This window comes from Paenibacillus sp. J22P218 (genome assembly GCF_056269195.1).
In genome coordinates this window covers 1,038,089-1,268,774 of the sequence record NZ_JBWDNL010000001.1, presented here as the reverse complement: position 1 = coordinate 1,268,774, position 230,686 = coordinate 1,038,089, and the positions used below count along the sequence as shown (strand labels likewise).

The 230,686-nt window shown below is 50.5% G+C and carries 178 protein-coding genes and 1 riboswitch (2 of these 179 cut by a window edge); of the genes, 39 read left to right on the top strand and 139 right to left on the bottom strand.

The genetic code is table 11. From position 1 onward, the window contains the following. The 3 genes in view from AC0YN0_RS05115 to AC0YN0_RS05105 are tightly spaced (at most 18 nt apart) and all read left to right on the top strand, a layout consistent with a single transcriptional unit that may run on beyond the window. Nucleotides 1-946, top strand: the 3' portion of a protein-coding gene (locus AC0YN0_RS05115) for an FAD-dependent oxidoreductase (protein WP_475820292.1). It extends 638 nt beyond the left edge of the window; 946 of the gene's 1,584 nt are visible here — the last part of the coding sequence; its start codon lies off the left edge, out of view; its stop codon occupies nt 944-946. A gap of 16 nt (nt 947-962) precedes the next feature. Further along, nucleotides 963-3,695 (top strand): glycoside hydrolase family 10-like protein, encoded by a 2,733-nt coding sequence (locus AC0YN0_RS05110; RefSeq protein WP_475820291.1) that lies wholly within the window; start codon nt 963-965, stop codon nt 3,693-3,695. Between the two features lie 18 nt (nt 3,696-3,713). Beyond that, nucleotides 3,714-4,526 carry a creatininase family protein gene (locus tag AC0YN0_RS05105; RefSeq protein WP_475820290.1) on the top strand — a complete coding sequence of 271 codons (813 nt, stop codon included), beginning with the start codon at nt 3,714-3,716 and terminating at the stop codon, nt 4,524-4,526. A 78-nt stretch (nt 4,527-4,604) separates the two neighbouring features. On the opposite strand, the gene AC0YN0_RS05100 is transcribed toward AC0YN0_RS05105, so the two are convergent. The 7 genes from AC0YN0_RS05100 to AC0YN0_RS05070 all read right to left on the bottom strand — a co-directional run bounded on the left by AC0YN0_RS05100 (nt 4,605) and on the right by AC0YN0_RS05070 (nt 9,239). Then, the gene (locus tag AC0YN0_RS05100; protein ID WP_475820289.1) at nt 4,605-5,354 is read right to left on the bottom strand and encodes an ABC transporter permease; all 750 of its coding nucleotides are present in this window, start codon (nt 5,352-5,354) and stop codon (nt 4,605-4,607) included. Further along, nucleotides 5,351-6,277: an ABC transporter ATP-binding protein gene (locus AC0YN0_RS05095; protein ID WP_475820288.1), complete on the bottom strand. Its 927-nt coding sequence runs from the start codon at nt 6,275-6,277 to the stop codon at nt 5,351-5,353. Before AC0YN0_RS05095 ends, AC0YN0_RS05100 begins: the two co-directional genes overlap by 4 nt. Nucleotides 6,278-6,339: 62 nt before the next feature. Next, complete coding sequence (locus AC0YN0_RS05090) at nt 6,340-7,011, bottom strand: TetR/AcrR family transcriptional regulator (protein ID WP_475820287.1); 672 nt, start codon at nt 7,009-7,011, stop codon at nt 6,340-6,342. Nucleotides 7,012-7,152: 141 nt separating this feature from the next. Continuing rightward, nucleotides 7,153-7,830, bottom strand: coding sequence for a TFIIB-type zinc ribbon-containing protein (locus AC0YN0_RS05085; RefSeq protein WP_475820286.1), 678 nt, complete (start codon nt 7,828-7,830; stop codon nt 7,153-7,155). An 82-nt stretch (nt 7,831-7,912) separates the two neighbouring features. Further along, nucleotides 7,913-8,134, bottom strand: coding sequence for a hypothetical protein (locus tag AC0YN0_RS05080; RefSeq protein WP_475820906.1), 222 nt, complete (start codon nt 8,132-8,134; stop codon nt 7,913-7,915). Between the two features lie 131 nt (nt 8,135-8,265). Further along, on the bottom strand, nt 8,266-8,586 hold the full coding sequence (locus tag AC0YN0_RS05075; RefSeq protein WP_337098500.1) for a hypothetical protein: 321 nt from the start codon (nt 8,584-8,586) through the stop codon (nt 8,266-8,268). Nucleotides 8,587-8,669: 83 nt separating this feature from the next. Further along, nucleotides 8,670-9,239 (bottom strand): xanthine phosphoribosyltransferase, encoded by a 570-nt coding sequence (locus AC0YN0_RS05070; protein WP_475820285.1) that lies wholly within the window; start codon nt 9,237-9,239, stop codon nt 8,670-8,672. A 201-nt stretch (nt 9,240-9,440) separates the two neighbouring features. Between AC0YN0_RS05070 and AC0YN0_RS05065 the strand changes: the two genes are divergently transcribed. Continuing rightward, the gene (locus tag AC0YN0_RS05065) at nt 9,441-10,160 is read left to right on the top strand and encodes a hypothetical protein (RefSeq protein WP_475820284.1); all 720 of its coding nucleotides are present in this window, start codon (nt 9,441-9,443) and stop codon (nt 10,158-10,160) included. On the opposite strand, the gene AC0YN0_RS05060 is transcribed toward AC0YN0_RS05065, so the two are convergent. Then, a complete protein-coding gene (locus AC0YN0_RS05060; protein WP_475820283.1) occupies nt 10,157-11,446 on the bottom strand; it encodes an ArsB/NhaD family transporter in 1,290 nt (429 codons plus the stop codon). The genes AC0YN0_RS05065 and AC0YN0_RS05060 overlap by 4 nt on opposite strands. A gap of 97 nt (nt 11,447-11,543) precedes the next feature. On the opposite strand from AC0YN0_RS05060, the gene AC0YN0_RS05055 reads away from it, so the two are divergent. Beyond that, the gene (locus AC0YN0_RS05055; protein WP_442049199.1) at nt 11,544-12,581 is read left to right on the top strand and encodes a YkvI family membrane protein; all 1,038 of its coding nucleotides are present in this window, start codon (nt 11,544-11,546) and stop codon (nt 12,579-12,581) included. A gap of 22 nt (nt 12,582-12,603) precedes the next feature. On the opposite strand, the gene AC0YN0_RS05050 is transcribed toward AC0YN0_RS05055, so the two are convergent. The 3 genes from AC0YN0_RS05050 to AC0YN0_RS05040 are packed head-to-tail and all read right to left on the bottom strand — an operon-like array spanning nt 12,604 to nt 18,404. Then, nucleotides 12,604-15,894 (bottom strand): AAA family ATPase, encoded by a 3,291-nt coding sequence (locus AC0YN0_RS05050; RefSeq protein WP_475820282.1) that lies wholly within the window; start codon nt 15,892-15,894, stop codon nt 12,604-12,606. Between the two features lie 53 nt (nt 15,895-15,947). Next, the gene (locus tag AC0YN0_RS05045) at nt 15,948-17,234 is read right to left on the bottom strand and encodes a metallophosphoesterase family protein (RefSeq protein ID WP_475820281.1); all 1,287 of its coding nucleotides are present in this window, start codon (nt 17,232-17,234) and stop codon (nt 15,948-15,950) included. A gap of 42 nt (nt 17,235-17,276) precedes the next feature. Beyond that, a complete protein-coding gene (locus AC0YN0_RS05040; RefSeq protein WP_475820280.1) occupies nt 17,277-18,404 on the bottom strand; it encodes a glycosyltransferase family 4 protein in 1,128 nt (375 codons plus the stop codon). 150 nt (nt 18,405-18,554) lie between these two features. On the opposite strand from AC0YN0_RS05040, the gene AC0YN0_RS05035 reads away from it, so the two are divergent. Together AC0YN0_RS05035 and AC0YN0_RS05030 are read left to right on the top strand one after the other, a co-directional pair. Next, a complete protein-coding gene (locus AC0YN0_RS05035) occupies nt 18,555-19,727 on the top strand; it encodes a GGDEF domain-containing protein (protein WP_475820279.1) in 1,173 nt (390 codons plus the stop codon). Between the two features lie 151 nt (nt 19,728-19,878). Further along, nucleotides 19,879-20,250 (top strand): MmcQ/YjbR family DNA-binding protein, encoded by a 372-nt coding sequence (locus tag AC0YN0_RS05030; protein ID WP_475820278.1) that lies wholly within the window; start codon nt 19,879-19,881, stop codon nt 20,248-20,250. Between the two features lie 31 nt (nt 20,251-20,281). Here the strand turns inward: AC0YN0_RS05030 and AC0YN0_RS05025 are convergent, their stop codons facing one another. The 7 genes from AC0YN0_RS05025 to AC0YN0_RS04995 form a co-directional block, all read right to left on the bottom strand. Next, complete coding sequence (locus tag AC0YN0_RS05025; RefSeq protein WP_475820277.1) at nt 20,282-21,082, bottom strand: polysaccharide deacetylase family protein; 801 nt, start codon at nt 21,080-21,082, stop codon at nt 20,282-20,284. Between the two features lie 30 nt (nt 21,083-21,112). Next, nucleotides 21,113-21,787 (bottom strand): DUF1961 family protein, encoded by a 675-nt coding sequence (locus tag AC0YN0_RS05020; protein WP_475820276.1) that lies wholly within the window; start codon nt 21,785-21,787, stop codon nt 21,113-21,115. After that, nucleotides 21,784-24,372 carry an exo-rhamnogalacturonan lyase family protein gene (locus AC0YN0_RS05015; RefSeq protein WP_475820275.1) on the bottom strand — a complete coding sequence of 863 codons (2,589 nt, stop codon included), beginning with the start codon at nt 24,370-24,372 and terminating at the stop codon, nt 21,784-21,786. Before AC0YN0_RS05015 ends, AC0YN0_RS05020 begins: the two co-directional genes overlap by 4 nt. Nucleotides 24,373-24,527: 155 nt before the next feature. After that, complete coding sequence (locus AC0YN0_RS05010; protein WP_475820274.1) at nt 24,528-26,783, bottom strand: helix-turn-helix domain-containing protein; 2,256 nt, start codon at nt 26,781-26,783, stop codon at nt 24,528-24,530. Nucleotides 26,784-27,082: 299 nt separating this feature from the next. Beyond that, nucleotides 27,083-28,681, bottom strand: coding sequence for an extracellular solute-binding protein (locus AC0YN0_RS05005; RefSeq protein WP_475820273.1), 1,599 nt, complete (start codon nt 28,679-28,681; stop codon nt 27,083-27,085). 85 nt (nt 28,682-28,766) lie between these two features. Next, nucleotides 28,767-29,651: a carbohydrate ABC transporter permease gene (locus AC0YN0_RS05000; RefSeq protein WP_475820272.1), complete on the bottom strand. Its 885-nt coding sequence runs from the start codon at nt 29,649-29,651 to the stop codon at nt 28,767-28,769. Between the two features lie 32 nt (nt 29,652-29,683). Then, nucleotides 29,684-30,637 carry an ABC transporter permease gene (locus AC0YN0_RS04995; RefSeq protein ID WP_475820271.1) on the bottom strand — a complete coding sequence of 318 codons (954 nt, stop codon included), beginning with the start codon at nt 30,635-30,637 and terminating at the stop codon, nt 29,684-29,686. Nucleotides 30,638-30,892: 255 nt separating this feature from the next. Between AC0YN0_RS04995 and AC0YN0_RS04990 the strand changes: the two genes are divergently transcribed. Then, nucleotides 30,893-32,890 carry a beta-galactosidase gene (locus AC0YN0_RS04990; RefSeq protein ID WP_475820270.1) on the top strand — a complete coding sequence of 666 codons (1,998 nt, stop codon included), beginning with the start codon at nt 30,893-30,895 and terminating at the stop codon, nt 32,888-32,890. A gap of 15 nt (nt 32,891-32,905) precedes the next feature. On the opposite strand, the gene AC0YN0_RS04985 is transcribed toward AC0YN0_RS04990, so the two are convergent. The 7 genes from AC0YN0_RS04985 to nrdI all read right to left on the bottom strand — a co-directional run bounded on the left by AC0YN0_RS04985 (nt 32,906) and on the right by nrdI (nt 38,372). Continuing rightward, complete coding sequence (locus AC0YN0_RS04985) at nt 32,906-33,163, bottom strand: DUF2164 domain-containing protein (protein ID WP_442049212.1); 258 nt, start codon at nt 33,161-33,163, stop codon at nt 32,906-32,908. A 4-nt stretch (nt 33,164-33,167) separates the two neighbouring features. Further along, nucleotides 33,168-33,983, bottom strand: coding sequence for a PhzF family phenazine biosynthesis protein (locus AC0YN0_RS04980; RefSeq protein WP_475820269.1), 816 nt, complete (start codon nt 33,981-33,983; stop codon nt 33,168-33,170). Nucleotides 33,984-34,066: 83 nt separating this feature from the next. After that, complete coding sequence (locus tag AC0YN0_RS04975) at nt 34,067-34,519, bottom strand: GyrI-like domain-containing protein (RefSeq protein WP_442049214.1); 453 nt, start codon at nt 34,517-34,519, stop codon at nt 34,067-34,069. A 96-nt stretch (nt 34,520-34,615) separates the two neighbouring features. Then, nucleotides 34,616-34,825 carry a DUF6954 family protein gene (locus tag AC0YN0_RS04970; RefSeq protein ID WP_475820268.1) on the bottom strand — a complete coding sequence of 70 codons (210 nt, stop codon included), beginning with the start codon at nt 34,823-34,825 and terminating at the stop codon, nt 34,616-34,618. Nucleotides 34,826-34,939: 114 nt separating this feature from the next. Next, nucleotides 34,940-35,896, bottom strand: a complete 957-nt coding sequence (gene nrdF, locus AC0YN0_RS04965; protein ID WP_475820267.1) for a class 1b ribonucleoside-diphosphate reductase subunit beta — start codon at nt 35,894-35,896, stop codon at nt 34,940-34,942. 45 nt (nt 35,897-35,941) lie between these two features. Beyond that, the gene (nrdE, locus tag AC0YN0_RS04960; protein ID WP_475820266.1) at nt 35,942-38,026 is read right to left on the bottom strand and encodes a class 1b ribonucleoside-diphosphate reductase subunit alpha; all 2,085 of its coding nucleotides are present in this window, start codon (nt 38,024-38,026) and stop codon (nt 35,942-35,944) included. Further along, entirely contained in the window at nt 38,013-38,372 is a 360-nt protein-coding gene (gene nrdI, locus AC0YN0_RS04955; protein ID WP_442049217.1) for a class Ib ribonucleoside-diphosphate reductase assembly flavoprotein NrdI, read from the bottom strand. Before nrdI ends, nrdE begins: the two co-directional genes overlap by 14 nt. A 277-nt stretch (nt 38,373-38,649) precedes the next feature. Here nrdI and AC0YN0_RS04950 point away from each other — a divergent pair, with 277 nt between their 5' ends. After that, nucleotides 38,650-38,871 carry a hypothetical protein gene (locus tag AC0YN0_RS04950; RefSeq protein WP_475820265.1) on the top strand — a complete coding sequence of 74 codons (222 nt, stop codon included), beginning with the start codon at nt 38,650-38,652 and terminating at the stop codon, nt 38,869-38,871. A 190-nt stretch (nt 38,872-39,061) separates the two neighbouring features. Here AC0YN0_RS04950 and AC0YN0_RS04945 read toward each other — a convergent pair whose 3' ends face one another. Next, nucleotides 39,062-40,081 carry an oxidoreductase gene (locus tag AC0YN0_RS04945; RefSeq protein ID WP_475820264.1) on the bottom strand — a complete coding sequence of 340 codons (1,020 nt, stop codon included), beginning with the start codon at nt 40,079-40,081 and terminating at the stop codon, nt 39,062-39,064. A 163-nt stretch (nt 40,082-40,244) separates the two neighbouring features. Between AC0YN0_RS04945 and AC0YN0_RS04940 the strand changes: the two genes are divergently transcribed. Further along, nucleotides 40,245-40,592 (top strand): winged helix-turn-helix transcriptional regulator, encoded by a 348-nt coding sequence (locus AC0YN0_RS04940; protein ID WP_475820905.1) that lies wholly within the window; start codon nt 40,245-40,247, stop codon nt 40,590-40,592. A gap of 70 nt (nt 40,593-40,662) precedes the next feature. Here AC0YN0_RS04940 and AC0YN0_RS04935 read toward each other — a convergent pair whose 3' ends face one another. The 15 genes from AC0YN0_RS04935 to spoVAC all read right to left on the bottom strand — a co-directional run bounded on the left by AC0YN0_RS04935 (nt 40,663) and on the right by spoVAC (nt 53,384). Next, a complete protein-coding gene (locus AC0YN0_RS04935) occupies nt 40,663-41,388 on the bottom strand; it encodes a class I SAM-dependent DNA methyltransferase (protein WP_475820904.1) in 726 nt (241 codons plus the stop codon). Between the two features lie 44 nt (nt 41,389-41,432). After that, nucleotides 41,433-42,359, bottom strand: a complete 927-nt coding sequence (locus AC0YN0_RS04930; RefSeq protein WP_475820263.1) for a CvfB family protein — start codon at nt 42,357-42,359, stop codon at nt 41,433-41,435. Then, the gene (rsfS, locus tag AC0YN0_RS04925) at nt 42,356-42,703 is read right to left on the bottom strand and encodes a ribosome silencing factor (protein ID WP_475820262.1); all 348 of its coding nucleotides are present in this window, start codon (nt 42,701-42,703) and stop codon (nt 42,356-42,358) included. The genes AC0YN0_RS04930 and rsfS overlap by 4 nt, the downstream gene beginning before the upstream one ends. Nucleotides 42,704-42,716: 13 nt before the next feature. Beyond that, nucleotides 42,717-43,280: a bis(5'-nucleosyl)-tetraphosphatase (symmetrical) YqeK gene (yqeK, locus tag AC0YN0_RS04920; protein ID WP_475820261.1), complete on the bottom strand. Its 564-nt coding sequence runs from the start codon at nt 43,278-43,280 to the stop codon at nt 42,717-42,719. Continuing rightward, entirely contained in the window at nt 43,270-43,860 is a 591-nt protein-coding gene (locus AC0YN0_RS04915) for a nicotinate-nucleotide adenylyltransferase (protein WP_475820260.1), read from the bottom strand. Before AC0YN0_RS04915 ends, yqeK begins: the two co-directional genes overlap by 11 nt. 48 nt (nt 43,861-43,908) lie before the next feature. Further along, nucleotides 43,909-44,214 carry a ribosome assembly RNA-binding protein YhbY gene (gene yhbY, locus AC0YN0_RS04910; protein WP_442049223.1) on the bottom strand — a complete coding sequence of 102 codons (306 nt, stop codon included), beginning with the start codon at nt 44,212-44,214 and terminating at the stop codon, nt 43,909-43,911. Nucleotides 44,215-44,273: 59 nt separating this feature from the next. Further along, nucleotides 44,274-45,149 (bottom strand): shikimate dehydrogenase, encoded by an 876-nt coding sequence (locus tag AC0YN0_RS04905; protein WP_475820259.1) that lies wholly within the window; start codon nt 45,147-45,149, stop codon nt 44,274-44,276. Nucleotides 45,150-45,176: 27 nt separating this feature from the next. Next, nucleotides 45,177-46,325: a ribosome biogenesis GTPase YqeH gene (gene yqeH / locus AC0YN0_RS04900; RefSeq protein WP_475820258.1), complete on the bottom strand. Its 1,149-nt coding sequence runs from the start codon at nt 46,323-46,325 to the stop codon at nt 45,177-45,179. Further along, complete coding sequence (locus tag AC0YN0_RS04895; protein ID WP_475820257.1) at nt 46,301-46,825, bottom strand: YqeG family HAD IIIA-type phosphatase; 525 nt, start codon at nt 46,823-46,825, stop codon at nt 46,301-46,303. The genes yqeH and AC0YN0_RS04895 overlap by 25 nt, the downstream gene beginning before the upstream one ends. A 109-nt stretch (nt 46,826-46,934) precedes the next feature. Beyond that, nucleotides 46,935-49,169: a DUF4129 domain-containing transglutaminase family protein gene (locus AC0YN0_RS04890; RefSeq protein ID WP_475820256.1), complete on the bottom strand. Its 2,235-nt coding sequence runs from the start codon at nt 49,167-49,169 to the stop codon at nt 46,935-46,937. Then, entirely contained in the window at nt 49,166-50,413 is a 1,248-nt protein-coding gene (locus AC0YN0_RS04885) for a DUF58 domain-containing protein (protein WP_475820255.1), read from the bottom strand. Before AC0YN0_RS04885 ends, AC0YN0_RS04890 begins: the two co-directional genes overlap by 4 nt. A 4-nt stretch (nt 50,414-50,417) precedes the next feature. After that, a complete protein-coding gene (locus tag AC0YN0_RS04880; RefSeq protein WP_337098472.1) occupies nt 50,418-51,374 on the bottom strand; it encodes an AAA family ATPase in 957 nt (318 codons plus the stop codon). A 147-nt stretch (nt 51,375-51,521) separates the two neighbouring features. Further along, nucleotides 51,522-51,872 (bottom strand): stage V sporulation protein AE, encoded by a 351-nt coding sequence (gene spoVAE / locus AC0YN0_RS04875; RefSeq protein WP_475820254.1) that lies wholly within the window; start codon nt 51,870-51,872, stop codon nt 51,522-51,524. A gap of 5 nt (nt 51,873-51,877) precedes the next feature. Continuing rightward, entirely contained in the window at nt 51,878-52,891 is a 1,014-nt protein-coding gene (gene spoVAD / locus AC0YN0_RS04870) for a stage V sporulation protein AD (protein WP_442049231.1), read from the bottom strand. Between the two features lies 1 nt (nt 52,892). Then, a complete protein-coding gene (gene spoVAC / locus AC0YN0_RS04865) occupies nt 52,893-53,384 on the bottom strand; it encodes a stage V sporulation protein AC (RefSeq protein WP_475820253.1) in 492 nt (163 codons plus the stop codon). A gap of 355 nt (nt 53,385-53,739) precedes the next feature. Here spoVAC and AC0YN0_RS04860 point away from each other — a divergent pair, with 355 nt between their 5' ends. Next, nucleotides 53,740-54,714, top strand: a complete 975-nt coding sequence (locus AC0YN0_RS04860) for an IS1595 family transposase (RefSeq protein WP_475820252.1) — start codon at nt 53,740-53,742, stop codon at nt 54,712-54,714. Nucleotides 54,715-55,229: 515 nt separating this feature from the next. Here AC0YN0_RS04860 and AC0YN0_RS04855 read toward each other — a convergent pair. The 8 genes from AC0YN0_RS04855 to AC0YN0_RS04820 form a co-directional block, all read right to left on the bottom strand. Continuing rightward, nucleotides 55,230-57,254 (bottom strand): beta-galactosidase, encoded by a 2,025-nt coding sequence (locus AC0YN0_RS04855; protein WP_475820251.1) that lies wholly within the window; start codon nt 57,252-57,254, stop codon nt 55,230-55,232. A gap of 77 nt (nt 57,255-57,331) precedes the next feature. Next, nucleotides 57,332-59,038 carry an ABC transporter substrate-binding protein gene (locus tag AC0YN0_RS04850; RefSeq protein ID WP_475820250.1) on the bottom strand — a complete coding sequence of 569 codons (1,707 nt, stop codon included), beginning with the start codon at nt 59,036-59,038 and terminating at the stop codon, nt 57,332-57,334. 70 nt (nt 59,039-59,108) lie between these two features. Next, on the bottom strand, nt 59,109-59,999 hold the full coding sequence (locus tag AC0YN0_RS04845; protein ID WP_442049236.1) for a carbohydrate ABC transporter permease: 891 nt from the start codon (nt 59,997-59,999) through the stop codon (nt 59,109-59,111). A 12-nt stretch (nt 60,000-60,011) separates the two neighbouring features. Next, nucleotides 60,012-60,971, bottom strand: a complete 960-nt coding sequence (locus tag AC0YN0_RS04840; protein ID WP_475820249.1) for an ABC transporter permease — start codon at nt 60,969-60,971, stop codon at nt 60,012-60,014. A gap of 241 nt (nt 60,972-61,212) precedes the next feature. Continuing rightward, complete coding sequence (locus tag AC0YN0_RS04835) at nt 61,213-62,745, bottom strand: response regulator transcription factor (RefSeq protein WP_475820248.1); 1,533 nt, start codon at nt 62,743-62,745, stop codon at nt 61,213-61,215. Then, nucleotides 62,738-64,534 (bottom strand): sensor histidine kinase, encoded by a 1,797-nt coding sequence (locus tag AC0YN0_RS04830; RefSeq protein WP_475820247.1) that lies wholly within the window; start codon nt 64,532-64,534, stop codon nt 62,738-62,740. Before AC0YN0_RS04830 ends, AC0YN0_RS04835 begins: the two co-directional genes overlap by 8 nt. Before the next feature lie 251 nt (nt 64,535-64,785). Continuing rightward, nucleotides 64,786-67,629, bottom strand: a complete 2,844-nt coding sequence (locus AC0YN0_RS04825; RefSeq protein ID WP_475820246.1) for a glycoside hydrolase family 3 C-terminal domain-containing protein — start codon at nt 67,627-67,629, stop codon at nt 64,786-64,788. A 42-nt stretch (nt 67,630-67,671) separates the two neighbouring features. Continuing rightward, nucleotides 67,672-70,053, bottom strand: coding sequence for a glycoside hydrolase family 95 protein (locus AC0YN0_RS04820; protein ID WP_475820245.1), 2,382 nt, complete (start codon nt 70,051-70,053; stop codon nt 67,672-67,674). A gap of 354 nt (nt 70,054-70,407) precedes the next feature. Between AC0YN0_RS04820 and AC0YN0_RS04815 the strand changes: the two genes are divergently transcribed. Further along, entirely contained in the window at nt 70,408-72,768 is a 2,361-nt protein-coding gene (locus AC0YN0_RS04815; RefSeq protein WP_475820244.1) for an NACHT domain-containing protein, read from the top strand. Nucleotides 72,769-72,880: 112 nt separating this feature from the next. On the opposite strand, the gene AC0YN0_RS04810 is transcribed toward AC0YN0_RS04815, so the two are convergent. Together AC0YN0_RS04810 and AC0YN0_RS04805 are read right to left on the bottom strand one after the other, a co-directional pair. After that, complete coding sequence (locus tag AC0YN0_RS04810) at nt 72,881-73,717, bottom strand: sugar phosphate isomerase/epimerase family protein (protein WP_475820243.1); 837 nt, start codon at nt 73,715-73,717, stop codon at nt 72,881-72,883. Between the two features lie 31 nt (nt 73,718-73,748). Beyond that, on the bottom strand, nt 73,749-74,825 hold the full coding sequence (locus AC0YN0_RS04805; RefSeq protein ID WP_475820242.1) for a Gfo/Idh/MocA family protein: 1,077 nt from the start codon (nt 74,823-74,825) through the stop codon (nt 73,749-73,751). A 160-nt stretch (nt 74,826-74,985) separates the two neighbouring features. Between AC0YN0_RS04805 and AC0YN0_RS04800 the strand changes: the two genes are divergently transcribed. Both AC0YN0_RS04800 and AC0YN0_RS04795 read left to right on the top strand, forming a co-directional pair. Beyond that, complete coding sequence (locus tag AC0YN0_RS04800) at nt 74,986-75,888, top strand: AraC family transcriptional regulator (protein ID WP_475820241.1); 903 nt, start codon at nt 74,986-74,988, stop codon at nt 75,886-75,888. A gap of 393 nt (nt 75,889-76,281) precedes the next feature. After that, nucleotides 76,282-78,201, top strand: coding sequence for an eCIS core domain-containing protein (locus AC0YN0_RS04795; RefSeq protein WP_475820240.1), 1,920 nt, complete (start codon nt 76,282-76,284; stop codon nt 78,199-78,201). Nucleotides 78,202-78,721: 520 nt separating this feature from the next. On the opposite strand, the gene AC0YN0_RS04790 is transcribed toward AC0YN0_RS04795, so the two are convergent. The 6 genes from AC0YN0_RS04790 to AC0YN0_RS04765 form a co-directional block, all read right to left on the bottom strand. Then, complete coding sequence (locus tag AC0YN0_RS04790) at nt 78,722-78,979, bottom strand: hypothetical protein (RefSeq protein WP_442049885.1); 258 nt, start codon at nt 78,977-78,979, stop codon at nt 78,722-78,724. Nucleotides 78,980-79,107: 128 nt separating this feature from the next. Next, nucleotides 79,108-80,292: a YhgE/Pip domain-containing protein gene (locus AC0YN0_RS04785; protein WP_475820239.1), complete on the bottom strand. Its 1,185-nt coding sequence runs from the start codon at nt 80,290-80,292 to the stop codon at nt 79,108-79,110. A gap of 111 nt (nt 80,293-80,403) precedes the next feature. Continuing rightward, nucleotides 80,404-81,018 (bottom strand): TetR/AcrR family transcriptional regulator, encoded by a 615-nt coding sequence (locus tag AC0YN0_RS04780; RefSeq protein WP_475820238.1) that lies wholly within the window; start codon nt 81,016-81,018, stop codon nt 80,404-80,406. 164 nt (nt 81,019-81,182) lie between these two features. Further along, nucleotides 81,183-81,899 carry a DUF3105 domain-containing protein gene (locus AC0YN0_RS04775; protein WP_475820237.1) on the bottom strand — a complete coding sequence of 239 codons (717 nt, stop codon included), beginning with the start codon at nt 81,897-81,899 and terminating at the stop codon, nt 81,183-81,185. Nucleotides 81,900-81,949: 50 nt separating this feature from the next. Continuing rightward, nucleotides 81,950-82,822, bottom strand: coding sequence for a M56 family metallopeptidase (locus AC0YN0_RS04770; RefSeq protein ID WP_475820236.1), 873 nt, complete (start codon nt 82,820-82,822; stop codon nt 81,950-81,952). Next, on the bottom strand, nt 82,819-83,235 hold the full coding sequence (locus tag AC0YN0_RS04765; protein WP_442049890.1) for a BlaI/MecI/CopY family transcriptional regulator: 417 nt from the start codon (nt 83,233-83,235) through the stop codon (nt 82,819-82,821). Before AC0YN0_RS04765 ends, AC0YN0_RS04770 begins: the two co-directional genes overlap by 4 nt. A gap of 169 nt (nt 83,236-83,404) precedes the next feature. Between AC0YN0_RS04765 and AC0YN0_RS04760 the strand changes: the two genes are divergently transcribed. After that, a complete protein-coding gene (locus AC0YN0_RS04760; RefSeq protein ID WP_337098446.1) occupies nt 83,405-83,851 on the top strand; it encodes a tellurite resistance TerB family protein in 447 nt (148 codons plus the stop codon). A gap of 73 nt (nt 83,852-83,924) precedes the next feature. Here AC0YN0_RS04760 and AC0YN0_RS04755 read toward each other — a convergent pair whose 3' ends face one another. Further along, on the bottom strand, nt 83,925-85,880 hold the full coding sequence (locus AC0YN0_RS04755) for a stalk domain-containing protein (protein WP_475820235.1): 1,956 nt from the start codon (nt 85,878-85,880) through the stop codon (nt 83,925-83,927). A gap of 161 nt (nt 85,881-86,041) precedes the next feature. Here AC0YN0_RS04755 and AC0YN0_RS04750 point away from each other — a divergent pair, with 161 nt between their 5' ends. From AC0YN0_RS04750 to AC0YN0_RS04740, 3 genes are read left to right on the top strand one after another with little or no spacing between them, the layout of a single operon-like run. Next, on the top strand, nt 86,042-86,614 hold the full coding sequence (locus tag AC0YN0_RS04750) for a bifunctional transcriptional activator/DNA repair enzyme AdaA (protein ID WP_475820234.1): 573 nt from the start codon (nt 86,042-86,044) through the stop codon (nt 86,612-86,614). Beyond that, complete coding sequence (locus AC0YN0_RS04745; RefSeq protein WP_475820233.1) at nt 86,604-87,164, top strand: methylated-DNA--[protein]-cysteine S-methyltransferase; 561 nt, start codon at nt 86,604-86,606, stop codon at nt 87,162-87,164. Before AC0YN0_RS04750 ends, AC0YN0_RS04745 begins: the two co-directional genes overlap by 11 nt. Beyond that, nucleotides 87,157-87,978: an SPL family radical SAM protein gene (locus AC0YN0_RS04740; protein ID WP_475820232.1), complete on the top strand. Its 822-nt coding sequence runs from the start codon at nt 87,157-87,159 to the stop codon at nt 87,976-87,978. Before AC0YN0_RS04745 ends, AC0YN0_RS04740 begins: the two co-directional genes overlap by 8 nt. Before the next feature lie 6 nt (nt 87,979-87,984). On the opposite strand, the gene AC0YN0_RS04735 is transcribed toward AC0YN0_RS04740, so the two are convergent. The 3 genes from AC0YN0_RS04735 to AC0YN0_RS04725 all read right to left on the bottom strand — a co-directional run bounded on the left by AC0YN0_RS04735 (nt 87,985) and on the right by AC0YN0_RS04725 (nt 91,039). Further along, nucleotides 87,985-88,602: a DNA-3-methyladenine glycosylase family protein gene (locus AC0YN0_RS04735; RefSeq protein WP_475820231.1), complete on the bottom strand. Its 618-nt coding sequence runs from the start codon at nt 88,600-88,602 to the stop codon at nt 87,985-87,987. A gap of 109 nt (nt 88,603-88,711) precedes the next feature. Continuing rightward, nucleotides 88,712-89,890: a MalY/PatB family protein gene (locus AC0YN0_RS04730; RefSeq protein ID WP_475820230.1), complete on the bottom strand. Its 1,179-nt coding sequence runs from the start codon at nt 89,888-89,890 to the stop codon at nt 88,712-88,714. Between the two features lie 96 nt (nt 89,891-89,986). Further along, a complete protein-coding gene (locus AC0YN0_RS04725; RefSeq protein WP_475820229.1) occupies nt 89,987-91,039 on the bottom strand; it encodes an LLM class flavin-dependent oxidoreductase in 1,053 nt (350 codons plus the stop codon). Nucleotides 91,040-91,183: 144 nt separating this feature from the next. Between AC0YN0_RS04725 and AC0YN0_RS04720 the strand changes: the two genes are divergently transcribed. Further along, a complete protein-coding gene (locus AC0YN0_RS04720; RefSeq protein WP_475820228.1) occupies nt 91,184-91,537 on the top strand; it encodes a winged helix-turn-helix transcriptional regulator in 354 nt (117 codons plus the stop codon). A gap of 529 nt (nt 91,538-92,066) precedes the next feature. Here AC0YN0_RS04720 and AC0YN0_RS04715 read toward each other — a convergent pair. From AC0YN0_RS04715 to AC0YN0_RS04680, 8 genes are all read right to left on the bottom strand, one after another. After that, a complete protein-coding gene (locus AC0YN0_RS04715; protein ID WP_475820227.1) occupies nt 92,067-93,536 on the bottom strand; it encodes a glycoside hydrolase family 5 protein in 1,470 nt (489 codons plus the stop codon). Between the two features lie 195 nt (nt 93,537-93,731). Then, nucleotides 93,732-96,779: a beta-galactosidase, LacZ type gene (gene lacZ, locus AC0YN0_RS04710; RefSeq protein ID WP_475820226.1), complete on the bottom strand. Its 3,048-nt coding sequence runs from the start codon at nt 96,777-96,779 to the stop codon at nt 93,732-93,734. A 60-nt stretch (nt 96,780-96,839) separates the two neighbouring features. Next, complete coding sequence (locus AC0YN0_RS04705; RefSeq protein ID WP_442049901.1) at nt 96,840-97,664, bottom strand: carbohydrate ABC transporter permease; 825 nt, start codon at nt 97,662-97,664, stop codon at nt 96,840-96,842. Beyond that, nucleotides 97,657-98,472 (bottom strand): carbohydrate ABC transporter permease, encoded by an 816-nt coding sequence (locus tag AC0YN0_RS04700; protein WP_475820903.1) that lies wholly within the window; start codon nt 98,470-98,472, stop codon nt 97,657-97,659. Before AC0YN0_RS04700 ends, AC0YN0_RS04705 begins: the two co-directional genes overlap by 8 nt. Before the next feature lie 307 nt (nt 98,473-98,779). Further along, a complete protein-coding gene (locus AC0YN0_RS04695; RefSeq protein ID WP_475820225.1) occupies nt 98,780-100,081 on the bottom strand; it encodes an ABC transporter substrate-binding protein in 1,302 nt (433 codons plus the stop codon). 181 nt (nt 100,082-100,262) lie between these two features. Continuing rightward, complete coding sequence (locus AC0YN0_RS04690) at nt 100,263-102,035, bottom strand: cache domain-containing sensor histidine kinase (RefSeq protein ID WP_475820902.1); 1,773 nt, start codon at nt 102,033-102,035, stop codon at nt 100,263-100,265. A 17-nt stretch (nt 102,036-102,052) separates the two neighbouring features. Beyond that, nucleotides 102,053-103,609, bottom strand: coding sequence for a response regulator transcription factor (locus AC0YN0_RS04685; protein ID WP_475820224.1), 1,557 nt, complete (start codon nt 103,607-103,609; stop codon nt 102,053-102,055). 137 nt (nt 103,610-103,746) lie between these two features. Beyond that, nucleotides 103,747-104,601, bottom strand: coding sequence for an MBL fold metallo-hydrolase (locus AC0YN0_RS04680; protein ID WP_475820223.1), 855 nt, complete (start codon nt 104,599-104,601; stop codon nt 103,747-103,749). Between the two features lie 128 nt (nt 104,602-104,729). On the opposite strand from AC0YN0_RS04680, the gene AC0YN0_RS04675 reads away from it, so the two are divergent. From AC0YN0_RS04675 to fabI, 3 genes are all read left to right on the top strand, one after another. Continuing rightward, nucleotides 104,730-106,274, top strand: coding sequence for an FAD-dependent oxidoreductase (locus AC0YN0_RS04675; RefSeq protein WP_475820222.1), 1,545 nt, complete (start codon nt 104,730-104,732; stop codon nt 106,272-106,274). A gap of 135 nt (nt 106,275-106,409) precedes the next feature. After that, complete coding sequence (locus tag AC0YN0_RS04670; protein ID WP_475820221.1) at nt 106,410-107,474, top strand: phosphatidylglycerol lysyltransferase domain-containing protein; 1,065 nt, start codon at nt 106,410-106,412, stop codon at nt 107,472-107,474. A gap of 77 nt (nt 107,475-107,551) precedes the next feature. Next, nucleotides 107,552-108,331, top strand: a complete 780-nt coding sequence (gene fabI, locus AC0YN0_RS04665; RefSeq protein WP_442049907.1) for an enoyl-ACP reductase FabI — start codon at nt 107,552-107,554, stop codon at nt 108,329-108,331. 84 nt (nt 108,332-108,415) lie between these two features. Here fabI and AC0YN0_RS04660 read toward each other — a convergent pair whose 3' ends face one another. Next, complete coding sequence (locus AC0YN0_RS04660; RefSeq protein WP_475820220.1) at nt 108,416-109,177, bottom strand: arylamine N-acetyltransferase family protein; 762 nt, start codon at nt 109,175-109,177, stop codon at nt 108,416-108,418. Nucleotides 109,178-109,414: 237 nt separating this feature from the next. On the opposite strand from AC0YN0_RS04660, the gene AC0YN0_RS04655 reads away from it, so the two are divergent. Beyond that, a complete protein-coding gene (locus AC0YN0_RS04655) occupies nt 109,415-110,215 on the top strand; it encodes a DeoR/GlpR family DNA-binding transcription regulator (protein WP_475820219.1) in 801 nt (266 codons plus the stop codon). 66 nt (nt 110,216-110,281) lie between these two features. Here AC0YN0_RS04655 and AC0YN0_RS04650 read toward each other — a convergent pair whose 3' ends face one another. Beyond that, the gene (locus AC0YN0_RS04650; RefSeq protein WP_442049910.1) at nt 110,282-111,061 is read right to left on the bottom strand and encodes a phytanoyl-CoA dioxygenase family protein; all 780 of its coding nucleotides are present in this window, start codon (nt 111,059-111,061) and stop codon (nt 110,282-110,284) included. Nucleotides 111,062-111,185: 124 nt separating this feature from the next. Between AC0YN0_RS04650 and AC0YN0_RS04645 the strand changes: the two genes are divergently transcribed. Then, nucleotides 111,186-112,079, top strand: coding sequence for a helix-turn-helix domain-containing protein (locus AC0YN0_RS04645; protein WP_475820218.1), 894 nt, complete (start codon nt 111,186-111,188; stop codon nt 112,077-112,079). 46 nt (nt 112,080-112,125) lie between these two features. On the opposite strand, the gene AC0YN0_RS04640 is transcribed toward AC0YN0_RS04645, so the two are convergent. Together AC0YN0_RS04640 and AC0YN0_RS04635 are read right to left on the bottom strand one after the other, a co-directional pair. Then, nucleotides 112,126-113,127: a glycoside hydrolase family 43 protein gene (locus AC0YN0_RS04640; RefSeq protein WP_475820217.1), complete on the bottom strand. Its 1,002-nt coding sequence runs from the start codon at nt 113,125-113,127 to the stop codon at nt 112,126-112,128. Between the two features lie 35 nt (nt 113,128-113,162). After that, a complete protein-coding gene (locus AC0YN0_RS04635; RefSeq protein WP_475820216.1) occupies nt 113,163-113,978 on the bottom strand; it encodes a phytanoyl-CoA dioxygenase family protein in 816 nt (271 codons plus the stop codon). A gap of 120 nt (nt 113,979-114,098) precedes the next feature. On the opposite strand from AC0YN0_RS04635, the gene AC0YN0_RS04630 reads away from it, so the two are divergent. Continuing rightward, nucleotides 114,099-114,896 carry a helix-turn-helix domain-containing protein gene (locus AC0YN0_RS04630; RefSeq protein WP_475820215.1) on the top strand — a complete coding sequence of 266 codons (798 nt, stop codon included), beginning with the start codon at nt 114,099-114,101 and terminating at the stop codon, nt 114,894-114,896. 49 nt (nt 114,897-114,945) lie between these two features. On the opposite strand, the gene AC0YN0_RS04625 is transcribed toward AC0YN0_RS04630, so the two are convergent. From AC0YN0_RS04625 to AC0YN0_RS04600, 6 genes are all read right to left on the bottom strand, one after another. Continuing rightward, nucleotides 114,946-116,484: an extracellular solute-binding protein gene (locus AC0YN0_RS04625; protein ID WP_475820214.1), complete on the bottom strand. Its 1,539-nt coding sequence runs from the start codon at nt 116,482-116,484 to the stop codon at nt 114,946-114,948. Nucleotides 116,485-116,516: 32 nt separating this feature from the next. Continuing rightward, nucleotides 116,517-117,377, bottom strand: a complete 861-nt coding sequence (locus tag AC0YN0_RS04620) for a carbohydrate ABC transporter permease (protein WP_337103362.1) — start codon at nt 117,375-117,377, stop codon at nt 116,517-116,519. Further along, nucleotides 117,371-118,273: an ABC transporter permease gene (locus tag AC0YN0_RS04615; protein WP_442049942.1), complete on the bottom strand. Its 903-nt coding sequence runs from the start codon at nt 118,271-118,273 to the stop codon at nt 117,371-117,373. The genes AC0YN0_RS04620 and AC0YN0_RS04615 overlap by 7 nt, the downstream gene beginning before the upstream one ends. Before the next feature lie 308 nt (nt 118,274-118,581). Continuing rightward, on the bottom strand, nt 118,582-120,360 hold the full coding sequence (locus AC0YN0_RS04610) for a sensor histidine kinase (protein WP_475820213.1): 1,779 nt from the start codon (nt 120,358-120,360) through the stop codon (nt 118,582-118,584). A gap of 38 nt (nt 120,361-120,398) precedes the next feature. After that, nucleotides 120,399-121,943 carry a response regulator gene (locus tag AC0YN0_RS04605; protein ID WP_475820212.1) on the bottom strand — a complete coding sequence of 515 codons (1,545 nt, stop codon included), beginning with the start codon at nt 121,941-121,943 and terminating at the stop codon, nt 120,399-120,401. A 65-nt stretch (nt 121,944-122,008) separates the two neighbouring features. Further along, the gene (locus AC0YN0_RS04600; RefSeq protein WP_475820211.1) at nt 122,009-124,261 is read right to left on the bottom strand and encodes an FAD-dependent oxidoreductase; all 2,253 of its coding nucleotides are present in this window, start codon (nt 124,259-124,261) and stop codon (nt 122,009-122,011) included. A 118-nt stretch (nt 124,262-124,379) separates the two neighbouring features. On the opposite strand from AC0YN0_RS04600, the gene AC0YN0_RS04595 reads away from it, so the two are divergent. Continuing rightward, nucleotides 124,380-125,225 carry a helix-turn-helix domain-containing protein gene (locus AC0YN0_RS04595; protein ID WP_475820210.1) on the top strand — a complete coding sequence of 282 codons (846 nt, stop codon included), beginning with the start codon at nt 124,380-124,382 and terminating at the stop codon, nt 125,223-125,225. Here AC0YN0_RS04595 and AC0YN0_RS04590 read toward each other — a convergent pair. Both AC0YN0_RS04590 and AC0YN0_RS04585 read right to left on the bottom strand, forming a co-directional pair. Then, a complete protein-coding gene (locus AC0YN0_RS04590) occupies nt 125,222-126,628 on the bottom strand; it encodes a HAMP domain-containing sensor histidine kinase (RefSeq protein WP_475820209.1) in 1,407 nt (468 codons plus the stop codon). The genes AC0YN0_RS04595 and AC0YN0_RS04590 overlap by 4 nt on opposite strands. Next, nucleotides 126,613-127,296 carry a response regulator transcription factor gene (locus tag AC0YN0_RS04585; RefSeq protein ID WP_475820208.1) on the bottom strand — a complete coding sequence of 228 codons (684 nt, stop codon included), beginning with the start codon at nt 127,294-127,296 and terminating at the stop codon, nt 126,613-126,615. Before AC0YN0_RS04585 ends, AC0YN0_RS04590 begins: the two co-directional genes overlap by 16 nt. A gap of 172 nt (nt 127,297-127,468) precedes the next feature. Here AC0YN0_RS04585 and AC0YN0_RS04580 point away from each other — a divergent pair, with 172 nt between their 5' ends. After that, a complete protein-coding gene (locus AC0YN0_RS04580) occupies nt 127,469-128,197 on the top strand; it encodes a YceI family protein (protein ID WP_475820207.1) in 729 nt (242 codons plus the stop codon). 125 nt (nt 128,198-128,322) lie between these two features. After that, on the top strand, nt 128,323-128,847 hold the full coding sequence (locus tag AC0YN0_RS04575; RefSeq protein WP_475820206.1) for a hypothetical protein: 525 nt from the start codon (nt 128,323-128,325) through the stop codon (nt 128,845-128,847). A 53-nt stretch (nt 128,848-128,900) separates the two neighbouring features. Here AC0YN0_RS04575 and AC0YN0_RS04570 read toward each other — a convergent pair whose 3' ends face one another. Together AC0YN0_RS04570 and AC0YN0_RS04565 are read right to left on the bottom strand one after the other, a co-directional pair. Then, complete coding sequence (locus AC0YN0_RS04570) at nt 128,901-130,406, bottom strand: MDR family MFS transporter (protein ID WP_475820901.1); 1,506 nt, start codon at nt 130,404-130,406, stop codon at nt 128,901-128,903. A gap of 60 nt (nt 130,407-130,466) precedes the next feature. Then, entirely contained in the window at nt 130,467-132,938 is a 2,472-nt protein-coding gene (locus AC0YN0_RS04565) for an ATP-binding cassette domain-containing protein (RefSeq protein ID WP_475820900.1), read from the bottom strand. 144 nt (nt 132,939-133,082) lie between these two features. Here AC0YN0_RS04565 and AC0YN0_RS04560 point away from each other — a divergent pair, with 144 nt between their 5' ends. Then, complete coding sequence (locus tag AC0YN0_RS04560) at nt 133,083-133,577, top strand: MarR family transcriptional regulator (RefSeq protein WP_475820205.1); 495 nt, start codon at nt 133,083-133,085, stop codon at nt 133,575-133,577. An 81-nt stretch (nt 133,578-133,658) separates the two neighbouring features. Here the strand turns inward: AC0YN0_RS04560 and AC0YN0_RS04555 are convergent, their stop codons facing one another. Beyond that, nucleotides 133,659-134,198: an NAD(P)H-dependent oxidoreductase gene (locus AC0YN0_RS04555; protein ID WP_475820204.1), complete on the bottom strand. Its 540-nt coding sequence runs from the start codon at nt 134,196-134,198 to the stop codon at nt 133,659-133,661. Between the two features lie 210 nt (nt 134,199-134,408). On the opposite strand from AC0YN0_RS04555, the gene AC0YN0_RS04550 reads away from it, so the two are divergent. Next, nucleotides 134,409-134,783 carry a winged helix-turn-helix transcriptional regulator gene (locus AC0YN0_RS04550; RefSeq protein WP_475820203.1) on the top strand — a complete coding sequence of 125 codons (375 nt, stop codon included), beginning with the start codon at nt 134,409-134,411 and terminating at the stop codon, nt 134,781-134,783. A gap of 90 nt (nt 134,784-134,873) precedes the next feature. Further along, nucleotides 134,874-135,785: an aldo/keto reductase gene (locus AC0YN0_RS04545; RefSeq protein ID WP_475820202.1), complete on the top strand. Its 912-nt coding sequence runs from the start codon at nt 134,874-134,876 to the stop codon at nt 135,783-135,785. Between the two features lie 75 nt (nt 135,786-135,860). Here AC0YN0_RS04545 and AC0YN0_RS04540 read toward each other — a convergent pair whose 3' ends face one another. Further along, the gene (locus AC0YN0_RS04540) at nt 135,861-136,799 is read right to left on the bottom strand and encodes an aldose epimerase family protein (protein ID WP_475820201.1); all 939 of its coding nucleotides are present in this window, start codon (nt 136,797-136,799) and stop codon (nt 135,861-135,863) included. Between the two features lie 85 nt (nt 136,800-136,884). Between AC0YN0_RS04540 and AC0YN0_RS04535 the strand changes: the two genes are divergently transcribed. Beyond that, complete coding sequence (locus AC0YN0_RS04535) at nt 136,885-137,760, top strand: helix-turn-helix domain-containing protein (RefSeq protein ID WP_475820200.1); 876 nt, start codon at nt 136,885-136,887, stop codon at nt 137,758-137,760. On the opposite strand, the gene AC0YN0_RS04530 is transcribed toward AC0YN0_RS04535, so the two are convergent. The 9 genes from AC0YN0_RS04530 to AC0YN0_RS04490 form a co-directional block, all read right to left on the bottom strand. Beyond that, nucleotides 137,753-138,826 carry a Gfo/Idh/MocA family protein gene (locus AC0YN0_RS04530; RefSeq protein ID WP_475820199.1) on the bottom strand — a complete coding sequence of 358 codons (1,074 nt, stop codon included), beginning with the start codon at nt 138,824-138,826 and terminating at the stop codon, nt 137,753-137,755. The two genes, AC0YN0_RS04535 and AC0YN0_RS04530, sit on opposite strands and share 8 nt — an antisense overlap. Nucleotides 138,827-138,838: 12 nt before the next feature. Continuing rightward, nucleotides 138,839-139,993 (bottom strand): Gfo/Idh/MocA family protein, encoded by a 1,155-nt coding sequence (locus tag AC0YN0_RS04525; RefSeq protein WP_475820198.1) that lies wholly within the window; start codon nt 139,991-139,993, stop codon nt 138,839-138,841. Between the two features lie 168 nt (nt 139,994-140,161). Then, entirely contained in the window at nt 140,162-141,778 is a 1,617-nt protein-coding gene (locus AC0YN0_RS04520; RefSeq protein ID WP_475820197.1) for a DUF3502 domain-containing protein, read from the bottom strand. Nucleotides 141,779-141,847: 69 nt separating this feature from the next. Beyond that, a complete protein-coding gene (locus AC0YN0_RS04515) occupies nt 141,848-142,753 on the bottom strand; it encodes a carbohydrate ABC transporter permease (protein ID WP_475820196.1) in 906 nt (301 codons plus the stop codon). A gap of 30 nt (nt 142,754-142,783) precedes the next feature. Then, on the bottom strand, nt 142,784-143,650 hold the full coding sequence (locus AC0YN0_RS04510) for an ABC transporter permease (protein WP_475820899.1): 867 nt from the start codon (nt 143,648-143,650) through the stop codon (nt 142,784-142,786). 311 nt (nt 143,651-143,961) lie between these two features. Next, nucleotides 143,962-145,482, bottom strand: coding sequence for a family 43 glycosylhydrolase (locus tag AC0YN0_RS04505; protein WP_475820195.1), 1,521 nt, complete (start codon nt 145,480-145,482; stop codon nt 143,962-143,964). A gap of 225 nt (nt 145,483-145,707) precedes the next feature. Continuing rightward, nucleotides 145,708-147,291 carry an ABC transporter substrate-binding protein gene (locus AC0YN0_RS04500; protein ID WP_475820194.1) on the bottom strand — a complete coding sequence of 528 codons (1,584 nt, stop codon included), beginning with the start codon at nt 147,289-147,291 and terminating at the stop codon, nt 145,708-145,710. Next, nucleotides 147,284-149,095 (bottom strand): cache domain-containing sensor histidine kinase, encoded by a 1,812-nt coding sequence (locus tag AC0YN0_RS04495; RefSeq protein ID WP_475820193.1) that lies wholly within the window; start codon nt 149,093-149,095, stop codon nt 147,284-147,286. Before AC0YN0_RS04495 ends, AC0YN0_RS04500 begins: the two co-directional genes overlap by 8 nt. Next, nucleotides 149,092-150,693 carry a response regulator gene (locus AC0YN0_RS04490; protein ID WP_475820192.1) on the bottom strand — a complete coding sequence of 534 codons (1,602 nt, stop codon included), beginning with the start codon at nt 150,691-150,693 and terminating at the stop codon, nt 149,092-149,094. The genes AC0YN0_RS04495 and AC0YN0_RS04490 overlap by 4 nt, the downstream gene beginning before the upstream one ends. A gap of 255 nt (nt 150,694-150,948) precedes the next feature. On the opposite strand from AC0YN0_RS04490, the gene AC0YN0_RS04485 reads away from it, so the two are divergent. Then, the gene (locus tag AC0YN0_RS04485) at nt 150,949-151,827 is read left to right on the top strand and encodes a helix-turn-helix domain-containing protein (protein WP_475820191.1); all 879 of its coding nucleotides are present in this window, start codon (nt 150,949-150,951) and stop codon (nt 151,825-151,827) included. 317 nt (nt 151,828-152,144) lie between these two features. On the opposite strand, the gene AC0YN0_RS04480 is transcribed toward AC0YN0_RS04485, so the two are convergent. The 7 genes from AC0YN0_RS04480 to AC0YN0_RS04450 all read right to left on the bottom strand — a co-directional run bounded on the left by AC0YN0_RS04480 (nt 152,145) and on the right by AC0YN0_RS04450 (nt 164,322). After that, the gene (locus AC0YN0_RS04480; RefSeq protein WP_475820190.1) at nt 152,145-154,457 is read right to left on the bottom strand and encodes a beta-galactosidase; all 2,313 of its coding nucleotides are present in this window, start codon (nt 154,455-154,457) and stop codon (nt 152,145-152,147) included. A gap of 29 nt (nt 154,458-154,486) precedes the next feature. Continuing rightward, the gene (locus AC0YN0_RS04475) at nt 154,487-156,469 is read right to left on the bottom strand and encodes a glycoside hydrolase family 2 protein (protein WP_475820189.1); all 1,983 of its coding nucleotides are present in this window, start codon (nt 156,467-156,469) and stop codon (nt 154,487-154,489) included. 34 nt (nt 156,470-156,503) lie between these two features. Then, nucleotides 156,504-159,845, bottom strand: a complete 3,342-nt coding sequence (locus AC0YN0_RS04470) for a DUF5107 domain-containing protein (RefSeq protein WP_475820188.1) — start codon at nt 159,843-159,845, stop codon at nt 156,504-156,506. Nucleotides 159,846-160,034: 189 nt separating this feature from the next. Beyond that, entirely contained in the window at nt 160,035-161,189 is a 1,155-nt protein-coding gene (locus tag AC0YN0_RS04465) for an AGE family epimerase/isomerase (protein WP_475820187.1), read from the bottom strand. Between the two features lie 152 nt (nt 161,190-161,341). Further along, on the bottom strand, nt 161,342-162,610 hold the full coding sequence (gene ligD / locus AC0YN0_RS04460; protein WP_475820186.1) for a DNA ligase D: 1,269 nt from the start codon (nt 162,608-162,610) through the stop codon (nt 161,342-161,344). A gap of 84 nt (nt 162,611-162,694) precedes the next feature. After that, nucleotides 162,695-163,501 (bottom strand): aminoglycoside adenylyltransferase domain-containing protein, encoded by an 807-nt coding sequence (locus AC0YN0_RS04455; RefSeq protein ID WP_475820185.1) that lies wholly within the window; start codon nt 163,499-163,501, stop codon nt 162,695-162,697. A gap of 98 nt (nt 163,502-163,599) precedes the next feature. Continuing rightward, nucleotides 163,600-164,322: a ThuA domain-containing protein gene (locus AC0YN0_RS04450; protein WP_475820184.1), complete on the bottom strand. Its 723-nt coding sequence runs from the start codon at nt 164,320-164,322 to the stop codon at nt 163,600-163,602. Nucleotides 164,323-164,507: 185 nt separating this feature from the next. On the opposite strand from AC0YN0_RS04450, the gene AC0YN0_RS04445 reads away from it, so the two are divergent. Beyond that, nucleotides 164,508-165,452, top strand: coding sequence for a helix-turn-helix domain-containing protein (locus AC0YN0_RS04445; protein ID WP_475820183.1), 945 nt, complete (start codon nt 164,508-164,510; stop codon nt 165,450-165,452). A 15-nt stretch (nt 165,453-165,467) separates the two neighbouring features. Beyond that, the gene (locus tag AC0YN0_RS04440) at nt 165,468-165,683 is read left to right on the top strand and encodes a helix-hairpin-helix domain-containing protein (RefSeq protein WP_475820182.1); all 216 of its coding nucleotides are present in this window, start codon (nt 165,468-165,470) and stop codon (nt 165,681-165,683) included. Nucleotides 165,684-165,707: 24 nt separating this feature from the next. Here the strand turns inward: AC0YN0_RS04440 and AC0YN0_RS04435 are convergent, their stop codons facing one another. Beyond that, a complete protein-coding gene (locus AC0YN0_RS04435) occupies nt 165,708-166,388 on the bottom strand; it encodes an MBL fold metallo-hydrolase (protein WP_475820181.1) in 681 nt (226 codons plus the stop codon). Nucleotides 166,389-166,557: 169 nt separating this feature from the next. On the opposite strand from AC0YN0_RS04435, the gene thpR reads away from it, so the two are divergent. Beyond that, nucleotides 166,558-167,127, top strand: a complete 570-nt coding sequence (gene thpR, locus AC0YN0_RS04430) for an RNA 2',3'-cyclic phosphodiesterase (RefSeq protein WP_475820180.1) — start codon at nt 166,558-166,560, stop codon at nt 167,125-167,127. A 16-nt stretch (nt 167,128-167,143) separates the two neighbouring features. Here thpR and AC0YN0_RS04425 read toward each other — a convergent pair whose 3' ends face one another. From AC0YN0_RS04425 to AC0YN0_RS04345, 17 genes are all read right to left on the bottom strand, one after another. Continuing rightward, nucleotides 167,144-168,049: a fumarylacetoacetate hydrolase family protein gene (locus AC0YN0_RS04425; RefSeq protein ID WP_475820179.1), complete on the bottom strand. Its 906-nt coding sequence runs from the start codon at nt 168,047-168,049 to the stop codon at nt 167,144-167,146. A gap of 30 nt (nt 168,050-168,079) precedes the next feature. Next, complete coding sequence (locus AC0YN0_RS04420; protein ID WP_475820178.1) at nt 168,080-168,853, bottom strand: SDR family NAD(P)-dependent oxidoreductase; 774 nt, start codon at nt 168,851-168,853, stop codon at nt 168,080-168,082. 24 nt (nt 168,854-168,877) lie between these two features. Further along, the gene (locus AC0YN0_RS04415; RefSeq protein WP_475820177.1) at nt 168,878-169,975 is read right to left on the bottom strand and encodes a mandelate racemase/muconate lactonizing enzyme family protein; all 1,098 of its coding nucleotides are present in this window, start codon (nt 169,973-169,975) and stop codon (nt 168,878-168,880) included. Nucleotides 169,976-169,996: 21 nt separating this feature from the next. Continuing rightward, nucleotides 169,997-170,782, bottom strand: a complete 786-nt coding sequence (locus AC0YN0_RS04410; protein ID WP_475820898.1) for an SDR family NAD(P)-dependent oxidoreductase — start codon at nt 170,780-170,782, stop codon at nt 169,997-169,999. Between the two features lie 7 nt (nt 170,783-170,789). Further along, nucleotides 170,790-173,198 (bottom strand): glycosyl hydrolase family 95 catalytic domain-containing protein, encoded by a 2,409-nt coding sequence (locus AC0YN0_RS04405; protein ID WP_475820176.1) that lies wholly within the window; start codon nt 173,196-173,198, stop codon nt 170,790-170,792. 95 nt (nt 173,199-173,293) lie between these two features. Next, the gene (locus AC0YN0_RS04400; protein ID WP_475820175.1) at nt 173,294-177,238 is read right to left on the bottom strand and encodes a X2-like carbohydrate binding domain-containing protein; all 3,945 of its coding nucleotides are present in this window, start codon (nt 177,236-177,238) and stop codon (nt 173,294-173,296) included. Nucleotides 177,239-177,334: 96 nt separating this feature from the next. Further along, on the bottom strand, nt 177,335-179,014 hold the full coding sequence (locus AC0YN0_RS04395) for an extracellular solute-binding protein (protein ID WP_475820174.1): 1,680 nt from the start codon (nt 179,012-179,014) through the stop codon (nt 177,335-177,337). A gap of 117 nt (nt 179,015-179,131) precedes the next feature. Continuing rightward, complete coding sequence (locus AC0YN0_RS04390) at nt 179,132-180,037, bottom strand: carbohydrate ABC transporter permease (RefSeq protein WP_442052970.1); 906 nt, start codon at nt 180,035-180,037, stop codon at nt 179,132-179,134. A 21-nt stretch (nt 180,038-180,058) separates the two neighbouring features. Continuing rightward, nucleotides 180,059-180,919 carry an ABC transporter permease gene (locus tag AC0YN0_RS04385; RefSeq protein ID WP_475820897.1) on the bottom strand — a complete coding sequence of 287 codons (861 nt, stop codon included), beginning with the start codon at nt 180,917-180,919 and terminating at the stop codon, nt 180,059-180,061. A 404-nt stretch (nt 180,920-181,323) separates the two neighbouring features. Further along, complete coding sequence (locus AC0YN0_RS04380; RefSeq protein ID WP_475820173.1) at nt 181,324-182,967, bottom strand: extracellular solute-binding protein; 1,644 nt, start codon at nt 182,965-182,967, stop codon at nt 181,324-181,326. 12 nt (nt 182,968-182,979) lie between these two features. After that, entirely contained in the window at nt 182,980-185,283 is a 2,304-nt protein-coding gene (locus AC0YN0_RS04375) for a helix-turn-helix domain-containing protein (protein WP_475820172.1), read from the bottom strand. Nucleotides 185,284-185,593: 310 nt separating this feature from the next. Next, entirely contained in the window at nt 185,594-186,547 is a 954-nt protein-coding gene (locus tag AC0YN0_RS04370) for a proline dehydrogenase family protein (protein WP_475820171.1), read from the bottom strand. A gap of 81 nt (nt 186,548-186,628) precedes the next feature. Then, nucleotides 186,629-187,444: a helix-turn-helix domain-containing protein gene (locus tag AC0YN0_RS04365; RefSeq protein ID WP_475820170.1), complete on the bottom strand. Its 816-nt coding sequence runs from the start codon at nt 187,442-187,444 to the stop codon at nt 186,629-186,631. A 95-nt stretch (nt 187,445-187,539) separates the two neighbouring features. Beyond that, on the bottom strand, nt 187,540-189,264 hold the full coding sequence (locus AC0YN0_RS04360; RefSeq protein WP_475820169.1) for a methyl-accepting chemotaxis protein: 1,725 nt from the start codon (nt 189,262-189,264) through the stop codon (nt 187,540-187,542). Continuing rightward, a complete protein-coding gene (locus tag AC0YN0_RS04355) occupies nt 189,245-190,933 on the bottom strand; it encodes a pyridoxal phosphate-dependent decarboxylase family protein (protein WP_475820168.1) in 1,689 nt (562 codons plus the stop codon). Before AC0YN0_RS04355 ends, AC0YN0_RS04360 begins: the two co-directional genes overlap by 20 nt. Nucleotides 190,934-191,027: 94 nt before the next feature. Continuing rightward, nucleotides 191,028-191,115, bottom strand: a riboswitch (cyclic di-GMP riboswitch). A 249-nt stretch (nt 191,116-191,364) separates the two neighbouring features. Beyond that, nucleotides 191,365-192,393, bottom strand: coding sequence for an endo-1,4-beta-xylanase (locus tag AC0YN0_RS04350; protein ID WP_475820167.1), 1,029 nt, complete (start codon nt 192,391-192,393; stop codon nt 191,365-191,367). A gap of 104 nt (nt 192,394-192,497) precedes the next feature. Further along, the gene (locus AC0YN0_RS04345) at nt 192,498-192,719 is read right to left on the bottom strand and encodes a hypothetical protein (protein ID WP_475820166.1); all 222 of its coding nucleotides are present in this window, start codon (nt 192,717-192,719) and stop codon (nt 192,498-192,500) included. 726 nt (nt 192,720-193,445) lie between these two features. Between AC0YN0_RS04345 and AC0YN0_RS04340 the strand changes: the two genes are divergently transcribed. After that, nucleotides 193,446-194,336 (top strand): diguanylate cyclase domain-containing protein, encoded by an 891-nt coding sequence (locus tag AC0YN0_RS04340; protein WP_475820165.1) that lies wholly within the window; start codon nt 193,446-193,448, stop codon nt 194,334-194,336. A 42-nt stretch (nt 194,337-194,378) separates the two neighbouring features. Here the strand turns inward: AC0YN0_RS04340 and AC0YN0_RS04335 are convergent, their stop codons facing one another. After that, nucleotides 194,379-195,395: a sigma-70 family RNA polymerase sigma factor gene (locus tag AC0YN0_RS04335; RefSeq protein WP_475820164.1), complete on the bottom strand. Its 1,017-nt coding sequence runs from the start codon at nt 195,393-195,395 to the stop codon at nt 194,379-194,381. Nucleotides 195,396-195,576: 181 nt separating this feature from the next. Here AC0YN0_RS04335 and AC0YN0_RS04330 point away from each other — a divergent pair, with 181 nt between their 5' ends. Next, nucleotides 195,577-196,446: a dihydrodipicolinate synthase family protein gene (locus AC0YN0_RS04330; RefSeq protein WP_475820163.1), complete on the top strand. Its 870-nt coding sequence runs from the start codon at nt 195,577-195,579 to the stop codon at nt 196,444-196,446. A 234-nt stretch (nt 196,447-196,680) separates the two neighbouring features. Here AC0YN0_RS04330 and AC0YN0_RS04325 read toward each other — a convergent pair whose 3' ends face one another. The 13 genes from AC0YN0_RS04325 to AC0YN0_RS04265 all read right to left on the bottom strand — a co-directional run bounded on the left by AC0YN0_RS04325 (nt 196,681) and on the right by AC0YN0_RS04265 (nt 219,829). Continuing rightward, a complete protein-coding gene (locus AC0YN0_RS04325; RefSeq protein WP_475820162.1) occupies nt 196,681-201,780 on the bottom strand; it encodes a hypothetical protein in 5,100 nt (1,699 codons plus the stop codon). Between the two features lie 428 nt (nt 201,781-202,208). Beyond that, the gene (locus tag AC0YN0_RS04320) at nt 202,209-203,717 is read right to left on the bottom strand and encodes a glycoside hydrolase family 43 protein (protein ID WP_475820161.1); all 1,509 of its coding nucleotides are present in this window, start codon (nt 203,715-203,717) and stop codon (nt 202,209-202,211) included. Between the two features lie 32 nt (nt 203,718-203,749). Continuing rightward, nucleotides 203,750-205,279 carry a glycoside hydrolase family 43 protein gene (locus tag AC0YN0_RS04315; protein ID WP_475820160.1) on the bottom strand — a complete coding sequence of 510 codons (1,530 nt, stop codon included), beginning with the start codon at nt 205,277-205,279 and terminating at the stop codon, nt 203,750-203,752. A 118-nt stretch (nt 205,280-205,397) separates the two neighbouring features. Continuing rightward, the gene (locus AC0YN0_RS04310; protein WP_475820159.1) at nt 205,398-206,708 is read right to left on the bottom strand and encodes an endo-1,4-beta-xylanase; all 1,311 of its coding nucleotides are present in this window, start codon (nt 206,706-206,708) and stop codon (nt 205,398-205,400) included. Between the two features lie 364 nt (nt 206,709-207,072). Further along, entirely contained in the window at nt 207,073-208,023 is a 951-nt protein-coding gene (locus AC0YN0_RS04305; protein ID WP_442052690.1) for a carbohydrate ABC transporter permease, read from the bottom strand. Nucleotides 208,024-208,039: 16 nt separating this feature from the next. Beyond that, on the bottom strand, nt 208,040-208,948 hold the full coding sequence (locus AC0YN0_RS04300; RefSeq protein WP_475820158.1) for a carbohydrate ABC transporter permease: 909 nt from the start codon (nt 208,946-208,948) through the stop codon (nt 208,040-208,042). Next, nucleotides 208,945-211,497: a DUF5696 domain-containing protein gene (locus tag AC0YN0_RS04295; protein WP_475820157.1), complete on the bottom strand. Its 2,553-nt coding sequence runs from the start codon at nt 211,495-211,497 to the stop codon at nt 208,945-208,947. Before AC0YN0_RS04295 ends, AC0YN0_RS04300 begins: the two co-directional genes overlap by 4 nt. Before the next feature lie 17 nt (nt 211,498-211,514). Beyond that, on the bottom strand, nt 211,515-212,141 hold the full coding sequence (locus AC0YN0_RS04290) for a Yip1 family protein (protein ID WP_442053392.1): 627 nt from the start codon (nt 212,139-212,141) through the stop codon (nt 211,515-211,517). Next, on the bottom strand, nt 212,134-213,594 hold the full coding sequence (locus AC0YN0_RS04285; RefSeq protein WP_475820156.1) for an NHL repeat-containing protein: 1,461 nt from the start codon (nt 213,592-213,594) through the stop codon (nt 212,134-212,136). The genes AC0YN0_RS04290 and AC0YN0_RS04285 overlap by 8 nt, the downstream gene beginning before the upstream one ends. A gap of 16 nt (nt 213,595-213,610) precedes the next feature. Beyond that, nucleotides 213,611-214,474 (bottom strand): carbohydrate ABC transporter permease, encoded by an 864-nt coding sequence (locus AC0YN0_RS04280; RefSeq protein ID WP_475820896.1) that lies wholly within the window; start codon nt 214,472-214,474, stop codon nt 213,611-213,613. 14 nt (nt 214,475-214,488) lie between these two features. Beyond that, on the bottom strand, nt 214,489-215,445 hold the full coding sequence (locus AC0YN0_RS04275; RefSeq protein WP_475820155.1) for a carbohydrate ABC transporter permease: 957 nt from the start codon (nt 215,443-215,445) through the stop codon (nt 214,489-214,491). Nucleotides 215,446-215,462: 17 nt separating this feature from the next. Continuing rightward, nucleotides 215,463-218,357 (bottom strand): extracellular solute-binding protein, encoded by a 2,895-nt coding sequence (locus AC0YN0_RS04270; RefSeq protein ID WP_475820154.1) that lies wholly within the window; start codon nt 218,355-218,357, stop codon nt 215,463-215,465. A 92-nt stretch (nt 218,358-218,449) separates the two neighbouring features. Then, on the bottom strand, nt 218,450-219,829 hold the full coding sequence (locus AC0YN0_RS04265; protein WP_475820153.1) for an ABC transporter substrate-binding protein: 1,380 nt from the start codon (nt 219,827-219,829) through the stop codon (nt 218,450-218,452). Nucleotides 219,830-220,100: 271 nt separating this feature from the next. Between AC0YN0_RS04265 and AC0YN0_RS04260 the strand changes: the two genes are divergently transcribed. Beyond that, nucleotides 220,101-220,862 carry a helix-turn-helix domain-containing protein gene (locus AC0YN0_RS04260; protein WP_475820152.1) on the top strand — a complete coding sequence of 254 codons (762 nt, stop codon included), beginning with the start codon at nt 220,101-220,103 and terminating at the stop codon, nt 220,860-220,862. A 153-nt stretch (nt 220,863-221,015) separates the two neighbouring features. Here AC0YN0_RS04260 and AC0YN0_RS04255 read toward each other — a convergent pair whose 3' ends face one another. The 6 genes from AC0YN0_RS04255 to AC0YN0_RS04230 form a co-directional block, all read right to left on the bottom strand. Beyond that, nucleotides 221,016-223,706 carry an endo-1,4-beta-xylanase gene (locus tag AC0YN0_RS04255; RefSeq protein WP_475820151.1) on the bottom strand — a complete coding sequence of 897 codons (2,691 nt, stop codon included), beginning with the start codon at nt 223,704-223,706 and terminating at the stop codon, nt 221,016-221,018. A 76-nt stretch (nt 223,707-223,782) separates the two neighbouring features. After that, nucleotides 223,783-224,676: an ABC transporter ATP-binding protein gene (locus tag AC0YN0_RS04250; protein ID WP_475820150.1), complete on the bottom strand. Its 894-nt coding sequence runs from the start codon at nt 224,674-224,676 to the stop codon at nt 223,783-223,785. A gap of 3 nt (nt 224,677-224,679) precedes the next feature. Further along, nucleotides 224,680-227,547 carry an ABC transporter permease gene (locus AC0YN0_RS04245; RefSeq protein WP_475820149.1) on the bottom strand — a complete coding sequence of 956 codons (2,868 nt, stop codon included), beginning with the start codon at nt 227,545-227,547 and terminating at the stop codon, nt 224,680-224,682. A 50-nt stretch (nt 227,548-227,597) separates the two neighbouring features. Next, nucleotides 227,598-228,656 (bottom strand): efflux RND transporter periplasmic adaptor subunit, encoded by a 1,059-nt coding sequence (locus AC0YN0_RS04240; RefSeq protein ID WP_475820148.1) that lies wholly within the window; start codon nt 228,654-228,656, stop codon nt 227,598-227,600. After that, nucleotides 228,631-229,356, bottom strand: a complete 726-nt coding sequence (locus AC0YN0_RS04235) for an ABC transporter ATP-binding protein (protein ID WP_475820147.1) — start codon at nt 229,354-229,356, stop codon at nt 228,631-228,633. Before AC0YN0_RS04235 ends, AC0YN0_RS04240 begins: the two co-directional genes overlap by 26 nt. Nucleotides 229,357-229,696: 340 nt before the next feature. Then, nucleotides 229,697-230,686, bottom strand: the final stretch of a protein-coding gene (locus AC0YN0_RS04230) for a glycoside hydrolase family 43 protein (RefSeq protein WP_475820146.1). The gene runs 1,005 nt beyond the window's last position; the window shows 990 of its 1,995 coding nt (coding positions 1,006-1,995); its start codon lies beyond the right edge, outside the window — the gene reads right to left on this strand; it ends in the stop codon at nt 229,697-229,699.

The window sequence follows — 230,686 nt, the reverse complement described above, 5'->3', positions numbered from 1 at the left end:
GTTTGTATTTGCCCTCGACTTTACCGAGGACGGCGATTATACGATCGATAAGCCTCAGCAATACGATTTTTGGCGAGCGCTCGTCCCTCCGTTCTCCCGCTTCCCTCTGTTCGGCTGGAAGATGGGCGATATCGCTGATCCTAGCAAGGACAAGACGATTACCTTTTTCCCCGACGGGAAAGAGCCGATGCCTTTCTGGACGTACAGGCGAATCATCGATCGGTCGTTATTTGCTCCCGACTTATTTGCAAGCGATATCACTTTAATTAACTGGGCGCAAAACGATTATTACTTAGGTCCGGTCTACGAAGTATCGGAAGAAGAAAGAGAGTTCCACTTGGCAGGTGCAAGGCAGCAAAGCTTATCGCTCGTCTATTGGCTGCAAACCGAAGCTCCGCGTCCGGACGGAGGCAACGGCTATCCGGGGCTTCGGCTGCGAGGCGATGTGTTAGGGACGGAAGACGGCATCGCAAAGGCTCCCTATATTCGCGAATCCCGCAGAATTAAGGCGAAGTATACCGTTTCGGAGAATGATGTCAGCGTAGAAGTCAGAGGCAAGCAAGGCATTCGGCGGTACGAGGACAGCGTCGGCGTAGGCAGTTACCATCTCGATCTCCATACGACGACCCGATCAAATCGCGGCTTATTCATCCCGAGTCTGCCCTATGAAATTCCGCTTGGAGCACTGCTGCCGATCCGGATCAAAAACATGCTTCCAGCCTGCAAAAATATCGGCACCACGCAAATCGCGAACGGCTGCTATCGGCTGCACCCGACAGAATGGAATATTGGCGAATCGGCCGGGTATCTTGCCGCATACGCGATTGCAAACCGCATTTCGCCGCATGAGGTTCGCGATAATCAGGAGCATTTGGAAGCTTTCTTGGCCGTCATTCGGGAGCAAGGCGTAGAAACCCATTGGCCTGAGCCTATACAAAACATTTAGATAAGAGGTGAATGTTATGAAGACAAAGCATTATTGCAATCTTCTCCTTTGCTTCTCTCTGTTGCTGTTCAGCGCATCGACAACGGTTTATTCCTTGCCGGCCGCCCCCGCGTCTGCGTCACCGCCGGCTGTTACTCTGGAAGACGGCTCCGTATACTACATCGACTTGATTGATCAAGGCAGCGAGGACGGCAAGCTCTCGATTTTCACAAGGAAATCAGGCAATGCGACACCGCCATCGCTAAACAATACGACTGAAGCAATCATTACGAACGGCATTGTCGCCGCAAAATATGAAGTAAGCGTTCAAGGCACCTATATCCCATCGAACGGGTACGTCCTGTCAGGCACGGGCAGCGCGGCGGGTTTAGTAGACGCTCTGAGTATCGGCGAGACATTAACGCCCGACTTCTCCATTCCGGTCCTCCCAAGCAAATACTTCGTCTTAGACGGTGTGGTCGTGCCGATTACGCAGGTCAATAACGTCCGAAGCTCGGCAGATATCGTCCTGTATGAACCGGCTTACGGCGCTTCGACGAGAACGAACCCGTGGGGGCTGGAGCTGACGGTGGAGCAAGGCATTGTCACGCGTTTTGTCGCCATATCGCAGGATACAGGGGGCAACTGGCTGGACAACGACTCCTCCATTCCGGCTGGCGGATACGTCCTCTCCATCCAGGCTGACAGTCCTTATTACGGCATGCTGTACGGCATCGTTCAGGAAGGAGATGCGATCGAATTGAATACGAGCAATGAATCATTCATTCAAGCGTACAAGACGGAATACGATGCCTTTAACCCGCAGACGAGAGAAGATAATCCGGGCGGTTGGGATGACGGTAGCGACTCGCCGTATCCCGGCCATCGCGGAACGGATCAGCTCATCATTTACGATGAAAGCTACGGATCGTCGACCGGCACGAATCCATGGGGCTACGAGGTCGTTGTGAATGCAGGCGGCAAAGTCGTTCATACGGGAGGTAACGATTCCGCGATACCGATCGGCGGATACGTAATCTCGGGCCATGGGGTCATGTCCGATTGGCTTAGCGCAAATGTGTCCGTCGGAAGCACCTTTAAGCTGCTCCCCACCAAGAAACAAGCGCTGTTTCTGTTCACGCCCGAATCGTATTTGGACAAAGCCGAGATCGGCATCGAATCGGCGGAGCTTAGCCTGCAGAACGCGAAACAACAATTTCTCGACGTATCCTACGATCTCATCGGGCAGCAACTCGCATCGGCCAAAGCTAGATTGGCGGATTTAAGAGAACAAACGGAACAAGGCGATTTTACCGGTTTTACAGAAAACTTCGCGGAGCTAAACGAAATAATCGATCAAGCATCCTATATGAGCTATGAGTCGCGAGCCGTCGAACACCGCGCCGTCTGGATTCGGCCGAAAGAAATGAGCCTAGCGCAGGTTCAAGAGCATGTAGCTAAGCTGCGCAATCTAAATATTAACGCGATCTATCTGGAAACCTGGTGGAATGGGTACACGATTTATCCGACGGAGCATCCGCTAGCCGCCCAAAATCCGATATACGCCGGCTTCGATGTGCTGCAAGCCTATCTGGACGAAGCGAAAAAATCCGGCATCGAGGTGCACGCCTGGGTCGAAAACTTCCTGGTCGGCGTCGGCGACACGGCAGGTCCCGTTCGTTCGATGAAGCCGGAATGGTCGATGATCAGCAGGCAAGGCCACGACTACCAGGATGTGCCGCTTTATAACACGCAATATTATTTCCTGAATCCCGTGCAGCCGGAAGTCAGAGATTTCGTATCCGCCATCTACAAGGAACTGCTGCAATCGTATAACGTGGACGGATTGCATTTGGATTATATCCGTTATCCCGATGCCGGCGACTACACGAACGATTTTGGTTATGATCCTTACACCCGAAACCTGTTCAAGCAAAAGCACGGCATCGATCCGCTCGATCTGCATCCGGGCGACGAACTTTGGAGCGCCTGGTCCTTGCTGAGAACAAAAACGATCAATGAATTCGTTTACCGCATTTCCGACGAAGCCAGAGAAATAAAACCCGACATCCGCGTTTCCGCAGCCGTATGGCCGAATTACACGGATGGACCGGTATTCATGCACCAGGAACCGAAGGATTGGATGGCAAAAAATGAAATGGATCAGCTGTTCCCGATGTCTTATCACCCCGACGCTTCGTCCGTTGCAGGCGATGCCTTAAACTCCGTAACGCTCGCGGACGGCAAAGCTCTGATCGTGATCGGCGTAGGAACGAATCTCGGATTATCGAACGAAATGCTGCTGCAGCAAATCAAACAATCCGTCGATGTCGGCGCTTCCGGCACCGCCCTGTTTGAATTCGAGTCTTTATTCGCGAACGGTTATGACAAGGCGCTGCTGGCAGGCATGTTCAGCAAGCAAGCGATCGTTCCGGATAAGGATATCGCCGTATCGTTAAAAACGATCATTTCCGAAATGAAGCGCAAAATCAATACCATTTATGTGCCGAACAAAGGTATGTCTGACGGCAAAAAATACGGTAAGGAGCTTGAGCAGGTCGAGAAAGCTTGGAAAGAAAAGAAAGAAAAGAAAGATAAAAAAGATGAAACGAAAATGGTGAAGGAAATCATCGATAAAATAAACAAACTGGTCAAGAAGATCGATGAAGACAACAAATTGCATGATGAAGTGAAAAATAGAATGAGAGCGGATTTAGATCACTTAAACGCCATCTTGATCGTGCATCTTTCTAAAATATCCGTATCATAAAGCGAGGTAGGATAGCCTATGCTTTGGGAAAATTTGACGGTTAAGCAATTCGAAGACGCCGTCTTGTCGACAAAACGGGTTTGCGTCGTCCCCATCGGATGCTTAGAGAAACATGGCGACCATCTGCCGCTAGGCACCGATATGATGATTGCTAGAGCGATTGTGGAACAATCCGCCGAAGCCGAACCTTTCGTTATATTCCCCTACTATATATTCGGTCAGGTTTCCGAGGTTAAACATTTCGCGGGAACAGTCGCGCTGAGCGGAGAAATGCAGATGCGGCTCTTGCTGGAAGTATGCAAGGAAATACGCCGCAACGGATTCAACAAAATTATATTGGCTAACGGCCATGGCGGCAATAATCATATGCTGAACTATTTTGTCCAAACGATGCTCGACGAGCGGAAGGATTATGCCGTCTATAGCTATGATTTGTGGGGATTGTCACCCGAGCAGCACCGGCAGCTCGAAAGCACCTATGTTACGCCCGGCGAATACGGCCATGCGGATCATATGGAGACATCGGAGATTATGCATATTGCGCCAGAACTTGTCTATATGGATCGGCTTAACGATGGAGAATGGCATTGCACGGGACGAGGACAATGGCTAGCTGACAACAATACAGCTGCCGGCATTCATTGGTATATGGAATACCCGAACCAAATCGCAGGCGACCCATCGCTTGCTTCCGCCGAGTACGGCAAAGACTATATCGCCTACTGCGCCGACAACTTCGCCAAAGCCGTCCATGCCATCAAGCACGATGAATCCGTACTAACGCTGCAGACGCAATTTTTCGACCGGTGCGACGACGTTTCAAAAATATAAGCAGATCTATTAAAAAAAAAAGAGGTTCGTAACATCGCGACAAGCGATTTACGAACCTTCTTTGAATTCGCCCAGCGTTTAAGCTTGATCGGCATACCGCCACCAGGCGAGCGTGCCCGCAATGCCAACTGCACCGGTTACAAAAGGCAGCATAAGACTTACGGCTTGCAGATGCAGATTCGTTTCCCCTGAAGCGCCGCTTAGCAGACCCGGAACTGCCCATGGAATATAGGCGGTTATGCCGAAGTTGCTCCCAAGCTGTGCGATGACGATCGTAAGCACGACGAACCCGAGCGGAGTCAAATAACCGCGACCGACGCTGGCCATCCAGCCAACAGGAATACATAAACAAATAACCATGGTGGAGATCCTTGCGAACTCGTCGAAGCTTTGAACGGCCGCAGCAATGCTCCAGCCATCCAACTGAAGGAACGCGCCTGCCAAGCTTCCGACAACGTACACCATTAGGGCAAGCACCGCACACCATAGAGCTGCAACAATTAGTTTGGCTCCTGCCACTCCGTACCGGGATAGAGGAAGCGCCAGCAGATCCTTAACGGTACGGTCGGAGTATTCTCTGCCGAATATCCAACTGAATACAAAGCCGAACCCGATCAATCCTCCGATCGATATAACGATGCCAAGCTGGCCTAGAAATCCCGGGAAATCCATCGCTCCTTCGAAAGCCTTCTGTGACCCAATCTCGCCGGAGAATATAAGTGAAATAATGACCGGAAGGATGATACTCGTAAGCAAAGAAATCCACAATAGCTTGGAACGGCGGATCTTCAAGCTTTCTGTACCGATAGCCGTTAATAGTCGATTCATCGATCGTTCTCCCCCTTTGCTCCAATACGTCTTAGAAAATAAGCCTCCAGCTCCTCTTCCTCCACTTGAAGATGGGTCGGCGGCATGTGCGCTTCCATTAATTGCTTCGCGATTTCATCCGGATTGTCGATCGCAAACGGCTCGGAAAGCTGCAGCAACCCACCTTCAGCCCCCTTCACCGCGTAACCGGCATTCATCAGCTTCATCCGTGCCGCCTCCGTGTTGCGCGCCCCTACGAGGAGACGCTTCCGAAGCAACTGCTGCAAATCCCTGACATTCGTTTCCTGAAGCAGCTTGCCTTGATTGACGATGCCGATTCTAGTCGTCAGCCTAGCGACTTCGCCAAGAATATGACTGGAAATAAAAATCGTAACTCCGTGATTAAGCGCCAGATCGCGCAGCAGTTCCCTTACTTCTACGATGCCGGCAGGATCAAGTCCGTTCGTCGGCTCATCCAATATAAGCAACTTTGGATTATGGATCATGGCTTTGGCCAAGCCAAGCCGCTGCCCGTTGCCGAGCGACAACTTGCCGGCTTTGCGGTCTCGGTAGGCGGTTAATTGCAGTTTATCCATGACGGCATCAACAGCGCCGCTTCCTTGTATGCCCCGCAGCCTGCGTATAATCTCAAGATTTTCGCGAACGGTAAGCTCGGGATAAGAATAAGGCGTTTCTACCATATAACCGACATTTGCCCATAATTTATGACTGCCTGCATCTACCCGCTGCCCGAACAGATGGGAAGCGCCGGAATCAGGCTTAATCATACCAAGCAGCATACGAATCGTCGTTGTCTTGCCTGCGCCGTTCAGTCCCAAAAATCCGTAAATTTCACCTTTGTCCACTTGCAGCGAAATGTCGTCTACCGCATGATAGATGCCAAAATGTTTCGTTAAACCTTCCGTTCGGATAATAGCACTCATTGCTTCTCCTCCTATATAAAACTAACTAGTTATTTATATTTTATCAAAAATAAAAGCCATCCCTACAAAACTGATGGCTCCATAATGCCATGTATAATCATTTTGGCGATTTGATCGATCGTCTTCTCTCTCGATTGCGGCGTGTCCAGCGAGCCGAGCAGATTTTGATACCGGGAAAACGACTGAATGATCGCCGTTGTTACATGCATGATCATTATCGGGAACATCGCCGGTTCAAAGTCCTTCCGGAGAATGCCATTCTGCTTCGCGGCGATCGCAAGCTCATGCAGCTCAGTCATATCATCCGGACGATACGTGATTTGATTCCACGTCTTCCAATCCTCCGCCGACTCCCAAAGCATAATTTTCAAGTATCGCGGGTTCTCCAACAGGAAGTGAAACAATTGCCCGCTCATCGATTGAATAAACTGCCTGAATAGTACAGGATCAGATACGATGTTTTCGTTTTGCAAAAAATGAGCCATTGCCTCCCCTGTCACCTGATCGCCAATCTGGTCCGCGCGTTTGACAACCTCCGTGTACAAACCCAGCTTGTCGCCAAAATACTGATAGATCAGGCTTTTGTTGTAACCTGACGCCTTCGCAATGCCATCGATACGGGCCGCGGAATACCCGAGCTCGGCAAACACCGCCTCCGCCGCATCCAATATGATTCCTCTCGTTCGGGCCGCATCGTAAGTACGCGTACTGCTTCTCTTATTCTCAGTTGTCATTTCGACTTTCACCGCCTCATTTGTAACCAACTAGTTAGATTATAATCACGAGTGTTGTAAACGTCAAGTTACTCCAAAAATCAAAAACGCCTTCCCTGTTATTAAAAACAGGAAGGGCGCATCGAATGGACTGTAAACCATTTAATCAAACAAATCGCCGAAGATGTCGAGCACCGTTTTTTGGCGCTTTTTGGAATGCCCGTATTTGTTATAGCCATGCTGATTGTAACCGTATTTATCATAGCCATGCTTGTCATAGCCGCCATGATTATGATTATGGTTGTGATTATGGTTATTGTAGCCTTGCTGCCCGAACGGAGGCTGTTGTCCGCCGCCGAACACTTGAGGTTGGGAACTGCCGTAATTGTTCATTGGCGTCACCTGCGGGTTGCCTGGATTGCCATAGCTCGGCTGATTGTTATATCCGCCTTGCTGAGGAGCTATAGGCTGGCCCTGCTGAGACGGCGTTACGGAAGGATTGCCGCTGCTTACTTGAGGGAAACTTGGCGTTCCTTGCCCTTGCGGCTGATTATTGGTAATGGGCTGATTGGGGCTCGGGTTATTGGCTGCCCATGAGCCTGGAGCAGGACCGCTTGTCGGTTGTGCAGGAATTGCGGATGGTCCGCCGAAAGCGCCTGCGCCCGCTGAATATTGCTCGAGCCGCTCAAACTCCTGCTTCATATCCTTGACGCCCTGCATGAGCTTATCGAGCTCGCCGCGGTCAAGCCATACACCTTTGCAGTCTGGACATACATCGATCAACACATTGTCCTTCACAACCTCGCGCATTCTTACATCATTACAAACGGGACATTTCATCCGTCACTCTCTCCTTTAACAATCGATCAGAACTTGCTATGTCTCATACTCAGCATACGCACAGCCTTTTACAACGTTTCATCTATGTAGCCGTATATGGTGCAGGTCTCTCTTCCGTCGCAAGGGCGATGCTGTATATACGGCTCAGCTTCACGACACGCCGATTCGGACGGCGCACGACAACGGATGAGTCATCCCAAGCCACAACAATTCCAACGACGTCATTCATCTCAAGCTCATCGCGTACGACGCGAACTTTCTCGCCGCTAAGACGATATTGATTAAGCTGTTCTTCGCTAATCAAGGTAATTCCTCCGATTCGATTGGCCTTCATAGGCAGGCTTCCGTTTATTTGGAAAAACCTCAACGAATGCGCGCAGCACTCCTTGAGGTTCTTTGTTGTTGCGAGTTATTGTATGCGAGTCTCATTAAGCTTTAACCAACATGCTCCTTGGAATCATTCGTTTCATACCATTCGTCGAGCACGCGCGAGGACATGACACGCTTGGCAATATATTCTGCCTGTTTGTCAGTGAATTGACCGCGCCATTCAATAGACAGCTCATCGGACAGCTTCACGATCGTCAGCAGCTCCGACCAAGCCACGTATCTTTTGTACCAGAAAAATTGCGGATGCTCAATCATATAAGGATATAAATCGTCAAATTCGGTATGTTTGCAATCCAAAGCACGCTCAAAATGAATTTTTGCGTCGTTCAACTTCGCATTCATAAAATCAGTAGACATTTCCCCCATAGCATGTGCCTCCCCTCAGGTCGCTTCTGTATCATTATAAGCCATTTTGCTTTATCGCGAAAGAGCGCATTCGCTGGAACATCTTACTCGAACTTAATTTCACCGTTGTCCAGCGATGAGATTTGTACGAGCGGCTCGACTCTGATGCCTTGTTCTCTAAGCGTTTTTCCGCCTGATTGGAACGATTTCTCGACTACGATTCCGAAGCCGACCAACGTCGCTCCCGAGCGTTCGATAATTTTGATAAGACCGCGTGCCGCATCGCCGTTCGCTATAATATCATCGATGAACAGCACTTTATCCTCTTTGGTAAGAAATTGCTTCGACACCATAATATCGGTAACGATGCCTTTCGTGAAAGAAGGCACACGTTCGGTATAGGCATCCGGATCGGCGATCAGCGTCTTCTTGCGCCTAGCGAATACGAGCGGAACGCCGAGCACATGCGCCGTAGCGAAAGCGGCCGGAATGCCGGATGATTCAATCGTAATGACCTTCGTGATCTCCTCTTCCGCAAATCTTCTTGCGAATTCCTGTCCCATCTCCATCGTAAGCGCCGGATCCACCTGATGATTAATGAGCGCGTCCATCCGCAGCACATCGTTCGACAACACCGACGACTCTTCCAATATACGTTGTTTCAATCGTTCCATCTTATTTCCCTCCGCCAAAAATCCCTTTTCGATAACGTAACATAGGTCAGGCGGATAGTGCAACCTTCATGACAGGTTACATAGTAAACCTATCGATTTTACGATCTGCATGAGGAAAATATTCCAAAAAGGTGGGCAAAAAGAGAAACTTTTTCCTATTTTTGAGCGTCTTATTCATATAGATAGAAAGGAATGAATGCCATGAAACCACCTAGAGTAGAAACACCTGTACTTGCGAAAATAGCAGCAGCAGCCGTATTCGCATTCCTTATGGCTGGTTGTCAAAGCCCGGCTGAACCTTCAACACCGCCTGTCTCTGAATCTGCGGATGTGCAGCCGCTTCAAGAAGATAATAACGCGAACAGCCCCCAGCAGACGTATCTGGAGGGTGAATATAATCAGGTTCCGTCCGATGGGCCAAGCCCAGGCAGCGCAGGTAAAGAAAGCTTTACTCCCGGCGAGGCGTCTGCGCTCCATAGTGACGAGCCTGATAAGGCTATCGTGAAGACGGAGAGCGAGGGGCAGCACTGGAATCCATCCATTCCGAAGCTTGTCGGAGTTGGCATAGATGATTCCGATGCCGAGATGACCCATTTATTCGGAGAGCCGATGGACAGCTACATCCTTGAAGAAGGAGAAGAATCCGTCACCGTCAATGAGTATGAAGGGTTCGCTGTGGGTATTAACGAGTCGCATTCTGTGCAGTATATTGAAGTATTCAGCAGCCACATACCAGCCGGGCTTAGCGGACTTGCGGTTGGCGACAAGCCGGACACAGCTATTTCTTATCTTGGCAAGCCCTCCACCCAGACCGAATACTTGCTTACATACGAAGCGGATGGCGCAATGCTGAAGATTGACATCGATCCCGTGCTGAACGGCATCGTTTCCATTAAGCTGCTTGCTGCCGCAGACGACTAGGACCAGCTTTGTATACATAATCCAATCAATGATATAAGCAAAATAGGCAGCGTCAGGACGATACCGTATTTCGTATATTCCTTCCACCCGACCTCGACGCCTCCCCGTCTCACAAGCTGCATCCAGAGCAAGGTGGCGAGTGAGCCAATTGGCGTCAGCTTAGCGCCAACTGATGTGCCGATCAAGCTTGCATACGGCAAGTAGTCGGGTCCGTTCACGCCTTCAATCGCAAGCGACGAGATGAGCACGGCCGGCAAATTGTTAATCGCAGAAGCCAGCAAGGCGAATATGAGCCCGGAACCGTAAATGCCGACCCATTCATGCTGTTCCGCCGCCAGCGTCAGCAACGAAGGAAACCAAGCGTCTGCGCCGTGCACATGAAGACTGTATACGACCAAATTCATCGACAAGGCAAATACAATAATAAGCCAAGGCGCTTGCAGCACCGTTTGCTTGAATGGAGCTCGTCCCGCTGCGGCCGAGGCAGCCCATTGGACCGCTGCGCAGCCAAGCGCAATAGCCGCAACAGGAACTCCTAGTCTCTCCGAGCCTAAATAACCGATCATCATGAGAACGATGATGACCCAAGACAGCCGAAACACTCTTTTATCCCCAATAGCGGACGCTGGTTTCGGAAATGTATCCGGTGTCAGATGATCCCCTTCACCCCCTACGATTCCCTTGCGCAGGATGAACGCCGTGACGCCTATGGTAGCCGCTATCGCAAGCGCACCCGGCAGCAGCATTCTCGATGCATACTCCCCAAAAGGAATATGGAAGAAATCCGCCGTTAATATATTCGTTAGATTGCTCATCATGAGCGGAGCGCTTGCCGTATCGGCCATTAACCCGATTCCGAGCAAATAAGCAAGCCTTCCTCCGCGCGTAAGACGCAGCAGCGCCGTCACTTCGAGTACGATCGGCACCATAATAAGGATCGTACCGTCGTTGTTGAAGAAAATCGTAATCATCGCAGCCAATAGAGACAGACAAATAAATAATACGATTTTGCGATGATGAAGACGGTGAACGATATGAAGCGCGGCCCATCGGAAGAAGCCGTTCTGATCAAGCAATGCCGTGAAAATCATAATACCGATTAACGAGAACGTCGCATTCCATACGAAACCCCAAATATAAGAAGCATCCTCTAGCTTCAATAAGCCTGCAATGAAAAGCAGGATAGCGCCCGCAAGCGCGAAAAATGCCTCGTTAATTCCTTTTGGCTTAATCAAAATGAGGATGAGTGCCGCTATAAATACGGCTATAGCAATTGCCATGGTCATGATTGCAGTTCCTTTCTAGCAAATATGTCATGCCTGTCCTCCTTGCGACATAACTTCTTAATAGAGAAGTTTGTTGCCGATTGGAGGAAGGTAGACGATGTGGAAGCGTACAGGCAAAGTACTGCAGATCGCTTCAACCTATGTAGGTACGATTGTAGGAGCAGGCTTTGCATCCGGTCAAGAAATTTTGCAGTTTTTCACCCGATTCGGCTATTACGGCACGTTTACGATTGCGATTGCGACGATGCTGTTCATCTGGCTCGGCGCGAAAATGATGCTGATCGCAAGCGAAATAAACGCCAAATCGTATGAGGATCTCAATAAGGCGCTGTTCGGCGACAAATACGGTCGATGGATCAGCCACTTCATGCTCGTCGTCCTCATGGGCGTAACCGCCGTCATGCTCGCTGGAGCCGGCACCATCTTTTATGAGCATTGGAACATTTCCTACCAGTCAGGTCTGCTGATTACGGCCGTCGCTTGTTATTTCCTGTTGCGCAAAGGGATGAAAGCGATCCTGACGGTTAATTCCATCGTCGTTCCGCTAATGCTCATCTTCACGGTATTCGTTATGTTCGATACGTTCCGCTCTCCCGGTGCGGACAAGTTCCTTACGCTGGCAAGCGATTATTCACCGTTGGCGGCATGGTCGGCGCCATTCTTGTACGCCGCGTTCAATCTGACGATGTCACAAGCCGTTCTCGTGCCGCTGGGGGCAGAGGTGAAGGATCGGAAGACGATTATTGCCGGTTCTTGGGTCGGCGGGATCGGGATCGGCTTCATGCTGCTGGCCGGACATATCGCTTTGTCGGTCCATATGCCCGGCATCCAACAATTCGCTATACCGATGGGCGGCATAGCGAGGCAGCTCGGAAGCAGCGTGCAATTTATTTATGTTTTTCTTATTTTTGCCGAGATCTTCACGACGCTTATCGCGGATATATATGGTCTGACGCTTCAACTGCAGGAACGGATGAAATGGACTCGCGGCGCGCTAACGATTGTCGTCCTCGCCATCTGCTATGTCGCCAGCCAGATCGGCTTCGGCACGCTGCTGTCGACGCTGTATCCGATATTCGGCTTAATCAGTCTCGGTTGGCTGTTTCTCATCATTCGCAGGCAAGCGCAAGCGTGACATCGGGAGTCGGTGTTTGCGATTAATTAGCAACAGAGCTAAGCTCTACAAGCGAAGTTTCGCTGCCGTATTCTAGCAGCGCATCGCGCACATGCTCATGGCAGGTCATTACGATGACCTGCCTTTGCTGTGACAGCTCGGCGATAAGCTTAGCTGCGGCACGCAGCCGATCCTTATCGAAGTTGACGAACACATCGTCCAGCAGCAGCGGCAGCTTCACGTTATGCGAAGCTTCCTCCGCTAAAGCGAAGCGCATCGCTAAGTAGACTAGCTCAGCCGTGCCGCGGCTCAGCAGGTTGCTGTCAATAATACGGCGATCGGCCGTCTCCAGCCTTATCCCCGTCGCTCCAGGATGACTCAGCACCCTTATATATTTACCGTCCGTGAGCGTCTCGATCAGGCTTGAGGCATGACGCAGCACGACAGGCTGACGCTCCTCCTCATAGATGCGTTTCGTCCGGCTAATCAAGGCCGCGCTTACGGCAAGCATCGCATACCGCTCGGCATCGCCATCCAACTGCGCTAAGAGCAGCTCTCTGTCGGCCACCAGCCGCTGACGCTCCTTCGTTTGCAGAAGCTGATCGATCGATTGACGCAGCCGCCCTTTTTGCTCCAGCTGGTCCTTCTGCTGCGATTCGAGCTGCGCAAGCTCATGCACCGCTTCGTCATGGAGCGCGCGCAGCTGCTCCTCGTCATAGCTGTGCAGCAGCTCTTCAAGCTCTGCCAGCCGCTGCTCGCTGAGACCGGCTGTCAGCTCGAGCTGCAGCTTGTTCAGCGCGAGCTCGAGGTCGGTGAGCGTACTAAGATGAAGCAGCGCCTCTTCGTACGCTGCTTCGCTCGGCAGGTCCGCTTCATGCAGCAAAGCTTGCATGAGCGGACGAAGCTCGGCGAGCGAGGATTCGATGCGAGCTATGTGATGCAGCAGCTCGTCTTGCTGCTGCCGGGCGCGAAGCGCCTGTTCTTTGGCGGCGGCATGACGGCGCGTCTCGGCCTGCAGCAGTCGCAGGCCGAGCGCCGGATCTGCCGGCAGTTGCCCTGCTGCGTCAGCGAACGCTGCGCAGAGCTTCGCCGCTTGCGCCTCGAAAGCGGCGAGCTGCTGCGTGACGGCGGCTTGCTTCGCCGTCAGCTTGTCATATTGGCGCAGCCGCTGCATCGCTTGCTCGGCAAGCTCGATCGCTTCGAGCGCCGCTGTCTGCGACATATGCGGCGGCAGCGCCCGCACCTCCAGCCAGCCGCGCCACTCGGCAACGGCTGTTTGCTTCGATAATGCAGCTGAGGCGGCTGCCTCGCTGCGTTCGTTCAATTGCTCTCGCAAGCGGGCGAGCTTACGCGCTTGTTCGCCCATATTGCTTTCCAGCCGCTCCGTTGTCTGAAGCCTTTCCAGCCTTGATTCAACAGCGGCATGCAATCCGCTGCGCAACCGTTCGGCAGCCAATGTCTGCTCTGCCGATCGACCCTCTGCTTGGCTCGCGGAGGATAACAAAGCTGCCGCCGCTTGCTCAGGTTCGCGCACCATAGCGGCAAGCGCAGTCACGAGCTGCTGCTCCCGATCTCGAAGAAATGAGTCATTCGGGTATCGACCGGTTGAGCCTGCGCTGCGACCGCCGCTGCGTGAACGCCTGTCATTAGGCTTCTGACTTCTTCCGAATGCCAGAACCATGAGCACCAGAGCGACGATTGCCAGCACGATGGCGGCAATCCAGCCTAACCCGCTGCCGCCTTCCGCACCGCTAGCTGCGGCGACAATGCCAAGCGCCACCGCAGCTCCGCCCGCTCCTGCCGCTCCAGCCCATACGGGCCCAGCTCCGCCTCGGCCCGCTGCCGCGCCGCGCAAAGCCGACGAGTCTGTCCCGTCGGCCGCAGCGGCCGCGGCAAGACGCGTCCGCTCGAGCTCCCACTCGCGGAAAGCCAAGTCCAGGGCGTTCCACGCCCCACGAAGCGCTTCCCGCGTACGCGGCAAAAGCGCGAAGCCGCCGGCCGCCTGCTCGCCATCCGCGGCCGCTCGTTCGAGCGCCGCCTCCGCTTCGCCGAGCGCGCTCTCCACCTCGCGCTCTTGCCTCTTCAGCGCTTCATGCTCCGCGGCGATCCGCTCTTCGCCGCGCATGCGCTCTTCCTCCTGCTGACGCAGGCCGCGAATATAATCGCGGTCGGCAACCGTCACGCGGAGTTCGCGCAGCTGGCGCTCCGTCCACTCCGGCGCGATGCTGCCCAGCAGCCCGCCTATCGCTTCATCATGCGATAGCAGCTCGGCTCGCAGCTCGGCCAGCTCCAGCTTAAGCAGTCGATAGCCTTCCGCCGACTGCACCATCGCTTCCGTTTCATCGGCGGTATCAATCAACGCTTGATCATATTCGATCGCTTCAAGCTGCTTCTCCGTTATATACATTTGCTGCTTATAGCGCTCCAATTCAGATAAGCGCTCCATCCTCAGGCGCGACAGCTCACGCCAACTGCGTTCCGACTCGGTGTTTATCCGCGCTGCGTAAGCGAACCGCTCGCGCTCCATGAGCAGTTGCTGCTTCTGCAGCCAACCCGCCCTTGAAGAGCAGGCTTTCGCAAGCAATTGCTGCTTGGACGCTAGCCGGGGAAGCGCTTGATCCCGCTCCGCGATCTCTTCCTCCAACCTCTCCGACTGGTGAACGAGCGAATTGTAGGCATCGATGGAATCCTCATGCTTGCGCAGCGCGGCTTCGATCTGTTCCAGCTCCTTAAGCTGCTTGTTCATCGTTTTCGTCGATCCCTTAGGCTTGAACAGCTCCTCCATCTCATCCCGCAGCTTTTTCTCGGCCGCAGCGATAGACTTGCCGTTATCCCAGCCCGCCTGATACAAATATTGACCAAGCTCCTCGCCGGATAAAGCTCCGACCTGCTGAAGCTCCGATAAGGTCACGGCGAACAATTGTCGATACATTCGATCGCCGATACCGCCCAAATATCGCCTCTCCAGCTCCGCTTGCAGCAACTGTACGCCTTCTGCCAGCCCGCTGTTGCTGCCGGCCTCCGCATTAAGCTCGCGCAGCGACAGCTTCCCTGAACCGTCCGTCGCATAGCGCTGAATGACATACGAGCTGCCCATCCCGTCACGCCAGAACAGACGGCCGCCATGTCGGCCGCCGTTCACCGGCTCCTGCCGCTCGGGAGCCTGTGCCGAGCCTCGGTTCGCGAAGCCGTACAGCATCGTCCGAATGAAGCCGAATACGGTGCTTTTGCCAGCTTCGTTCGGTCCATATAAAATGGTAACGGGAGCATCTAGATCGACCTTTGCGTCATGCAATTGGCCGAACCCGTCGATCTCAGCCTCCACAAGCCTCATTGTTATTCCCCCTCTAACTGATCTGCCTTCAGCCCGGGCGAAGCGCTCAGCTCCTATCCATTTCCGCGCTCCTCTTCCGCAATAAGTCCAATCACATGCTCTCGCGATCGCTCCAGCCATCGCTCAGGCAGCTCTTCCCACTTGCTTCGCAGCAGCTTGCCTAACTTCTGATTTCCCGCCATCACCTGGACCGCATCTTTCGCGAATGCCCGCCAGCTCTCGTCGCTGGACGCAAGCTCGGTGCTTAATCGGCACAGCTCGCCGGCGAAGCTGTCCTCCTCTGCTATCTTCATCCAATCCAGCTCGGAGGCAGTCATATTGTCGAGCTCATATACCCATATCATTCGATCGCCGCTCTCCTCGCTTTGCTCCTGAAGCTGTCCCAGCAGCGCAGCGATAGCCTGCGGATCTGATAATTGCCTATGAAGCGGACCTCGCCCTGCGAGCTCCAATCGAATCATTACAGAGCGCCCTTCCGCATCCAGACCAAGCCTAGTCATCGACGCTTCAAGCTGCTGCAGCAGCTCATGCTCCGATGGGATGCCGGCAATTGACACTTGCTCGTCCAGCCAACGCACATTGTCCAGCGGCGTGAACCTAAGCTCTACCGCTCCCGCTGCCGTCACATCCACGATATAGCAGCCCTTCTGCCCGGTCTCCCGCGGGTTTCTGCCCTGCGTATTGCCCGGATAGACGACATGCGGATATTCATGAAGCACTTTGCGGTGATGAATATGTCCCAGCGCCCAATAATGAAAGCCTGCATTACTCGTAAGCTCGTCCAGTGTACAAGGCGCGTAGGGATCATGTCCGTTATCGCCGCCTACGTTGCCGTGCAGCATGGCGATGTGGAACGCAGCTCCTGGCATTGACCGGTAACGAATCGCTAAGTTTTCAGTTACGCTTCGCGATCCGTACGAAATGCCGTAAACAAAAGCAGCCAGCTCACCATCTCTTCGGTAAGCCGGCTTATGCTCGATATGATCTGCGCCAAATATATGTACATTCGAGGGCAGCTTAAGCTCTGCCCTTGCCCCGCTAAGCGGATCATGATTGCCATGAATAACGAAAACGGCGATGCCATGAGCGGCAAGTCGCTCCCATTCGCGTACAAGCCGCAGCTGTGCGCGAAGTGAGCGATCGGCTGCATCGAACAAATCGCCTGCCAGCACGACAAAATCGACCTTCTCGGCAACTGCCGTATCCGTTAATTGGCGCATAGCAGCGAAGGTCGATTCGGTTAGCCGTTCCCGAAGCGCTTCCGGCGCCTTGGCCAAACCTTTGAACGGACTGTCCAAGTGCAAATCCGCTGCATGAATGAATCGAAACGGTACTGCCATGAACTCAATCCCCGCCTCTGTCTCTATATTAGCCGAGTAGCACTACTCCGGCTTAAGGTTGGTATACACTTTTTTGAGCTGTGAAATGACCCGTTGCAAGGAGTATACTTTTTTGGCTTTGTCCCAGCCTGCACGCGCTAGATTATAGCGGTAAGTAGGATCTGTTACGACCTTCTCCAGCGCATCGGCGAGTGCGAGCGGATCTTCCGGCGGAACGAGCAGCCCGTTGACGCCGTCATCGATTTGTTCAGCGATACCTCCGACATTCGTTCCGACTAGGGCCAGCCAGCATAACGCTGCTTCTGCGAACACGGAGCCGAACGCCTCCGCCCGTGACGGCAGAACGAATACATCAAAGAACGGCATGAACTCCTCCGGATGAAGCATATAGCCGTAAAAAATAATATCGTCGTACAAGTCCAGCTCCACCGCGAGCGCCTCCAGCTCCTCGCGAATCGGTCCGTCGCCGATAATATGAAGCACGAACGGATTTCCTCTGCGCTTTAGCTCGGCGCAAGCCTTCAACAAAATATCGAGTCCCTTTGCCGGCACGAGCCTGCAGACCGTAATAAGCTGCGTCACTTCATTTTCATGCGCGCTCGGCCTGAATCGTTTCTCATCGAAGCCGTTCGGTATCACTTTTATAGCCTCAGGGTGTTTAACTTGCGGCGCAATATAGGAACGGAACGACTCCGATACGGTCAACAGCTGATCCGTCTTCGCTTCCAGCTCCCCATATATTTTCATTAAAAATTGATGCTCCGGTCCACCCTCTTCGATTCTTCCGTTCAAAATAAGCTCGCGCTCATAACTCGAGTGAATCGTCATCGCTACCGGCGTATCCGGGAACACCTGCTTCATGACGAGAGCTGCGATCGGATGATGCGCATGTATAATATCAAACGAGCGATTAAGACGAAGCCGTGTCCACCATACGTAATCGCGATACGTTTGAATGTATTTGTCGACCATTGCATTACCGCTGAATTCCGTCCAATCGAACGTTTGGAAAACAACATCCTCTTGCCCCTTGCCTCTTACCCGCTTAGGCAGCGAAAATAACTCCATCTGCCAACCCAGCTTAATGAATCTTTCCTGTATATAAGGGACCATCGATGACACCCCGCCCGGCTGTTCCGGGGGGAAAAACAAAGCTTGCAATATATTCATGTGTCCCACACTCCTTCTTCCTGCTTCGTACCCGTTTACGCTCGGCATACAATGTGTCCAAAAAGCTTTTCCGTCACCGTAAAACATGATATATTAGAACATATGTTTCTGTAAAGCTAGTACATAACTACTTGATAACGAGGTTTAGACATGACAATTATTCAATGGCTTACGGGACCTAACGGACAGCTATTCTCTTCGGCGGCTGTCATCATTATTCTTATTCTTATGCTCTTTATGTCCATCAAGCTTTACGTCAGCTATCGCAACAAAGGGATCTATAAGTGGCTCACAAGCGCAATTCCGCTCATCATAGCCGAGCAAGTATTGCTCATTCTGCTCGCGTATCCCGGCTGGTCGTTATCGCCATGGGTCTATCTAACCGCGACGGTGCTGCAAATCATTTCATTTATTATTATAAACTTTGTTTTCATGAAATTATATACTCATCGTTCCGCTCAGCTGAAAGTAATTCCTTTCATTATTATGATTATGTTAACGATCGTCATAGCAGGCGTTCAGTACGCAATTAATCCGTTCACGCCAGGGGCAGTTCCGGCCGGCTCGATACTGACCTTTCCGGCGCTTGATTTCTATGCCGTTATAGTGACGTTCATCATTCTGCTTGATACGCGCGGAGCCGAGATGAATGCGAAGTATAACGCAAGCCTTATTGTTTTCTTTATCTACGAGCTTTCTCGGCTTGCTGACAATTATTTGTTCCAAGGCTCGCTGTCATGGCTCATTCTGCTTAGCCATCTACTGCCGATCATCTATTATACGATATTATTTTTACTGCTCTTTGATTGGGTTATTGATCGGCTTATCTCGACCTATCAATCCTCTGTTGTAGACGGCCTGACCGGGCTTTACAACCGGCGCCACTTCTCGGCCAGGGCGCAGAAGCTGCTCGCCCAGAACCGGCCAATGGCTATTATCTTCTGTGACATCGACAACTTCAAGAAGCTGAATGATACGCATGGCCATCACAAAGCTGACGGCGTATTGAAGCAAGTAGCCGAGATCCTTAAGGAAGAAACGAGCGGCATCGGCTCTGCCGGGCGTTATGGCGGCGAAGAGCTGCTGGCTTGCATGACCGCAGACAAAGTCAAACCGGAGATCGTTGCGGAAGCGATACGCAGACGCGTCGAGCAGGAGACGATGGTTACCATCAGCGTTGGCGTCAGCACGAATAAGGAAGGCAAGGAAGTGCAAGAGCTTGTCAAACAAGCCGACGAAGCGATGTACCACTCCAAGACGACCGGCAAAAACAAAGTAACGATGTTCAAAGCCATCTCATCCGCTTCCAAAAAATCAATGTAATTCAGCAGAAATCCCCGCCTACGCGTATACGCAGAAAGCGGGGATTTCTTTTACGATGAATCTATTTTGGATTTTGGATTCGTTATGCAATCGTGATACGATTGCGAATAGACTATGGATTCATAATACGCACCTATTGGAGGATTAAACGATGACACATGATTTGAGCGGCATCCAAACAGCTAAGGGAATGGATATGCTGAAGCATGTCCGTACCATTTGCAACCCGCTTCCCGAAGTAACGGAATGGATTGACGGCCACGGCCATACAACCTTTAAAGTGAAAGACAAATCGTTCATCATCATGAGCGATCATGGCATCACCTTCAAATCGGACTTAAGCAATCAGGAAATATTGCTCCAAGAGGATCGCTTTTTCAAACCTGCTTATATCGGCCATCGCGGCTGGGTCTCGATCAGCGACCCCGAGGATTGGCAAGAGATGGCTATTCTATTGAAAGAGGCCTACATGCATGCCGCCCCGAAGCGCTTGTTGAAGCAGCTGTTAGAAACCGAGCATTAAGGAAGGTTCATGCGATTCGTACACCTCATATTTAAGCCAATTTTACCGTGCCGCCGCTCTTAACCTCGACGATCTGCCCGTCTACGCTTAGCCATACGTTCATTGCCGACGCATTATAAACAAAGCTCATGTCCGCTGAAAATTTCAACAAGCGATACGATTTCATGTAATCGACGATTTCCATATTCGTAGCGTACCAGATGTTGTCTTGGCCCGATATTCGCTCGCAGAAGCTTTCAATCAATTCCCAATTGTTATCGTTATCGAATTCATAGCTATGTCCCCAAACGTACATCAAATATAAATATTGGGATTTATGAAGACCCATGAATGCATCGGTCCTCTCCAGCAAGCGGTCGTTATGATGGCAGGTCGGCTGCCACTCATGCCAGTCGTCGGGTATGCCGAACCCGCCCGTCGTCTGAACCGTTCTCGCATATTCGATGCCCAAATAAGGCAACATCCCTTTGATCTCTTGGTTAAAAGAGCCATTTGGATACGACATCCCTCTGACGGTATAGCCGGCGAGCCGCTCCAGCTTTTTCCTGTCTTCCATGATTTCATGCACAAGCTGCTCTCTTGGAATACGCGCGATCGTTGGATGGGTCAGCGTATGGGCAGATACCTCATGACCTTCATACAGATTCGCGGCTTCCTCTTCGGAAATCCGGTTTCCATTCCCGAACAGCCCGCCGTTTAAGTGAAACGAGCCTTTTATGCCGTAACGGTTAAATAGAGATATCAGCCTGCGGTCGGCCGTCGTACCGTCGTCGTAGCTCATCGTTAGCGCCTTGTGCTTCCCTCCCGGGAAACATAACAATACGTTGGGCATGCGTTAAATCCTCCTATTTGTTCATCTTCCTTACGCGGAGCCGAATACTTTCAAATTCGCATACTCCGCTATAAAAGGCGCCATTTGGCGAAAGCCGATCTTGCCCGCTCCGTGCAGCGGACCTAAGGTTGCGCCGTCATCCTCCCATGCGAGAATAGGCAGCCCGTTAATCGTAAAATCGATTCGCGTTCCCCGCTTCAGGAGCAGCATCTCGTAAGAGGAATAGCAATCCAAGACGGAGGGCAATGGGTCAGCTCCTTGCGCCGCCAGATGAAACCCCCGGCTTTTGCGCAGATTGCAGGTGTGAAACTGTCTTTCCTCGGCCCATCGCCTGCGATAATACGATAAGTGAAACGCATTATTGTCGCCGCTGTGATACTGATCGTATATGCCAGAGCGAGGCATTAACGACGGATCGAATAGGTCGATACCGCCCGCGCCGCTAGCGGCAAAAAACAGAATCGCCAGCCCCGGCTCACGGATCGGCCGGAATTGCCATACGACGGCCATGTCCGCCGGAAAGTCATGCGGGCACCAAAGGACGAAATTCGCCTTTTGCCCTTCCTCCGCGTCCCTTGCGCTTTCCAGCCGCAGCCGCCCCAACGGAAACGACATAGCTGCTTCCCCTTCCATCCGGAAGTCGGCCAAGTCTGCCGGAGCGGCAAGCGGATTATGATAGAGCAGCCTCCACTCCGGCGGGATCATCGGACCGTCTCCGCTTCGCCGACAGGCAGCCATTCCGGAATCAGCTCAAGGCTGATTATCGTATTAAGCGACCATTGCGCCGCTTCGTTCGTGTTGATCCAATCGATCTCGCTTAAGGAGTCGACATACGTCACCGTTTCCGCCTCCTTCCGCAAATCTGTCTTGGCGAACGGATTGTCCAGCAGCACGGACCACGCATGCTGCGCCGTCCATTCGTCCTGTCTGTAATAAGCACCGAATGCCGCAATCGCAATGCTCAGTACCGGATGATGGAAGCTGTCATGGCTGATCGCTCCGCCCGTTATGAGGTCCTTTCGCTCCTGCGGCAGGTTGTAATAGATGCCGAAGTCGGCCATCATCGCTTCCCATTGCGGATCCTTAAGCATTGCGGCCAGCTCGAACCATATTTGCGGCGCGCCCATGCAGATCGCGAGGTGGCGGCCCCAGTTATCGTCGCCAAGCGGCGTAAGCTTGCTCGTGCGAGGATCGTAGCCATATGTCGGTCCTGAGATCAATCCGTAATTCGCATCCTTGACGCAATCGATTCCCGTTACAATTTTGTCCCGATAGGCCGTATCCTCGAACCGCTCCCATCTCGTCATCCAATTCGAGCTGAATGCGGCCCAGTCCGGACCGATTCGGATATGCGTAGGATGTTCGTCCTTCGGAAAATAAGCGCGCATCGGATCGAGATTGACCGTCGAGAAATCGGCATCCTTCACCTCGTCCATCAAATCGCCTATCCGCTCATCAGCGGTCAAATAGTAATAGTAGCGGTGAAGGCCGGCCATCGCGATTCGCGCCTCCTTGCAGCCGCAGCCCCAGTGGACGACGTTATGCCTGGAGCCTAGACCGGCATATTCCCCGAAATGATAGACGTCCACTTCGCTTGTATGTCTGGTCATCGCTTCCGCAAGCCTGAACAAGTCGCCTCGTCCCGAACGCAGGAACATGACCCATAACCACATATTCGGGACAAGCTCGGTGTTTTGCCAAGCGCAGCCCCCGAGATCGTAGTTCCATACATGTCTGACCGGATCGTAGCTGTGCATGAAATCGCCGTAATCCCAGAAACCGTACCATTTGCGCTGCTCCACTTCGGACATGTAAAAGGAAGCAATGCCGTCCAGCCGCTCCTCCAACAACGCTTTGGCCGGCGTGCTACTGTCCGGCAAGCTCCACAAACCGAATGCGCGGACTTCATGGAAGTACTCCGGCTCGCATACAAGCAGCGGCTGTGCATCCGTTTGCTCCTGCATTGCCCTTAGCCGATAAGGCGAAGGCGTTTCCTCTTCGCACCATACCGTCAACTCGCTCGTATTGGCGATACCGTAAGGCGTTGCCCGCAGCTCCTCCGCGCCTTCGTACGATGACTCCACATGCGTCTTCGTATCGTAATGACGCAGATCCATCGCCTCTCCGTCCGGCGACCAGAACCATGCGGTGAGGGACGCTTCGCTTCCCGCCGTTCCGTGAATGTCCAAGCCCGACGGATGCTTCCGCCAGAAGTCCCGAACGCCGACTGCAAGGCCCCCGCCTTCGCCGCCTGCGAATGCAAGGCCGCCTGCCCGCTTGCCTTCGGCTGATTTCACCCAGCAGCATTGCGCCTGCGTGCGCTTCCAGATGCCGTAATGATCGGCCGATCGCTGCACCAGCTTGTAATCGTCCCATACGGCCGAGTCGTCAAGCAGGCCGAGGAAATAACGATCCTCCTCGGCGTCGAACTCGACTGGCGCGCCTTGCGTCTGCCGTTCGAACAGCTCGCGGTATTTTCCCTTCGTTCGCCTCGTATGCAGCGTCTTCGGCGATTCGTTGAAGAAGCCGCTGTCTCCCGCGAGTCTTACGTGGCGGTTGTACAAAGGTCCTCTCATCGGAACCGCGAACGAAATGCCAAGCGCTTTGATAAAATCCTCGTTTGGATTGCCGTCATATTGAAACGTATGAACGACACGGATCGTCCCGAGTCCGGCATAGAAATATAAGCGCAGGGAGAACGGCAGCCACTCTCTGCCGGAGTTTCCGCTGCGATGCTTTCCTTCCAGCTTCACGACCGCCCTGACCGGACCGTTTTGCTCAACCGTCACGCTGCGGATGCGCCCTTGGAAAGGTTCTTGGCGGATCGTTGTCGCGCCCGAAACGCCGCTTCGGCTCTCCTTAATCGATACAAGCGTTGCGCCGCTGCAGATTTCGCTGCCGCTTCGTACGATGCTTTCGATAAGCTTGTCTCCTTGCATTCGTATCGTACAGCTCATCACTCCCGTATCAAGCAGAATCGTTTCCTCCGTCTCGCGTACTTTGACGCATGCTGGTCCGGAAGCACCCGCTCCCTTTGTAACCCGATAGCCGTCATGCCGCGCGCTCGGCAGCGCTGCCGCATGGGCGGACCACTTGACGCTGCCGTCCGGCCAATAAGCAGCCGGCCAGCTTTGCATCGCGACCGGACCGCTGCCGTCCGCGGCGTGCAGGACAAGCTGTTCGTCCCGGCGCAGCTCGCCCTCCTTCCACGGAATTCCCCACGTTACTCCGGCAGCTAAAGCCGCCGGCTCGTTAAGCCAACGAAGCTTGATAGACAATGGCAATGACAATCGAATCAGCCCTCCTCGTTCCCCTAAGCATATGTGTACAACCTACGGTCATCGTATAGCGGCTCGCGATTGCCGGCAATTAGATATTATTGCTTGCGGAACGAATCGGCGCTTGCACATTTTGTCCCCGTTTGCACTATATTGTCCGACAGTACCTATGACTGGCTAAGCTCGCGGTAGCGGCTTGGCGTCATGCCCTCCAGCTTCTTGAATATGCGATTGAAGTAGCTGTGCTGATAGCCGACCTGCTCGGCGACGTCGTTGATTTTGAGCCCCGATTCCCGCAGCAGTTCTTTCGCCTTTTCCATTCGCAGACCCGTCAAATAATCGATGAAGTTTTTGCCCGTTACCTGCTTGAACGATTTGCTAAGGAAAAACGGGTTCATCCCGATATGATCCGCGCAGTGGTCGAGCGACACGTCCTTCATGTAATTTTGCTGCAAATACACCATCGCTTGCTCGATCAGTCGTTTCACCTGATAATCCGAACGGTTGCCGAGTTCCCCTAGAAAAGGCGCGCATACTTTATTTCGGAACCAGGCGAGAATGAGCTGCGGCTCCCTGATTTGCGACAGCTGCTCGTACATATTCACGCATCTGAACAAGCGGTTCGGCTGAATGCCGGATACCATGATGGCATGCTGCACGCTGCCGAGCAAATGCAGCATGCCCTGCTGAACGTCGACCGCCTTCGCCCCCGCCTGCGACAAAGCGGCTAGAAAAGCGTTCAGCAGCTCATAAGCATCGCTTTCCTGGCCTGTGCGCAGCGCCTGTATGAACTCCCGCTCGAGCGCAAAAGGATATGCCTGCTCGGCCGCTCCTTCTCCGACCGCATGCAGCCGGCTCATCGCGATCATTTGATTTTCGTTATTGAAATAACGCTGATTGGCGGCATGCTTGACCTCTTCGAAAGCCAACGGAATTTGAGCGACGGCATCCGACGGCTCGCTGATCGCAATCGTCAGCCGCATATTCAGGATGGAATTGACCGCATGGGTGAGCTCTTCGCCGAACAGGGCCAGCTCCTCCTCGCAGCTATCATCCTTTGGCGCAATGACGAGAAGCCCCGCGGCAAGATCATGGAAATTAATCGCTTTGCTTTGCTCGAAATGTTTGGCGGCAAACTCCTCGATCATATTTACCGCGGCGAACGTCACGAGACCTTCGTCCCCGTATTTGAATTTCCCTTCCAAGCTCGCAATGCCGGTCAACTGCACGTATATGACGATAAAACGATGATTGCTTACGTCCCATTTGTACCGTCCCATCCGCTCGAGCAGGTCCTCCTCCGAATACGCGTACAGGTAGCCTTGCAGCAGTTGATGAAGAAAGCTCTCCTTCACGTATGGAAGCTGTTCGGACAACCTCGTATGGAGCTCCGTGCTTTCGCGGTTCAAATGGTTCCATTGCCGCTCGATTAGCGAGAATTCGTCCCCACGGTCATCCGCAAGAGGCTTCTCTCCAAGCAGGACGTTCATAAGCCGCTTGACCGGCGAATAGATGGTGCGCGACGCAAACCAGGCAAGGACTGCCGCTAGCAGCAATGCGCTTAAGCTAACCGTGAAGATAAGCTTCGAAATAAGGACGACCGGCGCGGTGATGCTCGATATCGGCGAAGCGGACACATAGGTCCAGCTGTCTGCAATGCGCGAGAACTTGCCATAGGTCACTGTGAACGTAGCTCCGTTCCATTGGAGCAGAAACGAATCCTCCGCCTTTCCTCGCTCAGCGATTGCTTCTTTCAGCTGCTCGACGAACGCCGATTCGGAGTCACTTTCGCCGGTAGACGCAAACAAACTGCCGTTATCCTGCAGGAGAAAGGTCTTGCCGCCGTCATACGGCGTCATCGTGCGAAGCATATCTCCTACTTTCTCGTTGTCCAGCCTTATATACAACGCGCCGAACGGCTTCAGGCTTCCTCCGGGAATCTGATGAACGAGCGTCAGCTCTTTCGACTGGGGACGCTGGGCATTAAAGGACATGTCCGTCCAATACGCCACTTTGCCTGATTGAAGCAAGCTGTCGTATATTGTTTTCTCTTGCTCGGAGGAAATCATGCCGTATTCGGGATCGAACAGGACTGGCTGTCCCTCTCCGCCCAAATATAGCCCGACCAGCTTATTCATCGTATTCGAGCCTTGCATAACGAGCAGCGTCTTGGTGATGTCGCGCGCCTTCTCGAAATCCTGGATAAAATTGCGGCTGGAAAGGCTGTAATCGAATTTCGTATCGAACGCCCAATGCGACAGCATGAGCTCCAAATTCGTCAGCTGCGCATCGATGTTGCGTGCTCTCTGCTCGATCTGCTTGTTATGCATCTGCAGCAGCTCGCTCTTCAGCTTGCCTCCCGCCATCCCGTACACGAGCGCGCCGGTGATGAGCCCTGGAATGCTCGTGACGATCAGGATCATAATCAAGCTTTTGCGATAAAAACTTCCCTTCGTTGTCCCCTTGCCGCTGTTTCTTTGAAAAAGCTTTCGTAACCTTTCAAATCGCATATTCTCACCAACCGACTTCAAAATGGTGTTACGCACAGCGCATGTTTCCATATGTAAACGTATTCAATTCTATGTTCAAGAATAAACCGCAGTTCCCCTCGAGAACAAGACCTTATTCTTGAAGACGAAGAAATGATTCCCAAGAACTACGGCAATAGACAGAGCCCCGGGTGCTTGCGCGCCGGACTCTGTCTAAGGGTCGATTGTTAAACCTATGATTTGCTTGCTGCGTACAACTCGTTCATTTCTTTGATCAGATCATCGCCGCCGCTCTTCTTCCACAGCTCAAGCGCAGCGCGGTAACCGGCCTCGTCGATCTGTCCTACGATGAACTTGATCCGCGCATCGTTCAAAATATTGTCAAGCTGGGCGCCCTTCTCCGTATACACCTGGGAGATGAACGGTTCTGCCGGATTGGAGACGATGTACTGCTCGTTCTCCTTCTGCAGCTCGGTTTGCTTGATGCGAAGAGGCGTCTGCTTCACCTTCTTCGCGCGATCCTCCGGAATGAACGTCAGCATTTGATTAAGGCCTTCTACCTCGGATTCCATCAACGCCGCATCCTTGCTTACGACAACCGAATCGTCCTCGATCGTATGATGTACGCCTTCCAGCCCGTATCCGAGCATCGTTTGCAATTCCGGCGCATTCAATTGCTCGATGAAAGCCAGGACGCGCTTCAGCTCCTCCTCGGTTTTTACCGCCGATTTCGGAATGGCCAGCATGCCGGCAAAACCGGAGGTCGGCAGCGTATGCAGCTCGCCCGCCGCATCCTTAACGCCGCCGAATACGTCCATGAAGTGTACGTCCGGCTGGTCCTTACCCTCCGCCGCAAGCGCGGCGTGTATCTTATCGTCGGCGCGGGCCGCGCCGTCAATGACGTCAATGATGACCCCGGCTTGGTTATTGATGATCGGGTCGGTCCATTTTGCGGAATCCATGATGGCAAAATCCTGGTTGATCAGCTTCTCGTCGTACAGCTTCTTCATAAACTTCAACGCTTCGATATACTCCGGCGTCAGATGTTCGGGCACAAGCTGTCCGTCCTTGTCGCCCCATTTGTTCGGCGCGCCGAACCACAGCTTGATGTTGTCGAAGCCGCTGGCCCAGCCGCCCGTCCACTTGACGAGCACGAGGCCGTACGTATCGTCTTGGCCGTTCTTGTCCGGGTCCTTCTCTTTATACGCTTTCAGCATATTGTAAAAGTCGTCGATCGTTTGCGGGACGGGCAGCCCTACGTTGTCGAGCCAATCTTTCCGGTAATAGACGCCGTTCCGTCCAAGCGCGCGGCCCCTGTATATGCCGTAATTTTTACCTTCGATGGAGGAATTGTTTAAGATGACCGGATTCGCCTGGCTTAAGTTGTCGTAATCCTTCAAATAACCGCCAAGCTCCCAGAACGCGCCGGATTTTGCCGCATTGACGAAGCTCGGCGATTTCACGTCGGGTACATACATGATCGTAGGCAGCTTGCCCGAAGCGAGCGTAATGTTGAACTTATCCACGTAGGAGGCGTTCGGCACCCACTCGAAATGAATGTCCGTATTCGTCCTCTTCTCCAGCTCGGCGGCTACCGGACTATCGTCCTTCGGGTAATTCGTCTTGAATATCGGAAGCATGATGTTTAACTTCAGCGGCGTCTCCGGTTTTGGGTCAGCTTCCGGCTGAACCGCATCAGGCGATGCGTTGCCCGGCGCTTCCTCCTTGTTTCCTTCACTTTGCTCCGAACACCCGATTAGCGTACCGGCGGCAAGCGCCGTCACAAGCGCGATCGATGCCCATTTGTTTGCTCTCTTTTGATTTCCTTTCATGCATGTACCTCCCTTAATTAGTTGTATTATATCGTAAAACCGTCTGCCTGCGGTTCAAGCTCGCGGCGGCAGAGGATGTAACGACCTAGCCTTTAATCGATCCGATCAGTACTCCCTTGGCAAAATGTTTTTGCAGAAACGGGTAGACGAGCAGAATCGGGACGGTTCCGACGACGATGACCGCCATCTTGATCGATTGGTCCGGCGGCTTGACGAAGTTAGGGTCCATCGCGTTGATATCGCCTGCCGCAGCCTGCGACAGCAGCACGATTTGGCGAAGAAGCACCTGCAGCGGCCATTTCATCGGATCGTTAATATAGAGCAGCGCCGCGAAAAAATCGTTCCAATGCCCTACCGCATAAAACAGCGTAAACGTCGCGAGCACCGGCTTGGACAGCGGGAGAACGATTCGCCACAGAAGTCCTAGCTCCGTGCAGCCGTCGATCTTGGCCGCTTCCTCAAGGCCCGGCGGCAGCTCTTGAAAAAAGTTTTTGACGATGATCAAGTTAAACGCGCTGATCGCTCCCGGCAGAATGAGCGCCCAATACGAATCGATCAATTGAAGCTCGCGGATGACGAGGTAGGTCGGAATCATGCCGCCACCGAACAGCATCGAGAAAACTACCAAATTCAGCACCGTATTTCGCCCCATCAGGCTGCGCCGCGCTAACGGATAAGCCATCGTAACGGTAAAAAACAGATTAACGGCCGTACCGATAACGGTGACGTACATGGAGACGCCGATGCTCTTCATAATCGTGTTGGTCGAGAAAATAAAGTTGTACGCTGCGACGGAAAACGTTTCCGGTATGAGAAATACGGCTCTCTTCGTCAGCTCTGCATCGGTTGCGAACGAACCCGAAATGACGTAGACGAACGGAAGGATTGCCGCAATGGCGAATACGCCAAGGAAAACATAATTGAACACGTCGAATGCGGTGCCTGCTGCGGATCGGTACGTTTTGGCCAAGGTCAAGCTCCTTTCCTGTTGCTCTTTATTTCTTAATAAAGACCCGATTGTCCTAAGCGCTTCGCCAAATAGTTGCTGCCAAGCACGAGTATGACGCCGACGATTGCTTTGAACAGTCCTACTGCCGTGCTGTAGCTGAATGCGCCCTGCGTAATGCCCATCGTGTACACGTAGGTATCGAACACCTCGGCCGCCTCCCGATTAAGCGGATTAAGCAGCAAGTATATTTGCTCGAAGCCGTTCTCCAGCACGTTGCCCATCCGCAGGATGAGCAGAATCACAATCGTGCTTCTAATCGACGGGAGCGTAATATGCCATATTTGCTTCCAGCGATTGGCGCCGTCCATGATCGCGGCCTCGTACTGCTCCACATCGACCGCCGCCAGCGCCGCCAGGAAAATGATCGTCCCCCAGCCGCATTCCTTCCATATCGTTTGCAAAATAATAATCGGTCGGAACCAGTCCGGACTGGCAAGAAACTCGATTTTTCGTCCCGTATAAGAGAAGATCAGCTCATTGACCGGCCCTCCCTGCGTCGTCAGGAACACGTAAGTCATGCTGGCCACGATGACCATCGATATAAAATGCGGCACGTAGATCAACGTCTGCACCGTCCGTTTGAACAGCGCGATCCGCACCTCGTTCAGCAGAATGGCCAGGATGATCGGCGCCGGAAAGAAAAAGAGAAGGTTGTACAACGATAAAACGAGCGTATTTCGCAATAACATGAAAAACTCGGGATTGGTGAAAAACAGCTCGAAATGCATCGTGCCGACCCATTCGCTTTTCCAGAAGCCGGTATAAGGCTGATAGTTTTTGAAGGCGAGCAGCACGCCCCACATCGGAACGTATTTGAAAATGAGAAAATAGAGCAATCCCGGCAGCAGCAGAATATAAAGCCACTTGTCTTTCTTGAATCGGCGCAGCATGCTCGGCCGGTATACGGGAGATGCCCGCTCTGGTACGGGTGCGGCAGCCTGCTTCATATTCGTTCACCTCCAGTTGTCATCCATCGCCTCGTCAGCGGTGTAGCCCCATTATGCAAGCCGGTTTTCATTTCCGGCAATTAGACATTCTTGAAGCTGTCGCTTACTGCCTGCTATTTTGCCTTTACCAAGAAAGTCCAAACGCGGCAAAAGTATCGTAACCGCTGTTCGAAGCAAAACAATAAAGTCCAATTGTAAGCCTTTAGTTGATTCGATAAAGTTAATCTGACTATTTGAGGAGGGATGGCGTGATTTATGAATCGAAAGCTGTATTACGGGGCTGCTTGGTACCCTGAGCTATGGGTGGAGGAATCGATTGCGCAAGATATCGCATGGATGAAGGAGTGTGGCATCAACGTCGTACGAATCGGGGAATTCGCATGGAGCAAGATGGAACCCTCGCAAGATGCTATAGACGTAACCTTCTTTGCTCAAATCATCGAGAGGCTGCATAACAACGGGATAGACACCGTTATGTGTACGCCAACGGCAACGCCTCCGATTTGGCTGTCGCACGGCCACCCGGAGCGCTTGCATGTGAATGAGCGCGGCGAAGTGATGGGTCATGGCTCAAGGCAGCATTTTTGCACGAATAACCGCTATTTTCGGACGCGAAGCGCCTTGATTACCAAGCATATCGCACAAACGTTAAGCCATTTGCCCGGTCTAATCGGTTGGCAGCTCGACAACGAGTTTAAAGCTCATGTAGCGGAATGTTACTGCGATGGCTGCCTATCTTTATGGCATCAATGGCTGGAAGAACGGTATGGACATATCGGGCGATTAAATGAATCTTGGGGGACGGAGATTTGGAGCCAGCGCTACGAATCCTTTAGCCAAGTACCGCAGCCGGCACTTACACCTTTCCTCCATAACGCATCGCTCAAGACGATGTACCAGCTGTTTTCTATGGAGAAAATCGCGGAATTCGCATCTGAGCAAGCCGTTATTATTAGAAGCTTCTCTACCGCCCCAATAACGCACAATAGCAGCATCGCTTTTCACGTCGACAACGAGAAGCTGTTCCGTGGGCTCGACTTTGCCGCTTACGATACGTATGCTTCCGCCAGCAACTACGCGGCTTACCTAATCAATTGCGACTTGTGGAGAACGGTAAAGCGAGGAACCCCGTTCTGGATTATGGAGACGAGCCCTTCGTATAGCGGCTCGCTCGAGAACAGCTCCATTCCTCACCCAGACGGATATGTGAGAGCGGAAGCCGTCGCTGCATACGCTTTAGGTGCGGGAGGATTCTGCTATTGGCACTGGCGGCAGCACCGGATGGGCTGCGAGCAGCCGCATGGCTCCGTCTTAAGCGCATGGGGAAAACCGACGATCGGCTTTAAAAACGTGGTGGAGGCTTCGTTAGCCAAAGAGGAGCTTCAGCCATTGCTGCTCGCAACCGTTCCGATGCAAGCTGAAGCAGCCATTACCTATTCGGACACGGCGAAAGCTTTCATACGTACGGAGCCGATGCGCAAGCTGAATTACCGCGGTTTGGTTACCGACTATTACTCCCGCTTGCTTGAGATGGGGGTTCATCGCGATCTTATTATGGAAGGTGCGGAGCTGGACGGGTACAAGCTGCTGCTTACGCCATTTCTGCCATCCCTATCGCCTGCATTCCTTGAGCGTGCACTTGCCTTCGTCAAGAACGGCGGCATATGGATTGCCGGTCCGCTTACCGGCGGGAGGACAGAGGAGCATACGATTCATACGGATGCGGCGCTTGGACAGCTGGAGAAGCTCGCAGGCGTGGAAACCGTATATACCTTTCCAATGGACGGGACGGCGACGATCGGACAGGCGTTCGGTCTCTCTGCTTCGCTCGGCATGTGGAGCGCCCTCTTCGAACCTCGTGAGCCGAACGCGAAATCGATAGGAAAGATTCGGCATGGCGCTGCGACGGGGCTTTCGTTCATTACCGAAAGGGCAATCGGTGAAGGCAAGCTTGTACTGCTCGGCTCGATGCCAGCGGGAGAAGACGGGGATGACATGCTGAAGAGGCTAATAAACAACTATGCCTGCGAGGCAGGCCTTACGCTCAGGACGGATGTGACGCCCGGCACTGTCGTTGCGCCAAGGCAAGGCAACGGTTATCGCTTGTGGGTTATCGTCAATATGAACGGCGCCGGCGGCTCGGTTACGCTTCCGCAAGGCGGCATCGATGCTTTGACGCAAACGGGTGTAGCTGCCGGCCCTTTAACCGTCGGCAGCTACGAATATCGTATCATACGTTTTCAAGAGCGTTAATGACAATCCCAGCTACTAGCTTCTCTTTGTCATAGTCGGCTTCTCAAGCGCATACAGCTCGTCCTCGAGGGTCTGCATCTTCTCGAGTACGGCCTTGCGAGCGTCGTTAATTGCTCCGTTATAAACGTATGGAGCCAGCTCCTTCAGCATCATATCCAGCAGCTGTTCGGCGGCGATCGCACCGATCGTCTCCGAACGCTCCAGCTCAAAAAATTGCTGGATGTTGCCGATCATTTGTTCCATGTGCTCTCTTGGCAGCTTTATGATTTGCATGTATTCATCCCTCCAACTGTCCGTTTAATACCGTAACCGCTTGACCCGACAAATAAACCCGGTCACCGCTCGGCTTCACTCGCACGATACCGCCTCGCTCCGATACCTGATAGCCCGCCAGCTCGTCTTTCTTAAGACGCTTCGCCCAGTATGGAGCCAGCGCGCAATGCGCCGATCCGGTTACCGGATCTTCGTTAACCCCAACTGCCGGAAAGAAAGCTCGCGACACGAAGTCATAATCCTTGCCGACATCCGCATCAGCCCGGCTTGTCACAATGACGCCTCTTGCTTGCAAACTCGCTATCATTGCAAAATCCGGTTTCAATGTCCGCACGGTCTCCTCGGTATCCACCTCAACGAAATAATCCATGCGGTTTCGTCCTGCAAATCTCGGGATAAGACCAAGCGCCTGAATCAGCTCCTCCGGCACTTCCTCCGCCGCCGGAGGCTCTGACGGAAAGTCCATCGCGATCCATTCTCCTTCGCGTCTGGCTGTCAATAAACCGCTTTTCGTCTGAAAGCGCGCCTCTGCATCTCCAGCGAGCCGTCCCGTCTGCCAAAGCTGATGCGCTGCGGCAAGCGTAGCGTGACCGCATAGGTCAACTTCCGCTTTCGGCGTGAACCAGCGTAGCCCATAATCCCTTTGCCCCGCAGTCGGAGCGACTACAAACGCTGTCTCCGATAAGTTCATCTCGGCTGCCACGAGCTGCATCCAGCTTTCATCTCTTTCTTGATCCAGCAAGCACACCGCTGCCGGATTTCCTCTGAACGGTTCATTCGTAAATGCGTCAACAATATACAGCTCTATTCCTTCACTCATTTTATTGTCTCCTTCCTTGCCGCCGTCAGGCAACAAAAAAAGCTTGCCACTTTGCGCCGCAAGCCCCATTTATTATAGTTATGTTAGCCTTTAAGCGGGATAAGCAGCTCAACAGGCTCTTCCTCTACATGATGTTCATCGATATAGAACAGCTCAAGCGCCACTGCATGGTTATGTTTCTCTAAGCGCATCTCGTTCATCCACGTATTAAGCTGCTCATACCCTTCCCCGATTCGCTTGTTGGAGCAGCCTGCCATTGCGTATCGCATAGCCGGAATCGTGATCTGGACCATACCAGGCGGGAGCTCTTCCATATGCGAAACCTCATAGCATGCCCAATACGTTACGAATACTTCGTTACCGTAGTACGGGCTGTAGAGCACCGGCGACTTGGACGCGCCGTACAATTCATGTTTCCTTGCTAGAAATTCCGTCTGCAAGCGAATCGCTTCGTCGGGAAATTGCGAGTAAGGACCGCTATAGCTGATTCCAACCAAATTGAGTGCAGGCTTCGAGATGATTGAGCAGTTTTCCACGCGATTTCCTCCTTAGATTCCATCAGGACTTGTACGCAAGGATGAGCTTTCTCTGCCCATAGTGTAACACGTATTCCCTTTATAAGGGTAGTCATTTTAACTTTTCGCTCCGCGCGATCTTAGCCTGCGAAGTATCATTGCAAAAACGGCCGTTATGGCTATATACACGGCAACCACGATTAAGAACGTCGTTCGCCTCTCCTCGGGCGTACCGTCGGCCAGCAATACCGGACCTAGCCCAAAAAAAGTAACTAGCCCGTATAGCACGACAAAAAACGCAATAATTATCGCTTTTAGCATCATCATCCCGCCTTCCTCTACTAGAGATTATCCCTACGCCTCACAATCTATGCGGACAAGTCCAAAAACAAAGAGAGCACCCGGCCGCAATGGCCTGATGCTCTCTTATCTTGCATGTATTTAGAAATTAAACACGAAGTCGTCGTCGTTAAGCGGCTCGACATGGATCGTACGAACATAGCCGTTGCCTTTTTTGGAGAAAAAGTCATGCTGCTTCGTATGCGTGCTAATTCCGTTGAACACGATCGGGTTGACCGGCTCTTCTGGGAAATATGGCTCAAAGCCCAGGTTCATAAGCGCTTTGTTGGCATTGTAGCGAACGTACGTATTCACTTCATCCTGCAGCCCTAGCGGACTGTACAGATGGTTCGTGTATTCAACTTCGTTCTCGTACAGCTCAACTAGAAGCGCAATTAGTTCCGTGTGCAGTTGCTTCTGCTCTTCTATGCTGAACGTTTGGTATAGCTCTTGTGCAAGTACGCCTACGTACAAGCCGTGGATACTCTCGTCGCGGAGGATCAAGTCGATGATCTCGCCGCTGCTCGTCATTTTGCCTTGACCAGCGAGGTACAACGGATAGAAGAATCCGCTATAGAACAAGTAGCTTTCCAAAAATACAGATGCGGCCATTGCTTTGTACAGCTCTTTCGGGCCTGTAATGTTGGAGTACCACGAAGCGATCAGATTCGCTTTTTTCTGAAGCTGTTCATTCGATTCCACCCACTTGAAGATCCCGTCGATCTCCTCGTTGGATGCCAGCGTTGTGAAGATGCTGCTGTATGACTTTGCATGAATTTGCTCCATCATCGACATGAACGACAGCACCGCTTTGCGCTGCAAGCCTTCCACATGCTCAAGAATCTTCGGCATGCCTACGCCGCCTTGAATCGTATCGAGCAAGGTCAGACCGCCGAGCACATTCTTATACAACAAGCGCTCGTCGTCCGACATGTCCATCCAGTCCATTTTATCATCCGATAACGGAATTTCTTCGTCCGTCCAAAATTGCATTACATTTTGCTGCCAGAACGTCAGCGTAAAATCGTCGTCCGGGCGGTTCCAGTTTACTGCTTTCATTAGGTGAGCTCCTTCTTTGCTACGTAAGCAACGATATAATGGGTCTTATACGGCGCAGCTTGTGCATTCCTCAACGGAAAGACGCTTCGTTCTCGTATAGTAGAGCGATTTGAGCCCCTTCTGCGCAGCATATACATAGAAGCGCGCCAGCTCACGAGTAGTTACGTTGCTGTTAACATGCAGGACAGTCGAAATACCTTGGTCGACGTGCTGTCCGATTTCGGCAATCAGGTCAATCAGCTTGAACTGATCGATATTGTAAGCCGATTTGTAGTAGAAGTAGTTCTCCTGCGCCAAATAAGGCATTGGATAATACGTAGTCGAGTTCGCATACGTACGCGTCTCGATATGCTCAACGATCGGCATAACGCTCGAAGTCGCGTTTTGAATATACGAGATACTTTGCGTAGGAGCAATTGCAAGGCGGTAAGCATGGAACAAACCAAACTTTTGTACTTGATCCTTAAGCGCTGCCCAGTCTTGCGGCGACGGGATTTCCATACCATCGAACAGTTCCGCTACACGCGCTGTCTTCGGACGGAAGTCGTTCTCGATATAACGCGTGAAGTAAGTGCCCTTCGCATATTCCGAACGTTCGAAGTCTTTGAAAGTCGTGCTGCGTTCCTTCGCGATCAGCATGCTTTGCTCGATCGAGTAGTAGTTCATCATCATGAAGAACACGCCGGCGAAGTCTTTCGCTTCTTCGCTCTCGTAAGCAATTTTGTTTTTCGCCAAGTAGCCGTTCAGGTTCATGGCTCCGAGACCGACAGAGTGCAGCTCTTCGTTCGCTTTGCGTACGCCTGGCGCATTGTCGATTTTGGACAAGTCGCTTACCGTCGTCAACGCTTCGATGCCCACATGAACCGATTCCTTCAGCTTCTTGCGTTCCATTACGTTCACAATATTGAGAGATGCCAGGTTGCAGCTAATGTCGCGCTGAATGACATCGTCATAGCCGTAGTCGTTGATTTCCGAAGTCTCTTGCAGCTGGAAAATTTCCGTGCAAAGATTGGACATTTTGATCGAACCGATATCCTTCAAAGCGTGGATTTTGTTCGCGTTCGACTTGTTCATGATGTATGGGTAACCCGATTCAAGCTGAATCGAAGCAATTTTCGTCAACATGTCGCGTGCGTTCATTACGGTTTTTTTCGTTACTTTGTCATTCGCAAGAAGCTCTTCATACATCTCGTCCATATCGAGATCGTCCAGGTGCTTGCCGTACGCTTTTTGTACGGAATGCGGTCCGAATACGACTAGCGGTCTGTTGGTAGCTGCAAGCTCGTAGAACTTGTTCGGTATAATAAGGCCGATCGACAACGTTTTGATCCGTGTTTTCTCGTCGGCGTTAATTTTTTTGCAATCGAGGAATTCGATAACGTCCCAGCCGAAAATATTATAGTAACCGGCGCCGGAGCCTTTGCGTTGGCCCATTTGGTCCGCGTAAGAGAAAGCATCCTCCATCAGCTTAAGCACAGGCATAATGCCTTTCGCTGCGCCCTCTACGCCTTTGATCGGTTCGCCGCGTCCGCGCAGCTTCGATAGGTTGACGGCAACGCCGCCGCCGATTTTGGAGAGCTGCATACAAGTGCCAAGCACGTAGTTGATCGAGTTAAGCGAGTCGTCCATTTCCAGCAGGAAGCAGGAAACCATTTCGCCGCGGCGGCTCTTGCCCGCGTTCAGGAACGTCGGCGTTGCCGGCTGCAGGCGCTGCTCGATCATCGCTTCAGCGATGCGAAGCGCTCGGGCTGCGTCGCCTTCGCCAAGGTGCAGAGCTACGATCGCTACACGATCGGAGTATTGCTCCAAGTATTGCGCTTTGTTGTTCGTCTTCATCGCGTAGTCCTTGTAGAACTTCGATGCTGCCATGTACGATTGGAATTCGAAGCCGCTGCTTGCTGTCAGCGTAAATACGGCCTCCACCTGATCGTATGTATATTTGTCGAACACATTGTCGTAATAGTCGTTCTCGATTAAATAGTCCAGCTTATGACGAAGCGAATCAAACTTCACGCTCTTCTCTTCTACCTCCGCCATAAAAGCGGCTACTGCCTCTTTATCCTTCTCGAGCTGATAGAAACCGTCTGCGCCGCGTTGCATCAATTCGTTGTTCAATTCAATATGCTTCAATAGTTCGCACCCTTTCGACAAAATGCTCAGTATCTTGACTCGTACCGGATAATTCAAATTTCAATATAACGGGTACATCGTACATCTGTGAAATCGTGTCCGCGCTCTTAGCGAAGCCCGCGCCCCAATTTCGATTGCCGCTCGCCGAGACACCGCGAAGGTGCTCGAAGTTGCGTTTTAAGAAAGAAGATACCTTCTCGGGCACTTGTCCAAATCCTGTCGTATACGTGACGAGAACAAAGGGCTCTTCTACCGGTTTTTCCTCATCAATTGGCATTGCCCGCATATTCAATTTGTTAATAAATCGCTTGACATTGCCTGTTTTTGAATCATATACGACTAGCATTGCGACTCGCTCCCTACTAGAATTTTAGCAATCAAAAAGCGCTCTCTGACTGCGGTTTCGTCAGATGCGCTTAATCAAGATTTGCTAATGCTCGTCCTTTGAAGGCACCTATATACATCAATATGTAGTTGATGTTCTTGATTTTACATCAAGATATAGGTTGAGTCAATGCAAAATATGGAGAAACTATTAATCTCTATTTTTAAGGCACTCGACTATTTTAACAGATGCGGATATGATGGGATAGTGACATTTTATAGTTATTTTGGAGGTCAATATGGACGAATCAAGAGAACCCGCGCCACTACGCGATTGTGTGTCTGCATTATTCCGGGATGCCGGTTACGAGGTGCCTGAATTGCTCGCTTATATAGACAATTTGGAACGCGAAAATGAAAAATTAAAGCTCGAAAATCGCAAATTGAAAGCCGACGCCGTCCGCCGCTCGCCATCGGCGCAAGGGATGAACAGCCGGCTAAAGGATGCTCTTCGGGAGTAAATAACCTCGTCCAAGAGGTATGAATCGTTCAATATGTAGTGCTCCTATATCCTTCTCGTTCCACGGACAGCATTCGACAAGAAACTACGACCCTCACCTTAGATGTTGTGTTGCCCCTATGAGAATCATCGCAAACAAAAATCCCGGCCGCATGACCGGGATTCCCATTATAATCTTTCCAACTTGTGTTTCAGTAAGCTCTCTTGTACTGTTCGGGCAATTCCGGTTTACGGCCGACGGCCTGAAGCGCATGAGTCGCCCAATACGGGTCCCTTAGCATGCCCCTTGCTACGGCGATCAGATCGGCGTCTCCGCTTTCGATCGCGGCATCCGCAACAATCGGGTCTTCGAGTTGGCCGACAGCAATGACGGGCACGGAGAGCGCCTCTCTGTACGCTTTGGCCAGAGGCAGTTGATAACCTGGGAAGTTGCCAGGCTTCCTCTCGCCGATCGGCCCGTCGCCTCCCGATGAGACATGAAATACGTCTACGCCGGCAGCCAAGTAATCTTGGGAAACCGCAATGCTGTGATCCAGCTCGTATCCCCCGTTCATGTACTCAACGGCGGAGATGCGCATGATGAGCGGCATATCGGAAGGCATTACGCTCTTGACCGCGCGAATGACCTCGACGCCGAATAGGGACAACTGCTTGCCATATTCATCGGTGCGATTGTTGATGCCCGGCGAATGAAATTGATGGATCAGGTAACCGTGCGCCCCGTGCAGCTCGATCGTATCGACACCCGCAGCTACCGCCCGGCGAGCCGCCTCGCGGAACTTCACGACCATTTCCTTCACTTCGCCTGTGGTCAATGCACGCGGCTTCTTCGATTTGGAATCGTACGGCAGTTCGGATGGACCGACTGGCACTTCTGCATCAAGCGCCTTGCGCCCTGCATGAGCAATTTGGATGCCGATCTTGCTGCCATGGCTATGAACGCCATCGATGATTCGTTTGAATGCCGGTATTTGCTCATCCGACCATAAGCCAAGATCTTGATCCGTAATCCGGCCATCCGGCTCGACATCGGTCATCTCCATAAGGATCAAGCCCGTACCGCCGACTGCCCGCGATAAGTAATGAACATAATGCCAGTCATTCGGCTTGCCATCTTTCTCCGTAACGGAATATTGGCACATCGGCGCCATAACGATCGAATTGTTAAGCTGCAAGCCTTTGATCGAGAAAGGAACATTTAAGTAAGACATGAGTCACATCTCCTTTAGTGAGGTTCAAAAATGATTTCTGCTGTTAGTGTAACCCTAATACTTCCCGAAATGAAGTAGTGATATTTTATTCACATAGTTTCCCGAAAGTTATTATTGTATTATACTTGAAACAACCGTACACAAAAAAAACGAGGTGACACCGCTGAACAGTCAAAACATCGAACCGCTGACCCTTGTCAAAAGCGATCATAACCAGCCTTGTCCTATCGTCAAAGCCATCGAGGTCATCGGATCCAAATGGACTTTCCTCATCATTCGCGATTTGCTCATTGACCATACGCTTCGTTTCAGCGATTTGCTGAAATCACTTGACGGCATCAGTCCTAAGACGCTGTCGCTGCGGCTCAAGGAGTTAGAAGAGCAAGGGCTGGTCAGCCGAACCGTCTATCCCGAAGTCCCCCCGCGCGTGGAGTATACCATTACGGATAAGGGAAAACAGTTAGAGTCCATCTTCATCGAGCTTAAACGATTCGGTTTGACCTTATGTTAAAGAAAAAGGGATCGCCCCATGATGTCGCCGTGACGACACATCGTTGCAATCCCTCTGCACTATTCAAGTTTTATGATTTCACTGCCGCGAAGAAGAGCCGTTCAGACTCGCTGCTCGCAGGCTGAAGCTGGAAGTCGGCGTAACGATCCACGGTCTTAAAGCCCGCTCGGCGAAGAGCAGCCTCGATCCAGTCCGGCTCGTACGCGCGCTGCACATGCGTTTCCTCGAACCGATTGAACCGCGAATCCGAATCGCGCGCGAAGATCGTCAAGTTATGCTCGATCTCGCATCGCTTCTCCTCGAAGTCGCATGTCCATATGTAAGCCACGTCCCGCTCGTCCAACACGAACGGCTGCTCCTCCGCATAACGAATGAATTGCTTCGGCGGATGAACATCGAACAAGAAGACGCCTCCTGGACGCAGCCCAGCGTAAGTGGCACGGAACGCTTTCTCAACGTCGCTCTCTTCCGTCAAGTAGTTCAAGCAATCGCAGAACGATATGACCGCGTCCACGGGCTCCGGAAGCTCCCAGCCGCGCATATCCTGTTGAAGCCACCGAATCGTTCCCGCACGCGGCCTAACGGCCTGCTGGGGAGTCTCATCCCACTTGCTGCGCGCAATGGAGAGCATATCCGCGGATAAGTCTATGCCGTAGACGTGGAACCCCGATCTAGCCAGCGGAATCGATAAGCTGCCAGTTCCGCAGCCAAGATCGACAACCGTCGACGGCATTCCGTAGCGTACCCAGCTCGCTCTAGCGAATCCGAGCCATTCCGCATACGGCATGTCCTCCATCAATTGATCGTATACGGTAGCGAACTGCCCGTACGAACGCGCCACTAGCCTTCATCTCCTTCTGCTACATCGGAAGCAGGTGAAGCTTCAGCTGTTGGCACGAGATAGGTCCAGCTTCCCTTCTGCGTTACTAAGCCTTCACGCATTAGCTTGCCGATCGCGCGCTTGAACGCCCCTTTGCTGATGCCGAACTTCAGCTTAATAATATCGGCTTCCGTCTCATCCGAGTACGGCATGCCGCCGTTCGGACGTTCCTTCATGAACGCGAGTATCCGGTCCGCATCCTCTAGACGCCCAATCTCCTTGCGCTGAGCCATTGACAGATTCACCCGTCCATCCTCGCGAATGAAGGTCACGCGCGCTCTCACGCGCTCGCCAAGTCGAAGCGGCTTCGTCCGCTCCGAACTAGGTATAAGCCCATAGGCGCCGAAACCAATGACGCCGCCGTCCACGATGACGAAGGAGCCAAGCTGCAGCGTCTTGGACACCCAGCCCTCTACCCATTGATTATTCCATGTCGCCGGAGCCGGGAATACAAGCTTGGACAATTCTTCCTCGTATGCGATCTTCGCAACAAGTCTTCCGATCTTGTCATGCTTCATAACGACAAATACTTCATCGCCCGGCAGCGGCCGGTAGTCAATACTCTCCGGCAGCTCGGACAATGGCAACAACAATTGTCTGCCAAGGCCCATCTCCAGGAAGCAGCCCAGCTTCGGATGTACATCGGCGACCTTTAGACGAGCCAACTCGCCCAACAACATGTAGGGGCGCTTCATCGTTGCGGCTAGCCGATCCTCGGAATCATAATAGATGAAAGCATCGATCTCATCGTCAAGCTTCGGCTTCTTGCCTACGAGCTCGGTGTAATGGAGCAGCACATCGTCTTCTCCGTTAGTTAGAAAATAACCGTAGGGCGACACTTCGCGTGCCACCCTTAATTTTTCAATCGTCCCGGCTGTTAGGGTCATGCAAATTCCACAACCTTCGCATCGGACCATAACCGCTCGATATTATAGTACTCGCGCTCATCGCGATGGAATACGTGTACGACAACGTCGCCAAGGTCAATCAAAACCCATCTCGCCGAATCGGCACCTTCAATACCACGCACACGCACGCCGTTTTTCTCGGCTTGTTTGCGAATTTCCGTTGTGATCGCTTGCACCTGCGTATCGGAATTGCCGCTGCATATTACAAAATAATCGGCAACTAACGAAATTTCCTTCAAGTTCAAAGCAACGATTCTAACCGCCTTTTTGTCTTCTGCAGCCGCAACCGTAATTTGAAGCAACTCATCTGAATGTACCGCCATTGCTCAGCCTCCTTTAAATATATGATTCCAATAATGCGTTTCTCGCTTCAATCGTTAGCGGAAAGATGCGCCTGTTCTTCTGAAGCAGGAAGGAGATCGTTGAGTCGAAGCCTGCAACTAATGCTTTGTCGAGGTCCTGCTCGCTTAGCTCGCGTATTTTATCCACGCCCGGGAAGTCCCTTCCCGGTTCCATATAATCAGCAAGACATACGACCTTATCCATCTTCGTCATGCCTCTGCGTCCCGATGTATGATAGCGAATCGCGTCCAACACTTCCACATCGTCGATGCCATATTCATGCTCTGCAACCCATGCGCCCACCGGGGCATGCCACAGCTCTTTGTCATAGGCCAATAAAATAGAAGGCAGCCCCCGCTCGCGGATGACCGTCTCCATCCGATCCGTCGCCCAATATTTGGCGACATCATGCAAAATGGCGGCAAGCTCGGCTCGTACCGGATCTTCGCCGAAGCGGTTCGCCAATATAATCGATGTCTCCATGACGCCGACCGTATGCAGCCATCTACGTTCAGGCATTTGAGCGCGGACCGACTCAATCATCTGCTCACGATTCATATAAGCCGTGCCTCCTTATATAGTCGTACACCGTATCCGGCACCATATATTGGATCGATTGTCCAGCGCTTAGCCGATTGCGTATATCTGTAGAAGATATACCGATCGGCGGCATTTCGACGATTGTCAGCCTTTGCTTCAAGAAGGACGGCAGCTGATCGAACTGAACCTTTTCGCTCGGCCGCTCCAGCCCAATGAACGTCACGAGCTCTGCCAGCTCCTCGATCCGATACCATTTGCACAAATCGTTAATTCGATCTGAGCCGATAATATAAGAGAAGGAATGACCGGGATATCGACTCATTAGATCGCTGACCGTATCAAAGGAGTAGCTTACTCCTCCGCGCATAAGCTCAATATCGAGCACGCGGAATGAATCATTCGTCGCAACTGCGGCTTCGACCATCCCGTAGCGATGCTCGCTGCTCACACCGGGCTCATTGGCCTTGAGCGGAGGCATATAGGAAGGAATGAACCACACTTCCGTAAGTCCGCATTGCTCGCGAGCCTTCTCCGCAGCAAGCAAGTGGCCGGTATGAATCGGATCGAACGTGCCGCCCATTATTCCGATCTTGCTCACGAGAGCGACCTCCTTGCATAGGTTTACTTTGTATTGCGCTTATGCGATTTATTTCGAAGTCGCTCTAGGAAGCTCGATTTGTTTGTTGTCCTTCGACTCTTTGTATAGCACGATCGTTTTGCCGATCACTTGCACAAGCTCTGCCCCTGACGCTTGCGCGATCTCGGCGCCGATTTCCTTCGGATCGTCCAGACAGTTGTTCAAGACAGATACTTTAATTAGCTCGCGAAACTCAATCGCTTCTACAATATGGCGAACGAGGTGATCGTTTGTACCGCCCTTCCCCACTTGGAAGATTGGCGTCAAGTGATGAGCCAATGATCTTAAATACCTTTTTTGTTTACCTGTAAGCATCTATTATTTCCTTCTTTCATTCATCTATATCGTATTGGATAAAACAAACTTCTACTATCTTAAGCTTGACCGAGCAGCGCATCCATAACAACTTCGCGCATCGCTGCGGTCGGTGCAGGCTTTCCTGTCCAATATTCAAAAGCGTACGCTCCTTGATATATGAACATGCCCAGCCCGCCGTGTATGATACAGCCCCGCTCCTCTGCTTCTTGCAGCAGCTTTGTCTTCAGCGGATTGTATACAATATCGCTTACAACCGTACCTTCCTTAAGCCATGAAGCATCAAGAGGGCTTGCGTCCGTGTTCGGATACATACCGATCATCGTCGTATTAATGACAATGTCCGCATCCTCGCACGCATCCTTCAAGCTCTCCAGCGGCAAGGCGGCAATATCGGCGCGGCTGCTGAACGTTTCGGCGAGTTCGGCTGCCTTAGAGACCGATCGATTGACAATCGTCATTCGTTCTGGCTTCTCGCCGGACAGCGCATAGACGAGACCGCGCGCGGCTCCGCCTGCGCCAATCACGACGATTCGTTTGCCTTCAAGCGTGCTGACCGCTTCTTCCTTCAATGAACGTACATAACCAATCCCGTCCGTATTATAACCAATCAATCGGCCGTTATTATTAACGATCGTATTAACGGCGCCAAGCGTTCTTGCGCCGTCGTCAATCTCGTCCAATAATTCCATTACGTCAAGCTTATGCGGAATCGTCACATTCACCCCGCGAATGCCCATCGCTCTTACGCCGGCGATAAAACCGCTCAACTGATCGTTCGTTACATGAAAAGCCATATAAGCGCCGTTGATCCCCGTCTCGCGAAAAGCCCGATTCATCATAATCGGCGATTTCGAGTGATGAATCGGATCTCCAATTACGCCGTATAGCGTCGTATGGCTGTTTATCCGGTTGCCCTCTCCTGCAATCGTCAACGCCGTTCCCTCCTTCGTCGCTTTTCCCTAGATCATCGAATCGCGCAGCATGACTTTAACGCCCTTCGGCGCATAGAGATCAAGCAGCGCTCCATTAGTCCCGTTCACTTGAATCCAGCCTAGGCCGGAAATGAATAGGTCTTTATTCGAACCCCGAGGCACACGAAGCGAATGTCTTGTCCACGCTGGAATCTCCTCCAGCTCCTCACGCGTAGGACCGCCAAGCAGCTCGCCGCGATGATCCTCATAGAGCGCGTCAGCCCTCTCCAGCTTCGTACGATGTACATTCAAAGCGTTCGATATATACAGCGTAAACGACTGGCGTTCACCTTCGACAAAATCGAACCGCACAAGGCTGCCGATAAACAGCGATTGCCCCGAATTCAATTGGTACACGAGCGGTTTGATCGGCTTGTCCGGCAGCAAGGATCCTAGGAAGCTGCGAGGCACTACCTCGGTCATCCGAGTCGAGTATACAATTCCTGGCGTATCAATAATCGATTTGCCGTCATCAAGCGGAATATGCACAGCATCGAGCGTTGTCCCCGGATAACGGGAAGTTGTAAGCTCTCGCTCCATATCGCTGTAATCGCGAATAAGCCTATTGATCAAGGTCGACTTGCCTACATTCGTCGCTCCGACAACGTAGACATCACGATCCCCGCGATAGCGGTCAAGCGCATCGATGACATGCTCGAAGCCCATGTTGCGCTTCGCGCTGCATAACACTACATCGACCGTACGCAGACCTTCAGCCTTTGCTTGCTTCTGCACCCAGTTGCGTAGGCGGTTCACGTTCATTGCTTTCGGCAGCAGGTCGATCTTGTTAACGACGAGCAATACCGGATTGTTGCCTACAAACCGCTGCAAGCCAGAAATTAAGCTGCCCTCGAAGTCATACAGATCGACGATATGCACGACAAGACTATCCGTCGAACCGATACTGCTGAGCAGTCGAAGGAAGTCGTCTTGATCAACGGCTACAGACGATGCTTCATTATAATTGCGGATGCGGAAGCATCGCTGGCATATTACTGGATCTCTAAGCAAGGCTGATTCCGGCAAAAATCCAGGCAAGTCCGAGCGCTCCGATTGCAGTTGGACGCCGCAGCCTGCACAAGACCTTGCAGTCTCGCTATGTTGTTGTTCGTTCACTTTGTATCCCCCTCGTACCATAACCCTTTTTTGCGCAGTTGTCTGAGCGCAATCCGTTCCATTAATCGGTTGACTCGCGTCATAATCCCTTCGTCGGAAGGCGAAATAGCCGCGACCAATATGGTGAATAGTCCCATGCGGTTGCCGCCAAGCACATCCGTCATCATCTGATCGCCGATTACGACCGTCTCATCAGCGGGCAGCTCCAGAACGCCGAGCGCTCTGCGAAACGCTTTCGCAGCGGGCTTACGCGCCGCATGGATAAACTTAATTTGCAACGGCGTTGCAAACTTTCCAACCCGCGATTCATTATTATTAGAAACAATAACTACTTTAAAGCCGCGTGAGCGCACATAGTCCAGCCATGCGACAAGCTCTGGCGTCGCCAAAGCTTCCTTTGCGCCGACGAGCGTATTATCCAAATCCGTAATGATGCCGCGTATACCCTGCGCGTGCAGCACATCTAAGTCAATATCATAGACCGTATTGACGCGCATGTTCGGCAACAGCCGTTCAAACATATATTCAATCCCTCTGCTTTCTGCCTGCTATCTTACGAAACTATACCATACAATACAAATTTGTTGCAAAAAAAACCGCCGCCGAATTGCGTCGGCAAGCGGTATTATGTCATTTAAGCTGATCAATAAGCGATTTCACCTTGTTCACGAAACGTTCGACCTCATCATTCGATGCTAGCGTCGTGCTGTATTTGGCTTGCTCGAAGCCGTCCAGAACGAATCTGAAGTCGTCGCGCAGCCGTTTCTGGCTCTGCGACCATCTCAGCACCGCTTCGCGCATCGTTTCGTGCTCCTCGCGTTCCATGCCCCGCTTCTTGCATATCCGAAGCAGCTTATGCGTCTCTAGCACAATACGGTCATTCGACGTGAATGCCCCATGACGAACCTTCCTCCATGCACCCATCAAACGATCGCGGCGAACAATCATCCACACTGCCGCTGCCACGACGATCAATGAAATCGAGCTCCATAGCCATGCAGGGTGAATGCCGTTGTTATCCGCATTCGTAACCGTCTCGTTGCCGGAATCGTCGATGTTAATATCGGGCAACGCTTCGACTTCTTCCTCGGGAAGCGTGTAGGGGAACGAGAACCCGGCCGTTGCTTCGAATGGAATCCAGCCATAACCTTCAAAATAAATTTCGACCCAAGAATGCGCATCCGAGTTGCGTACCGTGTAAGTACCCGAACCGTTCGGATTTACATCCTCCCCCATCATTTCCTCAGGAGGACCGCCAAATGCGCTGGCCGGCAGCGAACCCGGCGAGAAACCTTTTACCCATCGTGTAGGCAAACCGAGACTTCGTGACAGCACCGCCATCGCGGAAGAGAAGTAATCGCAGTAACCTTCCTTAATCTCGAATAGGAACGTATCGACGAAGTCATTGCTCTTGCCCGTTGCCTTAGATAGATCAGGCTTATTATTATAATTGAAGTTAAGCCTTAAATATTCAACGAGTAACTTCGCTTTATCATAATCGTTCGTTGCCGATTGGGTCACTTCCTGAGCTAGATCTCGCACGCGTTGAGGTACCGTGTCAGGCAACTGCAAATATACTGAATTCCGGTTCGTATCGCTCCATCCGGCGCTTGCCCCCCTTAGAGCTTCTTCATCCAGAACCGTCACTTGGGAGGTGACAGAATACGTTTCCGGATATTCTACCTCACCCCAGTGGAGCTCCCAAGAGCTGGTTAACCATTCAAGACCGCGAGGGAATGTCGTCTCTTCGCTGCCTACCCAGTTGATCTTATTAATGGGAGCGGCTGCGAACAATACCGGATATACGTCTTCGCGCACCATCGTGACGATCTGGTTAACCTCTGTCGTCTCTGCGAGAGGACGCTCGTCCCGAAGAGGAAGCTCCTGCTTGCGAAAAATATCACCTACTCGCGAATCGTCTTCAGCCTCACCCGTTGAGATCCAACCTTCCCCTGTATAGGCGGATTTGGTTTCCCCCCGCCAATAGCTTCGATGCGAGGTTGAAACAGTCATCATCGGCGAATAGTCGAAGTCGAATCCGCCGCCTAACTGCTCGTCATTTCGACTATAACCCGAGCTCGAATTACCTTTGCCGAACGGAGAAACCGCCTCAAGGCCTTTCTCGCCGAGAAATACTTGAACGGTCTCTCCTTTCGATTCCTTCCAAATCGTATACGGATCTTGAAGAATGGGAGACAATGACGGCATGTTCAGCCCTACGGTCATAAGCACCGCAAGAACAAGCGCAATCGGCAATATTAATTGAAGCGGATATTCGATCAACTCGCTCCAACTGCTCGGATGCTCCTTCTGCAGGCGATGCAAATGACCTGCTACAAGCCACAATAGTCCTACAAATACGACTATGCCAACTTCTTCCCACAACCAAATCGGTGTGAAGGAATCAGCGACCGTTAATGTCATTATCGTTACGCCAAGAAATGCGAACATGCGCGTGCGTGTCGTTACCCACAAACCGAAGAGCAGCTGGATAAGTAATAATGCTCCGCTAATCCAGATGAATGGATGCAGCTGAACCGCATGTGCTTGCGCCCACCAGAGCCAGTCCCCGAAGTTCTCAGGCTTGGCGATCAGCCATTCCATTGGCGTGAATCGCACAGTAATTATAAGAGCTGCTGCAATCTGCAGCACTAGCTTAATAATATGGAAGCGATAAGGAATAATAATGCCGACAATCGCGCTAGCCAGCAGCGTTCCTCTAGCTATGGTATACGTTTCTTCCCACCAGAAGCCCTCAAATATCGAAATCGTCTGCCACACCATTAAGGTAACGAATAACAAAGTCAGTTTCCTGTACCAATGGTCTGCAAGCCCAGCTCCGATTGCTCGGAATAGTCTTCTCATGCAATTCCGCCTCCTTCCAACACGCCCGGAAGCTCCTGCAATTGACGGATGGAGTATACCTGCCAGCCCTTCTCGCCCATTACTCGCTTCCAAGCCGTATTATGGCTGAGCAAGTCCACCGAGGAAGAAATATGAAGCAAACAAGGAGTAACCCCTTTGCGCGCGAGCCATTCCATGCTTTTCACTACATCTGGGCCGGTATCAGGCGTGATGACGACCGCGAAGCTGCCCGGCTCAATAGCTTGATCGGCCATCATAAGCGAGGTGTAGAGCGAATACGTCGCGTCAGCATCCACGAATGTAAGATGACGCATCAACATATTCCGCTGCTCCATACCTGACTTAGGCGGCACCATGGTGATGCTCGCTCCGATGGACAATAAGCCCATCGCCGTATCCTCCTTCAGGCCGTTCTCCAGCAACGAAGCGGCAGTAGAGACAGCGAGCTCGAAACGATCAGGAAGTTCTCCGCCATATGCACCCGGACTTCGATCAAGGACGACAAGCGTACGCGGCAGCGATTCGCGCTCGAAGGCTTTCGACTTCCATTGTCCCGTCTTCGCTGTAGCATTCCAATGCACGCGAGAAAGCCGATCACCGTACAGATACTCGCGAACACCGTTAATTTGCGTTGTCTCCTTCGCCGAACGAGAGGCGATCGCATGGGAGTAAGGTCCGCGTATGCCGCGCTGCACGCCCTGCCAGCGCCGCAGCTGAACCGTCTGCGGGAGCACCGTGAACACCGTCTCCGAGCCGAAACGCCCCGCATGCTCGAATAACCCAAAGACGTCATAGGTCAAACATTCCGTACCTGCGAAACGATATTCTCCCCGCTGAAGCGGCGGCGTCTGATAAGCAACTTTTCCAACTCGCTTCCAATTCGGGACAAATGACGTTTCGAACGAAAGCGCTTGACCGTTATGGCGATGCAGTCGATCCCTCACGATTACATAGGGCAACGGGTAGATGCCGGGAATTTTTACATTCAGGCTAACCTCAAGCGAACTGCCGGCAGCAAGCGATTGATCCATAGCAACTGTGCCTTGGCTTGCGTAAGCTCTGCTGCCGTCGACCCGATTAATACCGCTCCATTTGCCTAAGAGCAAATAAAGCAGCAGCAAATTAAGAATGACAAAAAGCATAAATGCGGTTTTGCCGCCTTGAAACAAAAAATAAAAAAGGCTGACGGTATAAATAACGGTCACTAACTGCCAACGCCTCTTCGAGGTTCTCGCGCTTGACATCGGCTTAACGCTCTAGCCGGACCGGCACTTTCGTAGTCTGCAGCACCTGTGATATAACGTCCTCCGGACGAAGACCGTTCATCCGCGATTCCGTGCGAAGCAATATTCGATGGGCCAGCACATAAGGAGCAAGCTCCTTCACATCGTCAGGCGTAACGAATTGTCTTTGCTTCATATAGGCGCTTGCTTTAGCCGCTCTCGCCAAGGCGATAGCCGCGCGCGGGCTAGCTCCTAACATGACGCTAGCATTCTCCCGCGTACTACGAATGAGTTGAACTAAATAATTGCCGACTGCATCGTCAATATGAACGCTCATCGCTTGCTTCTGAATCCGGATCATATCCTCCATGCTAATCAATTGCTCTACACGATCGGAAGGGTGAACGCCTTCTGCGGATAACACCATCCGCTGTTCATCCTCCTGATTCGGGTAACCGAGGGAGAGCTTCATCATGAATCGGTCAAGCTGCGCTTCCGGCAGCGAATACGTCCCTTCGAACTCGATCGGATTTTGTGTAGCCAGCAGCACGAATGGCTGAGGCAGCTCATAAGTATCGCCGTCAACTGTAACATGACCTTCCTCCATCGCTTCAAGCAAGGCGGATTGGGTTTTGGTCGTTGCCCTATTTATTTCATCCGCGAGCAAAATATTCGCCATGACGGGACCTGGGCGGAATATAAACGCTTCTTGCTTCGGATGATAGATGGAAACGCCTGTTATATCGGTTGGCAGCAGATCGGGGTTGCATTGAATTCTGCGAAACTGACCGCCGATTGTTTTTGCTAACGCTTTCACTAATTGCGTCTTGCCTGTACCAGGTACATCTTCCAGTAATACGTGTCCGCTAGCTATAACGGCTATGAGCAATCTCTCAATCTCGTCGTGTTTTCCCAGGATACAAGATTCTAAGCTACGTAATATCGAAGAGCATAATTGCATGTCAGCAGGACGAATATCCATTTCATTACCTCCCGGAAAGTTACAAGTATGAATATAGCACTAGTACTATTTTACAGTAATTCCTTTAGAAAGCACAAATTTTTTCACTCCAAAAAAAATTGGAGAATCCCACAGGACTCTCCAATTTACATATATCGTGTGCAAATGTTACCCTTTTGGCCTAACGACAAGCGACGCAAGAAATGAAAATATTATCGCTGCGGATACACCAGCGCTTGTAACCTTGAATATGCCGGAAATGACGCCGATCCAGCCTTGATCATGAAGCTCTGTCAATGCGCCATGCACGAGCGCATTGCCGAAGCTCGTAATAGGAACGGTTGCGCCTGCCCCCGCGAATGCTATAAGCGGCTCGTACAAGTCGAATCCGTCCACGACCGCTCCGATTACGACCAATGTCGCCATCGTATGCGCCGGCGTAAGCTTGAACACATCAAACATAATTTGGCCAACAACACAAATTGCTCCGCCGACTAAGAATGCCCACAAAAAAATCATACCGCTTAATCACCTCCGTTCGAGATTGCGACAGCATGCGCAATGCATGGAATGCTCTCGCCTTGCTGGAACGATAAGGGAGAAAGCAAAGCGCCCGTTGCCACAACCAATATCCGATTAAGCTCTCCTTGCCGAAGACGCTTAAGCAGATGACCGTAGGTGACGACAGCTGAGCAGCCGCAGCCGCTTCCGCCTGCTTGCACCTTCTGCCGCTTCACGTCATAGACCATAAGGCCGCAATCACTGAAAACGGTATCGTCCATCGGCACCCCGTCCTTGATAAGCAGCTCCTTCGCGATGGGATGACCAACTCCGGCAAGATCGCCGGTTACGATCAAATCATAGTCCTTCGGCGTTCGTCCCGTATCATTAAAATGCATCTGAATCGTATCGACCGCTGCGGGTGCCATCGCTGCTCCCATATTGAACGGATCCTTAATGCCGAGATCGACGATTTTGCCAATCGTCGCGCATTCGATAACAGGGCCATCGCCCTTAGCGGCTATCACCGCAGCGCCTGCCCCCGTTACGGTGTATTGCGCTGTTGGCGGCTTCTGTGACCCGTATTCTGTCGGATACCGAAACTGCTTCTCCGCCGTACAGTTATGGCTGCAAGTACCTGCTAACGCATAATGCGCTCCCCCCGCATTAACAATCATCGCCGTTAGCGCTAACGACTCCATCGATGTCGAGCAAGCACCGAACACGCCAAGATAAGGAACGCCAAGCGATCTTGCCGCGAAGCTGTTGCTAATAATTTGATTCATAAGATCGCCGCCGATGTAATACTGCAGATCGTCACGCTGGATGCCTGCGTTCTGAATGGCGAATTCAGACGCTTGCTCCAGCAGCAGGCGCTCCGCCTTCTCCCAGCTCTTTTGCTGCATATCAAGCTCGGGATGTATTAGATCAAAGTCGGCGGCAAGCGGTCCGTCGCCCTCATCGGGCCCGACTACAGTAGCAGCGCCTAGAATGACCGGGCGTTTGTCGAACCTCCAGGATTGTTTGCCGAGCAGCATCTTATTGCCCCCCAGTTCCAAGAATGAGATGTGCGATACCGACGAAAAAAGCGGCTACAACGCCAAAAACAATAACGGAGCCAGCCAGCTTGAACATGTTAGCTCCGACGCCAAGCACAAGGCCTTCGCTTCGATGCTCCAGCGCTGCAGAGCACATCGAGTTCGCAAAGCCCGTAACGGGAACTGCCGAACCGGCGCCAGCCCATTGCGCAATCTTGTCGTAAACGCCGATGCTCGTCAATATAACCGACAACAATATAAGCACTGCTACAGTCGGATTGCCCGCGGCCTCCCTTTCCATTCCCATCAAATGTACGAACATCTCCGTAATGACTTGCCCGAGCACACAGATTAAGCCGCCGATGATGAAAGCTCTAATGCAATTGGCGAACACCGACCTGGAAGGCTCGCGCGTCTTGGCGAATGTCTGATATTCCTTAGGCGACATCGACATTTTTTTGTACTTTTGACCGCCCGCGCTTTTCGTTGACAACCCTTCATCCTCCTTCACTCGTGCGGCTTACCTCATTTACGCCGCCTGTTCATCATGACAGAACAATCTGTCTTCCCGTTCATTATTTGTCACCACGGCGTTACTTATGCTTCAAATTCCAATCTAGTCAACATCGGCCAAGCACTTTCACTTTCTTTTCTCCGATCAGTGCGTCATCCTCGTTTTTATCCTTTTAGTCCATTCTCCCCTCTACTCAGGAGCGATCTAACTCAGGAGCGATCTAAATGAATCAATCGTATATTCATTGCAAACCAGCTATTGTTTATCGCTTCCATTTTTGATAAAATCATATCAGAACATATGTTCTTATTTATTGATGAGGAGGTTGCTCTAAATGGCATTAACGGCTTACATAGATCAATTCAATCAGAGCTTTCCAACTGAGCAGCAATGTTTGTCATTTATATATGAGTGGAAGTGGCCTAACGGTTTTCGCTGCCCGCGATGCAGCCATTCCGCCGCATACACAATCTCGACACGGAACCAGCCTTTATTTGAATGCAGAAAGTGCAAACACCAGACTACCCTGACCGCTAACACAGTGTTCAACAAAAGCCGCACAGCGCTTCGCAAGTGGCTTTTGGTTCTCTTCCTTGTATCGTCAAGCAAGGAGGGAATTCATGCTGTCCAGCTTGCGGAATTGATTCAAGTGACATATAAGACGGCTTGGTCCATGCTTAACAAAGTCCGTGCTGCCATATCGGAGTATGATGAGCGTACGCTCCTTAACGGTTTCGTCGAAGCAAAGTTAGAAGTATATATGAAGCAATTGCATCCTACATATGTGGGCGAGAATAAGGAGCATGCAGCAATCGCAGCCAGCGGGACATTACCGAACCAATCTTCTTCCTATTTCAAAATAAAACTGGCAAAAGAAAAAGGCATTGCGCGCAATCGGCTTTCTTCTTCAATGGAAGAAGCGTTCATAAAAGATCATGTCCATCCCGAACTCGATCAACTCACCATTAATCGCTGGTATGTAAATGTTCCTAATTCCACAGCAACGCTGCCCCAACTAGCTCAATCAGCCTTCAAATGGATGAATGACCGGTTTCACGGACTTTCCCTGAAATACGCTCAATCCTATTTGGACGAGTATTGTTATCGTCGCAATATTTCTTATGAACATTCATGTACCCCACTCGCACATTTGCTTAGCCTCTGCCTTTCCAAGAAAGGTTCTGCCTCTGACAAGCCATACTGGACAGATTCCAATCTAGCGGCAATTAACAAACGATATATAGAGAGACAGCGCATCGACTGGTCTTCCATGTTCAATCCGGTCAGTGCAATCGATCAAGTGGTCTAAACCACTTTTCAATGATCCTAATTGACCAGAATACGCTGGATCGCTGCGATTAAATCTGTTGACTTTCGGTTGATTTGGTTTTCTTCCTGAGCTAATGGGAGAGTGGAGCAAAAGAGAGTAAAAGAGAAAGAAATAGAGGAAGTAAATGAGGAAGAAAGAAAAAGAGTTAGCAGCGTCGCGCAGAAATGATTTTATCGAAATATCGGTTAGTAAGAAGAGGAAAAGTCATGGACCAAAATAAAAAACCGAGCTCAACTCCGTAGGAGGTGGGCTCGGCGGTAGATGGTGGTTACGGGCGATTCACGGGCACTTGAGCATTTATTTATAGCCATGAAGTGATTAATAGGATAACGAGCAATACGTACAGCACGAGTACAATAAGCGATAACGAAAGTGGTGTACGCCGTTTCCTTGACATCTGCCGTCCCCCTCGCAGTGGGCTTCTACCGTTACTATATGCCGCCGACTGCGAGGACGGAGCTTGTCTGGTTCGTCGTTATCGATAATATTCGATGCTATTGCTCAATAATGAGAACGCCTTTGGCAGCAACGCTGTATTCACCACTAACAAGCTCGCCAGACAGCAAATCTTTGCGCGGCTCATCTTGAAGCCGTACAACCGAAGCTTCGGAATTATGGTTCAGCACGAAGGTGAACGATTTGCCGTCTTTGATACGGCGAGTCACTTCCACGCCGCTTGGCGCTGCTAGCAGAGGCTCGATGCCCTTCTCCTTGCAGATGGTGGAAAGCAGCGATTGCAGCATAGCCTTATCCGGGCTGGAGGCGACATACCATGCCTCGCCTTCACCGAATTTGTTGACCGTCAACGCCGGCATGCCTTGGTAGAAGTCGGAGCCGTATTCCGCGATGACTTCCGCACCTTCGGAATGAATAAGGTCGCATAGAATACTGCATGAATAGGTGCCGCTCAGCTCGCCTCTCGCATTGTTCACAACGATTTGATTCGTCTGGCCTGGCAGCAGCGAGTCGATCTCCTCTGCCCAGATACCGAGTACGTTACGCAGCTTGCCTGGATAACCGCCGATCGTTACGAGATCGTTCTCGTTCACGATGCCGCTGAAGAAGGTCGTAATGAACGTACCTCCGCGGGCAACGAATTGTTCAACCTTCTCGGCAAAGCCTGGCTTAACCATGTACATAACCGGCGCGATAACGAGATCGTATTTATCCATGTTTTCTTCTACGCTGATCATATCGGCCTGAATGTTCAATTCAAATAACGCATCGTAGTACTTATGCACTTCGTCCACGTATTTCAGCGCAACGCTTGGTCCGCTCGACAGCTCGACAGCCCAGCGGTTCTCCCAATCAAAGACGATCGCCGCTTTAGCGTCGTTACGTGAATCAAGAAGCGTATCGCCAAGCTGCTGCAGCTCATGGCCAAGCTCGGCGCATTCACGGAATACGCGCGTATGCTCATGCCCAACATGCTCGATGACCGCGCCATGATACTTCTCGCATGCGCCGATTGAGCGGCGAAGCTGGAAGAACATCACGGTATCCGCGCCATGGGCTACCGCTTGATAGCTCCATAGCCGCATGACGCCAGGACGCTTCAACGAGTTATACGCTTGCCAGTTCTGCTGGCTTGGCGTCTGCTCCATCAGCATGAACGGCTGTCCGCTCTTCAGACCGCGCATAAGCGAGTGCGTCATAGCGGTGAAGCTGACAGGCGTATCAATGGAAGGATAGTTATCCCACGAGACAACGTCCATATGCTTAGCCCATTTGAAATAATCGAGCTCAGGGTAAGTGCCCATTAAGTTCGTAGTAATCTGTACATTGCTCGAATGCTTGCGGATGGCATCATGCTCAAGAAGGTAGCAATCCAGCAGGCTGTCCGATTGGAAACGGCGGTAGTCGAGCGAAATGCTTTGGAAGTTGGTCCGGTTACCGTTCCACTCCTCGCTAAGCGCGTTCGGAGGAACGATTTCGTCCCACTCATAGAACGTATGACCCCAGAAGCCCGTGTACCAAGCCGAATTCAGCTGTTCGATACTTCCGTACCGCTTCTGAAGCCATACACGGAATTGCTCTGCGCAATTGTCGCAATAGCAATAGCCGCCGTATTCGTTAGAAATATGCCAAACGACAAGTCCGGGGTGATCTTTATAACGCTCAGCAATTTTCTCTGCTAAGAGTGCGGAATACTTACGATAAGTCGGGCTGCTCGGACAGGAGTTATGGCGTCCGCCGAATTTACGCTTGCGTCCATCGTAATCAACGCGAGTCACATCCGGGTATTTCTTAGCCATCCATGCCGGATGCGCGCCTGTGCTCGTTGCGAGCGTAATATAAATATTGTCCTTGTAGAGCCTGTCCATAATGCGGTCAAGCCACTCAAAGTTGTATGTATCCTCGTTCGGCTGAATACGCGCCCAAGAGAATACGTTAACCGTTGCTACGTCGATGTCCGCGAGCTTCAGCATGCGGATATCGTCTTCCATCACTTCGTCCGGCCATTGCTCTGGGTTATAATCGCCGCCATACCAAATTTTCGAAAGTTTATTGTTGATCATCGTTTGTCTCTCTCCCTCGATTAAACAACGGAAAGAGCTCATCTGCATGAGCTCTCCGTTTTCTTATTATTTTATGCTTATTTGGACCAAAGCTCAACGCGGTCTTTAACCATTTTCGTAAACTCAGCATTCAACTCAGCTGCGCCTGCATCTTCAAGATCTTTCAAGAATGCATCGTATACTTTGTCGAAATCGGCTGGCTTAGCAAGAATTGCTTCAGGGATACGTTTCTTCATAATATCTTGTGTCTTCTGGAAGATAACGTTCGCTTTGGAGCCAGTCTCGAACGGCAATGTCCAAGCAGCGCCGTATTTGCGCTCAGGGAACGCGTCGTCAGCCGGCCAGAAATCTTTGTACACTTTTACGCCGTAAGCTGCAAGCGTCTTTTTGTCTGCTTCAGTGTAAGCAGTCTGGATTTGTTCAGGGAACGTCGTTGTATAGTAGTTGCCTGTAGGATCCAGCACGCCGTCACCATAACGAGCGGACAAGAAGTAGTTGCCGATACCAGTCGTTTTCTTGAAATTGTTGTTGTCGTTCGTTTTCATAGCTTGTACGTCTTCAGGAATAACGCGTTTGCCATCAACAACGTTGTAGTGCTTGCCTTCAATACCCCAATTCACAAGTACTTGGCCTTCGTCGGAAGCAAGGTAGTCAAGGTATTTAATCAAACGAACTGGATCTTGCGCGCTAGTCGTAATACCTACGCCGTAACCGGACAGGTAGCCTGTTCCTTGGAAGGAATGGTCTTGATATTGATCGTTAAGCGTTACTGGGAAACGTGCATAAGTCGCACCGAATTTGCCTTCAGCTTTCAAAGCGTTCTCAGCATCTGCGTAATCCCAGTTTTGGTCGATCAAGCCGATAACGCGGCCGGAAGCGATTTTTGCTTTGTATTGATCGTACTTCTGAACGAAGCTTTCTTTGTCAAGCAAGCCTACATCGTTCATGTGGTTCAACCAACGGAAATATTCTCTTTCTTCAGGACGTTGGTAGTGCATGATTGCTTCATGCGTATCTTGGTTGACATAGAATTCGCCGTCATCCGGTGCGCCAGTAGCGTAGAAAGCAGGGTTTGTAACGGAAATCAGAATTTGCCATTCTCCGCCGTTCAGGGACATGCCGATACGCGGTTGGCCGTCTTCTGTTTTAGGGTTTTTCTCGAGGTACGCTTTGATCGCGTTCTCGTAATCCTGAACCGTCTTGATCTCAGGATATCCAGCAGCTTCAAGCACTTGGTGCTGCAATTGGAAACCGCCGCCCGCATCGAAATACGTGTGGCCAACAAGATCTAGAGGAAGAGTATAAATGGCATCGTCATCCGCACTCCATACAAGACGATTGAGGTATTCGCCGTAAATCTTTTTGATGTTAGGAGCATATTCTTCGATCAATGGACGAAGATCGACCATTGCGCCTGCGTCAACAAGCTTGCCGATATTGCCTTTTGGCATTACAAGATCCGGATAATCGTCACTTGCTACCATTAGGGCGAACATATCAGCGTCAGAGCCACCTACAGGAAACTCGGCTTTAATCGAAACGCCCGTTTTTTCTACCAGAAATTTGCCGATGTCGCTTTGATTATCGTCCCAGTTCGCATTAACGTCACCGGATGCGAAACGGATTGTCATCGGTTCAAGGTTTTCGGATTCTGCCGGCGCATTCGTGCCGTTGCCGGCATTCTCGCCATTGTTGTTGCCAGTGTTGTTGGAGCCGCATGCCGTTACGAAAACGAACACAAGCGCCAAAAGCAACGTTAGAGCGTACTGTGTCTTTCTTTTCATTGCCTTAAAGCCTCCCTTTTCTTGTATAAAGATTGTTGTGTATATAACAGGAAACCTGCTATTACCAATGTTAGCTTTTCACTGCGCCCAATGTCATTCCTTTGACGAAATATTTTTGCAGGAACGGATAGACGAGCAAAATCGGTACGGTAACGACGATCGTAATCGCCATCTTGATCGATTCCGGGGATACGGATGCGATCGCTTGCTGTGCGTTCGGGTCGCGATAGTTGTTGCCCGATTGCGTCGACTGAAGGACTTTCATTAATTCATATTGCAACGTCGTATTTCCAGGAACGCGGGCGTTGTACAAATACGTATCAAACCAAGCATTCCAATGTCCTACGGCGATGAATAACGCAATTGTGGCAAGAACCGGCTGGCAAAGCGGAAGAATGATCCGCCAGAAGATGATCCAGTCGTTCGCGCCGTCGATCTTAGCCGACTCTTGCAGCGCGTAAGGCAATCCGTCGATGAAGGAACGAACAACGAATACGTTCCACACGCTTAGGAGAGCCGGAATGATATACACGTAGAACGAACCGATCAAACCTAAGTTTTTGATAAGCAAGAACCCTGGGATAAGCCCGCCCGAGAAATACATCGTCATGGCGAACAAGAATGACATCCATCTTCTTCCCTGGAAGTCGGGCCGGCTTAACGTATACGCCAGCATGGAAGCGGCGATAACGCCGAGGAGCGTACCGACTACCGTCCGGATCACCGAGTTTCTAAACCCGGTGATAAGTCCCTCAAAGCCGAAAATCGTCTCGTAGTTTTTCCAAGTAAACTCCCGCGGGAATATCGTTATACCGCCGCGTACGGTGTCAACCGAATCGTTGAACGAGATTGCGAGTACGTTAAGGAAAGGATATAACGTTACGATCCCCACGATCGCCATCACTACATAAATGAATATATCGAATATTTTGTCGCTGCTTCTCTGTACAGTCCCTTGCATATGCCGCTCCTCCTATATGATTGATTCTTTGGTGACTCGTTTGTATATACCGTTCGCAATTAATACGAGCAGAATGCTGACGACGGAGTTGAATATGCCGATTGCCGTACCATACGAATAGCGGCTCATCTGTATCCCGTACTTGAGCGCATACAAATCGAGTACTTCTGAATAATCCGTAACGAGAGGATTGCCTAGCAGCATCTGCTTCTCGAAGCCAATACCGATCAAATGGCCGATCGAAAGAATGAACAGAACCATGAAAGTCGTACGAATGCCAGGCAGTGTAATATGCCACATTTTGCGGAAGCGTCCTGCGCCGTCCACCGTCGAAGCTTCGTACAGTTCCGGATCAATACCGGCCATTGCGGCTAAGAAGATGATCGAGTTCCAGCCTAGCTCCTTCCACAGATCCGACAAGGTTACGATACCCCAGAACCACTCGCCTTTAGCCATGAATTGAATCGGCTCGTCAATAAGATGCAGCGACATCAGCAATTGATTAATTGCGCCGCCGTCCGTTGACAGCATCTTCGTTACGAGACCTGCTACAACGACCCATGATACGAAATGGGGCAAATACGAAATCGTTTGAATCGAGCGCTTGAAAAACTGCCCTTTCATTTCGTTAAGTAAAAGAGCGAATATGACAGGAATCGTAAATCCGACGATAAGTCCCATCGAGCTCATTGCCAGCGTATTTCTAAGGACGAGATAAAACCGTTCATCCCCGAACAATTCAACAAAATTGTCCAACCCTACCCACTTCTGATCCAAGAACGAATTTTTTGGTTTGTAGTTCTGGAATGCGGTGATCCAGCCCCATACCGGGACGTATGCGAATACAATGACCCAAATGACGAAAGGCAGCGACATTAGATACAAATAACGCTGTTGAAGGGCTCTCTTCCAAACGGAAGACTTCTGCTTCGTCCCTTTCTGCGGAACGTCTTTTGCTGTTAGCGATTTCATGAATGCTCCTCCTATTTAACGAACACAGTCGGCTTGGCAAGTGTAACTTCTCTGTTCTGTAGCTTGCCCTCTCTCTTATGTCCTAATGATACCCGACAGGCAGGACTACATTGCACCCGACAAATCCGTGCGAAAATCATATAAAAATACGCTCTTTCAAGCGCTTTCATTTGGACCGTCGGCACAACAAAAAAACGAGCTGCCTCTTTCGTTCATAGTGTGAACGATCGGCAAGCCCGTCTTATATTTTCTTATACGTGGAAGGAGATACGCCTTTGTACTTCTTGAATTTACTGTGGAAGTAGTCAACGTTTGCGTATCCAACCCGCTCGGATACTTGATGAACCTTCATCCCCTCCTGCAGCAGCTCAATAGCGTGCTGGATTCGGACTTCGTCCAAGTAGGTATTGAAATGCTGACCGGTGTGGCTTTTGAACATTTTGCCCAAATATCCGCTATTGTAATTGAATAGATCGGCTAGTGTCTCCAGCTTAAGATTCTCATAATAATGACGATCAATAAAATCGGTAATTTGCTTCATCACCGAAGTTGCGTCAGAGCTACCTATCTTCTGAGCTAGCTCAACAAGCTTGGCATTCAGCTTATCCAGCATCTCATTATAATGATGCTCCAGGTAGAGTGCGGTAATCATCTGCAAATACTCTTGAATCGGCAACGTCGGATTAGCCGTTGACACTTTGTTCAAGACCATCGATACGATACCCGCCCAGGTTGACTTAAGCTGCTGTTCAGTGATGTCGCCAGCTTCTCCTAGTTGTGCCTCCGCTTCGCGAAGCGCCTTCTCAACTCCTTCGGCGCTGCCGATATCGATCATATAAAAGAAACGCTGAGCGAACGACTCCATAATTGGAGTCAAATCGCTTTCTATTGGATGCTCCTCTCGCGTCTGCGATGCGGTATGAATCTGTCCGCCCTTCAGCATGAACCTTCGCTTCAGCAAGCCGCTGACAAAGGGGGCCCAGTCCTGCAGCTCCCGCCAATCGCGAACAGGCTCGCTGACCGCTGCCGCAAACCTGGCATTCGGTCCGCATAGCTCAGCCAACCAGCCATTCATCTGCTCCCGCGACCCGCTCTGCAGCAAATAATCTTTCAGCAACACGCCGATGTAGGGCTCTGCGCTGAATACGAAACCAATCTCTTTCTGCTCGATAAGCTCAGCAAGCTTTTTCTTAAACGTATCGCCTCTCGTTAAAGAATGCTCTCGGCTATACACCTCAATTAGCATAAGTTGATAATATTTCGCAGGAGTACCTAGCAGAGCCTGTGCTTCGTCATCGAATGTCGTCTCCTCAAAACTTTGGCTGCCAGCCAGCTTCTGGAGCAATTCATCCCGACGCAGCAGCATCGTCTGTTCGCTGCTTGCCTGCTGCTCGCCTCTTCGCTTCAAGCTGTCGGCGATTCGCTTTACATAGGTCTCGAGCTCATCCTCGTCAACCGGCTTCAAAATATAGCCGTCAACGCCAAAGCCGATCGCTTGCTTAGCATAGTCAAAGTCAGCATAACCGCTCAATATAATGAAGTTCGTAGTCGTATCGTCTTGCCTCACTTCTTGAATGACTTGCAGTCCGTCCATTCCAGGCATACGAATATCAATGAGGATAAGATCGGGCTGCAGTTCCCGATATTTAGTTAAAGCATCACGTCCGTTCGACGCTTCGCCTACAACGGTGAAACCATGCTTGTCCCATTCGATAATTGATTTAAGCCCTTCACGAATCATCGGTTCATCGTCTACGATCATGACTTTATGCAAAATGATGACCCCCCAGTGGTATTTCGAACGCAATGCGAGTACCCTCGGCACTGCTCTGTATTTGAAGACCGTGTGCCTCTCCATAAATCATAACCAGCCGTTGATGGACGTTGCGAAGTCCAATGCGGTATTCATCTTCTTCCTCCATATCATGAAGGGACTCGGTAATTTGGCGCATTCTCTCCTCGCTTATCCCAACGCCGTTATCTGCAACCTCCACACGCAGTTTGTTGCCGTCAACGCTCGTTATTAAGGAAATGAAGCCCCCTTCTGCCCGATCCTCAAGTCCATGTACGACCGCATTCTCAATAAGCGGTTGAATAATGAGCGGAGGAATCTCAATCCCTTCGCTTTGAGGCGCAATATTTAGAACGAAGGTTAAGCGTTCGTCTCCATACCTGAACTTCTGAATTTCCAAATAGCTGTGAACGATCTCAATCTCGGCCTTTAGGGCGATCTTTTTCGTTCCGATCTCGAGGTTGCGCCTAATCATCTTGCCAAGCATCCGCACAATGTACGAGATCTCCTTCTCGCCTTTAATATGGGCCTTCATCCGAATGGATTCGAGCGCATTAAACAAGAAATGAGGATTGATCTGACTGGCCATCATCTTCAGCTTAATTTCCTTCTGCCTTAATTGCAGTTGCGCCTGCTGCTGATGCGATTCGGTAACCTCGTCCATGAGTCCCCTAATGCTGACTACCATGTTATTAAACTGTCTTGATAGCAGTCCAATCTCGTCATTGCCGCTCACGTCGGAGATTACATTGAAGTCGCCAAGCGCCACCTTGTTCAAATCCTTGTTCAGCGCAAGCATCCGCTTCGCGAGAATAGCAGAGAAGAAATATATTAAGATGAAGGCGATAACAAGACTGATCAGAATAACGCCAAACCCGAGCAAGCTTATTCGGTTAGCGCCGCTAACAATGCTGTCTATTGTAAATACCGATACGATCTTAAGTCCGTTGCTGCTCGATGGCGGCATCAAATTCTCGATTACGACTTTGGACGGCTTGCCTTCGAACTTGAACTCGTACGTTCCTTCCGGCTTGTCCGTCAATTCGCTGGCGAAGTCGAGATCGGATATTTTCAGTCCGACCCAAGCGGTGTTTTTGGCAGCAATAATATATCCGTTGTCATCAAATATCATCGTATCGAACGGTTCTTGACTGATCATTCCATTTAATTCCTGTTGATTGACATCGATGACGAGCACGCCGCTCGTGCGGTACGTCGGGAATGATATTTTACGAATAAGGCTTAAATATTTGTTGTTGTTTTTTGTCTCATCCTTAATATACGCCCAAATGATGTTTTCTTGCGCAAGCGCAGCATTGTACCAGGGCATTGCCTCTATCGTGTCGTCTACCTTCAAGAACTCCCAATTGTCCAGTATCGTCATATTGGTCGTATAGAAACGAATATTGTAAACCTCGCTGTACAGCTTAATGTAATCGCGGAAGTCGCGGTAATCCCAGAACGCCTTCACGACCTCGAAGGTAGTATCGTAATGCGTATTAACGACATTCGTCAAACGACTGTCAACGAGCAGCTTATCAGAAATTTCAATCGGCATCCCGATAACATCCGTCGTCTGCTTCTTAATACGCTCCACATTATTCGTTATTTGCTGGGTAGCCTGATCGAGCACGTTCTGCCTGAACGCAACGGTTAGACACACGCCTACAATAAGTACCGGCACAAATACAACGAGGACGAAGGAAAAGATGAGTTTATTTTTGATGCGGACGTTATTCATTTTTTTTGTTAAAGATTTCATGCTGAACATCGTTCGGACTGCCTCCTCGGCAAGGAAAGCGTTTACTTAATTGCACATTTCAAGAAGTTACATCGCTTATTAAATGAAGCATCCTATATAATATAACATTGTTTGCTCAGAGCATACCTTCATTATTAGTTATTTTATCAGATGTAAATTAGAGATATACGCCAAAAAAAGAGACCTGCCGGAGCTGGCAGCCGTGTCGCTGTTCACTCCATAGGATCTCTTTGATAATAGGATTATGTTAATTGACTGCTTTAGTGAATACGAAAGTTGCTCAGCTTTACGCTGCCGCTTAGCTCCAGATACAAATCGTTCGATGCATCAACTCCGCTAAGCTCCGCTGAAACCGTAATCCAAGCTTGCTCTTCACCAGCTTGTACCTCGAGGATAGCCGCAACGGCGCCGTTCTCGCTGCCAGATCGAACGGTAATGGAACCGCCTGCTTGACCGCCTGCTGCTCTTGCCTCGATTACCGCTGCACCATTGCTCCAATCGATGTCATTGAAAGCGATCCACCCTGCATCGCCGGATAGACGAACGCAAGAGCCGCCTTCCTTGCTCTCATCCAAGTACACGCCTGCATACTCGTCATAGTTGTCCGCGCGTGTCGCTAGCGACAGGTTGCGGGCTGGAATGCTCTCGCCAGCAATGGTAACGGTTGTGGTTGCCTTAACGTCGGAAGATGAGCCGCCTGCTACAAACGTATATTCAGCTGTTTCCAGGCAGAATACGTCGCGCGTGACGTCCCAAACCGCTAGCTCTTCAGCCGGTACGGCTAACTGGACAAGCTTCGATTCGCCAGGCTGCAGCGCAATTCGAGTGAAACCAACAAGCTTCTTAAGCGGACGTTCCACTCTCGAGCCTTGGACGCGGACATACAGCTGAACGACTTCATCCGCTTGGACTGAAGATTCATTCGTTACGCGGAGCTGTACTTGTACTTCGCCCTCCAGCCCTTTCGTGCGATCGGCAACCTCTAAGCCGCTGTATGAGAATTGAGCGTAGCTAAGTCCATGACCGAATGGGTAGAGCGGCTCGCCGTCAAAGTACAAGTATGTCCGCTTCCCTTTGCGAATGTCGTAATCCATCAAGGCAGTCAACTGCTCCTCCGACTTATACCAAGTCATGTTCAGACGTCCTGCCGGCGAGTAGTCGCCGAACAGCACATCCGCAACCGCGTTGCCGAGCTCTTGCCCCGCATGGGACAAGTATACGATTGCCGGAATGCTGCTATTCACATCGTTCAGCGCGAACGGATAACTGCCGATAACGACAACGATCGTATTCGGGTTCACGGCATGCACAGCGCTAATCAGCTCGTTTTGCGATGCGGCAAGCTCAAGGCCCGGTCGATCAATCTCTTCTTTACCGTTAATCAGCGGATTGTTGCCGACGAAGACGATAGCCGTTTCTGCCGCTTTGGCAGCTGCGACAGCTTCCGCAATGCCTTCGCTTACGATTTTTTTAGTGAACAATCCGGCTTGACCGGTCACGTCTTCACTGTCCTGTTCAGATACGACGAGCGAGCCCGTTCCGTCTTCCGAAGCAACGACGGCTTTGCCATTCCAAGTACGGAGAGCGAACTTCCCGTTTTCTTGCTCTTGTGAATCCAGCTTGAATACTTCCTTCACGAACCAGCCAAACGCTTCGTCCGCGTTAGCTGCAATATTCGTATCGTCGGCGCTCGTAAGCAGCTTGCCATTCTCGGTGCTCTGCAGCGTATAGCTGCCCCAGCCCCAATCGGTCAGTTCAAAGATATCGCCAGCGCTGCCCTTGCCTGCGCCTTGCAGACGATTCTCGTTGTCCGCCGCAATTCGCAGTTCTTCACCGCTTGCTGCCGATTGCAATACGATACGGTCATTTCCGCTGTTGTAGGAGACGCTCTTCCCTTCCAGCTTGCTTGCAATCCCTTGCAGCGGAGTAACTTTGTAAGGGAGCGAGCCGGAATACCAGTCACGGTACACAACATCCGCAAGCGGACCAATAACGGCTACTCTGGTAAGTTTATCTTTGCTCAGCGGAAGCGCATTGTTCTCGTTCTTAAGCAATACGATCGACTCGCGTGCCGCTCGCAGCGACAGCTCGGCATGCTCTGGCGCGCATAGCTTCGACTCTGGCGTATTCGCATACGGTACTTCTTCCTCCGTATCGAACTCGCCAAGCATGAAACGAACGCGGAACGTATTGACGAGAGCCTTATCGAGATCGCTCTCCGCTAACAACCCATCTGCAAGCGCCTCGCGTATAGCTGCGCACGACTTGTCCTTGTCGTCGGTAATACTGTCGATGCCGGCTTTGATCGAGTGTGCGACCGCTTCCTTGTAGTTGTCATAATAGTGGTGATCGTTCACGATACCCAGCAAATCGCCAGCGTCGCTAACGATAAAGCCGTTCATGCCCCACTCTTCCTTCACGACCTTGTTTACATCGTCATGAAGAATCGTCGGCGTACCGTTGACGGAATTGTAGGAGGTCATCATCGAATGCGCGCCGCCCTTAACGAACGCAGGCTTGAACGCTGCTTGATAATATTCCTTCATATTGCGCGGGTCGATGCTCGCCGAGCAGCTTCCGCGATTGACTTCATTGTTGTTGCCTATAAAATGCTTCAGCGTCGCAACGGCCTTGAAATATTTCGGATGATCGCCTTGAATGCCTTGTACAAGACCAGCGGTAAGCTCGCCCGTCAGCTTCGGGTCTTCGCCGTATGCTTCCTCCGTGCGTCCCCAACGCGGATCACGCTCCATATCGACTGTCGGCGCCCACAGCGTGAGACCGTTGATTGCCGGATTGCGCTGATAAAAGACGCGCGCTTCGTCCCCTATAGCAGAACCAATCTCCTTCATAATATCCGGATTCCATGTGCAGCCGAGTCCAATCGGCTGCGGAAACGTCGTCGCTTCGCCTAACCATGCCATGCCATGTGCGGCCTCCGTGCCGTGCTTGTAAGCTTTCACGCCTAGCCGTTCAATCGCCGGCTGATATTGCACCATGGACTCGACCTTCTCTTCCAGCGTAAAACGGGATACAAGATCGACCGCGCGCTCATGCGCGGGTAAAGCCGAATTTTCATAGGGGTAACGTGTTTGATTCGTCATTAAGACACTCTCCTCTTCTATTTCGTGTTACTGGATGTTTCTCTATTTCAATGTGACGGTATACGACTCTCCTGGCACAGTAGCGAAAGACTTGCTCGTATCCAGCACTGCTCCGTCCTCTGAACGAACGACGAGAGCTATATCTCCATAAGACAACACGCAATTCTGACCATGCGTTGAGCGAACACGCGCATCAATCAGCTTGCCGTCTGCCCAGTTAAGGTCGATCTCGAAGCCGCCTCTTGCCTTCAATCCTCGAATATAACCAGTTGGCCAAGCCTCCGGCAAGGCAGGCAATAGTTCGATGTGGTCCAAGTGACTTTGGAGCAGAAGCTCCGCTATCCCCGCTGTTCCGCCGAAGTTGCCATCGATTTGGAACGGCGGGTGATCGTCGAACAGATTCGGATGCGTTGACCGGGCTAACAGCGTATGAATGAACCGATAGGCTTGCTCCGGCTCGCCAAGGCGTGCGTACAAATTAATAAGCCAAGCGCAGCTCCAGCCCGTATGCCCGCCGCCATTCGAAATACGGCTCGCCAGAGACAATCTGCCCGCTTCTAACAGCTCCGGTGTATGCTCGCGGTTAATAGCCGTCCCTGGATAAATTCCATAAAGATGTGAAACATGACGATGGCCAGGCTCTTGCTCTTCGAAAGCATGATGCCATTCTTGCAGCATGCCGCTAGCACCAATCTGAAGCGGCGGCAGCTTGCCTAGAGCCGTTTCAATTCTTACACTCAATTGCTCATCTGTATGAAGCAGCTTGGCCGCTTGAAGCATATGCTCGAACAGCTCGCGGATCAGCGTAATGTCCATAGCGGAGGAAACCGCTACGCTGCATGCTTCGCCTTCGGCCGTCAGGAACTTGTTCTCCGGCGAAGTCGATGGCGAGGTCATCACGTATCCGTCTTCCGTCTCAATCAGCCAATCGAGGCAGAACAATGCCGCTCCGCGCATGATCGGGTACGCTTTGTCGCGCAGAAACGCCAGCTCTGGATTGTACAAATAATGCTCCCACAAATGCTGCGTCAGCCATACGCCGCCCAGCGGCCAGAACGCCCAGCTCGGATGACCCTCGGTCGGAGTCGAAGCCCGCCATAGATCGACGTTGTGGTGTGCAACCCAGCCCTCTGCGCCATAATGAATGGCCGCGGTCCGCGAGCCGCTTTCGCTTAACTCCCCGCACATCGTTAGCAACGGCTCATGGCATTCGCTTAAATTCGCGAGCTCGGCTGGCCAATAGTTCATTTGTGTATTAATGTTCGTCGTGTAATCGCTGTTCCACGGCGGTTGAATGCGATGATTCCATATCCCCTGCAAGTTCGCAGGCTGTGTTCCCGGCCTTGAGCTTGCCATCAGCAAGTAGCGGCCATATTGGAAATAAAGTGCCTCCAGCCCTGGATCGCTCTCGCCTCGCTTATATGCGGCAAGACGCTCATCCGTCGGCAGCTGTCCATTCTCCGTCTCGCCAAGATGAAGCTGTACGCGGCGGAACATCTTCTGATGCTCCGCGATATGCCGCTCGCGAAGCTTCTCGTAACCGAGTGCAGCTGCTGCCGCCAAGATGCGATCATTCTCTTCGCTCAGCTCGTCCACTGAGCCCTCCGGCTGCTTGTCGAACCGCTTGAAGCTCGTTGAAGCTGAGAAGATCAGCGTGATTGAACTCGCATGCGTCACCTTCATGCAATGTTGATTGTGCTGATCCGTCGATATCGCGCTCTCACCCTGCAGGACGGCAAGACGCGCTTGAAAAATAACGCCTCGGTCGCTTTCGTATTGCACCGCTCTTGGATGATCGCCCCAGTAGTTGTCCGCCACATGCGTCGGACAACGACCGTCAATCGTCAGCGAGCGGTCATTCTCGCTGCCTAGCTCATTCGGCTGCGGGGATGTGAGCGATGCCTCGATTGTTAAGCCGCCCTCACCCTCCGCCTCATACTTGACGCACAGCACCTGATCGACGGCGCTGACGAACAGCTCGCGGCGATAGAACGTATCGCCAATGCGGAAGCGAACTGACTGTATCGCTTGGTCGAGATCAAGCGACCTTATAAATTCGGCGGCCTCATGTTCACCGCCGCCGTCAAACGTTTGCTTCAGCCACAGATCGCCCAGCGGCTGGTATGATTCCGTATTGCGCCCCAGCAGCTTCGACTGGACGAGCTGCTCCGCTTCTACATATTTATGATCTGCCAGCAGCTCTCGCACACGCTTCAGATAGCGAAGCGCCTCGTAGTTGTTCGTATCGCGGGGAAACCCCGACCATAACGTATCTTCGTTCAATTGAATGCGCTCTTGATTGATATCTCCGAACGCCATGCCGCCGATTCGGCCGTTGCCGACCGGAAGCGCCTCTTCCCAACATGAGGCCGGCTGCTTATACCATAACGACCACGGTTGCTCGTTATTTGTTTGTTTGTCCATGTGCTTCGCTCCTGTTACCGCTTTCATCTAATGTGAAAGAAGGTTATTATTCATCATAGCTACAATGTATCGGCTGCAACACCCGTAAGATCTCATGAAAAATCATATAAAAATTAGCGTTGACCCTGTCCACATCATAGCATTGCAGGATGACATTTACAGTCCGATTTTTGTTTGATAATAAACTTTTCGAAGCAGCGAAGAAAGAGCAAGGAGTGCTCCATAAACTCATCCAATAGTTGCTACTTTGTAATCGACATATACAGCAAACCACCTATCTTAATCATATTTTTTTGAAGGATTATGAATGCATATGTAGAATTATCCATTAATATGAAGTTAAAGGGGGATATTATGCCGTTTCTAGAATCTGTAGGATCAAAAGTTTTAGCAGGCACAATGGTTGAAATTATTAAACGAACCGGGATGAAATTAATGGGGGATAAACAATTATTTAATCTCCATCAAGAAATTCAATCGACCATATTAGAAGTGCTTTCAGAAAATGAAAGCAGCGGATTAAACTCATATATGGAATTACCAAGTACAATAAACTATATTCATAACTTTATAAGACTGCTCCCATTCAAAGATTATAACGCACAGGGATTAAAAGACTTTGTATCAACCTCCGATTTTATTCATTTCCTGACGCGAGAATCGATTAAACATATGGTTGCAGGACAATATAACGTTCCCAGTCAAAGAGCATTAGAAAACTTCTTCTCAAACTTCATAGCCGTAATCGAAAGAAATCTGATTATGGAAATCCCTGATGAGCTTGCCGTGCTTCCGCGAATCATAACTGCAAACATTGAACAAATACTCCGCGCGTATCATGAAAGCGGCGCAGCGTCCTCCATCTTAGTAGTCGATTACGAAGAGAAAAGACGTGAGTATTTAAATAGTGCCAAACATATATTCACCAAAAATCATGTTCCGGGTATTGATATATTGGATTTCGAAGAGTACTATATCTATCCAAAATTCAATTTCTTTAACAATAACAGCGAAAGCAACCGTCATCTTCCCTTTGATGAAGATCAAGAAATCATCGAATGGAAAGATATTTTTCTACGATCTAACCTTATTTCCATTGTTGGAGGACCAGGTTACGGGAAAACATTGTTCTTAAAGAACTTAGTCGTTAACTCCCACTTACTGAATGTTAACAACCCCGATAAATACTTGCCTATATACTGTAACTTAAAAGAATATATAGAGAAAAAACGGAATTTTAAAGGTTTTTCGTTTAAAGAATTTTTAGTCGAATCCATAGTAGAGTACACAGGTTCGAATGCGAGTATTGAAATGATCGAGTATTTCTTGAAACGTGGAGAATGCCTCATCTTTTTAGATGCTTTAGATGAAGTCGATTCATCGGAGCGAGAGAAATGTTCGAAAATAATAATTAGCTTTTATAAAAGCATAAACACTAATAATAAACTATGTATAACGACAAGAGACCGAAGTCTGATCCCTGAAACACCCATCGTTCTTAAGGTCAAAGACATTGAAGCAAACGATGTGATTGAATATCTTAAGTTAATGTCACGTATAAACGAATTTAGAGAAATAGATATTGATGATTTTATAAAACAGATTAAACCATTAATTGATAAGACGTTTGTAGTAAACCTACTCACAGTAGCGTTAATGGTGAAAATTTATAAAGCAGATCGAAAAATTCCAGAAAATAAAATTGATTTATTCGATAAATGTGTAAATTACACCGCAAAGGAAAGAGAACGAGATAAGAAAGTAGCATTCGATTTCGATAAAATGGGGTCTGTTATAAATAATGATGTGACTTTTGAGAATCTTGCATTTTTGAGTAAACCAAATAACAAAGAAGTCCACAGAAATACGATCATGATTAATTTATTGGATATTTTTCAAGATGAGTATAGAGATCGAAATGATGCATCTAATGCTATTGAACATTTTTTAAATTTTTGCAGAGATCGAACAGAGCTGTACATACAAGGAATGAAAGAAGAACACTATAAGTTTTTTCATCGATCCTTTTTTGAGTTTTTCTATGCGAAGTATTTGGTAAAGAACACTTTAGGTCCAGTTGCTATTTTCAACGAACTTCATAAATTTAGCGCTGATTCAGAACTGCATGAATTATTGATTGCATATCTTAAAAATTACAATTACAATCGATATCAAAAACTGATCGATACGGTTCTTGACAAGTTTGAAAAATCGGATGATCCGCGTACAGCTCAATTAGCTTTGGATATGGTGCATTTTTCCGATCAATTCAGCCACAAAAAGAAGCTGTATCATATTTTAATCCAAAGAGGCCAACTGAAAACTATTGGACAAATGAATTATCGCTTTTATAATTTAAGTACTATTCTTGATTCTATGTTAATTTTTGATGATTTCATGGACAACCTTATTGATAAATACCCAAGTCAATTAGTTTTGGCATTCATTCAGCTTCATGAGGAAATAAACGATTCATTTCTTCATGTTCAAAATGATAGTAATATTGCCAGTGCTTTCCGAATGACCTCTAATATCATTAATAATGAAAAACTAAAACCTTTTATAATCCATTTAACATTTGATGAGTTTGTTAGTTTTACGGGTAAGATCGAAAAGCTAAATGATGAATTGGAGTTTGTAGAACTCAAACCAAATGAACTGTTGGATATATTCAATTATATTAAAACAATAGAGTTTACTTTTAATGAGATGTAATCGTTCGATTAATCCTGTCGAATAGTTGTTGATTTCATTCTTCGTTAACCTTTATATACAAAAAAAGCCATCGATTCCGAATAGGAGCCGATGGCTTTTACCATTTTACTAATTACAGGCCTGCAGCAGCGTACACTTTGTCGAAGCCGGCTTTGGAGCGCTCGACGAGGCTTTCCGTCGTGCCTTGCGGCGCTTCTGCGCTCAATATTTCCTGCACGATCGCGCCTTTGTAGCCGATCTTATGAAGCGAGCTAAGGAATCCGGCCAAGTCGATAACGCCTTCGCCCGGGTATACCCTGCCATTATCAAGCGCTTCCGCGACCGGTACGTTAGGCGCGTCGTTGATATGAACATGAACGATCTGCTCCGGACGAAGCGCCTCAATGTCCGCTGTGCCGAGCTCATTCGTGTACCAGTGGTAAGCGTCGAACAGCAAGCCTACGTTGCTCTCACCAATTGTATCGATCCAATCAAGCGTTTCTTGCAGCGTCCAGATGAACGGATTCGCCCAGCGCGTACGCAAGTGATGCGGGCCTACGAACTCCAGGCCGAGACGGATGCCGTAAGCGCCAAGCACTTGCGCGCAAGTGCGCAAGCGGCGAGTTGCCAGCGCCATGAAGTGCGCAGCAGGCAAATCCGTAGACGGCAAAATATACGTGCAGCAGCTCGTGCAGCCAAGCGATGCCGCAGCCGCAGCCGTGGCAGCCAGACCCTTCAAGCCCTCGCGAAATGCCTCTTCCGTCCCGCGCCATTCCACAGGAAGTCCGATCGAGCCGATCACGACTCCGTTCGATGCGAGCAATTCGCGAGCTTGTTCCAATCCATGACGCTCAATAAGGCCGCGAGCGTCGATGTCAACGGCTTGGAAGCCGTATTTCGCCGCGAGCTCAATGAGCTGCTCATCGCTGTCCAGCTTGCCTAGACCTGCGCCTGACAATCCTCTTAACATGTTGTCACTTCTCCCCTCATTAAGTAAGTTATTAAATATCCCAGTTCAGCTTCACTTCGTTGCCCGTCCGGGACGATTCGTAAATCGCATCTAGAATCAGGTTGTTCGTAAAGCCGGTAAGCGCCGAAGTGATCGGCTGTTTGCCCTCGCGAATGCATTCGAGGAAGTGACGGCTTAGACGTTGTCTCTCGCCTTCGTCATTGTCCGCTTTGGACAGCTCGGTTTCGATCGGACGATCGAATTTCTCGGTCAGCAGCTTGCCCTTCCCACCGCGGTAGCTTGCGCCGCCCTCGGAGCCCATCAAGTGAATGAACGGAGTATTGTCGGTATCCATATGAACCGCCCAGCTTACTTCGAGCGACAGCGTGCTGCCGTCTTCCATTTTGATAAGCGCCGTTGCCAAGTCTTCCACGTCGTAGCTGCCGTCCCAGTTCGGCTTGCCCCATGTGCCGATGCCCTTGCGCTTCGGACCAAACTCCGCATACGTTGCGCCGTATACCGATACCGGTTTTGGATTGCCCATTAAATACAAGGCAAGGTCTAGCATGTGTACGCCGATATCGATCAACGGGCCCCCGCCGGCCTCGTCCATTTTCGTGAACCAAGTGCCCCAGCCCGGAATGCCTTTGCGACGGAACCAGCCTGTTTTGGCCGTATAAATCTTGCCTAACTCGCCGCGTTCAACCTGCTCCTTAATCTGCATCGGAACCGATTCCCAGCGCATCTGGTGTCCGACCATTACGACTTTGTCAGATGCCTGGCTTGCTTTCAAGATTTGACGGGCAGCGTCGCTATTGATCCCCATCGGCTTCTCAAGCAGAACATGTTTGCCTGCTTCCAGCGCTTGAAGCGCAAGCGGAGCATGGAATTGATTCGGAACGCCTACAATTACCGCGTCCACGTCCGAGCGGGAGATAAGCTCCTCCGGGGAAGCAGCTACGTTCGCTATTCCGAATTCTTTAGCACGCTCTTGCGCGAGCGGCAAGTAAGCATCTGTGATCGCCGTAATCTCGCATTGATCTGCTAGTTTAGTAAATTCCGTCGCATGCACACGGCCGATATTGCCTGCGCCAATGATGCCAATTCTAATTTTATTGTTGCTTGCCATAATAATAAGCCTCCCGCAATGTTTCAGTCATTGTTATTTGTGCTGCATGCAGCTAACTTAAATCCATTCACCCTACGTACTTTATGGTAAAATAAAAAGATAAAGAAAGCGCGCTCTTTCTTCGATAAAAGTCTCAGTTTTTCGGAGGTAGCTATAGAAGATGACCTATTTTCCTGATTACTTGAAATCGTTTCCAAATATGGACACCTCTTCACCGCTTCATATTAATTTGAATCGGTTGGATAGCGGCTTCCGTCCTCATCGGCATGATTTTTTGGAATTCTCCTATGTGATCGACGGCGCAGGCGCAGAAGCCATCAATGATGTCACTCATGTTATGAAGCCCGGCACGTTCACCTTCGTGCTTCCTTATCAAGTGCATGAAATATTCACGGAGCAGGACAGCACGCTTGTCCTTTATAATTGCAATTTCAGCATGGACTTGCTGATGGGACCAGGGCGTGATGAATCGCTCAATGATTTCATCGAACAATCCGCGCTTCCGTCCTTCGTCCAGCTAGACGGGCAAGCAAGCGAGAAGATGCACGCCCTCGTAGAAGAAATGTACGCCGAATATAAGAGCGAAAAGCCTTGGAGATTAACGCTGCTTCAATTAAAGCTTAAGGAAATATTGATCCACTTCGATCGCGAACGGCGTATAGCAGCTCCGCAACCTATGGATGCCCAGCCCGCCAGTAAGAAGAGTTACTCGGTATGGCCGATCATTCACTATATCCATCTGCATTACCAAGAGGATCTGTCGCTTACCGACCTATCTGCCAAGTTCTCAATGAGCATATCCCGCATTAGCGAGGTTATTAAGGAAACGACAGGCCAGACTTTCGTACACTTCCTGCACGATTTGCGGCTTCGCCATGCTTGCAGCCTGCTTGTATCGACGGAGATGAGCGTGTCGGAGATCGCTTTCGAGGTCGGCTATGGCTCGTACAAGACGTTCTCGCGTATTTTCCATGAGAAAAAAGGCGTCGTGCCGAAGGATTATCGCAAATTGAAAAGGTTCAGCGCAAGCACGGCAGCTGCTGTTATAACCGATGCTCATTAGATCACGTAATGATCATTATCGAACGAAAGCCGGGCCCGCTTGTTAAGCTGGCTCGGCTTTTCCCGTTCAATTGGTATAATGAATAACGGCGCTTACAACCCCTGCCACAACGAGACAGCCGTAAACGATAAAAGAAATAATCATCAACTGTCGCCTACTCACAGCTCCGCTTCCCTTCTGCGTCATAATAGGCTATGCCTCTTTCCTATGCCATACTATGCAGACCGTGACAAATGCGGAGATTGTCCGCGGGATTTCTTTATTTCCGCAACCGGGGCTATTTGCATGTTCTCACTTACCAGTAATTGTATTACAATAGACGTAATTAATAGACCGACATCATTCGTCATGAATCGCCTTAAGCTGAATACTGATCCGAAGAGAGGTACTTATATGTCATTCGAGCATCAACAGAAGGCGGCGAGCAAGCATATTGCTTCCAAATCCAGCGATACGACGGCAGCAGCCGGGAGCGCGGCGAGTCAAGCTTCCATGTCCTCCTCACAGCAGCAGCAACTGCAATTACAGCAAGCGGGCGGCAATCAGGCTGCATTGCAATTGCAGCGCGGACAAGCCGCTCAGCGGAAAGCTGACGGTGGCCCAGCGGAAGGCGGTGCAGCCTCTGGCGGTTTAGGGGGCGGCAAGCTTCCGTTGCCTATGTATGACAAAATACAAGCCGCATTCAATGTCGACCCATCCAGCGTAAACATTCACGCGAATTCATCCGAAGCTTCGAAGGTCGGCGCGCTTGCATATACACAAGGAAACGATATCCACTTCGCGCCGGGACAATATAATCCCGACTCCTCGCAAGGCCAGGAGCTAATCGGCCACGAAATGACCCATGTCGTACAGCAGCGCGCTGGCAAAGTGAAGCCGACGACGGAAATCGGCGGCATGCCCGTCAACGACGACCCGAAGCTCGAACGCGAAGCAGAGAGTATGGGCAGGCGCACTGCCGCGGCCAGCAGTCCGGCCCAGCTCTCTGCCGATCCGACTGCCGCAGCCTCCGCTTCCTCAGGAGGAGGCTCGCATGCAAAGGCGCCTATTCAGCGTCTGCCTACCCGCAGGCAGATGGAGAAGGAATTAAATCCTAAGTCGAACTTTCTTTTCATTAAGAACAGCACTCGGGTGAAGTCATTCCTCTCCCTCCTCGACAAGTTCAATAACTATGTGGACGGGACGGATGTTGGACGAACAGCCGACGCGATCAAGAAACAGATGGTCGTGCTCAAGTCGCTGTACGGCAGCATCGAGCAATCCGCGCTTCAATATATAGAGAGCAAGGAGGAGGGCGGCAAGCAGGATGCGATGGCTCAATTCGTTGAGCGATTGAAGCGAGAACGAGCGCTTATGCTTTTGAAGGCGCAGAACTTTGTCGACACCCCTCCCGATCTTCCGCCAAAATGGTTCATCGTCATGACCAGCCTGCGCGGCATGGACCCAACGACAATTAAAGATATTAACAAGACCGGCGAGAGCGGCAGCGGAGCGCTCAACTCCGTTGATTTCGTCAATCTCGGTGATCGCGAAGGCGTCTTCAAGGGCGACAAGCAGAGGATCGTGGAAGGAAGCGAGCTGCAGGACGCATCCGAAGCCGAGAAGCGCTCGGCGGACACGGAGCATTGGGTAGCGAGCAAGATGGCCAAGATCAATACGAATGATGCGCATATGGCAGCGCGCAATGTAGCGGCCTCAAGGCTCGACAAATGGCTGGGAGCAGGCGTCATCGCACATGCCGAATTTGCGCTCCACGAGAGCGGAGGCACAGTCAAATCCGGCTCTTTCATGGAGAAAGCCAAAGGGCAGCAAGCGGGCAAGTTCGAGACGACGACAATCGACTTCGCCGACCCGGTGCTGCAGCGGAGTCTCTCGCGCTTACAGCTTATGGATGCGCTGTGTATGCAGGTCGATCGCCATACGGGCAACTTTTTCGTCCAGACAGACGATAGCGGCAACGTTCTTGGCATTACCGGCATCGATAATGATATGTCGTTCGGAGAGCGGACGGAGGTGCATAAGGGCTCACAGGAATATCCGGGTCTGAGTCGTTTCGTCGACAAAGACTTGGCGGAGCGCATCATCGCGCTTCAAGACGACGATCTCATCTTCATTGTCGCTGATATACTGTCTGCCGCCGAGGTGAAGGCACTGCTTACGCGGCTTAGCTTGCTGAAGGCGCATCTGAAGAAGCTGAAGAGCGACGGCAAGCTGCTCGACGCCGGCGACTGGAATAAACAGACATCGGACGACCAGCTGGAAGAGAAAACAAACTATTTGAACACCTTCAATTGGAAGCTCACGAAGACGTAACAAGCAGGACTGCGCGGCAGTCCTGCTTGTTTTCTTTGTTTTACGGGTACATTATACTCTAGCAACCAGCTGTCTATGATCCTCATTTGTCTCGTAAGGCTATCGCACAAGCCATTCCAATGGGATGAGCATATCTTATATTAGACTACTAGGAAAGGAGCTGACAGAATAATGTGTTGCAAACCATTTTGCCCAACTGTTCGCGTATACGATCCTCCTGTCACGGTTGTAAACGACGTATTTCACCCACAAATCGTGGAAGTCGTTCATCAAGTGAATGTCGTTACCCGTCACCACTGCGTGCCGTGTGAAAAACATATCTATGAATATTGTTACCACGATGAAGGGCTCTCCCAAAGTGGGGAAGATAGCAGTAACGGAACTTCTACTATTTCCAAAACGAAATCGAGAAAAAAACAAAAACGTTCCAAACGATAATCCTGATGAGTTAAAAAACAAAGAAGAAGGGCAACCGATCGTTTCATCGGAATGCCCTTCTCTTGTTAATAGCCTTTGCTTCTTATATAGGCTCGCTTTTTCTTTCAGCAAAATGATAGACGCCCAGCCTTTGATCGGTCTCGCGAATCCGATGAATCAGCCGGCACAGATTACCCATCATATCAGCATCCCTCGTGGTCGAGGCGGCTTGATACAAGGTGTGGAGACAGCCTAGCGCGTGGTCCCTGTTGACTGCGCCATTCCTTAAGTTACTTAGAACTTTCTCCGTCTCGGCATTAATGAACCATACGACACGCTGTTTTAAAGAAGAATTTTTCAACGATCAGCCCTCCGATGAATGTCATGAAGCTTACATTAATCAGTATAACGATCCTCTGCCAAAAACACTGTCGAAGAACGACGTCGAAAAACGACTTGTTTGGTTGGTTTTCTGCCAGTAAAAGTCAATTATTTCAATTCGCTAACCGTTCCCCGCTGACGGGATGGAATGAAAGCCGATGCAAGCAGGACAAGCATGCTCACGGCGCCAAGCCATACCAGCACAGTGGTCGCATGGTTCATCGACAAGCCTTGGCCGAAGAAGAAGATTTCGCGCAATCCGTCGATCATGAAACGCATCGGAAGCCATGTCAGCACATAATCCTGATAGAACGAAGGCAGGAACTCAGCCGGCATATTAAGCAGCGGTCCCCCGAAGAATAAAAAGATCACAAAGATGGCCATCCCTTTGATGCCGATCAACGAAAATACGGCAGAAATCATTAGGAAGAAAGCGGTGTAGCTGATCGCAAGGAATAGCGCCGTTTCATTGAACTGCGGAATGTTAAGACCCCAGCTGTCAGCGAACCATGTGAAGCTATAGCCTGCTAATAAGGCGAGTACAATGCCGCAGATGACTTGCATAGCATTTACCTTTAGCTTCGCTATAGGGGATGTGAGCTTCAAGCTTTGTTTTACGAACAAGAAAATAATGCTGCCAACTATACTTGCCATCCATAACGGCTGGAACAATGCGAAAGGCGCGTTGCCGCCCGCACTATGCGTACCTGTCACGTTCACATTCGTTACGTCTTTGACAATCGGCGCTGCCATCGCTGCTGCTTGTTTCGTGGACACCGTTCCGCCCTGCTCATCGAAGAACGCTATCAGCTCGCTTTGCAGCTTCGCATTAACGCCGTCTACCATCTGATTCAGCGCTTGGCTTGCCATTGTTGAAGCCATCGTGCTCATCCCTTGATTGACGTATATGCTTATATGAGCTTGTGTCGGGTCAGGTGAGCGCAGTGAAGCTTGATTGCGGCTGAAGTCGGCAGGAATGACGAGCGCTGCGTAATATTGCTGATCGTTAAGACCTGCTTGAACCTCTTCATCACTACCAACGACTACCCACTTGATCGGCGCCTCTTCATCTGTCGCGCTAGCCGCGGCTTGCGCATTCTGAATAATAAGCTCGCCCATGTTCACATTGCCTTGATTCGGAATGTCGACTCCTTCATCCTCGTTCACAATCGCAATCGGCAATTGTTTCGGTGCCGGATTAATGGAAGGAATAGACGTCAGGCTAAATATAAATAATACAGCAATAACGATAATCGGCAGTAATAATGTCAGTTTGTTTTTGAATAAATTCATGGTAAGCCTCTCCCTCTCTTATCTCAAAACTTTCATTGATTGAACGTACGTTCAATAAAATGGCCCAAATAAATCCTTGAACGCCGGTTGTCGCGAGGCGGTTCAAGGATTCTATTGCTCCCATAAGGTGACGGTAAAATCGATCATCTCTTTAATATACTTTCCTTTGTCCTGCTCCTGCACGAGTTCGATACCGATAATTTCGCTAAGGATAAGCTGCATGCCAGCGCCTACAACTTGCCTCGAAGCAAGATCGTAATTAAGCTCGCGAATCTCGCCCTTCTCATGCCGTGCTTGCAGGAAATCTTTGAAAAATTGCTTCTGTACTTGTATAAATCCGCTTAGCTTCTCTCGCTCTTCCTTCTCGAGCACATCGCTCTCGCGAATCAATATCCGTGCCGAATCCATATCTTCCATGAACAGCTCGTACATGCGTCTGATCAGCGCGACAAGCGCTTCACGGAGCGGTAATTGCTCGATATGTTTATTGACTAACGATATTTCCGTGAATCTCCGTTCAAAGCTTTCTTGAAGCAGCACCGATAATATTTCGCGTTTGCCGCCAGGAAAATAATGATAAAGAATACCATCCCCCATGTTCAACTTCCGATTAATTGCACGTACGGGAGTGCCGTGATAGCCTTTCTCGGCGAACAGCGCTTTAGCTGTCTCAAGCAGCTTCTCTCTTGTTTCGGCTGCCTGTTCCTTGCGTGTGTTACGAGCCATGCTGATCACGTTCTCCTTTCATTCAACGTTCGTTTAACGAAATATTACGTCAATCCAGTCATAATGTCAACTCATAGTCCATCCTTTATTTAGGACAACAGACGCCCGCCACATTGGCGGACGTCTGAATTTAAACTAGATTGATTGTATTATCCAGTACCTGATTACATTGTTCCTCCGCCTCGGCGGATGTTAGCTGGAATCTGTTCCGGACCACGATTTATATTGTCATAAATAAACTGGGCGACTGCACGTTCATTGAAACCGTCCAACACCATCGTCTTTGTCCATGCTGTCACGACAAGCTCTGTGCCTTCTGGAAGCTCATCGTTAGGAACGGCTAGTACGCCAGCGCCTGCCTCACGGAACTTCGCTAAATATTGCAAAAGGTTTACTTGATCGTGAGTAGCGGATGGACGGTAATGGATAATAATGTCGCCATGCTCCAGATTGTGAACGAGCAGCTCGAAGTCCGGCCGTTCGCTATAAAAGCCGAATTTAATGTCATGCGGGCTATGCGGTCCCGAAGTCGGGATGCTCATCTCGTAATCGACCTTGCTGTCGGTATGATCCGCACCGAAATATTCGTCGGTTTTTACCTCTATCTTCATATCGTAATTCAACTCTGCGACATCATACGTCTGCATCCACTTTGGCAAGTAATGTACAAACACGAGAATAAGCGCGACGACAATGAGCAAATGGCCCGATAGACGCCACTTCTTCACGGTCTGCTTCAACAAATTCCGCTCTTCCTTCTTCATTCGGTTGACATTTAATTTATTTTTGCGGGCGGCCAAAACATAACTTACGATGGCAATGATAAGGATAAGTCCTGCAGCATATAACCAAATTGCCGATTCCGATCCTTGATTGTGCATATTAATATGAGTTTCCATAATTGGTTACAACACGACCTTTCTTTCGATAATTATGTCATTGCTAATACGGTCAGCGCCATAAGAAACAGCAGCGCATACACGGAAATGACGATTGCAGGCGTCTCCAGCTTAACCGGAATCGCTCGCTGCGGTTCAATAAGCTGGCGCAGCCTATAGTTGATAGCTTCATCAGAGAACGAGGCGAGAACGGGACTCGTCGAAGCGCTGCGGATGATGCCGCTGCTTTGCACCATTTTCAACAACGCGCCTCCTAGCCCAAGCTCTGAGCCCGTTGCCTTGATAGCATGCTCGTCCGCTCGCAGCTCGCACATGATCTTGTAATTCGCATGCGACCATCTCGCTAACGGAATGAACCAAAGCGACTGCGCGATAAGCTGGAGCACAAATAGCTTCAATGCGTCATAGTTGTGACGATGGAACGCCTCATGCGCAATAACGGCCTCGAGCTCCTGCTCGTCCAGCAGCCCTACAAGACCACTCGATAAGACGATCATCGGCTTACGGAATCCCATTGTGAACGCAAGCGGCTCCGCTCGGTCGATGACGATCATCGATGCACGAGGCGAAACATGAAATCTATGCTTTAATTCTTCCGTATACTGGTGCAAGTGAAGCGAAATCATTGCTGCTTTGAAGCGTGTTAAGCGTACGTATTGCTGGATTATTCTCATGAGTGCTATGAGCACCATATGGATAATGAACGCATTCATTGCATAAGTAATCAGGTTATAATACCACGATTGCTGCTTAAATAAGCTAAGACAGAACTTGAAAATATTCAGATGCACATTCATTCCGAACATAAGATGAGCCGCATACATGCCGATCTGTCCAAGCACGACCAGAGCGATAAGTATGCTTAACGACAGGACGATATTCGATTTCGTTTTCCAACTTGTCATTGGCTGTCCTTCTTAAGCTGTCTTAACTTGGCCTCCAGCTGCTGAATCAACGACTCGTCAACGTCTTTAATCGCATCGAGCATGTGGTTGATGACAACGCCTCCGAACTCGTCAATTAAGTTCTCGGTCAGCTTCCTTGATTGCTCTTCGATGAAAATCTCCTTCGACTGGGTCGGACGATACAAGGAAAGCCTTCCTTGCAATCTCCTCTGCAGAATGCCCTTCTCGACTAACCGATTCATCACGGTCATAACCGTATTGAAGTTAACGGGCTTGTCTTGTGCAAGCTTATGCTGAACGTCCTTGATGCACAGCTCCTCCGCATCCCACAGCAGCTCCATCACTTTCGCTTCCAAGGAGCCAAAAAACCGGTTCAAACCGATTTCATCATATTTAAAATGATTGATTTTCATTCCGCTCCCCCTCCACTACACATTATAGTGCAACGACCCGCACCAGTTCAAGCTGCTTCCTTTTAATAACATCTCACCTCTAATAATCCGACAAAATATCGCCATATTTGCAAAACGTCCTCCAATACTACTACAATAGTAATTAACAAATCTAAGGAGGCTTCCCACTATGAGCACATTTAAATCTTGGCTGCAGAGCAGCAAGCAAGGGCTGACCGATCAAGTTAAAAAGTTTAAAAATAAAGAATTTCTGGACGCAGTCGTGGCAGGATGCGCGATTGTCGCTGGAGCCGACGGCTCTATTGATTCCGCCGAGAAACAAAAAATGACCGGCTACATAAGCCGCAGCGAAGAATTAAAAGTATTCGATATGAGCGACGTCATTAACCGTTTCAACCATTTCGCAAGCAATATCGAATTTGACGGCATGATCGGCAAGCAAGAAGCGCTTAAGGCGATTGCGAAGTTCCGCAGCAAGCCTGATGTCGCACGCGTCATCGTTGGCGTATGCAGCGCGATCGGCGCAGCGGACGGCAACTTCGATCCGCATGAGAAAGCAGCGGTTACCGATATTTGCAACGCGCTTGGTTTGAACCCTAGCGAATTCAGCTTGTAATCGTTATGGAATGAAGAAGAGCCCCTTACGCGAGATAACGCGTAAGGGGCTCTTTTGATTGATACTTATGGGATTAGAGCGTATAAATTTGAGACACTTTTCCATTCGTGAACGTTACGTATTGGCTTAAGCCGTAACCCCACGTTTCAATTGTAATACCGCTACCGCTTACAACACTAGAGGAACTCGGATCCCCCCACGACAGAAGGACTTGATCCTTCGTCATGCCGACGCCGATTTTCTCGGCTTTGACTGCTGTCCATATTTTCGTGGACCAGTTATATTTTTTGTACGGATCATACGTCAACAGATAGTAGTCTGTAGCTAGATACGATTCTACGGCACTGCTGCCATACAATACGCTTGACTTGACTTTAACGCCTTTCGTCGTTTGGAAAACAATTACGTAATCTTTTGATGCATCGGGAATGATATCAACAATCGTTAGTTTAATGAATCGGTCTGCACCTGGAACATGGTTAGACCAATATGACTTTCCAATGTACTTCGTTAAAGTACCAAGCGCCTCTCTCTTCAGCACGTTCGCTGTTTCAGGCGTTTCGATTTTCATTTTGGCTGCGCCGAACAAGATCGTGATCGTCTTGTACTTGGCATCCCATTGCAGCTTAGCACCGAATACTTTCGTCAACAAGGCTGCGGGGAATACGGCCGTTCCGTTTGCCGTTTGAATCGGACCTCCGAGCACTACCTCCTTGCCATTCACGGTGGCTTTGGCTTCGCCTGACTTCAGCTTGATCGCCGTGCTTCCAACCTTGATATCGAATGTCTTCGACGCTGCTGTATACACAACCGTACCGCCGAGCGATTTGAAGACCGATTGGATAGGCACATAAGTTACATTCTTAATCTGCGCTGCATTTTTAAGGTTCGCGCTCAAACTTGCCGATACGGATAATGTCTTCGTTAATTTACCGGAAGTTACTGTTACTTTCGTCTCGCCGACGCCTAATACTTTAAAAGTTCCGTTGGCCATTGGTTTCAACAAATGAGGCTTTTCAACCGTCACAGTCGCTTGACTCAAAGGAATTTTTACAACGGAGCCGTTCGTTAATTTCTCAGAAATATCCGCTTTAATACTGTCGCCAACCTCAGGCTTAAGGTCGGACAAAGTAAAGCTTACGCTCGCAACTTCAGGAAGAGTTATCGTTTTAATAATTCCATCGTCATATGACTTCCATGTACCGTCTGATAATCCATAATAAAATGACTCCGGAACATCTAACGGTATAGCTTTAACTGCATTTCCGATTCCAGTAAATGAAGTAACCAGTTTATCATCATCCCCGGAATCGCCAGTAGTCCATACCGATCCATTTTTTAACGTAACCAGTAATTGTCCATTACTTGCAAACTTCATAAACACTGCATCCGTTGTTATCGTTTTTGGGATTAAATCAAGATCCTTACTGTCCATATCGAAGTCATATATGTTGTACAGGATCACCTTGCCGCTGCTATCCATTACTGCGGTGCTCCCATATCCGTCAGTCTCTATAGCTACAATAGAAGACGGATCACTGACCACAACAAGCGGTTTAGCATATCCGCTGTATTTAATGACGCCGGAATTGGAGAGAGTTGTATATCTTTCATATTCGCCCACTGATATTAAACGAATGTCGGAAAGGCCATTTACCTTTTTACCGTCAGTCTTCCATACGGTTCCATCCTTTTTAACATAGTATCCGTGCGAGATTTGGCTAATGCCTGTTTGAGTCTTATCCACAGTAGGTTTCAAAACTCTATTCCATTCGATGAGCTCACCAGCTTTGGTTAAACCGTAACTATCGAACGAATCTCCAACTATTGCAACAGCATCTAGTTGTACATGCACATTGCCATTAATGTTAGTCGCCCATATCGAACCGTCATCCAATAGCACATTGCCGTAAGAGATGGATACGATTTTTGGACTACTCGTCGTTGCAGCAGATGCAAGACCGGCCGGTAGCATTAACGCCGACATGATTAAACAAAGAACAACAAAATATGAAACATTTCTTTTCAAAACGATCTCTCCTCACTTATGTAATAGGAATATTGTACCATGTACACAGCGTACAGGTAAGGGAAATTCAGGAATTTTCAATTACGTTATCTTGCTTTTATATCGATTAATGCGTTCAGCTGGCATCCTTAGCGGGTATACTAAAGCTAGAGGTGAGAGCGATGATAACGTTATCCGATGAGAAGTGGCAGGCAATCCTGCAAAACAATGCCTCTTATGACGGCAAGTTCTGGTACGCCGTCAAGACAACATCCATCTTCTGCCGTCCATCCTGCAAATCTCGGCCCCCTAAGAAAGAAAATGTCCGCATCTTCATCGCACCCGAGCAAGCGTTAGCGGCACGATTCCGCCCGTGCAAGCGATGCAAGCCCACAGGCGAGAAGCTGCCGGACGACGAGTGGATCAGCCTTGTTACCGAATATATGGACAGCCATTATAATGAAAACATCACGTTGGAGCTGTTGGCCGAGATTAGCCATAGCAGCCCCTTTCATTTGCAGCGTACGTTCAAGCGTCTATGCGGCATGACTCCCACTGAGCATATGCAGCAGCTGCGAATGGAGCATGCCAAAAAATGGCTTGCCGAATCCGATCTTAAAATTGCCGACATCGGCTTGCAGGTTGGAATGACCAATACGCCATATTTCGTCACCTTATTCAAACAGAAGGTCGGCTGTACGCCAGCAGTTTATCGGCGACAGTACAAGAAAGGAGATAATATTCATGAAAGCTGATAACCCTTCATCTATCTATTGGTCCCTATTATCGGTAGACGATTGGAAGCTTCATCTAGCAGCAACACCCGCAGGACTTTGCTATATTGGCTCGCAAAATCAATCGCTGGATGAGATATCCCTTTGGGCTAGCAAGAAGTTCCCCGGCAGCGCGCTCGTACAAAATAATGAAATGCTGGAGTCATACAAAACGATTTTAATCGGTTATCTGCGAGGTACTGTGGATAGCGTCGACATGCCTCTCGACCTGCGAGGAACTGATTTTCAATTGGACGTGTGGAAAGCGTTATGCGAAATACCGTATGGACAAACTTCGTCGTATTCGGAGATCGCCAGCCGCATCGACAAACCTTCAGCCGTTCGGGCCGTTGGCACCGCGATCGGAGCAAATCCCGTTCTCATTACCGTCCCTTGTCATCGGGTAATTGGCAAGAACGGCTCGCTAACCGGTTTCCGTGGCGGCCTTAGCATGAAGTCAGCATTGCTCGAACTAGAGCAGAGTCGTTCCGGCATCGATAACAATACGAAGGAACATATCGTACATGGCTAACGAGACTTACAAGCGCACGCATCCGAAAACCATTTTGAACAAAGGAACCGGTTATCTATCGGGATACAGCCATACGCTTAATCCGTATGCAGGCTGCTCTTTCAGTTGCTCATACTGTTATGTACGCCAAATGCCGATCTCCCTCTTCCGGCAGGAAGCATGGGGATCATGGGTAGATATTAAGCAGGACGCGGCGAAGCTGCTCCGCAAGGAGCTAGCGATTGCGAAGCGCAAAGGGCCTGTGACGATCTTCATGTCCACGAGCACCGATCCTTATCAGCCCGTCGAGCACAAAGAAGGCGTCACCCGATCCTTGCTGGAAGCAATGGTCGATGAACCGCCTGATTTCTTGTTCGTGCAGACGCGGAGTCCGCTTGTACGCCGCGATATCGATTTGTTCACTCAGCTTGGAGAACGCGTGAGAATTAGTATGACGATAGAAACGGATCTCGAGGATATCCGCAAGCAATTTACGCCGGAAGCTCCGCCGATTGCGGCGAGGCTGAAGACGCTGCAGCTGCTCCGAGACGCCGGCATTCCTGCTCAAGCGACCATCGCGCCTATTCTCCCAAGCAGCGAGATGTTCCCAAAGCTGCTGAAGCCGCTTGTTAATCGCGTATGTATCGACGACTACTATATGGGCGACGGAAGCGGAGGCAAACGAACGAAGTCTATCGGTATGGAATCGATCTATGCCCAATTAGGTCTGGAGGATTGGTACAAACCGGATGCCTATCGTTCCGTCTATGAACGCTTCATCGAAGTATTTCCCGCCGAACAAGTATATATAAGCCAAAGAGGCTTTGAGCCTTAAAAAAGCTTATTCGGAGGATAGCTTCCACAAATAGATCGATGCGACTGTACCGAAGGGCGAATAGAACGTACGATACTCGTCGAACTGCTTTTTGGACAGCTCGCTTAAGCCGTATAACCTCATCATTCCCTTGCGGATCGCCGCATCGCCCCAGCTTACGATATCCGGCCGCTCCAAGGCATGAATAAGCAGCATTTCTGCCGTCCATTGCCCGACACCTTTAAGGGACGTAAGCCTCGCTGCAACCTCGGCATCCGGCATGTCATTCAGCTCTTCCAATTGCAATTCGCCGAGCACAATCGCGCTCGCAATCGCATGGATATTCTCAGCCTTCCTCATGGACAACCCGCAGCTCTTGATCGCTTCTACCGTATGCTGTGCCACGTTGTTTGGGGTCATCGGACCGAGGCGCTCCTGCATTCTGGCCCAAATCGTATCAGCAGCCTTAACCGATATCAGCTGACCGACCATCGCTTCCACGAGGGAAGCGAATAAGTCAGGAGTAACCTCGCGCTGCGGCAAGCCTAATCGATCAATCGCCGCTCCTAGTACAGGATCGGCTTTCCTTAAGTAATCCAGCTCGCGCTGTCCGTAATCAAAGTTTTTTTTATTAGCTGTCGCCAATGGTATCTGCCTCCTCATCACAAGTATACCGAATATGACTACACTATAACGCTTCGGAGGCTTGTTGTGCGGCTTATCGAATAAAATAGCAACATTCTAAAATCGAATGCTACAGCTTCCGAGCCGCTTCGAAGAATTGCTCCAGCGCCTGGGCGAGCAGCGATCTTGGACAAGCCAGGTTAATCCGCAGCCAGCCCGCTCCATCCTCGCCGAAGCCGGAGCCTTCGTTGAAAGCTACCTTCGCCTGATGGAACATAAGCTCCTTCAAGCCGCGCGAATCTAGACCAAGCGATCGGCAATCCACCCACAGCAAGTATGTCGCGTCAGGCAACATCGTCTTCACTTGCGGAAGATGCTCGGTTAAATATTGATTAGCGAACGCGATATTCCCCTCGATATATACGAGAAGCTCATCCAGCCATGCCTCGCCTTCATTAAACGCCGTCTCTACCGCGTCTTCGGCGAAATGATTCGCATTCCGGAGGCCAAGCAGCTTCAAGCGCTGATCCATTCTCCGCCTGGAGGCGGCATTCGAAATAACCATGAATGACGTGTGAAGACCCGGGAGATTGAACGTCTTTGTAGCCGAGAGGCAAGTAATCGTAATGTCTGCAATCTCTTGCGACAATGATGCGAATGGAGTATGACGATTCCCCGAATGAACGAGGTCGGCATGTATTTCGTCGGATACGACCGTAACCCCATACCGCAGGCAAAGATCGCCTAATCGGCGCAATTCATCCTCGTTCCAGACGCGCCCGCCCGGATTATGAGGACTGCACAGCAGAAGCAGCTTTGCACCGGCTTGGAACATGGCTTCCATGCCGTCGAAGTCCATTTCATACCGGTTGTTGACGACGCGCAGCGAGCTTGCCCCAACCACTCGGTCGTTGCCCCGAATCACTTCATAGAACGGGTAGTACACCGGCGTCTGAATGACAACCGTATCGCCTGGCTCGCTGAACAGCTGAACGGCTAAGCTTAGCGAAGTGACAACGCTTGGCGAGTCGACGATCCAGTCATTCTGAATGGTCCATTCATGCCTGCGGCTGTACCAGCTTACGATCGCTTCATGATAGCTGTCTGTTCGAACGGAATAGCCGTAAGACCCTAACTGGGCACGTTCCACGAGACGTTTTGTGATCGCAGGTACAGTTAAGAAATCCATATCCGCAACCCATAAAGGAAGGAGATCCTTCGCGCCGAACATCGCTTCCGCATGATCCCATTTAAAAGAACGCGTATTTTTACGATTCACGATTTGGTCAAATTGATTGTTGGCTGCCATGTAGCTTCACCAGTCTTTCTTCATAAAGGATGTCTTAATCATAGTGCTTCTTGCCGTAAAAGAAAATAGAGAGCAGCTGCGCCGCTCCCTAATCAATTATACCGTATATTTGCGAACCGCCGGCAATATAACCATTGCAATCAGCTCAATATTACGAGCCAACACTTCAAAGGATACGCCGCCAAAATCCATTTGCGCGATATACCGTTGATGGCCGAACAGCTCATGCTGATACAATATTTTTTCAATAATCTGCTGCGGACTGCCTACCATCATAGCATCCTTTACATCTGAGCCCTGGGCAAAGTGCTGCATCGGGTAGCTTCTTCCGTTAATAAGCTCCATTCCCTTGTTCACATGAGGATAGGCCTCGCTAAGCGCCTGCTGCGTCGTATCAGCGACGTGGAATAAGCCCGCGGTCGCTACCGGCAGCGCCGCAGCGTCATGTCCGCTCCGTGAAGCGGCCTCCCGATAAGCATCGATCGATCGCTTGAAGCTTGTCGCCGGGCCGCCGAGTGTAGCGAGCATCATCGGAACGCCTGCAGCACCAGCCTTAATCGCGCTTTCCGGCGGTCCCCCTACCGCTCGCCAGATCGGCAGCTTACCGCCGCGAGGGCGGGGATAAACGTTGGCATCGTTAAGCGGAGCTCGGAACTGGCCTTTCCACGTAACTGATTGCTCTTCATTAATCTTTACAAGCAGATCGAACTTCTCTTCGAATAAAGCTTCGTAATCGCGCACGTTATAGCCTAATAACTCGAACAACCCGATACGGGAAGCGCGGCCGGCAATAATTTCTGCACGCCCCTTCGAGATCAGATCGATTGTCGCGAAGTCCTCATAGACGCGGACAGGGTCAGACGTGCTTATAATCGTGGACGAGCTCCCGATCTTAATATTGTTCGTTGCTTGAGCGATTGCGCCAAGCACGACCGAATGCGCCTGGGTAGTGAAGTACTCCTGGTGGCTCTCGCCAACGCTAAAAAAATCAAGTCCAGCCTCATCAGCCAGCTTCGCCAACTCAATAATCTCGTGAATCCGTTGCTCGGCGGATATCCGTTTGCCCGTATGAGGGTCCGGAATATGGTCTCCGAGTGTATATAAACCAAATTCCAGGCCTTTGCTCTTATTCAATCGATATGGTTCCATGCTGATTAGCCCTTCTTTCTTCTTGGTTGCATGAGTATGATCTAGCTGCTTTTCTCTTGGGCTAATCTTATACCATTGCTATTCAAATTGTAAGTATGCACTTATAAGTGTTATAGTATGCAAAAAGATACTAATGGAGGCCCTATGAAGATCCAGCCCGAGCTCTGCAAAGTGGAAGACGCGCTTTCCATCATCGTGGGCAAATGGAAGACGAGCATTTTGCTGCATCTCATCTCTACAGGCACGATGCGCTATGGCGAAATCAAGAAAGCCATGGGTACTATTACACCTAAAATGCTAACCACCCAACTAAAAGAACTCGAGGAAGAAAGAATCATCCAGCGCGTCGTCTTTCCTCAGGTACCGCCTAAGGTTGAGTACTCGATGACGGAATACGGCATGACTCTTGAGCCAATATTGACAGCTCTTCATAATTGGAGCGCAGCGCATCCGTCGCACAAAGCCAGGACAAACTCTACACGGACTACAAATCAATGATGGAGCCTCATGACCTAATCGAGCCAGAAAGTATATCTGTTTCAGATAAACAAGCCTTCTCGAGAGCCGCAATAGGATGAGAAACGCAGCTTATGGATGGTGAGAACGGCAATTGTGTTGGGAGTAGGCATGATTATAGACAGAATAAGATGGGGAATCCATCATATTCTCATAAACATAGGTCTATTAAGGGCAATAGGATGGGAAACACAGCTTATGGTTGGTGAAAACAGAGATGGTGTTGGGAGCAGGCGGGGTTGCAGACTGAATAGGATGGGGAATCCATCCTATTGTCACCAACACAGGTTACTTTAGGTCAATAAGATGGGAAACTCAGCTTATGGTTGGTGAAACGGCGGTTGTGTTGGGAGAAGGTGTGTTTTTAGACAGAATAAGATCGGGAATCCATCCTATTCGTACAAACATAGGTTACTTTCTTGGGACAAATAGTTATAGAAACCATACCTAACAAAAGAGGCCATCCCAACAGCCTACTGGCTATTGGGATGGCTCTCCTTGATGCTTGCAGCTATTGCAGAACGACGCTGTCGACATAGACGGAAGTGCTTCCGCTGGAGTTGCTAGGCGACATATATAAAATACCGATTTCCCTTACATCGCCGAGATTAGCGACCCCGCTAAGGCTTAGCGTAACGGTCGTCGCCGAGGACGAATTGATGTTTACGGTTGGCGATTCATACCAAGTATAGCTTGATCCGGTCTTGATGAACAACTTCGCCTGCAGGCCGCTTCCGAAGGTCCCCCAAGCTGCGTGCTTCACTTTGGCGGTGACGGAGCTTTTGCCGCTGAAGTTATTCGCGCCTGTATACTTGAGCGTGAATTGGCCGCCGCTGCCCAGCGTGACATCCGCCTTCAAGGAACTGCTGCCGCTTGTCGCCCATTCCGTTACTGACCATGGTCCGCCGCCTGCATTAAGTGCTGACCATCCTTGAATATTGCCGCTTTCAAAATCATATAACGTCGAGCTGCCGCCGCCTCCGCTGTTGAACACCGTAGCCTTCACGGAAGTCGCCTGAATGCCGTTGGTACCATTAATGACGAGGTTCCCCCACGAAGTGAGCGTCTGCCAATCGCTTGTCGTCATATCGAGCCATGAATTGGAGGAATCATTCCCCGTCCAAGACCAAGCCATATATCCGATTCCTTTGGCCTGGGATTGGTTCAACACCTCTTGCGCATTCACTTGGCTGCCTAGGTTGTTGTTGCCGTTATTGTAATTGTAGCCGAATTCCCCTATCATCACGGCGAGTCCCAGATTTTTAATATTTTGCAGCTCCGTGCCGATGCTGCTTGCATTGTTCCACGAGCCGTACATATGGATGGAGAACATCACGTTATGATCCGGGTCATGCGTCAGCAGAGCATTGCCGTACGCTTTGATCGGCGATGCATTCTGTCCCCATCCCGATCCGTCGACAACGATCGTATTGTGGATGCCCGAATTCCGAATCGTCGATATGGCAGTCTTGTATGCGTCTCGCCAAGCAGTATCGGCCAAGTCGTTGCCTCCCCATTCATTGGCGATATTCACGAGGACGTATTTCTCGTTATTGTTAAGTATCGTCTTTACAGCGCTTTGGGTAAAGTATTGCGCCATTTGATTAAGCAGCGTGGCGCTGTTCGAACCCGTTGCATCGTGAAGCTCCACGATGGCGATCATCCCAAGCTCCTTGCAACGGTCGATTATTTGTTGGAGACGCGTTGCCGAACCGCTCGTCTGCCATACGATACGTACAGCATTCGCTTTGTTATTCGCAATCGTCGTCAATGCCGAATAAGCTTGTGTGTCGAACCAAATATGCGGGTTATTGACGCCGCGAATGACGAAGTTGTTCCCGTTGGCATCCTTCAGATTGGTTCCGCTTACATAAAATCCGTTAGCGGCATGAGTCGGCTGCGGTGCGACGAAAGGAATGACTAGAGCGAGCAGTACGGTAAACATAAACATTAGCTTCCACCTGCGATTGAACATCAACATTTTTACTAAATCCCTCCTCTAATGGTTAGGAACGACAACTGTCGTCCATATGAGAAGTATAACTTCACGGCCAACCCATAATAAATGTCATGATGCTACTGTTTATATGGCTTAATGCGAGAAGGTTTCAGGCGAGGTTAACCGTACATAAAAAAAAGCGGTGCAAGGATCATCCTTGCACCGCTTTTACCGTATTTACGCTCGTACTATCGTGAACTCGAAAGCAAGATCCTGCTCGCCCGAGATCGTATATTCCTCATGCACCGGAGCCCCCCAGCTGTCGTCGCCGCCGACGCCCATCTGGCGTCCTGCTACCGTGATAACCGTGTAGTGCACCTCCGGCAGCTCGTAATGATGCTGCGCGTTCTCCAGCTCGAACGCCGTATAAGGCGATACATTGCATTCCACCGGCTCACCGCTCGAGACGATGCGAATGCCTTGTCCATCACGATTGCGTACGCTTAGACGTCTAACGCCCATGCGGTTGCCTGACTCCTGAGGCACGGCATATGCAGCAACATTGTCTGCCGCCGTATTCTCGAATAGGCATAGCCGCGCGCCGTTCGCACGGTCAGCATAGTTCTCCTCGGGACCCATTGCATACCATTCCAACTGATCGTAATCGGCCTTCACCTTGAACGACACGGCGAAGATCGGCAGACGAGGCAGCCCTTTAGCGCCTTTGTATTCCGCTTGCACTCGAATCGAACCGTTCGCGCTTACGGTATACGCAATCTTAGCTTCAGCCGTCTCGCTGATCGAGAAGCGGAATCGATAAGCGACTGTTATAGAGCTTCCGTCCTCTGCCTCCGACACGTCGATGCCTACACATTTGCGAGTGAGACTTGCTGCATACCATAGACCGGAATCATAACCCTGAGCGTACCCTTTGTCATTGTCCGTCGTCGCCCGCCAGAATAGCGGAGCAGGCGGCACAGCGATCATCTCGCGTCCCTCGAAAACGATCGAAGTCATCGTATGGGCCTGCTTCGAGAACATAATGCGGAAATCAGCGCCATGCACGCCGATGTTCACATCCCCGTTCGCAACTCTTAGCTTGCCATTAGACGATGCTGTACGTGCAGCCTCGTCGGCAACCTTGAAGATATGCTCGCCGAACGCGATCTCATAACCTTCTTCCGCCCAAAGCGTCTGCTCCTTCAGCTTCAATGAAGCATGAACCGCATATTCGCCTGGCAGAGCAACCTGCTCCTCGATATTAAAGCTTATCCGTGCTTCTTCGCCTGCCGCAACAGCCGCTTCCAATGGGAAGCGATGTACTTCATGACCTTCGCGGAACAAAGCAATTTCAAGCGAGAATGCCTCCGTATTCACGAACAAGTTCTCGTTGCGAATAAATACGCTGTCGCGCTCCGGAACAAGCTTCACGTTCTGATACAGGAACTTCACGTCCTGCATCTTCGGCGACAGCTCGCGGTTCGCATAAACGATGCCGTTCGTGCAGAAGTTGTAATCGGTCGCCCGATCATCGAAGTCGCCGCCGTAAGCGAGGAACTCGTCACCGTAACGGTTCTCCTTCACGATGACCTGATCGATGTAATCCCAGATGAAGCCGCCTTGGTACATCGGGTACTTCTGCTCGAGATCCGTATACTTGCGCATGCCGCCAAGCGAGTTGCCCATTGCGTGCATGTACTCGCAACTGATGTAAGGCTTGTCCGGATTATTGTCCAAATACTCCTCGATATCCGCAGGTTTCGCATACATCCGGCTTTCCATATCGCTTGCTTCGGTGAATGAGCGGTCATAGAATACGCCCTCGTAATGAACGAGACGGCCCGGATCGACCGTACGGAAGTACCTTGCAACGTTCACAAGCACATCCCCCACGTACGATTCGTTGCCAAGCGACCAAATAATAACGGATGGATGGTTCTTGTCCCGCTCGTAGAGCGAAATCGCGCGATCCATCACGATGTCCTGCCATTCCGGATTGCTTCTAGGAATGTTCCACGATGGCTCAACGGCTCCCATCTTCTGCCAAGAGCCATGTGTCTCCAAATTCATTTCGTCGATGACGTAAACGCCGTATTCGTCGCACAGCTCATACCAATAGCTCTGATTCGGATAGTGGGATGTCCGTACGGCGTTCATATTGTTGCGCTTCAGCGCCTTGATGTCCCACAGCATATCCTCGTTCGTAATCGCACGTCCGCGGCGGCTGTTGAATTCATGGCGATTAACCCCTTTGAACACAATGCGCTTGCCGTTAAGCTTCATGATCTTATCTTCCATCTCGAAGCGGCGGAAGCCGACGCGCACCGGGATGACTTCGATCTCATTGCCGTCCGCGCCAACGATTCGAATATACAAGCTGTACAAATTCGGCTGCTCGGCACTCCACAACGAAGGATTTTTCACTCGAAGCGAAGTACGTTCTGACTCCAAATCGTCCAGGACAATCTCTTCTGATACGATCAACAAACCATCGACATCGCACAAATCCAGAACCGCTTTTGTTCCAGCTGGCACAACCGAGCGGAACACGAGCGCTACGTTCAGCGAACCGCTGTCATAACTATCATTAAGCTCCGTCCGCAAGGACACGTCCTGCACATGCACCTCAGGTACGGTATAGAGATACACGTCGCGGAAAATGCCGGAGAAACGCCAGAAATCCTGATCCTCCAGCCAGCTTCCCGTACTGCGTTGGTACACTTCGACAGCTAGCTTGTTGTCGCCTTCTTTCAGGAAAGGCGTCAATTCGAACTCGGATGGCGTGAAGCTGTCTTCGCCATATCCGACGAATTCGCCATTCAGCCACACGTAGAATGCAGTTTCCACGCCTTGGAACGAAATAAACAGCGGCCCGCCGGCCATATGCTCCGGTACGAAGAAGCTTCTTGCATAGCTGCCTACCGGATTATGATCCGAGGAAATTTGCGGCGGACGCAAGTCCTCGTGTCCATCCCATGGATACATCGTATTCACATATTGCGGCTGGCCGTAGCCTTGCAGCTGAATATGTCCGGGAACCATAATTTCATTCCATCCCGATACGCTGAATGAGGTCTTAAAGAAATCAACAGGCCTGCTGGCCGGGTTTACTGCGTAATTAAACTTCCACGCTCCATTCAAGGAATGCCTCCAAGGCATCGCTTCCTTGCGCTGAGCTTCTGCAAGAGATGCGTAATACTTATGATCGGAATGGGCTGGCAGCCGGTTCACGGCGAATACCGCCGGATCGCTCAGCCAGTCCAAGCTTGCGCTTGTTGCTCTCATATCGACAAACCTCTCCTATCGTGCTTACTCTGTCTGTAGTTGTAATCTATCTGCTGCCGCTTACTTAACCGATCCTGTCATACCAGCCACGAAATGCTTTTGCATCAAGAAGAATACGATAGCCGTTGGGAGCGTCGCGATCAGAATAACGGTCATGATTACCCCGTAATCCGGCGCGTAGCTGGAGCCCATATTGGAAATCAGAAGCGGAATCGTCCTTTTCTCCGGCGATTGCAGCACGACGAGCGGCCACAAGTAGTTGTTCCAGCTCGACATGAACGTAATGATCGCCGCTGCCGCATAAGTCGTCTTCATCGTCGGCATATAGATGCGGAAGAACACGCCAAGCTCGTTCAAGCCGTCAATTCTTCCCGCTTCAAGCATGTCCTTAGGGAACATTTTCGTGCTCTGACGGAAGAAGAAAATTAAGAACGCTGTCGTTACCGTAGGCAAAATAACGGAAGAAATCGTGTCAATGCCGATGAACGGCACGGTTTGCGATATCGTTCCGAACATGCGGTACAACGGTACCATAAGCGCCGCGAACGGGATCATCATCGAGAGCAGCAGGATGCTGAACACGACATCCTTCGCTTTGCTTTTGAAAATTTCAAAGCCGTATCCGGCAAGCGAAGCAATCAGCATCGCAAGCAATGTGGTCAAAATCGAGATTTTCGCCGAATTAATCAGCGACGGCAGGATGTCCACGTCGTTAAACGCTTTGTCCAAGTTCTCGAACAAATATTTGCCCGGCAGCAGCTTTCCCTTTGTAATGTCGATGGAACGATTCGTTGTGCTGGTAATCATCCATAGGAATGGGAAAATCGATACGATCGCCGACGCGCTTAGAAATACATATATAAATATCCGCTTGAGCTTAGTCATTGCGATCACCTGCCAATTTGAACTGAAGAATCGAGAAGATAACGATCAGGATAACGATGGCATACGACACGGTCGCCGCGTAACCGAAGTCAGGCGTGTACTTGAACGACAGGTTGTAAATGTACTGCGAGAGCGTCATCGTCGCATTGCCCGGTCCGCCCTTCGTAATGTTCATAACCTCGTCGAACAATTGCAGCGTACCAATCGTTGACGTAATGGATGTGAACAAAATGATTGGTTTAAGAAGCGGTACCGTTATTTTCGTAAACTGCTTGAACGAGGATGCGCCGTCGATGCGCGCGGCTTCGTAGATGGAGCCGTCTATATTTTGCAGCGCCGATAAGTAGAAAATCATGTTGTAACCGGTCCAGCGCCATGTAATCGCGATTATGATCGTAATCTTTGCCCAGAACGGATCTGTGATCCATTGGATAGGCACGGAAATCAGATGAAGCTTGAGCAGCATCTCATTGATGAGTCCATCTGCGCCGAACAAATATTTGAATATAACCGAATAGGCAACGAGCGACGTTACCGCCGGCAGAAAAATAGCCGTCCGGAAAAAACCTTTTAGCTTCAAGTCCTTGTCATTCAACAGTACGGATATAAACAGCGCAAGCACGATCATGATCGGCACTTGCACAATCAGATACAGGAATGTATTCGTCAGGGTCGTTATAAACGTGGAATCACTGAACAGCCGCGTATAGTTGTCGAAACCGACATATGACAGATTCGTTCCAGTACCCGATTGGAATGACATTAATAATGCTCGTATCATCGGATAGAAATAAAAGGCACATATCATAATTACCGCAATAGCGATAAATGACCAGCCAATGACATTTGTTTTGTTGCGTAAATTTACAGCTTTGGCTTCTCTCACTTTACTGTCATCTCCTTCCAGCATTCGTTTTGTTTCTGTCTGTCTCTATAATCTCCAAGCGTAAACGGCTATCGCCGACCTTTGGCGGCGTATGCTACGTTTCGCGGATGAAATATAGGCCCAGTATAAGAGTAAACCTTTATACTTTCCTATATTTTAAATAACCTTGGACACCAACCGCCCGCTTATCCGCCGGCAGCCGATGTCCAAGGCCGTACCACATATTACACTATTTCAATTGGGAGTCTGCTTGTTTCTGAGCGTCGGCAAGCACTTGATCGATTGCTTTGCCGTTCAGGTAATTTTGCATTTCCACAACCATAATGTCTTCAACTGCGTAAGTGTGCATGCCGTAGTTGACATTAGGGATTTGAGCTGTCCAAGCAGCAAAGTCGGTTACGATATGTTGTCCGCCGAAGAACTCGCTAGCCGCTTTGTAAGCTTCGCCTTCTGCAGCAGGCTTGTACGTTCCGATTGCGCCGATTTCCGTAACAAGCTTTTGGTACAGATCGACATTCGAACCGAATGTAGCGCCTAGGAATTCAGCCGCTTTTTCTTTGCCTGGAACGTTAAGGACATACCACGAGCTGCCGCCAAGGTTGGAAGCATGTACCGATTTGTCGTTGTTCGTCAGCTTAGGAAGCGGAACGATCGCCCATTTGCCGGATTGATCAGCGGCAGCCGTAATGGATGGCGTGAACCAGTTGCCTGTTGGTACGGAAGCAGCGTCGCCGTTGTTGTAGTTAGCAACGAATTGGCTCCAGTCCGCATGAATCTTAACGATGTTGGCATCCATCATTTTTTTGTATGTTTCCATAGCTTCTTTCAAAGCCGCATTTCCTGCGATGTCAGCTGTTTTGCCGTCTTCTTTCATGTACCACGAGCCGGCCGATTGCGCCATTACGCGGATGATGCCCAGATCGTTCGGGTCAAGGGAAATCCAGTCTTTACCTGTTTTCTCTTTAACCGCTTTGCCGATCTCGATGTACTTGTCCCAAGTAATGTCTTGCATGTCAGCTACCGTGTAGCCAGCTTGCTCGAGATAGTCCGTTCTTACATAAACGCCAGTTACGCCGGAGTCGAACGGAAGACCGTATTGTTTGCCGTCGAAGCTTGTCGGGCCGATTTTGTAATCAGCGAAGTCTTCTGTTTTGAACGAATCCGTCAGCGGGTAGAATGCATCAGGATAAGCTTGCAAGAAGCTTTGTGCGCGGTAGTCCTCGATCAATACGATGTTTGGAAGACCTTTGGTCGTGCCGGAGCTAAGACCCGTATTCAGCTTTTGAACGATATCGTTCTGAGCGTTCTCGATAATGTCGATCGTTACATCCGAGTGATCGGCTGCATAAGCATCTTTCGCGAGGTTCATCGCTTTGATGTTGAAGTTCGGATCCCAAGCCCAGACTGTTACTTTGCTTGTGTCACCTGCAGCATTGTCAGTACCTGTATTGTTGTTCGTGTTGTCCGTGTTGGACGAGCAGGCTGTGAAGATCATGATGCACACAACCAGCAATGGCAATAATTTTTTCACTTTTGAAGACCTCCGTCTCTCTTTGTAAAATGCTGTAAGCGGTTTCCCGTTTACTGCTTTATCGTAGCATCTTGATTATCGTGCCCGTTAGGATAATCTTTGCTTCGTTTAGTGAAATTATTATAAAAAAAAGTCCAAGCCTCTAAGTCGTTTGCACGATTTTTAGAAACTTGGACAATTTTTATCCTTTGAGCAGCGGAAGGCGAACTTTCACCTTCGTCCCTTCCCCTAACTCGCTTGAAATCGATACGCCGTATTCATCTCCATACAACAGCTTAATACGATCATGAACGTTTCTTACGCCAATGCCGGTGAACAGCTGCCTGGTGCCTTTCGATTGATCAGGCAATTGCTCGGCGGTAATGACCATGCCGTCTCCGTTGTCGACGATCTCGCAGACGAGTGCGTTCAGCTCTTGGGCGACCAGGATGTAAATATGCCCCTCGGACTTCTTGTTGAACCCGTGGAAAAAGGCGTTCTCGATAAACGGCTGTATAATGAGCTTCGGTACCATATAACCCATGCAATCAGGGGAGACGAAATAATTGACCTTGATCTTCTCCCCGTAGCGCACATGATTAATGAACACATAGTTCCGCATGTTGACTAGCTCTTGACTGATCGTAATCGTCTCGCTGACGTTGCCGATCGAATTTTGCAGCAGTGAAATGAGTGCATTGATCGTATCGGCCGCCTTATCCTTGCTGCCTTGCTGCACCATAAATTTCACGGAAGCCAGTGTGTTGTATAGGAAGTGCGGATTAATCTGCTGCTGCAGCGCCTCAAGCTCCGCGTTCCGCTGCCTCCGCTGCGTCTCGACCAGTTCGTCCACGTAATCGTGTAGCTCGTCGAGCATCGCATTAAACGCCTGTCCCAGCTGTCTCGTCTCATAGCTGCCACCAACGGTGACATAATGATCGAACTCGTATTTGGATATCGTCGATATTTGTTTCACTAGTCTGGACAAAGACTTCGTCAATCGGCCGGAGATGAGGAACACGATCAGAAGCGCAATAGACACGATTGCCGTGACGATAAGCACAATTGCACGTGTATCCATCAGCTGCCCAATCGCCGTCTCCTTATCGATGACGTTCACGAGATAAAGATCCTGCGATTCCAAATATTTCGCGATTAGCAATTCATCCTTGCCTAATCGATCCACGCTCTTGTAATCCAGCGATTGTTCGACAATTTCACGGGCTTTATCTAACAAATCGGGATCGGATTGGCCAATCCAATCCGTGCGGTTAGAAGAAATAATCATGCCTTTGCCATTCAAGATAACGACATCATTGCCTAAACTCGTATACGATTCGTAGAGTTGCTTGAATTCACGTTCGCGAATGGAGAAATACATCGCCCCGTAGACATAGCCTGTCGTCCTCTCCATGAATGCTTTTGAAGCGACGATTGAGGCCTGCCCGGTCGCTGTTTCGGAGGGCTCGACATAATCGAATTGATAAAGCAGTTTCTTCGGCTCCTTGAGCGTCTGCTGGGTAATGGGATGGGCTTGAATCTGGTTGTCGGTCAGCGGCCATATCGAACGGTCGGTAGCATAGCTTCGGCCGTTACTGCCGGTGATTGTAAGCCCGACCTCATACGAATCCACAATAGAGGTGATCCGTTTCATTTGCTGATTCATGTTGAAATACGTTTTGGCGATCGAATTCGAATTGCCTTCGCTTTCCGTCAAGAAGTTCTTGATCGAACCGCTTTGAAGCATCGTATTGGACGCTAGAACGATCGAATAGTTAAGCGAGCTGAAGCTCTTCTCGATCTGGGTAAGCACCTTCGAATTCGTGATGCTGAACGTCTGCATGAAGAGCCGCTCAGATGTGTTGAGCGTAACCCACGTAATGGCAATCGCGACTGCAACGATGCTTAGGAGCATGACGAGAAACATTTTCACAAACAATCTGTTGTTGCGGAATCGATCATTTAGCCGTCTAATCATTATCGGTTCATTCCTTATTTCATGTATTGTCGGCGATAGCTGCTTGGCGAATGTCCGGTATGACGCTTGAACACCTTGCAGAAGTAGCTGTGATCCGAGTAGCCGACCAAGCCGCTTATCTCGGAGATCATCGCCTCTCCCTTGCGCAGCAGCGAAGCTGCCTTATCTGTCCTTACTTTGTGCAAATATTCGATGAACCCTTCCTCGTTATGCGTCGAGAAATAGCTCGATAGGTATGAGGGGTTGAAATGAAAATGCTTCGCCATCTCCGTCAGGTTAAGCGGCTCGGCATAATGTTCATCGATATAATCTAGCAGCCGCTTCATATTGACGTTGCCGGTCTGGGACTGTTCGGACTTGTCCGCAATACATGCCTTCGCAAGTACGATGAATTGCTCTAATGCCGCGATCGCTTCATTCGCAGTAGCCGCGTCTTCTATCGCTTTGAAATAAGTGAACTTGTTGTTGTCCAGCTCCTTATTGTCATACTTCATATTGCCGAGCAGCACCGTCATATTGAAAATAAGATTGCCTAGAATGGACTTGAATTCGAACACGTTCATCTTGTAATTCGACGATAAAGCAAGCACATGTCCGCTTAAATAGTCGAAAGCCTCGTTGAATCGCTCGCGCTTGAATTCATCGGTGAACCGGTTCAAGTTGAATGGCTCAATCGTCGTTGTCGGTAGCTTAGGCAGATCATTATATATGAATAACCGAACCTCAGGCAGGAAGAAGCCGTAATCCATTAGCTTCCGCATATTTTCTTCATATCGTTCACGCAGAAGCGCCAACTCTTCGAAAGGCTCTCCAATTACAATCGCCTTGCCGGCAGTGAATTCAGCAACCTGTGCAAATAATTGCCCGGCTTGCCGCAGAAGTCTTTCACATCCGCTTTCATTCGTATTAACGAGCAGCACGGTACATTCGGAGCCTATTGGAAGCTGCTGGACGATCGATTGTTCAGCAATCAGCTGATCCAGCGCCTTTCGTGTTTCCTGTACGAACCGTGTACCCGCTCCTTCCACTACTTTCGATCCTACTAGAACATAATACGAATGCGGCAAATAGTCTTCAGCAGCCGGAAGGCCGTCCTCAATGTCGTAGCCGGATAAAATCTTCTCCAGCAACGAGTCTAGCGACGGCCTGTTATCGGACTCCAGCTGTTCACTGCCCAGGCCTGGAATTTTGTCTGCGGCAAGCTTAAGCACGCTAAGAAGATGGCGCATATCAAGCTTCGGCTTCAGAATATAGTCCGCAACGCCGCTCTGGAACGTCGAACGCACATAGTTGAATTCACCGAAGCTGCTTAGGATAATAACCTCAATTTCCGGATAACGCTGCTTGATGATTCTCGTCAGTTCCTCACCATCCATTACCGGCATGACGATATCCGTTATCACGATATGCGGCCGCAGCTCCTCGATCAGCACGAGCGCTTCGCTGCCGTTCGATGCTTCGCCGACGATTTGGAAGCCTTCCTGCTCCCAATTCATGAAATGCTTAATGCCTTGTCTTATAAGTTGTTCGTCATCGACGATTAATACTTTGCAACAATTGAACGCGGTCATAATGACGCCTCCAAGCCTACACATATTTGTACAGCCATTATAACCGATTATGATTGTGTGTCTATTCGAAAAAAAAGCGCAACAAAAAAAACCATGAGCGCGTCTGCAGCACGTTCATGGTTCAGGATTCTGCTTCGTTAATGCAATATCGTATTCACATAGATACCGTTTACGGGTACGGCTATTTGATTAAAGTGGCTGACGAGCAGAGTAAGATTATCCTCAAGCACTTGGCCGAACATCGGCTCACCATGACCGGTTATGGCCAAGCTCGGCTTAAGTGCGGCAAGCTTCTTTACCGATTGCTCCGCTTGTGCCCAGTCCGTCGTAAAATATTTGGGCGGGCCGCTAATTTCCTGCTCCTGAGTAATCACTTTATACAGTGATTCTTGCTTGACGGTTACAAATGCGTCACCAGCTATAAGCGTGCCGTCTTCTTGTCGAAATAATGAAATATGACCCGGCGTATGACCCGGTGTATGCACCCAGCTCCAGCCCTTCAGTCCCGGTATGCTGCCGTCTTCCGGCAGCGCCTTCACATGATCGTCAAGATTAATCCCCTCATGCGGAAAATAAGGAGACAGCTCTGATATCATCCCCCCGTCTACAGTGGGATCGGCTGGCGGATAATCCGCAATCCCCGTTAAGTATGGTAGCTCCAATTCATGCGCGTAGACCGGCGCCTTCCAATGCTCGATTAATTCAACGATAGCGCCAACATGGTCAAAGTGTCCATGCGTCAACACGATTGCGCTGGGCCTTGTTTCGAACCTCTTCTCCGCTTCCTTTATGATCTTTTTCGCGGATCGCGGCATCCCGGCATCGACGAGCACCCAACCCTCTTCGCCCTGATTTGGGTCTCCAATAAAGCAAACGTTAACGATTTGAACCGAATAACAATAAATATCCGGCCGATAGGCCAATCCATTGCCGCTTGCCATGGACGTAAGCGGCATTAGCTTGTGTTCAAATTCATTTTCCACCTCAACCATTCCCTCTTCCTCATGGATATGCTGCTTCCTATAACCTTTCCAACCTGTTCAAAATAATGATTTGGAATTAAATGCAAATCCTCTGAGCAAAATAGATGAAACTATGAAGCAGCATAAGGAGTCCATTCATGAATAAATCAAATAAATCAGAAGCGTTGCCCCAATTTCCCGATTCCTATTGGATCGATTCAACAGACAAACTCCCAACCTTTCCAAAGCTTGAGCAAGACCTTAGCACCGATGCGGTTGTTGTTGGCGGAGGAATTTCGGGCATTACAACGGCCTATTTGCTAGCAAAAGAAGGCTTGAAAGTCGTGCTGCTAGAAGCAGGCGTGCTCCTTAACGGAACAACCGGACATACAACCGCGAAGATTACAGCTCAGCATGATCTTATTTACGATGAACTGGTCACGAAGAAAGGCGTGGAGAAAGCGGCCTTGTATTATAAAGCTTGCGAAGACGCGCTCCAATTCATCGAAAAGAATGTCGAGAAGTATGAAATCGACTGTGGATTTACCAAGCAGTCTGCTTATGTGTATACGAATTCCGAGCCATACATTGCCAAGCTGGAGAAGGAATTGGCAGCCTACTCGAAGCTTGGCATGCCTGGTGAGCTCCAAGATCGCATTCCGCTTCACATTCCTTCTAAGGCGGCGCTGGTCCTTCATAATCAAGCTCAATTTCACCCCTTGCACTACTTAAGCACCCTTTTATCCGAGCTTGTCAAAGAAGGTGCAGAGATTTACGAGCATACGACGGCTGTCGATGTGGAGAGCGGCATGATGCCTCAAGTCATAACGAGCAACGGACATCGTATTTCATGCAAGCATGTGGTCTCTTGTTCCCATTTCCCCTTTTATGACGGAATGGGCTTTTATTTTGCTAGAATGCATGCAGATCGCTCTTATGTGCTTGGAGTTAAAAGCAAGGACAACTATCCAGGCGGTATGTACCTAAGTGCGGAGGATCCGAAACGCTCTATTCGGTATACCGATACCGCAAGCGGTGACAAACTCCTCATTATTGGCGGACAAAGCCATAAGACCGGTCAAGGCATATGCACTATCAATCATTATGAAGAATTGCGCAAATTCGCTGTAGAACATTTTGGGCTGGAGGAGATTAGTTACCGCTGGTCGGCGCAGGACCTTGTAACGGGTGACAACGTTCCTTATATCGGTCGCATAACCGAATCGTCCCCGAACGTCGTTTATGTCGCCACCGGTTATCGCAAATGGGGAATGACAGGCGGCACGGCCGCGGCCCTGCTCATTCGCGATTTGATTATGGAACGCGCTAACCCGTATGAGGAGCTGTATTCGCCTTCGCGATCGTATTCGCTAACTGCCCTCAAAAATTTAGTTGTCGACAACTTGGATGTGGCGAAACATTTAATCGAAGGTAAACTGGATATTGTTCATAAGCATCCAACGGATATGCAAAATGATGAAGGCGGTGTCGTAAGGCATAATGGCAAGCGAGCAGGCGCATATAGGGATAAGTCTGGAAAGCTATATATCGTAGACACGACCTGTACGCATATGGGCTGTGAGGTGGAGTGGAACAACGGCGACCGCACCTGGGATTGTCCTTGCCACGGCTCTCGATTTTCAGTTAATGGCGATGTGATCGAAGGGCCTGCTGATCAGCCGCTCCCCAAATTGTCGCAATAGCCTTCCGCATCCTGCATTTTCCTAAGTATCCATATTCATTGTCTTGAAAATGAGCTGAAAATCTCCGATGTATTGTAGATGACGATTGTAATCTTTCGATTACCCACTCAGAAATTGCATCCCGGAGGTTTTCTTTTGCCTTTTACTCAGACAGAACACAAGCTTATCGCGCTTCTCGATGGCTTTGGCCATCATTGGCATACTCATCTTTATTTTCTTGGCGACAAACAATGGTTTCATGATTCGGATCAAAAAGCGTTCATCGCTTACCGATCGATAGGCAATCGGGACATCGTGCTGGGGGATCCTGCTGGCGACCCGCAAGCGCATCGCCAAGTCATTGAGCAATTCGTTGTTCACTGCCTCGCACGGCGGCGAACGCCGGTATTCTATCAGACGAGTTCAACGTATCTCTCTCTCTTTAACGATTTGGGCTTGTCTTGCAAGAAGATCGGACAGGAGGCGCGGGTCGAGCTTGGCGCTTTTCACTTGAACGGCAAAGCCTGGCTCAAGCTGCGTAATCGACTTAATAAATTTCATCGCAGCGGTTATTCGCTGAAGGTGCTTCAGCCTCCGCATACGGATGAATTCCTCTCCAAGCTCCAAGAAATATCGGATGAATGGCTTCGCAAACGGAAAGAAAAGAGTTTCTCGGTCAGCGCTTTTACTCCGGAATATGTAGGTCGCTTCCCGGTAGCCGTTCTGAATGACCCTGAAGGAAACATGACCGCGTTTGTTACACTGCCTGGCGACCCTCCATCGGCAGAAGCCGCTTCCACCATGGACGGTGCGGCCAAAGGTCATATTACGCTGGATCTGATGCGTTATTCGCGAGCTTGTCCGCATGGAACGATGGATTTCCTACTTCTTTCGGTTCTGCTATGGGCTAAGGAGAAGAAATACGCGGCCTGCAACTTAGGAGCAGCACCGCTGGCGAACGTGTGCGATTCCGCAATCGCCAAGCTCATTTATAGGTACGGCAACAAGCTATACAACTTTAAAGGACTGTACGAGTACAAAAATAAATTTGAACCGCAATGGAATGATATTTACCTCGTCGGAGCTCCTGCAACCTTGCCCTATTCTGCTTTGCTGCTGACGCTGCTCGTACATTCGCCATGCCCTGACAAGCTGTTTTCGCTCGAGTCTCCGTTCAAACGTCTCGTATCACGAAGATCCAGAAACTATAATCTTGATTAGTACTAGGTACTAATCATGTGTTATACTCATTGCAGCGCATATTGCGATCAGATCATCAGCACTTGGAGGTTTATTCAATGTCAGGATTACTTACCGGAAAAAATATTATCGTCATGGGTATCGCCAACGAACGAAGCATTGCTTGGGGAATTACGAAGTCGCTGCACGAGGCGGGGGCTAACTTGATTTTCACATATAGGAAGGAACGTTCCTTTAACAAATTGACGCAATTGCTCGCGGCCAACGGAATCGAGCCGCTTCTATGCGTGTCTTGCGATGTGGCAGACGATGCGAGTATCGCTGCGGCATTCCGCGAGATTGAGGCGAAGGTGCCCGTTATTCACGGTCTTGCCCACTCTGTCGCATTCGCTGAGAAGGAAGATTTGCAAGGCGAGTATGTCGATACAACTCGCGAGGGCTATCACCTGTCTCAAGATATTAGCGCCTATTCGCTCGTCGCGATGGCTAAGGAATGCAAGAAGCTCATGACAGAGGGCGGCAGCATCGTTACTCAATCTTATCTTGGCGCGGAGCGCGTCGTAAAAAACTATAATGTAATGGGCGTTGCGAAGGCTGCGCTGGAAGCAAGCGTAAGATATTTGGCAGACGATCTCGGCAAATACAATATCCGCGTCAATGCGATCTCGTCCGGACCGATCCGCACACTCTCTGCCAAAGGCGGCGTAGCTGGATTCACCGATCTGTTCTCAACGATTCAAGACAAATCGCCGCTCCGCAAGAACGTCGACCAGGATGAAGTTGGCGATGCGACGATGTTCCTGTTAAGCAAGCTGTCGCGAGGCATTACCGGTGAGGTTCTTCACGTCGATTCGGGCTATCACATTCTCGGTTATTAAGCTGCTCATATAACACAGGCTGCCGCAAATCTGCGGTAGCCTGTGTTATTGCGGTCGCCTCATCTGTCCAGCCAATCCAGCCGATTATAGTTCTATTCCGAAATGTTGTTTCAGGCTCTGCTTGTATTGCTCCTGCGAATCGGGTACAAATGCGTTAAAGCTCTCCGCTCTGAAAATACGGAATTCATCGCCTGCAATCGTGTTGCGACCATTCTCCGTTCGAATCGCAACCATGGAAGCCTTCTTGAATTTCGAGTCCGGGCTAGTCGAGCACCAATAGGAAGTGGTCTCGAAGTCAATCGCCAAAGTAGGCTCTTCGGTAAACGAATAGATCTCTCTCCACTCCTCGCCTTTCTTCTCTTCCAGCATCCATCCGTAAATGGAATCTCTCATTAATCGATAGCTTTCATCCTGCTGTACTTGCGGTGTATCGCTAACCAGCATGAGCGGCCAGCGAGGAGCAGCTGCCCCTGCGCCCACATCCACGATATATTTCTCCCCATCTATCTCTACCTGCAGGATATGATGTCTGCGCTTCGAGGGCACGACCTCCTCGTCTCTCCAAAATCGGCCAAAATAGTTCGTCACCCGGTACCCGAGCCTGTCAAGAAGCCAGCCAAACAATGCATTAAGCTCGAAGCAATAACCGCCCCGACCGCGGGTAACGATTTTATCGAATAAACGTTCGATTTCCAGCGATATGGGTATGCCATTCAATACATCTAAGTTCTCGTATGGAACGTGATGAAGATGAGCGTATTGAAGCCGGTTAAGCGTCTCAAGCGTTGGTGCTGCAGGACCTTCGATGCCGATCCGATTCAAATAAGCAATTACGTTTGACTCCATTTGCATGTCCTCCACCTTTCATCGTCGACTGTTCGCACCTATATATTACCACAGCGCAATTCGAAGTTGGTTGATTGTTTGATCGATGACTTCATGGCGGCTCATCACCACAAACAGAATAAACATTAATAAAACGGAATAAACATGAAGATTTTTTGTTGACAAAACAGAGAGAACAGGAATATCATTATTCTGAAAGATGGTAAATATTAGATGATATTACGGGAGGGTTCAGCCATGTTAGCGGAACAACGCCGACAAAAAATTTTGGAACTGCTGCAAGCGGAAGGACGCGTTATCGCCAAGGATCTATCGGAGCAGTTCCAAATGTCCATCGATTCCATACGAAGAGACTTAACGATTATGGAAGATCAAGGTACGCTTCAGAAAACGTACGGCGGGGCGATCCCTCTCGCCGAATCACCTAAAGTTCGCACTCTCCCGCAAGGGGAAGCCAGACGTTACGGCGAAGGCGAAGCGCATCAGAACGCGATATCCAAGCTGGCTGCCGCGTATATTCACGAGAACGACACCGTATTTATCGGCGGTGCCGGCATCCAATACGGTATGTTGAAATATTTGCGCGATGATATCCCTTTCACTGTCGTTACGAATTCGATCAAGATCGCAGAGGCGATTCGTAAGAAAGAGAACATCGCCGCTTACCTCATCGGAGGCAGATTAAGAGCCGAGTCGGCAGGCAGCATCATCGACACGATCGCTATCGAAATGATCAGCAAGTTCACGCTGGACATCGGCTTCGTGACCGGCGGCAGCTTGGACGCCGTCGGATTAAGCACGGCTACGCCTGAAGGAGCGGCATTCGCCCGAGCAGTCGCGCGAGTCTCTCGCAGAAAGATCTGCTTGGCCCCGCATGAGAAAGTAGGACATCGGATGTTCATCTCCTCTATACCAATCGAGGAACTCGATATCGTTCTAACCGATGTTGCCTCATCAGAAACGGCCATGAAGGAGATCGAGAAGAAGGTTGCTGCTGTTGTCTACGCTGACCAGGCTTCTGAGGAAAACAGCCCATGAGATGAATGATGCCGTAGAACATCTAAACGGCAGTGCAGGATGACTTCCCCGCACTGCCGTTTTTAGTTACTCTTCGACGATCCGATAATTCGGCTTCACATTGTTGAAGTCTGGATTTTCGCCGCTTACCATTAAGCCCATGCCCCAATCGAAATGAACGTTTTCCGTCGGCAGATCGGCCGCGTCACGGTACTGGAACAGTACGTTTCTGCGCGTCCGCTCGCTGCGGTTGACATCGGAGCCGTGAATCGTCAAGTAGTTGAAGAACAGCACGTCCCCCGCCTCAGCCGGGCATGGCGTTCCCGACGAGATCGGATGCTCCTTATGATTCAGGTAATGAACTCCGATATGCGGGAGAACACCCTGCTTATGTGAACCGGGAACGACGCACAAGCAGCCGTTCTCCATATCGGCATCATCAAGATGAACGCTTGCTGCCAGCATGGAATGATTGCTATGCGGGAAGTACGGATAATCCTGATGCATCGGGAATGCCGCACCGTTCGCCGGCGGCTTCACGAGCATTTTCGAATGGTGCAGCTGCACGTTAGGCCCGATAATTCCGTTTAATACGCTTACCATATTAGGATGGGTCGCAGCACGGGTAAACGCCGCATCATGATAGTGCACGTCATGGAACCCTTTCAATACAAGCTTCTTCAGCTGCTCGGGCGGCAAGAAATCTCCCTGCCAAGCATGGTTGGCATCCGCCTTGGCTCGCGCGGCACGCTGGATAATCCGTTCAACGGATTCTCGCATCTGCAGAACCTCCGGCTGAGAGAATACTCCCTTCACTAGCAAATAACCATTTTCTTTGTAAAATTGTACATCTTGGCTCGTAATCATATTCATTCTCCTTTGTAAGTGAAGGTTGCTAATCTGTCTTTATTATAGGTATTCTATAGTCAAAACGTATTTGCAGCCGAAGGACATCTTTTTGCAATATTACGCCAAAGGAGAAAATCTGAATATGATAAATTGGCAAGTCAGCGTCGATCGATTGAACCGGATTCCAAGCGTGCTGGAAGGCGATCAACTGACGTTTCATACTTATTATTGGGGAGCGGAGCAGCAGTTGCCGGCGAACGTTGTCCATAAACATTCTTTTTTCGAAATATGCTATGTCGACGGCGGCTCCGGCGTTTACACAGAGGAAGGCCAAACGTATCCTTTGTACGAAGGGGTGGCCTTTTGCTCCAGGCCGGGAATCTATCATCAAATCAAAGACGTGGACAGTCTCGACCTGCTGTTCGTCACATTCGAGCCGATCGAAGAGCATTCCAGCGCAGAGAAATTCAGCCGTTACTACGAAAGGTTGGAACGCGGCGCCGTATGGCTGGATAAAAAGGAACGTTCGCCGATCATTCAGTTATGGAAATCGATGCTTGCGCAAAGCGAACCGGACGGAATGCTTCCCTCATCCGTGCTTCCTCCGCTTGCAAGCTCCTTGCTAGCCTCTTTCCCGAATTTGTTCAGTCCCGTGGAGCATGAGACCCAGCTGCCGTCACCCCGAGCCAACGCCGCGCATTTGATCCGGCGGGCAAAGTTATACATTCGCGACAATCTGGCAAGCAGCTTATCGCTGCCGGAAATCGCCCGTTACCTGAGCATTTCAGAGCGGCATCTGTCCCGGTTGTTCGCTTCGGGCATCCACGAATCGTTCACGGCAACCGTTCGGTTGGAGCGGATTCGCGCCGCGGAGAAGCTACTCAGCGATACCGAAATACCGATCAAGGAAATCGCCGAGCAGGTCGGATTTTCTACCGTCCATTACTTTACAAGGACATTCTCGCAAGCCAAAGGCGTCCCCCCGGCCGCCTATCGCGAAGCAAGCCGGAGAAACGCCTTATTCATTCAACCTTAATGTTTAATTGGACTTAGCATCTAGATCTGCTCGGCCGTTTGACCGTTTACTCGAATCTGGCGCCGCCTACCGGCGATTTCACGACAAACGTTTCGCCGGTATCCGTCATCTCGTACAGCTTGCACCGGGAATCCGGCATTTTGAACGGAGAATGAACGATAAGCATCCAATTGCCTTCGAAATTGCGGAACAGCATGCCGTGTCCGCTATCGTCGCGAACGAGAGGCTCCAGCTGCTCCCAAGGTCCTTCCAACTTCCCGCTGACGGAACGCGCAATCGTCTGGACGTAGCTTCCCGCTTCGTACGTAGACCATAACATCACGAGCCGATTGCCCGATGTGCGGTACAATTGGCAGCCATCCGTCACATACATGGATTGCTGCGAACGGTCTGCCGGATGATCGCCATTGTCCCAAGGGGCAGCGGAACCATCAAACAGATGGATCGGTTCTGACGAGCGGCCCGATAGATCGTCACGCAGCCGGACCGCTTCGATCGTGCCGTCGGCCGTCTGTACCCATTCATGGCAATAGACCATCCACGGGCTGCCCTCCTCGTCGATATACAGCGATCCGTCCAGCGTCATATGCTCGGAAGGCGCGATCGGTTCATCGGCATCCATTAATTCGAACGGCCCTTCCAAGGAATCCGATACCGCAACCACGGTTCCGCGCCGCTGGAGCGGATAGCCGCCATGTCCCTCCCCTTCGAGCGGCTTGTCGTTATGGTGAAGCGTAACGAACAAATAGTAGCGCCCGTTATAAGCATGCACCTCGGGCGCCCAAGCGCCATGCTGCGGATGCGCCCACGCGCCGTCGGGAATGGTGAAGACGACGTACGGTCCCTCCCACTCGGTAAGATTCCGGCTTTTGTAAGCAAGGACGCCGTAACGATCCATCCCATGCAATCGCGGGCTTCCTCCTGTGTACAAATAATAAATGCCTTCCTGGGCATCGGCAACGACGAACGGATCATGGGCCGGAATGTCGGCCAGCTTATGGCCTGATTGCGGATTTGCTGTATCGGAAGCGGCATTGAATACGGTCATCTCGTTCATCCTTCCATTCGAATCGATTGTGATCGCTACTGCGAGGATGGATGGATCCGCATCGATTTGAGAGGTACCATCGAATCCTCAGGAACGTAATACTTGAATTTGTTGTCGCTGATCTGTCCAAGCAGCTGGCGGCGGATCGGATCGGCGTCCTTTAACAGTTCTTCCGACGCCGAATGATAGTCGATAGGACGCATCCAGATCGGGCTGTAGCCGAGGAACAGCTGCCTTCTCGTGAACGCGGAGCGGTTCGGCGAGCCCGCATGCCACAGGTTTTGGGCAAACACGAAGACGTCGCCCGGTTTGCCGCATACCTGAACCTCGCCGTCAAGCTGCTGGCGCACATCCTTATGATTCGGGTTATACGGCTGCTTGTGACTGCCCGGAATCACCTTCGTATTGCCGCGATCCGGCTCCGACATATCGCTCAAAATATAGCAAACCTTAATATAGTAGGTTGCCGTCAAGCCGTTAATGACGGGAAACTGCGGATGCGGGCCGTCTTGATGCCAATCGATAAAGCTGTGCGTGGCCGTCTGGGCTTCGCTTGGGTTCGGTTGTCTGATCGTGAGGTGCGAGATGTGAAGCTGAATGTTATGGCCAAGCAAATTAACGATTAACGGAAGAATGGCAGGCTGATCGATTAATGCTGCGATCTCGGCATGGCGTTCTACGCTGTTATAGATATTATGCGAAAGCGCTTCCGGTTCCGTCAAGACAATTTCGTCGATGGCGGCATTCAGCCGGTTCACCTGTTCCTGAGACAAAATATCCGGGATAACCAAATACCCTTGTTCGTGAAATTTCTCCATTAATTTGGGTAATTCCAATTGATCTGTTTTCATCCTTCATACCTCCTACTTGTATTTAATTTGATTATATACGGCAAACAATCATGTTATAATGTAAGAAAAATTGATATTACTTGTAAATAATTTCACTTTATGAAAAGGTGTTGTCACGCTATGGAGTTCAGCCGATTTCTGGAGCCCGATCTGCAATACCATGTCTATGTGAAGGATACGCCTCAATTTCAGAAAACGCATGATACGTATGATCACTGGGCGTTGTTTGTCGTCGAAGAAGGCTCCTTTGATTACAGAATGGGCAGCCAAAGCGGAAGGGCGGTCAAGGATGACCTCGTATTATGCCCGCCCGATCTAACCTTCTACCGGCAAACGAACGGTTTATCGTTCCATCTCATGGGGTTTCAATGGATCGCTTCCCCAGAAGCACCGCAGCATGCGTTGGATTTCCCAACTATCGGCAAGCTGCGGCTTATGAACAATAAACGATTCCTGTCCACCCTCTCCCAGTTTCGCGAAGCCCAATACTTGCAAGCCGGAATTGGTCGTACGTACAAGAAACACTTACTTAAGGATCTTCTCTACTTGCTGCAGATCGAACAATCCGAGCAGCTTGCGAAGTCGTTGTTCAGCGAGGATCCGACGCTTGGACGAGCCCTGCATCTGCTTCAGCAGCAAGCCGAATTCGGCATTTCGCTAAAGTCAATTGCTGTGGAGCTCGGCCTCACCCAGGTGCAGCTGACAAGACTGTTCACACGCGAATTCCGTATAACGCCAGGCGCTTACGCGGCTAATCTTAGAATGGACAAGGTCAAGCAACTCCTTGTACACTCCTCGCTTACCCTTGCCCAGATCGCCGAGCATTGCGGATTTACAGACGAACATCATTTGAGCAAAAGCTTCAAAAAGCTGAGCGGCGTCAATCCTTCGTCGTACCGAAAAACACATAACATCTAATCGAAGAAGCCGACCTGCATCGAATGAGGTCGGCTTTCGTTCTCGCTATTTAGCTCCCGTAACCGAGCGCTTTTAGCTGCTCCATGGCGCTGTCCACGAACGCTTTGTAGTTCATGGACGTTTCCAGCGTCTTGATAAATTCATCGTATTCGGTCAATGGACGCTTATCGTAAATAAACTTCGCGATCTCCTCTTCCATATACCGGTCCGCATCGGCCGGGTTATACCCCTCCGGATTGTCGATGAATCCGTTCAACGCTTCGATGCGAGGCTGATCGTTCGCGAATTCGATTGCAGCCGATTGCGCGGCGAACTTCGCCTGCAAATATTCCATTTCCGGTCTGCCGGTGAATTGGTACAGCCAGGAATGGCCGACCTCGCCCGCTTTGTCCGTCATCTTCGGCTTGCCGTCCTCCAGCGTGAAGTGCGTATCCTTCACCCCGAACTGCACGAGCAGAGAGCCCCCGTCCGGATTCGAAATATAGTTGAGCAGATCGAGCACCCGCTGAAGCTTCTCCGGATCCTTCTCGAGCGCTTTCGGTATGGCGTAACGGCCAGGCGCCGCGCCGATGTCCCATGAACCGTCGAATTGTCCGCCTGCACCGGGTGGAGCGGCGATTTGCAGCCATTCCGCATTTGGATTAACGGTTTTGATCTGCTCCACGAACTGCTCTTTCGTCATATTCGGCCAGTCGAGATAGACGATGCCCGCCTGCCCTTTGATCGCCTTCTCTTGATGTTGCAAGCCGCTGTTCGCGAGCAGCTCTGGATCGACGGAGCCAGTCGCGATCATGTTCTTAATAAAGGCCAAAGCATCCTTCATTGCCGGCTCATGCAGCGAATTCACGACTTTGCCGTCCTTCTCGTAGAAGTTGCCCGGCATGCCGACGCCGAATGCGCCGAAGACAGTCGAGAACGCGAACAGCTTGCTTCCCGTTAGGCCGAAGGTGTCCGGTTTGCCGTTTCCGTCCGGATCGTTTTTCGTGAACGCTTCCGCTACGGAGGCCAATTGCTCCACGGTCGTCGGCACTTCCAGCTTCAGCTTGTCGAGCCAATCCTTGCGGATCCATAAGGTGTTATAAGGAATTTGCGGAGATTTGGAGATGCCGTACACTTTTCCGTCGACTGTCCCCTTCTTGACGCTGTCCTCCCCGATGAACGCTACCGTTTGCTCCAACTTATCCATGTATGGCGTCAGATCGAGAAGCAGCCCTTGTTTGGAGAACTGTATGAGCTGCTGGCGGTTGACCATGAACAGATCGGGAAAGTTGCCCGAGGACATCCGAACGTTTAATTGATTGTTATAATCGTCCGCTGCAGGATACACCGTCAGATTCAGATCGATATTCAGCGCCTTATCCAGTGCTTGCTTAATCATGTCTTTATCCGGTGACGGCAGATTGTTTCCCGTCTCGATAATATCGAGCTTAACCGGCTTGCTGCTCGGCTGCTCCGTTTCCGCTCCTGGCTTGGCGGTAACGCCGCCCGAATTATTTCCCGGATTATCGCTGCCGTTCCCTCCCGAACAAGCCGTAAGCATGGCTCCCGCTAATGAAACGGCTACTAGCAAAATCCCTAATTTCTTCATGATCATAACCCCTCTCTGAATGGTTTCATCGGTCAACCTTTTATCGAACCAAGCAGCATCCCTTTTGTAAAATGCTTCTGAAGAAACGGGTAGATCACGATGACCGGCAAGCTCGCAATCATGACGGATGCCATCTGCATCGTTTGCGTCGGCATCATATTTTCCGCGTTCTCCAGCGGCTGCTGACTTTGCATCAGAATTTCTCGGACGACGACCTGCAGCGGATACAGCGTGCGATCGGTCACATAAAAAATCGCTTGAAAAAACTCGTTCCAGTGACCAACCAAGTAAAACAATCCAACCGTAAGCAAGACGGGAACGGAAAGCGGCGTAACGATTTGCAGCAGGATGCGAAACTCCTTGGCACCATCCATTCGGGCCGACTCGAACAGTTCCTCCGGCAACCCTTCAAAAAAGCTTTTCATAATAAGAACGTTGAAGCTCCACACCGCATTCGGCAAAATCATCGCCCAGATGGAATCGAGCAGCCCCATCGACTTCACGACCAGATAGGTCGGAATGAGTCCACCGCTGAACAACAACGTGAATACGATCATGAGCAGAAAAAAGTTTCTTCCCGGCAAATTCCGGCGGCTAAGCGGGTATGCCATCAGCCCCGTCAAGACGAGATTGACTGCCGTTCCGATGACCGTAATGAGGACGGTTATTTGGAATGCTTTCGGAATGTTGGACTCCGTCAGCAGCGTGCGATATGCGGAAAACGTAATCTCCTTCGGGAACAATATGAATCCCCCGTTGCGCAGCACTTCCCCGAAAGGCGTAATGGATACCGATACGACATACAGGATCGGCAGAATGGCGGCAAGTCCGCATAGTCCGAGAATAACGTATATGATCGTGTTGAATATTTTATCGTCGAGGCTCCTTACCATATGCCCTCACCCCATTTCTTCGCCACGCGGTTAGCGCCCAGTACGAGGATGAGCCCGATGACCGATTTGAACAATCCGACTGCCGATGCCAAACTGAAATTTAACTGCTGCAGACCGGTTCGGTAAACCCATGTATCGATAATGTCCGCGACCGGGTACACCTGTATATTGTACAGGATGTAGATTTGGTCGAAGCCGGCGTCAAGCAGATGGCCAAGCTTTAGAACGAACAGCAGGACGATAATGCTTCTAATGCCCGGCAGCGTAATATGCCAGATCATGCGCAGCCTGCTCGCGCCGTCCACCTTCGCCGCTTCGTAGAGGGTCGGATCGATGCCTGCCATCGCGGCTAAGTAAATAATGGCACCCCAGCCGAGATTTTGCCATACCTCCGAGCCGACCAGTATGCTGCGGAAATATTCTGTCGAGGTCAGGAACGGAATCGAGGTTCCGCCCGCTTCCACGATCCAGCGGTTTATGAGGCCGCCGTTCTGGGAGAATAGCGTCAGAAGAATGCCGAAAATAATTACCCAAGACAAGAAGTGCGGCATGTAGGTCAGCGTCTGAACGATCGACTTCAGCCAGCGAACGCGGCATTCGTTCAGCAGCACGGCCAGCACGATCGGAGGAAGCGTCCCCCATACTAGCTTGTATAGGCTGATCAACAGCGTATTGCTCAACAGCTGGCTGAAATAAGGCGACTCGTAAAAGCTCTGAAAATGCTTATACCACGGATCGACCCACGAGCTGCCCGTTATGCCGTCCAGGATCGCAAAATCCTTGAAGGCGATAATGACGCCGTACATCGGGAAGTACCGAAATATAACGAAATAAATAATGCCGGGCAGAAGCATGACGTAAAAGGCTTTAAACCGCCATGCCAATCTTGCAATCATGAGCAGCTTGGTCCGCGGAGATGGCCGTATCCGAGGGGCTGGCGTTAGGCTATGATTGGCTTCCATCGTATCCCTCCTAGTGTGAATGCGCTTCCAATAAGGTAAGTATAAAGGGTGCGGCGTCACCCCGATATGCACAAAAACGTAAAAAATGTACGCATTTCAGGCGCCCGTTTGGATCATTTAGAGGTAATCCATTAATGGAATACAGGCAACGATCAACAGATGAGACAAAAGGAGATGCCCGAATAGCCGAGGGCTATACGTGCATCTCCTTTTATGTTCCCAAATCCGCCATCGATTCTCATTTACCAAATGCCTAATTGCTCGTCGCTTTCCGTCAGGACGGGCATATCGACGCGGACGACGGTGCCTGTCCCCACCGCGCTTCCGATCCGCAAGCCGTACGTCTCACCGTGATGGATCCGAATCCGCTCATGCACGTTCCGCAAGCCGATGCCCGTAAATCGGTACACCGAACGCTGCCCGCCGTCCTGATCCTCCAGTAACAGCCTGCTCCGCTTCACCCGTGCAATGCCTATCCCATTATCGCGAACATATAGCCTTAGAATTCCGTTCTCAAGTCCGCCTTTGACAACGATAATACCGCCGTGATTCGGCGTTAATCCGTGAAACAACGCGTTTTCCACGAGCGGCTGCAGCGTAAGCTTTAGAATGCGGTATTGCAGAAGGTCGGGATTAATATCAATCCTAAACTGATATTGATCCCCATAGCGCACCTGCTGGATATGCATGTACATGCGCAGCCCTTCCAGCTCATCCGCAAGCGTTACGTATTCCGATTGCTTGTCAAAGCTGAAGCTTAACAGCTTGACCAGCGAACGGATCGTATCGCGTACCTCGTCGATGCGCTGCTGCTTGGCCAAACTGCTAATGCAGGCAAGCGTGTTATACAGAAAATGGGGCGCAATCTGGCTTCGAAGCATCTTCAGCTCGTATTCCTTCTTCTGCTCCTCCGCCGACTTGGTCTTCTGGAGCAAACTTTGAATTCGCTCAAGCATGGCATTGTAGCTTTGCGTAAGCCTGCCGATTTCGTCCCTTCTCGTGACAGGCAGCTTCGCCACGACCTGAAGGTCGTTAAGTCGGTCCATCTTCTCGACGAACCGACGGATCGGATGCGTGAACGATCGGCTGAGCAGATACGCGCTGAGCAGCAGCATTATAATCCATACGATACTTGCAGTCCGATAGTTGTTGTTCAGCTTCTGCAGGTCCTGATAGAAATAATCCTCTTCGATGAACGCCGCGAGCGTCCAGCCTAGACGGTTTTTGGTCGACTTCACGGCGACGAGCGGATTCAAGGAATCCCCTTCGATGCCGCTAACGCCTACTTTGAGACCTACGAGCTGCCCGCGAAAGCTTTCCTCGAGCTTCGGCGGATAAGAAGCCGTTTGGAAGGGAAGCAGCTTATCCCGGGAATCAAGCCGATTAATGACGCTCCCTTCCTTCGTGAACAAAATATAAGATTGATAGATCATAGGCGCAATGCGCTCCGTGAGCAAATCAAGATTAAGTTCGGCGACCATAACCCCCTTCACCTTATTGCCGGCATCGGCAATCGGCAATACGTATGCAAGCGTACGGCCCGACATCGGCGAATCGTAAGGCTCGCTCACGTTAATGGCCCCGTAGTTCATAAGCGCCAGCTCATAAAGCTGGCTCAGTCTAGGATTGCCGATGATGTCGTAAACGACCTGCGAGCTTGCGAACACTTGCCCATCGGCTCGAATCATGAACAGCGTTCTGGCAATCGAGTTGTTAATGCCCGCGAATTTGCGAAGCGTCTCGACCGCCGCCTCCTCGTTCCCGTCTTCCAGCAAATCGGCGCGGGTCGAGAGCAGCAGCAGCATATTTTCCACATTGTCCAGGCTTGCATCGATATATTGGTTCGTCCGGCTGACGAGCAGCTCGGCATCGCGAATGACCTGATTCTGAAGCAAGCTCTCCGCCTCGTTAAGGTTGCGCCATGCAAGCACCTGAACAAGCAGCAGCGTCACGATGAACAAATAAATAAACTGCTTGGTAGCGAGACCAAGGCTGGCATACCAGTGAAACAGCTTCGTCATATCCACCCTTCCTCCGCGCCCGTTCTCTCTCCCCTGCTTCAGCCATTCCGTTTGTAGTCCGTCGGCGACACCCCGGTCCAATTCCGAAACGTAACGGTAAAATAGCGATAGCTAGGAATGCCGACCTCTTCAGCAACCTCGTACACTTTCTTGTTCGAATGCCTTAGAAGCTCGATCGCCTTCTCCATGCGGAGACGGGTAATATACTGATTGACCGTACTCCCCGTTTCCTCGCGAAACAGTTTGCTGATATGATGCGAGCTTAGACCTACCTGCTCCGCAATGACGGGCAGCGAGATCGGCTCCCCCAGATGGTCTTTGATCCATTGCACGGCCGAACGAATCTCATAGCGCGAAAGCGATTTCCCAAGCTCGGCAGTCTCCATGTCCAGTACGAGGCTGGCGATCATCTCGGTCAACGTTCCTGCATCCATCAATTGCCCAATTCGCGTTGCGTTCAGCTCGGCGCCATCTTGTTGCCTGTGCCATTCAATCTGCCAATGGATGACCCGCTCTTTCAGTTGGCTTGGCTTCACGCGTTCTGCTATACACCAATCTCTGAATTCACCCTGCAAGCATTCCTTCAAGCTTTCGGCCGACCGTGACGCTTTTCTAAGCAGCTCGCCCATTCCTTTCGCTTTGTTATCCGTCATTTCCGTCAGCGGCCTTGATTGTACAGCGAACACGGTGCTCTCGTCCGGGCATCGATCGTAAAAGAGAGCATCCTTCCATTCACCGGAGACAGCCAGCGCTTCCGCAAGTCCTTCTTTGGATGTGATCGATTCGCTTACAAGAGCGTAAGCCGTTGCATTTCGTTCCAGCACCGTCGATTCCCGGTTTATCAGCTCTGCCAAATGCAGAACATCCGCTTGCAACTCATGGACTACTGATTCAGAACGATGCCCCCCTTCGATTACAATAAAATATTCCCGCTCCCGTACCGTAAGCCACGTCAGCCAGTTCGGATCCTTACTCTCACGCTCGGTCAGCCACTGCTGAACCGTCTCCTTCACTTGCAGATAGGCTAGTGGAGGAATGTCCAGTTGAAGCCGTGCCAATCGAATCGAACGATCTGCGCTAAGCGCCATCGGCTGCCAGTCGGAGTTGGACGGCACTTGCCCGTGTAGCAGCTTGCCGAATAAAGCGGCTTGCAGCTGTCTCTGCTCCCTTCTCGCATGCCCCTGCGCCATGCGCTCCTTGATGATCGCAGCTCTCACTTTGTCCATCGCCAGCTTAAGCTCTTCTTCTTCCATAGATACCTTCAAAATGTATTCAAGCGCTCCGAGACGGAGCGCTTCTTGTACATAATGGAAATCGCTGTGACAGGTCAACAAGATGATTTGAACGCTCGGGTGCCGCTTCCGGAGCTCCCGAATGAGAGCAATGCCATCCATAACCGGCATTGTAATATCCGTTATAACGACATCCGGCTCACAGTCGGCGCATAGCTGCAAGGCTTCCTGGCCATTGCTCGCTTCGCCGATCCATTCAGCGCCGCACGCTTCCCAGGGAAAGATGCGAAGCTCTTGCCTCAGAGGAATTTCATCGTCGACGATCAATACGCCAAGCGGCTTCACGGCCATGATATCCTCTCCTTTCAAGTCTTATATGTTTATAAAATGAAAGCGCTGTCAATTACTTTTCCCCATTATAGAGCATAGACTCTTATTTCGGCAACCTCCGCGCGTGGTCCTCCGTTCGTTTCGTCGATCCATAATCGAATCGTGCGTGAAGTGAGGGAACCGCTCAGCTTATGCACTTTTTTGCGTTTATGGTTATGCTTCTCTTCAGCCACTGTGACCCATTCCTCGCCGATGAGCGCCTCTATCCGATAAGCTCGGACGAGCTCGGGAATCGCTTCAAAAGCTGTGCGATGATGGTGCAAATTGATTAAATCTTCATTAACGTCGTCATTAAACGTGACGTGAACCTCGGCGATCGACTGCTCTTCAGCCCACTCTAGCTGCAGCCATTCCAGCTTCCCTGAGGACATCGGCTCGGACATCCACGAATGCGGACCGGCGAACGGCCTCATATACCCGTCAGTCACCGTTGCGGCAGCGTATGCTTCCGTATTCGGCGTAACCTGTAGACATAGCGGACGGCGGTTCCAATTGCGCATGCTCCACTGCACGACCGGCTGATCCGGCTGACGATCCTCAAGAAGCGTAGAGACGATCGGTTTCGGCCCCTTCTCAAAGCACAGCACGCCGGTCATCGCACGATCCGATCCGTGGACCGCAATCGATTCGTTCGCCTTAATAATGAGAAATGCATTGCAAGCCGCATCGGGCTTCCAAGACAGATCCAGCTTCACCCACTGACCTTCTCCTTCGGATACGGTCACCGATGCGGAAGTCACCATTTGTTTCGGCACGTAGTTCTCCCCTTTGCCCGTATGCCACAGCTCCGCTTCAAGGGTAGCTGACTTCGCTGCATCTACCAGCAACGCCACCGATTCAAGAGATGGATTCACGGGAAACAGAATCCCGAGATCTTTGTCCAGCGGGTGCGTATAGGACGAATCCTTTAGCGCAACTTGAGTCATCGTACTGGATGCCGTAATGCGAGCCGACTTGGCGAGATCGTAAGGATCGTCTGCCGCTATCCCGATAATCGACGCATCCTGCCGCAGCATCGTCTGCTGCAGGTCATTCATATGGTCACGGTGCAGCGCACGCGGCGATATCCCTTTCTGAACGCACAGCGCGGCGCCGCTTCCGGCTGCTTCGCCGATGACGGCGCAGGTCGCCATGACTCTCGTCGTTCCGAATGCGACGTGAGTTGCGCTGATGTCGCGGCCTGCGAACAGCAGATTGCTGACGTTGCTGGAGTACAGGCTCCGGAATGGAATATGGTAGATCCCATCCGAAAATAAATGCTTCGAACCGCTTTCCGTCGAATACATGCCTTGCGGCGGATGAAGATCGATCGACCAGCCTCCGAAGGCGATGCGATCGGCGAAACGTTCCTGCTTGATAATATCGTTTTGGTTCAGCATATAGTCGCCAATGAAACGGCGGTACTCCCGTTTGCCTGGAATCGATCCCACCCATTCCAGCGTCATACGCTCTGCATCGAAATTGCCCGAGTTTTTGATGTAGTCCCATATTCCATAGATGACTGACCAGAGCTCATCCCGAATTCTTTCATTTTGATGCACGGTATCCAGCTCTCCTCCCCATTCGATCCACCAGTAATGGCAGCCCGAATCGCCGCTGCGGATGACCCGTTTCATCGGAATCGTCGTTTGGGTAATATCCTTCGCGAAGCTCGGCGGAATGAACTTGACCGGCCGATCGGCCTCCTTCGTATAGAACAGAAGCGTGCTGCCAAGCGTAATATCGTCAGGCGTCTCCGGCGCCCAGTCCTCGTTGTACTCGTCTCTAGCCTCGCGGCCGATCCGGTATTTGGCGCCTGCCAAAAATCCCGCAAGCCCATCCCCTGTACAATCGATGTACATATCGCTTTCAAACCGGATTCTACGCTCGGAGCCCATCATCCAGCCCGTCGCCGACTTAATGATGCGGTCCTCTTCCGCACCGTCCGCTTCCACCTCGTGCACATCCGTGTTAAGAAACAAAGTAATATTCGGCTCGGCGCGAACCGTATCTAATACGACGAGATCCCATAAATAAGGATTGCCATCGGGATTGCGGAATTGATTCTCGACGAACATTTCGCCCATAATGCCCGTTTCTCTTGCATAACGCTGCGTACCGTGCGCCGTAGCGCCGCATACCCACACCCTAACCTCGCTGCTGGAATTGCCCCCAAGTACGGGTCTGTTGTTCACGAGCGACACGGTTTGTCCGAGGCGCGCGGCGGCAACGGCTGCGCATACGCCAGCCAAGCCTCCGCCAATAACGGTAATGTCAGATTTTACTGATTCAAGCTTCATTCGAATCCCCCCAAGTCAAGAATTACTTTCATCTTAACCCTAGGGGGTCGTTATTTAACATGCACTGCGCTATCATATAAGCATATACTTTATTTCACTTAGGAGGCTGAGTGCAGGGATGATGACGTTTCGAAGCTCCGTCCTATCCCCAACGCTACTGCATCATGTCTTTTGGAACCATAAAGAGAAGTTTCAATACAGCGTAGACACTTACGAACATTGGGTTCTGTTTGCGGTGGAGGGTGGCAGCTTTCGTTATGGGATTGGAAACAGTGAGGGGATTGCGCAGATGGGCGACGTCATAATATGCCCGCCGGGCATCGATTTTCATCGCGAGGTTATCCATGCCGCGTCCTTTCATTTCATCGGATTTTCTTTGGATTCACTATCCGGAGGGGATGCTAATGAAGGACAAGAGGATGCCCACAATGTCCGAGTTCGTTTGGCGGCTTCCGCCTACAAGCCTGCCGTCACGCATAAGGAGAGGCTTGCCGATAATTTGAGGTATTTCAAGGGACAGGACGAAGCCGCCGCACAGATCGATCAGCGAAACTATTGGCAAAATCATGCGCTTAACGATATATGGCTGTTTTGTCTGCAATCAATAGCCGCCGGGTCGGTCAACGAAGACAGGCAGCCTGCCGATCCTCTGATGGAACAAGCGCAGCTTTATATCCGGCAGAACGCCTTTGAGGATATGAGCATGCTGGTGCTTGCGGACGAGCTGGGGATTAGTCCCGTTCAGCTCACCCGCCGTTTCACCAGAAGCGCGGGGATGACCCCTTCGCGTTATTTAAGTCATATTAGACTGGAGCAAGCGAAATCTTTGCTCGTCGATACGGAGCTCAATTTAGAAGAAATCGCTTTGGCATGCGGCTTCAACAATGGCTTTTACCTCAGCCGAGTGTTCACGAAGATGATGAAAATCAGCCCTTCCGCTTACCGTAAAACAAACCGAGTCTAGGCTCTATATACGGCAATCGGAAGCATGATCACGAATACGCTGCCTTCTCCGGAGCTTTCTCTAAGTGAAAGCTGCCCGCCCTGAGCTTGCGCTAGAAGCCTGCTGAACGTGAGGCCCAGTCCGAGGCCTCGTACGGTATGTTTCTTGTTCTCGCCGCGGAAGAACCGCTCGAAGATGAGATCCTGCTCCGGATGCGGGATGCCTTGGCCGTTATCGGCAACGACGATTTCGGCGAACCCATCCTCTCGCGCGCTTAGGGAGACACGAACGCTAAGCGGACGATCCGAATGACGGGATTGTACGATATTATTGAGCAAATTGACCATTATTTGTTGAATGCGCAGCGGATCGCCTATGATCCGAACAGGCTGAACTGGCAGCGACAATGAAGGCTCGGCAATCGTCACGTCTTGATGCAGAGTCCATTGGTAAATAATTTCGGGTATCAACACCGCAGCGTCGAGAACTTCGCGGTTCAAGTGTACAAGCCCAGCTTCCAATGCGTTGTAATCAAGCAGATCGGCAACCATCCGTTCCAGTCTGCCTGTTTCTTCGAGGGCGATAGACAGAAATTCGTCGGCATCATCGCCCTGCACCACCTTTTCCTTCACGGCATGGACAAGCCCTTTCACCGAAGTAACGGGCGTCTTCAGCTCATGCGTCAACCCGGCCAGCATGAAGTTGCGGGAATGCTCCAATTGCTTGAGGCGGCCAGCCATCTCCTTGAACGAAATAATCATTTCGTTCAGCTCTTGCTCCTTCGCGTTTGCCTCCAGCTGGACGTCGTAATGGCCTAAGCTGATCTCTCGGGCCGCCGACGCCACATTGCGGATCGGACGGACGAGCTTGCGCGACAGCAAGTATATCGTCAGCCAGCCGAGCGCTGTCAAGCTGACGAGCAGAAGACCGATTGCCCACTTCAGTTCGGGAATATGGGTTAACGATTGGGTCGGCTGGAGTAGCGTCACCTGACCAATCTTGCTTCCGTCATGTTCGATCGGGGCTATAATCGCTTTCATTCCTGGCTGCTTCGCCTTATCGAGTCTGTCGTTCAGCTTCGTTCTCAAATCCTCTTGCGTCAAAGGATCGTTCGAATAGAGCAGCCTGCCTTCCGTATCGGTCACGATGACGCACATGCCCGGCCCGAGCTTGAAGAAGCGCGACCTTTTGTCAATATATGGACCCAAGTTGGCCGGTACTTCAATCGTACCTTCCGCCCCATTCAGCCGATCGGCAATTTCCTGCGCGAGCAGTTCAACCGTCTGCAGCCGGCTGTCCAGCGTCTCTCGGTTCGTCCACCAGATCGCGGCGGCGGCAAGAAGAAGAAGTCCAACGAGCAGTATAATAAAATATCGCATGGTCCAGTAGGACAACAATGAAGCTTGTTTTACTTTTCGATCCATAATTGATACCCCGTTCCGCGCAATGTCCGAATCTCGCCCTGCTCGGACGGCCAATGGGACAACGATTGACGCAGCCGCTTGATCGACAGGTCAACCGCACGATCGCTTCCTTCATAGTCCGCGCCCCATACATATTCGATAAGTTGTTCTCTCGTATAGATCCGATTTGGATTTTCCGCTAGGAATAGCAGTACCGCCAAATCACGCGGCATTAACATGACTTCGGCGCCGTTCAAGGATACGGATTGTGCTAGAAAATCGATGCTTAAGCTCCCGAAGCGCCTCTGTCTGCTCCCGTCCGTCCAATGCGCCGGCCTTCGCAGCACCGCTTGGACGCGGGCAACGACCTCCTCCGGAATGAAAGGCTTCGGCATATAATCATCGGCACCGCCGTTCAGACCGTTTAACCTGTCGTCTATGCCGCCTCGCGCCGTCAACATAATGACCGGACAACTGCTCGTCTCGCGGACTTTGCGAAGCACTTCAAAGCCATCCATATGCGGCAGCATGACATCAAGCAATATGAGCGCGGGAGCTTCCACTGCGAATAAGTCCAAAGCCTGTCGCCCATCCGCGGCCCATGCAACGGCAAAGCCGGCTTTGCGCAAATAAACGGTCAGCACGCGGGCAATGGCCGGTTCATCTTCGACAACCATAATCGTTTGCACACCTTAGGCCCCTCTCATGATCGTTGCCCTCTATTGTAGCAACAGTCGGGTCATGCGGCAATGCCGTCGAAACAAAGAAATCTTCCGTTCATGCTCCGACATCTTCCCGACTTATTCGTCCGTTACAATGAACTTAAATAGAGGGCATCAGCCCAATAAATGGAGGGAAATCATGAAGAAAAAAGGAATCATCTGGACAAGCGTCATCGCGGCGGTCATTGTCATCGGCGTGGGAGGATACGCGCTAATGAACGACTATCTCGGCAACAATGTAGAGATCGAATCGGTCATGACTCCATCCGCGGAAAACAATGCAAATGCTTCTGAGGAGACGGGCTCTGGCGAAGGCGTTACGGCCGGTACCACCGTATCGGTGGACGAGCTTAACGGAGAATGGAGCATTGCTAGTGGCTCAAAAGTATATTGGTCAGTAACGACATCGAAGGAAACGGTCAATTTCGTTAATGAATCGGTAAGCGGCTCATGGACTGTAGACTTGAACGACACGTCGAAAATGGCAGGTGAAGGCGTCCTCGATATGACGGCTCTTGATTCCGGCAACAGCCAGCGCGACGGTCATGTCAAGGATCGCGAAGACCTGCTCGCCGTTAGCCAGTACCCGGAAGCGACATTCACAGCAACGGCTATCACGCCTCAAGCAGCCGAGTTCACGGAAGGCACAGCCGTTCCGCTAACTATCGAAGGAACATTAACGGTTAAGGGTGTCGAGAAAGCAGTTACTTTTGATTCCAACGCCATGTATCAGAACGGTCAGCTTCTACTGTCCGGCACTACGAAAGTCACGTTCGCTGATTTCGGAATGGCCAGCCCGCACACCGTCGTATTAGAAACGGAAAACGATCTGTCTGTTCAGCTTGAACTTATATTGGCCCAAGCGTAATCCTATTCAATCAGAAAGAGAGGCAGGTCTGGTGACCTGCCTTTTCGCGTTTCTAGCATTTGGCCAGCACTCGCACTCTAATTATTCATATAGTAATAGATATCAACAAATAGAGGAGAATGCTCATGCCTTTAAAACCGAAAATCAAACCGCCGAAATCAAAAATCGTTCAAAAGCGTCAGACCGGCGGTAAACAAGTTCGTGCGAAGCAAGTAATCAACCCTGGGTTTACGGATCCTTTCTTTTCCCCATGGCGCGACGTAGGCGATGTTTATTTATCGACGCTGCGTCCTAACGTCGGTGCACAATCCGCTTTTTATGCCGTTCAGCCCGGTCGTACCGGTTCGCTTACGCAGCGTGTTACGCTGGGAAGCGCCGGAACTACAGGTCGATATAGGCTAAGTTTCAGCGTGCTTGCTGATCGCAACAATAATGGAGGGGTGCTTCAGGTTAGTTTCCTGAATACCGCCCTTAGTCGAACTTTCCAACTAAGAACGTTGGCTACTACCAGCTATCAGACGATAATCATTGAATTTACGCCTGCAAACATAGGCAACGCTTCCAGTGTCGAATTGGAATTACGAGTCAATGGGGCCGGTAACGGACCATCCTTCATGTTTCTAGATACGGTGGTCATCATTCCCATCTAACTTAAAACAAGCTCGGCAGTTTAGTTGCCGAGCTTGCTCCTAACGTACATCTATTAATGTCCAGAAGCATATTCTTCTAGCTCGGACGCCGGATCGAACTTTTCCTTGCTCATAGCTAGTGCTGCAAGAAGCGCAATGACCGCCGGGATAATAGCCCATGCGAACGTTTGAACGAGTGACGAGGACAACGCCTCCGCGATCTGATCGAGAACTTGGGTCGGAATATGCTCCCGTGTCGCCGGAGTAAGAATTTGACTCGGATCCCCAAGATCGATACCTTCTGGCACTTCACCGCCGATACTGAACTTGGCAGCCAGCTTATTCGTAAAGATATGACTCTGGATAATGCCGAATACGGTAATGCCCAGCGTCATTCCAAGCTCCCTCGTAAAGTTCAGCGTAGAGCTCGCAGAACCGCGTTGTCTTGCCGTGAAGCCATGAATCGCCGCGTTGCTCAGCACGGAGAATGATGCGCCAATGCCGAGACCGATCAAGATCATGAAGATCGTAAGGATGAAACGCGACGAATCTGGCGTAAGAGTCGTCAGAAGTGCGATGCCTATGACAAGCAGCGTTAATGTCGCGATCATGATGGAGCGATACTTAAACTTCGTAAGCAGCGATCCTCCCCCAGCGGCAGTAACGACTGAACCTAACATCATAGGGAGCAAAATAAGTCCCGAATTCGTTGCCGATCCGCCGATAACGCCTTGAATGAAGATCGGAATATAGACCGAAGCGGTAATAAAAGCTGCGCCGCTGAACAAAGCCATCATATTGCTTGTCGAATAGAGACGGTTCTTGAACATGCCGAACGTAATAATCGGTTCTTGAGCACTTCGTTCGATGAAGACGAAACCAACGATAAGGAATGCAAAAGCCAAAAACAATCCGATGATCATGCCGGAGTCCCAAGCGTATTCCTTGCCGCCAAGCTCAAGCGCGAACATGAGGCAGACGATCGCGGCTACAAGCGTAAATGCGCCCATATAGTCGATTTTTTGCTTAGAATGCTCGACAGATTCCTTGTAGAACAACGTAATCAGGCCGAATGAAATAAGGCCGAGCGGCAAGTTAATGTAGAAAATCCACGACCAATTGATGTAGTCCGTAATGTAGGCGCCTAACAGCGGTCCGAAAAGGCTGGATAAACCGAATACGGCGCCGAACAACCCGCCCATCTTGCCGCGCTTATCCGCTGGCACGACATCGAACATGATCGTGAACGCGATCGGCAATACAGCGCCGCCGCCGATCCCTTGAATCGCGCGATAAATGCTAAGCTGCACGATAGACTCCGCAGTGCCGCATAAAGCAGAGCCTATCATGAACACGATGATACCGAATATGAAGAAACGCTTGCGGCCGTACATATCCGATAATTTGCCGAAGATCGGCATGCCCGCCATCTCCGCTACCATATAAGCGGAAGTTACCCACATCAATTTGTCAAAACCGCCTAGTTCCCCAACGATCGTTCCCATAGCCGTTGCCACGATCGTATTGTCCATCGATCCCATGAGGACGGCCAGCAGCAGACCCGCAATGATGATCCCCATATTGTTTCTTTTAACCACGTTGCTTACTCCCTCCACGCACTCTTGCGTCTTCTTTCTAACTTACATGCCTTCTGCCAGCATATGCTTCAAGAACCGGCCTGTATAAGAAGCTCTCACTTCAGCCACTTGCTCAGGCGTGCCTTCAGCTACAAGCATGCCGCCTGCTGCGCCGCCTTCCGGGCCAATATCGATCACCCAGTCAGATTCCCGAATCAGCTCCAGGCTATGCTCAACGACGACAACGGTATTGCCAGAATCGACGAGCTTGCTGAGCAGCACATGCAGCCGCTTGATGTCCGAAGGATGGAGACCGGTTGTAGGCTCGTCCAGCAAATACAGCGTATGATCTTTCGAGGGTTTGCTCAGCTCCTTCGCTAACCTGATTCGTTGACCTTCACCGCCGGATAATGTTTTGACCGACTGACCCCATTTCAAATAACCGAGCCCCACCTCGCAAAGCATTGCGACAAGCGCTGCAATCTTCGTCTCCGAGCTTAAGATTGGCAGACTTTCCTGTATGGACATATTGAGCAAATCGGAGATCGAATACCCTTCATATTGGACTTCCAGCACTTCGTCTGTAAATCTCCTGCCTTTGCAGTCATGGCACTTCACCTCTAGATCGGGCATGAAGTTCATGTCTACCGTCAACACGCCCAAGCCTTGGCATGTCTCGCAGCGCCCTCCCGGTGTATTGAACGAGAAGTGCTTCGAAGTGAGCTTCCGCTTCTTAGCCTCCGGCAAAGCCGCGAACAGCTGACGCAAATGCGTGAATACATCGGTATACGTTGCGACATTCGAACGCTGCATTCTTCCCATTGGCGTCTGATCGAAAATGACTGTATTCCCCGCCTGTTCTTCTGCGAGAATATCGAATACGAGCGTCGACTTCCCGGAACCCGATACCCCCGTTACGGACACCAGCTGCCCCAGCGGGAAATGGACTTCCGGGATGTTCACATTGCGAAGCTTCGCATTCTTAACCGTAATCTGCTTGCCATTGCCTTTCCTGCGAAAGCGATCAGAAGCGGAAGTAGCAGCGGCTGCCCTCTGCTTCTCTTCCCTCAAATAAGCGCCCGTGACCGATGACTCGCTTGTCAATAAGTCTTCCAAGCTGCCCTCGCCTACAACGGTGCCGCCGTACAGGCCAGCCCCCGGTCCGATATCGATGATATGATCGGCCGCTCGCATCATTTCGACGTCATGCTCAATCACGAGCACCGTATTGCCTAGATCGCGAAGCTCTTGCAGGACTCGAATAAGGCCGACCGTATCGCGGGGATGAAGCCCCGTCGTCGGCTCATCGAGAATATACAGCACTCCGGTCAGACCCGACCCAAGCAGCGATGCAAGCCGTAGACGCTGTGCTTCACCGCCGGACAACGTTACCGTCTGACGGTTCATCGAGAGGTAACCAAGTCCGACATCCATAATCCGTTTTAGCCGGGTTGGCATGTCGTGAAGAATCGGTTCAAGCAGATGCAGCCCCTCTGTCGGGATCGTATCCCTCAACGCATTCGTCCATGCGTATACTTCGCCAAGCGACCAGTCCGATACATCCGTAATCGATGTGTCTGCCACTCGAACTTGACGCACCTCTTGTTTCAATCGTGCGCCGAGGCAAGCCGGACATTGCTGTTCATGGAAGAAGCCGCCTTCCTTTTCCTGCGTTCCCGCTTCCGCTTCTTTCTCCTTATAGCGCCGCCATAAACCAGGGATGACGCCTTCGAACTTCGTACCTTGGACAGGCTTAACATTCGGATAATGACGTTTGAAAGCTTCGCTTTCCACGCCGTAATAGAGCAAATCCCTTTGAACCTCGCCATAGTGCTTCAACGGCTGATCGGGATCGAGCTCGAAACGATAATGCTTAGCCGCCGCTGCGAGTATGCGAATCTGAATATCGCGATGAACGCCGCTCAGCGAGGCAACGCCTCCTTCGCGCAAGCTTAGCTCTGGGTTGAAGACCGCCGCTTCATTGATTCTGGCCACATGGCCAAGCCCGCCGCATGACTCGCAAGCGCCTTCCGGCTTATTGAAGGAGAAGTGCGACATGCCTAACTTCTCAAGCTGCGTGCCGCAATGCGGGCAGCCTATCGTCTGACGCTCCATCCAATCGTCTTCCTCCGTGATGGCTCCTTGCGGCTCGAATGAGGGCGCGATTATTTCGCTGCATGATGGACATACCCTTTCGCCTAGTCTGGCGAAAACAAAGCGGACGAACGTATAGATATCCGTCACCGTCCCGACCGTCGAACGCGGATTGCGATTGGTCACATGCTGCCCAACGCTTATAGAGGGCGACAATCCTTCGATCGCATCCACCTTCGGCTTGCTGATGGAATCGGATGTCATCCCCATAGAATCCAAGTACAGCCTTTGACATTCCCGTTGGAGCGTATCCATCGCTAACGTTGACTTGCCCGAACCTGACGGCCCGGTAACAACGACAAGCTTGTACTTTGGAATCGATACATTTATATTTTTTAAGTTATTTTCCCGCGCGCCTTTGATCATGATCCTATCTTTCATCAAAAATGAAACCTCCCTCGCTTTATTTTGCACTTAAAGATCGTTTAGTATAGAATGTATTTAATTGTTCGATTCATCAAATATCTCTATTATCTAATATCTCGCTTATCAAGATATTTATATCTTAAGAGGAGGTTTGTTCTTTTGTCAAGTCAACAACCTACGCCAACAACTCATCTGCAGGAGCAGCTCGCTCTGCGCATGCGGGGACTCGGAAGCCGTACCGTCTTGTATCAACAAAACGTTGCTGCAGCGCTCAAGGTATACAATAGCGATTTTCTGTCCGTCGATATTTTGCGCGAAAGAGGTCCAATTACGGCAGGCGAGCTGTCCAAGTTAACCGGCCTATCCACCGGCAGCGTTACCGCGCTAATCGATAGGCTGGAGAAGAACGGCTTTGTCCGCAGGCAGAATGACCCCAATGATCGTCGCAAAGTCATAATCGTTCCGATATACGAAGAGAAGGAAGACGTCAGCCATATTTATATGCCGCTTAACGATGCCATGATGGAGCTGGCCTCCACCTATTCAGATGAAGAACTTACACTTATCACGCAGTTTCTAGACAAAGCAAGCAACGTTATAGAGGAGCAAATGACTGCGCTCAGCTCCACCACACGCAGCAAATCAACGTCTTAACCACTTCGCTCTATCTGCGGCTACCAAAAACAGCCCTGCATCTCCATTATGGAGAGCAGAGCTGTTTCGTATAATCACATACTAATGCGCGAGCGCAAGCGCGGAAGATTGGATGAATCGAACGTAATTGGCCGCTTCCTGCTTGAGACGATCATCCGTTATCTCCATTGCACCGTAAATTTCGAACGACGGCAAATAGGTGCCTCCGCATCTTTTAATCGTCCGCTCGATCGGCCGGAACAGCTCGCTAAGCGTATATTCATTGTCGCCGCCGGATCGGTATGAATTCCATGTGCCTCCAGCTGTTGTCGCGATCGCGAACTCTTTGCCGTGGAGATGATTTCCGCCAGGACCGTATGCCCAGCCGTACGTTAACACGTCGTCGAACCATTTTTTCAAGAGCGGCGGGCTGCTATACCAATATAGCGGGAACTGCAGCACAATACGGTCATGCGCAAGCAGCAGCCCGTGCTCTTTCTCCGCGTCGATGTCCCAACCCGGATACTCCGCGCTTAGATCGCGATACGTAACGTTCGACTCCTCCATGGCAGCAGCTGCCAGCGCCCGGTTAACCCGAGATTCGCCAATATGGGGATGCACAGCAATAATCATTATGTTCATAACAACCATCCTTTGTTCGATAATTGCAGAATCGCGATCTACACCCCCATTATGGACTCGATGCAAAGTTTAGGAAAGTACGCAGTTTTTACGTACTTGGTACGGTTAACCATACTTAGTACGCTGGAAAATCGTACTCCACAATAACGGGATTCATCTGTTAAAATGCAAGTATCAGTCTTAGCACTAGATAGTCGGGAGTGAATCGTAATGGGACTAACGAACGGAATCATCGCTACGCTGCAAGTCATCGGGGGCAAGTGGAAGCCGCTTATCTTATTCCTATTGCTGAATGAAGGAACGCTTCGATTCGGAGAACTGCGGCGTTTGCTGCCGAATATTACGCAAGGCATGCTGACGAGCCAGCTTCGCGAAATGGAACGCGACGGTCTTGTCGTTCGCCGGGTATATCAGGAAATTCCGCCGAAGGTCGAATATGAGTTGTCCGAGCATGGCCGTTCGCTTCATCAGGTGCTGGCCGATATGTGCGGTTGGGGCTTTACCCATATCGATTATATGAAAGAGACGAATAACCAAAGCGATGATGAGGCGGCTCTCTCGCCAATCAGCAGCGGCAACAACTAGTTTCGCAGTTTAGTTGCCAGTCTATCGTTTTTGTGATAAAACGAACTTATCTTTCTTATATTTGGAAGAAAAGGAGCTGCGTATACGACAATGGAGAAAGCTCTACTTGGCCGGACAGGATTGCCGGTAACGAAACTTAGCTACGGCGCTATGGAAATTCGAGGTCCACGCGTATGGAGCGGAAGGCCCTTCGAGGATACAGACGCGGAGCGCATCTTGAATGCCGTACTGGACTTAGGCATCAACTTCATCGATACCTCTTACGACTATGGCAGAAGCGAGGAATTAATCGGCCGTTTCATCAGCCATCGCCGGGATGAATACATTCTCGCCACGAAATGCGGCTGCTGCGTCACCGATCGCGGCGACCATGACGAAACCTCTCATATTTGGACGCGCGACAACCTGCTGCATAATATAGACACGAGCCTGACAAGAATGAAAACAGATTATATCGACCTACTCCAACTGCATGGCCCAACACCGCAGCAGGCCGAGGAAGGCCAACTGGTCGATGTTCTGAAGGAAATCCAAGCAAGCGGCAAGGTTCGTTATATCGGAGTGTCCTCCTATCTCCCCAACCTGCCCCCGTTTGTCGAATGGGGCGCATTCGATACGTTCCAGCTTCCCTACTCCGCCTTGGAGCGGGAGCATGAAGATTGGGTAACGAAAGCTGCCGGCACCGGAGCTGGAATCATTGTCCGAGGCGGCGTTGGCCAAGGCGAGCCGGGAGTCGGGCGCGGATCGACAGACCGTTGGAGCGCATGGGAGGAGGCAAAGCTTGACGAACTGCTGGAGCATGGCGAACAGCGAACGGGCTTCTTGCTTCGCTTCACCTTGTCTCATCCGTCCATGGCGACGACGATCGTCGGAACGAAGAATCCTGATCATTTGGCGGAAAATATCCGCTATGCCGAGATGGGGCCATTGCCTGACGAAGTGTATGAGGAAGCGAAGAAGCGTCTTGATGCGATCGGACGCAAAGCATTAACCATCGCGTAAGCGACAACCCAAATAGCTCATTCCTAGGCCAACATGGGCCATGTGGAATGAGCTTTTTTTAATAGGCAATCCCTATTAATCCAACGCTACACTAAGCGTCCAATGGTTCGTCGAATGTCCTTGTACTTGCTTTACTTTGCCAATTCGATGTGCATAATCAACGCTATCCATATAGCCGGAAGCAGGCTCGATGGCGAATGTGTAATCGTCGAAGCCGCCATAGTTGGCCCAGATGGCCAAATAAGGATTGTCCTCCGGAGAGAAGCGGAATGAAATGCGATCGCCCGTGACTGGATCCGTCAAGCTTGCGTATCCGTCCTGCAAAGCATCCGTGAAATAATATTTCTCCGCCGCCAAGGTTGAGCCGTCCTCCATAACGGACAGGTTGACTTCAGCTCCGTTATTTGTCGAAGCTATAGGGAAGCTCGTCACGTCCAGCTGTTTTCCGATTCTATCAAGATGAGAGTATGAGATCTGAATATTGCCGCTGGACGGCTCGGTATCAAGCTTCATGCCGGGACTAACGGCTAATAGTGGATGGGCTGCCCACAAATAAGAGAACACATGCGGCGTAGTATTATCTAGCCGGTAATCGATCTTCAGCTCATTGCCAACAAGCGCGATTGTCTTCGTCAGCCGATAGGGCACTTGAACGCCCTCGACAGACAGAATTAGCCGATCGCCATCAAATTCTCGGGTCCATGGCATACACCATACTTCGCCGTGATCCGGATATCGCTTATCCGTCCAAGGCTCATCCGGACAGGGACATGCTAGTATAGTCGGGAACATCTCGTCCCATCCTCCCCGATCCCCTTCGCCCCAGGACATGCCATAATGAAGCTCCTCCCAGGGCCGATCCGTACGATGAATCCACTCCCTTCCGGAGCGCTTATCCTCGAGCGAGATGATTTTGCCTCCCCGTTCCGGAACGATACGAACGATTATCCGTTCGTTGTCAACGATTAAGCACGTATAGCCTTGTTCTTCGCATTCGCTCCATGTAGTGGTCATTGTGATTCCTCGCCTCTTGTTTTTTGAAATAATAAACATAAACTATAGATAGAACAATTTATTGCGGCACAGGAGAGATATCCGAGTGAGAACCGATCTGCGCATGGCGCCATTGTACTTTTCATATGAACGCAAAAGCAGCTACGAAGAACAATACCAAGGCGTATTTCATGCCCATCTAGAAGTCGAAATTTTGATGATCCATGAAGGCCAGGGCTCGATTATCGTCAATCAGCGGAATTACGAGATCAAGCCCGGCATGATCTGCGTATTCCAGCCCTTCCAATTGCATCATGTGCAAACGGTAATTGGAGAAAATACGCCTTTCGTGCGCTCCGTCATTCAATTCGAGCCGTCGCGATATGAAGCCTTCTTTGAGAATTGGCCTGCTCTACATGCTTTCTTCAAGCAATTTCACAAAGGAAAGCCGCCCTCTCCCGGGTATTACGAACCTAAGGAGATGGAGCGGCTATCGCATATTTTGCTAAGTCTGCAAGAGACGATAGAGAGCTTGTCCAAGGATCAATATCTCGAGGAGTTCTCTCTTTTCCTGATCGCTTTTTTCCGTACCTTCAGAACGCTGTACGAGAGCCGGCGCTTGGATTCGCAGGCGGAGCCGCAAACTCGTCAACCGCACCAAGCCGAGAAGATCATGGAGTGGCTGGAGAGCCATTACAATCAACCCTTGCGCCTGGAGAAGATGAGCACGGATTTGCACCTTTCTCCGCATCACTTGTCTCATTTATTCAAGGATTGCACGGGCAGCACGATATCGGAGTATTTAACCGCCAAGCGAATGCAGCAAGCCGTCATTCTTCTTCAATCGAGCGATTATGCCGTTTCCCGAATTGCCGAGGAGGTAGGCATTACGAACAGTTCCCACTTTTGCAAGTTATTCAAAAACCATTTCGGCTCGACGCCTTACCAATACCGCAGGCAATGGCAGGATGACGTCAAATAATTCGAATCGCGTCCCGCTGTGCGATTAAGCTGAGCTCGGCCGCCTTGAAGGCATGCTCTTGGGTCATTGCGTTCTCCGTGCGATGCAAGCAGTCCAAGATCAGCTGTCCGAAATAAGGGAATCCTACCCTGCCTTGCACCTGAATATGCTGCTCTCCCGCCCCGTTGACGAGATACACATGTTCTCCCGTCGCTTCTCTGCCGATATCGACATACTTGCGCAATTCGATGTAACCATCCGTGCCTAAAATGGTCGTTCTGCCGTCTCCCCATGTGCTTAGCCCGTCCGGCGTGAACCAGTCCACTCGGAAATAGCCGGTTGCTCCGTTATCCCCGATGAACGTGGCATCCCCAAAATCTTCAAAGTCCTTATATTGCGCGTGATGATAGTTGGCTACTTTACTATGAGAGAAGATCGCATGGCGAGCGCCGGTGTAATACAAAAATTGCTCGACTTGGTGGCTTCCGATGTCGCACAGAATACCGCCAACGGACTCCATCTTGAAAAACCAATCCGGTCTTTGGTTCGCGCTCATTCGGTGGGGTCCAAGCCCGATGACTTGCAGGACGCGGCCTATCGCGCCTTGCTCGATCAGCTGCCCCGCATAGATCGCGCTTTCCGAGTGTAACCTTTCGCAGTAATACACCGCATATTTCCTGCCTGTTTCTTTCACCATGGCGCGCGCCGATTCCAACTGCTCCAATGTCGTGAAAGGAGCCTTATCCGTGAAATAATCTTTTCCTGCCGCCATGACGCGCAAGCCGAGCGCGCAACGCTCCGACGGGATCGCAGCCCCCGCGACTAAGATAACGGATGGATCAAGCAAAATCTCATCCAAAGACGTTGCGACGCGGGCACCCGGAAATTTAGTGGCAAATTCGCTTGCTTTCGCCGTGTCAGGATCGAACACCCATTTCAGTTGACCACCCGCCTCTTGAAGTCCGTTGCACATCCCGCCGATATGCCCGTGGTCTAAAGCTGCAGCCGCGAAAATAAATTCACCTGGTTCGCATACCGCATTACATGTGCCAACTGGCGCAAAATGCATCCCGCTGATCTTCTCCATATGGCTTCTCTCCTATGCTTTGTAGTCGCTGCCGGTAGATATCGAGAGCGCTTGGAAGTTTTCTATGGATTTATTTTTTTCATAGAAATGGGTCGCATTGGCCTGAATGCCTTCTCTTGAATAAAAGACATCATCCGGCTGCAACGGCAGCTGGACAAGCTGGCCTGTACTTGCCGATTTATAAATCGCCGTAATCATCTCCAAAGTCTGTCTGCCGCTGATGCCATCGATCAACGGAGCGGTGTTCTTCTCGATGGCAGTAAGAACATCGTCAATTTGTCCGGCATGCCCTTCGTGAACGACTTCGGGCAAGCTCTCGTAATAAGCATGAAGCTGCTTCTCCAATTCGGTATCCTTCTCGGGGAATCCATTGGAGAGCGAAGTCGACGCCGTTACTTTCCAAGGGACGGACACTCTGGCTTTGGCTCCTTGGAATATTAACTGCTGTTCTTCGCCATGGTGGACGACGGAGCTCGTAATTTGCCCCAATGCCCCGTTATCGAACTTGAGCATGCCGATAGACAGATCCTCTACTTCGGCATTGTCATGGGATACGTTGCTCATGAAAGCTTGCACTTGATTCGGCCTGCCGTTCATCCAAAGCATCGCGTCGATATGATGTACGGCATGGTTTAGCGTCGGTCCTCCGCCCTCTTTCTCCCAAGTGCCTCTCCACCACAAATCATAATAGCAATGGCCGCGCCACCAGAAAGAGTCTACTTGAACATGCACGATATCGCCCATCAGCTTGCTGTCGAGAACGGATTTTAATTTCATCATCGGCGTTCTGAAACGGTTTTGCGCAACGACGGACAATATTTTCCCGGTTCTGCGGGCAGCATCATTCATTAAATCGCATTCCTCCAAGGAGGAGGCCATCGGTTTTTCTACGAGTACGTGCTTATTTGCTTCCATAAAATCGACCGCCAGAGAAGCATGCGTGTAAGGAGGCGTGCAGATGGATACGAGATCAATATCTTCCGCCAGCAAATCCTGAACGTTTTTATAGCCTTTGGCCTCAAGCCCGAACTTCTCGATCTGGGCCCATGCTTTGTCTTCATAACTGTCGCTAATAGCCACAATCTTGCAGCGGTCCGGAAACTTTAAATACGACTCAATATGTGCGCTGGAGATGGCCCCTGCGCCGATAATAGCAACCTTAAGCATCTTTTAACCTCCAATGGATTTGATGCTTTTATCGTAACAAGGACACCGCCCGAATTGTGACTTCATATTGCGTAAAAATACCGCTACTTTGCGGAGGAAATTCAGACTAGACATATGATGAAAAAGGCAAGCTCGGTGAGCCTGCCTTTCTCATTTTTATAGGTTGTTCTATTGGCTTTTGCTTGCGAGAAACGCAGAGGCCTGCGCCCTGACTTCGGTTTTCACTTTGTCGATGCCTGCCGCCTTCATCTTGTCATTCAGCGTTGCAATCGCGCTGTCGACGTCTTTGACGGCCCCGATCGTAATCGGGAGGAAATATTGGGCCGCAACGTTTTTCAAGTTTGCAACCTCCGACTTGATGCTCTCCGTATTGGCCGCAAATCCTAGATAGGTTGCCGGCGCAAGATAGTCTTTGATTTTGCCGTTCAAATCAATGTATGAATCCGTCCACGAAACGCTAGGCTTGAAGAAATCTTTGTTAACGAACCAGAAGCCTGCCGCATCGGCCGGGTACGTGTTCGTATCCGGTGTCACTCCATCTGGAAGTGTAAGCTTATCGTCGCCAGTAATAGCGTAATGTTTTCCTTCGATGCCATAATACGCCAGATACACATAAGACTCGTCCTGCATGATCAGATCAAGCGCTTGCAAGGCTCTCTCTGGATTTTCCGAATTTGCAGCTATCGCAATACCGTTATTCAGCCAGCTGCTTGACGGAGCATGACTCGTTGGAGAAAGCACAGGCATAATATACGTTTCGATTCCTTTGTCTTGGCAGCTCGCCAATGTCGCTTGAATATCGATGGAGTTGCCGAACGCCACGCTCGCCTTGCCTTCGCAGAAGTTGTCTTTGGAACGTACTTTGTTGGAATACGGATTTTTATTGACGTAACCCGCGTCGTACCACTTTTTCATAATATCGGCTGCATATTTGTACGAGCTTTGGATCGGCTCCTCTGCCAAGGTGATCACTTTGCCGGAAGGATCCTCGTTATCGGTAAACACGCCGATCGACATCGGATCCCCCGAGTCCATCGGAGCGCCTTGATAAGCGAACTTCTCGCTGACGAGCGCGCCGAACGGAGCCGGCAGGTCGTATTGCGAATCCAGGTTCAACGGTATCATATCCGGATAACCTTGCTTGACTGCTGCAAAATAAGAATCGAGCTCGGATATTTTCGTCGGACTGGTTAAACCGGCTTTGTCCATGATGTCTTTGCGCAGAACGATAACGTTCACTTTACGGTCAGGTGTCGTCGTAGGTATCATATATTGCTTGCCGTTCACTTGCGCAGCTAGGTATGCTGCCGGGTCCTGCTTCTCGAAGTATTTTGGCATATACGTTTTCAGCAAATTCTCATCCAGCTCCTTGAACGAGCCTTTGTTCGCTTCCGAATTGTAGAAGTTCCAATCCGCCGCGAACACGAAGTCAACGTCTTCGCCCGATGCAAGAATAAGCGGGTACTTAGAGGCAACATCGCCCCAGCCGATGTAATTGATTTCGAGCGTTGCGTTTATATCGTTCTTAAGCTTCTCGTTGAGCGCTGCCATCACTTCGGGCATTCCCTTCGGTGCTTCGCCTAGCAAATATCCGACGAGTTTGACTTCTTTGGAATTGTCCGGCCCCGCTGCCTCCTCCGTCGACGCCGGCGCATTACTTGATTCTGCCGGAGCATTCGTAGCTGGGCTGTTCGTCTTGTTGTTGTTGCCGCTGCAAGCGGCCAGTACCATTGCAAACATAATTACCGCTAAAATGGCTAGACTGCTTCTTTTCACTGCTTTCATCTGATTGCCTCCCTTTTTTTCGTTCAAATCATTTATATATAAATTCCGTCATCCATCCGGAACCTATATTCAGCCTTTGACGGCACCGATCGTAATGCCGCTTACGAAGTACTTCTGCACAAATGGGAACACGAGTACGATCGGTCCCGTAGCTATGACGGTCATCGCAAGCTTGAACGTTTCCTTTGGCGTGTCCAGATTCGATACATGCTGTGCCATAGCCGCTGATAAATTAATGGCCGACAGCATCTTGTAGAGCAAGTATTGCAGCGGCATTAGATAGTCTTTGTTCGTGAACATCATCGCCGTCCACCAGTCGTTCCAATAAGCAAGCGCCGTGAATACGCCGATGGAAGCAAGCGCCGGCTTCGTAAGCGGCAATACCATTTGCAGAAAGATGCGAAAGTCGCCGGCCCCGTCGATTTTGGCCGATTCGATTAACGGCTCCGGAACCGATCCACGGATAAAGCTTCTAAGAATCAGAATGTACAAGACGTTAAACATCGGCGCCAAAATAAGAACCAAATACGTATTCGTCAAGTGAAGATTGCGGCTTAGCCAAATGTAGTAAGGCGCAAGCCCGCCGCTGAACAACGTTGTGAAGAACAGGAAGAAGGATAACGCGTTGCGGTACCTCAGCTCCTTGCGACACAAGACGTACGCTGCCATCGTCGAGATGAATAAGGAGACGACCGTCCCGATGCTTGTCACGATGATCGAAACTTTATACCCAGACAATACATCCTCGGGGTAACGAAAGATGTAGGCAAACGCCTCAAGCGAAAATTCGCGCGGCCAAAACCAATAGCCTTCTCTCATCACCGAGCTTTCCGAAGAGAAAGATCCCGATATGAGCACGATGAACGGCAGCACGCACACGATGGCGATGATGGATACGATCGCGTACGATACGACCGTAAAGAACGGTGAAGAATTCAACTTTTTATTTGTGGTATTACTGCTCAAATTAGTCACCTGCTTTGTAATGGAATGGATAATGATTGATTAGAACAAGGCTTGATCCTTGTCGTATCTGCGCACAAGCCAGTTGGCTCCTAATATAATGATCAGGGTAAGCACCGATTGGTAGAAGCCGACGGAAGAAGCCATGCCGAAGTCTGCCGTTCCCATCAATGATCGGAATGCAAGCGTATCGATGATATCCGTCGCATCCATGAGCAATCCGTTGTTGCCGATCAGCTGATAGAACATGTCGAACTCGCCCCGCATGATCCGTCCAAGCCCTAGCAGCAGCAAAATAATCATGGTCGGCTTCAGAAGCGGCAGCGTTATTTTCGTGATTTTCTGGAACCTTGATGCACCGTCGATCGTTGCCGCCTCATACACCTCTTGATCAATGCCGACGATCGCAGCCAGGTAGAGCACGCTGCCATAGCCGACCCACTTCCATACATACAGAAACGGCAAGATGAGGTACCAGTACCAGGTCGTCGAGTAAATATCGAGCGCATCCACATGGAAGTAAGCCAGTATGCGATTGATGATGCCGTACTCGTAGTTCAAAAAGTTATACACGAAAGCCGATACCGTAACCCAGGAAATAAAATAAGGCAGAAACATTAACGTTTGCGACAGCTTCTTAAACCACTTCTGCTGGATCTCAGAAATGACGATCGCTGCCAATATCGAGAAAAAGGTGTAACAGCTCAAAAAAATGACGTTGTATACGATCGTATTTCGCGTAACGAGCAACGCTTTGCCCGACTGAAAAAAGTAAGTGAAATTATCAAAGCCTACCCAAGGACTTGCAAAGATACCGCCCTTTAACGTGTAGGATTGAAACGCCATGACGATGCCCGCCATCGGGACATAAGCAAATATAATGAAATAGATCGCTATCGGGGCAAACATCAGGTAAAGCACCCAATTGGATTTCACATCTTTGAAAAGACCGTTTTTCTTTCGATTACGCGGCTTCTTAGCGGCTAATACGGCCTCTAATCCCGCACTCGTATGTACTTTCGCGCTCACGTTCATCACCTTCCGTTCTCGTTTCTCTTGTGTCGCTCTCTCCTTCTTCATTTTAAGTGAGGGGACGATATCGACGTAATGCGACAAACCTACGATTACCTTTGAATTCCTATGCTGACCGATGTTTGCGGCCAAAAGAAAAAGCAGCCGGAAGCTGTGATGCTCCCGACTGCCCCTATTCGAATCTCGGTTTAGATCTTAGTCAACGACCAATCGTCCACCCGCAGCCAATTGCCTGCATTAGCAACGCTATATACGCCAATCTGCGCCGATCCGTTCGTGACGACAATATTGGAAATGGTAATTTCGGTCCAGTTGTTGATCGTATTGTTGATCGCAGCGTTTTTCTCCGTTCCTCCGAAGTTTTTTACGAAAATTTGCGCGATAGACTGCCCGCCGCCGCTCTTCACCCACGCCTTCAACGTGTATGTACCGTTCGGCAGTCCCGTAACGGTCTGATACATGCTTGCGCTGTAGGCAGATGCGCTATATTGCGTCATGGCGTAACGTCCCGTTCGTCCGGGAGAAATATTGGAGTTCGAATCCGTCGTTACGTTTTTCCAATTGGACCATCCGGTTAACGTACTCAGCGTAATTCGATCCGCCTCGTAGCTCGGATTCATGACATAGTTATTGCCGGCCGCCACGCTCCAAGTACCTGCCGCCGCATCCAGATCGAACTTGCTTAAGGAATTAAGCACCGGCGTTGTCCCGCTGAACGTAACCGGCATCCATTGGTTGTACCCGAGCCCGTTGCCCGCGAAGTCGCTCCAACGATCGCCGGCGAACAGGATCGTCGTTCCCGCGCTTCCTTGCACTTTGATGAAAAAGCCGGTTTGGGTGACATGCGAATAGTCCTTATCCGAATTAATCATCACAAATTCGCTGGAGTAAGGTCCTGTTATGTTAGCGGATGAAATGCAATACGCTTTCGAAGCGTTCCAGCCATGAAGGTCGGAGGAGCATAAGTAATAAAGGCCGTTCTGCTTGAACATGGCATTGCCCTCTCGTCCGCCCTGCGTGCTTTGGAACACCTGCGTAGCCGGCTCGATGTTCAAATAATCCGACGTTCTCAGCTCCGAAACATACAGGCGCGATCTTCCGTTCGCGTTGCTGAATACAAGATAGGCTTTACCGTTATCGTCTACGAAGGTCGATTGGTCGCCAGGCAGATTGTTCACGACGTTCGTTATCGAGGTTTGGACATGATGGAACGTAAAGTTACCCGTTGGCGTGCTGCTGGTGGCGAAGGCCGTGCCGGAGCCGGCTGGCCCCGCATATTGCGTCAGCAGCACATACTGCTGAGTGTTGGAATTATAGACGACTCCCAGCCTGCCGAGCCAATCCGGATCCCATGTCGATCCCTCAGGACCGGCCGTAATGACGTTGCCTTGGAACGTCCAGTTGACCAAATCCGTCGACGAATAGCAAGTCACGGCAGCGAAGCTGGTATCGCCGTTTTTGCCGCTTGGGTTATTATAGTAGGTGACCGCCCCGTTATATTTGACTCCATACCAGTAATACGTGTTGCCAACCTTCAGAATATTGCCGCCTTGTGAATAAATCGGATTGCCCGAAGTATCTTTCCAAAATATATCGTTCGTCAGGGTTGCACTGGCAGCGCTTGCAGGCACTGCGCCGAAGGAGAAGGCGGTAATGAATACGAGCAGGAAACATTGGAGCAGGCTGTAACGTTTAATTCCCTTGATCATCTTAATCATCCTTTCCTCATTGTGATAATAACGAATGATTGGTACATGATTGGTTTGCCGCTATCCTTTCTGATTAGTGGATTGCGAACACATTATATAGCGGGACGATATGAGAAAAGTAGATTGAAAACCTATGATTTCCTTTTAATAGTTTCGTTTTACCATGTTATGGGCACAAAAAAAGCTCGTACGATCGGATTATCCGGTCGAACAAGCTTTTTGATTCTATCTGTTTTTATTAGCCATAAATACCGCTGCCTGCTGTTCGACTTCCGCCTTCACCCTGTCGATGCCAGCTGCTTGAAGCTTGGCGGCCAATGTATCGAACGCAGCGTCCACGTCATCAAACGCGCCAAAATAAATCGGCTGGGCGTATTGAGTCGACACGTTCTTCAATGCGGCAATTTCGGTTTTCACGTTGCTGGAGTTGAACAGAAAGCCCATATAAGTCGTCGGGATCAAATAATGTTCGATCTGCTCCTTCAGCTTGATGTACGGTTCGGACCAGGTTGTCATCGGCTTGAACAAATCCTTGTTCACGAACCAAAACCCGGATGCGTCGGGGGGATAAGTATTCGTCTCAGTCGTAACGCCCTCGGGCAAGCCTATCTTGCCATCGTCTGTCATGACATAGTTGATTCCCTCAATCCCGAAGTAGGTCAAATATACATAGGCAGGCTCCTCCATAATCAGATCAAGCGCTTCCATGGCCCGCTCTGGATGTTTGGAATGAACGCCTATCGCGACTCCATTATTGAGCCATGTCGCATTAGACGATTTACCTGACGGGTATAACATCGGGAACGGATATACCTCGATTCCTTTTTCTGCGCATAGGGAGAACACCGACACCATGTCGTTCGAATTTCCGAACGCGACGCCTGCCCTGCCCTCGCAGAAAGTATCCTTCGACCGCTCTTTGTTCGCAAACGGATTTCGATTGATATAGCCCTTGTCGTACCAGCTCTTCATGATGCCGGCCGCGTACTTCTGAACGCTCAGCATTGGCTCCTCGACCATCGTCCAAAGCTCGCCGGAAGGATTCTCGATATCACTCGTGATCCCTTGCGCCAGCGGCTCGCCGGAATCAAAAGGCGCTCCGGCCCATGCGATTTTTTCAGACAATAGATAGGAATAAGGTGTGGAAAGATCAAATTGAGAATCCAAATTAAGCGGGATCATTTCCGGATAACTTCGCTTGATTTCGGCTAAATACGGTTCTATCTCGGAAAATTTGCTGATCTCTGCCATACCGGCCCGATTCATGACGTCCCTGCGGAACAACGCTACGTTGACTTTCCGGTCGGGACTGGACGTTGGAATCATATACGAAATGCCATTGACGAGAGTCGAATTCCACGCCTCCGGCGGAAGTTTGTCCATATGTCTGGGCATATGCTCATTCAGCATATCCATGCTAAGCGGTAAAAACGCCCCTCTCGTTGCTTCCGATACGTAGAAATTCCAATCCGATGCGAATATGAAATCGATTTGTTCCCCTGATTCCAGCAAGAGCGGATATTTCGACTGCAGGTCGCTCCAGCCGATATATTTCAGTTCGAGCGTCGCATTGATATCTCTTTTCAGCATAACGTTAAGAGCTTCCAGCACCTTAGGCATGCCGATTGGCGCTTCTCCAATCAAATAACCGACCAGCCTAACTTCTTTCTCGCTATTATTGTCCGTTATTCCCGATTCGTTCATGTTGTGTTGCTGCGGATCATTATGGCTTGAGCAGCCGGATAAACAAGTCGATATGACAATAATAATCGCCGCTAACAACAGAATGAAATTGCCGACTCTATTCAACAGCAAGCCCTCCTTTGACGCCAAATCTCTGATCTGGCAAATGAAGCAGCACGCGAGTGCCTGCCCCGGGCTTGCTTTCGTATTTCATTCCGTAGGCCGCTCCATAGGAGAGCTGCAGCCTCTCCTGGATGTTGCGCACGCCGTAGCCGCCGCTGCTTTTGCCACTGTATCCCTTCAAGACGGCTGCCAATACGGGAGCATTCATGCCGACGCCGTCGTCAGACAACGAAAGAACGATGTCTCCCTTATTCTCCCAAGCGGATATGCGAATCGTGCCCTGCTCGCTGTCTTTCTCCATAATGCCGTGCAAGATGGCGTTCTCCACCAATGGCTGCAATAAGATTTTGGGCAGCTCACAATCATACAGTTCCCGAGGCACTTCCAGCTCCAGCCGAATGCCGTCTCCGAATCGCATATTTTGAATGCGGACGTAAGCCTCGATATGCTGCAGTTCACTCTCAAGCGTCACATATTCACGGCCGTTAGACAGGCTGAGCTTATAAAATACGGCCAATTCGTCGACGACGCGCTTAATTTCGCGAGAGCCCGATTCGATCGCCATCACATTGATCAGATCAAGTGTGTTGTACAAGAAATGGGGATTGATCTGTGCTTGAAGCGCCTTCAGCTCCTTGTTCTTCAACTCACGGCCGAACGTTGATTTCTCGTCGATCAGGTTCGACATGTTTTGCACCATGACGTTAAAGTTGTGCGTAAGCTCCCCGATCTCGTCTTCGTTGGCGGGAAGAGAAGCGATTTCGAACTTGCCGTTCTTTACTTTGCGGACATGCAGAATTAACTGACGGATCCGTTTCGTGGCCGATGCCGATACAAAAAAAGATAAAGGAAGCATAAGCGGCACAACGATCAGAAAAATAGAGATGATCCGATTTCGAGCTTTGGTGCTTGACTGTAAAATATCGGAATACGGGACGATCAGCGCGATCATCATCGGCGTGTTCGGAATTTGCTCTACGCCTATCATGTGGCGCTTGCCGTTCACGACATAATTGTCGTTCGAATAGCTTGTTCCGTTCTCAGCTGCCGACATAAGCAAGCGGATATCGGATATCGGTAAATCCAGATTTCGGGTTGAATCCGCTTGACTGAGCAGTTGTCCCTGTTCGTTGAATAAATAAGCCGATGCATGAGGCGTTAGTATGGCATGATCCAACACCGACTGCATCGCAGTCGATTTCACTTTGGCGCGGACGATGCCATCGAACTGTTTGATGTTGTGGGCATTGGGGATTTTGCGAACAACCGTAATCTCTTTGCTATCTGCATCTTCATCTATGGTCGTCGACGGCATCCAAGCGAAGGCCGAATTCGACGCTGCAAAGCTCTGATACCAAACCTCTGACTCGTAATTGTTCATATTCTGAAAATCGGCATTTTCCGTAGCGCCGGCAAGTCCATACCTCATAAACATTTGTATCGTATCGATGTCTTCATTGTAACGGAACTGATTGACGAGCCGTGACAATTGCAGCGCATCCATATGCCATTTGTTGACATCCTCGTATTGCTCCGAATCCGCTGAAACATAAGTTAGAACAAGCGGATTAAAGGTAATGAAATTAAGCACTTCCGTGATTGACTGCGATTTATATTGCAGGTACGACTTTGTCTCGTCTAGCATCTTCTGGGAGGAGTAAAGCGCCGCTTCTTCGTTTTCCTTCTGCGTCATCGTAATGTGAATGAACAGAAGCAGGAGAAACGGAATCGTAATAACGAGCAAGTAAGTCGCAAAAAGCTTGTAACGGATGCTTAAATTCGAGAAACGAATCGTCTTTCGTTTCATTTGACGACACGCTCCCGATATTCGCTTGGCGTGATGCCCTCGCAGCGCTTGAAGAAGGTAGTAAAATAGTTCGCGTCCGTGAAACCGAGATTCATCGCAACCTCAAATAACTTCACGTTCGACTCGCGCAGCAGCTCCTTCGCCTTATTCATTCTCGTCTCCGTAATAAACTCCTTGATCGTCTGGCCGCGCTGCTTCTTGAAGAATGCGCATAAATACGTTTCGCTGAGCCCAACATGATCCGCAATGGACTTAATCGTAAACCCTTTTAAGTGAAAATGGGAATGAATGTAGCGGTCGATATCGCGCATCTTGCCAGAGCCCGGTGAATTGCCCTCGTCCTGGCGCTCATCCAGCAAATCTAGAAACGTTAGTACGTACTGCTCTAACGCCGACAAGCTTGATACGCGATCGATTTCCTTCCACATGTAGCGTCTCTCTGTATCCTCCGACAGCTCTGCCAAGCCAAGCTGAACCGCAATCTCCATAATGGCTAACAAAAACTGAAAGTACGTATCCTTCAATCGAACAATGTCCAGATCCATGCGGGTACGTGCATATGATGTCCACTGCTTCAACGTTCTCCTCGCATCCTCCAATTGTCCTCTGCGCAATTGATCCCTCAGTCGACGGACTTCCTCCCAATTCGTAAGCAGCGGTTCATGTCCGCCAAGCGAATCCGAGAATATAGGATTCGAATGATTATAATAGTACTGAAGCGAGCTGGCTAGCGATGCCAGCTTATACGAAGCGGGAATACTGGCTAAATCCATGATCGGCTCGCCGATTCCTAGCTTTAATTCTATCGTTGTACCCGCTATGCCGCTTAAGATAGCCGATATATGTTCAATCGTTTCTCGACCGGACCGATAAGCACTACGGTATTCTCCAGGCAGGACGAGCACAAGCCGGTTGGAAGAATCAAAACCGGCAATCACCTTCAACGATAAGAGCTGCGATTCGCGATTGATCGCATCCAGCATCCAGTCATGAACGGGCGCCGGGTCTTCGGGATGGTCGCCAGGATTCCAATAGAGGTTCGCCGCTATGACCGTATAAGGGCCATGGATCGGAAGTAGAAACGTATCTTGGCTGCGAAGTGCCGGCTCGACATGCGGCGAGCCGGGATAAGAAATCAGCTTTTTAACCATTTCTTGCCGGAGATAGGGCAAGCTGCGATCGATGTCGGCCTGCAGCTGGATTTCCTCTTCCTTCTTCCTACTCTCTTCTCCGCATAATTGAATCGCGGTTTCCACGGATGCGCGTACTTCCCCCAAGATGATAGGCTTCTCTAAATATGTCAGCGCTTTCAAGTGAATGGCCGATTTTAAGTACTCTTTATCTGAAAATCCGCTCAAAAAAATAATCTTGCAATTCGGATCCACTTCCCGGTAATGACGTGCAAAGTCAATGCCGCTCATCTTAGGCATCCGCACGTCGCAAAGGATGATGTCCGGCCGCCAGTCCAGCGCCCTTTCAAGCGCAAGCTGACCATTACGTGCCGTATCCACCTCGCCGATGCCAAGCTCTTCCCATGGAATGTAGGTTCTTAACAATTCTCTTGTACGAATCTCATCTTCTACAATTAACAGTTTCAAGAGAATACCCCCTCGGAACGAGTAAGTTAGCGTTAGGCTACTATTATAAAACAATCACCTATTTATGCCTACTTCGAATATCTATGATTACCTTTGATTTTTGCAGGTGCATGGCTGTGCACAACCGCTGCTTCCTGCAGCAATCTCTCCAGCTCCTGTGCAGCATGTTTTTTTGACAAACGCCTTTTATTGATAGATTATATTCTTATTATTGATGCTAGAGGTCTAACGAAGGACAGGTGGATCATGGAACAGATGACGACGAGCTTTGATTGGGAGAAGCTGTACGTTCTGCCTCACTACGTTCTCGATGAAGTGAAATCTCATCCGCTCACGAGAGAGGCGTATATTACCGATATTGGCTGTTTTCACCAAGCCCATAATCATTTCCGTGAAAGGCCAACGGGATGCGACACCTACATTTTCATTTATTGCGCCGGCGGAGCAGGCTGGGTTCAAACGAACGACAACGAGCGAATCCGTATAACGGAACGGCAGTTCCTTTTCATTCCGGCTGGCATCCCCCATGCATACGGTGCAGATGACGAGAATCCATGGACCATCTACTGGTTTCACCTAAGCGGAACGCAGATCGCCGATTTCTTGCTTCTGCTGGATGCTGAAGCGTCGCCGTCACTGGTCATTCTGCCGGCAAGAGACGAAACGAAGTTTCTCGAGCTCTATCATCAATGCTACGATTTGCTATCGTCCAAGTCATACTCGCTGGTCCATCTCGTAGAAGTATCGCAAACGATTCGCTATTTGCTCAGCTTCGTCATTTCGATCGCTGCCCGCAGGGAAGACAGCAAATCGCAGGGCCATATCGAGAAAGCGATCCGATATTTAAGCGAGCACTTGGAGTCATCCGTTACGCTGGACGATATCGGGCGTCACGTCCAAGTATCCAAGCAGCATCTCAACTTTATGTTCAAGCAGTCCACCGGCTATTCGCCGGTCGACTACTACTTGCGCATGAAGATACAACGGGCTGGGCAGATGCTCGATCTGTCGAATGCATCAATCAAAGAAATAAGCACGATGCTCGGCTTTAAGGATCCGTATTACTTCTCTAGACTGTTCAAAAAAATGAACGGCTGCTCGCCTTCCGAATACCGTAATCACCCGAAAGGTTGAGCCGCCTCACCGCCACTGACCGCTGCATGACCGAATAGGGATGAATAATATACTTATTTTTTCCAATCAAGCTAGCTTGGGATGAATAGATATAGAAATTAACTCTATTTCTTAAACAGCAATCACACTTTACCTTCTACAACCAACTAATTAACGTAATAAGGCTAGAAAGTATACCTATTCTGCCAAATCGAGTTCATTTGGACTGAATAGGTATAGAAACTATCTCTATTTCTTAAAAAACGAAAGGTTGGCAGAACAAATGGGACACCTCATAAGCCTAGTGGCTTTAGGGGTGTCCCTTTCTTGTTCGGTTGCTATTTTATTTTGCGGTAGAGAGCAGCGCCGTAATAAGGTATTGGCTGTATTTGATGGAATACGGCCAATTCCACGCCTTCGAACCGTTCGACCAGCGCTTGATTCACGAACGTATGAACCGTTCCTTTGCGCAGCGGCGTGATCGCAAGATGGAGCTGACGGTTCTCGAGATCGTCCTTGAACTGCTTCAAGCCGATCGGCCAAACTTCGCCGTAGTGAATATGGTCGGTTATGAGCCGGTTGTCCAAGTAGGCAGCTGCAACGTCCCCGTCGTATTCCACTTGCAGGAATAGATCGGACACTTGACTCGGCCAGTTCGGATCGATCTCAACGATTGCGCTTCGCTCCCGCGGATGCTCGATTCGGATGCTTGGCTCGTAAGCCTCAACCTCAATCCGATACGACTGGAACAACCCCGCCTGTCCTGTAGACAATAGGCCATGATCCGCGGACACTTCCTCGGGTACTGGAGGAAATACGTTTATCTCCCACTGTTCCTTCCCTTCAGAAGTCATCATCAACCGTTCATTCTTTGTATAGAGACGGCTTTCGCTGATGAACAGCCTCTCTTCGCCCCATAGCTTGAATTTATAAACCTGAAGCGCTTCTTCTCTTGTCAGAACGAGTATTTGAACGGTTTCATCATTGGCCAAAGTAACTTCCAGCGCATGCTGCTTGCCGACTAGCGGCTTAACGACGATGACATCCGTTTCGGGCGTAATCACAGCGGATGGCTGCGACACTTGCGCCGTCGTTGCACGGTTCAATACGATTTCGGGCTCCAAACCTTCCTGCGCATAGAAGACTAACACGCGCTCACTTCCGCTCTCGATAGCGGTAAGCGGTTGTATCGTCGCAGATACAATGTGTACGCCGGCCATTTCGAGATGGAAAGGAAGTACCGTGCTAACTCCTTGTTTCAACGTAAGCGAGCCTTGATGCGGGAACGAAACCTTGCCTTTCGGCGTCTCCAGCTCAATCCGAACGTCTTCGCGATCGGGCAGCTCCAGATGGTCCTGGAAGTTGTTCAGGAACAGGAAGCCCGAACCGTCCTTCTGACGAACGCACCAACGAAGCGATTGCTTGTCCTCCGGATGGATGTCGGATTGTCCCTCGGGAAGAACCGTTCCCATTGGCGCGATGATCGAGCCGAATGTTTCCATGAAAAGTGCGAGCGAACGGATGCGATCATACGATTTGCCAACCCTGCCGAATTCGCCAAGCGGCGACTGATAATCGTAAGTGATTTTCGGCAGGCCGTATTCATTCAAGTAGCCATGTTTGCCGACCGGATTGGAGCCGCCGTGATACATATAATACCCTAGCAGATTGCTGCCGCTCGCCAGCTTCACCAGCGTCATCGCTTCTACGCTCTCGGGACTTACATTCGGTCTTGCCGTGTAGCTGACCTGCATACCGCCTGCCATCTCGCAATATGCGACCGGATAGTCCTGCGTTTCGTAATTCACGGCTTCCGTAGGCTTCACATGCAAATCGCGGTAAATGTATTCGCCGCTCGGCGGCTGATTCGGTATCCATGGCGTATACGCATATCCGGCAAGCATCGGCAGCGTATCCGTCTCCGGCACCGCTGCGCCTCCCCATGCCGTAGCCGTATAGAACGCAGGCTTTATACCCGCCTCCTCGGCAAGCCGGCGAAGCTCGGCCAGATGCTCGTTGCCGCCTTTGCCCGACGACATGAACACGCCAGCCTTATATCCCCATGAATCCAGCGGAGCTCCGCAATGCATGTATTCATTCTCGAGCTGTACGCCGATAACCGGGCCGCCCTCGGCGAAATACGATCCTTGCGCTTGCTTAGCGATTTGACGATACAGACGTCTTGCGAAGAACAAGTAACGCTCATCGTTGGAACGAATTTCTAGAGGCTTCTCGAATACCCAGTCCGGTATGCCGCCGTTTCTTACTTCGCCGTGACAGAACGGTCCGATTCGCAGGATGAGGCGTAATTCATGCTTGGCGCATAAATCGATAAAATGACGCAGATTACGGCTTTCGTCCCAGCGGAATACGCCCTCTTCCTCCTCATGGTAGTTCCAGAATACGTACGTGGCAATGATATTGACTCCGCCGGCTCTCATCTTTAGCAGCTCTTCCTCCCAATGCAGGTAAGAAAATCGCGAGAAATGGAACTCGCCGACGACCGGCACGATCGGCTTGCCGTTCCAGGTCATATAAAAGTTTGTAAAGTCGAAGGAATCCCCTTTTGGATTCACGGCGTTGCGGTTTGCCAGCTTTCCGGGCGTGATTGCCTTGTTCGGTACGTCCAAATTCAGCTTATAAGTCGCCATGCCAATTTATCCTCCCATATTTCCATGGTTTATTTTTGTAATTGCAATACCTCTGACAGGGTTCCCTCTATGACCTTAAATCCGGCAGGACGGAATATCTCATAACGGAAATGGTCCGCTTTCGCAGCACTTTGCTCAGACCATTCTATTGTCCACTGTTCACCAGGGGAGAGAGAGGGAATGAATAGCGATTGCCAATCAGCCCCAGCCATCATCACCTTAAGGATATAACCTGAAACGCTATAGGAAGGGATGTCATTGCGAACAGTCAGCGTGAGTCTGATAGCCTCGCTCTCAAGTGCCCTCTCAGCTTTAACGGTTATCGGCGATCCGATCTCACGCAATGCTTGATAGGACGGTTTCGGATTCCCGTATATATCCGTCGTCCCGTGTACCCGCTGACGCAATCGCCCTACGCCTTCCTCTCCCATCTGCGTGCGATAATCGTTCAAGCTGAAGAAGATGAGCGCGGCAATTTGGTCATGCTTGCGATACTCTTCCGTCTTTTGCATTAAGATTTGAATTCGCCGGGGATCTCCTCCCTCGAATGCCGGTTCGCATAAGCCGTACTCCGCTACCGTCAACGGTTTATCCGGATAGGCGGCGTTAATTCGGCCAATCACTTCGGACTCGTCCAGCTCTCCGTGCCAAGTGCCGATATAATCGTTCCACATCAGCAAGTCGCCGATGCCGGTCGCGTCTTTGGAAGGGACGGTATGGATGGAATTAGACACATAGTTAATAAACCGCGTGTTGTCCATTCGTTCGATATGCGATCTTAGGTTGTTCATGTAAGCGACGGTTTGCGCCGATTGCCCGTTCACTTCATTGCCGATCCCCCATGCGTAGATGCAAGGATGATTGAAATGTCTCGTTATCATCTCCGCAGCGTGCTGGAGGGCAACGGGAAGGAGCGCATCATCAGGCTCATCCGGCTGCTGCCAATGCGGAATTTCCTCCTGAACGAGCAATCCGTTCCGATCGCACCAGTCAAGCAGCTTGCTGTCCTGCTGCCAATGAAATCTCGTAATGACGCAGTTCGCGTTCTTGATTTGTTCAAGAGTTCGAATGAAGTCCTCCACCGTTTCCGCCATTCCGATATGGGGATTCGAGCCCGGCATCCATTCTACCCCCATTAATCGGACCGGTTCGCGGTTCAGCAGAAGTCTGCTGCCTTCATTCTTGATTTCCCGGAATCCTACTGGGATCGAAAGTTCATCCGAGTACGTACCATCTGCTTCAAGCATCAATTTTAACGTATACAAATGGGGGTGATCGAAATGCCATAACTTCATCTGATCAATCGTTATTTCGTTTATATCAAAGCAGCCATTCTCGATGCGAACCGGATAGGCTTCCGATGCAATCAGCTTGTCCTGATACAAGACATTCACATGAACGGTTGGAAGCAAGTCGGAAGGCAGACCGTTATCCCAAAGCTTGATTTGACCGCTGATCGTACCACGAGAAGCGGTCATGTGTGCTCCCTCAAATTCCGGCTTCGCGATGATTTTGGCATAATCAATCGCTGCAGTACCCGTTATGATCAAGGATACACCTCGAATGATGCCGCCATCGTCCGCCCAGTCGAAGCTGTTCGACATCGGGAGCGCTTGATCGCTGTTCTCGTTGTTAACGGACACCGTTAATAGATTATGGTTTCCCGGCTGTACTTCTTCCGTAATGTCAATTATAAACGGCGTATAGCCGGAATGCTTATGTTCACCGACCCGAATTCCGTTCAGCCATACGGTCGCATCCCGATAAATCGCATCGAACTGCAACCGAAGCAACTTCCCTTCCAGCTCAGAGGGTACAGCCAAATGATACGAATACCATGCTGTCCCGCGGTACTCTTCTAAGCCGTCCTCCACATTCCATGTATGAGGAATCTTTACCTCTCTTGCCGAATCGAGTATATCGGCGTACCAATGATTGTGTAAGCCAATCCCGTCAGGATCAACGAGGAAACGCCAATTGTCTGTTAAGGGGATATTTTCACGATAAGACATCGTCACCCATTCCTTCCTGCTTCAGCATCCAAGCTTATGCAACCGTCAGCTTCCGGTGAATAGCTGCACCTTGATGATTTCGATCCAGTGCCAACGCCTCATCGAATGCCTGAGCTGCTTCTTCGTTCCTTTCTAATCCAAACAGGCCAAGTCCGAGCATGAAACGGCAATGAATGCGGTTTCTCTGGTTCAAATCCTCTTCGAATACAAGGAAATCCGGCAACGATACGGCAAAATAATCGATCTTCACGTCATCAAACATATGCTTCTCCGCAAAATCGATCAACTTGTTGAAGCGCCGCTTCGCTTCTTTCATATTGTTCAACTTCAACCACGCCAATCCTTGATAGAAGATCATCTCAGGCGGCTGGTCATTATAGTACATGGCGCTAGCCGGCTCTTCAAGCCCTTGCGACGCGGCTGTGAAAGCCGCACTTGCTTCCTTCTGCCGTCCTTGCGCCTCAAGCGCGCAGCCAAGATAATAATGGATATTGTTTTCCTGCGCGCCTTCAAGCTTCGCTTCGCCAAGATTAACCGGATTTTCAAGCGCCTTGCGCAGTATCCGTTCCGCCTCTGCGAACTGTTTCTCTCCGAGCGCCAGCTTCGCCAGCTCGACATGAGCTTGGATATATTGTCCAAGCGTCTTGCCTTCTCCGCCCTCCCAAGGGTGGAACTGACGCGCTGCGAGCAGCCCCGCTGCCTCCTCATAGAAGCCCAGCGTATTGTGAAGCGCCACGAATTCGATGTACAAATCATCTCGAGCTTGAACCAACTGAGGCTCCAGCTTCAGCTTAGCAAGCCGTTCCTCTGGCGACACCTGAATCTTCTTATACAGCTGATCCAACTCGTAGAACACCCTGGCATCCTTCTTGTCGCATGCGAATGCCGCTTCTAACGAAACTCTAGCCTTCTCCGGCTCGCCTTTCTTGTTATAATAGGCAAGCGCGAGATTCCGCTGTACAACAGAGAACGAAGAATCAATGGCTGCGGATGCTTCCCACTGTGCGATCGCATCTTCAGGGCGTTTCTTGTCGTAGTACCAATTTCCTAGGAAATAACGAGCTTTTGCAGAGTTGGGCTGAAGACGCACGGCGAATTCCAAAACCGTAAGGTCGAACAGGGTATTCGGGAAACAATATTCGGGTGAAACGGTCTCGCCCGCGTTCAAATGTTTCCATGCAAGGTCGTTTTTCCCGATTTTAGCGTAACCGTAGCTTAGCGCAAAATGAACCATTGGGTACGCATTTGCTTGTTCATCGGGCGCGACTAGATGCAATACCTCTATCGCTTCTTCATAAAGTCCTGCCCCAGCGTAATCGGAAGCTAGCGCAATATAGTTATGCGGATCATTGCGCAAGAGCGCGGACAGCTCGCGAAGCGCATGATCGGCACCATCCAGATCTCCTGCAAGTCTGCTGACTAGGAACCATTCATGATAAGCGCCGAAGTCGGCGATATCGAGCCCGATCGTTTCCACTGCGGAAGCCTTCGCTTCGTCCAATCGGCCAAGACGTCTCAGCAGAGCCGATCTAAGATCCCTTGCCTTGTAATGGCGCGCGTTCCGAACCAAGGAACGGTCGACCAGCTCGAGCGCTTCTTCGTACGAACCATTCTCCGCGGCGATCTGGGCCAGCGTGAAGTATCCGCTATCTTGCCAAGCCGCTGACCACACCGATTTGTAAAATGCGGCGAACGCTTGCTTCAAACGCCCTTGTTCCTTGAGCGACACGCCAAGCTGATAATACGCTTCACTGTCATAAGGATTCGGGTTGCGCCAGGTCAGGCTTGAAACCGCCTTACGGAAATGGTCTTCGCTCTTCGCGAACAATCCCCTACGAAGCAGCAGAGTACCGTACGCGACATGGATTCGAATATCCGATTCGTCTCGCTTCAAGCCCTCCAAGTAATAGGCTTCCGGTTCGAACGTAGCGTGACGGTATTGTTCCAAATGCAGACCGGCCAAATAAAGCTGCTCATTCGTCCGAATATCCTTCGGCTCAGGCAATGGCTTCGCTGCTTCTGGAATATCCTCGATTTGTTGTTTCTTCGGTTGATAGCCGACCAATAACTTGCCTGAAGCATCCTTCACCGTTAGCCTGAGGTCATGCTCCTCGTCGTCCGCGTGCAGCGGAACCGTTGCCGTAAACGTGCTGCTCGGCGACAAATCAGCCGATTCCTTAACGTAATTTCTATTCCGGCTGACAAGCTCGATCGTCACCCCTTCAATAGAGGACGTCGTGTAAGCTTGAATAGTAACCATTCCGTTTGCCGCGTCTATCTCCAGATTGACCGCCGCGTCTATTGTCGCGTTTTTGACGACTCCGATATTTTTGTAAGGCATAAAGTATTGCTTGAATGATTTCTCTTCAAATGGCTGCAGCCATGTAAAGTCAGGCTGATTGTCCGTATACACGCCTGTCATGAGCTCGATGTACGGTCCGTCCTCGTCGGTCAAGCTTCGATCCCATGCTTGGCCGAACTCGCCGTTCCCCCACGTCCATTGCTTCTTGCCGGGAGAAATATGATGGTTGGCGACATGCAGCAAGCCCGCCTGCACGGAATGATCGTAGCCGCCTACGAAATTGTAATCCGACTTGTAGGCCATATAAGAAGTAGGAACGGGAATGTTCTTATACCTCGAAATATCGACGCCTTCCGAATAGTCCATTTTGTAATACGTGCCCGTAGCGATCGGAAACTTGGAAACGTCACGTTTGCCATGGTCGAAGACCGCGTGTACGTCTGGAGGGAATACCGACTGGGTATGATCGTTCACGGCTACAGCCGGGTTAGCCCACCAAAGGAAGGTTTGCGGTTCTTGCGTTCGATTGTACAGCTGGGCATGAATTTCCAAATAAGCCTTGCCCGGATGAAGCGTAAAGCCAGCCGTTACTTTCGTGCCGTACATGCGGTCGATCTCGCTGACCCATACGGTTGCGCTGCCGTCCTCATTTTCGGTCATCTTGTATTCCACCGGTCCGAACGTATTCGGACGATGATGCTGCGGCCAGTTAAACTCGATGCCGCCGGAGATCCAAGGTCCCGCAAGGCCTACAAGCGCAGGTTTGATAACCTGATTATAATATACGAAGTCGTAAGCGTTCGTCTTATCGACAGCCCGATAAATTCTGCCGCCGATTTCCGGCATAATCTCGATTCGCAAATATTCGTTTTCCAATACGACAATCTTATATGGCTTGAGCTGCTTCTCATCTTCGATCTTATCGATGACTGGATGCGGATATACGCGCCCAGAGCTTCCTTGATAGACTCGTTTCTCTAGAAACATTGGATTTTTATCGGGTTTACCAACTGCGTAAGTCGGTATCTCGACGACTTCTTCCCATACGCGGCAATTCACCGTTTCCTGACTCATAAAACTCACTCCCTATAAGCATTTCAGCTCAATGATTGACTTTCAATACCTATAACTTTACAGGATAACGGGGCCTCGAACCATTCACCATATTCGGAATGTGATGGATTATATTTTGATTTTGAACAGAAAAATAGACGACACTCCGGAGTGTCGTCTACCTGTAAGACTATTATTTCATGATGTGCATTACCACAAATACAAGTCATTGCCCTTCAGCTTAAAGATCGCTTCCATGAAATAATAGTCTCCGTAAATAATTGGCTCGTGATGCGCTTTGGCGTAATAAGCTGCTGACCCCTTCTGCACCAAACTATCCGATGCCTCCGTCCAGTCGATACGTGATTCGAGCGTCTTCAGAAGCTTGACTGCAGCATCCAGATAGACACCTTGCTCATATTGCCCCACCGCCTTCGCGATCTCAATCAATCCGCAAGCGGCAATCGCCGCAGCCGTATCGTCCTCCAGCCTCGGTTCGGCCGGCTGTCTGAAGTCAACCGGAATGACGCCGTCTGCTGGAATATTAGCCATGAAGTAGTGAGCGATTCGCTTAGCCGTATGCAAATATTCCTCTTTGCCGGTATGGATATAACTCATCATGAAGCCGTACAGCGCCCATGTCTGGCCTCTCGTCCAGGATGAGCCCTCTTCGTAGCCTTGCCCGCCGTAAGTCTTAACGACACCGCCATTGAAAGGATCGAACTCAACGATATGATTCACCGAACCGTCCGGTCTGACGAAAGCCGTCATTGCCGTGTCCGCATGTTTCATGGCAATCTGTTTGAAACGCGGATCGCCCGTTTCCTCTGTTGCCCAATACAGCAACGGAATGTTGAACATACAATCGATGATCGCCCAGCCTCTCGTATCCCCTTCGTTCAGATCGTTCCACGCGCGGATGAAGCCTCCAGCCAGATTGAAGCGGCCTGCCAGCAGGTTGGCTGCGTGAAGCGCTCTTCGTCGGGAATCGGCGTTTTGCGTTACTTTATAGTTGGCTACGCTAGTCGGCAGCCACATGAAGCCGACGTCATGATGCAGGCCATAATAATCCTCGAAGCATTGATCGAGCTTCACTTCGGATATTTGCGCGATTTCCTTGTATTTCTCATTGCCCGTCTCATGGTGCATCAGCCACATCATGCCGCCCCAGAAACCATTCGTCCACCAGTTGATGCCGTCTGCATCCGCGCCGGATGGATTATCGGCCGCTCTATCGTCATGCGTACCGTTAACAGTCGTGTACGGAATCTTATGTTTCGATTTCTCGCTGACCCCATCCATCTTAGCCGTAATTTTAGCGATGACTTCTTGCAGCCAATCTTGTTGTTCAGTTGGAACCAACATTTTGATTAACCTTCTTTCCTATGAGGTATAGTTGTCTGTCATAGGCACATTATAGCTCCCTAAACCCGCTAATAATGTAGGTATGTTAACCGAAAATATCGTTTTCTTGCGGTCTTTCTTGTTTGCTGACTAACTCGCGAACTGGCTTCGAGTTATGATGCTCCGGTTTCTTTTAGCCGCCTAATGAGCTGTGTCAACACACTCGAATTGTCCTGCTGCCAGAAATCATTCATCGGACATGCCTTATCCGCAAGTCTGTCCAGCACGGTGCGTAGCGTGAATGCCTCCGCGTTAAGCCGTCCATTCACCTCATCCCAATACAATGGCGCTGCCACCGTTGCTTGGATACTGCCTCTCGGGGAGTATGGACATACCATCGTCTTCCCTGGGGCATGCTGAACATAATCGACATAAAGCCGATTTCCGCGGTTTTTCTTTAACCGTTCCGTCGTGAAGTCTGCCGGGTGCTTCTCCGTAACATACTGCGCAACAAACTGCGTAAACACTCTCGTATCCTCATAAGTTAGACCAGAACGTGGGCCAAGCGGGATATGGATCTGCATCCCTTTGCCGCCCGTTAATTTAGGGTAGCTTACGATGCCGAACCCATCGAATACCGCTTTCATCTCTAAAGCGGCTTTCACGGCAAGCGAAAGCTTATCCTTGCTGGGCGGGTCCAGATCGAACACCATATCGATGGGATGCTCCGTTCCGATCGTATGAAAGGGAATGTGGAATTCGATCGCAGCTTGATTGCCCAGCCACAGCAGTGTTGCGAGATCATCGCATACGATATAATCGATGTCGCCTTCGACATGGCTTCGGACAAAGTCGGGGGCGTAATCCGGACGATTTTTCTGATAAAAAGATTCCCCAGGCACCCCATGAGGATACCGAATCGTCGTTAGTGTCCGATTATGCAAGAAAGGCAGCATCAAAGGAGAAATCCGAACCAAATAAGCGACATACTCCTCTTTGTCGATGCGAGCATCAGGCCATAACCACTTGGTAGGATTGGTTAGCTTCACTTCGCCACGAACGGCAGCGTTATCAATAATGAGCTTGTTCCAAGTGCATTCGGACCAGTCGGCGGATAGGCGAAATGCGCGGAAGATCGGCAGCGTCAACCGATCGTTAAGCATCGACTCAAACTGCAGCTCAACGCAAATGCTTGGCTTTATCCGAATCACACCGCTATTCCCCGCGTCGATCCGGTTCGCCATAATCGTCTGAACGAGCGTTTGTTTCTCCTCTGGACGAAGCCCGTAACTGAATAATCCAACTTCAACGATATTCGTATTCTCTTGCAGCGCTGCCATAAAGCTTTGATTCGTTTCATCATACCCGGCAATAAAAAACAGACCGCTATACGGTCCGTTCGATTTAAGAAATAATGATGCCTTGCTCCTGTCAACTGCCATACGCGACTCCTTAATAGACTAGTAGGTTTTAGTCATCCATGTACGTATAGTAGATCCCCATCGACAGCAAAATTTATACATTTTTCATTCATGCGACAAATCATTCCACTCTTCAAAGACACGATTCGCTTCTAGATGAATATAACGAAGCAATGCCGCAAGGTCGGCCAAGCGTTGTTCATTCGAATGATAATAACGATCGGGAAGACCGCGCTTTATGTTGATCGCTTCGTGTATCAGCCCATGCCACTGTTGCGGAATAACTGTCATTCCATAATACCCCGCTTCAACCTTGCTTCTTATGCGATACTCTTTCAATGTATATAACTGCCGAAGCATGCCAAGCGTACACCATTCAACGGCCTCATCCAAGTGCGTAATCCAAATCTCGTCTAATCGATCGATCCAGCTAATCCAATACGTATTTAGATTATCAATTACGTATCTGACCAAATTTGCTGTCGTTATAACATAATGAAAGGATTGGTCCGAACCATACACCTTAATGCCATGATTTTTGAGAACCCACCACGTAATGGGATTGATATCGGAACCATAGCCGTTTGAATGGACTTGTTTATTATAGTAGGTTAGCAAAGGAGTTAACTCAGTGTTCGGTTTTCCAAGATCGCTCGCAAGCAGGTATGCCCCCATAATGTCGGTCTGCGGAAATTCGATTTCAACCGCTTTATGAGCTGCGGAGATGGATTCGATATCGGACACTTTTGGAGGTTCGCGTAAAATGGCAATGAAATCGATATCGCTGGAGCCTTCAATAAAATCCCCTAACGCAACCGAACCGTATAGATAAACGGAATCAATGATCGAATGGTCTTCACCGAAACCATTACATAGCTTATTCATGATTGATTCAACTACTTGCGGCAGCATAACTAGCTCCTTTCACATAGTGAAACCATACTGTACCTACAAGAATTATACATAAAAAAACGCCAGGAACGTATCAACGTTCCGGCGTCTCCTTGTTTTTATTTAGGCGAAATGGTCTCAAGCGGCTTCGCATTTCCATATACGGGACGCTGGCGTTCTACCGGCTTAGCCCATTTCACGGCGTTCGTAATGACGCGTTGAACGTCTTTGTTGTAATAAGTCGGATACGTTTCGTGGCCCGGTCTGAAGTAGAATACTTTGCCGTTGCCGCGGTTGAACGTGCATCCGCTGCGGAAAATTTCGCCGCCTTCGAACCAGCTAGTGAAGATCAGCTCGTCCGGTGCAGGAATATCGAAGTGCTCGCCGTACATTTCTTCCTTCTCGAGCTCGATATATTCACCGATGCCTTCCGCGATCGGATGGCTTGGCGCCACGACCCACAGGCGCTCCTTCTCATCGGCTTCGCGCCATTTCAGATCGCAGCTCGTCCCCATGAGCACTTTGAAGATTTTGGAGAAATGACCCGAGTGAAGGACGATCAGCCCCATCCCGTCCAATACGCGCTGGCGGACCTTCTGAACGATCTCGTCCTGTACTTGATCATGCGCAAGATGTCCCCACCATATAAGAACGTCCGTATTGTTCAATACTTCATCCGTTAAACCGTGCTCAGGCTCATCCAAAGTAGCTGTCCCAGCTTCATATCCAGCTTCCTTCAAAAAGGATGCGATTGTGCCATGTATGCCCTCGGGATATATTTCGCCGACTAGCGGATTTTGTTTCTCATGACGATTTTCATTCCATACCGTTACTTTAACCATGTAGAAGAACTCTCCTTCTTGTTAATGTTATTGTTACTCCAAGTATAGAAAACGCGGCCCGTCATGGGAATGCTTAATCATGCCTCTTTTGTATTCAAAAGTGTTATACTGCTTAAAGCGGTAGCTTTCGATGCGAGTTTTGCTCCACTCTCGTTCCACAAACCTTTAGGAGGTGCCCATCCATCATGCCATTCATCGAAACGTACATGGACACGAATGCCGAAGCGATTAACGAAGAGGTCATCTACCAGAACCCGCTGCTGTTTCTGAAAATATGGGAAATCAGCTCGAATGCAAGCCATTACGGCCCAGTGGACAACCAACCCTGGCATAATCATAAAGAAGTCGAATTTCTTGCGATATTGAAAGGAAACTTAGGCGTCCAAAGCAAACATAATTACGTTGTCCTTGGTCCGGGTGACGTTATGGTGCTCGGAGCCTCTCAGCCTCATCGATCTCACAAGCCTAATGCGGACGACCATCACTATATTGTGTTCCAGATCGATCTTGGCAAACATTTTGACCAAAGCACAATGCCGTATTTGTCCTGCTTCTCGGAGCATACGGAACCGCTGGATAATCTGAACTACATCTTCAATAGCAACAACGCCGTCAAACAGGAAGCGCATGACTTCATCATGGATATTTTCCATGAATCGCAGCGGCGCACGAGAGGTTATGAAATTGCCGTAAGCGCTGCCATCAAGCGTCTTTTACTGCTTATGTTAAGAAACGATAGCCGAGGCGTATTAAAGGATACGGAGGAAACGGACTTAGTCCGCTTCAGACCCGTTCTCGACTATATTGACACGCATCTCGACGAGAAAATCAGCGTCGAGGAAGTATGCGCTTTGCTGAATCTGAGCTATCATTATTTCATCAAATATTTCAAAAAAACGATGGGGCTTTCCTTCGTGGAATACGTCAATTACAAACGAATCAAGAAAGCCGAGTTGCTTCTGCTGACAAGCGATCTTAATATTATGGATGTGAGCTGCGAGGTCGGCATCACCAACATGGCCCAATTCTACAAGCTGTTCAAGCGGCATAACGGCTGCTCGCCTAGGGAATTCAAGCTGCTCATGCGCAGCGGCTCCAATGTAATCGAGATGCAGCAAGAGCAGCTCTAAATAAGGAGAGATACGATGACAACATTCGACAAAAATGCGCAACAAACCGATTTACCAAAGATCAGCAACCCTGCTACTCGCGCGCTCACACAGGCTGGTTATTTTAAGCTTGAGCAGTTTACTGAAGTTACGGAGGCAGACATCCTCAAGCTGCATGGCGTAGGGCCTAAAGGAATTCGAATACTGAATGAAGCTCTTCAAGCAAGAGGACTGTCTTTTGCGCAAAAGTGAATGTTTAGTCTAGGATTACATCGTTTATTGCCCAGCTTCTACGATTTCACTCAGCCGATCGGCGATATGATCCGTGCACACGCCGCCATGATACGTGATGACCGAATCGATCGTTAGTTCTTGAAACTTAGCTACGGACTTCGTTGCCAGCTGATGATCGAGCGTGAACTTCAGATCGAAAGACTGGAGAACGCCGTCTCGGGACGTTAAGGCATCCCCTGCTATTAAGGTTTTGCTAGGGATATGGTAGAGCGATATATGATCCGGCGTATGGCCGGGCGTGTGTATGACTTGAATGCCGCCGGCATAAGGAAGAATATCGCCGTCTTGAAGGATCACGTCCACTTTCACGGGTGATGAAACGATGATTTTGCTTTTAATAAGCGGGACCTCCCCAGCCAAGTAAGGTACGGCTGCTTCATGAGCCAGCACTTGAACAGAGCCCTCTGAAGCTTGCACAAGATCAGACAAGCTGCCGATATGGTCGCGATCTTGGTGCGTAATGATGATTTTAGTTAATTTGTTGAACGGAAGAGACTGCTGCTCCAACAGCTCGCGGATAAGCTCTAACTGACCTGGCAGCCCCGTATCTACGAGAATGACATCCTGATCATCCCATAGCAAAGTCGGATAAACCACAAACGGCGTACCATTGGCATCCATCGTTAATTGAATCGCTTTTATTCCTTCATTGGGTCGTGTCATCTAGCGCAACATCCTCTCTTAACCTTAAATGAACAACAAGTTTATTTTACCACCAGCTAGGTTCGTAGAGCAAAGAAACAAACAACCACTTCGTTCGAAGTGGTTGTTTGTGCTCTGAGAAGTTAGGCTACACTATTTTCGTAACCTATGATCGGAAGGAGAATTGATATTGAGTAAGCCTCAATCGGAAAATATCCGTATATTTATAGCACTGCCTTTGCCAGTTCCTATAAAGGTTCGGTTGAATCGATGGGTTCGGCAAAATAAAGAAAGTCTTCCATTTCGCAAATGGGCGCATCCAGACGATTACCATATAACGCTTCAGTTTCTCGGGGAGATGCCGGCGGACAAGCTTGATGCTCTCAACATCGCGTTAGCCGACATTCACTATCCCACCTTTGAATTACACCTCACCGACGTCGGTACATTCGGACCTTCTGCAGCGCCAAGGGTTTTATGGGCAGCCGTTGACGGTGAGCTTGTGAATTTGACTGCTCTGCACGGTGAGGTTGTGAAGAAAACGAGTCCGCTTGGATTTGTTCCGGAGGAGCGACCCTACAAGCCGCATATTACGCTGGCGAGAACGTTTGCCGGCGAGGGCAGCTTGTATGTGACGGCTTTCTCTAGCTTTCGCTCATCGGAACGATGGTTAGTTGACCAATTTGTGGTTATGCGGACTCATCTGAATACGTCGCCCATGTATGAAGTCATAGGCAAATACCCCCTACAACCTCGGTAGGGGGGTATTGCCGCCATTATGCCTCGCTTACCATGCGATTCGTTAATTGGCCCAAACCTTCGATCTCAATCGTTACGATGTCTCCGGGCTTCAAGTATACGCGCTTGTCAGCCGGATAACCAAGTACGACGCCTTCCGGTGTCCCCGTTAAGATGATATCGCCAGGTAAAAGCGTCATATGCCGGGAAATATAGCTGACGACCTCATCGCAATGGAAAATCATATCCGATGTATTCGAATGCTGGCGCTCGTCCCCGTTCACGAAACATTTGATAACCAACGCGTTCGGATCGGCGATCTCATCCTTCGTAACCAAATAAGGTCCAAGCGGGCTGAAACCGTCGCAGCTCTTGCCAAGCAGCCACTGCGAGGTTCTCATCTGCAGCTCGCGAGCTGACAAATCATTTGCGCAGCAGTAGCCGAATACGTGGTCAAGCGCTTGCTCCTTGCTGACGTTTTTGGCTGTACGGCCGATGACGATAACGAGTTCCGCCTCATAATCGACTTGGCTCGTCACCCGTTCCGGCAATACGACGTCTTGAAGATGACCCGTCAATGTATTATTGAACTTATTGAACAGAATCGGAAATTCCGGAATGGCCGCATTCGTTTCAATCGCATGCTGCCTGTAATTAAGCCCCACGCAAATGATTTTGTTCGGAGCCGGCACGCAGGGGCCGAAGTGGACTTCCTCTTCGCGAATCAGCAAGTCACGCCCCTGATCTGGCGATAGGAGCACACGCTCCACATAGCTGTTTAAGCTTTCCACAGCCTTCTCGCCTCCGGCTATTACGTCCATGATTGACGTCGGAACTTCGGAATCGGGCATGCGCTCGAGCGCGGATAAAATATCGATAATACCATCACTTCGCTTGACTCCAAGTCTGTATTGCCCCTCTTGATTAATCGCCACGACCTTCATTTTGGTTGTTTGCCCCTTCCCTTTCTGGTATTAAGCATCTTTGCCAAATACAACTCCACCGTCAATGTACAGTGGAGAGCCCATCATGAACGATGACTCCTCCGAAGCGAGAAACAGCGCTGCGTTGGCCACGTCTTCGGGCTTGCCCAATTGTCCGCTAAGCTGCCGCTTCTGAATCGCCGAAATCGCTGCTTCCGGATCGTCATAGGAACGCTCCAGGTAAGCCTCGACGAAAGGTGTCATAATCGTTCCCGGCAATAAGGCGTTAACTCTTATATTATACTTTGCATAGTCAACTTGCATCGACTTTGTTAAGGCAAGCACCGCACCTTTCGAAGCGGAATAGGAAGCTCTTCGGGCCAAACCAATCTCCGCAACGCATGAAGACATATTGATGATCGTGCCTGCTCTCCGCTCCATCATATGGGGAACCACATACTTAGAGGGCAGGAACACGCCGCGAACATTGACGCTCATCACGCGATCCCATGCCTCAGGCTCGATTTCATGAATCGCTCCTACTCCGCTTATGCCCGCATTGTTGAACAATATATCGATTCGCGCGCACGCCTTGATCGCTTCGCCAACCATCGCCTTTACCGCTGCGGCATCCGTCACGTCGGCAAGCAGGAACAGCGCTTTCCCTCCCGACTCTCGAATGCGTTCAACCGTTTCTAATCCGCTGCTCTCGGAAACATCGTTAACGATAACGAAAGCGCCCTCCATAGCGAACCGTTCGGCCGTCGTTTGTCCGATTCCAGAGCCTGCTCCCGTCACCAGCGCAACCTTATTTTGAAGCTTCATCGTTCCTCCCCCTCCCTATTGCGCCTATCTTATCCGGAATTGGTCAAAATATCGGGGGATGATTTCCGTCGATGCCCCCGGCATTTCCGGCAAAATGTAATGGCCGTCCTTGACCGTAGCCGGCTCCACAAAGATCGTTCGGATCCACGGAATATACTCGAGCATGATCGCTCCTTGCGTAGCCGCCACCAAATGCTGATGAATTTGGCCCATATCGCCTACATGCGGGCAGATCGGCACATCATAGGAAGCAGCAAGCCCGGCAACTTGAAGCCATTCGGTTATGCCTGCCACCCGAGTCACATCCACCTGGCAATACTCTACCGCCCCTTGATGGATATAATCGCGGAACGCATATTTCGAGTAGACATGCTCGCCCAGCGCAATCGGAACGTTCAAGGCATCGGCAAGCTTCTTATGGCCGGCAATGTCGTCAGGGTTAAGGGGCTCCTCCAGCCAAAATAAATGGAACTCTTCCAGTCTTTTTCCCCATGTCATCGCGGTATTGATATTCCACTGCTGGTTCACGTCGATCATGAAGTTGACTTGATCGCCAATTGCCCCGCGAACTGCCTTCACGCGATCGTAATCCTCATGCGGATCAGGCTTGCCTACCTTGATTTTCACTCCCGTAAAGCCCTGCTCCACAATGTCCGTAACATCCTTCAGCAAGCGGTCCTTCGACCAATTCAGCCAGCCGCCGTTCGTATTATACGCTTTGATCCCTTTGCTCTTATGCCCGCCGAGATATTGCCACAGCGGTTTATTGGACGCTTTCGCCATAATATCCCACAACGCGATATCAACGGCGGCAAGCGCCATATGGGTAATGCCGGCGCGTCCGATCCAATGCATTTTGCCGTATCGAAGCGTATCCCATATTTCTTTGACCATGAACGGATCTTTGCCGATCAACTCCGGTGCGTAGTAACGGTCGATCGTATCCACAATCATAGAGTCGCCATGGGCGCAGGTCCCTGTGTAACCGTAACCGACAAATCCCTCGTCGGTGAAAATACGTACGCCCGACAACCCCCAATGCGTAGCTGCATTAATCGCGTCCGTGATCGGCGGATCGATCGGAACATGCAGGATGAACGTTTCTACCTTTGTTATTTTCATATCATACGCTCCTTTAATCGATTAATAGCCGAGTGAAGCGCCGCCCTCTACCGGCAGCGCGACGCCTGTTATGAAAGAGGCTTGCTCGGAAGCAAGAAACATAACCGCTTGCGCCACTTCCGCAGCCGTAGCCGGCCTGCCTAGCGGATGCATATCGTTCAACAACTGAACCGTTGCCGCCGGATCTTCCTGCTGCGCTGTCCACGCATCCAATAACGGCGTTGAGACGCCCGCCGGGCATATGGCGTTGACCCGGATGCCGTCAAGCGCAAGGTCGAGCGCAAGCGACTTCGTCATGGCGATGATGCCGCCTTTCGAAGCGGCATAGATCGGATTATTTCGCTGGCCCGTCAATCCGTTCAGCGAAGCCATGTTCACAATCGTTCCCTTCGATGCACGCAGCAGCGGCAATGAATGCTTGATCATCAAATAAACGCCCTTCAGATTCACAGCGATTAACCGGTCGAAATCCTGGCTCTCGATGTCCTCGATCCGCTTCGGCATAATAATCGAGGCGTTATTGTACAGCACGTCCAAACGGCCGTATAGTTGCCGTACTTGCTCAAGCAAGCTGGTCACGTCCGCCTCTTGCGATACGTCGGTTCGTATTGCAACCGCCCTAGGGAGTCCGATTGTCGCGGGATATTTCACGGTTAGCTCTATAGCGAGACGGCTAGCTTCTTCCTCGTTCCGGTCGGCAATGACGACGTTTGCCCCTTCGCTCGCGAACAGGCTGGCACTGACCTCGCCGATTCCCGAAGCGCCGCCCGTAATGATCACGACCTTATTTAAAAACCGCAAGCGCACCACTTCCTTATCGATTCCTATTGCTTTCCCCATACGTGAAACGCAAAGTTTCGCCTGCGACCGTATCGAGCTCCAATATTTCTCCTTCTAGCAGCAGTTCTCCGTTTGCCCGCTTGCAGCTTACGGCGCCTTCCCAGCAGTTATACATTCGCAGCGGCGAGCCCGCTTCGCTCGTCACCTCGATCCACGCGACTTTTCCGGCTTCCTTGAAGGCGCTGACCAAAAATCCCCCTACAGCCCGCAGCGTAGCGAACTCGGCTCTTTTATCGTCCGGCCAATTCGGAAACAAGCGGAGCGTGCCGTTATAGCTTTGCAGCAAACACTCGTTAATGACCGCAGGTAATGCAAAATTCTCGAACCAAATGCCCATGCGCCCCATGTAATCGAACGGCGTCGTATCGGCATATCTGCCTCCCGACTCCAGCAGTTTATCGGTGCAGGTGCCGTTCGGCAGCGTACAATAAACGATTTGCCGCTTGAAGCGCTCCAGATCGAGCTGGCCTAGCCGAGCTCCCGCCAGATTAAGAAACACGAGCTCATTACCGCCTTCGTTTCGGTGATTGCGATAAGAGTTCACCGCGATTTGGAATGCGTCCGGCGGCGAGTGCAAACCATGCTCTTCGCCCGGGAACACCGTCGTTATCCCATTCGGCACGTTGTACACGACTTCGGGATCTTCCCCTTCCACGGACACGAACACGGTCCCCCGCTGAGATACCGCCGTCGGATATTCAGGAAACCGCGCCAACAGGTTGCTAATATCCGCAAGCAGCTCCGATTCTGCCTCGGTTCTATCCAAAGCGGCGCAAGCCTCCGCGAAGGCGCGGAACAGAAACTTCGTCAGCGTCAGATCGACGATGCAGTCGCGATTGCGCTTGAAGCCCGGCGTCAATTCGTACAGCTCGGGCACGACAGTCGGGAAAATGTGATACCGATCGTCGCCCCAAGCCTCCCCGCTGCTGCCTGGCCGCATCATATAATCCGCCATGAAGCGTGCCGCTTCTTTCATCGGCACGAAAGCCCGATCGGCTAGGAATGCCTTATCCATCGTGTACAAGTAATGCCACCACAAGCTCTGAACCGTCCACGGCGTTTCGCATACCTCCCAGCCCCAGTGCGGCACGGGATAAGGCATCATGCTCATCTCCACCGGGTAGGCGGAATGCGGGAAGTATGCGCCTCGCAGCCCGTAGTAATCCTTCGCCCATTTGCGGCTGACCGGCAGCACATGTTCCACCATATTGGCATATGCCAAGTGTTTGTCGACATGATTGCTCGAGAACGCGACCCAGAACGGCTGCTGCGTGTTGTAGTTCATATGATAATCGCCATGCCACTCCGCTCCGATCTTGCCGTAGCTCCAATTGGCGAATAAGCCCGGACAAGCCGCTTCCGGCTTGACGGAGCATTGGAAGAAATAAAGGTTTCTGTACCATACCCGCTCCAGCAGATTATCCTCCAACTCCACGCCAGACCGCGACCAATAACGCTCCCATACCTGCTTGGATCTGGCAAAAGCCGCATCGAATGCGGATTCATCAGGATCTTCGATGGCTGCAAGGGCTTGGGATGGCTTGCGGCTGACCGCTTCGTCCGCTCCCTCCTCGAGCGCGGCGCACAGTGTGAACGAATGGCCCTTCCCTGCCGCCAGCTCCAGCAGATTGCCGCTTTCCCGAACGGCGACGGCGGAAGAGAGGCGAGCCGACAACCGAAACGCCCGTGCTTTGCTTGCATTCTCTCGACTCTCCGTGAGCGAAGCCGGCAGCTTCTGCCGGAAAGTCAAACCGCTAAGTTGGGCGCCTGACATTGCTTCGTATAAAGGGAGCTCAATCGGCGTATAAGGATCTGGAATCAATTTCACTCGGTTAAACACATTCGGAAGCGTCGCGGTCGCTCCTCCAGCCTTGCTCCTAAGCGACACCCATAACCGGTCTTCCTTCTGGTCGACGAACAGAAGCAGCCGAGCGCTTTGCTCCTCAACCTTAAGTTCGACCTCGCATAATCCCGTATGGAGCGACAATCGGTGGCCGAGAACCTCCGTCGTTCTTCTATCGAAGCCAAGCAGAAGAGAACCGCAAGGCATCGGCCGCGGATACGGCTTATCGTAATTGTCCCCCGCCATCGCGACATAGTCCCGATACCATGGCTCGTCGGTTAAGGAAGCGTAATGTGCCGGAATTTCCTTGATTCGGGCGAACAGCTCCTCGAATCGCCCAATCTCATCCTGATGATCCTCGGCGATCCGGATATCCCACACGTTATTGTGTCCGAAGTGAATGACGATCGCATCCGGCTTGGTCGTTACGACCGCCCCCATGCCGCCGTTGCCGAGCAGCGCTCCCTCGAAAAAGTCCTGCGCCGGCCCCTCGAACGAGATCGCGTGCTTAGTGGCTATATCTTTCCTGTTCAATGTCATCGGAATCTCCCCTATGCTGCCCTAGTCGGAATAAAGTAAAGGGCCGGGCTCTCTTCAAGTCCCGAGAGAACCCGGCCCATCATCCATTGGTTGCTTTAGTCAACCTTATATTTGATCTGATCCACCAGCATCACGCCTCCGGATGCCTTAATACCTTTGATCGTATGCGGTCCGTCCGCCAAGCCATTGATGTCGAAGATGGTCTTGCCCGTCAATCGGCTGGCATGATAAGCGCTGACCGTCTGAACGAAGGCGCCGTCCACATAGATGTCGATATTGCCCTGCTGCGGCCCTTTCGGTCCGATCAGCGACACGCCTTCACCGATAAAGGAATATTCGAAGAAATCGCCGTTCGTTTCCGTGTATTGCACGTCCTGCCTGTAATCGGATTTGAAGGCAAGCGTTAGTGCTGTCGTACCTGCAGGCAACGATGCCAAGTATTGTTTCTTCACGGTCAATTGATTTCCAGACAGCTTGTAATCCTTATTCGGTTTCAAGTTGTACGCACCGTTCGAAATGCCGATCAAATTGCTTGCATCGACTGCCAGCGTGACGACAACGTCTTCCTTCTCCGGAGGGTTTTTATCGAAAATGCCCTTATCCGGCGTTAACCGCGATGCCTTCTGCACCCGCAATTGATCGAGGAGCATATACGAACCGGATTGCTTCACCGCCTTGAGCGTATGGACGCCGTCCGGCAAGTCCGCGATGACGTACAGCGGCTCCTGCGCAACGCGGCTGCCGCGATACGCGCTTACCGTCTGTTGGAACTGGCCGTCCACGTAAATGTCGACGTCCCCTTGCGACGTATCCATTTCGGTTAATAGCTCGATTCCCGTGCCGTGGAACGTATATTCGAAGAACGCGCCGTTCGTTTCGGCGAAGTGGACATCGTCCTTATAATCGCCGAATGCCCGATTTCTGCTGTGCTGCCATGCCCCCGAATACGCAATGCCTGCGTCCGCGTCGTTCACCGGGACGAACCGGCCTCTAGACGTATCGCGTACCGCGACGGCCAGATCTTGCGGTGACCCTTCGGTGAAGGAAAGTGTCAAATTCGCCATGCCGATATCCAGCCCCGCCAAGTAGCCCCGTTTGAGTGTCAATTGATTGCCGGATACCGCGTAATCCGTCCCTTCGGTCAACACGCTCGTGCCGTTCGCGACTTCGGTAAGCAAATTGCCGTTCAGACTAAGCGTGATGGTCGGTTCGTCCTGTTCCGATACTTGCTGGTCGAAGCTTACCGTCGTAGGGCTGATCGAGCTTTGCAGCACCTGCGACGCCGACGTCACCTTCAATTCGTCGAGCAGCATGTAACTGCCCGATTTCTTCACCGCTTTCAGCGTATGCGCGCCTTCCGGCAGATCGGAGGCCGAATAAACGGTTTGCCTTGCAAGTCGGCTCGAATGGGAAGTATCGACCGTTTCTTGGAATACACCATCCAAATAGATGTCCACTTCCCCTTGCGAGGAGTCTTTTTCCGTGACGTATTCAATACTGGAACCGGTAAATTCATATTCGAAATAATCGCCGTTCGCCTCCGCATAATGAACGTCATCGTTGTAATCGCCAAGTCCGCGGCTCCAGCTATACCCCCATGCGCCACTGTACGAAATGGCCGAATCATTATCGTTAAGCGAGATGATCTGGCTCGTCGTATCCGCGACCGTAATCGTAAGCATCGCCGTTTCGCTTCCGGCGAAGGAGAAGACAAGCCTCGTCGTGCCTTCCGGCTCCGCGGCCAGGTATTCTTTCTTAATCGTCACCTCGCTGCCCGATACGGTGTAGTCCGTTCCCGATGCGAGCGCCGTTACGCCGTTCGCGATGCCTGCAAGAGCCGGACCGCCGGGCGTCAGCTCGACCGTCACGTCTCTTTGCAGCGAGGTCTTCTTGTTAAAGCTGCCTTCGGATGGCAGAATCAGATCCGGCTTGATCACCTTCAGCTTATCGAGCAGCATGAAAATACCGGACTTCTTCACCGCTTTCAACGTATGAACGCCGTCCGTCAAGCCGTTAACGGCAAAGACGGTTTGCTGTGCAAGCCGGTTCGCATCGTACGTGTCGACGGTTTCTTGGAAAACCCCGTCCACGTAAATATCGATCTCGCCCTGCGAGTCGTGCTTCTCCGTGATCAACTCGATGCCAATGCCGGTGAACTCGTATTCGAAATAATCGCCGTTCGCCTCCGTGAAGTGGACGTCGTCGCCGTAATCGCCTAATCCGCGGTTCCAGCTGCGATGCCACGAGCCCGTGTAGGCAATTGCCGAATCATCGTCGTTCAAGTTCACGATGACGCCTTCCGTCGTATCGCTGACCTCTATCGACAGCGTCTGGGCCAGCCCTGCGCTGAATCCAACGGTCAGCTTCGTCTCCCCTAGGGGAAGTCCGGCGGCATATTCCTTCTTGATCGTCAAGGTCGATCCGGACACTGTGTAATCAGTCCCGTTCGATAGAGCCGCGCCCCCGTTCGAAACGCTGCTCAACGTATTGCCGTTAAGCGTTAATGAAATCGGAATATCGGCCCTAGCGGCAGGCTTCTTATTGAACTTCGCCGAGCTTGGCTCGATTAGACTGTTCTGAACGCGGGAATCGGTAACGGATACGAGCAGATTTTGCTTGCCTCCCGTTTCCTCATATCCTCCGTTCGTGCTCCAATCTCCTTCGAAGGAGAAGCCATGATCATCGTCATTCGCGCTAACCGTCCCGTCCAGCGGCGTCACTTTAAGCAAACGGGAGCCATGGGCGGCCAAATTCGCCGAGCTGAAGCCGTCGTTGAAACTTCCAAGCTCCGACTTGCTCCACAGATCGCGGACGGATGCCGGACCCGATAGCCCGATGTCGCTCCAGTCGACCTCAACCGTTGCGGCCGCATCGTCCAAATTGAATAACGCGACCGTAAAGCTGCCGTCTCCGTTATTGGCATACCAGACCTGCTGATCGGTCTCGGTCGATAGCGGACGAGTCGGACGGCCGTTCTGGTTGACCGCGATGACCTCCTCGTTCGTAAGCAGCTCAAGGCCGTAGCTGTCCAGATTCGTCATATCGTTGCCGATATAAAGCGGTGCGGCTGACATCGCCCACAGCGTCATGGCCGTCTTGCGCTCGTCTTGCGAAATGCCGTCCATCGCTCCGTTGCCCACGTTGAGCGAATCGAAGTCGTTCCAGCCGCCCGGCTTGCCGTGCGGCCACCATTGCTCTGCTTTCGGGAACAGTCTTGCGATGCTACTCCAGCTCGTAAGCCCTGCCGTGCCGCAGTAGCATTCGATATCCCAGTCAACGCGCCAGCCGTTGGCATACTGCTTCCAGGTGTCTATGTAGTTGATGTCCAGTGCCCACGACAGCTCCAGCCATATGCCGTGCGGCGCAAGCGCAGCCGACCAAGCAGCCACGTCGTCTCGCGCGTCCAGTGACAGGTCGGAGATGCCCGATCCCGGCGTCACGCTGTCGAATTTGAGAAAGTCGATGCCCCATTCGGCATACAATTCAGCTATGGAGTTAATGTAGCTTTGGGCGCAAGGGTTCGAGAAATCGATCTTATAGCCGAGGTTCCAGTAATCCGCCTGCGCCAGCGGCTGAGCGGCGATATCCTGCATCGAACAGCCAGGTGCGCCGTAGATGGGCAGATCGTCCTCGTAAGCTTGCGGCGATAAACCCGGAATGCCGTAAATGCCGATCTTCTGATCGTTCGCATGAACGTAGTCGATCACCTCTTGGAAGCCGTTCGGATAATGCGTCGTGCTTGGAATCGGACGTCCGTATCCGTCCATGCTTCCGTTCCAGCCAGCGTCAATGTTGATGTACTCGTAGCCGTATGGCTGCAGGAGCGTATGCATCGCATCGGATTGCGCTTTGATCTGAGCGGCGGAGATAATGCCGTTATTCCCGCTGTACACCTGCATGCTGAAGCTGCTCCAACCCATGTATGGCTTCAGTCCGAGGCCATTGTCGGCCGCTTCGACCACGTTGGATACCGGAGGCGCATACGTTAGCTGCACCGCAAAAATAACGAAAGCAAGGAAACACAAGCGCCATTTTCTCATCGACTTACCCACTTCATTCATCCCCTTTAACGTTAAAGTAGAGCAGAAAGCCCGGATCGTTGTATGTCCAGGCTTTCTGCTAATTCATGCTTTTCGTTATTTATTCGAGGCGTCGTATGCTTTCTGCAAAATTTCCAAATAACGGTCTACTTTCAGATCCTTCAATCCTTTGACATAACCGTCCCAATCTTTGGTCAGATCCTTGTTGCCGGTAACGAATTGCAACGCGCTTTGCTCCACGTATTTGCGAAGGTTCGTCTGGAGAATGCTCGCTTCGTCGGCTTCCGCTGGATCAACCCATACCGACCATAGCGGGAACAGCTCCTTAGGCTCATGGCCTTGGTAGAGCAGTGTTGCTTGGTAGAGACGACGCTCGTAAGCGTTGGAATCGTAAATATCCGTTCCTTGCACGAAGCTGTCGCGGTACTCGGAAGGCATGTAGAAGTGACCCATGCCGCTCCAGCCGGCATTGCGCGGTGCTTCCCCTTCAGCAGCAGGGATCGGCTTGATCATCGCTTTGACGCCTTCGCCCAGCGCTACATCGTCAGGACCCGGACGTTCCCAGTCGATGCCTTCCATGCCGGACGCCGCATTCGTCTGACCTTCCCATGTGAACATGTAGTCGACGAGCTTAATGAGCGCGATTTGAGCTTCTTTGCTCGCTTTGTTCGTAATGACGAATTTCGCGCCAGGCGCTACGCCGCCGCCGTCATGCGTCGCGAATGATGCCCCGTTCGGGCCAGTAAGCGGAGGCAGCGGATTGTAATCGGCCGAATATTGGTTGCCCTTGTCGATATTGACGAAGATGGCTGGATGCATGCCCGCTCCGGCGCCGAGAATTTGCGTATCCGCGTTTTCGCCGATTTTTTTGAAAGCTTCGGCGTTTTGGGTGAACGCTCCCGGATCGATCAGTCCTTCGTCGTACAGCGACTTGGCGTAGGCGAGCCCTTGTTTCCACTCTTCCTTAATGGCAGCGGACTCCACTTTGCCGTTCGTCAGGTTCAAATAGTTCCGGTCGTCATTGTAGACGAACCCGTTCATGAGGAACGGAAGAACCCGTACGCCGAAGTCTTCAGTCGAACCGCTGAGCGGAACTTCGTCCTTCACGCCGTTTCCGTTCGGATCGTCGTTCTTGAAAGCGCGCAGCACTTCGCGGAATTGGTCAGGCGTCGTTGGCATTTCCAGGTTCAGCTTCTCCAGCCATGATGTGTTCAGCCACAGCTTATTCGGATACGAACAGTGGAAACATTGCGAATAAGCGACGAGACCGTAGATGTTGCCGTCGGGCGCCGTATTAAACGCCTTCAGATCGGCATTCGATTCCATAGCCGCTTTGATATTCGGCGCATATTCGTCGATTAGATCGTTCAAAGGTACGATTACGCCTTGCTTGCCGTACTTCAGCACGTCCGTCTGCGTGAATTGATCCACGTAGCCCGTGAGAATGTAAGCATCCGGATAGTCGCCGCTCGCGAGCGAGATTTGGCGTTTTTCCTTCGCGCCGTCGGACGGAATAACCTCAAAGTTTAATTTCATGTTGAACATGTCCTGCACATGCTGGGTGAATTTATTCGTTGGCAGATCGATGCTTTGGTCCTGCACGGCAAACACGCTGATCTCTACCGGAGCGGCTGGCTTCTCTCCTGTATTTTCCGATTCCTTAGGCGGCGTTGATGCGTTGCCCGGTTGATTGCTGTTATTGCTGGACGAGCATGCGGCAAGCACCAAGCTTACCGACAAAACGATGGCGAACAAACCCGCGATTCTCTTTTTCAATGGTATCGCTCCCTTTTTAATAAATGGATGAATGTCTTAACGCGATGAAACGCGATGCTGGACGAGCAAATCGATATAAGCACCACCTCCTTAAAATGATTGATGTGAGGCTAGCCTTTAGCCCTTCACCGAACCAACCATCATCCCTTGTACGAAGTAACGCTGCACGAACGGGTAGATGACCAGCACGGGCAGCGTTGCCACGACGATGAGCGAATACTTGAGAAGCTCTGCAAGCTGCTGCCGCTCGACCTGCTTCATGGCGTCGTTCAAACCCGCGGCGCTGTTGTTCTGGATAATGATGCTTCGCAAAATAAGCTGCAGCGGGAATTTGTCGGCCGTCTTCAAGTAAATCAACGCGTCGAAATACGCATTCCACTGGCCGACGGCGTACATAAGCACGAGAACGGCAATGATCGGCATCGACAATGGGACGACGATACTCCTCAGGAAGCGCAGATCGCTGCAGCCGTCCATCTCGCTTGCCTCGAACAATTCGTCCGGGATCGAGGATTGGAAGAAGGACCTTGCGATAATGACCTGCCATACCCAGATCGCGTTCGGAATGAGCAGCGCCCATCTGGAATCGATGAGACCAACTTCCTTGACGACCATGTACGTCGGAATGAGACCGCCGCTGAACAGCAGCGTGAACGTAATGAGCATCATGAGCGCGTTGCGTCCGAAAAACGTTTTGCGCGACAGCGGATAGGCGATCATGATCGTTAACGCGACGCTGATGAGCGTACCCGCTCCCGTATAGAAGATCGAGTTGCCGTAACCGGACACCACCTGCTTCGTTTGGAACAGCACCTTGAAGCCTTCCAGCGAGATGTCGACCGGCCAGAGCCATACCTTTCCGGATGTGACCGCCGCAGGACTGCTAATGGAGCTGCTGACGATATAGATAAGCGGATACAGAACCGCGACGAGCACGAGGCTCAGAATGGCATAGATGATGATCAGGAACACTTTGTCCCCTGCCGAGTCCTTGATTTTATGATTGGTTCTAATTGCAGCCATGGCGCTTATGCTCCCCTTTCCTTACCAGATGCTAGTATTCGAGAACCGCTTGGCTAAGCTGTTCACCGTCGTAAGCAGAATGAGATTGATCACGGAATTGAACAAACCTACCGCCGTCGCGAAGCTATAGTTGGCGTTCAGCAAGCCAACGCTGTACACGTAAGTCGCGATGATTTCCGAATTCACGAGATTGAGCGGATTTTGCAGCAGGTATATTTTCTCGAAGCCGATTGCCATGACGCTGCCTACGTTGAGAATAAGCACGATCATGATGGTAGGCAGAATACCTGGGAGATCCACATGAATGATTTTCTGGAACCTTGATGCTCCGTCGACCTTAGCCGCTTCGTACAGCGTCGGATCGATGCCGGCCAATGCCGCCAAATAGATAACCGCTGTATATCCTGCCGTCTGCCAAATGTCCGACCATACATAGATGGAGCGGAACATGCCGGGTTCGCCGAGAAAATTGATCGAATCCATCCCGAGCGCGTTCATCGCGATATTGACGAAGCCGAGCCTCGGAGACAGAAACAGCATGATGATGGAGACCATGACGACGGTCGAGATGAAATACGGCGCGAAAGACACCATTTGCACGACCTTCTTGAACCGTCCGCTTCGCACCTCGTTCAGCATCAATGCCAGCAGGATCGGAATCGGAAAACCCGCCAGCAGCAAATATCCGCTAATGAGCAGCGTGTTTTTGACGAGCGGCCAAAACATCGGATTGTCGAAAAACAAATTGAAGTTTTTCATTCCTACCCACGGGCTGCCCCAGATGCCTTTAATGACGTTGTAGTCTTTGAAGGCGAGCACCGTATTGAGCATCGGATAATACTTGAAGATAAGGAAAAACAGCAGAGGCGGAACAACAATCATATAAAGCTGCCAATGCTTCCTAAGGCTTCTGCCCGCTTCCTCCAACAGCCCTCGTTTCTTTGCAGGCTGAACGGCGCTATCGCCTCGTTTTAAAACCAATTGATCCTTCAGAACGATCCCTCCCTAAGTCACTTGCCGCGATGAAATGATAGCGCTTTCTATACCGCTGATCATAAAGGGCAGCAGGGGCCTCGCGGTAGGTACAGTTGCTCGTTTTTAGGTACAGTTGCCCCTTTTTGGCAGGTGCAAATGCCCGTTCTGCGTACGTTTTCGTCAAGTATGGTCTGCTTATCGCATTCTCCAGCACTATTGCACTCAAGCGCCAAGCGAGTCATTAAAAAAGAGCCGTCCCGCAAAGTCATATATAGACTTTGCGGGACGGCTCTGATGCCGCGCACAAACACTTATTTCAACGCTGAATCATATGCTTTCTGCATAATCGCCACATAACGGTCCACGTTAAGGTCGTGAAGCCCCTTCACGTAGCTCTCCCAATCCTCGTCCAGCTTCTGGTTGCCGGTAATGAACTGCAGCGCATACTCTTCGACGTAGTTTTTGAGGTTGATCTGCAGAAAGTTGACCTCATCGGCTTCATCCGGATGGATCCACAGCGACTCGACCGACAACACCTCATCCGGCTCATGTCCGTCATATAGCTTCGTCGCTTCCATCAGCCTTCGCTCGTAGCCGTCCGGGGCATAAATATCCATGCCTTGCACCCAGCTTTCGCGATACGTCTTAGGCATATAGAAATGTCCCATCCCGCTCCAATTGGAGTTGTTGGGTTTCTCCCCGTCCTTATCCGGAATGCTTGCGAATACCGGCTTCACGTCCGGATTCAGCGCCAACTCTCCCAGGGCGGGTTTCCGCCAATCGACGTCTTCCATCCCAACCTCGGCAAAAGCTTGGCCTTCGGGCGTATACATATAGTCAACCATCTGAATCAAAGCAATCTGGGCTTCGCGGCTTGCCTTATTCGTGATGACGAACTTCGCTCCCGGCGCCACGCCGATTCGGCTGTACGTTGCGAATGACGCATTCGGACCTTGTAAAGGAGCAAGCGGGCTGTAATCGCTCCCCCTCGTATTGTCCGGACCGACGTCTACGAAGATCGCCGGATGCATCGCCGCTGCCGCGCCAAGCAGCTGCTCGCCGTCGTTCTCTCCAATCCGCTTGAACGCTTCGGCGTTCTGGGTGAATGCGCCCGGATCGATGAGACCTTCATCGTACAGCGATTTAATATAGGCCAGCCCTTCTTTCCACTCCGGCTTGTCGGCTACCGTATCGACGCGACCGTTCGTCAGATGGAGATACGTACGATCGTCGTCATAGATGAAGCCGTTCATTAGAAAAGGGATGACGCGAACGCCGAAATCCTCGATCGAGCCGCTAAGCGGTATTTCGTCCGCTACGCCGTTGCCGTTCGGATCTTGCGTCTTGAACGCTTGCAGCACCTGCTTGAATTGCTCCGTTGTCTGCGGCATTGCGAGCCCTAACTGCTCCATCCACTTCGTGTTCAGCCACATTTTACTCGGATAGGAGCAATGGTAACATTCGCTGTACCCGACTAAGCCGTAAATGTTCCCATCCGGCGCCGTGCTGTAGGCTCTTAGAGTCGGATTCTGTTCCATGGCGGCTTTGATATGAGGCGCGTACTGTTCGATTAATTCGTTCAAAGGCAAGAAGACGCCTTGTTGGCCGTACCTAAGCACGTCCGCTTGCGAGAACTGGTCAATATACGAAGTCAGAATATAGGCATCCGCATAGTCTCCGCTGGCAAGCGATATTTGGCGCTTCTCCCTTGCCCCCTCATAAGGAACGGCAATCCATTCAAACTTCGCGTTGAACTTATTCTCCAGCTCCTTCGAGAAATCATTGGTTGCAAGATCGAACCAAGCATCCTGCTGGGCGAATACGCGGATCGGAACGACATCGGCATCTTTGCCGCTCCCGTCCTCCGAACCGCCCTTATTATTTATATCCGTACAGCCTCCTAGAATAAAGGGGATCAGCAATACGGCAATGAGCCGAATGAAATACTTCTGCAACTTGCTTCCCTCCTATCCGTCCAGGGCGGACTGTCTGAATACGCTCGGCGATACGCCTCTTACCCGCTTGAAAGCCCTTCGGAAAGAGTGCGAACTGTTATAGCCTACTCTGGAGGCAATCTCATCAACAGTCAATACTTCGTTATGAAGCAGCTCGGCCGCTTGCTCCATCCTTACGTTCTCTAGATAATCAGACAGATTGACGCCGGTCACTTCCTTGAACAGCTGCGAGATATATTTCTCGGGCCGTTCCACTTGCTCGGCTACCCGATATAACGTCAGCGCGGAATCCGTATAGGCCGATTCAATATAATTCTTAATCTGCTCGATCGTCCGCGTATGGCTATCGTTCTTGCGGCTTCGAACAACTTCGCATAGCACATTCATAACGGCAGCCAGCTCGACTTGAATCGCTTCCAGCGGCTCTGCCGGCTGGATTGCGATAATTCGGTTTTTCATTTCCTCGAACGATTCCGATTCGATGAATACCTTCTGGTCGAGCAGCTTCAGGAACGTTCCTTTCATTTCACCCGCCAATTGCTGCTTCATCTCATAGGAAAGCTCCCTATGCACCGTATTCTGCGAAATGATGGTATGCAAAATCCGGGCTGCTTCCTCCTGCTCTCCGGCACGAACGGTGCCGATCAAACGAAGCTCCAGCTCGAGCGGGTAATGGTAGGTGGAGCTCTCTTGCCTTGTATCCTCGAACCAGCTCAGTTCTTTCCTGTTCTGATGAACGGCCACGTCCAGCGTCTGCTTCGCCTGCTCGAACGACTGGCTCACTTCCGTCACCGCTTGGAACATGCCGCCAAGCGCTACGGTCGTCGAGATCCGGTACTCCTCGAAAGCAAGCCGCGATATGCGATCCAGCGTCATCGTCACTTCATCCTTGCCGATTTCGACCGCCGTCGGTTTATCCATATAGGCAAATAGGAATACAATCTTGTCTGAGCCGATATCCGTCATGCGGACCGAGCTTCCGGTATCGATCAAGGCCTGCTTCAAAATAAGACGGGCCGCGTTCAGCTCGTTCAGAACCTCGACGTTGTCCATCAAAGAGTAACCGTTCACCTGCATAATACCGACATACCCCGTATCGCCGGTCAATCCGGCGTTCGCCTGAACGGCAGCCGCTATAATTTCATCCCTCGTCTGGAACTCGCCCGCAAGCAGACGCTTGAAGAAAGCGTCTCGCACGAGCGGCGCTTGCCGATGCAGCTCGGACTCCAGCCGTCTGTTATTCGTAAGCATCTGCGAAATATTGCCGTGAAGAAAATCGTATTCGTTGCGTTCCGATTGACCTTCTTGCCCGAATTGCTCCTTCATAACGCCGACGATCCGAATAATCGGAGCGCTGTTCCGGTACGAAAGAAGCAAACCCGCAGCGACGCCTATGAACAGCGCGACACCGGTTACGGACCACGTAATGTATTTGATCTGGTTCGCGCTCTCCATCAGCACATGCCTTGGAATGCCGGCTCTGTAAACCCAATTGGTCGAGTCGGAGCGAATCGTAATGACGAGATCGTCTTCGTAAAATTGGCTCAGCTTCTCCCCGTCGAAGCTGTCGTCCGCCGATAGCAGGCCGACATGGGCTTCATCCGTACCCTGCAAGCCAACCGTATGTCCGTCCGCGTCGGAAATATGAACCCATCCGCCGTATCGGTCCGTAATGCCGGACAGCAAATCGGTAATTTTCTGCTGATCGATGATTACGACGACGACGGCGGGCGAAGTGCCCGTGAAGCTGTCGAGCGGAAGAGACTGCATATAGGTCACTACCGAGGTTTCGTTCTTATTGTCCATGAACGGGCTTAACGGCATCATCTCGCTCCGGTGAGTTCCTTCTAGAACCGTGCTCTTCCACTTCTCGAACGGCATATCCTCGTAATGATAGCTTTCATAATAATGCTCCGGCCGGAAATAAGCCGAACCCGGCGTCAAGAGTACGTTATAGTTGCTCAAATAAACATAATAATGCTTCAGGAAATCATTCGTTTGGCCGAACGTGAGGACGTTCCTCATCATTTTCCAAATCCCATACACATTGGACGCGTCGCCCGATCCGTTCTCATTCATCAAAATGTTCAAATCCTGGTTGATCGCAAGCTGCCTAGTGAAGCCTTCAACCTCCGCCATACGTCGTTCCAATAGCTCCTTGCTCTTCTGGAGCTGCGTCACGCTGTTCTCGATCGAGACGGATTCCGTCACGGTTATCGCGGTCTTGTACGACATATAACCCGCAATGCTTGGAATGATCAGAATAATGATGTAAGAGATGAGAAACCGTCTGAACACCCGTGAATATTTAGGCAAGGCAAGGCCTCCTTCCGGTTCAACATTGAGAGCGCTATCATAACTAATTATACCTCAAATCGCAATACTGCTAAGATAAAATAACAACTGCCCGCAACAGTTGCTTATGATGGATTAGGCAGCAAACCTCAACTCATCTACTTCTTGAATAGGATACCGACAGTCCCCTGTTCCGTAAAGGTACAATCGCGGTTAAAGGCGTACCATTTCCCGCTTTGCCGCACGGCAATCGCCTATAGTACGGCAATATTCGGCCCATAAAAAAAACCAGCCACTCTGAAGTGACCGGTTTTTCAATATCAAACACGCTTCAAATGCGTTTACCCACAATGTCGATTACCGCACGGTACAGATTCGGCGGGTACTCCGCAATCCGGTGACATAGATACAAATACCATTCATGGCCATATGGGAGATAGATTCTAACCGTGTGCCCGTCTGCCTTCAGCTTGCTTCCCAGCTCGGGACGAATACCGTACAGCATCTCGAATTCGGCATTGCCATGAGACAGCCACCCGTTCTTCAGCACTTCATCCATAATCGCTTCATCATGGGTAGCAATCGATACGTGATGGCCTTGGCGAATAGCGCTTTCCACAAGCTCCAAATAACGTTCATTAAGAGCAGGAGACCGATGGATGGCGCGGTCTTCCGGTTCTTGATAAGCGCCTTTCACGATCCGTACACGACGTGGCGAATCAGCTAGAGCTTCCAAATCCTGCGGCGTTCGATTCAATTGAGCTTGCAACGTAATGCCTATGTTCGAATAAGTTGCTGCAGCGCTTATGTAGACAGATAATATATCCTCCGTCTTGCCGGACTCTTCCATGCTGATGAATAACTCAATCTCCGTTTCTACAGTTCCGGCATAGGCTGCCACATCCATCAGATGGGAATATGCAAGCTCCTTATCCAACGAAAGCCCGATATGCGACAGATCGAAGGATACGCGAGCTGGAAGTCCGGCCCGACCCAAATCTTGAATGAGCGCCTTCATCTCCGCTGCAGCCGCTTCGCACTCGTCAGCATCCGTCGTATTCTCACCGATATATTCGATGGAAAGCTTATAACCTTCCCCGGCCAGCCGGCGGCTAGCGGCAACTCCATCTTGTCGGGTTTCACCCGTAACATACCGAGAAGCGGCCTGCTGAAGCAGCATATAGAGCTCTGGTGTCCTCTCTACGTAAGCTTTCAGGTCTTCACGGCGAGCGATTGACTTTAGAGCCGCTGAAAATTGTTTTTCCAAATTCGATTCATGGTGCATGCAACATCTCTCCCCTACTCAAGTTCCTTCCATTGTACGGAGTAGAGGGATGACGGTATTGTACAAAATTGCTTTTTGTTATTAAGATGACAATGCGTAAGAATATGGCTTTGCTCCTACAATCCTGCCGAACGTTCTCGCAAAATGGCTCTGGTCATAAAATCCCGCATCGGTTGCAATGTCGGCAATCGGTCGCCGCTTCATCAATTCGGCCTTGGCATAATTAATGCGCAGCAGATTCTGATAGGCATGCGGAGGCAGATGATTCCATCGTTTAAACAACCGAATGAGATGAAATCGACTTATTCCCGTTACGTTCTCGAGCTCCTCCATCGTTAGCTTCTCTGTAAAATGCTCATGCATATAGTCCTGTACAAGCTTGACGTACTTCTGATCCTGCTTGCCTTGCTGTATTTCATGCACCAAATCTGAAGCGTTCCGACTAACGAGATCATGTATCAGCTCAATCAAAGCCGTCTCGATCTCAAGCGGCGAGCCGTTTTCCCTATGTGCATTCATGATCTGGTTAATTTGAATGCGGCAGGCTTTGTTTTTGTCCTCGGCCAATAGAAACGGGATATGAAGCTGATCGCGCTCCCGCTGTTCAAGGTCAAGCTGCTCTAACCAAGCCTGCTTGACGAACAGCATTTTGTAATTCCACTCCATTCCCGTCTCCGGCTGGCAGGCATGCAGCATCATCGGCGGAAAGCTGATTGCCTTTCCATCCTCGACCCGGTGCATGGTTCCGTCGCACCAAGCGTTCGTTACGCCTTTATCGATTAACCCGATCGAATATTCCTCATGAAAATGTTTTTGGTACGCTAGATCGCTCTTTAGACATCGCTTAGCTTCCAAGAAAGGCAGCGCCTCATGGCGGTAAAAAGTCACATCAGACATGTTTCGAGTCCTCGTTTCATTAACAGAAAGTTTGTTCGCAATAAAAAGCCCTCCCGCTCGAAGGCGGAAGGGCTCAGTGTGCTCGAACGATACTACTACAGCTTAAACGGCTTTACCGATTCGTTCAAGTCAACCGATAGAGACGACAGCTGCTGGATGGCAGCCGATATTTCCTGCATGGACGCGCTTTGCTGTTGCGCGGACGCAGCAACCTCTTCCGTGCCGGCCGCCTGCTCCTGCGTGACCCCGTTAATTTGCTGCATGGCATCCGTGATGCGTACGAAGGAATGCTCTACCTTCTCCAGCGAACCGGACATATGGTTCGTGTGGACAGTAAACTCCGAAACGCCCGAGTAGATATGCTTGAAGTTTTGGTGGGTACCGCTAATCCAAGAATGGCCAAGCTCGACGGCCTTCGTTCCTTCTTCGATGCTTTGCTTAACCAGATGGCTGTTCGATTGCGTGCTCGAGACGAGCTCGTTAACGGACAACGCTGCTTGAGCCGATTGCGTAGCCAGTTTCTTCACTTCCTCGGCAACGACAGCGAAGCCTCTTCCGAGCTCGCCGACCCGTGCCGCCTCGATCGAAGCATTAAGCGCAAGCAGATTCGTCTGCGTCGATATTTCGGTTATAATGCCGATAATCTCTCCGATTTCATTAGAACGAGTCTCCAGCGCCGCAGCCGCTTGCTGCGACTGCTGCATCGCCTGCTTGATCGTCTCCATTTGTTGGAGGGTACGATCGACAAGCTCTTGCCCCTGCTCCGATTGCGAATGGACCTCGGACGCGATTTCTTGAATTTCCTTCATGCCTGCCGATACTTCTTTGATGTCGGTATCAATGTTATGAATGCTCGAGTGGCTTTCGGATACGCTCTGTACGATCTCCGTAATGCCTTCTGTCATTTTGCTCGTCGATTCGGCCACCTGCTGCGCGCTATTCGTCGATTCATTCACGGATTGCTTCAGATGCTTGCTCGTATCCCCGATAAGCGCGGACGAAGCGATGACCTGCTCGATCAATGTTTTTAAGCTCGTTATCATGATACCGAAAGCGGCACCCAGCTTGCCGATCTCATCCTTGCTGTCGATCGAGAACTGGCTTCTCATATCGCCGGCCGCTACTTTCTCGGCTGCAATCATCAGTTTGCGAAGCGGATTCGTAATGATTCGGCTAATAATAACGGCGATCACGCTACCGACAACGAAGACGATGACGGAAATGATAATAGTCATCCAGTTCGAGCTGGAGGCAGTCTCAGGCACAACGGAAGCATCGAGATCGATGCCCAAGATGCCGTACACGGTGCCGGATTTATCGGTCAGCGGCACGAAGATTGATTTATGCGTGCCGTACTCATCGTCGTAAATCGGACTGAACATCGTTTTCTTGGAAGCAATGGCTTCCCTCATTTCATCCGTGAACGGATAAGCGGTTCCGAAGTCGTCAGGGACGCCCGACAAAATCAGAATCCGTTCTTCATCCTGGGTATTGGACAAAATATAAATGTTCTCCAAGCTATGAACGGTCTGGAGCTTCTCGAGCTCCGTCTTGATTATCGCGTAGTTCGGATCGTCCGCGCCCGTCAGTTGAATATCGCTTCCCGGAATGGCTGCAAGCGTGTTCGACGCGATTTGAATATCCGTCGCGAGCCGCTTATCGAATTGCTCCAGGAGCTTCTCCGAGAGGTTGCTCTGCGACATATAGCCGGATAGAGCAAAGGCTACGCATGTCACGACCTGCAGCAGAAGGATGCTGACCGAGATTTTGACGGCAAGATGTTCTCTGAACCAATTCAATTTAAGAATAGATTTCTTCATGGTTGTTCTCCTTCGTGGATAGCCGATCATAAGCGGCATACGTTTCAGCGATTTTTTGTTTCAAATAGTGAACGATTGCACCGACATCTGAAGTTTGCGTGTACGGCGAGATCACGAATAACTTAGCCGCATACAGCGCAATTTGACCCGCCCGGTCCGCGGTTGGCACGTAGAGATGCTTCTTCGTATCTCCGAAAAACATTTTTCCGCGGTCTCTGCCCAAAATTTCGAACAATAGCTCGTTCAGCTTATTTTCGCGCTCAATCTCCGCATAGCTGCGAAGCCCTTCGTATTCCGCGTGATAGCCGTTTTTACGATCCGCATACAAACGGAATAGCGTGATAATGCCCGGATTTAGAGGATTGACGATGACGGCTTCGGGAACTTCGGCAGCCAACGTCTTTCTGAACGCTATATTGACTTCGACGAATTGGGCGAGCAGCTTCTGATAACCTTCGATGCCGAAAGCCGTTAGCGCGCTTAAAATACTGATCGAGCTGCCCATTCTAGAGCATTCCAGCGTATAGCTCGTATGATAATCCCCATAACCCCGATGTCCAACGTACGGCGTTTCATCCGGCTCCAAATCAAGCAGCTTGAGATCGGATGCCCACTTCACAAGGAATAAGCTCGTGGAGTAAGGCGTTTGACCGAGCTTCTGGAAGTCAAAGCACAACGAATCCGCCAATCCCAAATGCTTCATTCTCTCCCTTATCGCTTGAAGCGCCGATAGCGTTTCTGCATCGAATTTATGTGGATTTCCTTCAAAGTCGTAATCGTTAAAGAAGGCAAAAAATCCGCCCAGCGCCGAATCCGCGTGGATATGCGGCCTTTGAATGCCATGCTTTGTCGCTAGTTCCTCTGACACAGCCAAGATTTCCTCGACATTATCTATGCCCATCGCATCCGTCGTCGCTGTCGTTGCCACAATGTACACAGGGACGCCTCCGCTTTGAATAACGCTCTCCATTTTCTCTTCGAGATCCCGAACATCCATGGAGCTGTCTTCTCGCGTACGGATCTTAATCAGATTATTGCTGCCCAGCCCCGTTGCTTCCATCGATTTGAACAGGCTGTAATGGGCCGCTTCCGAGCAGAAGGCAAACAAGTTGTCAGGTACGCCTGCTTTTGCAGCTTTGGCGTCATATTTATTAATGGCTAGCCGAAGTCCCGTAAAGATGGCCCCTTGCCCGCCCCAAGTCGTATATCCGCCGCTTTCCGTAGGCTCATAACCAATCAGTGCCGACATCATGGCAACGACTCTGACTTCAGCCTCCGCTCCGGCAGGTCCGTATACGTCCCACAAGTTATTGCCATTCACCATAAAAGCGGTGAGCATTCCCATGATGCCTGGAATGCTGGCCATGGGCAAAATATTAGTCAAAAAGTATTTCGTATGGTAAGGATGACCGTGCAGAAGCTTGAGCAGCTCGCCGTTCACTTCATTTTGCGTGCTTCCGCTAACGGGAATGCGGCTGTTCTTCGTCAAATCCTGATAGAAAGTAGCTCCTCTATCTTTCGTTCCTTTTAAATTAACGGAATCGGGATCCTTTAAAGCATCGACCCCTTCTACGATTTGCCTGAATAGTGCTATAAGATCGTCTCGTTGTCGCTCGTTGCCGTCGTCGCTTGGAAATAAGGTCCGGATATTCATCTCTTGCTCGCTCATTGTCTCCACTCTCTCCTATTTCGTTATTATCTCTTTTTTGTTGTAAGCAAAGAGGCATGTCTATGGACGACCATAGACATGCCTCTGCTAAACCTTTTGCAACTGGCTGACATTTCTTTTTTGAGAAGTAGTCCCTATAGCTTTGCGTCTCTCGTCTTTCGACGGATTTGCATTATGTGATTTTAGGATAGTTCACCGATACAATTAGTAAACATTTACAGCGAATAGGAACATTCTACTATTTTACATTTCAGATATCAATAGATTTGAAGTATAGATTTCGTTAATTTATTTAAGAAATCATCATTTTGTCACAATCTTCCTTTGACCGATATTGTCGACCGATTATATTTGGTGCAATATGTCTATGCAAAGCAAACAAGCTGGCTCCGACTCATGCCGGCTCCAGCTTGCCATCTTCTCAATCGCTATTAGCCTTCAAGCGCATCTTCCGTTTGGCTAATCACCTTGTAGTACGAGCCTTTCGGCTGATGCTTCGTGTCGAACAGCAACGGCCAATTTTTCCGTCCCCGCACCGGGAATCCGTCCAGCCACGTATAGTCGTCAGCTGCTCCCCAGAATGTAACACTTGTCAGTACGTCGCTATATTCCCGGAACAACCGGAACATCTCGCCGTATCTTTCCTCCTGGAGCTGCATCATCTCAGCCGTAGGGGCGGTCAGATCCGTGCGTCTGTCTTCGAACGCGAAGACCGATACGTCCATTTCGGTAATATGCAGCTGCAGTCCAAGAGAAGCATATCGTTCGATGGCTGCACGAATATCGTCCAGCGTCGGATGTGTCAAGTTCCAATGCGCCTGCAGTCCTACCCCGTGGATCGGCACGCCATTCTCCTTAAGCGATTTGACGAGTGCATAGATTTTCTCTCTCTTCTCAGGTACGGACTCGTTATAATCGTTGTAAAACAACAACGCGTCAGGATCAGCGGCATGCGCATATTCGAACGCTTTGGCAATAAAATCATCGCCGATAATGTCCAGCCACTTGGACGGACGAAGATGCTCCTCTCCGCTGTCAGACACTGCTTCATTCACAACGTCCCATGCGTAGATTTGTCCCTTATAACGCCCAACTACCGTTTCGATATGCACTTTCATTCGTGCAAGCAGTGTGTCGCGATCAACTAAGCCGCCCGAGCCGTTATCAAACACCCAATCGGACGTTTGGTTATGCCATACGAGCGTATGGCCTCGGACTGCCATACCGTTTGACTTTGCGAATTCCAACAAGCGGTCCGCTTCCTCGAACGTATACCGATCTTCGGCCGGATGCAGCCGTTCGAACTTCATTTCATTCTCCGCCGTTACGCTATTGAAATGCTGCGCCAGCAGCTCGCGCTGCGAGACCAGCGTTCTCGGATTAACGGCTGCGCCGATTCGAAATTGCCGTCCGAACACTTCGTGCAGCTTCGGTGTTTGTGCTGATGTGGATTGATTCATGAATGATTGCTCCTCCTCGTTCTATCCATCGGTTATTATCGTTGCTCGCGTATAGTTTAGACCTTGCATGCGCTGCAAACAACCCGTCGAAGTATAGGAAACGCTTATCTTACTTGAGAAGGATTTTGACCATTTTTCAGCGGGGAATGCAGCGTTAATAGGCCTGTTATGACCAATTCATCGACCAGCTTTTGATCCGTTAAGCACAAATACATGGAGGTTAGTTCGATTCGTTCTTGCACTTTATATGTTTTTATAACGAGATCAGCTGCATCGTTCAGTCTATCCTTAATGATTGACGAGAAGCTTTGTAATGTCCGTTCCATCCGTAATCCCTCTTTTTCCCTAAGGATTACCTACTGATTTCCTATCTCTATTTCTTTTATTCACTTCATCCACTCAGCAGAGAAAGGCAGCCGTTCTTTCTAGACCGACTGCCTTAAATACTTCATTTTCTCTATATCCACGTCTGAAACGATTTATTGACCATTTTTACGTTGTTCGTTTGTGCCCAGTTCTTTAGATCCGAGATACCTCGATCTTCATCCCCAAAATATCGGAATGCCATGTCCATAGAGACAATCTTCCTATTGTAAGTCAATAACCCGATCACAGGTTTAAAGTAGCCTGAGGTCATAATCACTTTAATATCCTTTGAATGAACGACATGACCATTCACTATAATTCTCTCGTCGGATAGGCGCAACTCGTTTGGTTTCTTGATAAACGATCTGTACAATGCGAGAAACAATACAACTAAACAAAGAATAATACTCGTTAGCAATGTGTAAAACACACCCTGCTGATCCCAAGATCTCAACATAAGAAAAGATTGGCTCGATATAATGGCAATCATGCCTACAACGGTCCCTGTCCTTGTTGGACTCTTAATTAGGTGCTTTATTTCATTCATCATTGTTCCCCCTTATTCATGCATCCTCTATTAATATACCGCATTTTGCCAAAATATAGATTGACTTTCCCATAGGGGGAGGGTTTATCGTTAGGTTAAGCAATTCCGGCCGGAGTTCTTTATGAAAGGGTGTCATCGATTGAAAATTGGTGAATTCGCCGTACAAAACAACGTTACTGCTAAAATGCTGCGTCACTATGACGAGATCGGTCTGCTGAAGCCGTCGGCGATCGATGCTGAAACGGGATATCGTTCCTACGATCCGAGCCAATCCCATTTATTGAATTGGATCGTCATTCTCAAAAATCTAGACTTCTCCCTTACTGAAATCAAAGAAATGATAAACGGACCTGTAGATAGTAGCATCATCGTTCATCAATTGATTCGTAAGCGGATCGAAATTTCATCGCTGCTTAATGAACACATTCAGAAGAAAATCGCAATTGATCGGCTTATCACTATAATCGAGAAAGAAGGGTTTGATATGGATAAAAAAATAGATTTGTTGCATATCGAGCAGTCTGCAGCGCATGAAATCAAAAAAAACATCCCCAATATGGAGATGTTTCTGGAGGCAGCCGCCGGCATCACAGCCTCATGTTCGTCTGACGATAGCCTCTCCGTCTTTCGCTTCGATATCAGCCACTTCAAGCAGGTGAACGACGATTACGGCTTCGAGGTAGGGGACAACGTCATTGCCTCTTGTTATCAAATCATTGAAGCCAATGTCCGTGCCGGCTTAACTCAGGCCGCTATCGGCCGTGCTGATGGCGATGAATTCATCGTATTCGCAATCGCGAATCACCAAGTGATCACTCATGTCGCGCAGTCCATAGTCGATGATATGATAGCCTTTGATTTCAATAGCATCGGTTGTCCGAAGCAAATGGGTTGTTATATCGGCGCTTTAGTCGGCTCTGTCAGAACGATTGCGGAGATTCGTAAGGTCATCGAAGAATCTATTGAAACCATTAATGAAGCGCGGAAAAAAGGACCAAACTCGATCGCTATCGAATCGTACAACCTTTAGAAATTGCGAGGCCCCCTTCCTATTAGATGAGGGCCTCCGTTCTTATTTGTTATTCGAATAATTCTCTAGCAAATCCTGAATGGATATCCCATTAATCTTAAGTCCCGATATGTCGCAGTCTTTCATTTCCACATTGGAAAGATTGCAGTTTGTAAAGGATGTTCCTGCTAATTCACAGTTCTCGAACGTATTGCTCTTGCCCTTCAGCCCGATATCGTGAAAGTAAGCACCCCCCATTGCGCAGTTGCCGATCTCGATATCCCACAAACCTACTTCAATGAATTTGGCCTGATGCATGTTGATATCGTGGAATACGGTTTTGCTCATATTGATATTATCGAAGCTAGCGCCTTCTAAATTAATGTTGACAAACTTCGTTTTATTCATGTCGATATCGTCAAAATCGCTCTCGCCCATCGCCACGCGGCGAAATTGTGTTTCGGGCATTCTTTCGTCCTGAAACACCTTCTTCTTGAACTCATCGTTCAGCTTATTCTGATTCAGATTTTCGTTTACCATGCTGAGCATCTCCTTCTTTAATAACGTTCTTGATCGGCGAAGTCTGCTCTCCACCGCTTCAACAGACAGACCGAGGAAATCGCTGATTTCCCTGATCTTATAGTCATCGATGTAGTAGAGAATCGTGACCGTACGGTTAGCTTCGGTCAGGTTGCTAAGCGCTTGCCATACCTCGTTTCGAAGCTCTTTCCTCAGCCATGTATCTTCGGCAGTTTCATGCATTTCATGCAGCGGCATATTCTCGTTATGTGCCGGGTCGTATACGGACTCGTTTTTGCTCGACCTCAACCAGTCCAAGCACTCCCTATTCGTAACCGCGTACAACCAACTGCCCAGCTTGTCGGGTTCTTTAATGCTGGACAATTTTTTGAAAGCTTTGACGAACACTTCCTGCGCAATATCTTGCGCCCTATGGAAATCGCCTAGCTTGCCGTACGCTGCCCCGTACACCGCATTCGCATATCTGCCGATTAAATCGCTGAATGCCTCGTTATCGCCTTTGCACGCCCTGCCCACCAACTCTGCATCCGTAACAGACAAGTTGCTCCTCCTCAAATCGATCTATATATAAGACGGGAGTTCATTGAAAAAACCGTCGCGATCTCAAAAATTATTTTCTACTCTTCTTCTATTATACAAAAATATGGAGCGGTTATAGAAAGCAATAGATTGACAACGAATTCGAAAGCAAGTATGAATAGAAGCAAAGGAGTGACTAACTATGGATTTGAAAACCATTCTGCCATACAGCGTTGCCATGATAACGCCTTTTGACGAGGATGAGCGCATAGACGAGAACGGCATTATGGGCATGCTTGAATATTATGAGGTGAATCAAGTACCGGCTCTGCTCTTAAGCGGATCGACCGGCGAACAGCATTCATTGTCGATAGAGGAAAGAATTCATCTCTACCGGACCGTCAAACGCGCTGCTCGCAGCAACTTACCGCTGTATGCCGGAGTAGCAGCCGTACGAACCCGCGAAGCCGTAAAGCTCGCATTGGAGGCTGAACAAGCAGGCATCGACGCCATTATGCTCGGTTTTCCGCCGTATGTACGTCCGAATCAGAGGGAAGCTGAATTGTATGTCGAGTCCGTATGTTCCGCGACCTCGCTGCCGATTATGCTGTACAACAATCCTATTCGTACTGGCTTTAACCTCGAACCGGACACACTGATTAGACTAGTCGACCGATTCCCGCAAATTGTCGCGCTTAAAGAAACCGGCGATTTAAGCCAGGCTCAGCGCATACGCGCCATGCTTGGCGACAAGCTCCAGCTGTTCTCCGGCATAGACCTGACGATTGTCGACTATTTTAAGAAAGGGTACGACGGCCTTACGAGCGTTGCCGGAAATTTATATCCGAACGAGATGAATGCCATCGTTGCTCACTTAAGAGAAGGACAACATGAACTTGCCGATACGGAGCTGAAGCGACTGCAACCGGTATTGGAGAAACTGGGACAGATCGGATGGGTAAGAGTCATTCGTCATTTGTTCGCAGAACAGGGTTACATCAAGCCTGCATGCCGCGAGCCTCTTACTCCATTGACCGCTGAGGAAGTCGGTTTGCTTAAGGAAATCCAATAATAATGTGCTGGAGAACAGTAGCTATAACAGAGTTTATATCCTTCCCGCCCCATAATGTTCTGCCACAGAATCGCGAAAGCGATACTGGTACCGATCAAGAAAGGCAAGTAGATTAGCGTGTGAAACAACCGCTTGCGGTTGTTCGCCCGATAAAACAATGATTGTTATCAACGCATTGCCCGCCCACAATGCAGCAACGCCGCCTTCTGCAAGGCGGCGTCTAGTCGCTATCTATTATTTCGTCACGGTTACTGGTATCGTCACTGTTTGCCCTCCGTAAGTTCCGCTGATCGTCGTTTGGCCAATGCTATGCACGGTTATTATACCGCCGGCAACGGTTGCGATCTCAGGGCTCACCGACGTCCATGACGCAAGACTCGTCAAATCGAGCTTCGAGTTATCGGCCATCGTCGCCGTAAGCTTCACCTTTTGGGTCTTGCCCAACTTCAACGCAACGGCTTTTTTGTCTACCACCAACGACTTCACCGTCGTATCGACGACAATCGTAACCGTTTTCCCCCCGTATTCGGCCGTTAACGTCGCTTTGCCAATTCCAGTCGCTGTAATAAGACCCTTGTCCAGCGTAATCGTCCCGCTGCTTGACGTATCCGAGAGCACGGTCCATTTCGCCGCATTCGTAACATCTCTCGTTCCGCTCGCCAGCGCAGCAGTCAGCAGCACTTGGTTCTTGTCGCCCTGCTTCAATATGACGGATTTGCTAATCGTCTTATTGGCAATAGCTGCCGTCAGCTTGTTGACCGTCGCATTAAACGTAATGACTACAGTCTTTTGACCAAGCTTGGCCGTTACGGTCGCCGTTCCATGCTTCTTCACTTTGACAAGTCCTGCTTCGACGCTCAGTACCGAGGAATCGGAAACGGACCATATAACCATGCCGTTAACATCCTCCGCCTTTTTGCTGTCGCTGAACATGCCTTTGGCAATCAGCTGAAGCTCATCGCCAGGCAGCAGCGAGACGGCTCTCACGCTAGCTTGCTTGCCTGCTCCGACAGTTAAGCTCTTTACGCTCGAATCGATCGTAACAGTGGCCCGCTTGCCTCGATAATCCGCTGTCAACACCGCCTGACCGTAGTCGCGAATGACCAGCTTGCCGTTCACCATCTCAGCGATTTCCGGCTTGGAGGAAGACCAGCTGGCGCTGCCGGACACTTCTTCCTGTGTCTTGTCCTTGTACGTTGCGGTCAGCGTTACCGGCTTATCGGCTCCTGGACGAGCCGCTACTCGCGTTGGCGAGGCCGTCAGCTTCGTTGCCTGCTTCTCGATAACGGTGACCGGAATCGTTAGCGATTTCCCTTTGTAGGTCACGGTAACGTTGGCTTTGCCGATACCTGTGGCGTAAATTACGCCGTTGTATGATCCAACCGCTGCTTGATCATTATCCGTACCCCATTGTCCGTCATAAATAATGTCGCGTTTCGTTCCGTCCGCGTAGTAGGCCATAACTGTAACGGCGCTAGTCGAGCCGAAACCCTCCAATGTCAGCGAGGACTTCGAAGCCGTAAGTCTAGTGACAGCCGGTCCTGCTCCAACTTTGACGATAGCCGTTGCAGGTGTTATCTTGACTGGACCGCTTGCGCGGAAGGTCAGGTCGTAAATGCCGTCCTTCTCGGGAAATCTCAACGCCATGCCGATGTAATCTGACTGAATCGTTATTTTTTCGCCTGTCAACCTGTTTTTATAATCAAAGGCTAAGATACTTTCATAGGTTGGCGGAGTCAGTTCATAAATTCGATTATTGTAGCTGTCGTACACAGTGTTGGAGTCGGGATAGTCCAAATACGTGTCTGCTTCATAGTATTTATTGCGCAGCGACAGCTTTGCTTTAAGCTTGGAATCCATCTTGTAAGTCAAATCTTTTGTGAAGTCGGTATACGGGCTCGAGTAGCCGTATTTCCAACCGCTTTGCTTGAACAGGAAGTTGAAGGTATATAGATTTTTGGTTAAATAAATAGGCTTCAGCTTATCCAATCGCAAGTAATACACGGTCGCGTACATATCCCAATTAAAGGCGCCAAACCATTCGATTTGCATATTTTTATCGGCCATTTGCGGCTTTAACAGCGCCATATCGCTTTTTTGAAAAACAATGCTTGCTCCAACCGATCCCGCCGTTACATTGTGCTTAAACAGCATAAAAGCTTTGTCGTTATCTTGAGCGTTAACCTGGACATGATAAACGCCTTGCTGGATTTTAGCCCCCGGATACAGGTTCAAAGCTGCTACCGCGTTGCCGTAAGCATCCAAAAAGCTGAAAGTCTGCGATTCGATTCGGAAGCCTGCTCCCGTGTTCGGCACAATTGTCGTTACAGGCACAAAACTGCTCGTATCCACTGGAATGAGATCTCCGACTTGCGCCTCGCTTATCGGCAGCTTAAACAAATTTTTATTCGTGCTTATGGCAATGAACTGCTCGGCGTCTTCCATCCAATAGTCGTTGTAAACTTCGATTACCGTTCCGCCTTCAACCGGCGTTACAGAAGCATTTAGAATGGCACTACCGTATTGATATTCCCTGCTGTAGCCGTACCTGACATCCGCCTCTGTAATTCCTTCATCAGGTACAAAGAAACGCAGCATCGATTGTTCAAACGATGTAATGGTAACCTCTGTAGTCAAAGGCTGAATCGCTATCGGAGAATGATTCACAGATAAGGTAAGGCTGTACCGCCCAGGCTGATCCGGCGCATCAATGTACCAAGTGTACAGCTCCGCCGACTGCGTTGAGACCTGACCTGTTTCATCTTCAATCGACACTTGAAGCATCGCTTCCGTATCCAAACCAAAATTGTACAGCTGCGAAAGCTGATTTCCATACTGATCAATAACTGAAATGGGGTACATCATCTCATTTACCAAATATTCTTCGTACAGATCCGCTTGGATGCTGAACGAGGAGCCGAACGGCAATACCCGATCGCCCTGGACGTTTACTGTCATAGGGTGAAATCTATACTGCCAATTGTTCTCGTCCGCTAATTCAAATATCATTCGGTAGTTGTTATTCGTCATGTAAACGTCTGTCCTGCCACCCAAACTCAAACCATACACAACACCATCGGATAATATAGGAAAAAACGACTTTGTTTTTAAAAAATTATTTTCAATTTGGACATGCAGGCTCGATGTCTCTGATCTAGGAAACGAAATCGAAGCGCCGCTGCCTGTTATCGCAATATTTTGCTTAAAGAGCATGTAGGCATGACTGTTGTCAAATCCATTCAACTGAATATGATATCGCCCCGGCGTAGTCAACAGAGTGTTGGTCGACGCGGTAAACGAAATTACTTTATCGTTCTCATCCAAGTAGGACAATGCGATGTTGTCCGTCTCGAAGCTTTCATCCGCAAACGGCACATCCATAGACAGAGGAGCGAGACGTTCCAAGTCTATTACTATCGGTACGCCTTTATCCTTAAGCGAGACAGGTTGAACGATATTGTATTTATTCGTTTCAATCGTAACGTAGCATGACTCGCAGCCTTCCAGATCGGTTAATGCGCTAACACTGACACCTTGCTCCGTTTGAATCGCGCCAAAGGAAATGCTTTGCCGATTATAATTATATTCCGTGCCGTCTTCTTCCCACTCCTTCTTGGACAAGGTAGCAGAAACGACGCTCAAATCCCCCGATAGATCAGGTAAAAGAAAAGATAAATCTGCAGCCTTAACCTTAACAGACTTGCTAGCAGATGCCTTAACCGGCAAATCGTCTCTCAACTTGATTATCAATTCATAGTCGCCAGGCTCATCCGGCATCGTCACTTCCGAGAAGTAACTGTTAGACAAAACTGTTGAGCTATATACCTCGTTCACTTTCTTAAACACCATTTCGAGAGGAACATCCTGAGAGTCCTCATCCATTACGTGACTCAAGGTCATAAGTCCCAGCCCGTCCTGGATATATGGAAAAACGAAAATCGATTCTCCCAGCAAAAAATTCGTCCGATTCAAGTTAAATGTTAAGCTCAAATCCAAATCAATAGCCAAGCTCGGCGTTACGACCGGGTTGAATATGGATTTGTAAAATTCATAGCTGTAACCGGAATCCGACATATATTGCATATCTATCGAGTTGTAAATGAACGGACTAACGCCAATATAGCTTTTTCCTTCCGCGTTGGCGGTCGCGATCATATTGTAACCATCCCAAGTAATAACCGCGAAATTATTCAGCTTCAAGCCCGATCCTTCAGGCGTAACTGGAATGAGTGACATTTCCTCTTGACCAAACGTTACGATCGTCTCGTCTCCGCTTACCGTTACATTTTTCTTGAATAGCAAATACGACGTATCCGCATCGCTCGCATTGAACTGTACATTGTACTGACCATGGCTGAGCTTGTCGCCTTCCGACAGCTCGATTGGCGTTACTGCGACCCCGTTCTCATCCTTCAGCGTGAATGCCAGTAACTGCTCTTCCAAACTCTCGCCGGCGGCAGCAATTTCGGCATGAACCGCGCTGTATTTGGAGGATGCAACTGTGATCGTCTTGCCAACATCCGAAAGCTCTACCTTTTGGGCAAAATGATTGCGCGTATCCGACCACGTATATCCGACAATATAGAACTTGTCCCACTTATTCCAATTCAATTTCGGGAAATGAATAATAAGTCCTTCATCTGTGATCGTTAATTCATATTGCTCGTCGTATACGAGGCCATAAGCAATCCCGTTGAAAGCATACACATCCAAATGGCCGCTTGCGCTTTGAGCCCCTTCGATCAAAAGCTCGATGCCCGTCGATTCGGACTCAACGATTTCATTAGACGTAGCAACGGAACGGCCCGATGCTTGCAAATCGATTTGCGTTGACATGAACGCATCGTCTGCTTCATCCCTCGGTCTAAATACTCGTCTCCCGTTCTCCTCGGAAACGGTGTAATCCTCCTCGTACTGAGGCGGCGGCGGCTCGGATTGCTGCTGCAACGACTGCATGTTGTCGGTTGGAGCAACGGATATGCGAGAGCCAACCGAGGCGGGCAACGAATATTGCTGACCATCCTCGTCTGTTACAATCTCGTACTGAAGCTGCTCTTCGCCGTCCGTCAAACGGTTCGCATTCTTATTACTAAGGCCGTTGTCACGCTGTTCAGGGACATCGTCGTTTTGAAGAGAAATATCCGACCTATGGGCATATACATTTCCGTGCGCATCTGTTTTTGTAACAAAGCTTGTGTCACCCTCTGTTGCCAAGGCACTCTCGGCGTATGCGGCATTATTGCCTGTCGGCAGCAGCACTTGCAGCAATAAAGAGAAAAATAGCAGCGATACTAGCGCTTTTTTTAATAGCTTTCCATTGAACATTACATTCATGAATCTCTCTCATCCTCTACCAGTTCATTAGAATCGTTCCTACCATTTCAATATACACGAAGGAAATTATTGGGTCTACCTAAAAGTGGTAGTACTAGAAAACTCTATAATTCTCTATAAAAAAGCCTGCGCAATAAGACCGGAGCGGTATGAAGGGCTCCGGCCTTGTCTCTTATGTTATGTATCCGAATCAAACCGACGTCTTGCAATCGGCATTATACGAATCCAGCGTCTATGATATGAATTGGGTAGGTACTTATCTTCAGTTATGAAACGTAATAAAGGAGCTAACCCAAAAGCCATCATTGAAGACCTCGGGCGCCCCTTTTCCTTGCATATAATGTAATGGAAACAGCTGTCGTTAATTGACCTCGGAAGCTATAATTCGAAATGTAAAGGAATTTCAACCTCCATAACATGAATCAACGTTATTCGTACACCGCTTCGTAATCGAACCAGTCGAAATGTGCGGGAGATTCCGATTTCTTACCGTTGCCTGTTGCGTACAAGGCGAACAGCACGCCCGTAAATCCGCCCGCCACTTCAGTCGATAGCAGGGACGTTTCGCCACAGCCGAACCAAAAAGGCGCTCCTACACCATCGGAAAAACCGAATTCGTATTGCCCCTGAGTCGCTTTCAGATGCAGCACGATCGAATCGGAAGACCAAGGAGCTTCGCTTTCGATTGCCTGGAGGCTGCCCAACTTTCTCCGGAAAATAACTTTGCGGACGCCGGCAATTATCGTCACGGCAATTTCGTAATGAAAACGGTCATTCATATATGCCGTAATTCCCGCTTCCTCGCCATCACGCTGCGGCTCAAACGCCATATGCGCAGACACGCTGCAAACAAAGTGCTGCTGTCTTCTAGCGACGAAGGCTGGCGCTCCGATGTCATTCAACGTCGTCTCGTTGCCCCGCAGTGTAAGACAGCTTTCCTTCTCGCCCAGCGACCAATTAGCCGGATTAGGCGAACGCATAAAGTTCCAGCATGGAGCAAGGCTCGAAGACTCGAAATGCTCGCGAACCGGCACAACAGCTGCTGGTTGCAGCGGAAGATTGCCTGCCGGCATCGTCTCGCTTACCGTCCCGTTGTCGCCAATGATCGGCCAGCCGTCCTCAGTCCAGTTGACGGGAGCAAGAAATGTTTCTCTGCCAAGATGGTGTTTGTTCGGATAACCGTGAGGCCTAATGCCTAGAAATACGGCCCACCAATCTCCTTCGGGCGTCTGGACAAGATCCGCATGCCCCGTAGCATGAATGGACTTTAGCAAGCTCCGATGGGTCAAGATCGGATTATGCGGACAGCTTTCATAAGGCCCGTCTGGCCGCTCGCTTCTCGCGATCGTTTCCATATGGCCGTACTCGGTGCCGCCTTCGGCAATCATCAGATAGTACCAATTGCCGATACGATAAATATGCGGCGCTTCGGGATACTGGCCGCCTGTTCCCGTCCATAGGAATGTTGGTTCGGACAGCCTCCGGCCCGTTTTTACATCAATTTTGCTTTGATAAATGCCTTGATTGGATGAAGATGTGAAATAGACCGTTTCATCCTCATCGAAGAATAGTTCGGGATCGATACCGGGATGATCTACGAAAATCGGGTCCGACCATTGTCCGCGCGGATCATCCGTATGCACGAAGAAGTTGCCGCCAGCGGTAACATTCGTCGTCACCATGTAGAATCTGCCGTTATGCTCGCGGATCGTTGGCGCGAATACGCCGCCGGAGCTTGGCGCGCGGCTCAGATCAAGCTGCTCCGGCCTTGTTAGAACATGGCCAAGCTGCGTCCAATTCACGAGATCCTTGCTATGGAATAACGGGACACCAGGGAAATATTCGAAGGAGCTCGTTACGAGATAATAATCATCGCCATAACGGCACACGCTCGGATCAGGATGGAATCCGCTTATAACCGGGTTATTATAATTCATGCAAGCACACTCCCCTCATTGGCGCGTAATAATTAATCAAGCTTCTTATAATGGAAGTAATCGTAATCGACGAATCCACCGATTTGCTTCGTAGCGTAATTATAGAGCCCGAAGCGGTAGCCCATGAAATGCTCCAGCTTGTAATGCAACTGCAGCGGCCCGCCAATTGAATGCCAGTTCTCACCGTCCGAAGAGTACCGGAAGTGTGCAATGTCCTCGCGATCGCCATCATCGAATTGGAACTCGATTTGCAAATAGATCCGAGTTCCCTCGTATCTTGTCCGCTCGACCGTTATCTCGCCTTCACTGCCATCCGCTCTTCCATTGACGCTCATCGCTACGTAACGGTCGCCGTTATCGTCAACCTGAATACCGACTGAGCCGAAGACGAATTGCAGCGCCGCTAATCCTGCACGGTCGCCCGGCTGCATGTTGGCTACGTCCAGTACCGTAGTTCCGATGCAAGCTGGACCTTCTGTTCGTTGCGTCAATGTATTGCGGGCAAACTCTACGCTATTGGCAAGATGTCCTGTCGTGAGGCGCAAATAACCCGAACGATCCGTGACCGACCAATTGTCCGGATCAGGATTATGATTCCATTGCCAATTAAGTTCCAGCCGATTGGCATCGTAATCGAACTCATCGCTGATGATAATAGGCTTTGGCAACGTGCTCGGGAGCTTCACTTCGTACGTCTGCGGCGCTCTGCCGTCTTGACCCAAGACTGGCCAACCGTTCTCCCAAGCAACCGGCACAACGCAAGGAATACGGCCAACGGCTCCGTGGTCCTGGAACAGCACCGTATACCAATCTCCATCTTGCGTATCGATGATGCCGCCTTGCGCAATGCCGTTATTGCGGTAATCCATATGATCATCGAGCATTAATTTGTGCTCATAAGGACCAAGCAGATTTAGCGACCGGTAGCACAGCTGCCTGCGGCGCTTATTGCCTTCGCTCGGCCAATCGATGAAGAACAAATAATAGTAGCCGTTTATTTTGTACGCATGGCAGCCCTCGGCACGAAGCATAATTCCTGCTCGCTCCGTCTCAAGCAGCAGTTGATTAACCCCGTCAGGCTTAATCGCCGTTGCATCCGCAGTCAGCTCCGTAATGCGTATATCCCCATTGCCGTGGAAGACGAATACACGGCCGTCATCGTCGAAAAGCATGCTTGGATCATGATGCAGTCCTTGAATGACGTTGCGCTCCCACTTGCCGTTCTCAATGTCACTCGTCGTATAAATATAAAATTGATTCATATCCAGACTCGAGAAGCAGACATAGAATTTGCCATCGTTATATCGTAGACTGGCAGCCCATGAGCCTTTGCCATAGATGCCTTTGCCGTCTAGCAAACGATGAGCGTCGTTATCCTCGAAAGTATCATAGACGTAATTGACGAGCTCCCAGTTCAATAAGTCTTCAGACTTCATAATCGGGCAGCCGGGCATCGAATGCATGCTCGTGCTCACCATATAGTACGTGCTCCCCACACGGATTACGCTCGGATCCGGAACGTCTGCCCAGATAATCGGATTCGTAATTGTCGTCCTGTCCATTTCCAGCTCTCCTTCGTATACCTGAATTGTCCATCACCCAACCAGTCTAGCCAACATACGCTTAGGCAACAACCCGTTTATTTATAGGGGTTCACCTGTTATTAATCGCTCTTCCATATTATCCGGACTTCTCTGTTCCAGCCGGATCGACAACAGCCCAGAATGCCGGCTTCGCATGCAACTGCTTGTCGAACAGGAACGGTGCGTTGGTACGCTTCACTGGGAAGCCATTCAGCCAAGTGTGATCGTCCGCAATGCCCCAGAACACAACACCGCCAATTATATCCTTGTTCGTCCTGAACGCCTCGAACAGCTCGCGATAACGCTCCGCTTGTTTCTGCAGCAGATCTTCGGGAATGTCATTTCCTAGATCAGTACGGTCATTCCAAGCATACATGCTCATATCAAGCTCGGTTACGAGATTATCAAGGCCGAGTTCCGCGAACTTCTTCATCGATTCGATGATGGAATCGACCGTCGGCCCGAATACATCGATATGCGTCTGGTGGCCGACACCGTCGATCGGCACGCCTTTGTCCAGCAACTCTTTCACTAGCTCGTACAACCTGTCCCGTTTGGCAGGATTATCTGTACCGTAATCATTAACGTACAGCTTCGCTTCAGATCCGCCTGCTTCGCGAGCTGCGCGGAACGCCGTCTCGATAAAGTCAGTACCCGCTATCTTATACCATTCGCTGGCGCGCATGCCATCCGGATCGGCCGGCTCAATCACTTCATTCACGACGTCCCACGAATGAATATCATCCTTATATCGCTCAACGATCGTCTTGACATGCGTATCGAGCCGCTTCAGCAGCAGCTTCTTATTGGCATCCCGCTTCGCCTCATCGGTTTCGTCAACCATCGGTTTGCCCTCGGCGTCCTTAAAGAACCAGGCGCCGGTCTGACTATGCCAGACAAGCGTATGGAAACGAACCTCCATACCGCTCTCCTTCGCAAAAGCGATAAGACGATCCGCATTCGTCCAATTGAAACTTCCTTCCGTGGGTTGAATTGCATCAGGCTTCATCACGTTTTCCGCTACGAGCCAATTCACATGCTTCTTAAGCAGCTCCGCCTTCAGCCCCTCCGTCTGAGAAGGCTCGATGGCCGCTCCGATCGGGAAGTAATCGGCGAACGTCTGCGCAAGCGACGGAATATCTTGTTCGGCCGACGGCTCCGGCGTCGGTGTCGGCTCTGGAGTCGGCTCCGATGCAGGCTGCGGCGTTCCGCTTTCTAGTGCAGCAGCCGTTTGCCCCCCCTCCTCTGCATTTTCGCTATTCGAGGCTTCCGTCTGCTGTGCAACCGCTTCATTCAAGTCACCTTCTGTTTCAGGTTGATGCCGGTTCAATAGAAGTACCGTCATGACTGCAATTATTGCGATAACCGATATTGCGATATAAACGAATTTATTGTTCACTCGAGTCATTTCACTCCACCTCTCATTTAGGCATATCCGACATACAAAAAACATTTATTCAAGAATAGACTACTACCCTTTGAGGCTATATTGGATAATTGCAGCAACTTTTCGTAGTTTTGATGCTGTAATGCAGCTATATTGGATATTTGCAACATAGATCACCTCAAACCGAGCTATAAGCGATTTCGAGGGTGAAGTTACTGCAAATTTCCAACATAGCTCCAAAATTCCACATTTTTTACCCAAAGTTACTGCAAAAATCCAACAAAGACTAACTCGCCGCTAGTTGCACAACAGCAACAAGCGCCCTGCGAGCCGGCCGAAGTGGCCGCCCCCGCAAGGCGCTTGGCTTAATGCGACGCAACTGCCCTTATCCGACGATGCCCGTACGTTCGATACTTTCGACAAAGTACCTTTGAACGAACAAATAAAGAATAACGAGCGGCAGAATGGCAAGCAGAATGCCAGTATCCTGCACCATGCTCATGAAGAACGGATCCTTATTGGTCGTCGCGCCGCCTTCGAGCATAATCTGCAAATTGTATGGCAGAGACGTTAATTGCGTAGACATGACCTTGCTTGAGGTCAAATAAGTCGTCGTGAAGAAGCTGTCGTTCCACTGCCACACGAACGAGAACAGCAATACCGTAATGATCGACGGTGTAGCGTTCGGAAGCATAATCCGCAGAAACGTCGAACCTATGCCTGCGCCGTCGATGTAGGCCGCTTCCTCGACCTCCTTCGGAATGCCCCGGAAAAACTGCCGGAAGATGAAAATGTACAGTCCCGCCTTCAGCGAGTTCGCCGTTATCGACGTCAGAATGAACGGCCAGTACGAATCTAGCAGATTAATCGATTTGCCTCCGGTTAGCAGCGGTACCAAGCCGAGCAACGTAAAATCCTTCAAGTTCATATAGATCGGAATTAATATGGTCGTAGGCGGAACTAGAATCGTTAGAATGACTCCCGCGAACAGCAAGTTGCTTCCTTTGAACTTCAGCCGGGCGAACGCATAACCCGCAAAGGCGCATGATACGGCGGTCAATATGGTCGTCATGGTCGACAGCCCGATCGTGTTCACCAGCGTTTTCCAATAATCCATAATCGAAATCGCCTGCTTGAAATTATCGAGCGTAAAATGCTCGGGGATAAATACGACGATAGGTGAATACATGTCGGCTTTATCCTTGATCGATGTAGATATTTTTTGAATGATTGGATACAGGATAACGAATGACAAGCCGATGATCAGCACTAGCCGAACAATCGTCCACAGTCCTCGCTTCCAGCTTTCCAACGATAACAATCGCTCCATAAGCAACGTTCTCACTCTCCTTCTATTCCTGGTAGAAGACCCGTTTGGATATGATGTACGTACTGATCAACAGGATGATCATGATGACCAGGAAATAGATCCAAGCCATGGCCGAGCTGAGACCGAAGTTAAAGCTCGTAAAGCCGGTTTCTCTGATGAGCGTCGTCATATCGTTCCTCGAGAACGAATCGATAATCGTATAGATGACGTTAACGAGTATAAGCGGGCTGACCATCGGGAACGTAATCTTCCAGAACGCCTCGTATCCAGTCGCGCCTTCAATCTTGGACGCTTCATACAGCTGCGGCGAAATCGTCTGGATGCCAGCTAAGAATATGAGAATCTGTACGCCCGATTGACTCACGATTTGGTAAATCCTCTCGACCGCACCCATCAAATACGTGACGATATCTTCGTTCATGCCGGAATTCAGCATAATTCTCATCAGTTCCATCGTACCGGTAGTGAATACGCCTCCGGTGGCGTTCTGCTCATTAATCGCTTGTACAAGGCTCTCTGCTTCCAAATTTGCAATGACGCCCGAGGCGAGTATGACCGGAAGAAAGAAGATCGATCTTGCAATACCTCTGCCGACGAATTTTTGGTTCAGCAATACGGCCAGGAACAAGCTGAAGATGACGATAAGCGGTACGTTAACGACCATATTGACGACCGCGTCGGTCAATGTACGGTTAAAGCTTGTATTCACCGTTAAGGCTTCAATAAAATTGTCAAAACCGATGAATGTAATCGTCATCCCTTTGGAATTCGCTTCAATCTCGCTCAGGCTGTATTGCAACGAATACAATAAAGGAATCAAGAAGAAAAACAAAAATCCAAGCAGCCAAGGCAGCACATACAGAAATCCCCATAATGCTTTCTGTTCATTGTACGTTCTTGATCGAAATACACGCTTCGTTATCGTTCTCAAGATTGTTCACCACCCGTCACATAACTCTCGGCTTCTATCGTCAACCCGTTCACCGTAGCTCCAGTGTCGTTATAATTGACGATGACGTACTTCCCGCTTTCATAGACGGTCTTGAACACACCTTCGCCAAGCTTCTCGTGCAGGGTGATACGCTCATTCTGCACGTCCTTCAGCACGCCGTTTACTTCTTCGTAAATCACGGCTGCCTGCTCTAGCCACTGCTTGTAATTAACGGCATACAATTCATTGGATTCCGTATCCTTCACCTTGTAATTAGGCTCATGAATCCATTCGAAGTAAACGCCGGCTCCGTATTCCAAACTTCTCAAAATGTATTGCCGAACGTTCGTATAAGCCGTCAAATTGTAAGGCGAGCCCGTATATCCGATATGGCCGCGAACGACCATTTGGTAGAAGGGTATCGCTTCGTCTTCGAGCTTAAAGTTGCTATTCGACATCGGCGCGTTTGTCACATCCGACAAGTATGGAAGGGCGTATGCGTTGCCTCCCTCTGCCATAATGTTCAGATTCCCCTCGCGAATGTCGTTCAGAGCTTCAACCGAAATAGCCTCGGATTCCGTACGGTCAATCAGATTGTTTTTGCGGAAGTCGCTATTTAACTGATCAGCCATATCCCTTAGCGAGATGCCGCCCGTCTCGTAGCCCTTCATTCCTTTCAAAAGGGTATCTACGTACGATCCGACGAGTTTTGGCGAGACGACATAGGAAGGCAATTTGGTCCGATCCCGGCGATTGAGCGCCAGATCAAGCGGGTAAAATTCCGCAGGAACGGAGCGCAGCGTCCGTGAAGCGTCATTCTTCTCGTCAAACCCTTTGCCCGTATGAGCGGTCAAGATAGCAACGTCCGGATACAGCTCCACATCCTGCTCCTTCGCAAAAGACACCAAGCCGCGCAAGCCTTTAGCGCCGCCGATCCCCTTGTCTACCGATAGGTCGTCCGGCACTTTGTGGTCGAGTCCGCCGTTGAACCATCCGGAATAACGAAGCTTGATATGGTTGATGCCAAGCTCCTTCATCTCGCCGATCATTTGCTCCGTCTGCTTGAACGTCGTTAGAGGCTCTAACGTTTTGTATGGAACGCCTACGAAATGCTTCTGCTTCGCAATGCTTCCAACAACTTGAAGGTAGAAAGGAAGATTTTTATCCCCGTTCTCCGCCTTTGGCTCCGGCAGTCCGCCGCTTTGCTCCAAGTGCTGCCTGTAATAGGCGGCCATTCCTTGATACGTAGCGTCTTCTCCGCTAAGGAAAGCGTACCGCACCGTAAAATCGCTGTTCGTCGGACGCTCTTGGAATTTCGGCAGCGTCCGCTCCGAACCGTTCGCTTGGAGCGTAAGCTCCCCTTTGCTCGTGACGTTAAAGGTAGGGTACACATAGTTATAACTGTTCAACTTACCGCTGATATCGGCATTGATGCTAGCGGCCGAAGCGCCTTCTTCAATCATGCCTAGGAACGCGCCTTCTTTCCTAATGATGCCGAATACGGGCAGTCTGACCGGCTGCTCGTTAACGGCATTTTCGACCACTTCCAATGCTTGGTCGGATCCGTAAACCGTCTGCTGATAAGCCGGATATTTGGTTTTGCCGTTATTAAAGGTGATGAGTGCGCCTGAGCCGTCCGGTACGAATAGCGAGCCCTCTTCATCCGTCCCCCCAGCTCCGAAGAAGCTGAGCAACGTGACGGTGCTGACCGGATATTCAGTCGGAGCTTTAATCTCCTCCACGGGAACCTTGACGACGAGACTGTCGCCGTCCAGCTTATAATCGATAGAAGCCATAAAAATTCTCGGCGCCGGCGATTCCTGCGTGAAGTTCAGCTCAGCCATATCCTTCTGCAAATCCTCTTCCGTATAGCCGGCTTCCTCGAACGCCTTGAATGCGCGCTCGAGTTGAAGACCGTTCAGTGCTTGGTCGTTCCGAACATAGGCTCCTGAATTGGGATCCTCTTTATAGCCGATGCGCAAAGCGCGCTGTCCCGCTTTATCCAGCTTGCCGGACAGCTCCTCGAGTCGCGCAGCGCTCAGCATGAGAGGCAGATCCATCGCCGTTTTTTCCGCTTTGCCGAATTTATAGGTTACTTTAACTCCGCTGTCAATCGCTTCGTATTTAACCTGCTTATATGCGACGCTGTCTAGGAACGTGTTAATTGAATTAACCTGTCCAAAGCTGTTATAGTAATCGATCTTCAATTGCGAGGACAGTAAGCCCTTGTTAACTCCGGTCGCGATCGGATCGGCTTCGGCCTCGATCGGATTGCTATGCCATATCTCGCCGCTGCTTTTGTTAAGCACAGCTATAGCGCCAGTCTCGTCGTTAATGAACAGCCGAAGCAGGTCATTCTCGACGATCCCCTTCATTCCCGCGATACGCGTATCCGTGAACGAAGCGTTAAGCGCCTTGCCTTGCTCGAATGCAGCCTCCAACTGCTGCTCATCGTTCGTTTGATTGGCGTTGCCCGCGCCGGAACAACCGGCGACCAGCAGCCCTGCAGCAAGAACCGCAGACAAGACGGCATTTCTGGCCATACGCATCTTTCGTTCCTCCTTCCTCAGTTCCTCAAGGTGATTTCTTGATAAATAATAGTGACGAAAGACACTATTTGTTGAAGCAAGCTAAAGAACAATAAACACAAGAACGCCATGAAGCCGATCGCCACAAGCGACAGCGCAATCGTTAGGATTGTTTTGCTGGGCGTAAATTGGTGCACGGTCATGTTTCCAACAAACAACAGGTACATCGACCATAAAACGGCAAAGCTGTTGCAGAAATAATAGAACGTCGTCTCCTGCAAGGAAATTACGTTGCTCAGCCATATCCATGGGAAGTTGATAATGACCATCGGCACGAGCGCAAAGCAGGTCGACGTGAAAATATCAACAAACTTCCCTTCTCCATCCATCAGTGTGGTAAGCGACCAATTGGCCACGCACCAGAACAAGACAGGAACGATCACGTACGTAATTTCCATCAGGCTGTTCATTTGGTCCGGATTGTAAATATGGACCAGAAAACCGCTGTACTGGCTGCCTAGGACATTGGTCAGGATGAGCAACAGCAGAATACCGAACGACATGATAAGATTCAGCTTCTTGCTCTGTTCGTATTTCAGCTCCCAATAACCGTTAAAGGGATGCGTGATCACATACAACGGAAATTTAATAAGCTCTTTATTCAACCGAAACGCCCCTCTTTCTATCCAACATTTTCCGGTATGCCCTTGTGAGCAGGACGATGGCGATCAAACCGAAGATCACGGTCATAATGATGCCGAAATGTTCCCTCAGCACTTCCTTTCGGTGAAGGAGGAACGCCTTCGAATAATTGCGCTGGTCCAAACTCTGCTTGAAATAACGCATTGCATCGTCGTAATCGCCTTGCCTTAGAATCGACTTACCAATACCGGAATAAGCGAAATCCAGATTTGCGTTCATATTAATCGTTTGTTCGTAGAGCTCGAACGACTTCTCTTCCTCGCCGCGGTAGTAGCTTCTGACCGCTTCGTTCAAAGTCCGCCCGTATTCGGTCGTACGGAACACGGTTATCTCGCCGAACGCCTTGTCTAGTACGAGGAAATCATCCCCGACACGTTCTATCGCTACCGGCGTATTGAATTCGCCGATCCGGTTGCCCATGCCGCCGAACACGTACATGAAGTGTCCATCGCCGTTGTACGTAAAGATTCGGCCTTTCTTCGAGTCAAGAACAGAATAGATCTCGCTGTCTGTAACATCGACATCAATTAGCCGGGAACGCCCGTCCGCTGGCCTATAATTAATGTCGCCTATCGGATTGAAATAGCCCGTTCTCCGCAATATATCGCTGCCTTGCGCGTTCAGCTTCCGAATCGAGTCGCCCATATCGCCGCTCGTCGCGTAGATGAAGCCTTCATCGTTAATATCCATGTTCGTAAATTCGGTTGGCGTGAACATGACCATTTGGCTGCGCTGCGCTTTCGTCGACAGCCGCTTCCAGAACAGCTCCACCGGATCGACCCATACGCGGTTCGCTCCGATGAACGATGTAAACGATCCTTCCGCGCTAAATTCCATTAGTCCGTCGAACACGCCCGTCGCCATCACATAGATGCGCTGTGCTTTGTCCATGATGACGCGGACAGGCTGAAAGTCGAAATTTTCCTTCAGCAGCTCGGACGAGGGCTTCTCGACAATGTTCACCAAGCGGCCCTCTTCATCGAGATGTACGACGCGCTTGTTCCCTGTATCGGCGATCAGCAGATGCTTCTCATCCGAGACGAAGATCCCCTGCGGGTTCAGGAACGTTTCGGTCTGGCCTTCGCGCTCGAAGGAGTCGATCACCGCCGCCTCGCCGTATTCCTCATCCAACACAACGATACGATTGTTGCCGGAATCGAGAACGTATATTTCGTTGTCCGGCGTTACATGAAGATCGCTCGGATCTTTGAATACCCCGACACCTAGCTTATCGCCCGTCAACAATTCCGTCGCTTCATAAGCGGAAGGAGATACAACCGTATCGCCCCAAACGGAATAGTTATAGGAGGCCCCTCCATCCGCCGCATGCGCAAGAGAACCACCCGCGCTTAAGCCGAATACGCAGCACATTGCCGCAAGAAGATAAGCTCTTAGTTTTGTCTTGCTCTTCAACATCGTGCAAGTCTCCCTTCTAATCTTTCATCCCGGAGGTGGCCATCGTCTGAATGACGCTGCTCTGAGAGATGATGAAGAGCGATATCGGAACGACCATCAGGATAAGAGCGACGGCAGCGCCGACGCCTGCACGAGCGATGCCTCCCAAAGTGATCTGACCGAGCGCGTAATGGAGCGTCTTCAAATTTTCGCTGTAAATGAAGTTGCCCCCATCGGTTCCCCATAACGCAGGAAACTGCAGGATCATAAGAGTCAGCCAAGCCGGCTTTACGTTCGGCATGACGATGCTCCAATATATCCGGTATTCGCTCGCGCCATCGATTTTGGCCGCTTCCAGCAGAGCCGTCGGAAGCTGCTCGATGAACTGCTTCATCAGGAACAGCCCGAGCGGAAACGCGAGCGATGGAACGATAATCGAAGCATGGGAATTGATCCAGCCCAGCCAAGACATCACCATGTAGTTCGGAATGGCCGTTACATGTCCCGAGAACATAAGCGATAGGACGACGATCGAGAACAGCCCTTTAGAACCAAGAAAGTTGTATTTCGCCAATGGGTATGCCGCAGCGGAAGCAAGCAATATATGTCCGGCTGTGCCGATTAGCGTGATAAGCAGCGTATTGGCGATATAACGGGACAACGGTACCCAGGAATTGCCCATCAAGGCGACCAAATCGTAAAAGTTATCCAATGTCGGATTGTTCACGAAGAAGCGCGGCGGGAAAATGAACAATTCGTCCAGCGGCTTGAAGGCGTTATTCACCGCATAAAGCAGCGGAAGCGCCATGAACGCACCGAACACGGCGAGAAACGCGAATAAGATAAAGCTGACGGCAAACGAACGGTTAAGCCTCTTAGGCGTTCGGAATGCGGCCATCATTTTAACGACCAACGTTACTCACCTACCTTTCTGAGCAATTTTTGCGTCAACTTATTCGTTCCGATCATGATGCAGAATAGTACGGTCGCAATGGCGGACGCATAACCCATTTCGAAACGAATGGTGCCGTAGTCCATCAAGTGCGTAACGATTGTATGCGCTGCATAGTTAACGCTCGGAAAGCCTGCCAGCGCCACGGTAATATCGGCGACTGCGAGCGATCCCGTAATTTGCATGACGGCGCCGAACATCAGCTGCGGTCTCATCGAAGGAAGCGTAATGAACCATAGCTCCTGCCAGCGGTTCTTGATTCCGTCTACGACGCCCGCCTCGATCAGCGTCCGGTCGATCGTCTGCAAACCTGCGATAAAGGCGAGGAAGCTAGTGCCCAGGCTGAGCCACAGCTGTACGATCATAACAATCATAAGAATGTATTGTTCATTGGTCAGCCATTGAATCGGTTCCAGTATAAATCCGAACTTAATCAGGAATCCGTTCAAATAGCCGTAGCGGTCGCCCGAAAATACGATCAGCCAAATGAAAAATACGTTGCCGGAAATAGCCGGCGCGTAGAAGATCAAAGTCATGACCGACCGCACCTTAGGCGACAGCTCGTTGATAATCCATGCAAAGAAGAAGCACGCGATATAGCTGACCGGTCCGGTAATAATCGCGAAGAGGAAGGTGTTCTTCACTGCGATCATAAAGATATCGTCGTTCAGAAACAGCCTGGAATAGTTCTGCCATCCGACGAAACGCGGAAATTCGAGCATGTTGAAATAAAAGAAACTAAGAATTAAAGAAAACACGACCGGAATGACCGTAAACGTGAAGAAAATCAACATGTACGGACTCATCAAAAAATAATAATGTTTGTTTTTCTTCAATTCCGTCCATACATTGGCCAATCTCGATTTCTTCTTCGGATGGATAAGGTTAGGCACGGCTTGACTGGTTGTTTCGGCTTGCAATGGATTCCACCCCCAAACTAATACGGTAAATTGAATTCTTTGCGCTTGATTTCGATTTCGTCGTTAATATACAGGACGTAATCGTTTAAGGCTTCTCGAGGGTTCTCGCTCGCATTGACTACTCTGCGGAAGGCGTTGTCCAGATGGCGCCCTGTAAAGTAGCCGCCCGGCACTTGCGGAATGCCTCTTACCCATTCCCACTGACTTGCCAAATTGTTGTAATCCTTGACCGGCCATGGCAATTCCTCAAGCGCTTCGGCATTAGCCGTCGGATAACGCGCGGCTTCGCCCATGAGGCCTTCCATCTCGCGTCCGTACGCAATTTGGGTTTCCTTGCTGGTCCACCATTTCATGAACTCCCACGAAGCTTCTTTGTTATCGGCGTTTTCCATCAGCATGACGCCCGTCGTATGGCTGGCTACCTGATGATTGACGGTGCCGTCTGCCTGCTCCGTACCCGGAACGAGCGTGAAATCCCATAGCCCTTTAATTTCCGGAGCCAATACCGTCAGCATATTATAGGTCGTGTAATCCGCTATGCCGATCGGCATTTCTCCTGTACGGAAGCGGTTCGGGAAGTCAGCAATGACAGGAAATTTGTAGTTGGTATAAAATTGCGTCCACTTTTTAAACATTTCCATGGAGATGTCTGTATCGAGCGCAGTCTTTTTGTCTTCATCCTGGTAGAACTCGCCGCCATTTTGATAAAGCAGCGCGGAGAATGTCGCATTCGGCACGAGACTCGCATTTGACGCCTCGATCGGAAGCCAAAATTCCATATTATGCTTTTGGAGGACCGAGATCATGTTGTAAATATCCTGCCAAGTCTGCGGTGGAGCAAGATCCAGCTCTTCGAGAATATCCTTGCGATAGAAGAGCATCGGGAACGATTGCTGCTCCGGCAAGGCATACACGCCGCTGTCATACTTATACGGCGTAAGTCCGCTGTCTTGGAAACGAGCTGCGACTTCCTCGAAATCATCGAACTGCGTCAAGTCTGCAGCCGCCCCCCTCATGGCGTAGTTCACGGGAACGTCTTCTCCAATCTGCATCGCAACATCCGGACCTTCGTCAGCAAGCGTTGCCGGCAGCAATATGTTGCCTGGAACGAGCCTTAAGTCTACCGCGACTTTCGAATCCGGCGTGAAGGAGTCGTCGATCAAGCTCTTAAGCACCTGCGCCTGATCCCTGCCTGTCGTTACCCAGACTGTAATCCTGCTGTCTTGCTCTTCGCTCGTATTTCCGATGCTGTCATAATCCTCGGTATAAGAAGCAATGTAAGCGCCAAGCTCATGCTTGACCTCCTCGAACATCGTTGCTTCCGCTCTTGGAAGCTTCTTGCCCGGCGAGGATACGATCAAATAATCTAGTGCAACCGGCTGCTCACGCACCGTAAGAATCCATGTGCCAAGTCCGCCGACATTCGTTTTGAACGCGCTTAAGCGATTGCCGACTGTCTCCGGATTCTCGATCATTTCCTTCAATTGCCCGACCATCGTATGAAGAACAGCCACCTTGTCGCTGCGTTCGCCAGTCGATTGCTCCAAATAATCAGCTACGCTTTGGATGATGTCGACTTGCTCCTCAAACGTCGTTACCATATCCGGAATCCGCTTCTCCAGCTGGTAATCGCGGAACGGATCGGGAGTATTCGACGTAATCATCAATATTTTGCGATACATCTCATTCAACTGCAGCACGCTCGATTCGATCGTACGAATAAGCGGCGCGATATCGCCGAGCGACACCATCATGCGAATACGATGCGTTCCCTTCGTCAAATGGAACAAATACGGCTCATCGCCGCCAAGCACGTTCATCTTCCATTCCATATCGAAGTTAAACCGCAGGCGCTTCATTTCCTGAAACGGCATCTGTCCATCGATCGTCAAGCTTCGAGTGGCATACACGCCCCGCAGCTGATCCTGCTTCTGCTTCAACGCAATTTGGTATAAGCCGTCCTCAGGCGCCTCGAACTCCCATTCGATCCACTGCCCGGGGAGCTTCCAATTTGTCCCGCCGATCGTATTGATTCGCAGCTTAGACACATTGTACGGAACGACAGTCGGGCTCGACCGGTCCGACAGAGGATACAACGTAGGCGATGACTTGGCGACCGCGTCCTCGGCTTGAATTTCGATGTATTGGTCGACGGCGGGCTTGATGCCCTCGGTCTCATACTTCTTCTTTAAGTCCTCGTAAGTCATCAAAGCTTGGTTCTGGTAAAGTTCAATATAATCAATCGCCATCGGTTCCCTTAAGGCCGTCAAGGAAATCGATTGCTGCCCGCTCTCAAAGTAAAAGGAGTAAGGCTCATCATAATATCCATTGCGATCATTGAAGCTTCCGAGCTGCCATGCCGGCTTCTCTACTTGCCGTGGCCTGATTTCGTTGCCGCGATCGTCTCGTCCGATTTCGTCCTGTCGATTACCCCAAACCCGATCAAATAATAGAATCTCCGCGCCTTTAAAAGGGACTTTATCGTTTATGGCAAACTGTCTTTCGATCGCAGAGCTCTTACCCTCGATCGGCAAATAATGGATTCTCACATTGTACATACCCGCTTGCTTTACTTGCACATTCCACTGAATGGTGCCTGACTCCGGTGTGACAACCGCCTTGCCGTCCAATCCGTCCAATTGATCCGTTGTTTCAAACCCGTCACCGGTCGATTCCGAGAAGCTCTCACCTTCAATACGGATGATCTCTTCCGGTCTTTCAGCAGCCGAGTAGCTATCCAAATACATATCGTAGCTGTCTTCTCCTGCTGATGCCGTAACGGCGCTGAAGTCCGCCATTGCCATGGCGCGTCCGCTATCGGATGAATCCGAAGGGTAGAACGCCCATATAGACGTTGCCAGTACGGCGAGAACGAGTATAATCGCGACGTAGTTCTTCTTTCTGAAGTTCAACTTTTCTCCCTCCTGCAGCAAGAAGTTAAATTCAATAACAGTCCCCTTAGAATGACTTCTAATGGGGACTGTCGGTCACTCGTTACAATAGATTACGAACCGTACACCGCATCAATCGCCGATTGGAACACCGGTTTGTATTTCTCAACAACAGTGGACACCGATACTCCGCTGTTGATCTCTCCGATGAAGTCCCAATACTTCAAGGCATCGCCGTACGTGCCATGATCGAATACTTGCAAGCCTGCAAGCGCGCTCCGCGCATTGTTAATGTCGTCTTCGTTGCTGAATGACGATTCTAGGCTTGCTTGGCCTGGATAATCGTATTCGGAATCGATATCGTTGATTTTCTCCCAGATGTAGAGGAGCTGCTCCGGATTCTCGACCGACTTCGGAATTGTAAGCGCTTGGAATGCGCCTTCACCGGAATGATATTCGGTCGCGCTTGGGCCTTTCGGAAACGGCAAGAAGCCAATGTCCGCATCTGGCATATCCGTTTTGAAGCCGTTCAATTCGTACATAGCGCCTGCATACATAAGCGTGTTGCCTTGACGGAAGAATTGTCCCGGCTCTGTCCAGTCCCCGCCCTCTGTCGGTCTGTACACTTGCTCCGTTGCCATTTTCGATAAGAAATTCAATGCTTCTTGCGTAGCTGGATCCTCCAAGTTTTGTTTGTCGCCCTTGGTCAGGTAAGCTCCGTTGGAGTATAGCGCGTGCTCTGCGACTTGAGAGTTTGCAAGTCCCCAAGTATCCAGCTTGCCGTCGTTATTCGTGTCTTTGTTAGCTTCTTTCGCAACTTGAATGAACGTATCCCAGTTCCAATTGTCTTCGTTCACATAATCTTGAAGCGCTTTGATGCCGAGCTGACTCATAAGCGTCCGATTGTAGAAAATACCTTGGATAAGGCCGCCTTGGTCTTCTGTGAATGCATACCCTTTGCCTTCATAAGTGAAAAATTCGCTAGTTGTTTTCTGATGGAAGACTTTCGCGTTTTTCGTATATTCGTCAACCGGCCATAGCAAATCTTGCTTCACCAGCGTCGGAACCGTATAGTTTCTGCCAAGACGGACGATGTCGCCAAGCGGCTCTCCAGCCAGCAAGGAGGCTGTAACCTTTTGCTGATACTCGCCGAAGTCAACTGCAACGTACTCGATTTTGAAGTTATGCTTCTTCATCAATTCATCCAAATTTTTCTTCTTTTGAATATTGTCCGGATTGTCCTCAGGAATCGTCATATCCCACCAGGATACGACTTTGATCGTTTTGCCGCCTAAGTCGAAGTCCATCTCCGGCGAGCCGGTATCTACTTCTTCTTCACCCTCCGGCGCAGCTGTGGCCGTGTTGCCAGCGCCGTTGTTTGTAGCTTGGTTTGATCCGTTGTTCGTGCTGTTGCCGTTGCCCGAACCGCCGCTGCATGCGGAAAGTACGAGAACGAACGCGCATAGCAGCACCATTAATTTGCGAATCTTCATTGCGAATCCCCCTTAACATATTGAACTACACCGAAAGTGTAGCGCTTTCATAAGGCAGGCAACAACCTGTGCGAATACAGGTCTGTCACCCGTCAAATTCTAGATTGGAAATCATTTCATTTCACGAAAATTTGTTTTTTGAGCAAGAAGTAAAAACCTGTGGGCTATGCAAAGAAAAGCACGTTGTTTCGTTTGCGCCCAGTTCACATAATTAAAGCGTAGTCATTCTCCCATAAGGAAAACCCCTAAGTACAAATAGGAGGTAATCATCGTGTATAAAGTGCTGCTTGTCGACTTTGACTCCTCATCGTCGATGGAGATGTTGCAACATATGCCGGAATGGAATCGGATCGAGTTTGAAATGGACGCTTATGCGAACAGCTCTGCGGACGCGATCGATTTTCTCGACCGAAACCACTTTTCACTAATCCTGATAAGTATGAACGGCTCTCATAACGACGGCTTGTATCTTTGCGATTACATTCGCCAGAAGAGCCGCGTACCGATTGTTCTGATTGGCGGAAGCAACGATTTCCAGCTTGCCCGGAAGGCGCTCTATTACCAAGTAAGCGATTATTTGCCTGATCCTGTTTCCTCAGTCGAGCTAAAGTCAAGCTTGCTGGCCGTCAAAGCCGAGCTCGATTGCGCTATCGACAAAAATAAAGCGCTGTCATGGACGCCGACGGAAAAGGAATCCCAATCTCAACCGAATATTATCGAGAAGGTTAAGGAATATGTGGATGAGGCGCTGCATCAAAACATCACCTTAAAGGAAATTTCCAACAGCCTTCATTTCAATTGCTCTTATTTGGGTCAAAAGTTTAAGTTCCAGGAAAATATGACCTTCAATGAATATTTGCTGCAACAGCGTATGGAGAAGGCGAAGCTGCTGCTTGAGAATACGGACATGAAAGTGTATGAAATCGCGAATGAGATCGGTTATACGGAAATGGATTGGTTCTACAAGAAATTCAAAGCGTATACGGGCGTAAGCGCCAATGAATATCGAAAAATGTTTTTCATTACTGCGTAACCGCTTACATCAATCAAAAGGGTTGTCTTGTCGCAGTGACAGCCCTTCATCCGATCCGGTCGTTGTCGGTACTCCACTCAGCTCCAGTAAGCTAAAAGACTCGCAGCATGTTCGCTGCGAGTCTTTTCTTTCATTAATATTCAGCTACTTCGATTATTTCTTAAGCTCCAGCAGTCCGATCTCGGACAAGTTCTGCCACGTCATTCCTGTCGTATCATTCCAGATCGCGATGCTGTCGCGAACGCCGTCATCGTTTTGGTCGTTGTTGACCTGTACGTCGAAACCAACCAAGCTGCCGGCCGCAGGTGCCGTTCCTGTCCACGCGATGGAAGCTTCGACGATATAGCCGTTAGCAGTAAGCTTCGCTGCGGATACAAGACGTCCGCTCGAAGAACCCGGGCTAACGGACTGCTCGTTGTCGAAGTTGATCCGGTATTGCCCGTCGTCCGCATCATACGGATTGGTTCTTGCATCGTTTTGATCGAGGAATATTTCTACCGAATCCTGCTCCCATACGTTCGTGCTTCGTTTTGTAAGCAGCGAATCGGTTACTTCCGCCAAGATATACAGGCGGCTGCCATCCCAGAGCGTTCTGACCTTCGCTGTTGAACCGGATGTTCCTTGCACCCACCGGTCTGTCGTAATAGCGGACGCTGACGTCCAGATGCCGTCGATATGGCCGTCAATAATCGGCGTTCCACGCACAGCCTTCGTCAATTGAGGGCCTTCAATTAGCTCTAGCTCGCCGAAGCCCGACGTATCCGCATCCTGCTCATGATGAATATCGTTCCACGACGTCAACGAGGTAGCGCTGCCTGAACGATTATTGATTCGTACGTCAAAGCCGATCGTTTGGCCAAGAGCTGCCCCCGCGAGCGGAATTGACGCTTCGATAACGTAGCCGGTCGCGGTTTTGACCGCCTTGTATTCTGCTGGACTATGCGGATTCGCCCCGCTCCTGCGGAACGTATACTTCTTGTCGTCCGGCTCGTAGGAGGTTGTCTTGCCGTTGTTTCCGTCAATGAATACGTCAACCGAATCGTTTCCGTTAACCGACGAGTCCAGCACATCGACCCAAACATGAAGCTTTCCGGATGCCCATTGCGATCGGTAGGTGGCTGCCGTATTACCCTCTGATTGAATCGTTATCGGCCTTGCTGCCTTCCATGAATCATCCAGCTTGCCGTCTACCTTCACGGTGCCGGCAACTGCGGATGTCTTGTGGATCTCAACCGGCAGTTTGCTTGGATCAACAAGCGCCCAGTACGCATACTTCGCTTGAAGACGTTCATCGAACAGCAGCGGCCAATTGTTCCGATCGACCGGGAACGTTCGCAGCCAAGTATTCAAATCGTCCTTGCCCCAGAAGATGACGGCTGTAAGCTGATCCGCATGCTTCTTGAAAACGTCGAAGATCGCCTGGTATCGTCTCGCCTGTGTGATTTGCAACTCCAGCGGGAAGGTCTCGTAAGACTCGGCGTCATTCGTATAAACGCTCATATCCAGCTCTGTAACTTGCTGCTCGATGCCAAGGTCGCGGAAGGCCGCGAGCATGTCGTCGAGCTCCTGAATGGAAGGACTCGCGATGCCGATATGCGTCTGATGGCCGACACCTTGGACCGGGATGCCCTTGTTTTGGAGGCGCTTGATCAGGTCATATATAAATTGCCGTTTATCCGTAAAATGCGTGTTGTAATCATTAATGTATAACACGGCATCCGGATCCGCAGCATGGGCGTATTCGAACGCCTTCTCGATGTACTCCTCGCCTGCGATTTGATACCATAAGCTGTTCCTTAAGCCGCCTGGCTTACGATCTCCCGGCTCAATGACCTCGTTCACGACGTCCCAGGCATAGATTTTCCCTTTATAGCGGCCGACAACTTCGTCGATGTGGCTCTTCATGCGCGCGAACAGCAATTCCTTGCTGGCTAGATTGCCATTGTCGTCATAGAACACCCAGTTCGGTGTCTGCGAATGCCAAATCAGCGTATGACCGCGTACCGCAATGCCGTTTTCCTCCCCAAATTCTACGATTTTATCCGCATTGGCGAAAGTAAACTGCCCTTCGACCGGCTCGGTCGCATCCCATTTCATCTCATTGCCTGCGGTAAGGCTGTTGAAATGTTTTTTGAGCAGCTCAGCGTCCGGCCCCTCCGAATCTGCTATTTCGTTAACGAGCAAGGCTGAACCAAGAAGAAAATCGTCAGCGAACACATCCTTCAAGCTCGGTATGTCTTGCTCGATTTCGATCGGAATCGGATCGGGTACGCGTTCAATTATAAATTCATCAACATAGAAGGATAACGTCGGATTGTCGAACGATTCCAAGTAAACACCGGCATTGGAAACGGGATTTTTGAGCGTATATTCGCCCGACAGCTTCACCCATCCGCTATCCGTCGCTGTTTTGGCCGTGACAGATTCGTAATAGGGCGTGCTTTCCGTCGTCCGCTCGACGAGCATGGCGACGGACGAGGCGCTCGAGCCCGCCGGAAGACGAACCCATGCCGTAATGCCGTATGTCTTGCCGACTTCCATGAACGAAGTCACGTTAAACGTTGGGCCGTTCCAGCCTTGAGATCTTCCTTCCACTTTAAGCCCATACTCGCCCGAATAAGCCGCATCAGACGATGCCGACAAAATGACGCCGCCGCCCCGCGGCTGCCAGCCTTGTACCGTTCCGTCCTCAAAGTCCGTTGCGATACGCTGCAGCTCGGAGGATGTCTCATCATTTGCCTCCGCATACACTTTCGTCCTGGACGTGATCGAGCCCATCGTCGCGGCGCTTAACATCAGCGCTGCGGCCAGTCCCAATACCATCAACCTTTTTAACCGTTTCATCTTGCGAACAACACCTCTCTCTCCAATCATTTATCCATATCAAACTCCTCTTGCGGGGAGTGGAAATGGCGCTTGGTTAGCCTGTCTGCTTCGCTGACTGGGGATAGAGAACGATACGGCCGTCCTCCATTTCCACGCGTACCTTGTTGTTGTCTTTGAAACCGTCCATATCAAGGAATCCGGAAGGAATTTGCAGCCGTCCTGCCTTGTCAAGCACGGCGTATTCCGTGTGGCTCTCCGCTTCAAGCATGGCGCTCTCCGCGTCCAGCATCGCCAGCTCATCGGCGTACGACACTTTGCGGATCATTTCCGCCGACGTCTTGCCGTCCCGGATTTGGACGACCCGATCTACCTTCCGCGCTAGCGAAGGATCATGTGTTACGATCACGATCGTAATGCCGATCGATCGGTTGAGCGTTCGAAACAAATCGAGAACCTGGTTTGATGTTTTCGTATCAAGCGAGCCCGTCGGTTCGTCGGCGAGCAGCAGCTTCGGATCGTTGGCCAGCGCGATCGCGATCGCCACCCGTTGCTGCTCGCCGCCCGAAAGCTCGCTCAGCCTGTTTTTCATTCGATGGCCAAGCCCCACCGCCTCCAGCAGCTCCATCGCCCGTGCCCTTCGCCGCTTCCCGCGCAGCAGCATCGGAAGCTCTACATTGGCCAGCGCGGTCAAGTAAGGAATCAAGTTGCGCGCATTGTTCTGCCATACGAAGCCGACCGTATCGCGCTTGTAGGTTACCAGCTCTTTCTCGCCGAACTTCAGCAAGTCTTGGCCGTCAACGAACAGCTTGCCGGCTGATGGCTTATCGAGGCCACCAAGCATATTCAGGAGCGTCGACTTCCCGCTGCCGGAATTGCCGATAATCGCCATCAGCTCTCCGTTTTCGACCTGCAGATCAAGACCTTGCAAGGCGAACACCTCAAGATCCGCCATTTTGTAAATTTTGACGAGCCCTTCGCTTTTAATCATCGTTTACTCCTCTCCAAGCTTGAGAGCTTGCGCAATCCGAATTCTCGATAAGCGGTAACCGAGGATTAGAAGGCCTAGTGTCAATGTAATGCCGATAATGCTATACAGCTGTAGATAATCGCTAAGCTGTTGAATCATTTCGAAAGGCGGCACTTGATCCTTCGTCGCAAATGACATCTCGAATAACGGCACGAACAGCTCGCTTATCGTGTTGCCGATGACGACGCCTAGCAGAACCGCCGCTCCGGAAGTCAACATTTGCTCGCTGACGAGCATGCCGATTATTTGCCCGAATGGAATGCCCATTGCCCGCAGCACGCCGTATTGAAGCGTTCTGCCCGACAGCGTAAGCACCCAAAACAGCAGGAAGCCGAAGAAGCTGATCAACATCGAGATGACGAAGCCTAGCGTCATGACGCCATTGATCGCAAGTCTGAACGGATCGTTTTTCGATTGAATCAACTCTTGCGTAGCGTCTTGAAGATTAATGATTCTTAGCTTCTTCTCCGCTAGCTGGTCATAGACGGCTTGGCTAGAAACACCGTCCTTTAGCTTCAGCCATACCTCATAAGGCTCTACGGCAAGCCTGTTCTGAATCGTGCCGAGGTGGCCCACGATCAAGTTCGGCTGCGCAGCCTTCTCGTTATCGGCATTGCCGGTCGGAAGCGGATTCCAGCTCGGCCAATAGTCGATAATGCCATAAACGACGAATTGTGCTTGATCGAGCCCATCCCAAGATAGTGAAATCGTATCGCCCAGCTTCGTCTTTGCCTTGTCCGCGATCGAGCGGGAAATGAGAACCGCCTTCGTATTGGGCGCGAGCAGATTAAGGTACCCGTTAATGGGGTGTTCGAGCAGACCATCCTTCATCCAAGCCGTCCGGCCGAAGTCCATCGTGTCGATGCCGATCAGAGTAGTCGCCCCGCTCGCTCCGCTTGCAGGCGTTACGAATCGCGCCTTCTCTTTCTTGAACACTTTGGCGCTCGCGAGGAAGCCTTCCAGCTCTTCGAAAGGCTGGAACGGCGGCTCGGTGTATTGAACCCGGTTCGAGCTCGAAGCTGTCGTCTCGGCTTGCGTTTGCGGAGCGGACGACATATAGGTCGATGGCCGCGCATCGCTTTCCCAGCGGGTCATAATCGTCATATCGGCTCCGATATTGTACTGAATCTTGCTCTCCATGTTGTCGTTAATGGTACGGGCCGCATTCGCGCTGAAGAGTCCCGTTGCGACGGTCATGATGAGGAACAGCTTAATCGTCTGGTATTGTCCGGACGACCGGCTGATTTGAACCAGCGTATTGTACAGCGCAGGCGACCACCACCGGCGACCTGCCAAATAGACGAGTCGAATGAACCATGGATATACCCGCAGCAGCAGCAAGCCGCCTCCGAGCGCGAATAACGAAGGCATGAGGAAGAGCATCGGATCGAGCTGAAAGGCATCCGAGTCGAGCCCTAACCGCTGCAAGTCCTCCTGGCGCTTGTTGAAATTGTAGAGCAGATATACGGCTATGCCGACAAGGATAAAATCAAGACCCGTCTTATGCCAGAACGACAGCTTGTTATGGCGGGCGTTTTGCTGCTTATGACTGACGATACTGACTCTAGTCGCCATGAACGCCGGAATCAGGATCAAAGCCAATGCGGCGGCTACCGCCACAGATGACACCATGTAAGCGCTGCTGGTCAGACTGACCTCAAGCGCCGAGCGATCGACGAACTCCAGGAAACCGTTCGATGCGCCAAGCACTTTCGTGAACCAAATGCCGAGAAACGGACCAACGGCAAGCGCGCTTATACCAAGAAACAGACTTTCGAGCGTATAAGCCGTCATAATCTGCAAACGGCTTGCCCCGCGGCTTCGCAAAACGGATATTTCCGTCTTCTGCCGCTCAATAATGAGATTGGCGGCCATATAGAGATAGAAGGCAAGCAAGAGCATAACCGGCGAATAGAGTGACAGCATCATAACATCAAGCTTCTCTTGCTTGCCCTGATAGTCATTAACCGTTGATACGGCAGGAATGTTAACCTCGTCGACACCGATTCGGCCGCGGAAGTATCGTCTAATATCCTTGTCGGCTTGCATGAATGCATCAATATTATCGATCGTTAACTCCTCGTAATTAAGTGCTAGGCGCCAATCCAAGCTTGCCAGCTTCGTCATGCCGCCAAGTATGAAATCGCTCTCAAACTGCTCGAAAGGAATAATGAAGCCGTCGCTATCCTCGGAAGTAAGAAAAGGCAAGTAAGGATCTGCCGTTGGGTTGGTCTCCATAATCCCAACCGGGATGACGCGAAACTTCGTTTTGTCCGGCGCTTCGGCAATCAGTTCGTCCCCCAGATCGCGTTTCGTCGCGATTAGAAACTTCTGCGTTACGAGCGCCTCGTATATACCGTCGGCGCGAACGGTCGGCATTGCGCCATCGATCAAGCGAACGCGTTTCTCAAGTCCGGAGAGTGATCTGATGCTGCCCGCTGTCTTCTGCGACTGCTTCTCCTGATCCGTTGCGTCAGCACCGTACACCTTCATGCGCTGCGTGAAACGCTGCTGATAGAAAGATAAAGCTTCAAGTCCCGCCCTGCCCGGTATTGTTTGCACGAATCGGTCCGCCCGCTTGATAGCCTCGATCGTCTTCGCGTCCATTGCCGACGCGGATACGGTCGTACCGATGCGAATATAACCCGGATACACGCCTTCCTGAAGCTGCACCGATTGCAGCTCCTTTTGCAGCGTTCGCTGCAGGATGGCTTCGGAGTAAAGCGGCATGGAGCTGAATAAGGCCACGCATACGGTGAGGCCGATCCATAGATTCAGCTGCAGCCACTTGTTGTTTGCCATCTTGCGGAGGATCATCGTCCATAAGGCCATACGTACACCCCATCCTTGCGCCAGTTACATACCTGTAACTGGTCTTCATGTTAGTTATTCAGAATGACCTGCTGGCCTTCCTCGAGTCCTTTGACGATTTCCGCTTCGGTCGATGTTATCAGCCCTACCTCAACGTCGACCTCCTTGCGTCGTTCGCCTTCCGCCACCTGCACGTAATAACGTCCCATATAAGAGCGAATGGCCGAGCGAGGCAGAACAATGACGTTCTCGCGTTTCTGCAGCTCAATCGTAAGCTCGGCGCTGTCGCCGATATGGATGCCGTCCGGCGCATTGTCCATACTCATATACAGGGTTACTGCGTTACGCTCGGCTTTGGCCCCATCCGCTCCGATCGGAACATTGGAAGGCGATTGCAGCACTTTGCCCGTGTAAGCCTTGCCCTTGTACTTCAGACTGACGGGCATACCCGCTTCGACCGGCTGTACTTCCTTCATTTCACCTGCGACATACGTGAGTTGGATGCGAGACGTATCCGCAATCGATACGATGGATTGGTACGCATTCACAAAGTCCCCCGCATTCAACGTTTCCAAGAATGTTACCGTCCCGGAAATCGTTGCATATATCCTCGATTTCGCAAGCCGTGTCTCCATCGATTGCAGCGAAATATTCTCTCGTTCAAGATCGATTTCGCGCAGACGAAGATCGATCGGCGTTGCGTCAGAGTCGCGGGCTTGCTTATACATCAGCTGCGCTCTCTCCAAGTTAAGCTTCTGCAGATTATATTGCAGCTCAAGATCTCCCGTTTCTTGCTCCGCGAGCAGATCACCGGCCTTCACTTCTTGACCGATCGTCACATTGATTGATTTAAGCCGGCCTCCCGACTCCTTGAACGACAAGTTCTCCGAGCTCGAGGAAACGAAATGGGCTGTTCCTTTGAGATACGTCTGAATAGTTCCACGGCTTGCCTCCACAATATCCAGCTGCTCTTGCGCAGGCTGTATGAGCGGAGGCTGCAAGGCTTGCTGTTCGGCAGGGAGCAGTCCGCATCCGGACAGCGCCAGCATCGCGGCTAGTGCGATTGCAGATCGCCGCGTTGCCGTCAACACCCGTCCGTATCCGTTATTCGATGTTCGTATGCGATACAATTGTTCCATCCTCCAATGAAATGACATGATCAACAAGCTCCATGATGCCAGGGTCATGCGTCGTTAGAACGACCGTCATCCCGGAACGATTAACGAGCTCACGGAAAACCCTCATCACTTGAATGCCCATCCGGCTATCGAGCTCGGCCGTCGGCTCGTCAGCGATAAGCAGCACGGGTTCATGGGCAATCGCCCGCGCGATCGCTACGCGCTGCTGCTCGCCTCCCGACAGCTCGGCCGGACGATGCTTCATCCGCTCCTTCATCCCGACCTGCTCCAGCGCCCGCTCGGCCGCCTCGCGATTGCCCTTGAACGGCGTACCCGCCACGCGCAGTCCGAATTCAACGTTCTCGTAAGCATTCATAAGCGGAATGAGACCAAAGGATTGGAACACGAGACCGATTTCCTTGCGACGTATAGCGCTTCTCGCCTTGCTGGGCATGCGCGTAATTTCTCTGCCTTGAAAGAACACCTGTCCTTCCGTGGGCTCGTCAAGCGCGCTAAGCATATTCAGCAAAGTCGTCTTGCCTGAGCCGGATCTGCCTTTGAGCGCCACCATCGATCCGGCCGGTATATCCAAATGAACGTCCGATAACGCGGTGACGGCGCCATTGCCTTTGCCGAATATCCGCTTAAGGCCGATCGCCTTTAATATCGTCTCGCCGCTTGCTGCACTCGGTGACTCTCTCTTCGCCGACATCGCTAACCTCCTTGTTTTATCTCATTATCACTATTAATTTTAACGTTTTCATTTCTTGAGAAGTACCTGTTCGTTTCTTGTTCGTTCACCTTATAAACGATAGGTTTCCGGGTTGTAAGCTCAAATACGCTCTAACACGAAGGTGCGGCTGGTGGGCTCGAGCTTCCGGATTTGCTCCACAAGAGCCTATATGCACTTACGGACACAGTCACAAACCCTCCTTCGCTCTGTAAGAGCAAATATGCGCTTACACGAAGGACGAAGGCGGATAGTAATAATAAAAAAAAGCAGCGCCAGCCGGACTCCCCCGACTGGCGCTGCACAAACCTCTTCCATTAACTTATTTGCCGAACTGCCATGCATTGAAAGTGAATAACTCTACATCGGCCTTGCCTTTGAACACGAAATACAGATCGTGAACGCCTTCGGCGCCCGCGACCGCCGTCTTCACTTCTGTCCAGCTAGTAGAGCCCTCTCCCTTCGGTATGGCAAGCGAGCCAATCTTGACACCTTCCGGACTATCCAGATGCAGCTCGATGATAGCATCGTCCATTCCGCCAACTACGAACGCCGAGAAGGTGGATGCGCCATCCCCAAAGTCCACTCCTGCTACAGCCGTCCAATCGCCGTTATGAATGTCCGCAATCGCAAGTTCTGCGACTGCCGTTCCTCTATCATCTCTTTTCTGGGGCAGCGCATCGACGCCAGCGCTCCACGCAAGCGTCTCCGCTTCCACGCGAACGAACGGATTAAGCTTATTCAACTGAGGAACACCTTTCAGATCGGCTTCAATCTCCTGAATGGCACCATCCGCGCCGAAGCTTACTTTGTTCAGATGCGTCGAACGATAGCCTTTCGGTACGCCCATCGCCTTGGACAACGTCTGCGCGTGATAGGCGATATACCACTCGCCGTGGAACTGAAACATCGCGTGGTGATTGTTGCCGCCTACGCCGAAGAAGTGGCCGGGATTTTTCAGAATGGAACCTTGATACGTCCATGGACCCATTGGACTTTCGCTGGTCATATAGGCGATTTCACCTGCCGCCGGGCTTCCTTCCGGTCGATCGCCTCCGTAGAAATTCGAGCAATACGTGTAGTAATAAACGTCTCCAACCTTATTGATGCCGGCGTCTTCGAACATGAACGGCGCAGGAATGACCGCGGCTTCGCCGACAACGCTGATCATATCGTCGCCAAGCTGCATAACGCGAGCCGTGTCCGGCTTCTCTTCCTTCCCTTCCGGGATGCCTCCTCCGAAATAGATATATCCCGTACCATCGTCGTCAACCAATACGGCCGGATCGAACAGCCAAGTTACACCTTGCGC

Coding starts and splice junctions, on each gene's coding strand:
- AC0YN0_RS04505 (WP_475820195.1), bottom strand. CDS start 145,482: ATGATCAAGGGAATTAAACGTTACAGCCTGCTCCAATGTTTCCTGCTC.
- AC0YN0_RS04440 (WP_475820182.1), top strand. CDS start 165,468: ATGACAACATTCGACAAAAATGCGCAACAAACCGATTTACCAAAGATC.
- nrdI (WP_442049217.1), bottom strand. CDS start 38,372: ATGCTAGTCGTATATGATTCAAAAACAGGCAATGTCAAGCGATTTATT.
- AC0YN0_RS04420 (WP_475820178.1), bottom strand. CDS start 168,853: ATGAAGCTTCAAAATAAGGTTGCGCTGGTGACGGGAGCAGGCTCTGGA.
- AC0YN0_RS04685 (WP_475820224.1), bottom strand. CDS start 103,609: ATGACCGCGTTCAATTGTTGCAAAGTATTAATCGTCGATGACGAACAA.
- AC0YN0_RS04435 (WP_475820181.1), bottom strand. CDS start 166,388: ATGACACGACCCAATGAAGGAATAAAAGCGATTCAATTAACGATGGAT.
- AC0YN0_RS04350 (WP_475820167.1), bottom strand. CDS start 192,393: ATGAATCAATCCACATCAGCACAAACACCGAAGCTGCACGAAGTGTTC.
- AC0YN0_RS05055 (WP_442049199.1), top strand. CDS start 11,544: ATGTGGAAGCGTACAGGCAAAGTACTGCAGATCGCTTCAACCTATGTA.
- AC0YN0_RS04450 (WP_475820184.1), bottom strand. CDS start 164,322: ATGGTTAAAGTAACGGTATGGAATGAAAATCGTCATGAGAAACAAAAT.
- AC0YN0_RS04320 (WP_475820161.1), bottom strand. CDS start 203,717: ATGAATTATAATAACCCGGTTATAAGCGGATTCCATCCTGATCCGAGC.
- AC0YN0_RS04455 (WP_475820185.1), bottom strand. CDS start 163,501: ATGCTGCCGCAAGTAGTTGAATCAATCATGAATAAGCTATGTAATGGT.
- AC0YN0_RS05060 (WP_475820283.1), bottom strand. CDS start 11,446: ATGACCATGGCAATTGCTATAGCCGTATTTATAGCGGCACTCATCCTC.
- AC0YN0_RS04600 (WP_475820211.1), bottom strand. CDS start 124,261: ATGAAGCTTGAATCAGTAAAATCTGACATTACCGTTATTGGCGGAGGC.
- ligD (WP_475820186.1), bottom strand. CDS start 162,610: ATGGCAGTTGACAGGAGCAAGGCATCATTATTTCTTAAATCGAACGGA.
- AC0YN0_RS04765 (WP_442049890.1), bottom strand. CDS start 83,235: ATGAAAATCAATCATTTTAAATATGATGAAATCGGTTTGAACCGGTTT.
- AC0YN0_RS05090 (WP_475820287.1), bottom strand. CDS start 7,011: ATGACAACTGAGAATAAGAGAAGCAGTACGCGTACTTACGATGCGGCC.
- AC0YN0_RS04555 (WP_475820204.1), bottom strand. CDS start 134,198: ATGAACATAATGATTATTGCTGTGCATCCCCATATTGGCGAATCTCGG.
- AC0YN0_RS04565 (WP_475820900.1), bottom strand. CDS start 132,938: ATGAAAGATAGGATCATGATCAAAGGCGCGCGGGAAAATAACTTAAAA.
- AC0YN0_RS04705 (WP_442049901.1), bottom strand. CDS start 97,664: ATGACTAAGCTCAAGCGGATATTTATATATGTATTTCTAAGCGCGTCG.
- AC0YN0_RS04615 (WP_442049942.1), bottom strand. CDS start 118,273: ATGATTGCAAGATTGGCATGGCGGTTTAAAGCCTTTTACGTCATGCTT.
- AC0YN0_RS04860 (WP_475820252.1), top strand. CDS start 53,740: ATGGCATTAACGGCTTACATAGATCAATTCAATCAGAGCTTTCCAACT.
- AC0YN0_RS05035 (WP_475820279.1), top strand. CDS start 18,555: ATGACAATTATTCAATGGCTTACGGGACCTAACGGACAGCTATTCTCT.
- yhbY (WP_442049223.1), bottom strand. CDS start 44,214: ATGCTTACAGGTAAACAAAAAAGGTATTTAAGATCATTGGCTCATCAC.
- AC0YN0_RS04345 (WP_475820166.1), bottom strand. CDS start 192,719: ATGGAACGGACATTACAAAGCTTCTCGTCAATCATTAAGGATAGACTG.
- AC0YN0_RS04620 (WP_337103362.1), bottom strand. CDS start 117,377: ATGGTAAGGAGCCTCGACGATAAAATATTCAACACGATCATATACGTT.
- AC0YN0_RS04795 (WP_475820240.1), top strand. CDS start 76,282: ATGTCATTCGAGCATCAACAGAAGGCGGCGAGCAAGCATATTGCTTCC.
- AC0YN0_RS04655 (WP_475820219.1), top strand. CDS start 109,415: ATGTTAGCGGAACAACGCCGACAAAAAATTTTGGAACTGCTGCAAGCG.
- AC0YN0_RS04310 (WP_475820159.1), bottom strand. CDS start 206,708: ATGACTCGAGTGAACAATAAATTCGTTTATATCGCAATATCGGTTATC.
- AC0YN0_RS04680 (WP_475820223.1), bottom strand. CDS start 104,601: ATGGTTGAGGTGGAAAATGAATTTGAACACAAGCTAATGCCGCTTACG.
- AC0YN0_RS04330 (WP_475820163.1), top strand. CDS start 195,577: ATGGATTTGAAAACCATTCTGCCATACAGCGTTGCCATGATAACGCCT.
- AC0YN0_RS04750 (WP_475820234.1), top strand. CDS start 86,042: ATGATAACGTTATCCGATGAGAAGTGGCAGGCAATCCTGCAAAACAAT.
- AC0YN0_RS04250 (WP_475820150.1), bottom strand. CDS start 224,676: ATGATTAAAAGCGAAGGGCTCGTCAAAATTTACAAAATGGCGGATCTT.
- AC0YN0_RS04970 (WP_475820268.1), bottom strand. CDS start 34,825: ATGATGATGCTAAAAGCGATAATTATTGCGTTTTTTGTCGTGCTATAC.
- AC0YN0_RS04890 (WP_475820256.1), bottom strand. CDS start 49,169: ATGAGAAGACTATTCCGAGCAATCGGAGCTGGGCTTGCAGACCATTGG.
- AC0YN0_RS05030 (WP_475820278.1), top strand. CDS start 19,879: ATGACACATGATTTGAGCGGCATCCAAACAGCTAAGGGAATGGATATG.
- AC0YN0_RS04715 (WP_475820227.1), bottom strand. CDS start 93,536: ATGTTGATGTTCAATCGCAGGTGGAAGCTAATGTTTATGTTTACCGTA.
- AC0YN0_RS05010 (WP_475820274.1), bottom strand. CDS start 26,783: ATGATCCTGATCGTCACGAGCATTCCAGGGCTCATCACCGGCGCGCTC.
- yqeH (WP_475820258.1), bottom strand. CDS start 46,325: ATGGTACGAGGGGGATACAAAGTGAACGAACAACAACATAGCGAGACT.
- nrdF (WP_475820267.1), bottom strand. CDS start 35,896: ATGAAAGCAGTAAACTGGAACCGCCCGGACGACGATTTTACGCTGACG.
- AC0YN0_RS05100 (WP_475820289.1), bottom strand. CDS start 5,354: ATGAATCGACTATTAACGGCTATCGGTACAGAAAGCTTGAAGATCCGC.
- AC0YN0_RS04800 (WP_475820241.1), top strand. CDS start 74,986: ATGACCTATTTTCCTGATTACTTGAAATCGTTTCCAAATATGGACACC.
- AC0YN0_RS04325 (WP_475820162.1), bottom strand. CDS start 201,780: ATGAATGTAATGTTCAATGGAAAGCTATTAAAAAAAGCGCTAGTATCG.
- AC0YN0_RS04365 (WP_475820170.1), bottom strand. CDS start 187,444: ATGTCTGATGTGACTTTTTACCGCCATGAGGCGCTGCCTTTCTTGGAA.
- AC0YN0_RS04775 (WP_475820237.1), bottom strand. CDS start 81,899: ATGCACAATCAAGGATCGGAATCGGCAATTTGGTTATATGCTGCAGGA.
- AC0YN0_RS04985 (WP_442049212.1), bottom strand. CDS start 33,163: ATGCAAATCATAAAGCTGCCAAGAGAGCACATGGAACAAATGATCGGC.
- AC0YN0_RS04315 (WP_475820160.1), bottom strand. CDS start 205,279: ATGGACAGGACGACAATTACGAATCCGATTATCTGGGCAGACGTTCCG.
- AC0YN0_RS04745 (WP_475820233.1), top strand. CDS start 86,604: ATGAAAGCTGATAACCCTTCATCTATCTATTGGTCCCTATTATCGGTA.
- AC0YN0_RS04850 (WP_475820250.1), bottom strand. CDS start 59,038: ATGAAAAGAAAGACACAGTACGCTCTAACGTTGCTTTTGGCGCTTGTG.
- AC0YN0_RS04235 (WP_475820147.1), bottom strand. CDS start 229,356: ATGTCGGCGAAGAGAGAGTCACCGAGTGCAGCAAGCGGCGAGACGATA.
- AC0YN0_RS05110 (WP_475820291.1), top strand. CDS start 963: ATGAAGACAAAGCATTATTGCAATCTTCTCCTTTGCTTCTCTCTGTTG.
- AC0YN0_RS04610 (WP_475820213.1), bottom strand. CDS start 120,360: ATGACGAAGCTGTTTCACTGGTATGCCAGCCTTGGTCTCGCTACCAAG.
- AC0YN0_RS04635 (WP_475820216.1), bottom strand. CDS start 113,978: ATGAAAACAGATCAATTGGAATTACCCAAATTAATGGAGAAATTTCAC.
- AC0YN0_RS04830 (WP_475820247.1), bottom strand. CDS start 64,534: ATGTTCAGCATGAAATCTTTAACAAAAAAAATGAATAACGTCCGCATC.
- AC0YN0_RS05065 (WP_475820284.1), top strand. CDS start 9,441: ATGAAACCACCTAGAGTAGAAACACCTGTACTTGCGAAAATAGCAGCA.
- AC0YN0_RS04570 (WP_475820901.1), bottom strand. CDS start 130,406: ATGGGGATCATCATTGCGGGTCTGCTGCTGGCCGTCCTCATGGGATCG.
- AC0YN0_RS04605 (WP_475820212.1), bottom strand. CDS start 121,943: ATGGCCGTGAAGCCGCTTGGCGTATTGATCGTCGACGATGAAATTCCT.
- lacZ (WP_475820226.1), bottom strand. CDS start 96,779: ATGAGAGCAACAAGCGCAAGCTTGGACTGGCTGAGCGATCCGGCGGTA.
- AC0YN0_RS04360 (WP_475820169.1), bottom strand. CDS start 189,264: ATGAAGAAATCTATTCTTAAATTGAATTGGTTCAGAGAACATCTTGCC.
- AC0YN0_RS04425 (WP_475820179.1), bottom strand. CDS start 168,049: ATGAAGGTCGTGGCGATTAATCAAGAGGGGCAATACAGACTTGGAGTC.
- AC0YN0_RS04525 (WP_475820198.1), bottom strand. CDS start 139,993: ATGCTTAAGGTTGCTATTATCGGCGCAGGGGCCATCTCCAGCGCACAT.
- AC0YN0_RS04550 (WP_475820203.1), top strand. CDS start 134,409: ATGGGACTAACGAACGGAATCATCGCTACGCTGCAAGTCATCGGGGGC.
- AC0YN0_RS04825 (WP_475820246.1), bottom strand. CDS start 67,629: ATGACGAATCAAACACGTTACCCCTATGAAAATTCGGCTTTACCCGCG.
- AC0YN0_RS04530 (WP_475820199.1), bottom strand. CDS start 138,826: ATGGAGAAGATCAGCGGGATGCATTTTGCGCCAGTTGGCACATGTAAT.
- spoVAE (WP_475820254.1), bottom strand. CDS start 51,872: ATGATTTTTTTGTGGGCATTCTTAGTCGGCGGAGCAATTTGTGTTGTT.
- AC0YN0_RS04990 (WP_475820270.1), top strand. CDS start 30,893: ATGAATCGAAAGCTGTATTACGGGGCTGCTTGGTACCCTGAGCTATGG.
- AC0YN0_RS04480 (WP_475820190.1), bottom strand. CDS start 154,457: ATGGCGACTTATAAGCTGAATTTGGACGTACCGAACAAGGCAATCACG.
- AC0YN0_RS04580 (WP_475820207.1), top strand. CDS start 127,469: ATGAAGAAAAAAGGAATCATCTGGACAAGCGTCATCGCGGCGGTCATT.
- AC0YN0_RS05105 (WP_475820290.1), top strand. CDS start 3,714: ATGCTTTGGGAAAATTTGACGGTTAAGCAATTCGAAGACGCCGTCTTG.
- AC0YN0_RS05025 (WP_475820277.1), bottom strand. CDS start 21,082: ATGCCCAACGTATTGTTATGTTTCCCGGGAGGGAAGCACAAGGCGCTA.
- AC0YN0_RS04285 (WP_475820156.1), bottom strand. CDS start 213,594: ATGTTGAAGAGCAAGACAAAACTAAGAGCTTATCTTCTTGCGGCAATG.
- AC0YN0_RS05070 (WP_475820285.1), bottom strand. CDS start 9,239: ATGGAACGATTGAAACAACGTATATTGGAAGAGTCGTCGGTGTTGTCG.
- AC0YN0_RS04995 (WP_475820271.1), bottom strand. CDS start 30,637: ATGAAGCAGGCTGCCGCACCCGTACCAGAGCGGGCATCTCCCGTATAC.
- AC0YN0_RS04930 (WP_475820263.1), bottom strand. CDS start 42,359: ATGACCCTAACAGCCGGGACGATTGAAAAATTAAGGGTGGCACGCGAA.
- AC0YN0_RS04295 (WP_475820157.1), bottom strand. CDS start 211,497: ATGCGTATGGCCAGAAATGCCGTCTTGTCTGCGGTTCTTGCTGCAGGG.
- AC0YN0_RS04785 (WP_475820239.1), bottom strand. CDS start 80,292: ATGAATTTATTCAAAAACAAACTGACATTATTACTGCCGATTATCGTT.
- AC0YN0_RS04625 (WP_475820214.1), bottom strand. CDS start 116,484: ATGAAGAAATTAGGGATTTTGCTAGTAGCCGTTTCATTAGCGGGAGCC.
- AC0YN0_RS04760 (WP_337098446.1), top strand. CDS start 83,405: ATGAGCACATTTAAATCTTGGCTGCAGAGCAGCAAGCAAGGGCTGACC.
- AC0YN0_RS04520 (WP_475820197.1), bottom strand. CDS start 141,778: ATGAAAGCAGTGAAAAGAAGCAGTCTAGCCATTTTAGCGGTAATTATG.
- yqeK (WP_475820261.1), bottom strand. CDS start 43,280: ATGAATCGTGAGCAGATGATTGAGTCGGTCCGCGCTCAAATGCCTGAA.
- AC0YN0_RS04400 (WP_475820175.1), bottom strand. CDS start 177,238: ATGAGAAAATGGCGCTTGTGTTTCCTTGCTTTCGTTATTTTTGCGGTG.
- AC0YN0_RS04815 (WP_475820244.1), top strand. CDS start 70,408: ATGCCGTTTCTAGAATCTGTAGGATCAAAAGTTTTAGCAGGCACAATG.
- AC0YN0_RS04770 (WP_475820236.1), bottom strand. CDS start 82,822: ATGACAAGTTGGAAAACGAAATCGAATATCGTCCTGTCGTTAAGCATA.
- AC0YN0_RS04595 (WP_475820210.1), top strand. CDS start 124,380: ATGATGACGTTTCGAAGCTCCGTCCTATCCCCAACGCTACTGCATCAT.
- AC0YN0_RS04630 (WP_475820215.1), top strand. CDS start 114,099: ATGGAGTTCAGCCGATTTCTGGAGCCCGATCTGCAATACCATGTCTAT.
- AC0YN0_RS04675 (WP_475820222.1), top strand. CDS start 104,730: ATGAATAAATCAAATAAATCAGAAGCGTTGCCCCAATTTCCCGATTCC.
- AC0YN0_RS04355 (WP_475820168.1), bottom strand. CDS start 190,933: ATGAGCGAGCAAGAGATGAATATCCGGACCTTATTTCCAAGCGACGAC.
- AC0YN0_RS04370 (WP_475820171.1), bottom strand. CDS start 186,547: ATGCACCATGAATCGAATTTGGAAAAACAATTTTCAGCGGCTCTAAAG.
- AC0YN0_RS04475 (WP_475820189.1), bottom strand. CDS start 156,469: ATGTCTTATCGTGAAAATATCCCCTTAACAGACAATTGGCGTTTCCTC.
- AC0YN0_RS04255 (WP_475820151.1), bottom strand. CDS start 223,706: ATGAAACGGTTAAAAAGGTTGATGGTATTGGGACTGGCCGCAGCGCTG.
- AC0YN0_RS05040 (WP_475820280.1), bottom strand. CDS start 18,404: ATGAATATATTGCAAGCTTTGTTTTTCCCCCCGGAACAGCCGGGCGGG.
- AC0YN0_RS04725 (WP_475820229.1), bottom strand. CDS start 91,039: ATGGAACCATATCGATTGAATAAGAGCAAAGGCCTGGAATTTGGTTTA.
- AC0YN0_RS04540 (WP_475820201.1), bottom strand. CDS start 136,799: ATGACCACTACATGGAGCGAATGCGAAGAACAAGGCTATACGTGCTTA.
- AC0YN0_RS04390 (WP_442052970.1), bottom strand. CDS start 180,037: ATGGCTGCAATTAGAACCAATCATAAAATCAAGGACTCGGCAGGGGAC.
- AC0YN0_RS04945 (WP_475820264.1), bottom strand. CDS start 40,081: ATGTCTTACTTAAATGTTCCTTTCTCGATCAAAGGCTTGCAGCTTAAC.
- AC0YN0_RS05075 (WP_337098500.1), bottom strand. CDS start 8,586: ATGGGGGAAATGTCTACTGATTTTATGAATGCGAAGTTGAACGACGCA.
- AC0YN0_RS04820 (WP_475820245.1), bottom strand. CDS start 70,053: ATGGACAAACAAACAAATAACGAGCAACCGTGGTCGTTATGGTATAAG.
- AC0YN0_RS04470 (WP_475820188.1), bottom strand. CDS start 159,845: ATGAGTCAGGAAACGGTGAATTGCCGCGTATGGGAAGAAGTCGTCGAG.
- AC0YN0_RS05045 (WP_475820281.1), bottom strand. CDS start 17,234: ATGGCAGTACCGTTTCGATTCATTCATGCAGCGGATTTGCACTTGGAC.
- AC0YN0_RS04855 (WP_475820251.1), bottom strand. CDS start 57,254: ATGATCAACAATAAACTTTCGAAAATTTGGTATGGCGGCGATTATAAC.
- AC0YN0_RS04445 (WP_475820183.1), top strand. CDS start 164,508: ATGCCATTCATCGAAACGTACATGGACACGAATGCCGAAGCGATTAAC.
- AC0YN0_RS04590 (WP_475820209.1), bottom strand. CDS start 126,628: ATGGATCGAAAAGTAAAACAAGCTTCATTGTTGTCCTACTGGACCATG.
- AC0YN0_RS05005 (WP_475820273.1), bottom strand. CDS start 28,681: ATGAAAGGAAATCAAAAGAGAGCAAACAAATGGGCATCGATCGCGCTT.
- AC0YN0_RS04415 (WP_475820177.1), bottom strand. CDS start 169,975: ATGAAAATAACAAAGGTAGAAACGTTCATCCTGCATGTTCCGATCGAT.
- AC0YN0_RS05050 (WP_475820282.1), bottom strand. CDS start 15,894: ATGAGGCTTGTGGAGGCTGAGATCGACGGGTTCGGCCAATTGCATGAC.
- AC0YN0_RS04935 (WP_475820904.1), bottom strand. CDS start 41,388: ATGGAGGACATGCCGTATGCGGAATGGCTCGGATTCGCTAGAGCGAGC.
- AC0YN0_RS04265 (WP_475820153.1), bottom strand. CDS start 219,829: ATGAAGATTCGCAAATTAATGGTGCTGCTATGCGCGTTCGTTCTCGTA.
- AC0YN0_RS04640 (WP_475820217.1), bottom strand. CDS start 113,127: ATGACCGTATTCAATGCCGCTTCCGATACAGCAAATCCGCAATCAGGC.
- AC0YN0_RS04840 (WP_475820249.1), bottom strand. CDS start 60,971: ATGAAATCGCTAACAGCAAAAGACGTTCCGCAGAAAGGGACGAAGCAG.
- AC0YN0_RS04730 (WP_475820230.1), bottom strand. CDS start 89,890: ATGGCAGCCAACAATCAATTTGACCAAATCGTGAATCGTAAAAATACG.
- AC0YN0_RS04385 (WP_475820897.1), bottom strand. CDS start 180,919: ATGATTGTTGTTCCGCCTCTGCTGTTTTTCCTTATCTTCAAGTATTAT.
- AC0YN0_RS04895 (WP_475820257.1), bottom strand. CDS start 46,825: ATGTTTGAACGGCTGTTGCCGAACATGCGCGTCAATACGGTCTATGAT.
- AC0YN0_RS04700 (WP_475820903.1), bottom strand. CDS start 98,472: ATGATATGTGCCTTTTATTTCTATCCGATGATACGAGCATTATTAATG.
- AC0YN0_RS04980 (WP_475820269.1), bottom strand. CDS start 33,983: ATGAGTGAAGGAATAGAGCTGTATATTGTTGACGCATTTACGAATGAA.
- AC0YN0_RS05085 (WP_475820286.1), bottom strand. CDS start 7,830: ATGAAATGTCCCGTTTGTAATGATGTAAGAATGCGCGAGGTTGTGAAG.
- AC0YN0_RS04805 (WP_475820242.1), bottom strand. CDS start 74,825: ATGGCAAGCAACAATAAAATTAGAATTGGCATCATTGGCGCAGGCAAT.
- AC0YN0_RS04245 (WP_475820149.1), bottom strand. CDS start 227,547: ATGGCCTTATGGACGATGATCCTCCGCAAGATGGCAAACAACAAGTGG.
- AC0YN0_RS04650 (WP_442049910.1), bottom strand. CDS start 111,061: ATGATTACGAGCCAAGATGTACAATTTTACAAAGAAAATGGTTATTTG.
- AC0YN0_RS04485 (WP_475820191.1), top strand. CDS start 150,949: ATGACGACGAGCTTTGATTGGGAGAAGCTGTACGTTCTGCCTCACTAC.
- AC0YN0_RS04405 (WP_475820176.1), bottom strand. CDS start 173,198: ATGACATTGAACAGGAAAGATATAGCCACTAAGCACGCGATCTCGTTC.
- AC0YN0_RS04545 (WP_475820202.1), top strand. CDS start 134,874: ATGGAGAAAGCTCTACTTGGCCGGACAGGATTGCCGGTAACGAAACTT.
- spoVAD (WP_442049231.1), bottom strand. CDS start 52,891: ATGCTGCTCGGCAAACAATCCTGGAGGTTCGACAAACGCCCGGTCATT.
- AC0YN0_RS04880 (WP_337098472.1), bottom strand. CDS start 51,374: ATGGATATTCGTCCTGCTGACATGCAATTATGCTCTTCGATATTACGT.
- AC0YN0_RS04810 (WP_475820243.1), bottom strand. CDS start 73,717: ATGTTAAGAGGATTGTCAGGCGCAGGTCTAGGCAAGCTGGACAGCGAT.
- AC0YN0_RS04280 (WP_475820896.1), bottom strand. CDS start 214,474: ATGATGGCCGCATTCCGAACGCCTAAGAGGCTTAACCGTTCGTTTGCC.
- AC0YN0_RS04780 (WP_475820238.1), bottom strand. CDS start 81,018: ATGGCTCGTAACACACGCAAGGAACAGGCAGCCGAAACAAGAGAGAAG.
- AC0YN0_RS04645 (WP_475820218.1), top strand. CDS start 111,186: ATGATAAATTGGCAAGTCAGCGTCGATCGATTGAACCGGATTCCAAGC.
- AC0YN0_RS05020 (WP_475820276.1), bottom strand. CDS start 21,787: ATGATCCCGCCGGAGTGGAGGCTGCTCTATCATAATCCGCTTGCCGCT.
- rsfS (WP_475820262.1), bottom strand. CDS start 42,703: ATGGCGGTACATTCAGATGAGTTGCTTCAAATTACGGTTGCGGCTGCA.
- AC0YN0_RS04720 (WP_475820228.1), top strand. CDS start 91,184: ATGAAGATCCAGCCCGAGCTCTGCAAAGTGGAAGACGCGCTTTCCATC.
- AC0YN0_RS04845 (WP_442049236.1), bottom strand. CDS start 59,999: ATGCAAGGGACTGTACAGAGAAGCAGCGACAAAATATTCGATATATTC.
- AC0YN0_RS04950 (WP_475820265.1), top strand. CDS start 38,650: ATGGACGAATCAAGAGAACCCGCGCCACTACGCGATTGTGTGTCTGCA.
- AC0YN0_RS04465 (WP_475820187.1), bottom strand. CDS start 161,189: ATGTTGGTTCCAACTGAACAACAAGATTGGCTGCAAGAAGTCATCGCT.
- AC0YN0_RS04510 (WP_475820899.1), bottom strand. CDS start 143,650: ATGTTTGCCCCGATAGCGATCTATTTCATTATATTTGCTTATGTCCCG.
- AC0YN0_RS04495 (WP_475820193.1), bottom strand. CDS start 149,095: ATGAAACGAAAGACGATTCGTTTCTCGAATTTAAGCATCCGTTACAAG.
- AC0YN0_RS04660 (WP_475820220.1), bottom strand. CDS start 109,177: ATGGAGTCAAACGTAATTGCTTATTTGAATCGGATCGGCATCGAAGGT.
- AC0YN0_RS04885 (WP_475820255.1), bottom strand. CDS start 50,413: ATGTCAAGCGCGAGAACCTCGAAGAGGCGTTGGCAGTTAGTGACCGTT.
- AC0YN0_RS05095 (WP_475820288.1), bottom strand. CDS start 6,277: ATGAGTGCTATTATCCGAACGGAAGGTTTAACGAAACATTTTGGCATC.
- AC0YN0_RS04575 (WP_475820206.1), top strand. CDS start 128,323: ATGCCTTTAAAACCGAAAATCAAACCGCCGAAATCAAAAATCGTTCAA.
- fabI (WP_442049907.1), top strand. CDS start 107,552: ATGTCAGGATTACTTACCGGAAAAAATATTATCGTCATGGGTATCGCC.
- AC0YN0_RS04740 (WP_475820232.1), top strand. CDS start 87,157: ATGGCTAACGAGACTTACAAGCGCACGCATCCGAAAACCATTTTGAAC.